Source organism: Bradyrhizobium sp. SRL28 (assembly GCF_018596315.1).
Classification (GTDB): domain Bacteria; phylum Pseudomonadota; class Alphaproteobacteria; order Rhizobiales; family Xanthobacteraceae; genus Bradyrhizobium.
In genome coordinates, this window is record NZ_JAHEAG010000004.1 from 57,672 (window position 1) to 282,967 (window position 225,296).

A 225,296-nucleotide genomic window follows, 5' to 3' on the forward strand; every position below is an offset into this window, starting at 1 on the left:
CGCCTGGGTCGGGCAGTACAACGGCGCCATCACGGGCGACGTCAGCGAGCGCATGGTCAATGCGATCAAGGAATTCCAGAAATCCCGCGGGGCCAAACAGACGGGCGTGCTCAATTCGCAGGAGCGCGGCCTCCTTGCCGATACCGCCAGGAAAAAGCAGGAAAGCGTCGGCTGGAAGATTGTCACCGATCCCGGCACCGGCGTGCGGCTGGGGATTCCGACCAAACTGGTGCCGCAGCAAGCCAGCGACGCCAACGGCACCAAATGGACGTCGCCTACCGGCACGATCCAGATTCAACTCGCCCGGCGCAAGGAAGCCGGCCCCGTTACCGCAAAGCTCGCCGAGCGCGAGAAGAAAGAGCCGGGGCGGAACATCGACTACACCGTGGTCAAGCCGGACTTCTTCGTGCTGTCCGGCCTGCAGGGCCTGAAGAAATTTTATCTCCGCGGCACCTTTAGGGGCGACGAGGTCCGCATCCTCACCATCCTCTACGACCAGGCCACCGAGAATACCGTGGAGCCGATCGTGATCGCGATGTCGAGCGCGTTCAATGCGTTTCCGGCCGCGGTGCAAATGGCCGGACCTCCACCGCGCAAGACCGTGGAATACGGCACCGGCATCGTCGTCAGTGACGACGGCGCGATCATTGCCGACCGCCAGATCACCGATGGCTGCGTCACGGTCGCGATTGCGGGCCATGGCAATGCCGATCGCGTCGCCGAGGACAAGGAGCACGATCTCGCGCTGCTGCGCATCTATGGCGCACGCGGACTGAAAGCGCTCAATCTCGCCAACGCCGCCACCAAGACGACGCTCGACCTCACCGGCATTGCCGATCCGCAGAATCAGGGCGGCGGCGCCGCGGTGACCAGCGTCAAGGCTTCGGTGGCCCAGCTTGGCGGGAGCAGCGATATCGCGTTGACGCCCGCGCCGGCGCTCGGCTTTTCCGGCGCGCCCGCGCTTGACGGCGACGGCAGGTTTGCCGGCATCGCGCTGTTGAAGCCGGTTCAGGTAGCGGGACTCGCGAACGGCGCACCCGCGGCGCAGGCGGTGCTGGTGACCGCCGACACCGTGCGCGATTTCCTGAAGGCCAATAGCGTCAATGTGGCCGGCGGATCGACCGATGCGAAGGCATCCGTGGTCCGTGTGATCTGCGTGCGGAAGTAAATCACTCGTGTCCCGGACGCGGTGCAGCGCGTCAGCGGTGCGCTGCAGAGCCGGGGCATGAGCGTATCAAGCCGCCTTGATGTTGCTGAGGAAGGCTTCGACCTCGCCGCGCATCGTCTCGGACTGTTTTGACAATTCGCTCGACGCCTGCAGCACCTGATGGGCGGCAGCGCCGGTGTCGCCGGCTGCCTGCTGGACGCCGACCACATTCGCCGAGATTTCACCGGTGCCGAGCGCCGCCTGCTGCACGTTGCGGGCGATTTCCTGCGTCGCCGAGCCCTGTTCCTCGACGGCGCTGGCGATCGCGGAAGCGATCTCGTTCATTTCACTGATCGTCGACGTGATCCCCCGGATCGCGGTCACAGCCTCGCTCGATGAATTCTGGATCGCGCTGATCTGCGCGCCGATCTGTTCCGTTGCCTTGGCGGTCTGCTCGGCGAGGCTCTTGACCTCGGACGCCACCACGGCGAATCCGCGGCCCGCCTCACCGGCACGCGCGGCCTCGATCGTGGCATTGAGCGCGAGCAGGTTGGTCTGCGAAGCAATGTCGCTGATGAGCTTGACCACGTCGCCGATGCTGGCCGCGCCGTCATACAGGCCCTGCACCGTGGTGTTGGTGCGATCGGCCTCCTCGACGGCCTTCTGCGCGATCGCCGCCGACTGCGCCACCTGCCGGCTGATCTCGGTGACCGAGCTCGCCAGCTCCTCCGACGCCGCCGCAACGGTCTGCACGTTGGTGGAAGCCTCTTCGGTCGCGGCTGCCACGGCGGTCGCTTGGTTGGAGGTCTCCTCCGCCGTCGCCGTCATCGATGATGCCGTCGCCTGCAGTTCGGTCGAGGCCGAAGCGACCGAGCGCAGCACGCTCGATATGCTGGCATCGAACGACTGGGTCAGCTCGTTGACCCGCGCCGCCCGCGCTACGCGCGCCTTGATCGCCTCGGCTTCCTTGTCGGTAAGCTCCTTGGCCTTGACCATGTTTTCCTTGAAGATCAGGACCGCCCGCGCCATCAGGCCGATCTCGTCCTTCTTGTCGGTGGCGGGGATAGCGACCGAGTGATCGCCGCCGGCGAGCTGCCCCATGGCGCCAACCATTTTGAGGATCGGCGGCACGATCGAGCGGTTGGTAAGGTACACGACGGTCACCGCGACGCCGATGCCAACACCGAGCAGCACCCAGAGCAGCGTCATCAGAAAACTGGTCTCGGCAAGGACGGCATCACCGTCCCGCTTGAGGTTGTTCTGCTGCCGCCAAACCATGCCGCCCGCGCGCGAGCCCGTGGCGTCCTTGGCGCCGGCAAAGATATCGAGCAGCTTGTTGGCGCGCGGCGCCGCTTCGTTGGTCAGGAACCACTGCGCCATGTTCCAGCGGTCGGAGGCGCGGATTTCGAACATTTTCTGCGGCAGCGGCGCAAATTTCGCGCGCGCCGCAACGAGCGCGTCGAAGGCCTTCTGCTGGCCGGCCGTCATTTCGGCGCGCCGCTTCGCCAGCGCCTCGAATTTCTTCTGATTGAGCGCCCAGAGCTGCTCGAACTCGGTCTTAAAAGCCGCATCCGCGGTCAAGAGGTAGGCGCGGATCGCACCGATCGCCGACGCCAGGCTGCCGCGCATATCAGCAAAGTCAATCAGCAGGCTCTTGCGCGCATCCGTCGAGGCAATGCTGCCCTCCTCGTCGATGATTGAGGTGGCGTTTTGCATCATGACCTTTGCCAGCGGCGCGGCTTCGGTGGCGAGCAACTTCGCCGCTGGCTGTTCGTCGAGGGTGTGGGCGATCGCTTCCGCCTTGTCCTGCGCGCTGCGCAATTCATCGAGCAGCGGCTTGGCCTGCCTCCAGTCAGCCTTGTTCTGTTCGGATGTCCAATGCGTCGATATGTCATCCATCCTGGCGCCGTAGCGCTGCATTTCCTTCCACAGCGTCGCGCGCTCGGCCTTGAACGAATCATTGCCTGTTATCAGCCAGCCGCGCAGCGAGGCCAGCGAGGCGTAGACCCCCGCCACAACGTCGTTTGCGGTCATCGCGGTCGGCACACGAAGGTTCACCGTGCGATTGGTCGCTTCGTTCACCGCGCTGACCTTGACGATGGTGGTACCGACCACGACGGCCAGCAGCGCGCAAAGTACGCTGAAGCCCAGAATCAAACGCCCTCGGATGTTCAGATTCAGGAGTGTCACGGTTCGATCCTTTTCGATGCGTCAGCGCCGGTGCTGAAGATTCCGCAGATCAAGGGTCGGCCGTTAGAGTGAACAAAGAACAAATGGATCGAGCCGTACTAGTACGCAGTTTCGTCCTGAAAATACGAGGATTCCCGCAAAACAACGGGGCTATGACTGCTGCATGGGATAAGTCAGATGCGCGCGCGAAGCACCACGCGCGCGCATGAGGCGATCACGCAAGCCCGAATCTCACACCGGCACGCGCCAGTCCACCCGCGATGCCGATCGGCGTGCCGTCCGCGCGCCAGCAGGCCGCGCCCGACATCGTTCCATCCTCGTGAAACTGGATGGCGTTCATGCCGCCGGCAACCGTCGGCACGGCCAGCACCTTGTGACCCATCGATACAAGCTCCGCGCGAACAGCGTCGGGCACCGCCTGTTCGACTTCGAGCGCGTTGCCTTCAGTCCACACCCGCGGCGCTTCGACCGCCTCCTGCAGGCTCATGCCGTGGTCGATCAGGTTGATCAGCGCTTGCATCGCACTCGGAAAGATCCGCTTTCCCCCGGGCAGGCCGAGCGCATAGACGAGCTTGCCGTCGCGCAGCGCCATCATCGGCGACATCGAGGTGGTGACGCGCTTGCCCGGCGCCAGCGATAGCGCGCGGCCGGGACGCGGATCGTAGAGGTTCATGTAATTGTTCGGGATGGCGCCAAGGCCGGGAATCAGGATTTTGGCGCCGAACAGGTTGTTGATGGTCTGCGTGGTCGCGACCACGTTGCCGAACCCATCCGCCGCCGTCATGTGGGTGGTATCAGCGCTTTCGAGTTGCGCGATGCCGGCGCCCCATGCCTGCGCGCGGTTAGGTTCGATCGCGCGGCGACGTTCGTCGGCATAGGCCTTCGAGATCAGGCGCTCGACCGGCACGTTAATGAAGTCAGGATCGCCGCTAGCGGCGGCGCGGTCGGCGAAAGCGATCTTGAGCACCTCGGCGAGGTAATGGATCGTGGCGGCGGAGCCGAAGCCGAGTTTTGCGATATCGTAGCCTTCGAGAATGTTGAGCATTTGCGCGATGTGCACGCCGGAGGCCGCGGGCGGCGGCGGCCCCAGGATTTCCCAGCCACGATAATCGGCGCGGACCGGCTGGCGCTCGACGGTCCTGTAGGTCGCCAGATCCTCGCGGGCGATGAAACCGCCGTTCTTTTCCATGTAATCGACGAGAATGTCGCCGAGCCGCCCGTGATATAATGCCGCTTCGCCATGCTGCGAAATGTAGCGCAGCGTCTCCGCATATTCCGACTGCAGCACGCGCTCGCCGGCTTTCAGCGGCGTCCCCTTGGGCAGAAAGATCGCCGAGATCGCCTTGTCCTTCAGCATCTCCGGGGCGCTGTCGGAAATACATTCGTGCAGATAGGGCGTCGCGGCATAACCGCGCGAGGCATATTTGATCGCAGGCTGCATGACGTCGGCGAGCGACATGGTGCCGAATCTTTCAAGCGTCTCGCACCAGGCCTTCAGCGAGCCCGGCACCGCCACCGCTTTCGGGCCGTTCAGGTTTTCATCGCCTGTTGTATCGAACACATCATGCGCCGAGCCGGGCTTCGAGGTGTAGGTATCGGGCCGGACCGCCAAGGGCACCGTGCTCTGGCCGTCGATGAAGCGATGGCTGCCGTCGGCCAGCCGGATATGGGCCATGCCGCCGCCGATGATGCCGACCATCATCGGCTCGACCACCGTCAGCGCGAACAGCGTCGCGATCGCGGCATCGATGGCGTTGCCGCCGGCCGCCAGCATTTCGGCGCCCGCGCTCGACGCCAGCGGATGATTGCTGACCACCATGCCGCGGCTGCCGGTCGCCGGTTGTTTTTGACAGGTAAAACCGGTGGTTGCACGATCCCGCCAATGACCCGTCATGTGCTATCCCGCTTCTTGCTGTCGTTTTCAGGCATCAGCCGACGAGATTCGAACGCGGCCGTGTTCACCCGGGATAGCCAGAATTCCACATTCCTGCATCATTGCAAGGTGAGTGATTCGGACATCCGCGATCTCCTCCTTTGGATCGGGCTGGGTACGTCTGGGCGAGCTACGGCTCGCCGCCGCAGAATGCGGGCTGTCTTGTAAAGCGTACCCCCAAGACCGCTGAAAGCCATCCAAAGGACGTGAAATGCAGACGATCGTATTGACCACCCAGAAGGGCGGGTCGGGAAAAAGCACGCTTTCCATCAGCCTTGCACTTGCCGCCATCCGGGCCGGCCACAATGTCCGCCTGATCGAGACCGACCCCCAAGGCACCGTTTCGAACTGGAAGCGCCGCCGTCCCTATGCCTCGCCGATCGTCGAGCCGATCTACGCCGCGCGGGAAGTCGAAGATCGCCTGCAATCGCTAGCGCAGGGCGGCGTTACAGTGACGATCGTGGATACCGCGGGCGGCGAAACCGCCGCGACCAATTCGGCCATTCGCTATTCCGACCTCTGCCTGATTCCGACGCGGCCGAGCATTGCCGACATCGAGGCGACCGCCGCGACGCTGCGCGTGATCCGGGCCTGGCACAAGCCGTTCGCCTACGTCCTGAACCAGACGCCGATCCGGGCCGCGGCGCGCCTTGCCGGCGCCGAACACGCGCTAGGCGCCGAGGCGGCGCTCGATGCCGCCGAGATCGTGGCCCAACCCTTTATCGTGATGCGCAACGACTACCAGGACGCGCTGAGCGCTGGCCTTGCGGTCTGCGAACATGCACCGGGAGGCAAGTCCGCGGAGGAAATACGCGCCCTCTGGCAGTGGGTCGAAACGCGGCTGGGCAATGTGGCCGCGGCTACTGACGAACCTGTTATCGAGGAGTTCGTGGAAATACCCGCAGTTATTCCTAAATGGGCTGCGCTCCCGTCTTTCGACGCCGACAGCGCACGCTTCCTGAGAACCCCGGCTCGCGTCTGATATCACGCTTCGCGCAAGGTAAATGCGCGAGGCGAAGGCGGAAGCAATTCAGCCTACCAGCCCCGGCTGGATTGCTTCGCTTCGCTACGGATTTCGCCGCAGCCAGTTCTCCCGCGTCACGCGCCATTTTTCGGCAAGCGTCTGACCACTGTGATGGGCAAGCTCAATGTAGCCGACAAGTTCGGCGCCGGTCTTTTGCTTGACCCGGCGTGACGCCACGTTGGTAGCCGCATTGCAGGCGTAGAAGCTCTCGATCCCGAGCGTGCGGAAGGCAAAATCGTTCACCGCCGAGACGGCTTCGCTCATCAGGCCCTGATTCCAGTAGCGCTCCGCGAGCCAGAAGCCGCGGTTGCCGTTCGCATCGTCCGACCCGGGGCGAAAGCGAATATTCCCGATCGCCTCGCCGTCACCGCCGCGCAGCACCAGCATCCAGTTATAGATCTCCTCTCCCGCGGCGACCTTCTCCAGCTCCCTCGTAATGAAAGTCTCCGCCCCGTCCTCCGGATATGGCCAGGGAACAACCGACGCGAGATGCTGGATGATGTTCCAGTTGTTGAAATGGCGCTGGATCGCCGGCGCATCCGACAGCGCGAGCGGCCGCAAGATCAGTCGCTCCGTCTGCAGCGTCGGCGTTTTGGTTATTTCTGGCATTTCGGGCACCAAAAGGTCGAGCGGCCGTTCTGGACGAAGCGCCGCACGATTCCACTGCAACGGGCGGTCTGGCACTTCTCGCCTTCGCGGTCATAAACCTGAAAGGAATGTTGGAAGTAGCCAAGCTCGCCCGAGGTCAGCCGATGATCGCTGATCGAGGAGCCGCCGGCCTTGATCGCCTGATTGAGCACCGAGTGAATCGCATCCACGAGCCGCCCGGCGTGATCGGTCGGCTCGCCCTTTTTTGTCGCCAGTGTCGCCGCCAATCGGCGCGGCGACAGATGCGACCGGAATAGCGCTTCGCAGACATAGATATTGCCGAGCCCTGCGACCACGCGCTGGTCGAGCAGCGCGGCCTTCAAGCTGGTCTTCTTGTTGAAGCATGAATGCGCCAGCATCGCGGCACCGAATTCGTTGCCGAGTGGCTCCGGGCCGAGGCCTTTTAACAGCGGCTCGTCCTCCAGCGCGTTGCGGGCGATGATCTTCATGTAACCGAAGCGGCGCGGATCGTTGAACACGATCGCCGCGCCCGATGACATGTGAAACACGACATGATCGTGCGCGCGGTCCTCGCTGCGCGGATGGTGGAATTGGCCGGGCCTGTCGTTGTGGCCCCCATCGAGCACCCGGAACGAGCCGGACATGCCCAGATGCATCAAAAGCACGTCGCCGGAGCCGAGATCGGCCATCAGGTATTTGGCGCGGCGGCCGAGACCTGTCACGGTCTGACCCTCCAGCCGGGCGATAAAATCTTTTTGAAAGGGAAACCGCAAATCCTTGCGGCGGGCTTCCGCTTTGAGGATTTTCGACCCCTCCATGGCGGGCTGCAGGCCGCGGCGGACGGTCTCAACTTCAGGCAATTCAGGCATGCAGGCATTCACCTTATGGAGGTGACGTGATAGCGCCATTGCGGCGGGCGCGCTATGGTCCGGTAATGGAGTAAATCTGATGGATCGGCCGGACCAAACCACCCATTTTGGCTTCAGGGACGTGCCCCTGGGCGACAAGCAGACGCTGGTGAACGACGTATTTCACAGCGTGGCGTCCCGCTACGACCTGATGAACGACCTGATGTCGGGGGGCCTGCACCGGGTCTGGAAAGACATCATGATCAATGCGCTGAACCCGCCGAAGGGCGATGCGCCGTTTGCGCTGCTCGACGTCGCCGGCGGCACCGGCGATATCGCCTTCCGCGCGGCCAAGGCGGCGGGCGCGGGCTTTCATGCCACCGTCTGCGACATCAATACCGATATGCTCGAAGTCGGCCACAATCGCGCGCTGGCGCATCATCTCGACCAGCAGGTTTCCTTTGTCGAGGGTAATGCCGAGGCCTTGACGTTTCCGGACCGCTCCTTCGACGCCTACACCATTGCATTCGGCATCCGTAACGTGCCGCGGATCGATGCCGCGCTGCGAGAAGCCTATCGCGTCCTGCGGCCCGGCAGCCGATTTTTGTGCCTGGAGTTCTCCGCCGTCGACGTGCCCGGACTGGACAAGCTCTACGACTTCTTCTCGTTCAAGGTGATTCCGCCGCTCGGCCGCGCGGTCACGGGCGATGCGGAATCCTATCGGTATCTTGTTGAATCGATCCGGAAATTCCCCCGGCCCAATGTATTTGCCGAGATGATCCGCGACGCCGGCTTTTCGCGGGTGAAGTGGGAGAGCCTCTCCGGCGGCATCGTGGCGTTGCATTCGGGCTGGCGTTTGTGATTTCTGCGGCGACCCACATCGCGCGGCTGGTCCGCGCCGCTTACGTGTTCGCACGCGAGGGCGTGTTCGGTGTTGTCGATCCGAGTCTGGTGCCGCCACCTGGGCAGCTCGCACTGCGGCTGGCGCGGCTGATCGAACGGCCCGGCGCCAAATCCGGCCCGCGTTTGTCGCGCGCGCTGACGCGGCTCGGCCCCGCTTACCTCAAGCTCGGCCAGTTTCTGGCGACGCGACCCGACGTCGTCGGCGTCGCAATGGCGCGCGATCTGGAGGCCCTGCAGGACCGGCTGCCGCCATTTTCGCAAGCCGAGGCGGAGGTCGTCATCGCCCTGTCGCTGGAACGCCCTCTGGCAAAAGCCTTTGTCAGCCTCGGGCCGCCGGTCGCCGCCGCTTCCATCGCGCAGGTGCATCGCGCCGAGATCGAGCGCGACGGCGTACGCCAACAGGTCGCGGTGAAAGTGCTCCGGCCCAACGTCGCCTCACGTTTCCGCCGCGATCTCTCTGATTTCTTCTTTGTCGCGCACAATGCCGAAGCGCATTCGGCCGAAGCGCGGCGGCTGCGGCTGATCGAGGTCATCAACACGATGTCGCGCTCGGTCGCGATGGAGATGGACCTGCGGCTGGAGGCGGCCGCGTTGTCCGAGATGGCGGAGAACACAAGCGACGATCCGGATTTCCGCGTGCCGACCGTCGACTGGGACCGCACCACCCACAACGTGCTGACGATGGAGTGGATCGACGGCATCGCGCTGAACGACCATGCGCGCCTCGCAGCGTCGCATGTCGACCTGCCCGATCTCGGGCGCAAGGTGATCCAGAGTTTTTTGCGCCACGCGCTGCGCGACGGCTTCTTCCATGCCGATATGCATCCCGGCAATCTGTTTCTCGACGATGCCGGCCGGCTGGTCGCCGTCGATTTCGGCATCATGGGCCGGCTCGGCCTGAAGGAACGGCGTTTCCTTGCCGAGATTCTGCTGGGCTTCATCACGCGCGACTACCGCCGCGTGGCGGAAGTTCATTTCGAGGCCGGCTACGTGCCGGGCCATCACTCGGTGGAGAATTTCGCGCAAGCCATCCGCGCCATCGGCGAGCCGATCCATAATCGCACCGCCGAAGAAATCTCGATGGCGAAGCTGTTGACGCTTCTCCTTGAGGTCACCGGCCTGTTCGACATGCAGACGCGGCCCGAACTGATCCTGCTGCAAAAGACCATGGTGGTGGTCGAAGGCGTGGCGCGCGGCTTCGATCCCAAGCTCGATATCTGGAAGGTCGCCGATCCCGTGGTGCGCGAATGGATCGAGCGCAATCTCGGTCCCTTGGGCCGGGTTCAGGGCGCGATGACCGGCGCGGGCGAACTCGGCCGCGTGGCGACGAGCCTGCCGGCAATCGCCTCGCGGGCGGTTGCGGTGATCGAGAACATGGAGAAGATGACCCGGGAGGGCGTGACGCTGTCGCCGGAGTCGATTGCCGCCTTGGGCCGCGCCGAAGGCCGCAAGAGCCGCTGGCGGACGGTGGCGCTCTGGATCATCGCGGCGACCTTTATTGGAATTCTGGTCGCCATCCGGCAGCTATGATTGCAATGACAGCATGGATTTGCTATCATTGACAGCAGTCCTTGCTGGAGGCCGTCCATGGCCAGCCTGACCATCCGAAAACTCGACGACGCCATCAAGTCCTACCTGCGGCTCCGCTCGGCCCAGAACGGCCGTTCAGTCGAGGAGGAGGTTCGCGTCATCCTGCGCGAATATTGCGAGGGTAGCCCGGCGCCAACAGCTTCGTTGACCTCGCCGTCCGCTCCGGCTGAACGGCCTGTTGCCGAACGTGCAAACGCCGCTGGCCAGGCCAGCGTTACCCTGATCATCGGTGGTGGTATCGCCGCCTTCAAATCGATGGAACTGATCCGGCGGCTGAAGGAGCGGCACATTGACGTCCGCTGTGTGCTGACCAAGGCCGCGCAGCAATTCGTCACGCCGCTGTCCGCCAGCGCGCTGTCGCATGAGCGCGTCTATACCGATCTGTTCGACCCCGGCAGCGAATTCGACGCCGGTCACATCCGCCTCGCCCGCGAATGCGATCTGATTGTGGTGGCGCCGGCGACCGCCGATCTGATGGCGAAGATGGCGCAGGGCCACGCCGACGATCTCGCCAGCGCGATCCTGCTGGCGGCAGACCGCCCGATCCTGCTGGCGCCTGCGATGAACCCCCTGATGTGGAACAACGCCGCCACCCGCCGCAACGTGATGCAGCTTCGGCGCGACGGCATCCACATGATCGGCCCCAGCGCCGGCGAAATGGCTGAAGCCAACGAGGCCGGCATCGGGCGGATGTCGGAGGCGATCGAAATCGCAGCCGCCGTTGTCGACATTCTCCGCCCGCCGCGACCGCGTCCGCTCGCGGGCAAGCGCGTGCTGATCACGGCGGGACCGACGCATGAGGCGATCGACCCCGTGCGCTATATCGCCAACCGCTCCTCCGGCAAGCAGGGTTTTGCCATCGCCGCCGCCGCGCAGGCCGCGGCCGCCGATGTCACGCTGGTTTCCGGCCCGGTCGAATTGCGCGATCCCCCAGGCGTCACCGTCATCCGGGTGGAGTCGGCACGCGACATGCTGCATCGGGTGGAGGCTGCCTTGCCGGCCGATATCGCGATCTTCGCAGCCGCCGTGGCCGATTGGCGCGTCGCCAATGAAGGCGAGCAGAAGCTGAAGAAGACCGCTGCCGGCATGCCGCCGCTGCAACTGGTGGAAAACCCCGACATTCTCGCGACGATCTCGAAGCTGAAAGACAGGCGCCCGCCGCTGGTGATCGGATTTGCCGCCGAGACCGAGCATCTCATCGACAACGCCAAGGCCAAGATCGCGCGCAAGGGCTGCGACTGGATCGTCGCCAATGACGTTTCGCCCGCACTGGGGGTGATGGGCGGCGACCGCAACACCGTTCATCTGCTGACGCGCGACGGCACGGATATCGGCGTCGACGACATCAAGGTAGATTCCTGGCCAGTGATGACCAAAGAGCAGGTCGCGACCGAACTGGTGGCGAAGATTGCGAAAACCGTGGAGAAGAATTCGTGAGCGCGACCGTAAAAGTCGAAATCCGCCAACTGCCGCATGGCGAAGGTCTCGCGCTGCCGGCCTATCAGAGCGCAGACGCTGCCGGACTCGACCTGCTGGCCGCAGTTCCCGCGGACACGCCGCTGATCCTGCCCCCTGGAAGATATGTGATGGTGCCAACCGGGCTGACGATCGCACTGCCGTCAGGCTATGAGGCGCAGGTGCGGCCACGTTCCGGCCTTGCCGCCAAGCATGGCGTTACCGTCTTGAATTCGCCGGGCACGGTGGATGCGGATTACCGCGGCGAGGTCAACGTCCTCTTGATCAATCATGGCGATACGCCGTTCCCGATCCGGCGCGGCGAGCGCATCGCGCAGATGGTGATCGCGCCGGTCGTGCAGGCGCAACTGGTTCCGGTGGTGTCGCTTTCAGCAACCGATCGCGGCAGTGGCGGTTTCGGCTCGACTGGACGCTGAATCGTTGAGTAAATCCGCCTCCCAGCGGTAACCCGCGGAATTCTTCACAGCCATATTTGCGTTCACGGTCTGGACTCTTACCGGTCGAGTCCCGAAGGGGATACTCTCGACCCGATTCGTGCGGAGCGCGACCAAGCAAAGTGGGGTCCGGTTTTGCGTCCGGGCGCGCTCAATCCTATTAGTTGGCGCATAATCTCAACGCCAAACCGTTCACACTTTGGCGGATTTATGCGCTGGGGTAGTTCCGGGCCTGCAGTCGTGCGTTTTTGGGGCAAATAATGTCGGGCGTAGTCGCGGCGATGCGTCGAACCCTGCTGTCGTGCACCTCACTGGCGCGCCACGGCCTGATTGCGCTCGCCACCGCCCTCTCCATCTCACCGGAACCCGCGTTGGCCGCTGACTTGACCATCACACAGGCTATTTCGGCCTTGCTCGATCTCAATCACCAGGAATTCGCGGCGCTGACGACGGCGCTGTCGCTGCTCGGCTTTACCGTGGTGGCTGCGATCCTGCTGATGCGCACGCGCATTAAGGCCACCCGAACGGAACTCAACCTGCGCTCCGACATCGCCGACCTGCAGGTGCAGGCCGACCGGCTGCGCGCGCTCCTGTTCGCCGAGCCCCAGATCCTGATCGCCTGGGCGGCGGGTGACAACCGGCCCCAGATCAGCGGCGACACCTCGCTCCTCATCTCGCAAGACGCGCTGTCGAATTCGCCGCAGCGCATCCTCGCCTTTGGAACCTGGCTGCCGCCGGAACCGGCGCTGCAGATGGACCATGCGGTCGACGCGTTGCGCGAGGCCGGCGAAGGTTTTCTGCTCAATCTCGCTACCTCGAACGGCCGCGCCATCGAAGCGATGGGCCGGGCCATTGGCGGGCAAGCCATTGTGCGGATTCGCGAACTTGGCGGGTTGCGCCGGGACCTCGCCGAGTCCAATCTCCGCTACAGGACGCTTCTGGAGGAGACCGAGCTGCTGCGTGATTTCGCCGCCGCGGCGCCTTGGCCGATCTGGGCCAAGAGCGCAGAGGGCAATCTGCGTTACGCGAACGCGGCCTATGTGCGGGCTACTGAAGGCAAAAGCCTCGCGGAAACGATCCATCGCAACCTCGAACTGCTGGAGAACGACCAGCGCGCCGAGATGGGCCGGGTGCTGAACGACAATTCCACCTTCAGCGCGCGGCTGCCGATCGTGGTCGGCGGCGAGCGGCGCATCTATGATGTTCAGACGCTCAAGCTCGGCGGCGGCAGCGCCGGCATCGCCATCGATGCCAGCGAGGCGACCGCGTTGCGCGACGCGATGGAGCGGATGGCGGAAGCCCATCGGCGCACCCTCGACCAGTTGTCGTCGGGGGTTGCCGTGTTCGACGGCCAGCGGCGGCTTGCCTTCTACAACGAATCCTACCGGCGGCTGTGGGGGCTCGATCAGGCCTTCCTCGATTCCAATCCCGACGATTCAAGCGTGCTCGATCGCCTACGCGCGGCGCGCAAACTGCCGGAGCAACCGGATTTCCGGGCCTGGAAGGCCAAGCTGCACAAAGCCTACAGCACCGTCGAGCCGGAGAACTACACCTGGTTCCTGCCCGACGGCCGCGCTCTCAGCGTCGTCACTACGCCTAATCTCGAAGGCGGCGTCACCTATCTGTTCGACAATGTCACCGAGAGCCTCGATCTCGCACGGCGGTTCGACCGCCTGACCCGGGTTCAGCATGAGACGCTCGACAATCTGGCCGAAGCCGTCGCGGTGTTCGGCAGCAATGGCCGCGTGGAACTGTTCAATCCCGCTTTCGAGAAAATGTGGAAACTGTCGGCGGAAGCGCTGAAGGAGCAACCCCACATCGAGACCGTCGAAGCCTGGTGCAAGCCGCTGTTCGACGACGCGCTGACCTGGCGGGCGCTGCGCGAGGCGATCACCGCGATCGATAACCGGGTGCAGGTATCGCTGAAGCTCGAGCGCAAGGACGGCAGCGTGCTTGATTGCATGACCATGCCGCTGCCGGACGGCGCGACCATGCTGACCTTCCAGGACATCAGCGACACCGAAAATGTCGAGCGGGCGCTGCGCGAGCGCAACGAGGCGCTCGAGGCCGCCGACCAGATGAAGGTGGATTTCGTCCACCACGTCTCCTACGAACTGCGCGCGCCGCTCACCACCATCATCGGCTTTGCGCATTTCCTCAGCGACCCCTCGACCGGCCCGCTGACGCCGAAGCAGGCCGAGTATCTCGACTACGTCACCAAATCGACCAACGCGCTGCTTGCACTGACCAACAACATCCTCGATCTCGCCACCATCGATGCCGGCGCCATGAAGCTCGAGCTCGGCCCGGTCAACATTGAAAAAGCCATCCAGGCCGCCGCCGAGGGCATTCAGGACCGGCTGGCGACCGACCGCATCGAACTCAAGGTCGATATCGATTCTGACATCGGCAACTTCACCGGCGACGAGCGGCGCGTGGTGCAGGTGCTCTATAATTTGCTCGCCAACGCCGTCGGATTCTCGCCGCACGATGCCGCGGTCACGATCAGCGCGCGGCGGAACGAGCATCGCGTGATCTTCACCGTCAGCGATTCCGGCCCCGGCATTCCGGCCGACGTGAAGGACAAGGTATTCGACTGGTTCGAGAGCCACTCGCACGGCTCGCGTCACCGCGGCGCCGGCCTCGGCCTGTCGCTGGTGCGCTCGTTCGTCGAATTGCACGGCGGCAAGGTGCGCGTCGACTCGGTGGTCGGCAAGGGCACCACGGTCACCTGCGACTTTCCGATCGACCAGAACGCGCATCGCAACGCCGCCGAATGACCGCGCCAGCGACATTTACGGCAGCGCTGGCGAACGAGACGGCGACGGCGCATCTGATGGCCGACCTCGCGCTGCTGGTCGGTCCGGGCGACGTCATCACGCTCTCGGGCGATCTCGGCGCGGGCAAGACCGCGGCGGCGCGCGCCATGATCCGCTATCTCGCCAACGATTCCGCGCTGGAAGTGCCAAGCCCGACGTTCACGCTGGCGCAGAGCTACGATTTGCCGTTTCCGCTTCTTCACGCCGATCTCTACCGGATCAATGATTCGAGCGAGCTGGAGGAAATCGGACTGTCGCCGCTGCCGGAGGGCACGCTGGCGCTGATCGAATGGCCGGAACGCGCACCCGATGCGCTGCCCGAAGATCGCATCGCCATCGCCTTCAGCCATCGCCCGGCGCTCGGATCCACCGCGCGTGCCGCCGAAATCACCGGCCATGGCAAGGCGGCGGCGCAGGTGGCGCGATTGGAGGGCTTGCGCAAATTTCTCGCAGATGCCGGCTTCCTGGATGCCGCGCGCGAGCGCATGCCGGGCGACGCCTCGACGCGCTCCTATGCGCGGCTGATCCGCGACGACGGCACGTCGATCCTGATGAATTCGCCGCGCCGTCCGGATGGCCCGGCGGTCTACGAGGGAAAATCCTACAGCGCAGCGGTTCATCTCGCCGAGGATGTCAGGCCGTTCGTCGCCATCGACAATGGCCTGCGCGCGCACGGCTTCTCGGCACCCGCGATCCGTCATGCAGATCTCGATTCCGGTTTCCTGATCACCGAGGATTTCGGCAGCGCCGGCGTCATCGAAGGCGAACCGCCGCGGCCGATCATCGAGTGCTACGAGGCGGCGACCGACATGCTGGCGGAGTTGCATCGCAAAGCCCTGCCCGACACGGCGCCGCTGGAGCCGCAGGGCTCATACCAAATTCCGGTCTACGATATCGATGCCTGGCTGGTGGAGATCGGCCTGATGCTTGAATGGTATCTGCCGGATCGTGGCGCCGAAGTCAGCCAGCAGCAGCGCGAGGAGTTCGTCACGATGTGGCGAACGCTGTTGGAAAAGCCGGCGGCCGCGCCGCGAACCTGGGTGATGCGGGACTTTCATTCGCCCAATATCATCTGGCTCGGCGAGCGCACGGGGATCTTGCGCGTCGGGATCATCGACTTCCAGGATGCGGTGCTTGGCCCCGCGGCCTACGATCTGGTGTCGCTGCTGCAGGACGCGCGGCTCGACGTTCCCGAACAACTCGAATTGACGCTCTTGACCCGCTACATCAAGGCGCGCCGCGCTGCGGACAGTCAATTCGATCCGGCCAGCTTTGCCGAGCTTTACGCCATCATGTCGGCGCAGCGGAATACCCGCCTGCTCGGCACCTTCGCCCGGCTCAACCGGCGCGACGGCAAGCCGCAATATCTGCGCCACCACCCCCGGATCTGGACCTACCTGAACCGCTCGCTGGCGCACCCGGCGCTGGCGGCGTTTCGCGAATGGTATGCCGCCAACGTGCCGCCGCCGCTGTCCTGATTTACCTCCTGTTAGCCACCCCACACTTAATCTGGAACAGGCCATGCCGAGCCGGCGTGGCCCAGCCAGTTTTTGAGATGGGACGACGGCCATGGCGGGGGCGGAACGGCGCAAGGGAGATCGGGTCGTATTCGAGCGCGGCTTTGCGGCGCACATGATGGGCATCGACGGCACCTGGCGGCGCGACTGCGTGATGGAAGACGTCTCCGAGACCGGCGCCAAGCTGACGGTCGAAGGTTCGGTCGAGGGCCTGCACTTGAAGGAATTCTTCCTGCTGCTGTCGTCCACGGGGCTGGCCTATCGGCGCTGCGAGCTGGCCTGGGTCAATGGCGATCAGATCGGCGTTAATTTCCTGAAGCAGGGCGACAAGAAGAAGAAGGCGGCCAAGCGCGGGGCCGAGGACGCCGAAGTCTGAGATTTGGCCGCGCCGGCCGCCGTCGTACGGCCGTCATGTGCGGCCACTAAGGCCTCCTAGTTGCTGGTTCAAGCGAATCGCCGTGGTATGATCTGCGGCGCGATTTAATGGTTCGAGAAATTCCAAGAGCAATTCCAAGAATGTCCGTTACGCCCACCAAAGCCATGGTCCTTGCCGCCGGTCTCGGTCTGCGCATGCGCCCATTGACCGACCATATGCCGAAGCCGCTGGTGCGCGTGGCCGGCCAGCCATTGCTCGATCACGTGCTGGACAAGCTCGCCGGTGCCAGCGTCGCCGAGGCCGTGGTCAATGTGCATTACCTGCCCGACCAGATCATCCAGCACAGCGCGAGCCGCACCCGCCCCCGCATCATCATCTCCGACGAACGCGACGAGGTGCTCGGCACCGGCGGCGCGGTCGTGAAGGCGCTGCCCCTGCTCGGCAAGGAGCCGTTCTTCCACGTCAACGCCGACACGATGTGGATCGACGGCGTGCGGCCCAATCTGGAGCGGCTGGCCGAAACCTTCGATCCTGACCGGATGGACATCCTGCTGCTGATGGCACCGACCACGAGCAGCATCGGCTATGCCGGCCGCGGCGACTACGCCATGCTGCCGGACGGCGCGTTGCGCAAGCGGCGCGAACATCAGGTCGTGCCGTTCGTTTATGCGGGTGCGGCGATCATGTCACCGTCGCTGTTCGCCGATGCGCCCGCCGGCGAGTTTTCGCTGACCAAAATGTTCGACCGCGCCAACGAGCAGGAACGGCTGTTCGGCCTTCGGCTCGACGGCGTCTGGATGCACGTCGGAACCCCCGACGCGGTGCAAGCCGCGGAAGAAGCGTTTCTGGAAAGCGTGGCGTAATCCCGCTCTATCGTCGTCCCTGCGAACGCAGGGACCCATAACCACCGGCATTCATTGTTTAGACGGACGTCAGCCACCTCGCCTTGAGCGAGGGCGCAACGCGGTATGGGTCCCGGCTCGCGCTTCGCTTGGCCGGGACGACGGAGAGGTGGACATCCTCACCTCACCCGCATGACCTTCCCCTCTTCCCTCCCTATATTGCCCCTGACCTCGAATCAGGAAGCCCATGCGCGTCTTCAGCGTTCCCGTCTCCGTGCCGTTCCTGCGCACCGTCATCGCGGCGCTGGTCGACGGCCGGCTGGTCGAGGGATTCGAGGCGCGCAGGGATCCTCTTAATCTCGCAACGGCCACGCTCTATCTGCCGACCCGGCGCGCGGGGCGGCTGGCGCGGGAAATCTTTCTCGATGAATTGAAGACGGACGCGGCGATCCTGCCACGCATCGTGGCGCTCGGCGACATCGACGAGGACGAGCTGGCGTTTGCGGAAGGCTCCGAACAATTCAGCGGCGTGGCGCCGCTCGACCTTCCGCCAAGACTCGGTGAACTGGAGCGCCGCCTGACGCTGGCGCATCTGGTGGCGGCATGGGCGAAAAGCCCGGTGTCGGCGCCGCTCGTGGTCGGCGGCCCGGCATCGACATTGGCGCTGGCCGGCGATCTGGCGCGGCTGATGGACGACATGGTGACACGCGGCGTCGCCTGGGAAGCGCTCGACAAACTGGTGCCCGACCAGTTCGACAAATACTGGCAGCACTCGCTGGAATTCCTGCGCATCGCCCGCAAGGCATGGCCGGAACACCTGAAGGAAATCGGCAGGATCGAACCCGCCGAACGGCGCGACCGCCTGATCGAGGCGGAAGCCGCGCGCCTGACCGCGCATCATGAGGGGCCGGTGGTGGCCGCCGGCTCGACTGGTTCGATGCCGGCAACCGCGAAATTCCTCAACGCCGTGGCGGGCCTGAAGCTGGGCGCGGTGGTGCTGCCGGGGCTCGACACCGATCTCGACGAGGAAGCCTGGCAAACCATCGGCGGCGTCAGGGACGCGCAGGGCAAATTCACCACGCAGCCTTCATCGAACCATCCGCAATTCGCGATGCACGGTCTGCTGGATCGCTTCGGCATCAAGCGGAGCGACGTCGAAATCCTGGGTACGCCAGGTCCGCAAGGACGCGACGTGCTGGTCTCCGAGACGATGCGGCCGTCGAGCGCGACCGAACAATGGCACGACCGTCTGGTCCAGCCGGATGTCTCGCGAAGGATCGCAGGCGGCATGGCGAAGCTTGCCGTCGTCGAAGCACCCAACTCGGAGATGGAGGCGCTGGCGATCGCGGTGGCGATGCGCGAGGCGCGGCATCTGAACAAATCGGCGGCGCTGGTGACGCCGGATCGCGCGCTGGCGCGGCGGGTGATGGCGGCGCTGAGGCGCTGGAATCTCGAATTCGACGATTCAGGCGGCGACGCGCTGATGGACACGCCAAGCGGCATTTTTGCCCGCCTCGCCGCGGCAGCAGCCAGCAAGGGGCTGGAGCCGCCGACCTTGCTCGCGCTGCTGAAACATCCGCTGTTTCGGCTCGGCGGCGCATCCGGCGCGTTCAAGCACGCCATCGAGACCCTCGAACTGGCGCTGCTGCGTGGCACCCGGCCGCAGGCAGGAACGGCCGGCCTGGCGCGCGACTTCGATCGTTTCCGCGTCGAACTCACGAAGCTCCGGAGCCATGAGACCTCGTCGCTTCACGGCTCCGAGCCGCGCGCGAAATTAAGGGACCACCAACTCGACCAGGCGCAGGCGCTGATCGCGGCGTTGCAGAAGGCGCTGTCGCCGCTGGAAATCATGGGCTCGTCAAAACCGTTCGATTTCGCCGAACTGGCGCAACGCCATCGCGAAACGCTGATTGCGCTGTCGTCAGATCAAAACGGCGTTGCCGTCGCCTTCGAGGAAGCGCAAGGCGCTGCGCTATCAGCGGCATTCGACGACCTGCTCGCCGAGCAAAAGCCGAGCGGCCTGATGGTCCAGCTCGGCGATTACCCTGATGTGTTCCAGACCGCCTACGCCGATCGCATGGTGCGGCGGCCGGAATCGTCGAGCGCGCAACTGCACATCTACGGACAGCTCGAAGCGCGGCTGACCGAATCCGACCGCGTCATCCTCGGCGGATTGGTCGAGGGCGTATGGCCACCGGCGCCGCGGGTCGATCCCTGGCTCAGCCGGCCGATGCGCCATGAACTCGGCCTCGATCTGCCGGAGCGGCGCATCGGCCTCTCCGCACACGATTTTGCGCAGTTGCTGGGAACGGACGATGTGATCCTGACCCATTCGGCCAAGGTCGGCGGTGCGCCGGCTGTCGCCTCGCGCTTTCTGCACCGCTTGGAGGCTGTCGCCGGCGAAGCGCGCTGGGATGCGGCGAAAGCCGCGGGAGAAAATTACGTCCGCTTCGCCGCCGAACTGGACCAGCCCGACGCGGTCGAGCCGATCGAGCAGCCCGCGCCGAAACCGCCCGTCGCGACACGACCGACAAAACTGTCGGTCACGGCGATCGAGGACTGGCTGCGCGATCCCTATACGATCTACGCGAAATATATCCTGCGGCTCGATCCGCTCGACCCCGTCGACATGCCGCTGTCGGCGGCCGATCGCGGCTCGGCGATCCATGACGCGCTCGGCGAGTTCACGCAAAAATTCGCCGACGCGCTTCCCGCGCAGCCCGCGCTGGTGCTGCGTGACATCGGTGAAAAATATTTTGCGCCGCTGATGGAGCGTCCCGAGGCGCGGGCGCTGTGGTGGCCGCGGTTTCAGCGCATCGCCGCATGGTTTGCCGACTGGGAGCTGGCGCGGCGCGGCGAGATCGAGAAAATTGCCGCCGAGATCCGGGGCGAGATCAAGATTCCGCTCGACAACGAGCGCATCTTCACGCTGTCGGCGCGCGCAGACCGGATCGAGCAGCGCCATGACGGCAGCTTCGCGATCCTCGATTACAAGACCGGCCAGCCGCCGACCGGCAAGCAGGTGCGCATGGGCCTGTCGCCGCAACTGACGCTGGAGGCCGCGATCCTGCGCGAGGGTGGCTTTGAGAATATCCACGCCGGTTCATCCGTCGGCGAACTCGTCTATGTCAGGCTCAGCGGCAACAATCCGCCCGGCGAGCAGCGCTCGCTGGAGCTGAAAATCAGGAACAACGATACGCCGCAGCGGCCGGACGAAGCGGCCGACTACGCTCTTGAACAGCTTGAAGCGCTGATCCGCAAATTCGAGAACGAAGAGACGGCCTACACGTCGCTGAACCTGTCGATGTGGTCGAACCGCTACGGCGCCTATGACGATCTTGCCCGGATCAAGGAATGGTCGGCGGCCGGCGGACTGGGGATCGAGGAATGGTGAAGGCTGCCCGCATCATTCCTCCCAATGTGCGCGACACGCAGGCGCGCGCGTCCGATCCGACGGCGTCCTCGTTCGTCTCGGCCAATGCCGGATCGGGCAAGACGCATGTGCTGGTGCAGCGCGTGATCCGGCTGCTGCTCAGTGACGTGCCGCCGGAAAAGATTCTCTGCATCACGTTCACAAAAGCTGCCGCCGCCAACATGGCGGAGCGCGTGTTCACCACCCTCGGCCATTGGGTGACGCTCGACGACGACGCACTGGATGCGGCGATCCGCGAGGCCGGCATTCCGCATCCAAGCGCACGCTTGCGCAAATCGGCGCGCAAACTGTTCGCCTGCGCGCTGGAGACCCCGGGCGGACTGAAGGTGCAGACCATCCACGCGCTGTGCACGCGGCTACTGCAGCAATTCCCTTTCGAGGCCAATGTGCCGGCGCGGTTTGCCGTCCTCGATGACCGCGACCAGAACGAGATGATGGAGCGCGCCAATCTCGGCGTTTTCCTCGAGGCGTCGCGCAATCCCGACAGCGCGACGGGCCGCGCGCTCATGACGGCGATGGCGAGCGCCGCCGACGTCACCTTCAAGGACGTGGTGCGCGAGGCCTGCCTCAGCCGCGATCACTTCATGGCATGGACGGACGCCGCCGGCAGTGCGCATGCCGCGGCCGCGCAGATCTCGGCTGCGCTCGGCGTGAATCCCGACGATCGGATCGAGGATGTCGAACATGACATCGTCGACGGACCCAACCTGCCGCGATCGCGATGGCAGGACGTCGCCCTGGTTCTGGAAACCGGAAGCAAGACCGATCAGGACCAGGCGTCGCGGCTGCGCGGTGCGCTGATGTTCACTGGCGCTGCGCAGGTGGACGAGTATCTCGGCGTATTCCTCACCGAGGCCGATCGCACACCCCGTAAATCGGTGGTGACGAAGAAATTCTGTGACAACAATCCGGCCATAGGCCGGCTGATTGAGTCGGAAGCCCGCCGAATCCTTCCCCTGATCGAACGCCGCCGCGCCGTGGTGGCCCGCGACCGCACCGAGGCGCTGCTTCATATCGCGACCGCTGCAGCGGCCAATTATCGCCGCGAGAAGCAGGAACGCGGCCTGCTCGACTATGACGACCTGATCGACAAGACGCTGGAAATGCTCGACCGCGTCTCCTCGGGCTGGGTGCATTACAAGCTCGACCGCGGTGTCGATCATGTGCTGATCGACGAGGCGCAGGATACCAGCCCCCGGCAATGGGACATCGTCGCGCACATCATCTCCGAATTCACCTCGGGCGCAGGCGCACGCGATGGCGTGGTGCGAACGGTGTTCGCGGTCGGCGACGAGAAGCAGTCGATATTTTCGTTTCAGGGCGCAGCGCCACGCGAATTCGACCTGCGCCGCCGCGCATTGCAAAGAAAGTTCGAGGGCGCCGGACTGAAGTTCGATCCGGTGTCCTTTACCTATTCGTTCCGGTCAGGACCGGAAATCCTGCATGCGGTCGATCAGGTGTTTCGCGAGCAGGATATCTTTCGCAGCATCCATGCAGTCGACATCGGCAATCCAATCCATCACGCGCTGGCCGATGCCGGCCCGGGCCAGATCGATCTCTGGGAACTCGCTGAGACCGACGACCGGCAGGACATCGAAGGCTGGCGCGCGCCGTTCGACGGCGTCGCCGCGACCAGCCCCGAAGTAAAGCTTGCCCGGCGCATTCAGGCCGAGATCAAGACGCTGGTCGGCAGCGGTGTGATGACCGGCAGCAAAGGCGACCGCCGGCCGCTGCGCTATGGCGACATGTTGGTGCTGGTGCGACGGCGCGGCAACGCGTTCGACGCCGTGATCCAGGCGCTGAAGCACGCCGGCATCCCCGTCGCCGGCGCCGACCGCCTCAAGCTGACCGAGCACATCGCAATCATCGACCTGATGAACCTCGCTGATGCGCTGCTGCTGCCGCAGGACGATCTGGCGCTCGCGGTTGCGCTGAAGAGCCCGCTGTTCGGCCTTGGCGATGACGATTTGTTCAAGATCGCCTGGCAGCGCAAGGGATCGTTGCGCGCGGCATTGGCTGAGCGCGCCGCGGCCGACGGACGGTTGCGGGATGCGCTGTGGCGGCTCGAACAGTGCGAACGTCGCTTTGCAAGCGAAACGCCGTTCGCTTTCTATGCCTGGCTGCTCGGCGGTGATGGTGGCCGCGCGCGAATCCTGCGGCGGCTCGGACACGAGGCAAACGACGCGCTCGATGAGTTTCTGGAGCTGGCGCTGAACTACGAACGCAAGGCGCCGGCCTCGTTGCAGGGTTTTATGGCGTGGCTGCGCACGGCGGACCTGGAAGTGAAGCGCGACATGGAAATTTCGCGCGACGAGGTCCGCGTCATGACCGTGCATGGCGCCAAGGGACTGGAGGCTTCCGTCGTCTTCCTGGTGGACACCACGACGTCGCCCTCGGATACGCAGCGGCTAAAACTGATCAACCTGCCGCAGGGCAATGCCGATCCGCATGCTCCGGGTGTGGTGGTCTGGGCCGGCCGCAAGGCCGAGGATCCGCCGGCAGTTGTCGCGGCGCGCGCGGCAATGATCGGCGATACCGAGGATGAATACCGCCGCCTGCTCTATGTCGCGATGACGCGCGCGGCAGACCGCCTGATCGTCGGCGGCTGCCTGCCCGGCAACATGAGGAGCGTCCGGCCGCTGTCCTGGTACGATCTGATCACCAAGGGGCTCGCCGGTTCCACGTTGCAGCTTCAGGAGATCGAGACCGCGATAGGCCGGGTGAAGCGCTATACACGCCCCGAGGAGACCGCGCTGCCGGCCGCTCCCGCTGCGGCGCCGTCCCCGCCGGCGCCGATGGTGCTGCCCAACTGGCTGCTGACACCGGCGCAGCCTGAGATTTCCCCGGAAAGCCCGTTGCGGCCCTCGGACCCCGCCGACAGCGAGCGCCATCCGGTGCGCACGGCCGAATCGCTCACACAGCGCGCCCGCGCCCTGCAGCGCGGTACGCTGGTACACCGGCTCCTGCAATCGCTGCCCGATATCGCCGCCGAGCGCCGCCGCGAGGCCGCGCTGGCCTATCTGGCCCGCAATGCCGATGGCTGGACTGACGAGGAACGGCAGGCGCTGGCCGAAAGCACGCTGGCCTTGATTGCGGATGCGCGTTTCGCGCCGGTGTTCGCGCCGGGCAGCCGGGCCGAAGTCTCGATCGTCGGGCGACTGGAGCGGCCGGGCGGCCGGCCGGCGCTGGTATCCGGGCAGATCGACCGCCTCGTGGTCACCGACAGCGAGGTCCTGATCATCGATTTCAAGACCAACCATGCCCCGCCGGGCCGGCCTGACGAGGCGCCGAGGGGCTATGTCCGCCAGCTCGCGCTGTACCGGGCGGTGCTCGCCAAGCTTTATCCCCAGCTGCCGGTTCGAGCTGCACTGCTTTGGACCGAAACCGCTGAATTAATGGAGATTTCCACCCCCCTACTGGAGGCGGAGCTGGCATCCATCATCTCGGCGTGACCCGTGCTTGACCCGGCAGGATCGCGTTCATAGGTTTGATCCTATCATCCCGGGCGCGATTCTCATCCCGCGCCCCTTAATTTCTAACTGAACGAGGTAATTCCCATGGCCGTTGGCAAGGTTTCTGACGCCGATTTCGAAGCCGAAGTGCTCAACGCGACCGGGCCGGTGGTCGTCGATTTCTGGGCCGAATGGTGCGGCCCCTGCCGCATGATCGCCCCCGCCCTCGACGAGATTTCCGGCGCCATGGGTGACAAGGTCAAGATCGTGAAGCTGAACGTCGACGAGAGCCCGAAGACGGCCTCGAAGTACGGCGTGATGTCGATCCCGACCCTGATGATCTTCAAGGGCGGCGAGATGGCCTCCCGCCAGGTCGGCGCCGCGCCGAAGGCGAAGCTGCAGCAGTGGATCACCGCTGCGGTGTGATCGGATTTCAATTTGCTGATTGTGAAACGGCCGGCGAATAGCCGGCTGTTTTGTTTTTGCGGCGAATGATTGCGTAGCCCGGGTGGAGCGAAGCGTAACCCGGGACTCTCTGTTCGCGGCGCGACTGTCCCGGATTGCGCTTCGCTCCATCCGGGCTACGAATTCTTCAGCCGATCCAACCCGTCGCCAGCGCGTGCGCCAGTTCGGCCTGGCCGTTCCGCCGCGCCAGCGCAGCCATCACCTCATGATCATACGGCACATGCCGAAACGTGAAGCGCCAGGCGCCGTCGGCGAATTCGAGGATGGCGTAGCGCGCGTCGGGCGTACCGGCTTCGATGACATGCGGAAACGGATGAGTATCGCGATAGCCGGGTGAACCGACGCTGCCGGGATTGACGATCAATCGGCCATCGCGAAGCCTGACTGCGCGGGCGAGATGCGTGTGCGCGCAGAGAATCAAGGACTGCGTGATCTCGTGCGCGCGTTCCTCGATCGCATCCAGCGACGACATCCGCACGGTGCCGTCAGGCAGAACCGTCTCCAGCCAATAGGCTTCGTCATGGCTTGGCGTCGCGTGACAGAGAAAAACCTGATCGCGAAACACGGCGGTCTTTGGCACCGCGCGCAACCAATCGAGATGGCGCTGTTCGAGCTGCGCATGGGCGGGGCGATCCCATGATCCCATCTTCTTCGGTGGCCGATCGATCAGATAGCGATCATGATTGCCGAGCACGTGAACGGCATCGAGCGCCATCAGCACGTCCATGGTTCGCCGCGCGTCGAGCGGCCCGCTCGCCATGTCGCCGAGATTGACGATGTCGCTGATTCCTTCCGCGCGGATATCGGCCAGCACGGCTTCCAGCGCGAGATAGTTTCCGTGTACATCGGCAATGGCGGCAAAACGCATGCTAATTCTCAATTCCAGCTTTCGACGAGTGACGTCATGCAATGCAAAAAAATGCTATGGCGATCTACCTCATTTGGGTGAGGCCATCCTGCAACATACCCCTTCGGTAATGTGGCGGAACCCGGGTTCCGACTCGCGGGGTCCACGCGTCTTGGCTAGAATTTGAAATTACCGGGGCTGGAGAATTCATAAGCAATCGATATTTTTTCCCGGGCGGCCGCTGGAAGTAATTTCAGCGGCCATTTCATTTTCTTCGGACTAATTTTCTTCGCACGCTATCCCGGCGGCGTGCCGTTGATCGCAAGCACGTGGCCGGCGAGATAGAGCGAGCCGGTGATCAGGATGCGCGGCGGCACTTCGTAAGCCAGCCGCGACAGCGCATGTAGTGCGGCTTCGATACTTGCAGCATTTTCCACGCGCATACCGAGCGCGCGCGCTGCATCCGCAAGGCGATCCGGCGGCATCGCGTTGTCGCGGCCGGGAATCGCCACCGAAACGATGTGCCGTGTCAGGCCGGCGAAATTGGCGAGGAATGCGCCTGCATCCTTGTTCGCCATCATGCCCGCGATCACCACCAGCGGACGCGACACCCGCTCCTCGAGATCGCCGAGCGCTGCCGCAGCGACGCGGCCGCCTTCTGCGTTGTGCCCGCCATCGAGCCAGATCTCGCAACCCTTGGGTCCCTGATCGAACAGCGCGCCCGCGACCAGGCGCTGCATCCGCGCCGGCCATTCGGCATTGACGATGCCGGCCTCGAATGCCGGCATCCCGATTTTGAACGCCTCGATCGCCCGCAGCGTCGCAATCGCAAGACCGGCATTGTCGAACTGATGCCGTCCGAACAGCCTTGGCGCCGCAAGATCCATCAGGCCGCGCTCGTCCTGATAGACCAGCCGCCCGCGCTCGACGCCGACATGCCATTGCTGTCCCGCCGTATGCATCGGCGCGCGCATGCGCTTCGCCTGCGCCTCGATCACCGACATCGCCTCCGGCGCTTGCTCGGCGCAAATCACCGGCGCGCCGCGCTTGATGATGGCGGCCTTCTCGCCGGCGATCGCGGTCAGCGTGCTGCCAAGGAATTCCATGTGATCCATGCTGACTGGCGCAATGACGGTCGCGATCGGCCTGTCGATGACATTGGTGGCGTCGAGCCGCCCGCCGAGGCCGGTTTCCAGCAGCACGACATCGGCCTCATGCTCCGCGAACAGGCAGAACGCCGCCGCGGTCTCCATCTCGAAAATCGTGATCGGCTCGCCCGCATTGACCTGTTCGCAGTGCTCCAGCACCCGGCGCAACTCGGCATCATCGGCCAGCTTGCCGCCGCCCTTCTCGCCGATGCGGAAGCATTCGTTGATCCGCACCAGATAGGGCGAGGTGTAGACGTGCACACGCAGGCCTGCGGCCTCGAGGATCGCGCGCAGGTAGGCGATGGTCGAACCCTTGCCATTGGTGCCCGCGACATGGATCACCGGCGGCAACACGGCTTCCGGATGATCGAGCCGCGCCAGCAGGCGGTGCATGCGATCGAGGCTGAGATCGATGCGCTTCGGATGCAAGGCAGCCAGCCGCGCGATCAATTCACCGAGCGGCTGGGAGTTGGCGGCAGGTAGATTCACGCGTGGGGCGCAGCCGGCACGGCTTCCGGTGCCAAGACGATCTGGGCCGGGTCCGTGACCTGCGGCGCGGGCTTTGAAGCGACGTCGAGCGCCGGCGATTTGGTCAAGAGCCGGCACAGCCGCGCCAGCGTCGGACGCATCTCGTGGCGATGCACGACCATGTCGATCATGCCGTGATCGAGCAGATATTCGGCGCGCTGGAATCCTTCCGGCAGTTTCTCGCGGATGGTCTGCTCGATCACGCGCGCGCCGGCGAAGCCGATCAGCGCGCCGGGCTCGGCGATCTGCACGTCGCCCAGCATGGCATAGGACGCGGTGACGCCGCCGGTGGTCGGATTGGTCAGCACCACGATGTAAGGCAGCTTCGCTTCCCGCAGCATCTGCACGCCGACGGTGGTGCGTGGCATCTGCATCAGCGACAGAATGCCTTCCTGCATCCGCGCGCCGCCCGACGCCGCGAACATGATGAACGGTGATTTCTTCTCCACCGCAAGCTCGAGCCCGCGCACGATCGCCTCGCCCGCGGCCATGCCGAGCGACCCGCCCATGAAATCGAAATCCTGCACCGCGACGACGACGCCGGCGCCCTCCAGCTTGCCGTAGCCGACCTTGATGGCGTCGTTCAGCCCGGTCTTGGCGCGAGCGTCCTTGATGCGGTCGACATATTTGCGTTCATCGCGGAATTTGAGCGGATCGGCCATCACTTCCGGCAGCGCGATATCGTACCAGGTCTCGTTGTCGAAGATCGACTTCAGCCGCGCCACCGCGCCCATGCGCATGTGGTAGTTCGAGCCGGGGATGACGAACTGGTTGGCCTCGACGTCCTTGTAGAATACGAGCTGCCCGGAATCCGGGCACTTGATCCACAGATTCTCCGGCGTCTCGCGGCGCAGGATGTTGCGGATCTTCGGCCGGACGACATTGGTGAGCCAATTCATGTTTCGCTCCGAAATGCGGTTAACGCATCAACTGAATCATATGGCGATTCGGACCTAGCCCGGCAAGCCGTCCCAATTGTGGCTTATTCGGCGGCCTGTTTCGCTCCCCGCACACCCTGCGCCAGCGCGGACACCAGATCGGCGACGGCGCCGACGGTTTTCGGGGTCGCGCGCCCCTCGCTATCGAGGCTGGCGCGGAGCGCATCGACCAGTGCGGTGCCGACCACGGCGCCATTGGCATTCTCCGCGATCGCCCGCGCCGCATCCGGCGTGCGGATGCCGAAGCCGACGCAGACAGGCAATTTGGTATGCCGCTTGATGCGGGCGACGGCTTCGCCGACCGCCGTGGAATCGGCGCTGGCGCTGCCGGTGATCCCGGTAATGGAGACGTAATAGACGAAGCCCGACGTGTTCGCGAGCACCGCGGGCAGGCGCTTGTCGTCGGTGGTCGGCGTCGCCAGGCGGATGAAATTGAGCCCCGCCTTCATCGCCGGAATGCAAAGCTCGGTGTCTTCCTCGGGCGGCAGGTCGACGATGATCAGCCCATCGACACCGGCGGTCTTCGCATCGTTAAGGAATTTATCGACGCCGTAGATGTAGATCGGATTGTAGTAGCCCATCAGCACCAGCGGCGTGGCGTTGTCGTCCTTGCGGAAGCCGCGGACCATCTCCAGCGTCTTCTTCAGGGTCATGCCGGCCTTCAGCGCACGCAGGCCCGCCGCCTGGATCGACGGCCCGTCGGCCATCGGATCGGTAAACGGCATGCCGATCTCGATGATGTCGGCGCCCGCCTTCGGCAGCGCCCTGAGAATGTTGAGCGAAGTCTTTGGATCGGGATCGCCGGCCATCAGGAAGGTGACGAACGCCGAACGGCCCTGCTTGGCGAGTTCGGCAAATCTTGCATCGATGCGGGTGGTCACTTCTTCCTGCCCTTCAGAATTTCCGTGATCTGCGGAATGTCTTTGTCGCCGCGGCCGGAAAGATTGACAACCATCAGGTGATCCCGCGGACGCTTTGGCGCGAGCTCCATCACCTTGGCGATCGCGTGCGCCGGCTCCAGTGCCGGAGGAATGCCTTCAAGCCGCGTCAGCAACTGAAACGCCGCGAGCGCTTCCTCGTCGGTCGCGGAGAGATAATTGACCCGGCCGGTTTCGTGCAGCCAGGAATGCTCCGGGCCGATGCCGGGATAATCCAGCCCTGCCGAAATCGAATGCGCGTCCTGGATCTGGCCGTCCTCGTCCATCAAGAGATAGGTGCGGTTGCCGTGAAGGACGCCGGGACGGCCGCCGGCGATCGAGGCGGCGTGGAGCTGTGTCAACCCATGCCCCGCCGCTTCGACACCGAAAATCTCGACGGAGGGATCGTCGAGGAACGGATGAAACAGGCCCATCGCATTGGAGCCGCCGCCGATGCAGGCCACCAGCGAATCCGGCAGGCGGCCCTCGGCCTCCTGCATCTGCTTGCGCGTCTCGTCGCCGATCACGGACTGGAAGTCGCGCACCATCATCGGATAGGGATGCGGACCGGCCACCGTGCCGATGCAGTAGAACGTGTTGTGCACGTTGGTGACCCAGTCGCGCAGCGCGTCGTTCATCGCGTCCTTCAGGGTACGCGCGCCGGATTGAACGGGAACCACCTTGGCGCCCAGCATTTCCATGCGGATCACGTTTGGCTGCTGCCGCTCGACATCGACCGCGCCCATATAGACCACGCATTCGAGCCCGAACCGCGCGCATAGCGTCGCGGTGGCGACGCCGTGCTGACCGGCGCCGGTCTCGGCGATGATGCGCTTCTTGCCCATGCGGCGCGCGACCATGATCTGGCCGAGCACATTATTGACCTTGTGCGAGCCGGTGTGATTGAGCTCCTCGCGCTTGAAATAGATTTTTGCACCGCCGAGATGCTCGGTCAGTCGCTCGGCGAAATAAAGCGGCGACGGCCGGCCGACATAGGTCTTGAGGTAGCCGTTCATCTCCGCCTGAAACGCCGGATCGGCCTTGGCGTCGGCATAGGCCTTTTCCAGTTCGAGGATCAGCGGCATCAGCGTCTCGGCGACGAAGCGTCCGCCGAAAATGCCGAAATGCCCGCGCTCGTCGGGGCCGGTGCGGAATGAATTGGGCAGGTTTGGATTCATCGGACCATCAATTCTTCGGTGGCGCGCGCAGCGCGAATAAAATTGCGGATCATCTCCGGATCCTTGACACCGGGCGCGCTTTCGACGCCCGACGATACATCGACGCCACCGGCGCGGGTGACGCGGACCGCCTCCGCGACGTTGTCGGCGGAAAGCCCGCCCGAGACCATGAAAGGCAGTTGGAGATCGAGCTTTTCCAGAACGTGCCAGTCGAACACGGCTCCCAACCCGCCGGGGCGGGTGGCGCCCTTCGGCGCGCGGGCGTCGAACAGGATGCGGTCGGCCACGCTCGCATAGCCCGGCAGAACGGCGAGATCGGCTGACGTTTCGACCGCAATTACCTTCATGACCGGCAGTGCGAACTTCGTCTTGATGTCGCGTACGCGCGCGATGGTCTCCTTGCCGTGCAACTGCAGCAGGTCCGGCCGCAGCGTCTCGACGATGTTTTCGAGCGTCGCGTCGTCGGCATCGACCGTCAGCGCCACCTTGGCGGCGCGGCCCTTGGCCTGCTGGCCGAGTTCCCGCGCGGTCTCGAGGCTGAGGTGGCGCGGCGACGGGGAGAAGAACACGAATCCCACCATGTCGGCGCCCGCCTCGAGCGCGGTGTCGAGCGTCTCGCGCGTGGACAGGCCGCAAATTTTGACGAGCAGGGGCATGGTCTCTCAGGGGCGGATCCAGGCCGCCAGGGCAAATTGGAACAAGCTGACGGGGCGGGTTCTACAACGTCGCGCCCTGCTTGTCTCGCCCTGTGGCCCCATAGATACCGTACTGGGACGGTGCCGGAAGCCGCTGCTGATCGGCCCGGGAAACCGCCGCCGCAGCCCGTAGATCGGCCGTCTCCGCCCTCGCCCGGCGGGCGTCCGCCTCGTGCTGGCGCGCCGCGCGGCGCCAGTGGCGCTGGCGGAGCCAGGTCGCCATTCCGCCCGCCGCCACCCCCAGAATGGCCACCGCAATGATCACGGCGAACAGCGGCATCGACACCGCGATCGCCGGATCGGTCGAATTGAAGGGATCGAACGACACCGTCACGAAATGGCGGTTGGCGACGGCAAAGACGATGAAGATGAGGCCCAAGGGAATGACGACCAGCGCCGTGAAAAACTTTCGCATGACCATCTCTCGTGGTGATGGAGAACGGCAGGGATGAAACCTGCAACACGGCTACAAATCGTTAAGACCGTGGAGTCTTTTATTTGACGCGTTTTCTTTACGCGAACCGGGTCCACTTCGCTTGAAAACGCTACGTTACGCGCCGGCCTCGGGCGAGCTTTCGTCGCGGTTCAGCCGCTCGCGCATTTCCTTGCCGGTCTTGAAGAACGGCACGCTCTTCTGGTCGACCGGCACATGGGCGCCGGTGCGAGGATTGCGCCCTGCGCGCGCCGGGCGATGCTTGACCGAGAAAGCGCCGAAGCCGCGCAGCTCGACACGGTCGCCGCGCGCCAAGGCAGCGACGATCTCGTCGAGGATCGCGTTCACAATGTTCTCCACATCCCGCTGATAGAGGTGCGGGTTGTGCTCGGCGATGCGCTGAACAAGTTCGGATTTAATCATCGAAGTTGGGATCCGGGGTCGTGCGGATATCCATTTCCGTGAAAATACCTTGAACTGTCAAGACGCTAAATCACTTATGGGCAACGCGAAATGCGGCGACAAGCGGCCCGGAGGGGGTTTGTGACGACACCCGCGGTGCGGGAGAATGTGGCGAAGCGCAGCCGGTGCGGCTCAATTGGCGGCTGCGGGGCGCCACAGCGCCAACATGCCGTCGAGTGAGAGCTGATCGACCGCCTGGGCGACGCCGGCCTGCTCGATCTGGCGCGCGATGGAACTCAAGCCGAGTGCATCGAACGCGATGGAAGCCGCCGCGCGCAGGAATGTGAGGTCCCCGAACTGCGGTGTTAGCTTGTAATCGCGCACTGGCAGATCGCTCTTGATCTTCTTTTCGGCAACCAGCCAGGCAACGGCCGCTTTTTCATCGCCGAGCTGATCGACCAGCTTCAGTTCCACCGCCTGACGGCCGGTGAAGACGCGGCCATCCGCGACCTTTTCGAGCAGCGCGTCATCCATGGCGCGCCGCTCCTTCACCAGGCCGCGGAACCAGGCATAGGAATCCTTCACCAGCGCGTCGAGCGCGGCGCGCGCCTCCGGGCTGGTCGGCTCGAAACCGTTGGGCGCGGCCTTCAACGGCGAGGATTTCACTTCCTCGACCTTGACGCCCACGGTCTTCATCAGCTCGGTGAAATTCGGAAACTGGAACAGCACGCCGATCGAACCGACCAGCGAGCTCTGGCGGGCGACGATATGATCGGCGGCCATCGCCGTGATGTAACCGCCCGACGCGGCCAGGCCTTCGACCACCACAACCAGCGGCTTCTTGGCCTTCAGGCGCACCAGCGCGTCATAGAGTTGCTCGGAGCCGGCCGTGGTGCCGCCCGGCGAATTGATGTGCACGATGACGGCGGCATGGCTGGTTTTCTCCAGCCGCTCTAGCGCCTCGACGCGTTGCTGGTCGCTGCGGATCAGCCCTTCGATATTGACCCGCGCGATCGATCCCGAGGCCGTCAGCGCGGCCGGCCCGCTCTTTGTCGCGACCGCGCCGACGGTGACGATCGCCGCGATGGCAACCAGGCCAGCCACGACGCGCCAGAAGGTCAGCTTGCGGCGGATCCTGCGGCGATCGACGATCACGTCCGAATCGAGCGACATCGAATTTCTCCTGAAATGATCAGCGCGTTTTGCATCCGCAGCGCTAGCGAAGCCTTATCTGATTACATCAATTGCGACGCAATTTGAAGAAAACAAGACCCGCGGCAATTGTAGCCCGGATGGAGCGCAGCGGAATCCGGGGCAGCCGCGCAAACGGGTTGAGTTGTCCCGGATTGCGCTGAGCCTGTCATCGGGCGCGCATTCGCGCGACCCGTTGGCTCCATCCGGGCTACGGGGACAGAAAAGGCCCCGGTCGAAACCGGGGCCTGATGTCGCAGACAGATAAGCTGAAGCTTACTTGTCGCGGTTCTTGAGCGCGGTGCCGAGAATGTCGCCGAGCGTCGCTCCTGAATCGGAGGAGCCGTACTGCGCGATGGCTTCCTTCTCTTCGGCGACTTCCAGTGCCTTGATCGAGACCTGCACCTTGCGGGCCTTCTTGTCGAACTGGATCACGCGGGCATCGACCTTCTCGCCGACGGCGAAACGCTCGGCGCGCTGATCGTTGCGGTCACGGGCGAGCTCGGAGCGCTTGATGAAGGTGGTGAAGTCGGTGCCCGAGATCTTCACCTCGATGCCGGCTTCCTTCACTTCGAGCACTTCGCAGGTCACGACCGCGCCCTTCTTGACGTCGCCCGGCTCGGCGAAGGGGTCGCCTTCGAGCTGCTTGACGCCGAGCGAGATGCGCTCCTTTTCGACATCGACGTCGAGCACCACGGCCTTGACCATGTCGCCCTTCTTGAAGTTGTCGATGACCTGCTCGCCCGGAAGCTTCCAGTCGAGGTCGGACAGATGGACCATGCCGTCGACGTCGCCGTCGAGACCCAGGAACAGACCGAACTCGGTCTTGTTCTTGACCTCGCCTTCGACCGTCGAACCGACCGGGAACTTCTCGACGAAGACTTCCCAGGGGTTGCGCATGGTCTGCTTGAGGCCGAGCGAGATGCGGCGCTTGACCGAATCGACTTCCAGAACCTGCACTTCGACTTCCTGCGAGGTCGAAACGATCTTGCCGGGGTGCATGTTCTTCTTGGTCCACGACATTTCCGAGACGTGGATCAGGCCTTCGATGCCCGGCTCCAGTTCGACGAACGCGCCGTAGTCGGTGATGTTGGTGACGCGGCCGGTGAAGCGCGCGTTCAGCGGGTACTTCGCCTCGATGCCCTGCCACGGATCGTCCAGCAACTGCTTCATGCCGAGCGAAATGCGGTGGGTCTCGTGGTTGATCTTGATGATCTTGACCTTCACGGTCTGGCCGATGGTGAGCACTTCGGTCGGGTGATTGACCCGGCGCCAGGCGATATCGGTGACGTGAAGCAGGCCGTCGATGCCGCCGAGATCAACGAACGCACCGTAATCGGTGATGTTCTTGACCACGCCGTCGATCACCTGACCCTCTTCGAGGTTCTGCACCAGCTCCTGGCGCTGCTCGGCGCGGGTCTCTTCGAGAACCGTGCGGCGCGACACCACGATGTTGCCGCGGCGGCGATCCATCTTGAGAATCTGGAACGGCTGCGAGTTGTTCATCAGCGGCGCGACGTCGCGGATCGGGCGGATGTCGACCTGCGAGCGCGGCAGGAAGGCGACCGCGCCGTCGAGGTCGACCGTGAAGCCGCCCTTGACCTGGTTGAAGATGACGCCGTGAACCTTCTCGTTGTTGTTGAAGGCCTTCTCGAGCTTGCCCCAGCTTTCCTCGCGGCGCGCCTTGTCGCGCGACAGCACGGCTTCGCCGAGCGCATTCTCGATCCGGTCGAGGAACACCTCGACTTCGTCACCAACCTTGAGATCGCTTTCGCGGCCGGGGCCGGCGAATTCGCGCAGCGCCACACGGCCTTCGGTCTTCAGGCCGACGTCAATGACGGCCATGTCCTTTTCAATTGCAACTACCTTGCCCTTGATGACGGAGCTTTCCTGCAGATTGCCGCCGGCGAAGGACTCGTCCAGCATCGCAGCGAAATCGTCGCGGGTAGGATTATAAGAAGCAGCAGTCGAAGCCATTTGTTCTCCAATGCGGGATATTGCCGGCCGTTCGGGTTAAAGGGCGCATCGCGCGTGAAGTGTCAGGGGTCCGCGAACCCTGACGACCGCGTTTGCGGGAGGCGCAAAAGCGGGCCGGCAGCATGCCTGCACGTTCGATACGTTGATTTATCCGGAGCCTGAAACGAGCGTATCGACTTCAGGAGCCTGGAGCGGGCTTTCCTCCAATGACGGCGGGGGTTCAAACCTCCCGCCGGCCCGCTCGGACAGCCCTGATCTTATCGATGGCGGCCCGGATGGGCGTGGATATAGCCCCAAGGGCCATTTTCGGCAAGCCGGAAATGCCCAGTTTACGGGCCCTTAAGGGTTACGGACGCTAACCATGGGCCCGCGCTTTCAACGCCTTGTTGACCGCATGACGCGAAAGCTCCGCAGCCTTCGGCGAGATGGAACCCGACCTTAAGCATCGCCCCACACGGTGGCACCGTTCAAAAACAGGGGTGCCACCATGAAGAGCCTGATCGCTGTGACCGCTATCGCCGCCTTTACCGTCGCCACGGCCGTTGCCGGCAAGCCGGGCGCTTTTGCGACCGACAAGGCGATTGCCGCCGTCAAGTCGAAGCCCGTCATGATGGCCGAACAGCAAATGCCGTTCGACCGGCAGCGCTCGAAGAACTGATCGATTTTTTTGCTCAGGGGCCAGCTAGCGCGGATCGACGCAGGCTACCGAGGGTTTCCCCGTCCGGCGCGGACCGCCTCGACGATTGCAATGGCAGCCTGAACGCCACCTTCGATGTCGAGATTTGAATTGTCGAGGATATGGGCGTCCGCCGCCGCCTTGAGGGGCGCGGCGGCGCGGTTTTTGTCCCGTTCATCACGCTTGAGAATATCGGCCAGCACCATCGCCTCGTCGGCAGCTTCGCCACGCGACAGCGCTTCCAGCGTCCGGCGGCGGGCGCGCACATGCGGGTCGGCGACGACAAAGATCTTCACATCGGCATTCGGGCAGATCACGGTTCCGATGTCGCGCCCATCGAGCACGGCGCCCGGCGGATCGGCCGCGAACTGGCGCTGAAAATTGACCAGCGCCTGACGCACGCTGGGTATTGCCGACACGACAGAGGCGGCATCGCCGATGCGCTGCGTCTTCAGCTCGGGATGTCCGAATTTTTCGGGATCGAGCTCCATGGCAGCCGCCACCGCCCGCGCTTCGTCGGTGAGGTCAAACCCCTCGTCCAGCAGCGCTTTCGCCACCGCGCGATAGATCACGCCGGTGTCGAGATGGCGATAGCCGTAATGGTGAGCGAGCCGCTTGCCGAGCGTGCCCTTGCCGGATGCCGCCGGCCCGTCGATGGCGATGATCATGAGAGCCATGTGCGACAGAGCGGCCATGCGGTCAAGGCCGTGAAGACGCAGATGCGTCCAAATGTTCCTCGCCCAGGCGGTCGACCGCCTCTATTCTGAAACCTGCCCGGGAATTCCATCCAAGGATCTGCAGAAATAGCACCGGCCGGAGGGATACGATGAGCGCCATTTCACGACGTCGTTTTATCGGCAATGCTGCGGCCGCTTCGGCGGTCCCGCTGATCGGGTCTTCGGCCCATGCGCAGACGGACTGGCCAACCAAGCCCATCAAGATCATCGCGGGCTATCCGGCCGGAGGGCAGACTGATTTGTTTGCGCGTACCTATGGCGAATATATCCGCACCCAGACGGGCCAGAACGTGACGGTGGAAAACAAGGCCGGCGCCTCGGGATCGGTCGCAGCCGCTGAAGCCAAACGCGCCGCGCCCGACGGCTACACGCTGATGTTCACGATCTCGACGACCATGATCATGAACCGCGTCTTGATCAAGGATATCCCCTACGACGCCGACAAGGATTTTGTCCTCGTCTCGATCATGCCGGCGGGCAGCCTGCCGTTCGTGGCCAGCGAGAAGACGGGCGCCAGGACGCTCGCCGAATTTGTTGCCTACGCGAAGAAAGCCGAGAAGGTCAACGTTGGCACCTATGGCGCCGGGTCATACGCGCACATGGCGATCGCCGAAATGAACAAGCAGTATGGTCTCAAGATGGAAGCGGTCCATTATCGCGGCGAAGCGCCAATGTGGACCGATCTCGCCGGCGGGTTTATCGACGGCGCCCACGGCAGCTATTCCGCGGCGTTGTCCGTCCTGCAGAGCGGCCGCGGCCATGCGGTCGCCGTCTCGCGCAAGCGGATGTCGACATTGCCGGATGTCCCCTCTTTCAAGGAGCAGGGCGCAACATCGCGGATCTTCCAGTTGACCGGCTTCCAGTGCTGCGCCGTGCCCACGGGCACGCCGGCGGCCGTCATTGAGAAGCTGTCAAAGCTTCTCGTCGCCGGCGGCAAGACCGAAAAGGTGCAGCAGCTGATGAAATCATTCGGCGTCGATGATACCGCGATGACCTTCGAGGAGACGCAGAAACTGTACAAGGAAGAATCGCCGGTCTGGCTTGAGGCGGTGACGAACCTTGGGCTTGCGCCGTCCTGAACCGCGCAAGCGCACGCGTCTTACGAAAACTCCGCGCCCAATGAGCGCATCATCGGGATGAAATCCGGAAAGCTGGTGGCGATGAAGGCGGTGTCGTCGACCTTGACCGGCTTGTCGGCGGCCAGTCCCATCACCAGCGCCGACATCGCGATGCGGTGATCCATGTGGGTGGCGACGAGGCCGCCGCCGGGCACATGGCCGCGGCCCTCGACGATCAAATCGTCGCCTGTGATCTCGACCCTGACGCCGTTGACGCGCAGCATGGCGGCGGTGGCCTCCAGCCGGTCGGATTCCTTGACGCGCAATTCCTGCAGGCCGCGCATGATGGTGGTGCCTTCGGCGAACGAGGCTGCGACCGCCAGCACCAGATATTCGTCGATCATCGAGGGGGCGCGCTCCGGCGGCACCGCGACGCCGCGCAGTTTCGACGCGCGCACGCGCAAGGTCGCCATCGGCTCGCCGGCGTCGCCGCGGACTTCGCTTTCCTCGATCGAAGCGCCCATCTCGCGCAGCGTCGTGAACAGGCCGGTGCGCAGCGGATTGGCCATGACGTCGGAGAAGGTCACGTCGGAGCCTTCGACGACCAGCGCCGCCACGATCGGGAATGCGGCCGAAGACGGATCGGCAGGCACCACGACGTCAGCGCCGTGCAATTCGGGCTGGCCCGTCAGCGCGATCTTGCGGCCGTGACTGCCTTCATTAACGGAGATGATCTCGGCGCCGAAATGTTTCAGCATCAGCTCGGTGTGGTCGCGGCTGGCTTCCTGCTCGATGACCGTGGTGATACCCGGCGCAGCAAGGCCCGCCAGCAGCACCGCCGACTTGATCTGGGCCGAGGCCACCGGGGTCCGGTAAAGGATCGGCACCGGATCGCGCGCGCCGTGCAGCGTCAGCGGCAGGCGGCCGCCTTCCTTGGCCTCACCGGCTTTGGCGCCCATCAATTCCAGGGGATCGAGGATCCGGCGCATCGGGCGGGACCGCAGCGAGGCGTCGCCGTCGAACACGGTAGTGATCGGACAGCCAGCGACCGCCCCCATCACCAGCCGGCAGCCAGTGCCGGAATTGCCGAAATCGAGCGGGGAAGCCGGCTGGGCGAAGCCCGCCACGCCCACACCGTCAACCTTCCAGGCGAACGGCCCGGTCCGTTCGACCCTGGCGCCCAGCGCCTGCATCGATTTGGCGGTATTGAGGACATCTTCGCCCTCCAGCAGGCCGGAAATCCTGGTTTCGCCGACCGAAAGGGCCCCCAGGATGAGGGCGCGGTGCGAAATCGACTTGTCGCCGGGAACGCGGACTTTGCCGCTCAAAGGGCCGCTTGCGCGGGATTCCAGCGGGGTTTGGGTGGTTGAATCGGTCAAGATTGGGGTCCTCTGCGGGGCCGGCAGTACCACATGGGCTCCACGGCGTCACGCTGCCGTCAAATGCGACAACCGCTATTGACACCGGCTCCTCAACTAGCCAAGTGAAGCACCGTTTTTCAGAATTTCCCAGGATCCACACGTGGCCAAATCCGATCTCGGAACCAAACGCATTTGCCCGACGACGGGTAAGAAATTCTATGATCTCAACAAGAACCCGGTGATCTCGCCCTACACTGGCGAGGTCGTGCCGATTGCGCCGATTGCCCCGCCGCGGGCCGCCCGTGGCGATGCCGCACGCGCCGCAGCCGCCGCTTCGGCCACCGCCGCTGCCGATATGCCGGAGGCTGCCGAGGCCGAAGAGTTGGTCTCGCTCGAGGAGGCCGATGCCGAGGAAAATACCGGCAAGGTCAAGGCCGTGGTTCCCGAATCGGAAGACGACATCGAGATCGACGAGACCATCGAGGGCGATGACGACGACGATTCCACCTTCATTCCCGACGAGGAAGAGGGCGATGAGGACGTCACTGACATCATCGGTGATGTCGGAGGTGACGAAGAGACTTGAGATCGGCCCAGAACTGTGTTCTGGGTCTCCCCCGCAAGTCGCCCAAGGCTTGCGGGAGCATTGTCCAAGAGACCGTGCCTTGACTGTGAAGGGGCCATAGCTCAGCTGGGAGAGCGCTTGCATGGCATGCAAGAGGTCGGCGGTTCGATCCCGCCTGGCTCCACCAGCCTTCGCGTAGCGAAGGCTGCCTCGCCATAGCCCAAAGGGCGACGGCGGGCCTCGGCATAAACTAGTGCCCTGGCCTACTCCCCCAACAGCGCATTCAACCGATCGCGTAGCGCGACGATCTCGTTCTTCATCCCCACGAGTTCGCCGACTGAGCAGGCCGACGCCGCGAGAATCGATTGCGGCACCGCCCGTGCTTTCTCCCTGAGCGACTCGCCCTTTGGCGTCAGCGCGATCAGCACCTGCCGCTCGTCCTCGGTGCTGCGCGTGCGCTTGAGCAGTTCGGCCGCCTCCAGCCGCTTCAGCAGCGGCGTCAGCGTGCCGGAATCCAGCAGCAGCCGCTCACCGATGTCCTTCACCGGCACGCCGTCGCGCTCCCACAGCACCAGCATGACGAGGTATTGCGGGTAGGTCAGGCCGAGTTTGTCGAGCAGCGGCTTGTAAACGCGGTTGAACGCGTGCGCGGTGGAATACACCGCAAAGCAGATTTGATTATCGAGCCGGAGCGGAAAGTCCGCCGAAGATTTCCTGGCCATCACGTCCTCGTCAACGAGCAGCGCCCAGACACTGATATGGTGGCTAAGCGCTTGATTTCAATTGCATACAATTAAATCGCGCAGCCTGCAATAATTTATATTGCGCACAATCTAATTGTGTGCAATATATCGTTCATCGAAAACGGCAAACCCAAGGGAGACCGATATGTCTGTGAACGTGCTCTACAAGACCAGCGCCAAGGCCACCGGCGGCCGTGACGGCACCGCCGCAACCCTCGATGGCGCGCTCGACGTCAAGCTCGCGACCCCGAAGGAACTCGGCGGCGGCGGTGGCGCCGGCAACAACCCCGAGCAGCTGTTCGCGGCCGGCTACGCCGCCTGCTTCATCGGCGCGATGAAATTCGTCGCTTCGCAGGGCGGCCCGAAGGTGCCGGCGGACGCCACCGTTACCTCCACCGTCGGCATTGGTCCGCGTTCGGAGGGCGGCTTTGGCCTCGATATCGACCTTGCCGTCTCGCTGCCCGGTGTTCCCAAGGCGGAAGCGGAAGCCCTTGTCGCGAAAGCGCACCAGGTGTGCCCGTACTCCAACGCCACCCGCGGCAATGTGGATGTGCGCCTGACGGTCGTGTAACGACCGGCGGTTGTGTAAGACGACGTTCGAATGGCCCGCCGCGGATACCGGCGGGCCATTCGCGCCCTCACGGAATCTTCCGAGGCTTTGCTACGGCGGTGGCGTCATGCGCCTGTGCGCGAGACGCCATTGCCGCCGCGCCTGAAGACCGCTAGCTCAAGACTTCGATTTTCTCCTTGAGCGAAGGTTCTTGTCCATGAGTTCTGTAGCCGCTCCCGGCGCAATGACCGGCCTGCGCGTGATCGATCTGACGCGCGTGCTCGGCGGCCCCTATTGCACGCAAATCCTTGCCGACCACGGCGCCGACGTCATCAAGGTCGAACCGCCGGCCGGCGACGAGGTGCGCGACTGGGGCCCTCCGTTCCACGAGGAGGATGCAGCCTATTTTGTCGGCATCAACCGCAACAAGCGCTCGATCGGGCTCGACCTCGCCTCCGAAGGCGGGCGCGCGGTCCTGATGAAGATGCTGGAGACGGCCGACGTCCTGATCGAGAATTTCAAGCCGGGCACGCTCGACAAATGGGGCATCGGCAACGACGTGCTGCGCGCGAAATTCCCAAAGCTGGTGCATTGCCGGATTTCCGGCTTCGGCGCCGACGGCCCGCGCGGCGGCAATCCCGGCTATGACGCGATCATCCAGGCCATGACAGGCATGATCGCGGCGACCGGCTCGCCGGAAAGCGGTCCGATGCGGATCGGCGTTCCCCTGGTCGACATCACTACCGGGCTTTACGCGGCGATCGGCATCCTGATGGCACTGTCGGAGCGGCAGCGTTCGGGTCTCGGGCAATTTCTCGAAACCACGCTGTATGAAACCGGCCTTGCGATCATGCATCCGCACACCGCGAACTATTTCATGCATGGCAAGCCGCCGGGACTGACCGGCAACGAGCATCCCAACCTTGTGCCCTACGCGATCTTTCCGACCAGGACCGACGACATCTTCATCGGCGTCGGCAATGACGGCACCTTCCGCAAGCTCGCCAAGGAAATCGGCAAGCCCGAGCTCGGCACCGATCCGCGCTTTGCCCGCAACAAGGACCGCATCGCCAACCGCGACGCATTGCGCGCCGAACTCGCGGCCGTGTTCAGCCAGCACGAGGCCGAGCCGCTCTGCAATCGCCTGCTGGCGGCAGGCCTGCCGGCAGGACCGGTGCAGAAGATCGATCAGGCGCTGACCAACCCGCATACGCTGCATCGCGGCGATATCATCGAAAAGGACTGGTACAAGGGCGTCGCCTCCCCGATCCGGCTGGAGCGGACCAAGCCGAGCCTGCGCCGGACGCCGCCGAAGTTCAGCCAGCACACATCAGAGGTGCTGGGCGAGTTCGGCTACGCGAAGAGCGAGATCGAAGCGCTGGTAGCCGGGGGCGCGGTCTGCGGCGCCGAGCGCAAGCGCTAGCTGTCTCTGTCGTCCCTGCCAACGCCGGGGGCCCAGTTCGTAGCCCGGATGGAGCGCAGCGAAATCCGGGAAAAGTGCAAGCGGCGTGAGCGGTCCCGGATTGCGCTTCGCTCCATCCGGGCTACGGCCCAACGACGCGCGCCTGTGGTTATGGGCTCGTGCATTCGCAGGGACGACGGCGTGCGCGCCCTTCGCCTATTTTCCCGCTTCCCTCGGCGCACGCTTTCCCACTACCATCCTTTCACTTATACGGTCATTTGCACGTCATCCGGCGCTGTTATCGCGCGAAACGAAGGTGACGACCCCAACCCGGAGGAATTCCATGGCACTTCGACAATTCGGCGCAGCGGTGGCAGTAACCGTTGCGCTGGCCCTCGCAACGCCTGCTTACGCTGTGACCGAGATCCAGTGGTGGCACGCCATGACCGGCGGCAACAACGACATCGTCAACAAGCTCGCCGAGGATTTCAACGCCAGCCAGTCCGACTACAAGGTCGTCCCGACCTTCAAGGGCAGCTATCCCGACACCATGAATGCCGGCATCGCCGCGTTCCGCGCCGGCACCGCGCCGCACATCATTCAGGTGTTCGAAGTCGGCACCGCCACGATGATGAGCGCCACCGGCGCCATCAAGCCGGTCTACCAGCTGATGAAGGACGCCGGCGAGCCTTTCGACCCCAAGGCCTACCTGCCGGCCATCACCGGCTACTACTCCACCTCGAAGGGCGACATGCTGTCATTCCCCTTCAACTCCTCGTCGACGGTGATGTGGATCAACAAGGACGAACTGAAGAAGGCCGGCATCGCCGAGATTCCGAAAACCTGGCCGGAAGTGTTCGACGCCGCCAAGAAGCTGAAGGCGGCGGGACATACGACCTGCGGATTCTCCAACGCCTGGGCGAGCTGGGTGCATATCGAGCAGTTCTCGGCCTGGCATAACGTGCCGATCGGCACCAAGGCGAATGGCCTCGACGGCTTCGACACCGTACTGACATTCAACTCTCCGGTACATGTGAAGCATCTGGAGAACCTGATCGAACTTCAGAAGGACAAGACCTACGACTATGCCGGCCGCGCCAACGCCAGCGAGAACCGCTTTGCTTCGGGCGAATGCGCGATCTTCCTGACCTCGTCGGGTTATTATGCGACCGCCAAGAGCACCGCCAAGTTCGACTTCACCTCGGCGCCGATGCCCTATTATCCCGACGTCCAGGGCGCGCCGCAGAACTCGATCATCGGCGGCGCTTCGCTGTGGGTGATGGGCGGCAAGAAGCCTGAAGAGTACAAAGGCGTCGCCAAGTTCTTCACCTTCCTGTCCGCGACCGACCGCCAGGCCGATCTGCACCAGAAGTCCGGCTACCTGCCGATCACCAAAGCCGCCTATGAAAAGACCGTCAAGGACGGCTTCTACGAGAAGAACCCGACGCTGCAGACGCCGCTGAAGGAACTGACCAACAAGGAGCCGACTGAAAACTCCCGCGGCCTGCGCTTCGGCAACATGGTGCAGATGCGCGACCTCTGGGCCGAAGAACTGGAAGCAGCCCTTGCCGGCAAGAAGACCGCCAAGGAAGCGTTGGATGCCGCGGTCTCGCGCGGCAATGCGATGTTGCGGACGTTCGAAAAGACAGCAAAATAAGGCACTCCAAGGCTCCCTCTCCGCCCGGAGAGGGAGCATTTCTCGCATCACGCAAGCGGCTTGAATGGAAAAGTCTGTCGTCTTCAACAACAAGCTGCTTCCATACCTGCTGCTGATTCCGCAGCTCATCATCACATTCGTATTCTTCTACTGGCCGGCGAGCCAGGCGGTCTGGCAATCCTTTTTGCGTGAGGATGCGTTCGGGCTGACGTCGGAATTCGTCGGCCTGGAAAATTACACATCGCTGTTCGCCCAGCCTGAATATTACGCATCGATGCTGGTGACGGTGGTGTTCTCCTCGCTGGTTGCGGCGCTGTCGCTCTCCATTGCGCTACTGTTTGCCACCCAGGCCGACAAGAACCTGAAAGCCGCCGGCACCTACAAGACCCTGATGATCTGGCCCTATGCGGTGGCGCCTGCGGTTGCCGGCGTGCTCTGGATCTTCATGTTTCATCCCTCGCTCGGCACGCTGGCGAAGCCGCTGCGCTGGATGAATTTCGACTGGAATCCGCTGCTGAACGGCAACCACGCCATGGCGCTTGTGGTGATGGCTGCGGTGTGGAAGCAGATCTCCTACAATTTCCTGTTCTTCCTGGCCGGCCTTCAGTCGATCCCCAAGAGCGTGCTGGAAGCCAGCGCGATCGATGGTGCGGGTCCGCTGCGCCGGTTCTGGACCATTACCTTCCCGCTGCTGTCGCCGACCACGTTCTTCCTCTTGGTCGTCAACGTCGTCTACGTCTTCTTCGACACGTTCGGCATCATCGACGCCGTCACCGGCGGCGGCCCGGCCGGCGCGACCACCACCATGGTCTACAAGGTGTTTGCCGACGGGCGCCTCGGCGGCGACCTCGGCGGCTCGGCCGCACAATCGGTGGTGCTGATGGTGATCGTGATCGGGCTCACCGCGATCCAGTTCAAATATGTCGAGCGCAAGGTGCAATACTGATGGTCGAGCACCGCCCGCTCAGCGACATCATCGCCTATGCGATTCTCACGCTTGGCATCTTCATTGTCGCGTTTCCGGTCTATCTGGCGCTGATTGCCTCCACCCATGACGCCGCCACCGTGGTCGGCGGCAACATGCCGCTCTCGCCGGGCAGCCAGACGCTGGAAAACTATTACCGCGCGGTGTTCGTCGGGGGTTCGCGCACCAGCCGCGAGCCGGTCGGCCACATGCTGATGAATTCCTTCATCTCGGCGATCGGCATTGCGGTCGGCAAGATCTTCATCTCGATGCTATCAGCCTATGCGGTAGTGTATTTCCGCTTTCCGTTCCGCAAGACCGCGTTCTGGATCATCTTCGTCACGCTGATGCTGCCGGTCGAGGTGCGCATCTATCCGACCTACAAGGTGGTCGCTGACCTGAAGATGCTCGACACCTATGCCGGGCTGATCCTGCCGCTGATTGCCTCCGCCACCGGCACGCTGCTGTTCCGGCAATTCTTCATGACCATCCCCGAAGAGCTATTGGAAGCGTCGCGGATCGACGGCGCGGGTCCGTTCCGATTCTTCTGGGATACGCTGCTGCCGCTGTCGGTGACGACGATCGCCGCTTTGTTCGTGATCCAGTTCATCTATGGCTGGAATCAATATTTGTGGCCGCTTTTGATCACCACCCAGGATTCGATGCAGACCATCGTCACCGGCATCAAGAAGATGCTGTACACCACCGACGAACTCGCCGAATGGCAGCTCGCGATGGCGACCGCCATCCTGGCGATGCTGCCGCCGGTTGCGGTCGTCGTGTTCATGCAGCGCCTGTTCGTGCGCGGCCTGGTCGAGACGGAGAAGTAAGGTAGCCATGGCCAACGTAACGCTGCGTAACGTCAGAAAAACCTACGCGGGTGGCTTCGAAGCCATCAAGGGCATCGATTTCGACGTCGGCGACGGGCAGTTCTGCGTGCTGGTCGGCCCGTCCGGCTGCGGCAAATCCACGCTGCTGCGCATGGTCGCGGGGCTGGAGACCATCACCGGCGGCGAGATCGATATCGGCGGGCGCGTCGTCAACCAGATCGAGCCGGCCGACCGCGACATCGCGATGGTGTTCCAGAACTACGCGCTCTACCCGCACATGACCGTCTACAACAACATGGCCTACGGCCTGCGCAACCGCGGCATGGCCGAACCCGAGATCAAGACCCGCGTCGAAGAAGCCGCGCGCATTCTCGAACTCGCCGCGATGCTCGACCGCAAGCCGCGGCAATTGTCCGGCGGCCAGCGCCAGCGCGTGGCAATGGGACGCGCGATCGTGCGGCAGCCAAAGGTGTTTCTGTTCGACGAGCCGCTGTCGAATCTCGACGCCAAGCTGCGCATCGCCATGCGGGTCGAAATCCGCAAGCTTCAACGCCGCCTCTCGACGACCTCGATCTACGTCACGCACGACCAGCTCGAGGCGATGACGCTGGCCGATATTATGGTGGTCATGAATGGCGGTCAGGTCGAGCAGATCGGCAATCCGCTCGATATCTACCAGAAGCCTTCGACCACCTTCGTCGCCTCCTTCATCGGCGCGCCGCCGATGAATCTGATGCCGTTGCGCTCCGACGAACTCAAATCGCAACTGGCCGGCGATGTCCGAATCAGCGAGGCCGGCATCCTTGGCATCCGGCCTGAGGATTTCGTCATCACGAACGAAACGGTTTCCGGCGGTGTGGCACTTGGCCTCACCGTGGAAGCGATCGAGCGCGTCGGCGCCGAGACCTTCATCTACGGCACCCGTCAGCAGGAGGTGCAGGGCGTCGCCGCCACCCCCGGCGAACTACCGCCAGGCGAAATCATTGTGCGGATTCCCGGCGCCATAGGCCCGGCCATCGGCGAGCGAATCAGGGCGGTCGCCGCCAGCGACAAGCTGCATCTTTTTACCGCCGATGGCCGCAAGCGAATCGGTTCCTGAACGGTCCTTTATCGGCGTAAAAGCCTGTGAAAAACCCGCCGCGGCCGATTTACGCAGCTTTCAGAGGCGCTTGAACCCTCCCCAAATCACCCCCATATTCCCTCATGACCGGACGGCAAGTCGGCCGGCCGGTTGAATGGGGCGCCGCAAGGGCCCCTCAAAGTCGCTTCGAGAGGACTTTGTAATGTCTCGTGTTCCTTCGTTATCCAGTCCGTTCCTGCTTGGGTTCGACGAAATCGAGCGTGCGCTCGATCGCGTCGTCAAAGGCGCCGACGGTTATCCTCCCTACAACATCGAGCGGTGTGACCGTGCCAACGGCCAGCCCGAACGGTTACGCATCACGCTCGCGGTAGCGGGTTTTACCCGCGACCAACTCGATGTGAGCACTGAGGAAAACCAGCTCGTGATCCGGGGCCGCCAGCAGGACGACAAGGCCCGGCAGTACATCCATCGCGGCATCGCCGCGCGCCACTTCCAGCGCACCTTCGTGCTGGCAGAGGGGATGCTGGTGCTGGGCGCGGATCTGAAAAACGGGCTGTTGTCGATCGACCTCGCCAGGCCGGAGCCTGAAAGGGTCGTTAAGACAATTGCTATCAATGAGCACGAATAATGGAACAAGTAGCGGACTCGACCGCTTAGACCCAGAAGGAGTCGAGACCATGAGTGACGTGAGTGTTACCTTCGAAGCCGAAAAGGTTTCCGTCGAAGCGCTGGCCCATCTTGGTGAAGGCCACATAGCCTACGTGAAACAAGTCCGTTCCGAGGATGTGCCGGGACTGTTTCCGCAGGCGCCGAAAATCGCGCCGGGACTGAAACTGTTCGCGCTGCATGCCGCAGACGGCACCCCGATCATGCTGACCGACAGCCGGGAAGCCGCGATCGCCAACGCATGGAGCAACGAGCTTCAGGCCGTCAGCGTTCACTGACACGGCTTGTCGTTGCGACCGATGCGGCGCTTGCCGCTTAATGAGCGCCGCGGTCGCTGACTTGACGGCCGATTGAGGTCGCAACAGGAGTTCATCATACGCGGGCACGATCCTCGGATCGGCCCGCGTATTTTTTTGCGCTTCAGGACGTGCCCTGCTTTGGATACGGAGATACACAGTCTCCAATCGGGCACCAAGATCGATGAATGATTCAGAGCCAAGATCGGTTGATATGGCCGACATGTTGCGGGATAAGGCGCTCGGAAAGGCCCTGCTCGCGCTCAACAACGCACATGCGCAGGAGTTGTCATGGCTCGAGCCGGAACGGCTCGAATACCTGATCAGCGAAGCGTTCCTGGCGAGACGGATTGGCCGGCTGGACGCCTTCCTGCTCGCCTTCGATCAGGCCGCGCGATACGACAGCCCGAATTTCATCTGGTTCCGGGCACGCTATCCGCGCTTTGTGTATATCGACCGCATCGTGGTCGCGCCATCGGCGCGCGGGCGCGGTTGCGCGCGACGGCTCTATTCCGACCTGTTCGAACACGCCGCCCGCGCCGGCCATGACCGCGTCGTCTGCGAAGTCAACAAGATGCCGCCGAACGCCGCATCCGATGCCTTCCATGCGGCGTTAGGCTTTGTCGAGGTCGGCACCGCCAGCGTCCATGACGGAAGCCGGACGGTCCGCTACCTGTCGCACACGCCGGCGAGCTAGCGCTGATCTCACGCCGCGCGCACGGTTGAGAGGAATTTCTCCACCTCACCCTTGAGATGATTGCTCTGTCCCAGCAGCGACCGGGCCAGCCCGTGCACATGCGTCGATGCCGCGCCGGTATCGGTCGCGCCGCGGTTGACATCGGTAATGCTGCCCGCGACCTGGGTGGCGCCCTGCGCGGCCTGCTGCACGTTACGCGAGATCTCCTGCGTCGCAGCGCCCTGCTCTTCCACGGCTGCCGCGATCGCCTGCGAGATTTCCGCGATGCGGCCGATCGTGCCGCCGATTTCCTGAATGGAAGATACCGACTGATTGGTCGCCGATTGCATCTGGCCGATCTGCTCGCTGATTTCCTCGGTCGCTTTCGCGGTCTGCGCGGCAAGCGCCTTGACCTCGGATGCGACGACGGCAAATCCCCGTCCCGCCTCGCCGGCGCGCGCCGCTTCGATCGTGGCGTTCAGCGCCAGCAGGTTGGTCTGCTCGGCGACCGCGCTGATCATTTTGACCACCTCGCCGATCCGGCTGGCGGATTGGGCAAGATCGGAGATCCGCGCATTGGTCTGCTCGACCTGGCTGACCGCCTCGCGGGAGATCTTGTGCGAATCCTGGACCTGGCGGCTGATCTCCGACACCGATGAAGCCATCTCTTCGGCGGCCGCCGCGGCGGATTGCGCATTGGCCGAGGATTGCTCCGATGCGGAGGCGACGGTTGCCGAAAGCACCTGGGTCACTTCGGCGGTCTTGGTCAGTTGTCCGGCCGATGATTCGAGTTCGGACGAGGCGGTCGATACGGTCTGGATGATTTTTCCGATCGCGGAATCGAAGCCGTCGGCCATCTGCTGCATCGCGGCCTTGCGGTCGCCTTCCGCCTTCAGCTTCAGGCCGGCCTGCTCCTGTTCCATCGACTGAACGCGCAGCGCGTTGTCCTTGAAGACCTGGACCGCGCGCGCCATGGCGCCCACTTCATCGCCGCGGCTCAGCGCCGGGACCGAGACATTGAGGTCGCCGCCGGCAAGGCCCTTCATGACAGCTGTCATTTCCGCGATGGGACGAATGACGCCGAATGCCACGCCGAAAATGCCTGCGCCGATAACGAGAAACACCGCGGCCGAAACGCCCCACAATACCAGCGTGAATGTGCTGACGCGTCCCGTCGCCGCGACTTCCGTCGCCGCGTTCTGGTCGTTGGTTTGCTTGACGATGTCGTCGATGATGGCGCGGTGCGCCGTATAACGCGCAGTGATCTCGGCGTAGGATTTCGCGGCCGCGGCGCTGTCGCTTTTGGCGAGCGCGGGCAACAGACCGTCCTGAATCGCGGTCCAGAAGCGGCGCACCTCGCTGTCGGATTTCTCCACCAGCTTGGTCTTGATCACCGGATCGAGATCGGATTTGACCCAGAAATCGCGCCGCTCGTCATATTCCTTCTTGAGCTGGACAATCCTGTCGCGATGCGCCGAAAGCTGCGCCGGATCGTGCAGCACGAGGGTGGCCTCGAGATAGGCTTCGATGACATATTCCGGCGGCGGCAGAATGTCGGCGATCAGGTCGTTGCCGAGTTTGATCTGGTTGTAGAGCGGACCGCCGACCTTGAGCTGTGACAGCCCGTAAACGCTGGTGGCAATCACGGCACCTAGACCCAAGGCGGTGACCAATCCAAAAATCAATATTGCGCGCGAAATCGTTAGCCGCAGCGTCATGGCAATGTTCTCCGGGTAATGAAAAAATCCCAGCGAACGCAATAACTGCTATTTAGCTTAAAATTGCGTTTATCCGGTCTGCTACCAACCGGAGAAACCGCTTGGGCCCCTTAAGAAACTACGCCGCGCTCGCCGGCGGCAGGGCGAGCACCGAATAGATCGCCTGGGCATCGCGCGAGGCGCGCAGCTTCTTGGCGACGTCCACGTCACGCAGCAGGCGAGCGATCCGCGCCAGGGCTTTCAGATGATCGGCGCCCGCGCCCTCCGGCGCCAGCAGCAGGAAGATCAGGTCGACCGGCTGGCCGTCCATCGCTTCGAAATCGATCGGGCGCTCGAGGCGTGCAAAGAATCCGAACAGCTTTTCCAGTTTCGGCAGCTTGCCGTGCGGGATGGCGACGCCGTAGCCGACGGCGGTGGTGCCGAGCTTCTCGCGCTGCAACAGCACCTCGAACACCGAGCGTTCGTTCTGGCCGGTCAGGGCGGAGGCGCGCGCCGCCAGTTCCTGCAATGCCTGCTTCTTGCTGATGACCTTCAAAGCGGGGAGAATCGCCTCGGGTGCGACCAGATCGGTAATCGTCATGGGGCGTTCCGAGGTGAATTGAACCGTCTGGTTGCGAAGTAGGTTCTAGAACCGGGGCGTCAAGAAGGTGAGACAGGAGGCGGGCTTAGACCCGCGTCCCGATTTGGGGGCTTCTACTCCAACCCATGATCGGTGCCAACTCCCGAAGGGCCAGTTCCTGCACCCGGTCCGTTGAGGCGGCGGACCATAGGGAGGGTGGCTATGGGCGTCAATGCTGCCGGGCATATATGTCAGGGGGTAACCGCCGGGGGGTCGACCCAGCCGACATTGCCGTCCGTCCGGCGGTAAATGATGTTCACCCGGCCGCTGGAGCCGTGCTGGAACACCATGCAGGCCGCCCCGGTCAGGTCCAGTTCCATGACGGCCTCGCTGACCGAAAGCCGCTTTAGCGACGTGGTCGCCTCGGCAATGATCACGGGGCTATAGGTGGTGACTTCCTCGTCGCCCTCCGCCGGCGCCTCGATCACGTAGCTCGGCGCGTCGATATCCGCCAGCGCCGCGTTGGCGGCATAGGTCTTGCGGGCCGAGCGGTCCTTTAGCCGGCTCTTGTAGCGGCGCAGCCGCTTCTCGATCATCAGGAGCGCCTGGTCGGCGCTGGCATAGGCATCGGTGGCGTTGGAATCCGCCTCGAGCGTGATTCCGGAATCCAGGTGCAGCGCGCAGTCGGTGCGGAAGCCGAAGCCGTCCTTGCTCAGGGTAATGTGACCGGAATAGTTGCCGTCGAAATATTTTCTCAGGACCTCATCGGTGCGCTCGCTGACACGCGAACGAAGGGCGTCGCCGACACTGATGCTTTTCCCGGAGATTCGAAGGGTCATTTGATGCCTCACTTTGCCTCGATCACTCTGGTTTTGCTGGAGATCTTTCGGAAGACCGTGCCCACTCTCCTTCATGCTCTGGCGGGGAACCGAGACTATCGCGATTTGGCGCGAACGCAATCAGGCCGGGGCCGTATCGCGGGACCGGTCGGAGGCGGTGGCAGGGGCTGAAAGGGCGTTACCGAGCATGCTCTGTTTGTCGCGGCGGCGCTGCACCGAGGAAGGAATACGCATCGCTTCGCGGTATTTTGCGACCGTGCGGCGGGCAATATCAATGCCGGATTCGCGCAATCGTTCCACGATGGTATCGTCGGAGAGGATCGCAGCTGGCGCTTCCGCATCGATCAGCTGCTTGATGTGGTGGCGAACCGCCTCCGCCGAATGCGCCTCGCCGCCGTCGGCCGACGCAATCGATGCGGTGAAGAAATATTTTAGTTCGAAGCTGCCGCGATTGGTCGCCATATATTTGTTGGCGGTGACGCGCGACACCGTCGATTCGTGCATCTGGATCGCGTCCGCCACCGCCTTGAGATTCAGCGGCCGCAGATGCGCGACACCATGGGTGAAGAAGCCGTCCTGCTGGCGGACGATTTCGGTGGCGACTTTCAGGATGGTGCGGGCGCGCTGATCGAGTGCGCGGACCAGCCAGGTCGCGTTCTGCAGGCAATCGGTGAAATAGGATTTGTCGCCGTCCTTGCGGATCGTCTTCGACAGCTCGGTGTAGTAGACCTGATTGACCAGCACGCGCGGCAACGTGTCGCTGTTGAGCTCCACATGCCAGCCGCCGTCCGGGCCGGGCCGCACATAGACGTCGGGCACCATGGTTTGCGTGCGCGCCGAGCCGAACTTCAGGCCGGGCTTGGGATCGAGACGGCGGATTTCACCGATCATGTCGGTGATGTCTTCGTCGTCGACGCCGCACAATTTGCGCAACGAGGCGATGTCGCGCTTGGCCAGGAGATCGAGATTTTCCACCAGCGCTTGCATCGCGGGGTCGTAGCGGTTGAGTTCGCGGAGCTGGATCGCGAGGCACTCGCTCAAATTCCGGGCACAGACGCCGGGCGGATCGAATTTCTGCAGCACGGTCAGCACCGCATCGACATCCGCTTGCGCGGCGCCCAGCCGTTCGGCGGCCTGCCCAAGATCCGGCGGCAGATAGCCGGCATCGTCGACCAGATCGATCAGATACTGCCCGATCATGCGCTGCGCCGGTCCGCTGAACGCCACTGCGAGCTGTTCGGCGAGATGGCTGCCGAGCGTCACCTCGGCGGCGACGAAAGCTTCCAGATTGTAGTCGTCGTCGTTGGAGGCGCCGCCGCCCCATTCGGTATAGGCTGTCGGTGCCGCATCCTGCGCCACGCGGGCTGCGGCTTCGGCCGGCTCTTCGGAAAAGACGTTGTCGAGCGGGGTGTCCAGCGTCTGCTCGATCTCGGTACGGGTGCCGAGATCGCGGTTCAGCCACTCCTCCTGACCGGGTTCGAAGGCGTCGCTTCCTGGGCTGGTGCCCATATCGGAGGCATCGCCGCCCTCGTCGCCATAGCTGCCGGAATCGCCCGAATCGGAAAACTCGGCGCGTTCGGCGGCCGGTTCCCCAGCCACCGGGGCTTCGGGACCGTCGCTGGCGCGATCCAGCAGCGGATTGCGCTCCAGTTCCTCCTCGACGAAAGCCGAGAGGTCGAGATTCGACAATTGCAGCAGCTTGATCGCCTGCATCAATTGCGGCGTCATCACCAGCGACTGCGACTGGCGGAACTCTAATCTCTGCGTCAGCGCCATGAGGTCAAGAACCGATCCACTGAAAGTTGGTCCGATTCTTGCTTATATTAGTCCCAGGCCCTTGTACACGGCTTGACGGATGCAAAAATTGGGCTATAGCGCGCTCCGCGAGAATGGGAACCGGTTTGGGTCCGGGTTCGCCATAAATTCCTAAATGAGCGCAATACCTTATCGCCCAACCGCACAACCCTTTGGCGCCGCGTGCGCTAAAGCCGGAATTCCTCGCCAAGGTAAAGGCGGCGTACATCCGGATCGTTGACGATTTCTTCCGGGCTGCCTTCGGTCAGGATTTGCCCGGCGTAGACGATATAGGCGCGGTCGGTCAGGCCGAGCGTTTCCCGCACATTGTGGTCGGTAATCAGCACGCCGATGCCGCGATTGGTGAGGTGGCGGACCAGGTCCTGAATGTCGCCGACCGCGATCGGGTCGATGCCGGCGAAGGGTTCGTCGAGCAGCATGTAGTTCGGCCGCGTCGCCAGCGCGCGCGCGATTTCGACGCGGCGGCGCTCGCCGCCGGACAGCGCAATCGACGGCGATTTGCGCAACCGCGTGATGTTGAATTCATCGAGCAGCGAATTGAGTTCGGCTTCGCGCTTCTTGCGGCTGGGCTCGACGACCTCGAGCACGGCGCGAATATTCTGTTCCACGGTGAGGCCGCGAAAGATCGAGGCTTCCTGCGGCAGATAGCCGATGCCGAGCCGCGCGCGCTGATACATCGGCAGCTTGGTCACGTCGTGACCGTCGAGTTCGATGGCGCCGCGATCCGCCTTGATCAGCCCGGTGATCATGTAGAACACCGTGGTCTTGCCGGCGCCGTTCGGACCCAACAGACCGACCGCCTCGCCGCGGCGAACATAGATGCTGACGCCGCGCACGACCTGACGGGTGCCAAAGCTCTTTTCCACGCTGTGCACGGCGAGGAAGCCGGGCCGTTTGATCAGGCGCGGCGCTTCGCCGCCACTAGCCTTGGGACGGGGCGCCTGCGCACGGGGACGTGGCCTGTCTTCGCGCGGCGGCTCTGCGCCGGACTGCGGCTGCGGCAAGTCCAGCGCGGGCAGTGAGGCGGCGCGCGCCATCGGCGGCCCATCGCGCACCGGGCTTGCCAGCATGTCACCGAAGGAATCGCCGAGCGCGGTGATGTCGTCGCGCGAACGCGCAAAGCCGGGGGAGCCGCGTTTCACGGGGCGTCGACGGAACATGCCGAATAAATCCACCATCCCGCTGCGCTTACGCCTTTCACGGTGATTCCGCGACGCGCCCGCCGGCGAATCGCTTCACCCGCGAACCATGAATGAATGGATGTCCCCTGCCCAGCGAAACACCCGCCGTGCGCCCTGCCCAGTAGATACAGGCTCGCGCTACCGCCTTCAACCGTAGGGGCTATAAATAATCTTTAAGGCATTGATCTGTATTATTTTTTACCGGGGATCAGCGACGGTATCTGTACCGGAGCCGGCGCCGGCTTGGAGCCGCCCGATCCCGACCCGCAATCCTGTCCCTGCATGAACATGCCCTGCACCTTGTTGGTGTCGGATTCGACCCGCGACACGCCGGTGGTCATGTCGACCTTGAGGCGGTCGCCGCGGAGCACGTTCTTGCACTGGGTCAGGACGACCCCGCCCGCCATGGTGATGAGGTTGGCCCGCGGGTCGAAGATCGCCGTCTCCCCGGTCACGACCTGGTCCTTCTGCGTGACCACGACGGAGCCCCTGGCCTCCAGCCGGCGGATCGACGAACTGCCGCCGGGCCCGGGCGTCGCAGACTGCATCGACCCGGATTTCGATCCCTTCGGCGCGGCGGGTTGCGGCGAGGCCGGCGCCGCTGGACCAGAGTCATAGAACACCACCAGCGACTTCGAAGTCATGGTGGTGTCGCCCTGCACCACCTTCACGTTTCCGGAGAATGTCGCCTCTTTCTTTTTGTCGCGCATTTCGAGCGACGCCGCCTCGATCTGAATCGGCTGGTCGCGGTTCTGCGAGAAGCCCTGCATCGCATTGGGCACGCCCGACATGGCGCCCTGGGCATGGGCGTCACCGGACGCGACCAGCGCGAACGCAAGCGCTGCGGCCGCAAAACTGCGCGAGAAGAACTGCATCATAAATTTCATTTCGTGTTGGCGGACTTGCCGGTGACGGACCGCGTCCTCGGCGGTGGCGCTGGTTCAGGCTCGGGCTCGGGCGCCGGAGGGCTTTCCATGATCAGGTTCATCACGACATTGCCTTCGAAACGAACGATCTCGCCGCTGTTGATGATCCTGAGCCGGTCGGCGGTGAGCGTCCCGTTCAGCAGTTTGACGTCGACATGCTCGTCCGACGTCACTGTTCCCTTGTTGATATCGACATAGGCCTGCGAGAGCTTCGCCTCGTAACCGGTGGAGGATTGCAGGAAGATGTCCTTGCGCAGGTCCAGCATCTGCTGCTTGCTGTCGAAAAATCCCGTGCGCGCATCCATCGTCACCGTGCTCTTGTCCTCCATCAAGACCTTGGCCCGCAGCGTCTGGAGCTCGACGTGATCGGGGTCGGCCAGATCCTGGATCGCCGCCTTGGCCCACAATTCGTATGGACGCTGGTCGGTCGAGAAGCCGGCGAGGTGCGGCGTTTCCATGGTGATCTTGGTGCCTGACACCACGAGATTGCCTATGTCGACGGGCAGCTTCGTCATCCCCGAGATGCGGAACGGGTTGAAGACCGAGATCGCGACGATACCAGCCATGGCCAGCAGCACGGCCGCCGGGACAGCGACCCGCAGCACCCGCACCATCCGGCTGTGGCGGGCGGCCGCCGCAAAGCGGGCCTCCATTCCGGTGGCATAGGCTGGGTTCTGTACCGAATTCACCGTTGCTCCAAGGGGCCGCCAGGAACGCCAAGACAGCGTCATTCTACCCGCAATCGCGGGATTATGCAGCCTGGACACTCGCGATGAGTGTGACCGAAACGGGGCGGAAGCAGGCTCCCCGGCGCTTCAAATAGCCTCGGTCACGAATGCGCGAAGATGTCCTCGGCCTCCCAGCCGCCGAGATCGAGCTTTGCCCGGGTCGGCAGGAAGTCGAAACAGGCCTGCGCCAGCTCGTTGCGGCCTTCGCGCGCGAGCATGGCGTCGAGCCGCTCGCGCAACGCATGCAGATGCAGCACGTCGGAGGCGGCATAAGCGAGCTGCGCCTCGCTGAGGCTCGCGGATCCCCAGTCGCTCGACTGCTGCTGCTTCGACAGGTCGATGTTGAGGACTTCGCGCACGAGGTCCTTCAGGCCATGCCGGTCGGTATAGGTGCGGGTCAACCGTGAGGCGATCTTGGTGCAATAGACCGGCTGCGGCATCACGCCGAACGTGTTGTAGAGGGCGGCGAGATCGAACCGCGCGAAGTGAAAGATTTTTGTGACGGCAGGATTGGCCAGCAGCGCTTTCAAGTTCGGCGCGTCGGTATGGCCCTTGGGAATCTGGATGACATCGGCGCTGCCGTCGCCGTTCGACATCTGCACCACGCAGAGCCGGTCGCGATGCGGGTTGAGCCCCATGGTCTCGGTGTCGATTGCCACCGAATCCTTGTAGCGGGACAAATCGGGCAGATCGCCGCGATGCAGGCGGATGGTCATGAAGGGAAGCCTCGTGTCTCAGGTCGATTCGACGGAAACACTAGCGCCCAAAGGTAAAGGAGGCGAGCGGGTGGGCATGGCTTATAGGACGAGAATTGGCGGCTTGGTGGCGATTTTACTCGCTTAGCCCGCGTTCGGCTGCTTTGCGCGCCGTCGAGCATTGCCGTGATGCCGCCGCTTGCGGCCGGCTTCGAGATGGTCAGGCCGTCTTCTCTTCGGACGATTTCGGCGGCTGAAGCTCCGGACTATTGGCCCAGCGGTCGAGATTCTCGATGACGTCCGCATGGCTCGGCCGTCGCGGAGGCGGCGGCTTCTGCTCTTCGGACAGCTTGCGCGGTAGCTTGATGTTCTCGGTCATGGGCGTGCTCCACGGTCAGATTATGCGCCCGAGTAGACCACAAATCAACCATTAACTTATTGTTTTTGTTCTAGTATTTATCTAATTTGATGCTTGAATCTAGTTTGACGGAACCGCCGCCAAGGACAAGCGTCGAGTAAGCTACCCAATGATTTCAACGTGGGTGTTTTCGATGTCCGACATACGCGGTGAGCGACTGCAGGTCATGCTCTCGCCGGAACGGCCATCGACGATTTCCACGTCGCGCGCGGGCTCGACCCGCGGATGCCTGCCGCAAGCAAGGGCCATGCGCGCGTCGAGGCGGCGTTCACGGCGAGCGGCCGGCCGAGGCCGTCGGGAAATCCCTGAGTTCGGTGCGCAAAGCGACCGCGTTTACTTTTCGCTGATACTTCCCTGCTATCTCCGGCTGCCGTTATCGACCTCACAACCTGGGCAAGCCGCCAGCACACGGACAGCGGATTTTGATGCCCAGTATTGGAAGCGTACTCGAAAGCAGAAAGGGCGTCGGTCCGGGCTTCGACACGCTGCGCATCGCCCTGGCCTTCTCCGTTATCGGCTGGCATTCATTCCACATCGTGGCAGGTGAGCCTCACCCGCTCGCAGACCTGCATTTCTTCTGGTTTCCAGGATACGCCATCCTTTCGATGTTCTTCGCGCTAAGCGGTTTTCTGATCACCGCAAGCGCGACGCGGCTGTCGTTGGACAACTTTATCCTCAATCGGGGACTGCGCATCGTTCCCGCCCTGCTGGTCGAGGTGGTGCTCTCGGCGATCGTGCTCGGCGCGATTTTTACGACGCTGCCGCTGTCGGAGTATTTTCGAAGCGACGGATTTTGGCGTTACTTCGGAAACGTAGCAGGGTTTGTCAGCCTGACGCTCCCGGGCGTCTTCGAGGCCAATCCGGATCACTCGGTCAACACGTCGCTTTGGACCATTCCGTTCGAGATCGGCTGCTACGTCCTGATGGCCGGACTCATCCTTTGCAGATGTCTTCATCGGCCGAGGCTGGTGCTGATGTTGTGCGCGGCATTCGGCGTGATTGCCATCGCGATCTATCTGGCCAACCCGGCGTTCACGTCCACTTCCAGCCTGGATCCGCGCAACGTTTTTGTAGGCAGCGGCGGCTCGCGCCTGTTCATCTCATTCCTGCTGGGGATCGCCATTTATCTGTATCGATTCGACATCGAATACAGCCGTCGAGCGGCTCTGGCGTGTCTTTTGTTCTGCCTGCTCGTTGCTGGCGTGGGGCCCCTGCCCGGCGCGCTCCTCAACGTTTTTGTGACGCCGGCATTGGTATATCTCACGGCCTATCTCGGCGTTAGCGATCTGCCCAAACTGCCGTTTTTTCATAGAGGCGACTACTCTTACGGCGTCTATCTCTACGGATACCCGCTCCAGCAAACCATCGTTGCCGTCTGGCCCTCCCATGCAAGCGTAGCTGTTGTCTTTACTCTCGCTGCGTTCGCGACAACCGCCTTCGCCATGTTCTCGTGGCACGTGATCGAACTTCCGATCCTCAAGCTGCGTAGCCGCTTTTCTTTCGTTGCCGGGACGCGAATACAGGCCGTCGAGCCGGCTGCCGGCATGGCGCCGCCGACTAGGACATCAGCGCTTTACAGACGGTAGCATGGTTGGGCGACTAGGCCCGACGAGCGATGCGCGCATGCGATAACGCCAGGCACGCTGTGTTCCGTGCCGGTCGGCGAATCGATAACCCGCATTTCAGCGAATCATGGGCAAGGGCAATGGTGCCCAGGAAAGGACTCGAACCTTCACGGCCGTGAAGCCACTGGCACCTGAAGCCAGCGCGTCTACCAATTCCGCCACCTGGGCCCGGGCGGGTTAGTAAGGAACGGTCACGCGCTTGTCAAATCGCTTCAATGCCAACCAAATACGCTGTACAGCGGGCTCACGTTGGCGTATCGCGAATCCGCTGAATTTCACTGAAATCTCTCGAATTCGACCGGCAGGAATTGACGATGGCATCGAACCTGGAAACGCTCGTCACGGTTTTTGGCGGATCGGGATTTCTGGGGCGAAACGTGGTTCGGGCGCTGGCCAAGCGTGAATACCGGATCAGGGTGGCGGTGCGGCGGCCGGAACTGGCCGGCCACCTGCAGCCGCTCGGCCGGGTCGGCCAGATCCACGCCGTGCAGGCCAATCTGCGCTATCCGGCTTCGGTCGAGGCGGCGATGCGCGATTCCCAGGTCGCCATTAATCTCGTCGGCATCCTGACCGAGAGCGGCGCGCAGACCTTCGAGGCGGTTCAGGCCACGGGGGCTGAGACGATCGCGAAGGCCGTCAGCGCCACAGGCGCCCGCATGGTGCACATTTCCGCGATCGGCGCCGACGAGAACTCGCCCTCGGGTTACGGCCGCGCCAAGGCATCGGGCGAAAAGGCCGTGCTGGCGGCCGTGCCCTCGGCCACGATCATGCGGCCGTCGCTGCTGTTCGGCCCCGAGGATCAATTCACCAACCGCTTTGCTGCGCTGGCGCGGATGTCGCCGTTCCTGCCGCTGATCGGCGGCGGAGAGACCCGCATGCAGCCGGCCTATGTCGGCGACATCGCGGCCGCGATAGCCAATGCCGTCGACGGCAAGACCATGGCGGGCGCGACTTACGAGCTCGGCGGACCGGAAGTGCTGACCATGCGCGAGATCATGGAAGTCATTCTAGGGATCACCGAGCGCAAGCGCATGCTGCTCTCGCTGCCGTGGGGCCTGGCGAAATTCCAGGCGCATTTCCTGCAATTCGCGCCGGGGCCGCTCAAGCTGACGCCGGGCCAGGTGGCGATGCTGCAATCGGACAATGTGGTGTCGGACGCCGCCAAGGCCGCGGGCCTGACGCTGGAAGGCCTCGGCATCACGCCCGAATCGATGCAGGCGATCGCCCCGCAATATCTCTGGCGCTTCCGCGCCGCCGGGCAGTTTCAGCGCAAGAGCGCGTAGTCGCTTTGCCCACCCTACGGTTCTGAAAACTACTTCCCCAGCGCCAGCGCGATCAGGCCGATCGTGCCGATGACGACGCGCCACCACGCAAAGAGCGTGAATCCGTGGCGGGTGACGTAGGTCAGGAACGTCTTCACCACGATGATGGCCGTGATGAAGGAGACCACGAATCCGATCGCGAGGATGCCGATATGATCGACCGTCATCTCGGCGCGGTTCTTGTAGAAATCATAGGCGAACGCGCCGACCATGGTCGGAATCGCGAGAAAGAACGAGAACTCCGCCGCCGAGCGCTTGTCGCCGCCGAGCAGCATCGCTGCGACGATGCTGGCGCCGGAACGCGATACGCCGGGGATCATCGCCACGCATTGCGCGATGCCGATCCACAGATACATCATCAGCGGATAGCGCGTGGCGTCGTCGTGGTGTGGCTTGAGATCGAGCTGATCGACCCACAGCAGGATCGCGCCGCCGGCGATCAACGTGAAATTCACCACCCACGGATTGAACAACAGCTCCTTGATGTACTTGCCGGCAACCAGGCCGATGACCACCGCGGGCAGGAACGCCACCAGCACGCCGATCACGAACCGGCGATCGTCCGCGTTGGTGAACATGCCGAGCGCGACACGCCACAGCTTGGCGAAATACAGTGCGACGATCGCAAGGATCGCGCCGAGCTGAATCAGGATCACAAAGCTCTGCCAGAAGGCGCCCTCGCCAAGGCCGAAAAAGCGTTGCGCCAGCAGCATATGGCCCGTGGAGGAAACGGGGAGAAATTCCGTGATACCCTCGATGATGCCGAGAATCACCGCCTTCACTGCATCAGACATCATGCTGTGGTCCGTTTTGACTGGAAAAGCCGGGCCCTTCTCGCCTATTCGATCCCATGCCGCAATCGCAAAAAAACGGCAAAACACCATTGTCTCGCACGTTTGCTTGGCTAGTGTCCGATTCGCATGACGCGGCTTGACGGCTTGAGGGTTCCTCCAGCGCCGCGACTTTACTTAGGGATTTCATGTACACGCTCTATCATCACCCGTTCTGTCCGCATTCGCGCTTCATTCGCCTGGTGCTGGGCGAACACGGTCTCGACCTGCGCCTGGTGGAAGAGCGGGCCTGGGAACGACGCGAGGGGTTTCTCGTGCTCAATCCCGCGGCCGCAACGCCGGTCTTGATCGCTGACGGCTTCCCGCCGATTCCGGGCGCCGGGATCATCGCCGAATATCTCGACGAGACGCACGGCCTGGAGGCCGGCGAGCGGCGGCTGTTGCCGGCCTCGATGGCCGAGCGTGTCGAGGTGCGCCGGCTGATGGCGTGGTTCAACGAAAAATTCTTCGAGGAGGCGTCGAACCCGCTGGTGACCGAGCGCATCTACAAGCGTTTCATGAGCGAGGAGAATGGCGGCGGCGCGCCCGCAACCGACGTGATCCGCGCGGCCAAAGCCAATGTGCGCTATCATCTGGCCTATATCGGCTGGCTGGCGCAGACGCGGAATTTCCTCGCCGGCGACCGGCTGAGCTACGCGGATCTCGCCGCCGCGGCGCATCTTTCGGCGATCGATTATCTGGGCGATGTGCCATGGCACGAGGACGAGGCGGCAAAGGCGTGGTACGCGCGGGTCAAATCCCGCCCGTCGTTCCGCCCGCTGCTGAGCGAATGGCTGGCGGGCGTGCCGGCGTCGCGCACCTACGTGGACCTCGACTTCTGAACAAGAACGTTAAACTCTCCGCCGCCGATCTGAAGGCCGCGCTTATGCGCGAAGCGGAGACGCTCGGTTTCGACTGCATCGGCGTGACCGGTCCTGACGCGATCGGCAACGCCGGCAAATATTTTCGCGAATTCCTCGATGCCGGCGCGCATGGCGACATGGACTGGCTCGCGGCGCAGCCCGAACGGCGGATGGACCCGCGCGTGCTGTGGCCGGGCGTGCGCTCGATCATCATGCTCGGCGTCAATTACGGCCCCGATGAGAATCCGCTCGCGCTTCTCGAACAACGAACGCGCGGCGCGATCTCCGCCTATGCGCAGGGCGACGACTATCACGACGTCATCAAGAAGCGGCTGAAGATGCTGGCGCGATGGCTGGTCGCCGCGTCGGGCGAAGAGGTGAAAGTTTTCATCGATACCGCAGCGGTGATGGAAAAGCCGCTGGCCCAGGCGGCGGGACTCGGCTGGCAGGGCAAGCACACCAACCTCGTCTCGCGCGAATTCGGCTCCTGGCTGTTTCTCGGCGCGATCTTTTCCGCCTCCGACCTGCCGCGCGATGAGGCCGAGCGCGATCATTGCGGCTCCTGCAACGCCTGCCAGGAAATCTGCCCGACCGCGGCATTCCCCGCGCCCTACAAGCTCGATGCGCGGCGCTGCATTTCGTATCTCACCATCGAGAACAAGGGCCCGATCCCGCACGAATTCCGCAAGAGCATCGGCAACCGCATCTATGGCTGCGACGATTGCCTCGCCGTGTGCCCGTGGAACAAGTTTGCGCAGGAGGGCCGCGAAGCCAAACTGGCCGCGCGCGCGGCGTTGCGGGCGCCGTCGCTGGCGGAACTGGCGCGGCTCGACGACGCGGCGTTTCGCGCGCTGTTCACCAAATCGCCGGTCAAGCGTATCGGCCGCGACCGTTTTGTCCGCAACGTGCTGATCGCGATCGGCAACGCCGATGACGCGTCGCTGGCGGCGGAGGCGGAGCGTTTGCTGGATGATGCAAGCCCGCTGGTCCGCGGCGCGGCGGTATGGGCGTTGTCGCAGTTGATCGAGCGGGAGAGGTTCAAGGCACTGGCTGTGAAGGCGATGGGCAGCGAGGCTGATGACGACGTGCGCAACGAGTGGCGGCAAGCCTCTTAACCTCCGGGCTGTCATGCCCCGCGAAGGCGGGGCATCCAGTACTCTCGGGCATCTCGGATGAACTGATATGTCTCGGCGTACTGGATCGTCCGCCCCGGTGCGCAATTGCGCACAAGGCGGACGATGACAGACGAGACGAAATCCGCCATGGTCATCCGCCATGACAAAAAATCAACCCTTCTTCACGCATAATCGCGACAGCGATACCTTCATGCCCACGCCCGTCTCCAACGGACCGTGGGACCCCAATTCCCTGCACGGCCGCGTCGTTGTCGGCCTGCTCGCCCATGTGATCGAGCAGCGCCACGGCTCCGAAGATTTCGTGCCGGCGCGGCTCACCGTCGACATGTTCCGCCTGCCCAACACCACGACGCCGATCGAGGTCAAGACCAAACGCGTCCGCGACGGCCTGCGCATCAAGGTGGTGGAGGCCGAGTTTTTCAGTGGCGGCACCAGCATGGCGCGCGCCTCCTGCCAGTTATTGCGCAAGACGGAAAACGCGCCCGGCAATGTCTGGTCGCCGCCGAACTGGGATGCGCCGAAGCCGGCGGACATTCCAAAGCCCACCGATCCCAGGCTCGGCATGAACGGCAAATGGACCACGCGGCCGATCGTGGGCCACATGGGTTCGCTCGGGCCGCGGCGATTGTGGATGAGCGAGGTCCGCGAACTCGTCGAGGGCGTGCCGATGTCGCCGTTCGTGCATGTCGCTACGGGAGCAGATTTCGCCAGCCCCTTCGCCAATGCCGGCGATCAGGGGCTCGGCTACATCAACAGCGACGTCACGCTCTATCTGCACCGGCTCCCCGTCACGCCATGGGTCGGCTTCGACGTGGTCAACCACCACGCCACCGACGGCATCGCGATCGGCGAATGCTGGCTTTATGACGAACAGGGCCCGATCGGGACGTCCACGGTAGCGGCGCTCGCACAGCGCAAGCCGATGACAAACGTGCCGCCGCCGTAAGGGTAGGCGGCGCTCGTCGTTGGCCGTCATTGCGAGGAGCGAAGCGACGAAGCAATCCATTTCTCCGCTTGTGGCGCTATGGATTGCTTCGCTCCGCTCGCAATGACGGCGGAGAGGCCGTCACTCCGCCAAATGCCGCTTCATCTCCGGCCGTGCCTTCAGCGCCGCGCCCTGTTTCGCAACGATCTTGGCGATCCGCTCCGGCGCAAACTTGATGTCGACGAACGCTGGCGCGGTGTTGGCGACCTCGTGATATTCCAAGATCTTGCCGTCGCGCAGCCGCATGATCGCGACGCCCTCGAACATCGCGCGCGCACCTTGCGCTTCCGGCAGCGTCGAGCGGTAGCTGAAGGTGTAGCGCGCATAGAGCTTCTCTCCGTCGCTGACGGGATCGTGCATGTCCCAGCGAAAATCGGTGGCGGTGCGATAGAACCAGTCGTCGATCATGCCTGAGATTTTCGCACGGCCTTCGAACGCGCCGTAGAACACGTCATAATAGACGCCGTCTTCCGTGAACAATTCCGAGAAAGCCTTGCCGTCGCGTTGCTCGACGGCATCGCAGAACGCGCGGAGCATGGTGGATGGGTTCATCGTTTTGCCTCCCCGAGGTCGTCATGCCCCGCGAAGGCGGGGCATCCAGTATTCCAGAGAGCGTGATTTTATTCGATAGGCCGCGGCGTACTGGATCGTCCGCCTTCGCGGACGATGACACCGTCGTTGCAGCGAGACCTCACCCCATCTCCGCCACCGCCGCCATGATCCGCGCGATGTCCTGTGGACGCGACAGGCGGTGGTCGCCATCCTGGATCATGGTCAGCACCACGTCCTCGGCCGGCAGCCGGTGCGCCAGCGCAAACGCGTGCTGCCAGGGCACGTCGGGGTCCTGCGCGCCCTGCAGGATGCGAACCGGGCATCCGACTTCGATGGCGCTGCCGAGCAGGAGATGGTTGCGCCCCTCCTCGATCAGCGCGCGGGTGATCGGATAGGGCGCGCCGTCGCCATACTCCGACGGCCGCATCCACACACCTTTGGTCCTGATCTCCTCGCGGACCTCGTCGGAGAACGCGTTCCACATCAATTGCTCGGTGAAATCAGGCGCCGGCGCGATCAGCACCAGCCCGGCGAGATCAGCCGCCTTCGCATCACGGTTGGGAATGGCGCGCGCCAGCAGCAGCGCCATCCAGCCGCCCATCGACGAGCCGATCACGACCTGCGGCCCCCGGCAGAACTGCTCGAACACGGCGACGGCCTCTTCCAGCCAGCGCCCGATGGTACCGTCGATGAAAGCGCCACCCGATTCGCCATGGCCGGAATAATCGAACCTGACGCAGGCGCGGCCATGTTCCGCGGCCCAGGCGTCCAGCGCCAGCGCCTTGGTGCCCCGCATGTCGGAATTGAAACCGCCGAGCCAGAACAGCCCGGGCCCGCTGCCGGCACGGGCCCGCACGGCGATCCGGCGGCCGTCAGTGCCCTCCCCAACCTCGATAAAGGTCGGTTCCTGGTCGATTGGTGCTGAATTGGTCATGGATCTGTCACTCTTGCCCACCGCTTTTGTCCGCGAGCCCGCTTCAAGGGTCAAGCGCGACCGGACTTTGCTTGCGCATCCGGCCCCCGAGCTATATTTGCCTGAAGTGACCGAAATGCCTCGCATTTGACGGTTTTCGGGCGCAGACCGTGAGTTCGCTTGCTGTTATCAGCGTATTGCTTCAAACTACGGCCTTCCTTTCACAACTTTGGAGAGTTACCCATTCGCCGTCCCAACAGAGCCCCGCCCGCTGCAACCAAAGACGGGCCGCGCACCAATGATGATATCCGCAACGCGCAGATCCAGCTGATCGATCAGACCGGCCTCAACCACGGAACAGTCGAGACCGTGGTCGCCATCAAGATGGCCCTCGAAGCGGGCATGGATCTCGTCGAGATTTCGCCGAACAACAATCCTCCCGTTTGCAAGATTATGGACTACGGGAAGTTCAAGTATTCGGCACAGAAGAAAGCCGCCGAGGCGCGCAAGAAGCAGAAGATCGTCGAGATCAAGGAGATCAAGCTGCGGCCGATGATCGACGATCACGATTACGACGTGAAGATGCGCGCGATGCAGCGGTTCTTCGAGGAAGGCGACAAGGTCAAGATCACCTTGCGCTACCGTGGCCGCGAAATGGCGCACCAGGAGATCGGCACCAAGCTTCTCGACAAGGTCAAGGCCGACGTCGCCGAGTTCGCCAAGGTCGAGCAGGACGCGCGTTTCGAAGGCCGTCAGGTCGTGATGGTGCTGGCGCCGCGCTGATTTGAGTTACTGGAATTGAGAGCGGCCCGTCGGATGATCTGACGGGCCGTTTTCGTTTCCCGTAGCCCGGATGGAGCGAAGCGCAATCCGGGACAGGTCGATCCGCGTATACACCGCCCCGGATTTCGCTTCGCTACATCCGGGCTACGGCTCTACGGCTACGCGCTTAGCCCCGCGTGGCCTGCCAGGTGCCGCTGCAACGGTCGCCGGTGATGATACCATGCCACGCGCCCGCGCCATAGGTGCCGGCCAGCCGGCCACCGCCACTGGCCCTGGATGCACCAACGGAAACATTGACCGCAACCGCGCCCGCGCGATTGACCGAGCCTGAAACCCTGCCACCGCCGGCCGATAAAACGCGGCTGCCGACGACCGTGAAGGGAACGCTGTACCCGGAACTGCAATTGCCCCGCGTGGTGGCAAAGACCACGTTCCAGGTGCCGTCATAGGCTCGCAGCGACTTGCCGCCCCTCGGCGCGGCCTCGGCGGTTCCCGGCGCGGCCATGACGGCCAGCGCGGCGAACACGGGAAGCCAGCGCAGGCTGCGCAGGCGGGGAAACGCAGCAATCGATCGGTGAAAATGGGTCATTTCTTCCTGCTCCGGACCGGGATGTTAATGACATCACCGGGTAGTAGCAGCACCGCCTTCCGCGGTTCATCGTTGCCAATTGGCGCTTCATCTGCCATAAGCCCGACCTTCATCGCCCGGCTGATCAAGGGCTGCCGTGTCGATGTCCGTGCGGGTTATCTCGAATTCTGAGAAAACCTGAGCACTTTCAACGCTCTAACGAGCATTTTAAGCCGCAAAAGCGCCCCTCGGGCGCATTTTTCTGTGGCCGATAGGAGAGCCAAATGCCCAAGCTGAAGACCAAGTCAGGCGCTAAAAAGCGCTTCAAGGTGACTGCCACCGGCAAAGTGATGCACGCCCAGCGCGGCAAGCGCCACGGCATGATCAAGCGGACCAAGAAGCAGATTCGTCAGCTCCGCGGCACCCGCGTGCTGTTCAAGACCGACGGCGACAACGTCAAGAAGTACTTCTTGCCGAACGCCTGATCGCGCTCGCATTCCGCTCAAGCCGGCCGCGTCCGCGCGGCGATCCATCACCGATTAAAAATCAAGGATAGCAGTCATGTCTCGCGTCAAACGCGGTGTGACCTCTCACGCCAGGCACAAGAAAGTCTACAAGGCCGCCAAGGGTTTCCGCGGCCGCCGCAAGAACACCATCCGCGCGGCGAAAGCTGCGGTCGAGAAGGCCGGCCAATATGCCTTCCGTGACCGCAAGCGCAAGAAGCGCACCTTCCGCGCGCTCTGGATCCAGCGCATCAATGCCGCGGTGCGTCCGTTCGGCATGACCTACAGCGTCTTTATCAACGGCCTGTCGAAGTCGGGCATCACGGTGGACCGCAAGGTGCTGTCGGATCTCGCCATCACCGAGCCGGCGGCGTTCCAGGCGATCGCCGAGAAGGCCAAGGCCGCGCTCGCGGCGTAAGCTGTCGCCGCTCTTCGCTCTTCTGCGATGCTTTCGGAGGTCGTCATGGCCGGGCTTGTCCCGGCCATCCATGCCCTCCCTTCTCGCAAACGCTGTATGACGTGGATGCCCGGGACGTCTGGCGCGAAGACGCGCTTCGCGCTATTGCCCGGGCATGACGGGCTAGGAGCATCGGCTTTAGCATCCTAGTCAAAAGGATCGCCATGACCGACCTAGCTCAACTCGAATCCCAAATTCTCGACCAGATCGCAGCCGCCGGCGACGAAGCAGCCCTCGAAGGCGTGCGCGTCGCAGCGCTCGGCAAGAAAGGCTCGATCTCCGCGCTGCTCGCTACCCTCGGTAAGATGTCGCCCGAGGAACGCAAGACGCAGGGCGCCGCGATCAATCTCGCCAAGGACAAGGTCACGCAGGCGCTCTCCGCACGCCGCGACATCCTGAAATCGGCGGCGCTCGATGCCCGTCTCGCCTCCGAGACCATCGACGTCACGCTGCCGCTGCGCGAGGCGCCCGCGGAAGCCGGCCGCATCCATCCGCTGAGCCAGGTCTTCGAAGAGGTCAACACGATCTTCGCCGACATGGGATTTGCGATCGCCGAAGGTCCCGATATCGAGACCGACGATTACAACTTCACAAAACTGAATTTCCCCGAGGGACATCCGGCGCGGGAGATGCACGACACCTTCTTCTTCAACCCTGGGGAAGACGGTTCGCGCATGCTGTTGCGCACGCATACGTCGCCAGTGCAGGTACGGACGATGCTCACGCAGAAGCCGCCGATCCGCGTGGTCTGCCCGGGCCGCACCTATCGCATCGATTCCGACGCGACGCATACGCCGCAGTTCCATCAGGTCGAAGGCCTCGTCATCGACAAGGGCTCGCATCTCGGCCACCTCAAATGGATCCTGCACGAGTTCTGCAAGGCGTTCTTCGAGGTCGACCACATCAACATGCGGTTCCGCCCGTCGTTCTTCCCGTTCACCGAGCCTTCGCTCGAGGTCGACATCCAGTGCCGGCGCGACAAGGGCGAGATCCGCTTCGGCGAGGGCGAGGACTGGCTGGAGATTCTGGGCTGCGGCATGGTGCATCCGAACGTGCTGCGCGCCTGCGGCATCGATCCCGACGTCTACCAGGGCTTTGCCTGGGGCATGGGCATCGACCGCATCGCGATGCTGAAATACGGCATCGCTGATTTGCGTCAGTTGTTCGAGAACGACGTGCGCTGGCTCAATCATTACGGCTTCAAGCCGCTCGACGTCCCGACGCTCGCCGGGGGATTGAGCACGTGACCCTGAGCGGCATCCCGCGAGAGTATCTCGGCTTGCAGTCGTTCGCGTTCGGCGACGGGCCTGATCTTGCCGACGAATTGCTCGATCTCGTGATCCGGGGCGTCAAGACCGCGACCTGCAGCACCGAAGATCAGGCCTCGACACCGGGCGCGCGCTGGATCGTGCGCGATGGGCGCGGCCAACCGCGCTGTGTCATCGAAACGACCGAGGTGACCTATCGTCGCTTCGGCGACGTTGATGCGGCCTTTGCCTACGATGAAGGCGAAGGCAATCGCAGTCTCGACTACTGGCGGCAGGCGCACCGCACTTATTTCGGCCGGCAAGGTAAGTTTCGCGAAGACATGATGCTGATGTGCGAACGCTTTCGTCTGGTCGAGGTTTTCTAGGAATGTACCCATGAAATTCACGCTCTCCTGGCTGAAGGAACATCTCGACACCGACGAACCGCTGGAAAAGCTGGCCGACAAGCTCACCATGATCGGGCTCGAGGTCGAGAGCATCGAGGACAAGGCGAAGGCGCTTTCGCCGTTCTCGATCGCGCGGGTGATTTCGGCCGAGCAGCATCCGAATGCAGACCGCCTGCGGGTGTGCATGGTCGACACCGGCAACGGAGCCGCACCGGTGCAGGTGGTCTGCGGGGCGCCGAATGCGCGTACCGGCCTCGTCAGCGTGTTCTCTCCGCCCGGCACGTTCATCCCCGGCAAGAACATCACGCTCGGCGTCGGCACCATCAGGGGCGTCGAGAGCCGCGGCATGCTGTGCTCGGCAGCCGAGCTCGAGATTTCCGAGGACCATGACGGCATCATGGAGCTGCCGGCCGATGCACCCATCGGCAAGGGTTATGCCGAATGGGCAGGCCTCGGCGATCCCGTGCTCGAAATCAATTTGACGCCGAACCGCCAGGACTGCACCGGCGTGCACGGCATCGCGCGCGACCTCTCCGCCGCCGACATGGGCAAGCTCATCGATCCCGGTATCAAGCCGGTCAAGGGTGAATTCCCCTGCCCGGTGAAGGTGACGGTGGAAGACGCCGCACTGTGCCCGGGCTTCGCGCTGCGGCTGGTGCGCGGCGTCAAGAACGGTCCGTCGCCGGAGTGGTTGCAGAAACGTCTGACCTCGATCGGGCTGCGGCCGATCAATGCGCTGGTCGACATCACCAACTTCATGACCTACGACCGCGCCCGGCCGCTCCACGTGTTCGACGCCAAGAAGGTGAACGGCAATCTCACCGTGCGCCGCGCCAAAGACGGCGAGAGCCTGCTGGCGCTCGATGGACGCACCTATACGCTCGATCCCAACATCTGCGTGATCTCGGACGAGCACGGCGTCGAATCGCTGGCCGGCATCATGGGCGGCGAGACTTCCGGCTGCGACGAGAACACCACTGACGTGCTGGTCGAATCGGCGCTGTGGAACGAGATCAACATCGCGCAGACCGGCCGCAAGCTCGGCATCAATTCGGACGCGCGCTATCGGTTCGAGCGCGGCGTCGATCCGGCTTTCATGGTGCCGGGGCTGGAGCTCGCGACGAAACTCGTGATGGAGCTCTGCGGCGGTACGCCGTCGGAGACCGTGGTCGTCGGCAAGGCCTTCGGCGACGACCGCATCATCGATTTCCCGCTGAGCGAGGTCAAACGTCTGGCGGGAATCGAAGTGCCGCTGGTCGAAATGCGGCGCATCCTCGGCCATCTCGGCTTCATGGTCGCCGGCAGCGGCCCGGTGGTGAAGGTCGCGGTGCCTTCATGGCGCACCGATGTGCACGGCAAGGCGGACATCGTCGAGGAAATCGTTCGCATCGTTGGCGTCGACAAGGTGCCGATGACGCCGTTCGAGCGCGGCGACGACGCGCGCAAGCCTGTGCTGACCACGATCCAGCTCCGCAACCGCCGCGCCAAGCGCGCGCTGGCTGCGCGAGGTATGGTGGAAGCCGTAACCTGGTCGTTCATTTCCAAGCCGCATGCCGAATTGTTCGGCGGCGGCCAGGCCGAGCTGGCGCTCGCCAACCCGATCGCCTCCGACCTCTCGGACATGCGGCCGAGCCTGCTGCCGGGCCTCGTCGCCGCGGCGCAAGCCAACGCCAACCGCGGCTACTCTGACGTCGCGCTGTTCGAGGTTGGCCAGATCTTTAGGGGCGACAAGCCCGAGGACCAGTTCGTTGCGGCCGCAGGCGTGCGCCACGGCTTTGCGTCCTCGAAGGGCATGGGCCGGCACTGGTCGGGCTCGGCCATGACCGACGCGCTCGACGCCAAGGCCGATGCGTTCGCCGTGCTTGCGGCGGCCGGCGCGCCGATGCAGGCGCTGCAGATCGTTCCAGGTGGACCTGCGTGGCTGCATCCGGGGCGCTCCGGCACCATCCAGATCGGACCGCAGAACGTGCTGGGTCACTTCGGCGAACTGCACCCGCGTACACTGGAGGCGCTCGGCGCCGACGGCCCGCTGATTGCGTTTGAGGTGATCCTCGACCGTATTCCAGACGCCAAGAAGAAGGCCACCCGCGCCAAGCCGCTGCTCGACCTCTCCGCATTCCAGCCGGTGTCGCGCGACTTCGCTTTCATCGTCGATCGCACCGTCAAGGCCGGCGACATCGTGCGATCGGCGCAGAGCGTCGACAAGAAGCTGATCACGGATGTGACCGTATTCGACGTCTATGAAGGCAAGGGCATCGATCCGGACAAGAAATCGGTCGCGATCGCCGTGACGATTCAGCCGCGCGAGAAGACGCTGACCGATCAGGAGATCGACGCGGTAGCGGCGAAGATCGTGGCCGAAGTGACGAAGAAAACCGGCGGCACGCTGCGAGCATGATGCCGCATGAACCCCGCGGCGCTCATTCCGGCTGACGTCGGCATCAACGCGGCGATCGCGATCTGCGCGGTCGCCTTCGTCTCGGGGACGGCGAGGGGGTTTTCCGGGTTCGGCTCGGCGCTGATCTTCATGCCGCTCGCCAGCTCCATCGCCGACCCGCGGCTGGTCGCGGCGCTGCTCCTGATCATCGATTTCGTCGCCGCCGCGCCGCTGCTGCCGAACGCCTGGCAAAAGGCCGACCGCAAGGCGACCGCGATCATCGTGCTCGGCGCGGTGATCGGTGTGCCCATCGGAACATACTTCCTTAGCCGGCTAGAGCCAGTAACAACCCGCTGGATCATTTCCGTCTTCGTGTTCTCCCTGCTGCTGCTTCTGCTCTCCGGTTGGCGCTATCGCGGCAAGGACCACGCAGCCGTCGCGATCGGCATCGGCGGGCTCTCCGGCTTCTGCAGTGGACTGGCCCAGACCGGCGGCCCGCCGATCGTCGGCTACTGGCTCGGCAGGCCCATCGCCCCCGTCATCGCCCGCGCCAATATCGTGCTGTTCTTCGGCGCGTCGGATTTATTTTCCGCCGTCAGCTACGCCGCGGCCGGACTGATCACGTTGGACGCGATCAAGTTCGCGTTCGTGGTCGGCCCGGTCTATGGCATCGGCGTCTGGTTCGGCGCCTCGCTGTTCGGCAAAGCCAGCGAAACCGTGTTCCGCGCAATCTGCTACGCGCTGATCGCAGCCGCAGTGATCTTTGGTTTGCCCGCGCTGGACGGCGTGCTGCGGTAACACACGAGATCCGTAGGGCGGGCAAAGCGCAGCGTGCCCACCATTCCACGGGTGGTGCGTGTTGTGGTGGGCACGCTTCGCTTTGCCCACCCTTGCCATCAGTTAGTCGGGGATGCCGACGTACGCCGCCGCTGCTTCGCCGGCCGCGCCTCCGGTTCCGGATCCTTCAATGCGCCGATCCGCCGCAACGCCGCTTCGGCGGCGCGCTCGCCGCTCTCCCAGGCGCCGTCGATCGTTCCCCACAACGTTTCATGGGTGGCCTCGCCGGCGAGATACATGCAGCCGATCGGCTCGGTCAGAACCTTTCGCGAAGACTGCCCGCCGGGCCCGGCCGCCGACATCGCGCCGAGCGCAAACGGCGCGGCGTTCCAGCGCGTCGCGCTCGATTTCTTCACCGCGGCTGCTGCCTCGCTGCCGTACAGCTTTGTCAGCCATTCTACCGCGAACGCCACCATGGCCTTCTCGCCCTGCGCGGAGAGATCGCGGCCGAACGAGCCGGCAACGTCGATCGTGCAGAGCGACGAGCCGCCGATATTGGCGACCATCAGCGCCGTCTTGGTCGAATTGCTCTGCTCGATGACGACGTCGTCACGGGCGAGGCCCAGCGGATTACCCGCGATCTGCAGTGCGATCCGGTCGTAGCTGCCGAGGCTCAGTTTCGCAGCCGCGTCGAGTATGCGTTTCGGGATATCGGGCGCGAATTTGATATTGCCCGCGGCCAGCACATTGCTCGACACGGTGATGACGGCGGCGCGCGCGGCGATCCTGCCCGCCGGCGTTTCCACGCTGACATCGCGGTTGCTCCAGACAATGCGATTGGCCGGCGTCGACAGCGACAGCGGCACCTGCTCGCCGAGCTTTGCGATCAGCGTTCCCAATCCCTGCCGGCAGCCGATCGCGGTGTTGCGATCCTGCGCGCGGGACTTGTCGCCGACGGAGACATCTTTCAGATCCTTGCCGGAAAAACCGGCTCCCAACACGAACTCCGCCGTGCCGGCCCAGTCGCCGAGGTCCTTTGGCAGCACCGAAGCGCAGGAGACGTCAAACCGCCGCGCGGCTTCGTCGATGGCACGGTTGGTGCGCACGAGCGCGGCGAGAAATTCCTCGGTCTCGCCGGCGCGGGCGTTGCGGCGCCCGATGCGGATCTTCTGGCCCGAGGGCGCGGTCGTGATCTCGAGGCCCGCCGCGCGCGCCAGCTTGATCATCGGATTGGTCTCGGGATTGTGCATCCAGCGCGCGCCGCGATCGAACGGCACGTCGAAGGTCGAGCTGTCGGTCTGGCAGCGGCCGCCGATCTGATTTGCCGCCTCCACCACGATCACCTTGCGGTTCGCCGCCATGATCCGCCGCGCCGCAGCAATGCCGGCCGCACCCGCGCCGATCACGACGATGTCCGCTTCCCGCGGCAACGGCGCTGCTCCCGCGTGCCCCCCGGAAAAAACCGGAACCGCTGCCAGACCTGCGGACGCCGACAGGAAGGTGCGGCGGGTCATTGTCATGTCATGGTTTCCGGGGCCTGAAGGAAGCGAGAACAGCTAGCGAACTGTGCCGTATCTCACGTGACGCAGCAACACTCATGGTAAATCAATCATGATTGATCCGTCTTGGGCATGAACTAAATTGAAACGGCTTGCGACCATGATATGGAGACAAAAAAAGCGGGAGAAAAGCCGCTCTGGGGGAGTTTCATGGGCGTAATGCTCGATACGATCGGCCAGGTGATTGCGGGCTACCTTCAGAAGGAAGTCCCGGGCTACGAGCCGTTTACCCCCAGCGATCCCGAGCATCTGCGCGGCGTCATCGAACCCGGCGACGTGCTGCTGGTCGAAGGCAACAACCGGATTTCCGGCATCATCAAATACCTGACGCAATCCACCTGGTCGCATGGCGCGCTTTACGTCGGCCCGGTTGACGGCGCGTTTGAGCCCGACGGCGAGCCGCATGTGCTGATCGAGGCCAATATCGGCGAAGGCGTGACCTCGGCGCCGCTGTCAAAATATTATCCCTATCACACCCGCCTCTGCCGCCCGATCGGCCTGTCCTACGAGGACCGCACCACGGTGTGCCGCTACGCCATCAACCGCATCGGCTTCGGCTACGACACCAAGAACATCGTCGACCTGATGCGCTACCTGATCCCGCTGCCGGTGCCTCAGCGCTGGCGCCGCCGCATGATCGCGTTCGGCTCCGGCGATCCCACAAAAATCATCTGCTCGGCATTGATCGCGCAGGCGTTCGACGCCGTGCGCTACCCGATCCTGCCCAAGATCACCCGCGCTGCTTCGCGAAAAGCCCGGCGCGAAATTCTGCACATCCGCGATTCCTCCCTCTACATGCCGCGCGATTTCGACATCTCGCCCTATTTCGAAATCGTCAAACCCACCATCGTGCACGGCTTCGACTACACGGCCCTGCACTGGGCCGACAAGCAGAAGCCGCTCCCGGAGGTAGCGGGCGAATTCGGTGTGTTTCCAGAAGTCAAATCGCCGCCGCTTGCTCCTGAAGAGATTGACCAAGAGACGCCGCTTCCGGCTGCGGCTGAAGAAATGACGGTTGAGGAAGTGGTAATTGAAGAAGTGATTTGCGAAACGACGATCATCGAACGCGTCACCGTGTCGGAACATTATCTCGCCGTCGAATACGTCCCGGTCCGCACGCCGGAGCGCCGCATGAAGCCGCGCGAGATGGTGACGTAGGGACCAGAACCGTAGCCCGGATGAAGCGAAGCGCTAACTCGTTCCGCCGGATAGACTGTCCCGGATTTCGCTTCGCTCCATCCGGGCTACAAGATCCCCTAGAACCGCCCCGCCAGCGTCACGCGCACCGCGAGCGGCTCGGCGGGATGCACATGGCGGTCGGCGACGCCGCCGATCGCCTCGCCCGGCAATCGCGACAGATAATAATACTCGATCTGGTTGGTTTTCGCGTTGAAGAGATTGAGCACGTCGAGCTGCAGCCGCAGGCCGTTGTCGAATCTGTAACCCGCGCGCGCATTGAAAATAAGCGATGCCTGCGAACGGACGCTGTCGTCCTCGATCAGCGGACGCGGCCCGAAATAGCGTCCCTTCAGCGCGCCGAACCAACCGGTCTCGTTGCCGAAGGTGACCGCACCACTCGCAATCCAGGCCGGCGCACCGGGGATACGATCGCCCGCGAGATCGAAATCGGTAAAGCGGGCGCGGGTATACGCAACATCCAGATCGAACGTCAGCCACGGCACCGGCTTGTATTTGTTGGTCCACTCCACGCCGACCCGGCGGCTCGGCCGGCTGGCCTCAGTGGTGCCGGCGTCGCCCACGAACAGCAGTTCGGAGTCGAAATCGAGCACAAAGACCGCGACCGAGCTTGTCAGTCCCTCGATCGCCTTCGTGCGGACGCCGAGCTCGGCGCCCTTCGACCGAACCAGCAGCGGCACGCGATCCTGCGGCGTCACCTTGTCGATCGGATCGACCGTGATCGTCGTGCCGCGGATGTCGTTAGAGTGCAGGCCGTAGCCGGCATTGCCGTAGAACTCGGTCTTGTACCAAGGGCCAAGCACGATGCCGCCCTTCGGGCTCGTTATCGACGCTTGTGCATTGCCTGAGTTTTCCGGCGTGTCGCTGAGGACGCGGCCGGCGAAAACGTCCTCACGGATGCCAACTGTGGAGCGCAGCCAATCGGTCCAGCGCGTCGTCGTGTCAGTCCAGATGCCGACATTGCCTTCCTGCACGCGATCCTCGCGCACGGTCGAAAGCAGCGCACGCTGCTCCGTCTTGAACAGGCCGACATGGATGTCGTCGTAGCGGCTCCGCACGCCGACGCGGGTTTGAGTCTCCAAACCGCCAAGGCGCCAGTCGAAGGCATGCCGCGCGTCAAAACCGCCAAGGGTGCGGCGATCGAGCTGGTTGAACTGGTCGCCATTGACGGGATTGTCGAGGAAGTAGGTGAAATTGTTATAGAGCTGCAGTTCGGAACGCACGAAATAGGCGCTGAGATTGGTCTGGCCGTATTCGCTCGAATGCGCAAAATTGCCGGACAGGCTGAAGCGGCTGGAGACGCCGCCGTCGGTCGGATCGAGCGTGCCGAAACGGCCGATGATGCCCTGGTCGATGGCGCGTTGCGCAACCTGATCGGTTGAGTTCCAGGCGTTGGAGTAAGCCATCCCCGTCAGCGTGAACCCGTCGGTCGCTGTGCCTTGGCTGTAACGCATCACGCCGTTGACCTTGCGAACATTGTCCGGCACGTCCCATGGGCCGTTATATCTGACGCTCTCGATGGCAGTGAGCAGCGTGCCGGCCCCAACCGCAGTCGAGCCAGCGGCCAGCCCGCGTTGATAGCCGAAACTGCCAAATGTCATCTCGACGATGTTTTTGGGGAGCTTGTTGAGGTAATCGATCTCGACGGAGCCGGCCGAGCTGAAGTCGCCCACATCGGCGTAGTACGGACCCTTGCGGACATACACAGACTGAATCAGCTCAGGGATCAGAAAGTTGATATCGGCGTAGCCCTGCCCGTGGCCATGAGTTGGCATGTTGACGGGCATGCCATCGATTCTGATCGCAAGATCGGTGCCGTGGTCAAGATTGAAGCCGCGCAGGAAATACTGGTTGGCCTTACCCTCTCCGGAATGCTGGGTGACGATCAGGCCGGGTACGACCTCAAGCGCCTCGCCGGGCCGTAAGAAGGGTACGGCATTCACCTCCGCGCCGCTGATGCGCACCGCGCTGGCGGCGGCGGGTTGCAGGGCAGCGGCGCCATCGGATGAAGTGCCGGGCGTGATGCCGCTGGCGCCCGCGGTGACGGGCTGGTTCGCGCGAACGGCGGTTCTGCTCCGCGCACCACGATTTTGCGACGGTTTTGGCCGAGCCACCCGCGTGGGCGGCGTTGCGTTGGGCGCGGTGATGGTCACCGGCGGAAGCGGGTCAGGCTGAGATGCCGTCCGCTCCTGCGCCTCGGCGGGGAGCATCAGAACGGCAGAGGAAGCCGTGGCGGAAAATATCCGCAACAAGACCCTAAGCACCGCCATGCCCCCGCATGTTTACTGCTACAGTTTCGAGAGCGACTGCACCACACCCAACCCGGCATTCTCACGCTAGCAGCGCCAGTGTGACGATACAATAGAGATGTCATACCGGGAACCCAACACGGACACAGGATGCAACGGATCACGATCACCATCGAAGACGAGCTGCTCGCCGAGATCGACGCGGCTGCGGAAACCCGCGGCTATCAGAACCGCTCCGAGATCATTCGTGATCTCGCCCGCGCCGGGCTGCAACAGAGCGCCGAGGACGCTGCCCCTTCAGGCCAGTGCGTCGCCGCGCTGGTCTATGTCTACGATCACGCCGCGCGGGATCTGTCGAAACGGCTGATCCAGAATTTCCACGGCCACCACGATCTTTCGCTGGCGACGCTGCACGTCCATCTCGATGACGACTCTTGCATGGAGGTCACGGCGCTGAAGGGAGGGAGCGGCGAAGTCCGGCATTTTGCCGATCACATCATCGCCGAGCGCGGCGTGCGCTATGGCCGCGTGGTGATGATCCCGACGGCATCAGACAAGAAGCCGAAGGCGCGCAAGCACGGCCATCGCTACGACTAGGCCGATCCGCGCCTCGAGACGCCAGAAATGATGGCGTAGAGGCAAGAACGCGTAGCCCGGATGGAGCGAAGCGAAATCCGGGAACACTCTCCGAGGATCCACAGATCCCGGATTGCGCGGAGCCTGTCATCGGGCGCGCATTCGCGCGACCCGTTGGCTTCATCCGGGCTACGAAACCGCACTACCTGTCGGAGCGGCCGATCACGGCCATCAGCTCGGCAATCTTTTCGCGCTGGTCGGCCTTGTTGCCGCTGGTGATGGCGTGTTCGACGCAATGCGACACGTGATCCCGCAGCACCTCCTCCTCGACGCGGCGAAGTGCGGCTCGCACCGCCGATATCTGCGTGACGATATCGATGCAATAGCGGTCCTCGTCGACCATTTTTGAGAGGCCGCGGACCTGGCCTTCGATCCGGCTGAGGCGCTTTTGACAGGAAGCCTTGATGTCTTTTCGCATGCGGCCTATATACCCCCGTAGGGTATAGGTTACAAGCGCCGGAGACGTGATGAACGAGGCCAGCAAGAACGCTGACAAAAGCGGCGGTGCGGCGAGCAGCGCCTGTTGCGGCGGCCACGGTCACGCCGGCCACAGCCATCACGCCCACACTGGTGCAACCGTGCGCGACCCCGTCTGCGGCATGACCGTAAATCCCGCGACCAGCAAGCACCACTTCGACTATCGCGGCGAGACCTTTCATTTCTGCTCGGCCGGCTGCCGCACAAAATTCGCCGCCGACCCCGTCGCTTATCTCGAGAAAGACAGCCGGCCGAAGGCCGCGGTGCCGGAAGGCACGATCTACACCTGCCCGATGCATCCCGAGATCCAGCAGGTCGGCCCGGGAAGCTGCCCGATCTGCGGCATGGCGCTGGAGCCTGAGGTCGCGAGCCTCGATGCGCCGCCGAATCCGGAACTCGCTGACATGACGCGCCGCTTCTGGATCGGCCTCGTGCTCGCGATGCCGGCGGTTGTGCTGGAAATGGGCGGGCATCTCGTCGGCGGCCATGGCTGGGTCGATCCGACGCTGTCGAACTGGATCCAGTTCGCCTTCGCGACGCCCGTCGTGCTCTGGGCCGGCTGGCCGTTCTTCGTGCGCGGCTGGCAGTCGCTCGTCACGCGCCATCTCAACATGTTCACGCTGATCGCGATGGGCACCGGCGTGGCCTATCTCTACAGCGTCATCGGCACGGTCGCCCCTGGCGTTTTCCCGGCCACCTTCCGCGGCCATGGCGGCGCGGTCGCGGTCTACTTCGAAGCCGCCGCGGTCATCACCGTACTCGTGCTGCTCGGCCAGGTGCTCGAACTCCGCGCCCGCGAGGCGACATCCGGCGCAATCAAAGCCCTGCTTCAGCTCGCGCCGAAAACCGCGCGCCGGATCGGCGATGACGGCGCCGATCACGAGGTGGAAATTGACGCGCTTGCGGTCGGCGATCATCTGCGGGTGCGGCCGGGCGAAAAGGTGCCGGTGGACGGCATCATCCTCGAAGGCCGCTCCTCGCTCGATGAATCGCTGGTGACCGGCGAGTCCATGCCCGTCACCAAGGAGCCCGGCAGCAAGGTCATCGCTGGCACGCTCAACCAGTCCGGTGGCTTCATCATGCGCGCCGACAAGGTCGGACGCGACACGCTGCTGTCCCAGATCGTCAAGATGGTCGCCGACGCGCAGCGTTCGCGCGCGCCGATCCAGCGGTTGGCCGATCGGGTTTCCGGCTGGTTCGTGCCGATCGTTATCGTCGTGGCGCTGATCGCGTTCGGCGCCTGGGCCTGGTTTGGACCCGAACCGCGCATGGCGTTTGGCCTCGTCGCCGCCGTCAGCGTGCTCATCATCGCCTGCCCCTGTGCGCTCGGCCTCGCCACGCCGATGTCGATTATGGTCGGCGTCGGGCGCGGCGCGCAGGCCGGCGTGCTGATCAAGAACGCCGAAGCGCTGGAGCGCATGGAGAAGGTCGACACGCTGGTGGTCGACAAGACGGGCACGCTGACCGAAGGCAAGCCGAAGGTGGTCGCTATCGTTCCGGCAAGCGGATTTAACGAGACCGATATTCTGCGGCTGGCTGCGACCGTCGAGCGGGCGAGCGAACACCCGTTGGCAGATGCCATCGTGCGAACGGCCAGGGAACGCAATCTCGATCTTGGCAACGTCGAAGAGTTCGACTCGCCGACCGGCAAGGGTGCGACCGGCAAGGTCGACGGCAAGACCATCGTTCTCGGTAATGCAAACTTCCTGCGGTCGCTCGGTATCGAAAACGGCTCGCTCGATGAACAGGGCGAACGTTTGCGCGGCGATGGCGCGACCGTGATCAACATGGCGGTCGACGGCAAGCTGGCGGGATTGTTTGCCATCGCCGACCCCGTGAAGGCGTCAACGCCAGACGCGCTGAAAGCGCTGGAGGCCGAGGGCATCAAGGTCATCATGCTCACGGGCGACAACAGGACCACGGCGAACGCCGTCGCGCGCAGCCTTGGCATCACCGACATCGAGGCGGAAGTGCTGCCCGATCAGAAGAGCGCGGTGGTCGCAAAACTGCAGAAGGCCGGACGGATCGTCGCGATGGCCGGCGACGGCATCAACGACGCCCCGGCGCTCGCCGCCGCCGAAGTCGGCATCGCCATGGGAACCGGTACCGATGTCGCGATGGAGAGCGCCGGGATTACGCTGCTGAAGGGTGACCTCACCGGCATCGTCCGTGCCCGACGGCTCTCGCAGGCCACCATGCGCAACATCCGCCAGAACCTGTTCTTCGCCTTCATCTACAACGCCGCCGGCATCCCGATCGCCGCAGGCATTCTCTATCCCGCGTTCGGATTGCTGCTGTCGCCGATCATCGCCGCGGCGGCGATGGCGCTGTCTTCGGTGAGCGTCGTCGGCAATGCACTGCGGCTGCGGGTGACGCGGCTTTAGTGCCGAGGGCGTTCCCCGGATGCAGTGCAGCGCGCCGCTCTTGCGGCGTGGTGCGCTGCTGAGCCGGGGTCCACGTCGCAGTGGGTCCCGGCTCTGCGGAGCAGCGTTTCCGGACGATGCTACGCATCGCCTAGGCTGCACCGCGTCCGGGACACAAGGGGGCATCAACGCCGGCTGACTCAGTAAACTCTCATCACGCCGCCCTCGCCGCCCCGCCCGGCAATCCGGCGCGCGCAAGCCCACCATACAGCGCCTCGTCAGGCATTTCCGATTTCAGGATTCCGCGCACCGCGATCAGCTTCTCGATATCGATCCCAGTCTTGAATCCCTTGCTCTCGCACAGGAACACCAGATCCTCGAACACGACGTTCCCGGTCGCGCCCGGCGCGAACGGGCAGCCGCCGAGACCACCGAGCGATCCGTCGAGCACGCGCGCGCCGGCATCGAGCGCGGCGGAGGCGTTCGCAATCCCCATCCCTCTGGTGTCGTGCAGGTGAATGCAGATCGGCTTGGTGCCTGCGATCTTCACCGCGGCCGCGGTCAATTCCCCGACCTGCTTCGGTCCGGCATAACCAACCGTGTCGGCGATCGCGACCATGTCGACGCCGGCCTCGAACAGCTTTTCCGTCAGCCGCAGCACTTCGTTCGGATCGACTTGCCCTACGATCGAGCAGCCCAGCGCCATCGAGATCGCGGAATTCACCACCGGCTTGTGTGCGCTGGCGTCGCGCAGCTCACAAAGCCGCCGGACGTTGGCAATGGCTGACTCGCGCGAGCGGTTGGCATTGGCCTGGCTGTGCTCTTCCGTGGCCGAGACCACACTCGCCACTTCGGCGACGCCGGAGGCCAGCGCCTCGTTGACGCCGCGCTCGTTCAGCGTCAGCGCGATGCCGTAGGCACCGGGCAGCGAGGCCACGGTCCCGATGATGTCGCGCACGTCGGCGAATTGCGGAAACGTCTTTGCGGGCAGGAACGAGCCGACCTCGAAATGCCGTACCCCGGCAGCATATTCGTCGCGGATCCAGCGCTGCTTCGCTTCCGTAGACGGAAATGTCTTCACGAGCTGCAGGCCATCGCGTAGCCCCACCTCGCGCAGAATGATTTTGCTGTCGGGATAGAGTTCCTGGACGCGGGTCATGGCAACCTCTTGTTTTTGTCGGCAGTCTTGTTTCCCCGGGGGCCAGCAGGCTCTTGTGGAAACCCTTGTCGAAACCCTCGGGGGTATCTACCTCTCGCAAGGGCTTTTTCACAAGAGGCAAGACCGCCATGTTGGACGCCGCCGTCAAGGCGATTTCGCAGATCCTGTCGCCGCCGATGCGCACCATCCTGTGGCGCTCGATCGGGCTGGCGCTGGTGCTGGTTGCGGTGCTGGCCATCGGCCTGCAGCGCGCGTTGAGCTGGTTCGCCGAATACGGCGAAGTCTGGGCGGAGGCGATGCTCGGGCCGGGCTTCCACACGACGCTCAACATCCTTTCCTGGATCATCTCGATCGCGGCCGGGCTCGGTGTCGTCCTCGGCGGCATTTTCCTGATGCCGGCGGTCACCTCGCTGATCGCGAGCGTATTCGTCGACGACGTCGCCGAGCATGTCGAGCGCGAACATTATCCGGCGGAGCGCCCCGGCGACGCGCTGCCGCTCGGCGTTTCGATTCCCGAGGGCATCAAGACGGCGCTGCTGACGATCCTGGTCTATCTGATCGCGCTGCCCTTCGTGCTGTTCGCGGGTGCAGGCTTCATCATTTTCTTTGTCGCCACCGCCTGGCTGCTCGGCCGTGAATATTTCGAACTCGCGGCGATGCGCTTCCGCTCACCCGCGGAAGCCAAGGCGATGCGCAAGGACAATGCCGCCACCGTGTTCACCGCGGGCCTGTTCATCGCGGCCTTCGTATCGATCCCGATCGTCAATCTGGCGACGCCGTTGTTCGGCATGGCCTTCATGGTCCACATGCACAAACGCCTCTCCGGCCCGAGGCCTGAGCTGATCGAGCCGGCGCGGAAAACGGGAATGCCGGTGGCGTAAAGCCAAAGCTGCCAATCCCGTCATTGCCTGCGACAAACGCGAAGTGTTTGCGCAAGGGAGCGAAGCGACGAAGCAATCCATCTATCCCCGTGCGGAAAGGTGGATTGCTTCGCTGCGCTCGCAATGACGGCGTTAGGTTCTCGCCCCTACACCGTCTTTTCCGGCCAGCGGCAGAGATCGTTGATCAAACACACTTCGCAGCGCGGCTTGCGCGCCAGGCAGGTGTAGCGCCCGTGCAGGATCAGCCAGTGATGGGCGTGCAGCATGAACTCGGACGGGATCACCCTTTCCAGCCCCAGCTCGACCTCGAGCACGTTATTGCCCGGCGCGAGCCCCGTGCGGTTGCCAACCCGAAACACATGAGTATCCACCGCCATGGTGTGTTCGCCATAGGCCATGTTGAGCACGACGTTCGCGGTCTTGCGCCCGGCGCCGGGCAGCGTCTCGATCTCGGCCCGGGTGCGCGGCACCTCGCCGCCGAACTCGGCGATCAGTTTTTCCGACAGCGCGATGACGTTCCTGGCCTTGTTGCGATAGAGCCCGATGGTCTTGATGTACTCGCGTACTTTCTCTTCGCCGAGCTCAAGCATCTTCTCCGGCGTATCGGCCACCGCAAACAGCGCGCGCGTCGCCTTGTTGACGCCGGCATCCGTAGCCTGCGCCGACAGCACCACGGCGACCAGCAGCGTATAGGGGTTGAGATGCTCGAGCTCGCCCTTCGGCTCCGGATTGGCTTTACGAAACCGGCTGAACGCCTCGTGGACCTCGGCCGGTGTCCAGGGCTTTGGCTTTAGAGGCTTTGGCTTTAGAGGCTTTGTCTTCGGTGACCTCTTCGCCGCCGGCTTGGGCGACGACTTGACGGCCTTCTTTGCCACCTTCTTCGGCATGGACGGAGCGCCCGATTTTCTGGCGCTGACAGAGCGGATGATTTTGGCCATGATCCGGATATACTGATACGCGATGACCGCAGGCAACGACTTTGATCCGGCACTTGACCAGCCGACGCTGTTTTCGGCGCGGGTGACGCCGCATCGCTCGCTCAACCCCACCGGCTTTTTGGTGCTGATGATTTTCATCAGCGCAGTCAGCTTTGTCGCCGGCATCGCATTCTTGCTGATGGGCGCCTGGCCGGTTTTGGGGTTTTTCGGCCTCGATGTGCTGGTGATCTACTGGGCGTTCCGGATCAATTTTCGCAGCGCTGATGCCATAGAAGACATCGTGATGACGCCGTCGGAATTGCGCGTGCGGCGCGTCAGCCACCGCGGCCATCTGATCGAATGGTCGTTCAATCCGCTCTGGGTGCAGCTCGAACAGACCGGCGATCCCGAATTCGGCATCGAGCGGCTTTATCTGGTCTCCCGCGGCCGCCGGGTCTCAATCGCCCACTTTCTTGGGCCAGATGAAAAGGCCAGCTTTGCCAAAGCCTTACTGGCCGCATTGCAGACCGCCAAGCGCGGTATCACCTACAATCCGGTCACTTAAGGCTTTCTTTTTTGACGCGTTTTCTACCGCAGATAAGTCTACGCAATCTGCGTAAACTTGATTGCTATGCGAACCGGTTCCCACCCCCGGATCAAGTCCGAGGGCATGCTTCGCTCGAAAACGCTACGTTGGCTTATCGGAAATCGGGTGGTTTGGACCGCGCATGAGCCCTAAATCAGACCCCATGATGATATCAGCCATACAGGACCAGCGCCTGGCCAAGCCGGGCCACCAGGCCGCCGCGCTGCGCGACTACGATTCGGTGCGCCGCGCCATCGCCTTCATCTCCGAGCACTGGCGCACGCAGCCGACCATCGAGGCGATGGCGGACGCCGCCGCCGTGACGCCGGATGAACTGCACCATCTGTTCCGACGCTGGGCTTCGCTCACGCCAAAGGCCTTCATGCAGGCGCTGACGCTGGATCACGCCAAGGGCCTCTTGCGCGATTCCGCCAGCGTGCTCGATGCCGCGCTCGACTCAGGGCTATCGGGCCCGGGCCGGCTGCATGATCTGTTCGTCACCCATGAAGCGATGTCGCCCGGCGAATGGAAGAACGGCGGCGCCGGCATGACGCTGCGCTACGGTTTCCACGCTTGCCCCTTCGGCACCGCGATCGTGATCGCGAGCGACCGAGGGCTGGCGGGGCTGGCCTTCGCCGATCCCGACGAGGAGTCGACGGCGTTTGCCGACATGAAGCGGCGCTGGCCGAATGCCACCTATGTCGAGGACCACGACGGCACGACAGCTCTCGCGCAGCGCATCTTCGATACACGGCTGTGGCGGCCGGACCAGCCGCTGCGCGTGGTGCTGATCGGCACCGATTTCGAGGTGCGGGTGTGGGAGACGCTGTTGAAAATCCCGATGGGCCGCGCGGTCTGCTATTCCGACATCGCCAACAAGATCCAAAGCCCGAAGGCCTCGCGCGCCGTCGGCGCCGCCGTCGGCCGGAATCCCGTGTCGTTCGTGGTGCCCTGCCACCGTGCGCTCGGCAAGGGTGGCGCACTGACCGGCTATCACTGGGGCATCACGCGCAAGCAGGCGATGCTCGGCTGGGAAGCGGGTCAGGTGGGATTGCATTAGAAATGTAGGGTGGGCAAAGGAGCGTTAGCGACGTACCCACCATCTATCCGCAGCAATCGTCGTGAATGGTGGGCACGCTTCGCTTTGCCCACCCTACGAATTCAACTCACGCCGCCAGATCGACCTTCGTCGCGACAGTCGAATCCGCATTCAGCCGATAGATCACCGGTACGCCGGTTGCGAGCTCGCGCTTCAATATCTGCTCGGGCGTCAGCTTCTCCAGCACCATGATCAGCGCGCGCAGCGAGTTGCCATGGGCGGCGACCAGCGTGCGCTGTCCGCGCAGCACGCCGGGCAAAATCTCCTGCACGTAATAGGGCAGCGCGCGCGCCAGCGTATCCTTCAGGCTTTCGCCGCCGGGCGGCGGCACATCGTAGGAGCGGCGCCAGACCAGCACCTGGTCCTCGCCCCATTTCTTGCGGGCGTCATCCTTGTTGAGTCCGGAGAGATCGCCGTAATCGCGTTCGTTGAGCGCGAGATCCTTCGTCGTCGGCAGCCCGGTCTGCCCGATCTCGGCGAGCATCAGTTTCAGCGTATGCTGGGCCCGCGTCAGGTCCGAGGTAAAGGCAACGTCGAACGTCAGGCCCTGCGCCTTCAATTTGCGGCCGGCCTCCTTGGCCTCAGTGATGCCCTGCTCGGTGAGATCAGGATCTTTCCAGCCCGTGAACAGGTTCTTCAGATTCCATTCGCTCTGCCCGTGACGCACGAGCACAAGAAGACGTTCGCTCATTGAGAGGATTTTCCGTTGTTCGATTCTAGAAGTCGGCGAGCCCCAGCACGTCGGTCATCGTATAGAAGCCGGGCGTCTTGCCCCGCGCCCACAGTGCCGCCTTGACGGCTCCCTGGGCAAACATCGTCCGGTCCTCGGCACGGTGGGTCAGTTCGATGCGCTCCATGGCACCGGCGAAGATCACGCTGTGATCGCCAACAACGGTGCCGCCGCGTAGCGCGGCAAAGCCGATGTCGCCGGGACGGCGCGCTCCGGTCTCGCCGTCGCGGCCACGCGCCGAATGGGTATAGAGATCGACGCCGCGACCGGCCGCGGCAGCCTCGCCCAGCATCAAGGCCGTGCCCGACGGTGCGTCGATCTTGGCCTTGTGATGCATTTCGAGAATCTCGATATCGAAACTCTGGTCGAGCGATTGCGCGACCCGCTTCACCAGCGCCGCCAGCAGGTTGACGCCGAGGCTCATATTGCCTGATTGCACGACTACGGCGCGCGAAGTAACGCTCTTGATCACGGCCATGTCGGACACCGACAGCCCGGTGGTTCCGACAATGTGCACGAGGCCGCGTTCGGCGGCGATCGCGACATTGGCGATGGTGGCAGCCGGTACGGTGAAATCGAGAATGCCGTCGGCATTGGCCGACAGCGTCCACAAGTCGGCCGAAAGTTTGACGCCATTCTCCGGCAGGCCGGCAAGCACGCCGGCATCCTTGCCCAGCAGTTCCGATCCCGGCGCTTCCAGCGCGCCGGCCAGCACCGCGCCCGGCGTTTCCGAAATGACGCGCACCAGCGCGCGGCCCATCCGGCCGCCGGCCCCCGCAACGATCAATCGCATATCGGCCATGGCTTTACCTCTGAACGGGGTATAGCCGGGGCAGGCGATTACGGCAACTTCCCGTCAGGTAACGGGTCGGCGCCTCCGGACAGCCCTCAGGGCTGCGGCCCATCATAGCCTTCGATGATGATGAGATCGGCGACCGAATGCGGCTGCCGCACCTTGATGTTTTCCTGGTATTCCGGCGAGTGGTAGCAAGCCAGCGCTGTCTCATAGTCGGGAAATTCGATCACCACATTGCGTGAGCGGCTTTGGCCTTCGATGGCGGTGAATTTGCCGGCGCGCACGACGAAGCGCCCGCCGAATTTCTTGAAGATGGCCGGGTTGGCCGCCGCATAGGGCTTGTAGCCTTCGTCATTGTGCACGTCGACGCGCGCGATCCAGTATCCCTTGGCCATCTCACTCTCCCGTTTCTTGTCTCGCTGGTTTCACTACGTCAGAGCCTGCTTGATTTCCGCCTGAATGGCATCCGCCGCCGCCCTGGGATCGGCGGCTTCCGTCACGGGACGTCCGACCACCAGATAGTCGGCGCCGGCAGCGATGGCACGCGCCGGCGTCATGATGCGCTTCTGGTCGCCGGTCGCGGCCCCCGCAGGCCGGATGCCGGGCGTCACCAGATTCATCTGGTGGCCGACGATCTTGCGCAGCGCCGCGGCCTCTTCCGGCGAGCTGACGAGGCCGTCGACGCCGAGCACCTGCGCCTGCTGCGCGCGTGCTTCCACCAGGTCGGAGACGTTGAGCCGATAGCCGGCGGCATGGAGATCGCCGTCATCATAAGACGTCAGCACCGTGACGGCGAGAATCTTCAGGCCCGATCCGGCGCGCGCCTCGACCGCGGCCTTCATGGTTTGCGGATAGGCATGCACGGTGAGGAAGGTCGCGCCGAGTTTTGCTACGCTCTCGACGCCGCGCGCCACCGTGTTGCCGATGTCGTGCAGCTTGAGATCGACGAAAACCTTCTTGCCTGATTTCGCCAATTGCTGCGCCAGCGGCAATCCGCCGGCATAGGCGAGTTGGTAGCCGATCTTGTAGAAGCTCACGCTGTCGCCGAGCCGCGCAATCATCGCTTCCGCCTCGGCCACCCCGGGCAAATCGAGCGCGACGATCAGGCGGTCCTTCGGCGCGATTACGGCTGGCTGCATGTCACCTCACATCATGCGTTGGGAAACGTCGATCAACTGCCGCACCAGCGCTTTCAGCGCCTCGGCATCAGCAGAATTCTTCAATCGGTCCATCTCGTCATAGGCATCGTCGGCAAATGACAGTGCGAACTGGTTCGGGATCACCTGGGCATGGCAGGCCGACAGGATCAGCCGCAGCGCCGCCAGCGCGCGAGAGCCGCCGAGTCGCCCGCCGGAAGCGGAGGCGATCGCAAACACCCGCTCGCGAAACACCTGCCCGCGGGTCTCGTGCACATCCTGCACCCGGCTCACCCAGTCGATGGTGTTTTTCACCAGCGCCGGCACCGAGGAATTGTATTCCGGCGTCACGATCAGCACGCCATGATGGGCCGCCATCATGCGCTTCAGATTGACCGCATGCTTCGGCACGCCGGACTTCGCCTGCAGGTCGCCGTCATAGATCGGCAGCGGAAAATCGCCGAGCGATATCCGGGTGATTTCGGCGCCTTCCCGCGCCAGCGCATGCGCGGCAACCGCCGCCAGCTTCGCATTGAGCGAACCTGATCGTAGCGATCCCGGGATCACGAGGATTTTCAGTGCGGACATATGTCAGAAATCGCGTTCAGGACGAACCCGCGCGACAGCGCAGGGGAGCTCAGCCCTTGCGATACACCCAGACCCGCGCGGGCGGAAGGTTCATCCAGATCCGCTCGGAGGCTTCTGTGGACACGCCCGGCAGCGATTTCGGGATCGGCGGCGCGACCGAATAGGTGAATTGCACGAAGGGGGCGCCGGGCGCGAGCGCTGTGAAGGCGTCGCGGATCAGTTTCAGGCGCGTCAGCATCGGTTTGGTCACCAGCGGCAGGCCGGAGACCACGGCGGAAGCCGGCACGTCCAGCACGTCCTTGAGCGAGGAGCGTAGCGCGTAGGCGTCGCCCTGCACCACCTTGGCCAGCGGATAGCGGTCGCGCAGCAGTGCGCAGAAGCCCGGATTATACTCGACCAGCACGAGCCGCCTTTGATCGACGCCATGTTCGATCAGTGCGTTGGTGATCGCACCGGTCCCGGGCCCAAGTTCGACGACCGGCCCTTTCGCGTCGACGTCGACATATTCCGCCATGGTCCGGGCAAGCAATTTGCTCGACGGCATCACCGCGCCCATGTGCAGCGGCTTTTCGATCCATGAACGAAGGAAGCGAACCTCATCATCGAGACGAGGCTTCTTCAACGCACGCACGGACGATTGCAAAGGCATGTCGCTACCAGGCGGGGGCCCCGCAAGAAGGCAGGGGATGTCAGAAAACGGTCATAAACACGTATAGGTCGACGGGGACATGGTCAAGCCAAACGGTAATGCGTCGGCCGCGCCAAAGTGCCCGGGACGCAGCAATAAGACACTGTGCAAGCTGAATGAATCATGACTGCGAGGGCAAGAAACTGCGCTTCGCTCAACTCGCGTTCGCGCGGGTCAGGAGCCCGCGCGGTTGCCGAAGAAGTCCTTGACCTTGGTGAAGAAGCCCGCCGCTTCCGGCTGGGTGGCGCCGGACGACAGTTTTTCGAACTCGGATAGCAATTCCTGCTGCTTCTTGGTCAGATTCTGCGGCGTTTCGACCATGACCTGGACATACATGTCGCCGGTCTGGCGCGAGCGGAGCACCGGCATGCCTTTTGATGCAATGCGGAAACGGCGGCCGGACTGCGTCCCGGCCGGCACTTTCACCTTGGTCTTGCCCTTGTCGATGGTCGGAACCTCGAATTCGCCGCCAAGCGCGGCTGCGACCATCGAGATCGGAACCCGGCAATGCAAATCGGCGCCGTCGCGCTGGAAGAATTCGTGCGTCGCAAGCGACAGGAAAATATAGAGGTCGCCGGGCGGCCCGCCGCGGACGCCGGCCTCGCCCTCGCCGGCCAGACGAATGCGGGTGCCGTCCTCGACGCCCTGCGGAATGTTGACCGACAGCGTGCGGTCGCGCGTCACCCGTCCCGACCCTGCGCAGTTCGGACAGGCGTCCTCGATCATCTGGCCGCGGCCCTGACAGCCGGGGCAGGTCCGCTCCAGCGTGAAGAAGCCCTGGGCCTGCCGCACCCGGCCCGCGCCACCGCACATCGAGCAGGTCTTCGGCTTGGTGCCGGCCTTGGCGCCGGTGCCCGAACAGGGCTCACAGGTGACCGAGACGGGAATCTCGATCTGCGCGGTCTTGCCCTGAAAAGCCTCTTCCAGCGTGATTTCCATGTTGTAGCGCAGGTCGGCGCCGCGCTCGCGTCCACCGCTGCGCCGCTGGCCGGCCATGCCGAACAGGTCTTCGAAAATATCGGAGAATGACGAGGCGAAGCCGGCGCCGAACCCGGGACCGCCGCCGCCCATGCCCTGCTCGAACGCGGCATGGCCATAGCGGTCATAGGCGGCGCGCTTCTCGCCGTCTTTCAGGACCTCGTAGGCTTCGTTGATTTCCTTGAAGCGGACTTCGCTGGAGGCATCGCCCGGATTCTTGTCCGGATGCCATTTCATCGCGAGCTTGCGGAACGCCGCCTTGAGCTTGCCGTCGTCCGCGTTCCGTTCGACTTCCAGGGTTTCGTAATAGCAGCGCTTGGTGGACATCAGTCAAACCCGCCCGAAGTTCGTCTTCACGCCGAAGGGTGCTTCTCGCAAGAAGGGTGCTTCTCGAAAGATGCAGCCATCGGCTTAACGAAAAATGACCCCCACCCCTGGGAACGCAAGCCGCGCGCTCTTTAGGATGAGGGTCATGATCGAAAGCCCGCTTACGCCGACTTCTTGTTGTTCTTGTCGTCGTCGACCTCGGTGAACTCCGCGTCGACCACGTCATCCTTGGCAGCGTCGCGCTTGGCGTCCGCCTCGGCCTGCTGCTTGTACATGGCCTCGCCGAGCTTCATCGAAGCCTGCGCCACGGTGTTGGTCTTGGCCTTGATGGCCTCGGCGTCGTCGCCCTTCAGCGCTTCCTTCAGATCGCTGACGGCGTCCTCGATGGCGCGGCGCTCGCTCTCCTCGACCTTCGAACCGTGTTCGGCCAGCGCCTTCTCGGTGGAATGCACCAGCGCGTCGGCATGGTTCTTGGCGTCGACCGCTTCGCGGCGCTTCTTGTCCTCGGCCGCATTGGCCTCGGCGTCCTTGACCATCTTCTGGATGTCGGCTTCCGACAGGCCGCCGGATGCCTGAATCCGGATCTGCTGCTCCTTGCCGGTCGCCTTGTCCTTGGCGGAGACGTTGACGATGCCGTTGGCGTCGATGTCGAAGGTAACCTCGATCTGCGGCATGCCGCGCGGCGACGGCGGAATGCCCATCAGGTCGAACTGGCCGAGCACCTTGTTGTCGGCCGCCATTTCGCGCTCGCCCTGGAAGACGCGGATGGTGACGGCGTTCTGGTTGTCCTCGGCGGTCGAGAACACCTGGCTCTTCTTGGTCGGGATCGTGGTGTTGCGGTCGATGATGCGGGTGAACACGCCACCCAGCGTCTCGATGCCCAGCGAAAGCGGGGTCACGTCGAGCAGCAGCACGTCCTTGACGTCGCCCTGCAGCACGCCAGCTTGAATGGCCGCGCCGATGGCGACGACTTCGTCCGGGTTGACGCCCTTGTGCGGCTCCTTGCCGAACAACTGCTTCACGACTTCCTGGACCTTCGGCATGCGGGTCATGCCGCCGACCAGCACCACTTCGCCGATTTCGGCGGCGGTGAGGCCTGCATCCTTCAGCGCCTTGCGGCAGGGCTCGATGGTCTTCTGGACGAGATCGTCGACGAGGGCCTCGAACTTGGCGCGCGTCAGCTTCATCGTCAGATGCTTCGGCCCGGTCTGGTCCGCCGTAATGAAGGGCAGGTTGATTTCGGTCTGCGTGGTCGAAGACAATTCGATCTTGGCCTTTTCGGCGGCCTCTTTCAGGCGCTGGAGGGCAAGCTTGTCGTTGCGCAGGTTGATACCCTGCTCCTTCTGGAACTCGTCCGCGAGGTAGCTGACGAGGCGCATGTCGAAGTCTTCACCGCCGAGGAAGGTGTCGCCGTTGGTGGACTTCACCTCGAACACGCCGTCGCCGATTTCAAGAATGGAGACGTCGAAGGTGCCGCCGCCGAGGTCGTACACCGCGATCGTGCCGGATTTCGTTTTGTCGAGACCGTAGGCCAGCGCTGCCGCCGTCGGCTCGTTGATGATGCGCAGCACTTCGAGGCCGGCGATCTTGCCGGCGTCCTTGGTGGCCTGGCGCTGCGCGTCGTTAAAGTAGGCGGGAACCGTGATGACGGCCTGCTCGACCTTCTGGCCGAGATGGGCTTCCGCGGTCTCCTTCATCTTCTGCAGGATGAAGGCGGAGACCTGCGAAGGCGAATAGGTTTTGCCGTCGGCTTCGACCCAGGCGTCGCCGTTCGATGCCTTGACGATCTTGTAGGGGACGAGCTTCTTGTCCTTCTCGACCATCGGGTCGTCATAGCGGCGGCCGATCAGGCGCTTCACTGCGAAGAACGTACGCTCGGGATTGGTCACCGCCTGACGCTTGGCGGGCTGGCCGACGAGGCGCTCGCCATCATCGGTGACGGCAACGATCGAAGGCGTCGTGCGCATGCCTTCCGCGTTCTCGATGACTTTTGCAGTCTTGCCATCCATTACGGCGACGCACGAATTCGTGGTGCCGAGATCGATCCCAATGACCTTTCCCATGGTCCTCATATCCTTCTTGTTGCGGCAGGTTGGCTGGGCCCTGGACGGCGCACCTAACCGAACCCCCAACGATCAAATACTCGCGATATTGCGACGGTGAGCCTCATATAGGAGGGGGGGTCGGGCCTGCAAGGACCGAACGCAAGCTTAGGGTCTGAAAAGGCTGACGTTTGAAAGATTGTGTCAGCCCGGGGCGGGGGCGCATCAGTGCCTGGAGTGGTGTTAAGAAATCGGCAAGGCCGCTCCTCGCCCGCACTGCGCAGCAATGCGGGCATCCTCCGATCGAGGGCCCGGCCGCCGCGGATGGGGGAGCGGTATTTGGCCGCTGGAAGCGCCCCAAAAAGAGCCCGGATGCTGGGCAAAATCCCGCAAAATGGCCGACATATCGGAACGTAACGGTGGAACGGACGCCTACCCTGCCCTGTTGCTGGGACATCAAAACCGCTAAAAGCGGGCCGAGTGGAACGACCCCTGTCGTGCCCCAAGGCTCCAAGATTGGCTCCAAGATTCCACTAGAAATTCCTAGCTGCATCGTCGGACCACTGAACGGCCCCATGCAAACCCGGTAGATCCTCCATGAAGCTCCTTCGATATTTCGCTGCGGTTGCCCTGATCGTCGCCACCAATTCTACCGTATTCTCTTCCGCATTCGCCGCCGACCCGGTCTTCCCGCCGGGCGCCAGGGTCGGCATGACGCCGCTCGTCGGCCTCAACAAGGCCAGAACGTTCATCGGATTCGAGACCGAAGACCAGGGCGTCAAGGTGCTGGTTACCGACCTGCCCGCCGAGGCCTATGGCGAGGTCGCCAATGCCTTCAAGGCCAACCCGGGCGGCACCGGCGGCATCAAGCCGGAGAGCATCGAGACCACGGCGGGACTCGCCTACTACACCGTCGAGAACGCCAAGGACGGCGCCACCAATGTGCGCCGTTATTCGATGATCCTGCCCGGCCCCACCTTCTCCGGCTATGTTGCCGTACAGGTGCCGGAGAACGCCGCCAGGATCTATACCGACGACGCCGTGCGCCAGATGTTCGCTTCCGCCGCGATCCGCGCCGAGGTTCCGGTCGAGGAGCAGCTCGGGCTGCTGCCGTTCAAGATGAGCGAGCTCTCCAGCTTCAAGAACGTCCGCACGCTGGCGCCGGGCGCGGCACTCATTCTCTCCGACAGCGACGAAAAGAAGGGTTTCGAGATCGCGCCCTTCATGATCATCGGCCTGATCGGCTCGACGGCGGCTTCGCCCGACGATCGCGGCCGCTTCGCCCAGCAGATCGCGACCACGATTCCCGGCGTGCGCGACGGCAGGATCACGATGTCGGAGCCGGTCCGCATCGATGGCCAGCCCGGCTACGAGACGCGGATCGACGCCACCAGCGGCAAGGACAATACGCCGGTTACGATCGTGCAATGGCTGCGGTTCGGCTCCCAGACCTCGATGCGCATCATCGGCTCTTCGCCGCGCGACGACTGGAGCAAGGCCTTTCCGCGCTTCCGCGCTGTCCGTGACGGGATCCACCCCCGAACCTGATTGCCGAAGAACCTGTAACCTCCTCGCGGAGTCCGGGATGTCCGATCTGGCGGCACCCTTCGCGTTCGAATTAGCCCGGCGTGCACCGTCACAACGCACGGCGGGCCTGATCTCGGGAATGACCGGTTACCGTGAAACGGCGCGGGGCCGGTTTTTCCAGCGCGAAACCGCAGGCCTGATAGTGCCGCTGATCATAAGCTTCGGCACGCCGTTTCTGATCGCGCTTGGACGCGAGCCCAATGCCGCGGACCAGCAGCCGAGTTTCGCCGCCGGGCTTCATGCCGGCCCGGTCTTTATCGAGTCTGACGGCGACGCCGAATGCGTGCAGCTCGATTTCACGCCGCTTGGCGCCTATCGCTTCTTTGGCGGCACTGTGGTCGATCTCGCCGCGCGCATGGTCGACATCGGCGACGTGCTGGGCCGCGAAGGCCGGCAGCTCCGCGAGCGGCTTGGCGCAACATGCGGCTGGCAAAACCGCTTCGATCTGATCGAGGATTTCGTGGCTGACCGCGCCAGCCATTTGCCCTCGCCCGAGATCGAATTCGCCTATCACCGCCTGGCGCGCACGTCGGGCGGTGCACGGATCACCGCACTCGCCAAGGAGATCGGCTGGAGCCGCAAGCACCTCGTCGATCGTTTCCGATCCGAAATCGGTCTCGCACCGAAGCCGATTGCCCGCATGATGCGCTTCCATCAGGCCTGCCGGCTTGCACGCAGTGGAACCGTGAGCGGCTGGGCCAGGATTGCGGCCGAAAGCGGCTACGCCGACCAGGCGCATCTCGCCCGCGAATTTTCAGCCCTTGCCGGCGAAACACCAACGGCCTGGGCCCGGCGGCTCGCATTGACCGACAGCCGTCTGGTGCGCCCGCTCGACGCGCTGGATGCTTAGAGCATGCGCCGGAAACGTGGATACCGGCTTAGGCCCAAGTCAGCCTAGGCCCAGGTCAGCGGATCAAGCTTGAGATAGAAGGCGAGCCGCGCCCTGTCCGGTGCCCGGATCCCAAGAGTATCGAACAGGATCGCGAAGGCCTGCGCTTCTTCCTCTCGCGACACCCAGCTTTCGCGTGCGTTGGCCACCATCAGTGTGAGATCGACGTAGCGATCCGCCGTTCCGAGGCGACCCAAATCGATCACGCCGGTGCATTGGAAGGTCTCCGGATCGATCATGATGTTCGGCATGCAGGCGTCGCCGTGACAGACCACGCGACCCGTCACCTCCTGCTCGAGCCGGATTGGCAATTCATCGGCGACCTTCGCCAGAAGCTCGGCCGCCGGAACGTTCCTGTCGTCCTCCGGCAGAAACGCGGGATTGACGGCATTGCGGGCGACGACATCCGCAGCACGACCGAACATGACCGCCAAGCCACGATCGAACGGACACCGGTCGGCCGCAAGCTCGTGGAGAGCTCCGATCTGTCGCGTGATCGACGGCCAGGCCTTGAGCAGATCGGCTCCCGAGAGCTCGCTCGCCGGAATGCCCGGGACAGTGGTCATTTCAAGGCATGAACCGTCCTCGGCTTCGCGCCAGTCAACAACCTCGGGGCTGGCGAAGCCCTGCCCCTTGAGCCAAGCGAGCCGATCGCGCTCGCCGACGAGGTCCGCTGAACGCTCAACCGGCGCAATCTTGGCGTAGACGAGGCCATCCTCCCGCCGGTAGACGCGATCGCCCGATTCTCCGGTCCTGACGGGTACCCAGTCAAAGCGCCGGTGATCCAGCAACGCGTAAGTCCAATCCAACTAAGACTCTCCCTCGACAGGTCGCTACTCCAGATGGATGCTTGGTGCATCTCCGACTCGCCTGCTGCGCCGTCGCTTCATCTCCAGCGCCCCTCGGTCCGGTAACAAATATTCAAGCCGACGCATCGCGCCTCGCGCATATTGGCCTCGGCAAGACAGTCAGCAAGGAGTTTCCCGTGACGAGTCAAACCGAAATCGAAGCGCAGCGCCTCTATCCGACGATGCGCTGTCGCGATGCCGAGGCGATGATCCGCTGGCTGAAAGACGTGATCGGCTTCACCGAGCGCATCGTCTACCGCAAGGGCGGCACGGTGCAACACGCCGAGCTTGCCTATGGGTCCTCGATCCTGATGCTCGGCCAGAGCCGCGACGGCGAATACGGCAAGCTGGTGGGTGACATCGGTGGCCGCCGCACGGACGCGCTCTACGTCGCCGTCGACGATCCGGACGCGCTGCACGCCAAGGTCAAGGCATCTGGCGCCAGGATCGAGATGGAGCTGCACGACACGGATTATGGCAGCCGCGACTTCGCCTGCCGGGACCCGGAAGGCAATCTCTGGAGCTTTGGCACGTACCGGCCGAAAGCAGACGATAAGCCGTAATAAATCCGGCTCAGTTCGTGACGTCGGCGGCGGGCGCGGCCTTCGCGCCACCCTTGGACACCGCGACCAGCGCGGGGCGCAGCACGCGCTCGCCGATCATGAAGCCGGCCTGCACGACCTGAACCACCGTCCCGGACGGAACGGACGGGTCGGGCACTTCGTACATCGCCTGCTGGAAGTTGGGATCGAACTTCTCGCCCGACGGATCGAACTTCTTGACGCCGTTCTTCTCCAGCGTGTTGAGCAGCGAACGCTCGGTCAGCTCCACGCCTTCGATGAAGGCCTTGATGCCGGGATCGGCGGTCTCCCTGGCCTCGGCCGGAATGGCGTCGAGCGCGCGCTGCAGATTGTCGGCGATATCGAGAATGTCGCGCGCGAAACCGGTGATGCCGTACATCTTGGAATCGGCAACCTCGCGCCTGGTGCGCTGGCGCAGGTTTTCCATTTCCGCCAGCGTGCGCAGCATCTTGTCGCGCGCCTCGGCCAGTTCCTTGGTCAGGGCTTCATTCGATCCTTCCTCGGGATCGTCCGGCATGATGTAGGGTTTTGAGACCACGGGCTCGCCGGTCTGGGCCGGTTTCACCGCATCATCACTCGGCCGGTTCGGATCGGTCATAAGACTGCCTTCTCAAAAAACGTATTGGGTTCGATGGGGATTTGCTGGGCGGGATATCGTGCTTTAGGGGCCGAAAATCAAGCACAACCAGCCCAGATTGGGGCCCTATTCGGGCGGATTAGCCGCCCAGCATCCGGCTGACGATCCGGGCGGCGTAATCCACCGTCGGAATCACCCTTGCATAGTTCAGCCGCGTCGGCCCGATCACGCCGAGAACGCCGACGATACGGCCCGCGGCGTCGCTATAGGGGGCGATGATGGTGGAGGAACCGGACAGCGAGAACAGCTTGTTCTCCGATCCGATGAAAATCCGCACGCCTTCGGCGCGCTCGGCCCGGCCCAACAGATCGATCACGCCGCGCTTGGTCTCGAGATCGTCGAACAGCGACTTGACGCGCTCGAGATCCTCCAGCGCGTGCAGGTCTTCCAGCAGATTGGCGTGCCCGCGCACGATCAGTTGCCGGTCGTCATTGTCGCCGCCGGACCAGCTTGCGATGCCGGCCGCGATCACCTTCTGCGTCAGCTGATCGAGTTCGACGCGGCTCTGCGTCAGCGCGGTTTCGAGCTCAAGCCGCGCTTCCGCAAGCGTCCGGCCGCGAATCCGCGAATTGAGGAAGTTTGTCGCTTCGGTCAGCGCGGACGAGGGAACGCCGGGCGGCAGTGCCAGCACGCGGTTTTCAACCTGGCCGTCTTCGCCGACCAGCACCACCAGCGCACGCTCCGGCTCGAGCCGGACGAATTCGATGTGTTTCAGCCGCGAATTGGATTTGGCTGTCAGCACCACGGCGGCGGCGCGGGTCAGGCCGGAGAGCCGCGTCAACGCTTCGCCGAGCGCCGCCTCGACCGATTGCGCGCGCCCGACGGAGGCGAGCTGGCTCTGGATCGATTCCCGTTCCGGTTCGGTAAGGTCTCCGATCTGCATCAGAGCGTCGACGAAGAACCGCAAGCCGAGTTCGGTAGGCAGCCGCCCGGCAGAGGTATGTGGCGCATAGATCAGCCCGAGGTGCTCGAGGTCCGACATCACGTTGCGGACGGAAGCCGGCGACAGCGGCACCGCGATCAGCCGCGAAATATTGCGCGAGCCGACGGGTTCGCCGGTCGCGAGATAACTCTCGACGATTTGACGAAAAATGTCGCGTGACCGCTCGTTGAGCTGGGCGAGCCCGGCATGCGGCGCGATCAGGCCAATCGGATCGTGGTGGGCCACTGTCAGCTCCCTGATAGCCCCTAATTTGTCGTTCCGGCGGGGCAATGACAAGCGTCCCTTTCTTCATGGCGTTCGAGCGGAGAAACTGGGTCAAAACATCATGAAACCGGGGCCAAAGGCCCTTGCCGCTGCGCACGCCCCCACCTACAAGCACCGCAAACGGTTTTTCGCTCGATTTCGAAAGGACTTCCCATGCGGCCAAGCCGCCGTGCGCCCGATCAGTTGCGCCCCGTGTCGCTGGAACGCGGCGTGGTTAAATATGCCGAAGGTTCCTGCATGGTGAAATTCGGCGACACCCACGTGCTGGTCACGGCTACGCTGGAAGAGCGGCTGCCACCCTGGCTGAAGGGCCAGGGCCGTGGCTGGGTCACCGCCGAATACGGCATGCTGCCGCGCGCCACCCTGGAGCGCACCCGCCGCGAGGCCGCCGCCGGCAAGCAGGGCGGGCGCACGGTCGAGATTCAGCGGCTGATCGGCCGTTCGCTGCGCGCAGCCGTCGATCTCGAAGCGCTCGGCGAGCGCCAGATCACGGTCGATTGCGACGTGATCCAGGCCGATGGCGGCACGCGCACCGCCTCGATCACCGGCGCCTGGGTGGCGCTGGCGGACTGCATCTCCTGGATGAAGAGCCGCAACATGATCAAGGCCAACGTGCTGCGCGACAATGTCGCCGCGATCTCCTGCGGCATCTATCAGGGCACGCCGGTGCTCGACCTCGATTATGCCGAGGATTCCGAGGCCGAGACCGACGCCAATTTCGTCATGACCGGCGACGGCCGCATCATCGAGGTGCAGGGCACTGCCGAGAAGACGCCATTTTCGCAGGACGAGTTCCTGGCGCTGATGGAACTGGCGCGCAAGGGTGTCGCGCGTCTGGTGGACTTGCAGAAAATGGCCGTCGCGTAGTCTGATCGCACATGCACCGTCGAATCACCGGCTCCCTCGTGATCGCGACCCACAATCCCGGCAAGCTCGCCGAGATGCGGGAATTGCTGGCGCCGCATGGCGTCGAGGCCGTTTCCGCGGGCGAATTGGGCCTCGGCGAGCCCGAGGAAACCGGCCAGACGTTTCGCGCCAATGCGGCGATCAAGGCGATCGCGGCCGCCCAGGCGACCCAACTGCCGGCCTTTGCCGACGATTCCGGCCTCGTGGTCGATGCGCTGGACGGCGCACCCGGCATCTACTCGGCGCGCTGGGCCGGCGAGGGCAAGGATTTCATGGCGGCGATGACGCGGATCGAGCGCCTGCTGCAGGAGCGCGGCGCGACCACGCCGGACAAGCGAAAGGCGCATTTCGTGTCCGCGCTATGCGTGGCCTGGCCGGACGGCCACCTCGAAGAGGTCGAGGCCCGCGCCGATGGAACTTTGGTATGGCCCCCGCGCGGCACCGCCGGATTCGGCTATGATCCGGCGTTCCAGCCCGACGGGCACGTCAGGACCTTTGGCGAGATGACCTCGATCGAGAAACACGGCCTGCCGCCGATCGGCCTCGGCCTGTCGCACCGCGCCCGCGCCTTCGTCAAACTGGCGGAGATCTGTCTTGGCTAGCGCCGAACGCCACTACCCGAAGCGAGAAGCTTTCGGCGTCTATGTGCACTGGCCGTTCTGCCTGTCGAAATGCCCGTATTGCGATTTCAACAGCCACGTCCGGCACGCGCCGATCGACGAAGAAAGATTTGCCCGTGCGTTTGCGCGCGAGATCGAGACCACGGCAGCGCGCGCGCCGGGACGCACCGTCACGTCGATCTTTCTCGGCGGCGGCACGCCCTCGCTGATGCAGCCGCAAACCGTGGGCGCCATCCTGGATTCGATCGGCAAACATTGGCGCGTCGCTGACAATGTCGAGGTGACGCTGGAGGCCAATCCGACCAGCGTCGAGGCGACACGGTTTCGCGGCTATCGCGCCGCCGGCGTTAACCGCGTCTCGCTCGGCGTGCAGGCGCTCGATGATGCCTCGCTGAAGGCGCTCGGACGATTGCACAGCGCGCGCGAAGCGCTGGACGCGGTCGCGATCGCGCGCACCGCGTTCGACCGCTACTCGTTCGATCTGATCTACGCCCGCCCCGACCAGACCCCGCAGATGTGGGCGGATGAACTGAAGCTCGCGATTTCGGAAGCCGCCGAACATCTCTCGCTCTACCAGCTCACGATCGAAGAAGGCACGCCGTTCTTCGGCCTGCATGCGGCGGGCAAATTGAAGACACCGGACGAGGCGGTTGCCCGCGCGCTCTACGATGTGACGCAGGAAGTCTGCGCGCATCAAGGCTTGCCGGCCTACGAGATTTCCAACCACGCGCGCGCAGGCGCCGAATGCCAGCACAATCTGGTCTACTGGCGCGGCGACGAATATGCCGGCATCGGCCCGGGCGCACATGGCCGCCTCGACATCGACGGTATCAGGCACGCGATCGCGACCGAAAAACGCCCTGAGGCCTGGCTGATGCGCGTCGAGGCCAACGGCCATGGCGTCGTGACCGACGATTTTCTCAACAGCGAAGAGCGTGCCGACGAATTCCTGCTGATGGGATTGCGGCTCGCCGAGGGCATCGATCCCAAACGCTATGCGGCCTTGTCCGGCCGCGCACTCGACCCGAGCCGGATCGCCGTGCTCCGCGAGGAAGGTGCCATCATCGTCGACGCCGACGGCAGGCTGCGCGTGACGAAGGATGGTTTTCCGGTGCTGGACGCGGTGGTTGCGGATCTCGCCGCGTAACGGGAATCCGTAACCCGGATGGAGCGAAGCGCAATCCGGGATCGGTTTATCCGCTTGCGCGACCATCCCGGGTTACGCTTCGCTCCACCCGGGCTACGCAACTGGCGGCGTAACGCTTTGATAATCCAACGCACAGGGATTTCGGGCGCTGTCTGACAGAGTGTGGTAGATCGGTTCCGATTGCCCCGCCGCTTGAATGACGATCGTGAACGAACGGACCATAACTCCCCCGATCCATGATCCCGAACTCGACCGCCGCGTCAAAGACGCCGGCGCGAGCAAGACGGTTTACGCCCTCGTCATGCCCGAAACCGAGGCCGCAAAGAACTTCATCCTCGGCAATGCCGTGGCCGGACCGGATGCGGCGCGCCGCCATCATCTCGAACAATTCCGCGACGCCTGGACCGGCAAGCAGTACGCCTCCCATGAAGCCTTTATCGAGCGCTGGATGGCGTGGGCGGCGCCGGTCGTTACGATCGATGCGGCTGGTTTCCCCTGGCGTTACCCGACCGCCGGCGGCAGCGAAGCGCTGTTTCATGTGATCACAGCCTACGGCAACCGCGCGCGCGGCGAGCGCTTCAATCCGGAAGTGCACGTCTTTGCCGGCGAGTATGAAGGCTACAAGGCCTATGCCGAAGCCTGCGGCATCGCCGTGGTCGAACATCCCCGCGCCGACTGGCAGGCCGTCGGCCGGACGCTGCCCGCAACCGCGCTGTTCTGCCTGAGCCAGCCGTCCGCAATCGACGGCAATGTGTGGCCCGAGGCCAACGAGTTTCTTTCTTTGCTTGCCGCTTCGAGCGAGCATCCCCGCGCATTGCTCGACGTCACCTATGTCGGCTCCATCGCCGAACCGCCGTCGATGCGGATCGCCGCCGACAGCCCATCCGTGCAGGCGCTGGCGTTCAGCCTGTCAAAACCGTTCGGGGTTTATTACGACCGTATCGGCGGCGTCTTGTGCCGCCAAGCGATGCCGACCCTGTTCGGCAATCAATGGTTCAAGAACCTGACATCGCTGCAGCTAGGCCAGGCGCTGCTCGAACGTCACGACGTGTTCGATCTGCCGCGCCGTTACAGGCCCATTCAGCGCGAAGCCGTCGCGCGCGTCGGCCGCAATCTTGGTCTCATGCTGTCGCCGTGCGATGTGAACGTGCTGGCGCAGGCGGACGCTCACGCGACCACCGATCGCGCACTCGCCGCATTCCTGTGCCGGCCGGCCGGCGATCTCAATGCACCGCTCAGGCTCTGCCTGACGCCGACCATGGCCGAAATGATCGGCACGGCCGGGCCGATCGCTATTCCCGGAGTCACGCCGTGAAGAACCCGATCATCCTGACCAGCCGTGATGAGATTCACCGGCACGTGCACGGGCTGTGGCGCAGCGCGCCGATCAGCGCCTCGCATGCCGAAGGCGGTTTCATTCACGACATCGTCGAACAGTTCGCGAGCCTGCCACGGCTGTTCTGCGACTCGACCGAGGACCGGCTGGAGCGTGCGCACTTCTGCTCGTGGTGGGGCGTCACCATGAATCGAACCTACGACAATCCGGCGATCGAGGACCTCTATCGCCTGCACGAGATGTTCCACGCGGCCTTCATGCCCTATTTCCCCGGCATCGGCTTCGACGCCTTCCACCGCAAGATGGAAGACAACGAGCTGAAGGCCAGCGTCTGTTCGGAGATCAGGGTCTACTTCGAGCTGCCGCATTTGCGCGAGATCGCCTTTCCGTATCCGATCTACGCCGACCGTTTCCTGTCCGATGCGTCGATGCAGACGCTCTGGCACAAGAACAAGCCGGTCGCGATCGAGACGCTGCAGGAAGCGCGGCGCGACGTGATGTTTTCCAAGCCCGAGCACGAGATGGATCTGACGGAACGCTGGATCCGCCGCTTCGCGCTGCAGAACCGTCAATGGTCGACCTGCTGGTACGACCGCTACGGCGAGATCGAGCAGCACATGTTCGAATTTCAGATCCGCGCGTTGCAGGGCGACCGCTCAGGCGCCATCCAATACCACGCCGCATGGATCGAGGCGCAGGCCGGTCAGGACGGGGAGGATCACATCCCCTACCGTCAGGAAGCTGCGCTGTTCGCCAACATCTACTGGAGCAACCGCCGGCGTTACGAAGCCGAATTCGCGACCGCGACAAAGGCCGGATAACCTACGCCCCAAAGCTCTTCGGCGATCCCGCGACCGGCGTGCTGCCGCCGCTGGCGACCTTCATCACCGCAAGCCCCCGCTCATTGCTGCCGTCGGAGCGGAAGCGGAACAGGCCGTCGATGCCGGCAAAGCCCGACGGGTTGGTCAGCGTTTCCGGCGCAAAGCGCTGGGCGCCCTGCTTCGATAGCGCGGCGACGAGCGCGACCGCGTCATAGGCCAGCGTCGCGGTACGCACGGGGTCGGCGCCGTATTTGGCGCGGTAGCGACCCGAGAAGCCGCGAAAGCCCGACGGATCCGGCGCGGCATAGAGCCCGCCCTGCAGCACCGGGCTCGCATAGACGCGCGGATTGTCCCAAAGCCCGGTTCCGAGCAACTGAATGTTGCGCAAATTCGCGCCCGCCGCCGTCAAGGCATCCGCCGTCGCCACGACCGATTCGCCGTCGTCGGCGATGAACAGCGCATCCGCCGAGCCGAGCGACTGCGCTACCGTCCGCGCCGCAGCCGAGCGATCGACGCTATATTTTTCGAAGGCGACGAGACGCCCCTTGCGGCCGACCGCCTGCTTGAAGGCTGCTTCCACCACATTGCCATAGGCGTTGTCCGGCAAGAGCGCCGCGAAGGATTTCTTTCCGATGCTGGCGGAATAATCGACGATCCGGTTGACGTCGGATTCGGGCAGGAAGCTGAGCAGATAGACGCCGCGTCCGGCCACACTTGAGTCGGTCGAGAACGCGATCACCGAAACGCCACGCGCGCGCGTCAGTTGCGCAGTGGCCGGCACCGAGGCCGCGAACAGCGGGCCCAAAATGATTTCCGCGCCCTCGCCGAGCGCCTGCTGGGTGACCTGCTGGGCGCCTTGCGGGCTGCCGCCGTCATCCTTGATCAGAAGCTGGATATTCGGATCCTGGAATTCCGCCAGCGCCATCTCGGCCGCGTTCTTCATCGATTGCGCGGCAACGCCGGCATTGCCGGCGGCCGAGAGCGGCAGGATCAGGCCGACCTTGACCTGCCCGGTGCCGACTGCAAGCGGCTGTTGCTGCGGCCCTGCGGGTCCTTCGGGTGCGGACGGGCCGAACGGATTGGAAACCTGGCCGCCGGAACAGGCGCCAAGCAGCGGCGCGCCGAGAATAAGGCCGAGCGCCGTCCGCCGGGTTGGTCCTGACAGCCGCGGATCCGGAGATCCAGGCTTGCGATTGAGCGGGCCTACCATCTTGTCTCTATCTCTTGACCGACCGCCGTCGGCCAGGATTCCGGCTTTTTGGGCCGAGGCACCTGAACCGCTACTGAACCCGAATGCGGGATTCTGCAATATTGTCGAGAATTAGTTAACCAAAACAAAAGGATTACAGCCCCGCCGCACGTCGGGGAACTCCAGCCTTGCTTCCCCTCCCACCAGATATAGCGCTTGCACCAAGACCCCTTTAGATTGCCATTATGCGCGCAAAACCCAGTTCCAACTACGGGCCTGACACCGAACCGGGTTCGGCCAACAGAACATTTTCCATTGGCGCCCACGTCCTGAATGCCCCGAAGCCGGTTCCCGGCCTCTATCTGGTGGCAACCCCGATCGGCAATCTCGGCGACATTACCTTGCGTGCGCTGGAGACATTGGCCGGCGTCGACATCATCGCCTGCGAGGACACCCGCATCACCCGCCGCCTGACCGAGCGCTATGCGATCTCGGCGGAGCTCAAGCCCTATCACGAGCATAACGCGGCGATGGCGCGGCCGAAAATCCTGGAAAAGCTGGCGCAGGGCGCCTCGATCGCGCTGGTGTCGGACGCCGGCACACCCTTGATATCCGACCCCGGCTTCAAGCTGGTGCGCGAGGTCTGTGCCGCCGGCCACGCCGTGATCGCGGTGCCCGGCGCGTCCTCGGTGCTGACGGCGCTCTCGGTCGCAGCACTGCCCACCGACCGGTTTTTCTTCGAGGGATTCTTGCCGGCCAAGGAAGGCGCGCGGCGGACGCGGCTCACGGAGCTTGCCCGGATCGACGCCACGCTTGTCATGTTCGAATCCGGCAACCGCGTGCAGGACACGCTGGCCGATCTTTCTGACATCATGGGCGGGCGCGACGCCGCGATCTGCCGCGAACTCACAAAACTGCACGAGGACATCACGCGCGCGACAGTCGCGGAGCTGGCGAAGGCCGCCGGCACGCTGGAAACCCGCGGCGAGTTCGTGCTCGTGGTCGCCCCGCCGCGCGCCGATGAAGGGGTCATGACGCAGCACGACCTCGACGACCTCTTGCGCGCCTCGCTTGCGCGCGACAGCGTCAAGGACAGCGTGGCGCACGCAGTCGAGCTTTCCGGGCGGCCGCGCCGCGAGGTCTATGCCCGCGCGCTGGAGCTCGCCAAGGAAACTAACAAGGAGGCCAGAGGCAACGATGGCGAAGGCTGAAGGCCCGTTCCCACCGGAGACCGTGACAAAACTCGCCGCGCCCGAGCGGGTCGCGGCCTTCCGCACCGGACTTTCGGCCGAAAGCCGCGCCGCCGCCTTTCTGATGGCCAAAGGCTACCGCATCCTCGCCAAACGCTTCCGCACCCCCTATGGCGAGATCGACCTGGTGGCGAGGAAGCGCAGTCTGATTGCCTTCATCGAGGTCAAGGCGCGAGCCAGCCTCGATGACGCCGCCTATGCCGTGACGCCGCGCCAGCAGGCCCGCATCATCGATGCCGCGCAAGGGTGGCTGATGGCGCATCCCGAGCATGCCGAATTTGAGCTCCGTTTTGATGCCATCCTGATTGCGCCGCGGCGTCTGCCACGCCATCTGTTAGCGGCATTCGACGCCAGCACTTAATAAGTATCCCCTCCAGAGACCCGGACCCTCCCCTATGAAACTGAATGTCGCCGTCCAGATGGACCCCATCGCGCGTATCAACATCCGCGGCGATTCGACCTTCGCGCTGCTCCTGGAGGCGCAAAAGCGCGGCTACAGCATTTCCTATTTCACCCCGGACCAGCTTTCGCTGCGCGGCGAGGAGCTGGTGGCGCCGGTGCAAAAGCTCACCGTGCGCGACGAAATCGGCGACCATTTTACCCTCGGCGAACCCAAACGCGAGCCGCTGACCAATTTCGACGTCATCCTGTTGCGACAGGAGCCGCCGTTCGATATCGCCTACATCACCTCGACGCATTTGCTGGAACGAATCCATCCCAAGACGCTGGTCGTCAACGATCCCGCCAGCGTGCGCAACGCGCCAGAAAAGATGTTCGTGCTGAACTTTCCGCAGCTGATGCCACCGACGCTGATCTCGCGCGACCTCGACGAAATCAATTCGTTCCGCGCCGAGCACGGCGCCGTTGTCATGAAGCCGCTGCACGGCCATGGCGGCGCGGCGGTCTTCCGCGTCATGCCGCAGGACATGAATTTCGGCTCGCTGTTCGACATGTTCTCGGTCACCTTCCGCGAGCCCTGGGTGATCCAGCGCTTCCTGCCCGAGGTCAAGCACGGCGACAAGCGCATCATCCTGGTCGACGGCGAATTCGCCGGCGCCGTCAACCGTGTGCCGGCCCCCGATGATCTGCGTTCCAACATGGTCCGCGGCGGCGCCGCGCAGGCCACCGAACTCTCAGAGCGAGAACGCGAGATTTGCGACACGCTCGCGCCCGCGCTGCGCGAGCGCGGATTGCTGTTCGTCGGCATCGACGTGATCGACGGCAATCTTACCGAGATCAACGTCACCTGCCCCACCGGCATCCGCGCGATTGCCAAGCTCGGCGGGCCGGATGTGGCGGCAAAAATCTGGGATACCATCGAAAAGAAGCGCGGCGCAAAATAGCGCGCCGCCTGTCATCGCATTTTCGCATCTCACCTCTGTCGCCTCCTCCTACTTGCCAATTTCGGGAAGCGGGAGCAGCGTGTAGCTACGGATGAATCTGTCCGGGCAGCATGCTGCAATTCATAAGAACAGTGGAGGAAGACGTATGACGATGAACGTTTCACGACGGTCTTTGCTTGCGCTTGGCGCCGGTTTGGGCGCTTCGACCCTTCTCGGCGGCAGCGCGCTGGCCAAGGCGCCAAAACTTGGCACGCAGACACCCTACTGGCACCGCTTCGTTCTCGGCGACGCCGAAGTGACCGTGGTCTCCGACGGCACGCTGCCGCTCGGCCCTCCCAAGGGCACCTTCGTTGGCGTGCCCGATGAAGAAGTGAGGAAGATGCTCTCCGACAACTTCCTTAATCCCGACAATGTCGTGCTCGAGCAGAACTCACCGATCGTGAACAACGGCGACAAGCTGATCCTGTTCGACACCGGCATGGGCACGTCGAAAGCATTCGGGCCGACCACGGGCCGACAGCAGAAGAGCATGGCGGAAGCCGGGATCAAGCCGGGCGACATCGACGCCGTGGTGTGCTCACACGCCCACATCGATCATATCGGCGGCCTCGTCGGCGCCGACGACAAGCCGTTATTCCCCAACGCGCAGGTCTACATCACCCAGAGCGACTTCGAGTTCTGGACCGATGAAGGCAAGCTTGGCAGTCCCTTGAAGGATTTCGTGATTCACGCCCGCAAGAATTTGATGCCGGTGCGCGATCGCATCGTGTTCATCAAGGACGGCCAGGAATTCCTGCCCGGCGTGCAGGCGATCGCGGCGCCCGGCCACACCGTGGGCCACACCATCTTCATGGTGACGTCGGCTGGCAAATCCTTCGCCTTCCTCGGCGATCTCACGCATCACGCCGTGCTGTTGCTCGAAAAGCCGCGGATGGAGTTTTCCTACGACACCGACCCGAAACAGGCGGCAGGGACCCGGGTAAAGTTGCTCGACACAATCGCGGCCAACAAGACCCCGGTCATGTCCTATCACTTCGCCTGGCCAGGCTATGGCCACATCGCCAAGACCGGCGATGGTTTCCATTATTATCCCGAGCCAATGAAGATGGAACTCTGAGGGGAATCGACGTCCGGGGCCGGTCGACACGGCCGGCCCCGAATCTCCCGTCTCGCGTTAGGGATCGGTTACCTGATCGCGTAAGTCTTGATCAGCGAATCATGACCTGTGCGATCCGGGAGAAGCCCCTTGACCGACCAACCGCCCGCCAAGCCGTCCGACCTGATTTACGAGGACACCGGGGCCGCGGCCCCGCTGGTCTATTTCGACATCGTCGGCGCCTACGGCACCATGAACGGTGCGGTCGAGGTCGAGCTGGCGACCCGCATTCTGGTGCCGAAGCCGGACGGATCGACGGAGGTCAAATTCATCTCCTCCGGCCGCCTGCGCTGCAGCGCCAACGCCGCCGCCAATCTGCGCAACAGCCTCGATGCGGCATTGAAGATGCTGGAGCAGCCGCAAGGCAGCGCGGCGACGATTGCGGTGGGGAAGCTGAATTGAGGGGGCGCCCCCCAGTTTCCGTAAGCCCTTATTTGGAAACGGCGGGGGAGTGCATTCGTTGACGGCTAGCGGTTGTGGCGCCGCGCTATTCGTACACGCGGAATTAAAACCTACCCACTATGTTCCCTTAATGTTCTTGACTTGCCCTCCGGTTCCCCGCTACCTTCGATTGCATCACGAGGGGCAGCATGGTTGCGCGGGTTTCTACTGTAGCCTTTGAGGGGATCGAGGCCCGGGCGGTCGACGTGCAGGTGCAGGTCGCACCTGGCTTGCCGGCGTTTGCCATCGTCGGCCTGCCCGACAAGGCGGTGTCGGAGGCGCGCGAGCGGGTGCGTTCGGCGCTGATCGCCTCGGGGCTGGCGCTGCCGGCGCGGCGGATCATCGTCAACCTCGCCCCGGCCGATCTGCCGAAGGAAGGCAGCCATTATGATCTGCCGATCGCGCTCGGCCTGATGGCGGCGATCGGCGCCATCCCGCCGGACGCGCTCAACGGCTTTACCGTGCTCGGCGAGCTTGGGCTCGATGGTTCGATCGCCGCCGTGGCGGGCGTGCTGCCGGCCGCGATCGGCGCGAATGCGCGCGAGGAAGGCCTGATCTGTCCTGCGGCGTGCGGAACGGAAGCCGCCTGGGCAAGCCCCGATATCCAGATCATCGCGGCAAAATCGCTGATCCAGATCGCCAACCATTTCAAAGGCACGCAGGTGCTGTCGCGCCCGCAGCCGAAAGTGCACGAGCCGGAGGCGACGCATCTCGATCTGCGCGACATCAAGGGCCAGGAAAGTGCCAAGCGCGCGCTGGAGCTCGCTGCGGCCGGCGGCCATCATCTGCTGATGATCGGCTCACCCGGCGCGGGCAAATCGATGCTGGCGGCGCGGCTGCCTTCGATCCTGCCGCCGCTGTCGCCATCGGAGCTTCTGGAAGTCTCGATGATCGCCTCCGTCGCCGGCGAAATCCGCGACGGCGCCTTGACGGCACGGCGGCCGTTCCGCGCGCCCCATCATTCCGCCAGCATGGCCGCGCTGACCGGCGGCGGCATGCGCGCAAAACCCGGCGAAATCTCGCTCGCACACCAGGGCGTATTATTCCTCGACGAGTTGCCGGAGTTCGATGCGCGTGTGCTCGATTCGCTGCGCCAGCCGCTGGAGAACGGCGAGGTCTCGGTGTCGCGCGCCAACCACCGCGTCACCTACCCTGCACGCTTCATGCTGGTCGCGGCGATGAACCCGTGTCGTTGCGGCCATGCCTATGAGCCCGGCTATTCCTGCAGGCGCGCACCGGTCGACCGCTGCACGTCGGATTACCAGATGCGCATCTCCGGCCCATTGATGGACCGCATCGACCTGCGCATCGAGGTGCCGGCCGTGACTGCCGCCGACCTGATCCTGCCGCCGCCTTCCGAAGGTTCCGCGGAAGTCGCAGCCCGCGTTGCCGCCGCCCGCGACCTCCAGCTCGCGCGCTATGCCGCCGCCGGCATGCCGCATATCCGCACCAACGCCGAAGCGCCGGCTTCGCTGCTGGAAACGATCGCGCAACCGGACGCGCAGGGGCAAAAACTTTTGCGCGACGCGGCGGAGACCATGAAGCTGACCGCGCGCGGCTATCACCGCGTGCTGCGCGTCGCCCGCACGCTCGCCGACCTCGACAGCGCGGAAAAAATCGGCCGGCTTCATCTGGCGGAGGCGTTGTCCTATCGCGCACTGGCCGAGGATCTGCGTCGCGCGGCATAGTGCGTCGCACGATCCCTGTCCCGCACACACGGATCCTGAAAGATCATCAAATAATCCAATCCTTTGTCCTTCATTATTTGATCCAGATCAATGAAGGCTTTGCCGAGAGGCCGATAAGCTCCCGCACGTGCGGTCGAGCATCCTGCAGCGGAGCAGGCCCGTCGCCGCCCAATCCGTCCGATTGCAAGTGACAGGTTGACTGGCACCCACGGGAGCGTGCGGCCGGTCAGTACTGTTCGATCTCCGAAGGTGGCAGGTCGTTATATGAGCGACACGTCAGGTAAACATGATGCACAACCGGCGCTTGGAACTGGTCGGCGCGCGGAACTGATTGTGTTCGCCATCATCGCCGCCTTTATCTGGCCGGTAGTCGCCGTTGGCGTGGTCGGCGGATACGGTTTTCTGGTCTGGATGTCTCAATTGATCCTCGGGCCACCCGGCCCTCCGGGAGCATGAGGTCGCCATGGAAACCCAGGGACCTTCGCGCCGGGCTTTCTTCCGCGGTCAATTTCTTTCCAAACCCGTGGCGGTGATCGGCGGCGACTGCCTCGCCGAAGCCGGCATCTTCTGCCGCTCCTGCGGTGATGTCTGCTCTGCTTCAGCCATTCGCTTTCGTCCCCGCATCGGATTGCCACCGCAGGCCATCGTCAATGAAGCCGCCTGCACCGGATGCGGCGAATGCGTCGGCGCATGCCCGGGGGAGGCCATCACGCTGGGCGCCGCGCGTCATGGAGACGCTTCATGACCGCGGAAGCCACCATTCACATATCGAGCGCGGTCGTATCCGTGTTGCCGGAACGTCGTGACGAAGTGCTGCGCGCGCTCGCGGCGCTGCCCGGCGTTGAGATCCATCAACGCGATGCGTCGAAAATCGTGATCGTGATGGAGGCGACTGAGAGCGGAATTCTCGGCGGCCGTCTCGCCGAAATCGCATCCTGGCAAGGCGTCCTGTCGGCCAACATGGTGTTCGAGCAGGTCGAGAGCCTAGCCGATATCGGAGACTAGATCATGTCACTCTCGCGACGCGAATTATTGAAGGCCCAGGCCGCTGCGGTCGCCGCCGCAGCCGCCGGCATGACGATTCCAGCAAACGCGCAGCCGGTGCCGGGCGGCGTCGGATCGCTGGAGATCAAATGGTCGAAGGCGCCGTGCCGCTTCTGCGGCACCGGCTGCGGGGTGATGGTCGGCGTCAAGGAAGGCAAGGTCGTTGCGACCCACGGCGACACGCTCGCCGAGGTCAATCGCGGGCTCAACTGCATCAAGGGATATTTCCTCTCCAAGATCATGTACGGCGGCGACCGCCTGACCACGCCGCTGTTGCGCAAGAAGGGCGGCGCGTTCGACAAGAACGGCGAGTTGACGCCGGTGTCGTGGGACGAGGCCTTCGACGTGATGGCCGCCCGCGCCAAGACGGTGCTGAAGGACAAGGGCCCGACGGCGCTCGGCATGTTCGGCTCGGGGCAATGGACGGTGTTCGAAGGCTATGCCGCCACCAAGCTAATGCGCGCCGGTTTCCGTTCCAACAATCTTGATCCCAATGCCCGCCACTGCATGGCGTCAGCGGCCGTCGCCTTCATGCGCACCTTCGGCATGGACGAGCCGATGGGCTGCTATGACGATTTCGAGGCGGCGGACGCTTTCGTGCTGTGGGGCTCGAACATGGCCGAGATGCATCCGATCCTGTGGACGCGTCTCACCGACCGGCGCCTCAGCCATCCGCATGTGAAAGTCGCGGTGCTCTCGACCTTCACCCACCGCAGCTCCGATCTCGCCGATATCCCGATCGTGTTCAAGCCGGGGACGGATCTGGCGATCCTGAACTACATCGCCAACCACATCATCACGACCGGACGGGTCAACCAGGACTTCGTCAAGAACCACACCACCTTCGTGAAGGGCACGGTCGACATCGGCTACGGATTGCGCGCCGACCATCCGCTCGAGGTCAAAGCCAAGGGCGCGGCGACCGCAGGCGCCACCCAGCCGATCGACTTCGACGCCTATGCCGCCTTTGTGAAGGACTACACGCTCGAGAAGGTCTCCGAGCTGTCAGGCGTCGAACGCGGCTTCCTGCAGGAACTCGCCGAGCTCTATGCCGATCCGAAGCGCAAGGTGATGTCGCTCTGGACCATGGGCTTCAACCAGCATGTGCGCGGCGTATGGGCCAACCAGCTCCTCTACAATCTGCACCTGCTGACCGGAAAAATCTCCGAACCCGGCAATTCCCCGTTCTCACTGACCGGGCAGCCATCCGCCTGCGGCACCGCGCGTGAAGTCGGCACCTTCGCGCATCGTCTGCCCGCCGACATGGTCGTGACCAATCCGGAGCACCGCAAGCACGCCGAAGAAATCTGGCGCGTCCCGCACGGCATCATTCCGGAGAAGCCGGGATACCACGCCGTCGAACAGGACCGGATGCTCCACGACGGCAAGCTGAACTTCTACTGGATTCAGGTGAACAACAATCTGCAGGCCGCGCCGAACAATTCGCGCGAGACCTATCCCGGGTACCGCAATCCCGACAACTTCATCGTCGTTTCCGACGCCTATCCGACCGTCACCGCGATGGCCGCCGATCTGGTTCTACCGGCGGCGATGTGGGTCGAAAAGGAAGGCGCCTATGGCAACGCCGAGCGCCGCACGCATGTGTGGCGACAGCTCGTCAACGCGCCCGGCGAGGCGCGCTCCGACCTCTGGCAGATGATGGAATTTTCCAAGCGCTTCACCACCGACGAGGTGTGGCCGGAGCAGATCCTGACTGCGAATCCCAACTACCGCGGCAAGACGCTGTTCGATGTGCTGTTCCGCAACGGCAATGTGGACAAATTCCCGGCTACCGAAATTCCCGCCGAGTACGAAAACCGCGAAGCAAAAGCCTTCGGCTTCTACGTGCAGAAGGGCCTGTTCGAGGAGTACGCCCAGTTCGGCCGCGGCCATGGCCACGACGTAGCTGATTTCGACACCCTTCACGAAGTGCGGGGGCTGCGATGGCCTGTCGTCAACGGCAAGGAGACGAAGTGGCGCTATCGCGAAGGCCTCGATCCCTATGTCAAAGCCGGCAAGGGCGTCGACTTCTACGGCAACAAGGACGGCAAGGCGCGCATTATCGCGGTGCCCTACGAACCTCCAGCCGAATCCCCCGACAAGGAATACGATATCTGGCTGGTCACGGGTCGCGTGCTCGAGCATTGGCACTCGGGATCGATGACCATGCGCGTGCCCGAGCTCTACAAGGCGTACCCCGGCGCCCGGGTCTACATGCATGCGGAGGACGCGCGCGCCCGGGGCATCAATGAGGGCGCGGAGGTGCGCGTGATTTCCCGGCGCGGCGAAATCAGGAGCCGCGTGGACACCAAGGGGCGCAACCGGATGCCGCACGGCGTGGTCTTCGTTCCCTGGTTCGACGCCAGCCAGCTCATCAACAAGGTGACGCTGGACGCAACCGATCCCATTTCCAAGCAGACGGACTTCAAGAAATGCGCGGTCAAGATCATTCCGGCCTGATGCGGTTTCGCTCGTCCATTGCAGGCGCCCTGCTCGGCGGCATGCTGGTGTTCGTCTGCGGCGCGATCTACGCCCAGAACGCGCCGCAGGTCGTGCCGCGCGTCACCGGCGCCGCCTCGCCGATGGGCGATGTACCGGCGCCCGCTTTGGCGCGGCCGGTCATCGACGACAAGCGGCTGATGCGCAACTATCCTGAGCAGCCACCGATCATTCCGCATTCCATCGACAATTATCAGCTCACGCTCAAGACCAATCGCTGCCTCGACTGTCACCGGCGCCAGTATACCGAAGGCTCCGGGGCGCCGATGATCAGCGTTACCCACTTCATGGACCGCAACGGTCAGGTTCTCGCCGACGTGACACCCCGGCGCTACTTCTGCACCGCCTGCCACGTCCAGCAGACGGACGCGCAGCCGCTCGTTCCCAGCACGTTCAAGGATATGCTTCTTATCGGTCCCGAGAAGAAGTGAGAACCTGCAATGCAGCGGCTCAAGTCACTCCTGATCTGGTTCTGGAACATCGCCAGCCGTCCGAGCGCGCATCTGAGCCTCGGTTTCCTCGCACTCGGCGGCTTCGTCTGCGGCGTCCTGTTCTGGGGTGCCTTCAACACCGCGCTGGAGATCACCAACACCGAAAAGTTCTGCACCTCGTGCCACGAAATGCGCAGCAACGTGTTCGAGGAGCTGCAGCACACGCCGCATTTCACGAACCGCTCGGGAGTCCGGGCCACCTGTCCCGACTGCCACGTTCCGCACGAATGGACCGACAAGATCGCCCGTAAGATGCAGGCGTCGAAGGAAGTCTGGGGCAAGATTTTCGGCGTCATCGACACGCGGCAGAAGTTCCTGGATCATCGGCTCGAACTCGCCAAGCACGAATGGGCGCGACTGAAGGCCAATGATTCCCTGGAGTGTCGCAACTGTCATTCCGCCGTCGCCATGGATTTCACCAGGCAAACCCGACGCGCCGCGGAAATCCACGGCAAGTTCCTCGTCACCGGGGAAAAGACCTGCATCGACTGCCACAAGGGCATCGCACATGAACTGCCCGACATGACCGGCATCGAACCGGGCTGGCGGGCTCCGCCCGAACAACGGGATCGCCAGAGCTTTCGCGAGGATCCGCGCGATGAGCTGATGAGATATCTCGCAGCGACCGAATCGGAGCGGTAATGCGTGCTCAGGCATTGCTCGCATTGCGCAACGCCGAGCAAAGAAACGTGGGGTGGGCAAAGCGTAGCGTGCCCACCATTGTCGACGCGACGATCCAGATAGATGGTGGGCACGCTCCGCTTTGCCCACCCTAAGAGGGCGGGAAGCTTTTAAGCAAACCTCGGGCGAATTGCGCCGCGAGAATGCGAAGTCATATTCAGTCGTCATCACCCGCCTTGTGCGCACTTGCGCACTGGGGCGGGTGACCCAGTATTCCAGAGACGCCAGTGATTGAACCGATAGGCCGCAGCGTACTGGATTCCCCGCATGCGCGGGGGACGACGACCCTGTGCTGCGTCGCTATCACCACGTCATTGCGAGCGCAGCGAAGCAATCCATGTCGCGGCATAAAGAAAGAATGGATTGCTTCGCTGCGCTCGCAATGACGTGGATGGGCCGCAGCGTATTGGATGCCCCGCATGCGCCGGGTCTGAGGCCTTACGCGGCAATCGCCCCGGCTCGCTTCGCACCACTCGCTATGAGGATGCCGAGCCGCACAAAAACAACCGGCGTCAACACCGCGGTAACTAGTTTCCTTTACCCTCTGCCAACCATAAGTCCCCTGTCGCGGACTTGGCGAGTAGCGTGTCATGTTGCGTTTGAAGATCCTGGCCTCGGTTGTTCCGCTGGCGATTGCCGCTTTGTTCGCGCGCGGCGAGTTTTTGACGGGGCCTCAGGCCTGCATCGAAATAGCAGGCATGTCGGTCAAGATCGCCGCCCTCTCCTGGCAGGCGCACCTGCATGTCGGTTTCACCGACGATCCCTCCCGCGCGACGGTGCGGGTCCAGATTTCCGACAACGCGGAAGCGGCCGACTTCACCGTGATCGACGACATCGATACGGCCGAAGCCGGCGCCTGCGGGAGCAGCGCGCCGCCGCGACTGATCGCGATCTCCCGCAATCCCGCGCCCTCCGATCCCGTGATCTATCTTTCCAGGGATGGACCTGCCGACTACCGGATATTCGTGTCCTCGAAGAGCTTTTCGCTGCTCGATGCCGCAGCCCTGATCGTCGGCGCGCGCGGCGAGCGCCACCGCGTCGAAGCGGCGTCGCTTTAACACTTCGTTCACCATGTTCTCATCGCGGCCGACAACCGCGGTTAGCCTCAAGCACTTTGCAATGTCGGCGACGCATCGTCTGCTTCAAGCACACGGCTGGTCGGGCCAACTCAATTCAAGCAGTAATCTCGGGGTCATTGGCGATGGGACGGACTTTCCGGATCAAACTTCGCTTTCGCCGTTTCGGCCGCCGGCATCCCTGGCTGACCTTCGCGCTTCGCTCCTTCATGATCTTCTCGATCGTGTTCGGCGCCGCCTATGGATTCATTGCCGGAAGCAAGACGGAAAATTCCGGCTATGACCCGCACTCCTTTGCGATCGGCGTCGCTTTCCTGTTTGCGATCGCCTGTGTCGCGCTCGCCACGTTTAGCGTCCGGCTCCGCCTGATGCGCAAGAAGATGCGCAAGGTCGCTCTGCATAATGAAGCGCTGGCCGACCGGAACTGGGAATTGCAGGAAGCCGAGCAGCGCGCCCGCCGCCTGTTCGAAGCGCAGGGCGATCTGATCGTACTGCGCGACGCCGAGGGCCGCATCACCTATGCCAACGATGCCTATTGCGAACTCGCGCAAATGCCGCGCGACGCGCTGTTCGGCACGCGCTTTGCGCTTGAAGTTCTCGAACAGGGCGACACCGCGCTCGAACCGAACGGCACCCGCGTTCACGACCAGCAGGTCGCCGGTCCGCTCGGCCCGCGCTGGATCGCGTGGCGCGAGGGCCTCGTCCGCAACGACGCCGGGGGCCCGGCGGAAATGCAAAGCGTCGGCCGCGACGTCACCGATCGCACCGAAAGCGAGCGCGCGCTGGCCGAGGCCCGCGACCAGGCCGATGCGGCAAGCCGCGCCAAGTCGCGTTTCCTCGCGATGGCGAGCCATGAAATCCGCACGCCGCTCAACGGCATCATCGGCATGAGCGGGCTGTTGATGGATACACCGCTGACGCCGGAACAGACGACCTATGTCAAGGCGGTGAAGACCTCCGGCGACGCGCTGCTCTCGCTGATCGAGGAGCTGCTGGATTATTCCAAGGTCGAGGCGGGCAAGCTCGATCTCGAATATCGTCCATTTGCGCTATCCGGCCTGATCGAGGACATCACCGAATTGCTGGCACCGCGCGCGGAGGCCAAGACGATCGAGATCGCCGCCTATGTCGACGAGCGGCTGCCGATGCACGTGATCGGCGACGCGGCGCGGTTGCGGCAGGTGCTGCTCAATCTCGCCGGCAACGCGATCAAGTTCACCTCGGCCGGCGGCGTCGCGCTGATCGTCGAGCCCGGCATCTGGCCCAACGAAATCAGTTTCCTGGTCCGCGACACCGGCATCGGCATCGCGCCCGAGGCGCGCGAGCGGATTTTTCGCGAGTTCGAGCAGGCCGACGACAAGATCGCCCGCAGCTATGGCGGCACCGGGCTCGGCCTGAGCATCTCCGACCGCATCGTCAAGCGCATGGGCGGTCGCATCACGCTGGAGACCCAACCGGGCGCCGGCTCGACATTCGAAGTGTCGATCCCGCTCACCGCCGCCGACGGCGAACAGACGTCCTTCGCAGCACCCGATCTCTCCGGCCAGTCGATCATGCTGGTCTCGCCACAGAGCATCGAGGCCTCGCTGACCGGGCGGCGGCTTCAGCGCTGGGGCGGGCAGACCTGCATGGTATCGGACGCCGATGTCGCTGAAGCGCTGCTACCCGAGCGGCCTTGGCACGCCGTGCTGATCGATCACGCGCTGGGGCTGGCCGACATCGAACGGCTCGGCGAAGCCGCGCGGCTTCATGCTACCCAGCGTATCGTGATGTTCACGCCGGCGACGCGGCAGGAATTGCAGCCGTCCGGCAGCTCCGCCCTCACCGGCTACCTGGTCAAGCCGTTGCGCGCGGCTTCGCTCGCGGCCCGCCTGACGACCGCGCCGGAAGTGGCCGCGCCGAGCCTCGAGCCGGCCATCGACCCGATCGAGACATCAGCCGCGGCGTCGGCCAAGGGCCTGTCGATCCTGGTGGCCGAGGACAATCAGATCAATGCGCTGTTGATCCGCTCGCTGCTCGGCCGGCTCGGCCATGACACCGTCATCACCACCAACGGCGCCGAAGCGCTGGAGTCCTGGCTGTCGGCGAAATCCGCGGGCAGCCCCTATGATCTCGTCCTGATGGACATCCAGATGCCGCAGCTCAACGGCATCGAAACCACCAAGCGGATTCGTACCCTCGAGGCTGGCGAGCCGGGCGTCCGGACGCCGATCCTCGCCCTCACCGCCAACACGCTGGTGGAAGACCGCTACGCCTGCTTCGAGGCCGGCATGGACGGATTTTTGATCAAGCCGCTCGACCGCGAAAAACTCGCCGACGCGCTCGCCGGTCTCGTCGCGTCACGACACATCGCGGCGTGAGGTGAATTCGCAGGAATCGTAGGGTGGGCAAAGCGACTTGTCCGCCGTAGCTCGAAGAGCGAAGGCGGAAGCGTGCCCACCATTCAGCGATAGAGGGATAGATGGTGGGCACGGCGCGATACGCCTTTGCCCACCCTACGAGTCTACAGCCGCCGCAGCGCCACCGTCTCGACCAGGTGATCGGCGCGTTTTTTCAGGATCAGCGTCGCGCGCGGACGGGTCGGCAAAATATTGTCCTCGAGATTGGCGAGGTTGGTGCGTTCCCAGATCGCGATCGCGGTCGCCGTGGCTTCCTCATCCGACAGGACAGCGTAGCGATTAAAGTACGATTTGGGATCGGTGAACGCGGTGTCCCTGAGCGCAAGGAAGCGCCGCACATACCATTCGCGCAGCACCGGCTCATCGGCATCGATATAGACGGAGAAGTCGAAGAAGTCGGACACCACGGGCACCGCCTTGCCGTCGCGCGGCAGGCGACCGGTCTGCAGCACGTTGACCCCCTCGACGATCAGGATGTCGGGACGGTCGACCTCGATCCACTGGTTCGGCACGATGTCGTAGACCAGATGCGAATAAACCGGCGCGCGCACCGGCCGGCGGCCGGCCTTGATGTCGGAGAGGAACGACAGCAGCATCGGCAGATCGTAGCTCTCGGGAAAGCCTTTTTTCTGCATCAGGCCCTGCCGCTCGAGCACGGCATTGGGAAACAGAAAACCGTCTGTCGTCACCAGGTCGACCTTGGGCCGCGGCGACCAGCGCGCCAGCAATGCCTGCAGCACGCGCGCGGTGGTCGATTTGCCGACCGCGACCGAGCCGGCGACGCCGATGATGTAGGGCACCTTGCGGTCCCGGATGTCGAGGAACTGGCGCTGCGCCTGGTAGAGCCTGTGGGTGGCGTCGACATAGATCGACAACAGGCGCGACAGCGGCAGGTAGATGTCCTCGACCTCCAGCATGTCGAGGCGATCGTGCATCGAACGCAGCCGCTCGAATTCGCCCGGCTCCAGCGTCATCGGCGTATCGTCGCGCAACCGCGCCCACTGCTCGCGCGTGAAGATACGGTAGGGATTGTATTGCTGTTCGGTGGTCCGGATATCCATGAACTGCCCCTTCGGTCAGTCGCGCTTGCGCGACGCCTTTTCCTCGAGCCCGGACATCGACGTCCGCTGCGCCAGCGCGGCCTCGACCTCGTCGAGCTTGACGCCGCGCGCCTTCAACAGCACCAGCAGGTGAAACAGCAGGTCGGCGCTTTCGGCGATCAGGTGGTCCCGATCGTTCTCGACGGCCGCGATCACGGTCTCGACCGCCTCCTCGCCAAGTTTCTTGGCGCAGTGCTCCGCACCCTTGTCGAGCAGTTTACGGGTGTACGACGCCTCTCCTCCCGATGCGGCCCGTGCATCGATGGTGGCGGCCAGATCATGGATCGTGAAACGCGACATCAACCGAACTCAACACTCGCGCCCGGCCAAAGGCCGCGGCGCCGTCCCGATCAAGGACTTAGCACTTTTGTGACGGGGAGTCGTCAGGGATCGAGCCGCATCGGCAGCCCGGCGCGCACCATGTGCTCCTTGGCTTGGCGTATGGTAAATTCGCCGAAGTGGAATATCGAGGCCGCCAGCACCGCGGTGGCGTGGCCCTGGCGGATGCCGTCGACCAGGTGGTCGAGATTGCCGACACCGCCGGAGGCGATGACCGGTACGGGGACACTGTCGGCAATGGCCTGCGTCAGCGGCAGGTCGAAGCCCTGTCGGGTGCCGTCGCGGTCCATCGAGGTCAGCAGGATTTCGCCGGCGCCGAGCGACACCACTTCCTGCGCGTATTCGATGGCGTCGATCCCGGTGGAGTTGCGGCCGCCATGGGTGAAGATCTCCCAGCGCTCGCCGCCGCCGGCGCGCTTGACCCGCTTGGCGTCAATCGCGACCACGATGCACTGCTCGCCGAACTTTTCGGCGGCCTGCTTGACGAATTCGCGGTTAGAGACGGCGGCGGAATTGATCGAGACCTTGTCGGCGCCGTACCGCAGCAGCGTCTTGATGTCGTCGATGGTGCGGACCCCGCCGCCGACCGTCAGCGGCATGAAGCAGGCTTCCGCCGTGCGGCGGACGACATCCAGCATAGTGCCGCGATTCTCGTGGGTGGCGGTGATATCGAGGAAGCACAATTCGTCGGCGCCGGCGGCGTCATACGCAATCGCCGCTTCGACGGGATCGCCGGCATCGCGCAGATCGACGAAATTGACGCCCTTGACCACCCGGCCGTCTTTCACATCGAGACAGGGGATCACGCGGACTTTGAACATGTCGAAACTCCTAGGCCGCGGCGCGCGCGTTGCGGATCAGCGTCAGCGCGGCGGCGGGATCCAGCCGGCCGTCATAGAGCGCACGGCCGGCGATGGCGCCGGCGAGCTTTTTGGCGCGCGGCTGCAGCAGCGCCTTGACGTCCTCGATGGATGCGAAACCGCCGGAGGCGATGACGGGGATAGAGATGCGCTCGGCAAGCGCGATCGTCGCATCGAGGTTGAGGCCCTTCAGCAGGCCGTCGCGCGCGATGTCGGTGAAGATGATGGCGGCGACGCCGGCATCTTCGAAGCGTTTTGCGATTTCGAGCGCGGTCACCTGCGAGGTCTCGGCCCAGCCCTCGACGGCGACCTTGCCGTCGCGCGCGTCGAGACCGACCGCGACACGGCCGGGAAATTTCCTCGCGGCGCTCTTCACCAGCTCGGGATCGCGCACCGCGGCGGTGCCGATGATGACGCGGGCGATGCCCTTGTCGAGCCAGGCTTCCACGGTCTTGAGATCGCGGATGCCGCCGCCGAGCTGCACCGGCATGGTGACGGCCTTGAGCATCGCCTCGACGGCATGCGCATTCATCGGCTTGCCGGCAAAGGCGCCGTCGAGATCGACGACATGCAGATACTCAAACCCCTGCTCGGCGAAGGACCGCGCCTGCGCGGCGGGATCGAGGTTGAACACGGTCGCGCGCGCCATGTCGCCCTGTTCGAGGCGCACGCACTGGCCGTTTTTCAGGTCGACGGCGGGAAAGAGAATCACGGCTTCCACTTCAGGAAATTCGAGATCAGGGCCAGGCCGAACCGCTGGCTCTTCTCGGGGTGAAACTGCGTGCCGATCGCGGTGTCCTTGCCCACGATCGCCGTCACCGGCCCGCCGTAGTCGGCGCGCGCCAGCACATCGGCCTCATTGGTGGCATTGAGATGATAGGAGTGCACGAAATAGGCATGGCGCCCCTTCGGCCCGAGCGACAGCCGCTCCAGCACCGGGTGCTCGCGGATCATGTCGAGCGTGTTCCAGCCCATGTGCGGAATTTTCAGATTCTCCTCGCGCGGCGCGATCTTCTCGACGTCGCCTTCGATCCAGTTGAAGCCCTCGGTTACGACATGCTCCTTGCCGCGCGTGGCCATCAGCTGCATGCCGACGCAGATGCCGAAGAACGGCCGCGCCTTGACGCGCACCGCTTCCGTCATCGCTTCCAGCATGCCGTTCACCGCATCGAGCCCCCTGCGGCAATCGGCGAAGGCGCCGACGCCGGGCAGCACGATGCGGTCGGCGCGGTACACGGCTTCCGGATCGCGCGTCACGATCACCTTCTGCGGATCTTCCATACTCCGCGAGGCCAGCTCGAAGGCCTTCGCCGCCGAGTGAAGATTGCCGGAGCCGTAATCGACGATCGCAACGGTCATCGCGGCCCTCCCGGTTCCGGAAACAGGCCGATGATCCCGCCCTGCGGCAATGGCGGCGGCGGTTTGGAGAACGGCTGGCCGGGAATGTTGCGGGTCGGCGGCGGTCCGCCGCGATCGGTCGCATATTGATCGTTGGTAAGCCCGCGCTGCCGACCGGTCCAGCGCTCGAAGAATCGGCGTTCGGCAGATTCCTCGTCGTCGGCCACCACGACATCGAGCTGGCGCCATTTGCGCCGCGACAGGGTCCAGCGCCGCAGGCTGGCCGCTTCGAAGCCCATCAGGATGGCAATCAGGGCGTCAACGGTGAAAATCGTGCCGCGGCTGGCGCCCAGCACCGACATCCCGAACTGGATGGCGATCATCACAACGATCCAGCCGATCAGCGCCAGCCACAGCCGATGCCACAACAGCCAGATCACGCTCGCGACCGCGGCCCAGAAATGGAAGCCGTCACGGACAAAGACGAACTTGTCGGTCGCCGCGAGATCAGCGCCGTTGGCTACGGGAGCATGCACTGTGTAGACCGGCATCGAACCTCTCCGCCGCGAACGAAAAACGCAAACAAGAAAATCAGCCGCCGAGCTGACCCTTGGTGGAAGGTACTTCGCCTGCCGCACGCGGATCGATCGCGACCGCGGCGCGAAGCGCCCTCGCCAGACCCTTGAAACAGGATTCGGCGATATGATGGCTGTTCTCGCCATATAAGGTCTCGACGTGCAAAGTCACGCCGGCGTTGATGGTGAAGGCGTTGAACCATTCGCGCACCAGTTCGGTGTCGAACTGTCCGACCTTGTCGCGCGGAAAATCGACCTTGAACACCAGCACCGGCCGGCCCGAAATGTCGATCACGACGCGCGACAGCGTCTCGTCCATCGGCATGTGGATCGAGGCATAGCGGGTGATGCCGGCCATGGTGCCTAGCGCCTGCTTCACGGCCTGCCCCAGCGCGATGCCGACGTCCTCGGTGGTATGGTGATGGTCGACATGGAGGTCGCCATCGGCCTTGACCGTGATGTCGATGCGGGAATGCCGGGCCAGCAGGTCGAGCATATGGTCGAAAAAGCCGATACCGGTCGAAACCTTGGACACGCCCGTGCCATCGAGGTTTACCGCAACCTCGATGTCGGTTTCCTTGGTCTTGCGCTTGATGGACGCTGTGCGCATGAAAACTACTTCCCTTTGGCCGCCTGGGGCCGAAAACGCGGCCCTTTTAACAGGCGGATGTCACCTTCGCTACTGCGGGATGACGCTTTTGGCGGCTGAACTTCGGCCTATGGTGACCGGAATCCCGGCTCGTTCTGTTCTGACGCGTTTTCTTTACGCGAACCGGTCCCCACTTCGCTCGAAAACGCTACGGATGCCGCGATTGTAACCCTCCCCGCCAGCCCCTAAATCTGATCGGAACGAGGGCAATTCATGCAAGCATCTGAAAACAACCTGCCGATCTGGCACGGCACCACGATTTTGACGGTCCGCAAGGGCGGCAAGGTGGTGATCGGCGGCGACGGCCAGGTCTCGATCGGCCAGACCGTCATCAAGGCCAACGCCAAAAAGGTCCGCAAAATCGGCAAGGGCGACGTGATCGGCGGCTTCGCCGGGGCCACGGCCGACGCCTTCACCCTGTTCGAGCGGCTGGAAAGCAAGCTGGAGCAGTATCCGGGGCAGTTGACCCGCGCGGCGGTCGAACTGGCCAAGGACTGGCGGACCGACCGCTATCTGCGCCGGCTGGAGGCGATGATGATCGTCGCCGACAAGGACGTCTCGCTGGTCCTGACCGGCACCGGCGACGTGCTGGAGCCGGAATCGGGCGTAATGGCGATCGGCTCCGGGGGCAATTACGCCCTGGCGGCCGCCCGGGCGCTGGTCGATACCGACAAGGATGCCGAGACCATCGTGCGCCGCGCGCTCGATATCGCCGCCGACATCTGCGTCTATACCAACCGCAACGTCACGATCGAAACGCTCTGAAGGAGCTGCCGGTCATGGCGCCGGACTACGTCTTCCGCCCGATGACATCTACAGATCTGCCGCTGGTCCGGCGCTGGCTGGCGGAGGCGCATGTCGTGCAATGGTGGGGCGATCCGTCCGAGCAATATGATCTCGTCAGTGGCGATCTCGATGAGCCCGCGATGGACCAGTTCATCGTCTCGGCAGGAGGCAGCGATTTTGCCTATCTGCAGTGCTACGACCTGACCGCGTGGAATTCGGGATTTGGCGAACATCCGCGCGGCACCCGCGGCATCGACCAGTTCATCGGCGAGCCCGACATGATCCAACGCGGCCTTGGTTCGGCGTTCATCCGCGCCTTCGTCGACGAGCGCCTGCGGAATGGCGCGCCGCGCATTGTCACCGATCCCGACCCGGCCAATGCCCGGGCCGTTCGCGCCTACGAGAAGGCGGGTTTTGAAAAAGCTGGTATGGTCGACACGCCTGATGGGCCCGCTCTACTGATGGTGCGCAACGCATGACCTCTACCAGCAACATCGAAAAAGCTCCGGTTACCCGCGCGCTTTCGACCTGGCATTGGTTCGCAATCGCCGCCGGCATCCTCGCACTTCAGGCCGCCATCCTGTACGCGATGGGCCGTCTGCCGATCTGCGCCTGCGGCTATGTCAAACTCTGGCATGGCGTGGTGCTGAGCTCGGAGAATTCGCAGCACATCGCCGACTGGTACACGCTGTCGCATATCCTGCACGGCTTCCTGTTCTACGGCGCCGCGTTCCTCGCCTTCCCCCGCCTCGCCTGGCAGGGCCGCCTGATCCTCGCCATGCTGGTCGAAGGCGGCTGGGAACTGGTCGAGAATTCCGACTGGATTATCGACCGCTACCGCGCCGGCACGATCTCGCTGGATTATTTCGGCGACACCATCGTCAACTCGATCGCCGATATGTTCGCCATGATCGGCGGCTTCCTGCTGGCGAAAAGGCTTCCGGTCGCCATCACTGTGGCGCTTGCACTTCTGTTCGAGCTCGTGCTGGCGCTTCACATTCGCGACAATCTGACGCTCAACATCATCATGCTGATTCATCCCTTCGAGGCGATCAAGGCTTGGCAAGGCGGGCCACCGATCATTTGAGTTGCCCTCGTCTACGGCTTGCTCTCGCAACATTGGAGACCTACCTAGGAAACATGACCGACTTTTCTCCCCGTGAAATCGTCTCCGAACTCGACCGCTTCATCGTCGGCCAGGCCGATGCCAAGCGCGCCGTATCGATCGCGCTGCGCAACCGCTGGCGGCGGCTGCAGCTCACCGGCAACCTGCGCGAAGAGGTGCTGCCAAAGAACATCCTAATGATCGGGCCGACCGGCGTCGGCAAGACCGAGATCGCGCGGCGGCTGGCGAAGCTTGCCAACGCGCCCTTCATCAAGGTCGAAGCCACCAAGTTTACCGAGGTCGGCTATGTCGGCCGCGACGTCGAGCAGATCATCCGCGATCTCGTCGAGGTCGCGATCGTCCAGGTGCGCGAGCGCAAGCGCAAGGACGTGCAGGCTCGCGCGCAGCAGGCCGCCGAAGAACGCGTGCTGGATGCGCTGGTCGGACCGGCGTCGAGCCCCGCCACCCGCGATTCCTTCCGCAAGAAGTTGCGCGCCGGCGAGCTCAACGACAAGGAAATCGAGATCGAGACGCAATCCTCCGGCGGCATGCCGATGTTCGAAATCCCGGGCATGCCCGGCGCACAGATGGGCGCGATTTCGATCGGCGATATCTTCGGAAAGATGGGCGGACGAACCAAGACCCGCCGCCTGACGGTCGAAAGCTCGCACGAGATTCTGGTCAACGAGGAATCCGACAAGCTGCTGGACAGCGATCAGCTGGTACTGGAAGCGATCAGCGCGGTCGAAAATAACGGCATCGTGTTCCTCGACGAGATCGACAAGATCTGCGTGCGCGACGGCCGTACTGGCGGCGACGTCTCGCGCGAAGGCGTGCAGCGCGATTTGCTGCCGCTGATCGAAGGCACTACGGTCTCGACCAAGCACGGCGCGGTCAAGACCGACCACGTCCTGTTCATCGCGTCCGGCGCGTTCCATATCGCAAAACCCTCGGATCTGTTGCCGGAATTGCAGGGGCGCCTGCCGATCCGCGTCGAGCTGGAAGCGCTGACGCGCGACGACATGCGCCGCATCCTGACCGAGCCGGAGGCGTCGCTGATCAAGCAATATGTCGCGCTGATGCAGACCGAAGGCGTGACGCTCGACATCACCGACGGCGCCATCGACGCGCTGGCCGACATCGCGGTCGCCGTCAATTCGACGGTGGAAAATATCGGCGCGCGGCGCCTGCAGACGGTGATGGAGCGCGTGCTCGACGAGATATCCTTTGCCGCGCCGGACCGTCATGGCGAGACCATCAAGGTCGATGCCGATTACGTGCAGAAGCACATCGGCGATCTCGCCAAGAACGCCGATTTGAGCCGGTTTATTCTGTAACCGTCATCCTCCGCATCCGTCGTCCCTGCCTGGTGCGCAATTGCGCACGGGCGCAGGGACCCACAACCACAAATGTTCATTGTGTGCTCTCGCTGGGACCGCTATCCCGTCTGTAACGCCGGCCTGTGGTTATGGGTTCCGGCTCGCGCTATCGCTTGGCCGGGACGACGATGAATCTGAACTTACGGGTGTGGGAAAACCCCTGGCGCTTGATGCTTGCTGTCAATGCCGCCGTCATGATCGGGGTTTTCTGGCACAAGCTCACGCTGTCACCCTACGTTCCCTACCTTCATCTGCTGGTCGACTATCATTTCGGCTTCACCAAACGCGCGCTGATTGGCGCGATCGTATCGCTGTTCACCGACAAGGTGCCGGTGTGGCTGGTGTTCGCGCTCGGCAGCGCAGTGTGGCTGGTCACCGCGGCCTTGTTCGTCCGGTTGTTCCGGCAGACGTTCGGATTCAACCGCGAACAGATGCCGCTATTCGTACTGATGGCGGGCTCGCCGTTCTTTCTGAAGAATTTCCTGCACACGCTGGGGCATTTCGACATCTACGGCTGCGCAGTTGCGATTTGCCTGTTGCTGGCGCCGGCGGGCTCGGTCGCCTTTGTCCTATGTGCAGCGCTTGCGTCGATGGTGCTGATCCTGATTCATCACATCCACTTCCTGATGTACGTGCCGACGATCGCGGTTATCGTGGTGCTGCGGTATTATCTCTTGCAGGGTGTGACGCTCCGAAATGCGATCGCAGGCACCGCCGCGGCGTTCGCCGTTGGTCTCCTGTTCTTGGTCACGCAGATCAACGGAACACTCGTCGTGCCGGCGTCCGAGTTCGTGGCCCATGTTCAGAGCCGCATGGCCGACCCCTTGCAAGAAAGTCTGGTGCGCCACACCCATGCCTTTTCCTACATCTGGTATCAGCCGCTTTCCCAGGAAATCCGCGATACTTGGGATCGCATGCCGTCCAACCTCCTAGGGGTCCCCGTGTTTGCGCTGCTAATCTGGCTGCATGCGCCGCTATGGCGGTATTTCGACAATTCGATCCAACTGCTCGCGTCAGATCGCCACCGACGCATCATTATCGCCTCACTCATCCTCGTGACCGCTGCGTATCTCGTGATGTTCGCAATGATATTCGATTATTCCAGGTGGATCTCGAATTGGGCGGTGTGCCTGTTTCTGATCCTGCACGCCGTGAAAACGCTGCCGGCTTTCAAGGACGCGCCACCGATATCAGCGGACGATCGGAAGAACGTTGCGTTCGGCTGGTTCGTGACGCTGATCCCGCGTGTCGGAATCGTACGGCCGTTTTAAGCTCGCGCCCGCCGCACCCGCACGTACAAGGCGCCCTCGCCGCCATGGCCGATATGGGCTTCCTCGAAGCCGACCACCAGCGAGCGGAATTCCGGCAGGCCGAGCCATTGCGGCACCTGGCGGCGCAACACGCCGCGCTCGGACTCGGCGCCCACCTTGCCCTTGCCGGTGATGATAAGCACGAAGGTCAGCCCGTCATGATGGGCCCGCTGCAGGAAGCCGAACAGCGCGCGATGCGCCCTCGTCTGCGTCATGCCATGCAGGTCGAGCCGGGCGTCGATCTCCTTCCGGCCGCGCGACAGATGCGACCGCTCGCGGCGGCCGATCGGCGCCAGCGGCGGCGGCTCCGGTTTTGAGGGAGCAGCGATTCGTTGCGGCGCGGCAGGCCTCGGCGAAGCGGCGGGTTTCGGCGCGACTTTGTTATCGGCTTCCGCCGAGGCGACCGACGGTTTCGAGGCCCGCCGCTTGCGCAACGGCTTGACCTGTTTGGCGACGCTCTCCCACAACGCGCGCTCCTCCTCGCTCAGGCCGCGCTTGCGTCGCGGCGGCTCCGGCAATTCGGGAATCAAGCTCGACGGCCGGCGTTTCATCGAAGATGGCGATAGCGGCGGAGGTGACGCTGATGCGGCTTTGCGGAAACAGCTTCAACCCTTGGCCGCGGCTCGGGAAGCGGCACCGGCTTCGCCACGGCAGCCTGGACCGCCGGGGCTTGCGAAGGCACCGCTGCTGGCGTCGGCGGTGCTGCCTGAGTCGCGGGCCTCGTGTTGGTCGCCGCGGTCACCTCGGGCGGCTTCGCAGCATTCGTCTGCTCCCTGGACGGATCTTTCGACGGCGCGGTTTGCGGGAACAGTTTTGCGATCGTCGCCGACGGTCGCTCATCGGGCACCGGCATCTTGCGGCCGTGCGCCACCGGATCGAGGCTCTTCGGCACCAGGATAACGAAGCGCGCATTGTGGCGGAGGCGGCCGGCAACCTTGCCGGCTTCGGGACCGGCGCCGAAATAAAGATCGGCGCGCGCGGGTCCGACGATGGCGGAGCCGGTGTCCTGCCCAATCATCAGGCGGCGAAACGGCGTCTTCGACAGTTCCGATTCGATCGGCAACTCGCCTTCGATGAAGAACGGCGTGCCGTAGACATGCAGTGCTTTGTCGACCGCGATCGAGCGGCCCGGAGTCAACGGCACGCCCTGGGCACCAACCGCCTCGTCCTTGTCGGAAAGCTGCACCTCGCGGAAAAAGACGTAGGATTTGTTCTGCCGCCGAAGCTCGTCGGCCTCATTGGGATTCTGCTCCATCCACTCCCGGATCTTCTGCATCGACATCTGATCCTTGGGGATGATGTTGCGCTCGATCAGGATGCGGCCGACCGCTGTATAGGGATAGCCATTATGGGCGTCGTAATTGATGCGAACGGTCGAGCCGTCGTCGAGACTGACCCGCGCCGAACCCTGGATCTGCGAGAACAGCAGGTCGGTCTGCTCCTTCAGCCAGCAGATTTCGAGTCCGCGGCCAGCAATCGCACCGTCCTCGATCTCGGCGCGATCGTAATAGGGCACCAGCTTGCGGCGGCCGATCTTGCGGAACACCTGGCCCTTGTTGGGCAAACCGGCCGAGCTTTGGGTGGTGCCGCGGACGAACAGATTGGACGGCCGGCGATAGACCGGCACCTTGTAGACCTCGTTCTCCGTCTTTGAGCCGTCGACGATGGGCTCGTAATAGCCGGTGACAAAGCCCTCGCCTTCGCCAAGCCGGGAAATACGCAAGGGGAGAAAATGCTCCTCGAAGAAAGCTTTTGCCTTCAGGCCATCCGACAGTTCCAGGCCTTTCGCGATGTGGCAGGGCTCGCGCAGCGAGGTCCCGAGCGCCTTCGGATCGGCGGGCGGTGTTCGCTGCGCCGCTATCGGTCTGCAGCTCACTCGAAATGCCTTGTAGGCGGCGAGATGATCGTCTTCGTTCCAGCCCGAGATCCCGGACCAGGCAACCGGCGCATACTGGCCGCCGTTAATCTGAAACGGGAATTCGAGCTGTGGATATGGCAGGTGACGGACGGGCGGCGGATGCGCAGGTTTTTGCGAACGCGCATGACGTGTCGCGAGGGCATCCACCGGCGCCAGCGCGCACGCCAAAGCGATCACGCCAAACGCGAGCCTCGCAAGGCGTCGCGCGTCAGGCCGCGCTTCCGGTGCCAACCAGCTTCCAGTTCGGATCGCGAGAGCTCGTGTCGCGGGCGAATGTCCAGACATCGGTGATATCGGCGACCTTGTCGGGGTTGCCATCGACAATGGCGCCGGTCTTGTCGCGGGTGACCGAGATCATCTGCGACACGAAACGAACGGTCAGTTGCGCCGCGCGGTCGCGGGCTTCCGCGCTCACCAGCTCGGCCTTGTCGATCGAAACAAACCGCGTTTCGGTCTTCTGCTCGTGCTTCTCGCGATCCTTGATCACGGTCTCGAAGCTCTCATAGACCTCGCTGGACAACAGATCCTTCAGCGCGCGGCGGTCGCCATTGGCGAAAGCCAGCACGATCATCTCATAGGCGCCGCGGGCGCCGGAGAGGAAATGCCGGGGATCGAACGAGGAGTCCTGGGCGACAATCGCATCGAGGCCTTGCGCGAGCGGCGTGCCCGGCTCGGTAATGCCTTTCCAGCGGTCGGCCGGTGCCACATCCGCGGTCGGCGCCAGCGGCGCCTGATCGATTACCGCACCCGGCATCGGAACGACATTGTTGTTGTCCTGCGCTCGCTGCACGACGTTGGGCGCGGCGCGATCGTAGGGCGGCCGTTCGTTTCCGGTGCGCTGTCCGAGGACGCTGCGCAGGCGCAGGAAGATAAAGACCGCCAGCGCCAGGAAGATGATGGTGTAAATATCCACGTCGTATTCGCTTTCTGGTTCTAACGCCGGCAACGGGCCCGGCGGTCGAGCGTTCCCTGATGAGAAGCTCTCTACGAGTTTTCCCTGAGAACGGCAGAGATTACATCATCGATTGAGACTGCAGCATGTAGGCATGAAACTACGCCCGGCCAATGGCGCGTTTTGGCGCAAGTGAATTGTAGCGCGTTTTGGGGGCGAGGGGAAACCCGATCGTGTCCGGAAATCACGCACATTCAATAATTTAGGATGCGTATTGGACGGCCGGTGGGGCCGTATTAGGCATATCTGCCACATTTCGCCGAGGATACAGTCGGTCCGCCCGTCGTCCTTGTGGAACGAGGCGGGGCTATGATAGCCACTCGCCCGGAAAAGGCATCCCGCCCATCGAGCGAATTCAGACGAAAACGGGCTCCGCTCGCCAGCTTCAGGAGAGAGTTTCATGACCAACGGCAACGGCGCACCTCCCGAACAGGCCCCTCCCCAGCTCAACGTGCTGGCCCAGTACACCAAGGATCTGTCGTTCGAAAATCCGAACGCCCCCTCCTCCCTGGCGCCGCAGCAGCAACAGCCGGCCATCAACATTCAAATCAACGTTTCCGCGAATAACCTCTCGGAAAACGAGTTCGAAGTGACGCTTTCGATCGAAGGCAAGGCTGAAAACGCCGGCAAGGTGATGTTCAGCTTCGAGCTGGCTTATGCCGGCGTGTTCCGCATCGTCAATGTGCCCCAGGAAAACCTGCATCCGCTGGTCATGATCGAATGCCCGCGGCTGTTGTTCCCGTTCGCGCGCGAAATCATCGCGACCGCGGTGCGCGACGGCGGCTTCCCGCCCCTGATGCTCGATCCCGTCGATTTCGTCGGCCTGTACCGCCAGAACATGGAACGGCAGGCTGCGGCGCAGGCCGCTTCGGGCGCGAAGCCGAGCTAAGCCGAGCTAAGCCGAATTTAAGCAGCCCAGCGGCCAAACGCCGCTAGGCCGCCCCGAGAAAATCATTCCAGATCGGCTTGTCGCCCAAGGTGGCGATGAAGGCCCGATGCGCGTCGCGGTCCGCCTCGCTGATTCGCGGCGCCAGCGGCACCTCGCGCAGCCGGCGCGGCGTTTCGCCAAATCCGTTGCTGACGGTGACGCGGGTTTCCGACGCCAGGATCAGTTGCGACTGCCGCGCCCCGATCAGGTCGATATAGACTTCGGCCAATAGCTCGGCGTCGAGCAGCGCGCCGTGCTTGGTGCGGCGGGAATTATCGATCGCATAGCGCGAGCAGAGATCGTCCAGCCGGTTCGACACGCCCGGATGCTTGCGACGCGCCAGCAACAACGTATCGACCAGCCGATCGCGCAAAATCGGCTGCCGCTTGATGCGGTCGAGCTCGGCATTGATGAAGCTGACGTCGAACGAGGCGTTGTGGATGACGAGCGGCGCGTCGCCGATGAATTCCAGGAACTCCTCGACCACTTCCGTGAACAGCGGCTTGCTGGAAAGGAACTCGCTGGACAGGCCATGCACGGCAAACGCTTCCGCCGGCATGTCGCGCTCGGGATTGATGTAGCGGTGGAAGGTCTGCCCCGTCGGCATACGGTTGTAGATCTCGATGCAGCCGATCTCGACCAGCCGGTCGCCGCGCAGCGGGTCGAGGCCAGTGGTTTCGGTATCGAGAACGATTTCGCGCATGGAGGTTGTGAGACCGGAGGTTAGGCGAATCAGGCTCGCCGCTGCGGCATCTTAACGACCTCGGCTAGAATGTCGCGGATTGCCGCGCGCACCGGGTCCAATCCATGCGATGTATCCACCACGAAATCCGCGCGCTTGCGCTTTTCGGCATCGGGCAATTGCCGCGCCAAAATGCCGTCGAGCGCCTCTGATGTCATGTTGCCGCGCGCGAGAATTCGCTCGCGCTGGGTCGCCGGATCGGTAGAGACCACGACGACGGCATCGACGCGTTTCTCGCCGCCGGTTTCGAACAGCAGCGGGATATCCATCACCACCACCGGCGCGCCGGAACGTTCGGCTTCGTCGAGGAATTTCCGGCGGGAGGCGCCGAGCATCGGATGAACGATCTGCTCGAGCTGTTTGATCGCGGCCTGATCATGCACCACCTTGGCGGACAGCTTTGCGCGATCGACCTTGCCATCGACGGTCGTGCCGGGAAATGCCGCCTCGATCGCGGGCGCCGCTTCGCCTTCATAGATTTTGTGAACGGCGGCATCGGCGTCATAAACCGGAACGCCTGCCTCAGTGAACAGCTTTGCGGTGGTGGATTTTCCCATCCCGATCGAGCCGGTCAGTCCGAGTATCCGCATCAGATCGCCGTTTCCATTCTAGACATTGAGCAGGCCCTCGCCGCGCAGGAACGCCAGCAACGGCAACAGCGGTAGGCCGAGGATCGTAAAATGGTCGCCATCGATGCGTTCGAACAGATGCACGCCTAGCCCTTCGAGCTGATAGGCGCCGACGCTGGTCGTGACCGCCTGCCCGGCCTGATCCAGATAGGCCTCGATCTCGCTTTCGTCCAAACGCCGCATCGTCATTCTGGCAACGACGACATCGGAAAACACTATCTTGCCGTCGCGGGCAACCGCAACGGCGGAGTGCAGTTCGTGCGTATGGCCGGCAAGCAGGCGCAATTGCTCTGCGGCCTGCGCGCGGCCGGACGGCTTGCTGAACAGGCGGTTTCCCAAAGCCAGCGTCTGATCGGCGCCGATGACATAGCGGCCGGGATTTTTTGACGATACGAAGCACGCCTTCTCGCGCGCCAGCAGGCCCGCGATTTCACCCGGCGCGGAAAGACCGGAATTCTTCTGCACGGATCGTTCGTCGATATCGGCGGGAACGGCCTCGAAGGAAATGCCGGCATTCGCAAGCAACATCTGACGCGCGCGGCTTTGCGAGGCCAGGATCAGCGGCTCTTTTCCGCGCCAGATCGTCATCGTATCCGCTTCATTCCGGAAGCCGCTGCCGCTGGCGATCGGTGAACAGTTTCAGCACGGCCGCGGCAGTTTCCTCGATTGAGCGGCGCGTCACATCGAGCTGCGCCCAACTGAATTTGGCACTCAGTTTCCGGGCGTAGGCGACTTCATCGGTCACCGCCTGACGATCGATGTACTCATCGTTGGGAGTATCGGCGCCCATGCTCAGCAGCCGGTTTTGCCGGACCTGGATCAACCGCTCCGGCGTCGCATGAAGGCTGACGACCAACGGCTTTTTCAACGTCTCCAGCTGGTGCGGCAGCGGAATGCCTGGCACCAGCGGCACGTTCGCGGTCCGGACGCCGCGGTTGGCAAGATAGATCGAGGTCGGCGTCTTCGATGTGCGCGACACGCCGACCAGAACCACGTCGGCATCTTCCAGACCTTCGACGTGCTGGCCGTCGTCATGGATCATGGTGTAGTTCAAGGCGTCGATGCGCTTGAAATATTCCGCATTCAGAACGTGCTGGGCGCCCACCCTCCCCGTCGTCGCCGCGCCGAGATAGGCCTCGAACATTTGCATCACCGGGCCAATAATTGACAGGCTCGGGATGTTGATATCCCTGCACTTGGCCTCCAGCCGACCGACCAGATCCTTTTCTAAGAGCGTGAAGAGCACGATGCCCGGCGCCTCCTCGATCTCGTCGAGCACGCGGTCGAGCTGCTTCTGGCTGCGCACCAGCGGATAGACGTGTTCGACCGCGGTCACATTGGCGTATTGCGCGGCGACCGCGCGCGCCACCGTGATCAGCGTCTCGCCGGTCGAGTCGGAGACCAGATGAAGATGAAAATAATTGCCGGTCGTGGGCACCAGAACCCCTGTGTATCCTGTGAATCCCTGTGGAGCTTAACCAAGATATTTGGCCCTGGGTCGTCAGGTCAGGGATAACCCGGACATTTCTTCACAGGGCCCCGCGAGAGGACAAGTCCGCCGGCTCATCGCCATGATAGTGGGAAGCTGTGGATTTGTCTCTTCATAAGCTGGCCACGAAACGGCGCAAGCAATTGATGCGCGTGGCGTTATCAGGATGACGCAATGTCCGGCCGAAATTGGGGACGACTGTGAACAAGCCTCGCAAACATTAGGGATCGTTTTGTGTGAGTCATAATCACCGTCACTTAGACTCAAACCTAAGATTCTAAAATTATTAGTTTAGAGAAGCGGTGCTTTGCGGATATGTCTTGCGTCCCACGTTGGCAGCGCTTCTTTGCAACGTCGGGATAATCGGAACGTTCCAGAGACGAGCAAGGCCTGGCGACTGCAATGTACGAGTGGATCACGATCACGGCGTATCCGTGGATCAAGGCGCTGCACGTGATTGCGGTCATCTCCTGGATGGCCGGCATGCTCTATCTGCCGCGGCTGTTCGTCTATCACTGCGAGGCCGAGGTCGGATCGAAGCAGTCCGAGACCTTCAAGGTGATGGAATGGCGATTGCTGAAGGCGATCATCAATCCGGCGATGATCATCACCTGGCTGGCCGGGCTTTACCTGGCCTGGAGCGGGCACTGGTACACGTCCGGCTGGTTTCACGCCAAACTGACGCTGGTACTCATCCTGTCGGGTGTCCACGGCTTTTTTTCGCGGCTGGTCAAGGATTTCGCCGCCGACCGGAATACCAGAAGCCATAAATTCTATCGTATTATCAATGAGGTACCTACCGTCCTGATGATTTTCATCGTCATCCTGGTGATCGTGAAGCCGTTCTAGGCCTGAGCTTTCCACGACGATCCGGTTTTCCACCTGCTTGCGAAGCGCCGGGCGATTTTCTATATTGTCGAAATCCCACCCCACGCAGGCGGATGTGGTTGCGTTCCGGCTCCTTCATTGGACCGGCCGCCGCATCAGGTTTGAAGCCTCACCGGCGCTTTCCTTGCTTAGACCTGCGGACCTTCCATTTTTCGTGTCCGCTATTTCTTCAAGCCACCTCGCACCCCTTCCTTAAAAAAACACTCCACAGGACCACCCCAATGCGGGAAATGAAACTCCAGGACCTCAAATCGAAAACGCCGGCCGAGCTTGTCTCGTTCGCGGAAGAGAACGGGGTCGAAAATGCCAGCACCATGCGCAAGCAGGAGCTGATGTTCGCGATTCTCAAGCAGCTCGCGATCCAAGAAATCGACATTATCGGCGAAGGCGTCGTTGAGGTTCTCTCCGACGGCTTCGGCTTTCTGCGCTCGCCCGACGCCAACTACCTGCCCGGCCCCGACGACATCTACGTCTCGCCCTCGCAGATCCGCCGCTTCGGCCTTCGCACCGGCGACACCATCGAAGGCCACATCCGCAGCCCGAAAGAAGGCGAACGCTATTTTGCGCTGCTGAAGGTCAACACCCTCAATTTCGAGGATCCGGAAAAGTCCAAGCACAAGGTCAATTTCGACAATCTGACCCCGCTGTTTCCGGACCAGCGCTTCCGCCTCGAGCTCGAGGACCCGACGCGAAAAGACCTTTCTGCAAGGGTGATCGACATCGTCGCTCCGATCGGCAAAGGCCAGCGCGCTCTGATCGTGGCGCCGCCGCGCACCGGCAAGACGGTGCTGATGCAGAACATCGCGCACTCGATCACCGCCAATCATCCGGAATGCTATCTGATCGTTCTCTTGATCGACGAACGTCCGGAAGAAGTCACGGACATGCAGCGTTCGGTGAAGGGCGAGGTGGTGTCGTCCACGTTCGACGAACCGGCGGTGCGTCACGTCCAGGTCGCCGAGATGGTGATCGAGAAAGCCAAGCGGCTCGTCGAGCATGGCCGCGATGTGGTGATCCTCTTGGACTCGATCACGCGTCTGGGCCGCGCCTACAACACTGTGGTGCCGTCATCCGGCAAGGTGCTGACCGGCGGCGTCGACGCCAACGCGCTGCAGCGGCCGAAACGATTCTTCGGCGCCGCGCGCAACATCGAGGAGGGCGGTTCGCTCACGATCATCGCGACCGCGCTGGTCGATACCGGCAGCCGAATGGACGAAGTCATCTTCGAAGAATTCAAGGGCACCGGTAACTCCGAACTGATCCTCGATCGCAAGGTCTCGGACAAGCGGACCTTCCCGGCGATCGACATCTCGCGCTCCGGCACCCGCAAGGAAGAGCTGATCACCGATCCGCAGCTCCTGAAGAAAATGTATGTGCTGCGCCGGATCCTCAACCCGATGGGCACGATGGATGCCATCGACTTCCTGCTCGACAAGCTCCGCAACACCAAGAACAACTCGGAGTTCTTCGACTCCATGAATACCTGAGCCGAGAGGCCGGGTTGGGAAGAGGGCGCCTCGTGGAAGCGGGGCGCCTTTTTCATGTTGCGATCGTCGCTGCAATGGGAATGCAGCATCGGGAAATCGGCCTTAGTGATTGGTTAACCATTTAAGGTATTGAATTTTATACTACTTATTAGGTCTGGGTGTCGGGGGGAGGGTGCTCCTCCGGATTTTGCAGCATTTTTGCGGCAGCTGTCCGCGGTAGACCCGCGGTAGACCCGCGGTATCGCCTGCGTGTTGCCCCGAACCGAATCGCGTTGCCTTTTCAAAACCTCCCGCACAAATAGGCCATGCATCCGCGGGATCAGACCATCTTTGCATTATCGTCGGGCCGGCCACCGAGCGCGATCGCCTTGGTGCGGGTCTCGGGTTCGCAGGCCGGGAAGATCGTAACATCGCTTGCCGGCAAATTGCCGTCGCCGCGAATAGCCGCCCGTGCGCTGCTTAGGGATGTCGGCCAGCGGCCGATCGACGATGCGGTGGTGTTGTGGTTTCCGGGACCGGCCAGCGCGACCGGGGAAGACGTCGCGGAATTTCACGTCCATGGCGGGCGCGCGGTGCTGGCTACTTTGTTCGCGGCGCTGTCCGCATTCGAAGATCTTCGCCCGGCCGAGCCCGGCGAGTTTACCCGACGCGCTTTCGAGAACGGCAAGCTCGATCTGACGGAGGCCGAAGGTCTCGACGATCTCATCCATGCCGACACCGATAGGCAGCGGCGCCAGGCACTGCGCCAATTGAAGGGACTGCTTGGCGACAGAGCGCGCGATTGGCGCGCGCGGATCATTGAAGCGTCTGCGTTGATCGAGGCCGGGATTGATTTTTCGGACGAGGACGACGTGCCGGCGGAATTGATCGCGCCGGCGATGACGAAGGTCAAAGCGCTGCTGGCCGAGATCGAGGAAGTCTTGGCGGGGCAGGGGCGGAGCGAACGGCTTCGCGATGGTCTTGTCGTCGCGATCGCCGGCCCGCCGAATGTCGGCAAGTCGACGCTGATGAATCAGCTCGCGCGTCGCGAGGTCGCGATCGTATCGCCACACGCCGGCACCACGCGCGATGTCATCGAGGTGCAGCTCGATCTCGACGGTTATCCGGTGACGGTGATCGACACCGCAGGCATTCGGGAGACCGATGATCCGGTGGAGCAGGAGGGTGTACGGCGCGCCCGGGCCCGGGCGGCGGATGCGGATCTCGTGCTGTGGCTTTCCGACTTGCCGCAGATGGCGATCGATCACGATGGGGCCACTCCAATTTGGGAAGTGCGAAACAAGATCGATCTCGAAGAGGCGGGTCGGCCATTGGCCGAGGCCGAGACACCGAAGCAAGGAAGCTTCCAGATATCGGCGAGCCGCGGCGATGGCGTACCGGAGCTGATCGCGGCATTGGTCGGTTTTGCCCAGCGCTACTTTGGCGGCACCGAGGGCGGACTGATCAGCCGGACCCGGCAACGGAAACTGTTGCAGGAGACGGCGGCTTCGCTACAGCGCTGTATCGCGGTGATCGGGCAGGGCGAGGAGCTGGCAGCGGAAGAACTCCGGACGGCGGCGCATTCGCTGGGAAGGTTGCTCGGGCGGGTGGATGTCGAAGACATTCTCGACGTCATCTTCCGGGAGTTCTGCGTAGGTAAGTGAAGTTTCCTTACCTTTTGCTAACCATGTTTCACGTGAACATGGGCCCCGGCGGAACCCGTGTTTCACGTGAAACACTTTCCTCAAACTTCTGCTTTCGGGTCCAACGACTCCGGGATAGAAGTCCCGCATGCTTTCCCAAGCGGACTCTTTCGACGTCATCGTCATCGGCGGCGGCCATGCCGGCTGCGAGGCCGCGAGTGCCGCTGCGCGAATGGGCGCCAAGACTGCCCTGGTGACTCACCGTTTTGCTACCGTTGGAGCCATGTCCTGTAACCCCGCCATCGGTGGTCTCGGCAAAGGCCATCTGGTCCGTGAGGTCGATGCCCTGGACGGCCTAATGGGTCGGGTGGCCGACGCCGGAGGGATTCAGTTCCGAATGCTCAACCGCCGCAAGGGTCCGGCGGTCCGCGGACCTCGGGCCCAAGCGGACCGTAAGCTCTACGCCGCCGCTATGCAGACGGCGATCCAGGAGACCGCCAATCTCTGTGTGATCGAGGGCGAGGCGGATGAGCTGATTGTCTCGAACGGTCGCGTCACCGGAGTTCGCTTGGGCCATGGCCGTGAGTTGAGTGCCGGTGCCGTGGTCATCACCACCGGGACCTTCCTGCGGGGCCTGATCCACTTGGGCGAGAAAAACTGGCCGGCCGGCCGGGTCGGGGAGGCGCCGGCAATGGGGCTTTCGGCCTCGTTCGAAAGGGTTGGTTTTACACTCGGACGTTTGAAGACCGGCACGCCGCCGCGTCTCGATGGGATGACCATCGACTGGTCTGCCGTCGAAATGCAGCCCGGCGACGATCCGCCGGAGCCGTTCTCCGTCATGACCGACCGGATCACGACGCCGCAGATCCAGTGCGGGATCACGCGGACGACGCCGGCGACCCATGAAGTCATCCGAGCCAACGTGCATCGTTCGCCGATGTATTCGGGTCAGATCAAGAGCAGCGGTCCGCGCTATTGTCCTTCGATCGAGGACAAGATCGTCCGGTTCGGCGATCGCGATGGCCACCAGATCTTTCTGGAGCCCGAAGGGCTCGACGACTCTACGGTCTATCCCAACGGCATTTCGACCTCGCTGCCGGAAGAGGTTCAACTCGCGATCCTCGCGACCATTCCCGGACTTGAGCGGGTGAAGATGGTCCGGCCGGGCTATGCCATCGAATACGACCATGTTGATCCTCGCGAACTCGAGCCGACGCTGCAGACCAAGCGCTTGCCCGGTCTCTTCCTGGCCGGACAGATCAACGGCACGACGGGATATGAGGAAGCGGCGGCTCAGGGAATAGTCGCGGGCCTGAACGCCGCGCTGGCGGCCGGTGGGACTGATCCAATCGTGTTCGACCGTGCCGATGGCTATCTCGGGGTGATGATCGACGACCTCGTGACCCGTGGGATCACTGAGCCGTACCGGATGTTTACGTCACGCGCCGAGTACCGTCTGACCTTGCGGGCTGACAATGCCGACCAGCGGCTGACCGACAAGGGGATAGCGTTGGGCTGCGTCGGACAGGCGCGCGCTCGGCGCCATCGCGACAAGATGGCCGCCTTGGAGACCGCGAAGTCGCTGGCCAAGTCGCTGGCGATCACACCCAACGAGGCGGCCAAGCATGGCTTGGTGTTGAACCGGGATGGCCATCGGCGGTCAGCCTTTGAGCTGCTGGCCTATCCGGAGATCGAATGGACTGCGCTGCGGGGCATCTGGCCGGAGCTCTCGGCCATCGATCCGACCATCGCCGTGCATCTTGAGATCGACGCCAAATACGATGTCTATCTCAAGCGCCAGACCGCCGACGTCGATGCCTTCAGGCGGGACGAGGGCTTGGTCCTGACCGATATCGACTACGCCGATGTGCCCGGACTCTCCAACGAGGCGCGGTCCAAGCTAGAGGCGGCGCGGCCGCGGACGGTGGGGCAGGCGGGCAGGCTCGATGGTTTGACGCCGGCGGCGCTGGGCATCCTGGCTGCGTATCTCCGAAGGGAAGCGCGGCGGAAGACGGCGAAGGCGACGGCTTAAGAATCTGTTTCACGTGAAACATTGATGTAGGATGGGTGGAGCGAAGCGATACCCATCGATGCCTGCACGCCTTGGCTGATGGGTATCGCTTCGCTCCACCCATCCTACGATTGCCCCAAAGAGACATCCAGCGAGACCGCCCGATGGCGAAAGTCGCCACCCGAGACTCCTCTCCAATCTTGCCCTCCGATAAATCGGCAGCCCTCGCCCTCACCCCTGTTTCGCGCGAGACGGAGGCGCGGCTCGATCGCTATGTCGGTCTCCTCGTCGAGTGGCAGGCAAAAACAAATCTCGTCGCACCATCGACGCTTCCGCATCTCTGGACGCGGCACATCTCCGATTCGCTGCAGCTGCTCGACCTGGCCCCGACGGCGAAGACCTGGGTCGATCTCGGCAGCGGTGGCGGCTTCCCTGGCGTGGTGTTGGCTTGCGCATTGGCAGAGACGCCGGGCGCCAACGTCCATCTGGTCGAGCGCAACGCCAAGAAAGCGGCCTTTCTGCGTGAGGCGGTCCGCGTAACTTCTGCGGTTGCGACCGTGCATTTGGCGGGAATCGGGGATAGTGTGGATAGAATCGGTAGTCGCGTCGATTGCGTCACTGCGCGGGCGCTGGCTCCATTACATCAGCTTGTCGGCTTCGCGGAGCCGTTTGTGAGTGGCGGCGCGAAAGCGCTGTTTCTCAAGGGCCAAGATGTAGAGGCTGAATTGACCGAAGCTACTAAATATTGGAATATTGAACCGCGACTCCATTCCAGCCGCACGGGCGGGCACGGCTGGATCGTCGAACTCGATCGGATCGAGCGGCGCAACCCCTCCGCGATCACACATGGCGATCGGGCATGAGCGAATTAGACGAGCTATATCAAGAAGATAGGGACCCCACTCCACCGCCCCATCCACGCATCCTGTCGCTGGCCAATCAAAAGGGCGGCGTCGGCAAGACCACCACAGCGATCAATCTGGGCACGGCACTCGCCGCGATTGGCGAGCGCGTGCTGATCGTCGATCTCGATCCGCAGGGCAATGCCTCTACCGGTCTCGGCATCGATCGCCGCAACCGGAACTGCTCGACCTACGACGTGCTGATCGGTGAAGCGCCGCTGCGCGACGCGGTGGTTGCCACCGCGGTGCCGCGGCTGCACATCGCCTCGTCGACGATGGATCTGTCGGGCCTCGAGCTTGAACTCGGCGCGACGCCCGGCCGCGCGTTCCGCCTGCGCGATGCGATCGCCGCGCTGAACAAGAACGCGGCGCCGGACACCGAGTACACCTATGTGCTGATCGATTGCCCGCCGTCGCTCAACCTTCTCACCGTCAACGCGATGGCGGCGTCGGATGCGATCCTGGTGCCGCTGCAGTGCGAGTTCTTCGCGCTCGAAGGTCTGTCGCAATTGCTGCAGACGGTGGAGCAGGTGCGTTCGACGCTCAACCCGAACCTGTCGATCCACGGCATCGTGCTGACCATGTTCGACTCGCGCAACAATCTGTCGAACCAGGTTGTCGCCGACGTCAGGCAGTTCATGGGCGGCAAGGTCTACGACACCATGATCCCGCGCAATGTGCGCATCTCCGAGGCGCCGTCTTACGGCAAGCCGGTGCTGGTCTACGATCTCAAATGCGTCGGCAGCGAAGCCTATCTGAAGCTGGCGACGGAAGTGATCCAGCGCGAGCGCGAGCTGAGGACGCATTAGTAAGAACGTAGGGTGGGCAAAAGGCGTCTTCGCCGTGCCCACCATCATCTGTCGCGAAAATCGGTGGGCACGCTTCGCTTTGCCCACCCTACAAGCAACCGATTTTGTTCCGGAGTGGCGTAAGTGAATCCTAGGGAGTTGGCGGCGATGGCCGACGAAACGCGTTCGCGACTGGGTCGTGGTCTCGCAAGTCTGATCGGGGATGTCGGCGGCGAGGCTGCGCATGTCGAACGGCCGCGCAACCAGCGCAAGGTGCCGATCGAATTTTTGAAGCCGAATCCGCGCAACCCGCGCCGGACTTTTTCCGATGCCGAACTCGGCGAACTCGCGGCCTCCGTCAGACAGCACGGCGTGATCCAGCCAATCGTGGTGCGGCCGGTGAAGGGCTCGCAGGATCGCTACGAGATCATCGCCGGCGAACGCCGCTGGCGCGCCGCACAACTCGCCAGCCTGCACGAGGTGCCGATCGTCCCCATCGAGGTCAGCGACAGCGACGCGCTCGAGATCATGATCATCGAGAACGTGCAGCGCGAAGACCTCAATGCGATGGAAGAGGCGCAAGGCTATCACGCGCTGGCCGACGAATTCAAACGCAGCCAGGAAGACATCGCCAAGGAAGTCGGCAAGAGCCGTAGCCACGTCGCCAACATGATGCGGCTGACGAAGCTGCCGGCGGAGGTGCAGGCGTTTATCTCCAACGGCCAATTGTCGGCGGGACACGCCCGCGCCCTGATCGGCGTGCCCGATCCTCTGGCCACGGCAAAACGCATTGTCGAGGAGGGCTTGAACGTACGCCAGACCGAGGCGCTGGCGCATGAGGAGGGCGTCCCGGAACGCAAGCCGCAGAAGGCGAGGGCGGGCGGCAGCGGCGGGAAGGTCAAGGATCCCGACACGATCGCGCTGGAAAAGCGTGTCAGCGATGCACTCGGTCTGGCCGTAACCGTCAACCACCGCGACCCCGGCGGCTCCGTCCAGATCAGCTACCGCAATCTCGAACAACTCGACGAGGTGATGCGGCGGCTGGCGAAGGGGAATTGAGGGGCGCGCACCTACTTTGCATGGGGTTGTTTTCGCGATTTTGTTTCCGACGCGCTCCGCGCACCGGCGCGATAGCCGTCTCGCGAAGGGGATCTGATCTTCTCCTAACCTCGCCCCGCTTGCGGGAGAGGTCGGATTGCGAAGCAATCCGGGTGAGGGGATACAGGTCTATCAACGATCGCCGACACCAGCGGAGGGGTGCCCCTCTCCCCGCAAGAGCGGGGGCGAGGGAGAAGAGTCACCCCCGCCGTTTCGCATTCGCGGCGATAGACAGCAGCGCGCGCTGCGCGATGGCAGAGGCCAGCGAGGCTTGTTTGCGCATGTCGAGTGCGGCGGTTCCGAGCTGATCGATGATGACGGCCAGCCGCGCCGCGCTGAAATTGCGCAGCGCGATTTCGACGGCGCCCTTGCGCGAGAAATGCAGGCGCGGATATCCGCTTTCGAGCAAGGTCGAGACGGGCGTACCTTCGGCCACCGCAAGCGCCGATTTGTGCAGCCATGCCGCCTGGCGCTGCGCGGCGGAGATGATGACGCCGGGATAGGTGCCAGCGACCATGGCTTTGGCAAATTCGCTTTCGACCAGGTCCGGCTTGCCGGCAAAGGCGCCATCCACGATCGGATCGAGTTTTAACTCGGACGCATCGGACACGACGGTCATGACATCGTCGAGCGCGATCTCGCCGTTGCCGTGGGAATAGAGCGCCAGCTTGCGAAGCTCGTTGCGGGAGGCCTGACGGTCGCCGCCGAGCAATGACATCAGCACGGCGCGAGCGTCAGCGGCGATGTGCAAATTGGAAGACCGCAATTCCTCGTCGATCAATCTGGCAAGGTCGCGCTCGGTATCGGGATAGCAGGCGATGGCGACCGCGGTCTTGGCGCGCTCGCAGGCCTTGCGCAGCGGAGATTCCGGCCGCAGCTCGCCGGCCTCGATCACGATGCGGCAATCCTTCACCGGCGAATCGGCTAGCGTGTCGACGCCGCTGGCAAAACTGCGGGAGCCGGCGCGCACGCGAATGGCGCGACGGCCGCCGAACATCGGGATCGTCATGGCCTCGTCGACCAGCCGCGACGGTTCGGCGGACAATTCGTCGCCGTCCAGCCGCACCAGGGAAAAGGGATCATTGGGATCGTCGACGGCCGACGCGATCAGCGCGTCGGCGCGCTCGCGAACGAGGCCGGCGTCCGGACCGTAAAGCAGGATGATGGGGCGGCCGGGATCGGGCCGGGCGAGAAAAGCGTCGATTTCTTTCCCGCGGAGCGCGACCAACGGAATGTCAGCTGCCGGCGTAGAAGAACGACGCCAGTCGGGTCTGGATGTTTTCAGCAACCTCGTTGGCGGCGCGATCCTCGGCGTCGCGGAAGGCGCGGGCGCGGGCGAAGCGCTGCAACTGGCCGGGGATGTCATAGGACACGCGCGAGAAGGTCGTGCCCGTCATGACCGATTTGTTGGTGGCGAGGTCGATCAGATTGTACTGCGCGTCGATGCCGTAGTTCTCGCTGGAGGGCAGCGCGGTGGCGGGATCGAGCATCAGCGAGGAGCGCGTGGTGTGAAAACGCAGCACCAGCCGATGGGTCGGCGGCATGCCAGTGGCGTTGCCGTAGAGCTTGAACGCCAGCGCGTTGCGGATCTCCACCTGGATGCGGGCTTCCCGCGACGCGTTCGGTTTGTCCACCGGCGGGATTTCCACGCCCATCAGCTTTTCGCGAAGGCCGGGCTTGCCGTCATTACGTTCGGCATACATCGGCTGGAAACAGCCGGCCGTGAGCGCCGCCAGAGCGGCGACGGCGATGAGCCGAACGGCGATCCGGGTCTTAGCCAACGACATTCACGATCCTCATTGGAACTACGATTATCTTGCGGACGGCCTTGCCGCCGAGAGCGAGTTTTACCGCATCGAGCGCCAAAACGGCAGCCTCAATTTCCGGATTTTGGGCGACCCGTGGCACGGTAACATCACCCCGTTTCTTGCCGTTGACCTGGACTACCAGCGTCACGGTGTCTTCAACCAGCAAATCGCGTTCGATTTGGGGCCAATTGGCCTCCGAAACCAGTCCGGACTGCCCCAGAACCTGCCAGCACTCCTCGGCCAGATGCGGCATCATCGGCGCGAAAAGTTGAACCAGGATGACGGCGGCCTCAACCAGAGCCGCGGAGACGTCAGAATCTGGCTCTCCATGATTCGGGCCGCAGGCCGCCCGAAGCTCCTCATCCAGCTTGTTCACCAGATCGTAGATATTTGCCACGCAGACGTTGAAACGAAGACGCCGGATGTCCTCGCCGTACCGGGCCAGAGCGCGATGGGCCACCTTCCTTATTCGGGTGGCATCCGGACCGAACGGGTGGGTGGGGGCCTGAACAATGGGCAGCAGGTCCGCAATTTCGTTGGCCAGCCGCCACAGCCGCTGCACGAAACGGTTGGCGCCGCGGACACCCTCCTCGCTCCAAATCACGTCGCGGTCGGGTGGCGAATCCGACAGCATGAACCAGCGCGCTACGTCGGCGCCATAGGCGGAAATAATCTCGTCGGGATCGATCGTGTTGCGCTTCGACTTCGACATCTTCTCGATCGCGCCGATATTGATGGCTTCGCCCGAGGTCAGCAGTGTCGCGCGTCGATCAGCGCCGGTACCCTCGATTTTTACTTCCGCGGGCGTGACGTAGGTGTCGTCGGTCTTCTGATAAGTCTCATGCACCACCATGCCTTGGGTGAACATGCCGGCGAACGGCTCGTCCATGCCGATATGGCCGGTTGCCTTCATCGCGCGGGTGAAGAAGCGGCTGTAGAGCAGATGCAGGATCGCGTGCTCGACGCCGCCGATATACTGGTCGACCGGCATCATCCGGTTGGCCACGTCAGGCGTGGTCGGCGCCTTCTCGTTCCAGGGATCGGTGAAGCGCGCAAAGTACCAGGACGAATCCACGAAGGTGTCCATGGTGTCGGTTTCGCGCTGGGCCTTTCCGCCGCATTTGGGACAGGTGACGTGCTTCCAGGTCGGGTGATGGTCGAGCGCGTTGCCGGGCCTGTCGAAGGTGGCGTCCTCCGGCAGCGTCACCGGCAGGTCGGCGTCGGGCACGGGCACCACATCGCATTTGGGGCAATGGATCACCGGGATCGGGCAGCCCCAATAGCGCTGGCGTGAAATGCCCCAGTCGCGCAGGCGGAAGTTCACCTGCCGCTCGCCGATCGGCGCGTTGCCGCGCATCTCATTTTCCAGGCGCTTCGCAATCTCCTCCTTGGCCTGCTCGATGGTCATGCCGTCGAGGAAGCGCGAATTGATCATGCGGCCGTCGCCATCATAGGCGGTGTCCGTGATGACAAACGTCTTCGGGTCCTGGCCCTCGGGGCAGACCACCGGCGTCACGCCGAGCCCGTATTTGTTGACGAAATCGAGGTCGCGCTGGTCGTGCCCCGGGCAGCCGAAGATGGCGCCGGTGCCGTATTCCATCAGCACGAAGTTCGCGACATAGACCGGCAGCTTCCAGCTCGGATCGAACGGGTGAACAGCCTTGATGCCGGTATCAAAACCCTGCTTCTCGGCGGTGTCGATGATCTCCTGCGCGGTGCCGATCTTTTTCACGTCCGCGATGAACCCGGCGAGTTTTGGATTCTTCGCAGCCGCGGCCACCGCCAGCGGATGATCGGCCGAGATCGCCATGAACTTGGCGCCGAACAACGTGTCGGGCCGCGTCGTGAAAATTTTCAGCTCGGATTCGCCAGCCGGCGTCGTGGCCGGATCCAGCGCGAAGCGCAGCAGCAAGCCCTCGGAGCGGCCGATCCAGTTACGCTGCATCAGCCGGACTTTGTCAGGCCAGCGGTCCAGCCCGTCCAGCGCGTCCAACAGTTCCTGCGAGTACTTCGTGATCTTGAAGACCCACTGGTTCATGTCGCGCTGCTCGACGACGGCGCCGGAGCGCCAGCCGCGGCCGTCGATCACCTGCTCGTTGGCGAGCACGGTCATGTCGACCGGATCCCAGTTGAGCTTGCGCTTCTCGCGTTCGGCCAGCCCCGCGCGCAGAAGATCCAGGAACATCTTCTGCTGGTGCTTGTAGTAGGCGGGATCGCAGGTCGCGAATTCGCGTGACCAGTCGAGCGAGAGCCCCATGGTCTGGAGCTGCTTCTTCATCGCTGCAATGTTGTCGTAGGTCCAGGCCTTGGGCGCCACCTTGCGCTCGATCGCGGCGTTCTCTGCAGGCAGCCCAAATGCGTCCCATCCCATTGGATGCAACACGTTGAACCCTTGGGCCCTCATGAATCGCGCCAGCACGTCGCCCATGGCGTAGTTGCGGACGTGGCCCATATGGATGCGCCCGGACGGGTAGGGGAACATCTCGAGGACGTAATATTTCGGTCTGGAATCGTCGTTTTTCGAGGCGAAGATCGCCTTTTCGTCCCACTGGCGTTGCCAGCGCGGCTCGGAATCACGGGCGTTGTAACGTTCGGAGGTCATGGAATCGCAGGGCTTTTTGTGGATTCGGGTCCCGTCCAGAGGACGGCGGACTAGGCCACAAAAGCGGCTGCGGGGTCAACGGGTTGGGAAGGCGAGAACGGCCATTTGACCGGAGGCGCGGAGCGCCCGCTCATCCCGCCATCGCCATCCCGGCCTCATCCACCAGCTTGGCAAAGCCGTGCTCGACCACGGTGTTACGGCCGCGGTGTTTGGCGGCGTAGAGGGCGGCGTCCGCCGCCTCGATCAAATCGCCGGGAGTTTGGGCGTCGTTTGGAAGCGTCGCGGCCACACCGACGCTGACGGTGACGGTGCAGTAGCTGGAGGTGATGTGCGGCAGGCCGAGGCTCTGAATGGTCGCGCGCACGGTTTCGCCGATCTCCAGCGCCTTCTGCAGGCTCGTGTTCGGCAGCAGCAGGCAGAATTCCTCGCCGCCGTAGCGGCCGGCAAAGCCCATCGTTTCGGCGGCGATTCCGGCCAGCGTTTCGCCGATCCGGGTGAGACAGGCGTCGCCTTCGGGGTGGCCGTAAGTGTCGTTGTAGAGCTTGAAGTGATCGACATCGATCATCAACAGCGACAGCTCGCTGCTATTTTGCTGCGCCTTCAGCCATTCGAAATCGAGGCGGCTCTGGAAGCCGCGGCGGTTGGCGAGACCCGACAGCATGTCAATCGAGGCCATCACGGTGAGCCGGTCATTGGTGGCGACCAGCTCGCGCTCGCGCTGGCTGAGCTGAGCGGCCATCGCATTGAAGGCGCGGGCCAGCGGCATGAATTCCGCGGGCAGGCGGCTGCGCGAGACGCGGGCCGACGAGTCGCCTTCGCCGAACCGCTTGGCCATGCCGGTCATGACCTCGATCGGATTGATGATGAGCTTCTCTGCCCCGATCAGCGCGCCGAGCAGCACGAACAGGCAAACGAATCCCAATTGGAGATAGGCGGTGCGGATATCGCGATTGATCGCGGCCGTCACCCTGTCCTCGTCGATGCTGACGATCAGCCGCGATTGCGTCCCCGGAATGCGTGCGAAACTGACGGTGCGCCTGGAGCCGTCGGTGACGGCAAAGGAAAGCGAGCCCGTATCGGAGTTGGAGCTGAGCGCTTTGTAGGTGATGGCCGACAGCAGCGGCACGTTGTCGAGGGGACGGCCAATCATGCTGGCCTGGTCGGGTGGTGCTGCCAGCACGACGCCGGTGCTATCGATCAGCAGCGATGAAATGCCTGGTCGTCCGCCGAGGTTGGCCATGATCTTCGACAGCCAGTCCAGATTGATGCCGGCGACCGCTACCGAATCTTCCTCCGGATTGATCGCTGAGACCGGGTAGGCCGCCATCATGATCGGCCGGTTGTTGGTCTTGCCGAACAGATAGTCGCTGAAAACGAAGTCGCGGGTTTCCTGCGCCTTCCTGAAATAGTCGCGATCGCTGATGTTGAGGCCGACCTGAATGTTCAGCGTGGAACACTGCACGACGCCTTGCTTGCTCACGAGCATGATGCTGCGGATCCAGGGCAGGTTGGCGGGCAGGCTGGCGCGCAGGATTTCGCAACTTCGCCCGATGCCGCTGGAGGCGCGGATATAGGCGGCCGATTTCAGCATCGTCTCGACGGAGGAGATCACCTCGCGCTGGGTCTCGGCGCTGTGGTGGGTGATATTGGCGTATTCTTCCGACGCCATCGTGATCTGCTTGGTGCGCGTCTCTTCTAGCGAACGGACGCGCTCCAGCATCAAGGGCGCCACCAGCATCAAGGCCAGCATCGCAAGCCGCGCCCGGATTCCCAGAAGCTTCTTGAGTTTGACCCGATTGCGGTTGAAAGTAACGCCAGACATCCTGCCCCCCACACCGCAAGGTAGGGCGAAGGTTTCAAAAAGCCTTTCCTGAACTTGGTAAAATTCGAGGAAATGCCGTAAAATTTTCGGCCAGGAGTCGGCCAAGAATAGGACATGACGCGAGAGAGATGGCGACGCCGCTAACCAAGTCTTTACCAAACGGTCTGGCTCAGGTGGAGCAGGACATCGCGCGCGCGTGCAAGGAAGCCCGCCGCGAGCGCGTGTCGGTGGCGCTGATCGCGGTGTCGAAGACGTTTGAAGCGACAGCAATTTCGCCTGTTATCGATGCCGGACAGCGCGTGTTCGGCGAAAATCGCGTGCAGGAGGCCAAGGCAAAGTGGCCGGCGCTGGTTGCGGCTCATCCCGGGATTGCATTGCATCTGATCGGGCCGCTGCAATCCAACAAGGCGAAGGAGGCCGTGGCGCTGTTCGATGCCATCCATTCGGTCGACCGGCCCAGCATTTGCGAAGCGTTAGCCAAGGAAATCAATTCGCAGAACAAACGGCCGGAATTGTTCGTTCAAATAAACACCGGTGAGGAACCGCAGAAGGCCGGCATCGCGCCCGGCGAGGCCGACGCCTTCCTCGCGAGCTGCCGCGACAAATACGGTCTGGTCATTTCCGGCTTGATGTGCATCCCGCCGGTCGACGAGGCGCCGGCGCCGCATTTCGCGTTGACGGCCAAGATCGCCGCGCGCAACGGACTAAAAAATCTGTCGATGGGCATGAGTGCCGATTTCGCGGTAGCGATCCAGTTCGGCGCCACGCATGTGCGCGTGGGGTCGGCGATTTTTGGGGCGCGGTAAGATTGTCGCCGGACCCATAACCACAGGCGTTTGTTATTACGCGAAGCCGCCGACCAGCCGTTATAATCGAGAAGCCGCGGCGTATGGGTCCCTGCGTTCGCAGGGACGACAGCGGTGTCTACTCGAACCCCACCGAGACCCTTCCAAGCACACCGAAATCGGCCGCGCAAAAATCACCTGATTGAATCGGCAGCGGTGCGTGGCAAGTGCCGGTCGTGACGACGCGCCCCGCCTTCAACGTCACGCCAAGCTGGCGCAGTTCATTGGCGAGCCAGGTCAGTGCGATCCGGGGATCGCCGAGCACGTTCTTGCCGTGGCCGGTGAATTGCTGGCCGCGCATCGTGATGACAGGCCGTTCCTCGACGAGATCGCGCGAACGCCAGTCTGCACTTGTCGCCGGACCAAGGACGAACAGATGCGCGCAGGCATTATCGGCAATGATCTGCGCGGCGCCGGCGCTGACGAAATCAGCAAACCGCGAATCCGGAATCTCGATGGCCGGATGCAGCGTGTCGACCGCATCGAGGACCTGCTGCATGGTATAGGGCGTAGGGCGCGCCGGCAGATCGACGCGCATGCGAAAGGCGAATTCGGGTTCGGCGACGCGCATTTCGTTGCCCGCCATCGAAGCCGTTCCGCCGTCTGATATTACGGTCTCGGCGAGGATGCGCCCGGCCATCGGGCCATCGACGTTGATGTGCTTCTGTCCGGCCTCGCTGGTGGCCGCGATCTTCCAGCCGAACAGACTTTCAGACGAATATTTTTCGATCCCTGCCTGGATCGCGTAGGCCTCGATGCGGTCGCGCGGCCGCAGCGATTGGTCGAGGCCGGAGAATTTGGTGCCGGCGCGCCAGTGGTCATGCAGCGTCTTTGATGCGGCTGTTATCGCGTTCTTGTCGAGCATTGCTTTGATTCCCCATCAGCCGATCATGATCTTCGTCTGCGGGCCCATTCGCCGCAACAGCCGCAGCATGGCGGATTTCGTCATCGAAACGCATCCGGCGGTCGGCGAGAAATTGGGACGCGCCAGGTGCAGGAACACGGCGCTGCCGCGGCCGGCGATTCGGGGGCCTGCGTTGTGATCGATTTCGACAATGAAATCGTAGAGGTGGTCTTCGCGCGTCAGCCGGTCGCCGGCCTCGCCCCGGACCAGACGGATCGGCTGATTGTAACGGCGGTCCCGCGGGTCTTCGCACCAGGCGTCTTCGGGCCGGATCGGCCGGGCCGGCAGATAGGTCCGCGGTCGAGGATGGCGGTCGGCGCGCCACCACAATTGCAGCGGATGGTACGTGCCTCTGGGAGTGCCGCCGTCGCCCTCCCGTTTGTTGGCGAGGATGCCGCCGCGGCCAAGTGCCACCGGCACGGTCCAGCCGTCCGCCGTCAGCCAGCCCCGGCGGGGGTCGCCGGCAGCCCTGTGGACGCGGATTGCCGCCAGCGGCCGATCACGCACAGCTGTCTGATAAGTGATTGAAATAGCGTTGCTTTCCATGCCAATGCCCGAATCCTGGCGTTGCCTCTCTGGCGACAATTGCGCTATTGACGCCATTACAGGACATTCCTCCAAACGCGCCTCAAATTTGGGATAGACTGCGGTTCGCCTTGTGAATCTGTAACAATTTCTTACCTGATGCGAATCAGTACCTGACGATCCGGTTTGCTCGCAAAATTTGCGCGCGAATCGGAATTGTCATCGACACCAAGACCCGGCTCGAGACGCTCCCCCTTGTGTCCGCCGCCTGCCTCTAGAGGATCGTATCCTATGCCCAATGCCCGCAAGATCCTGATCGTGGATGACGACACCGATCTGCGCGACACGCTGGTCGAGCAATTATCGCTGCACGAGGAGTTCGAAGCTTCCGCAGTCGATACCGGCGCCAAGGGCGCCAGCGCCGCCAAGGCCAATTCCCCCGATCTGGTGCTGATGGATGTCGGCTTGCCGGATACCGACGGAAGGGAAGTCGTGCGCAGTCTCCGCAAGGGCGGCTTCAAGGCGCCGATCATCATGCTGACCGGCCACGACACCGATTCAGATACGATTTTGGGGCTCGAATCGGGCGCCAATGATTACGTCGCAAAACCTTTCAGGTTCGCCGTCCTGCTCGCCCGGATCAGGGCACAGCTCCGCCAGCACGAGGCCAGCGAGGACGCGGTGTTTTCCGTCGGCCCCTACAGCTTCCGGCCCGGCTCCAAGATGCTGACCGCCGCCAATGCCAGAAAGGTGCGGCTGACCGAAAAGGAAACCGCGATCCTGCGCTTCCTGTATCGCGCCGGCCAGTTGCCGGTGTCGCGCGAGACGCTGCTGCAGGAAGTCTGGGGCTACAATTCGGGCGTCACCACACACACGCTGGAAACCCATATCTATCGTCTGCGACAGAAGATTGAGAAGGATGCGGCCAATCCGGAAATCCTGGTGACGGAAGCCGGTGGCTACAAGCTGGTGCCGTGATACGATTCGCAGCCACGATTCGTAATTTTCGCGCATCCCGGTCACAGGTCCATGTCGATCGAAGATGATGTAGCGCTGCTCGAGCGGGTCCCGACATTACGGCTGTTGGGAACGACGGCTCTGCGCATGCTGGCGATCGGCTCGGAGCAGCGCGATTTCTCGCCCGGCGATTATCTGTTCAACGCCGGCGACGAGGCGGATGCGGGCTATATCGTTCAACGCGGCTCGATCCGCGTCGAGGACGGCGGCGCCGAAGTCGTTGCGGGCCCCGGTGCCCTGATCGGCGAACTGGCGCTGATCGTTGCGATGAAGCGGCCGTCCAGCGCGGTCGCGCTTGATCATTCCTCGGTCATCCGGGTGGCGCGCAGCCTGTTTCAACGCGTGCTCGAAAGCGATCCCGGCGCGGCGCGGCGCCTGCGCGACGAACTCGCCACCCGCACCAGCCAGCTTGCCAGCGATATTTTGATGGCCGGCGCCAAGCTGAGTATTTGATCGCAGCTACACTTCCAGCGTCACCGTCACCGGCACGTGGTCGGACGGACGCTCCCAGCCACGGGCGTCGCGGGATATTTTGAAATCGGTGACGCCATCTTTCAGCGCGCGCGAGACCCAGATGTGGTCGAGCCGCCGGCCACGGTCGCCCACCGTCCAGTCGGCGGCGCGGTAGCTCCACCACGTATAGACCTTTTCCGAAAGCGGGATCCGCTCGCGCGCGACGTCGAACCATTCGCCATGGGCCTGCGCCGCCAAGAGTTTCTCGCATTCGATCGGGGTGTGCGAAACGACCTTCAAGAGTTGCTTGTGCGACCACACGTCGTTCTCATGCGGAGCGACATTGAGGTCGCCGACCAGGATATGCCGGTCGTCGCCGCGCGGATGCAGCGGTTCGCACGCCTTCAACTCGTCGAGAAATTTCAGCTTGTGATCGAACTTCGGATTGAGCGCGGGATCGGGAATGTCGCCGCCGGCCGGAACGTAGAAATTATGCAGCACCAGCGGTTTTGCGAGCTGCGCCTTCTCGCCGAACGCTACTGAGATATGGCGGGAATCGATCTTGTCGCAGAAGGTTCTGATATCGGTGGCCTCGAACGGCAGTTTCGAGACGATGGCGACGCCGTGATAACCCTTCTGCCCGTTCAGCGCGACATGCTCATAGCCGAGACGCTTGAACCGCTTCAGCGGGAAAGCGTCGTCGATGCATTTGGTTTCCTGCAGGCACAGCACATCCGGCCGCGCCGATTTGAGGAATTTGGCGACGATGTCGATGCGCAGGCGCACCGAATTGATATTCCACGTTGTCAGGGAAAACCGCATGAGGGCCGTGTGATACCACGTCCGCGGTGACGTCGCGCCCTTTGTCCACAGGTGGAATTTTGTAGGGTGGGCAAAGGCGCATCTGCGCCGTGCCCACCATCAGCCGACATGGTCGAAGGAAAAGGTGGGCACGCTGCGCTTTGCCCACCCTACAGTCTCCACAGGAGGAAGACGCGCCGTTCAGTTCGCGGGGGTAATATAGTTGGTGAAGTCAATCTTGAAGAGGCCGGGATCGACCTTCTTGGACGAGTCCAGATTGTAGACCGCAATCGTGGTGTCGTAGCCCTGCGGATCGGTCACCGTCCATTGCTTGAGCTGGCCGTCCTTGACGCCGACCATCAGCATCAGCCGGCTGGTGCCGATCAGGGCCTGCTTTTCCTCGATGGTGACGCTGATGTAGATGTCATCGGCCGTGACGTTGACGACATTGGTGTCCTTCAACAGATCGATCCGGTCCGACAGCAGGAAGCGCAGCGGCGTCTGCGACAGCGGATAGATGTCCTGGGTCGCAAGCTTGGTATCGCGGACCGCCAGCGAAGACCCGTCGGCGATGATCGCGATCGGGCTGGGCGCATCGTATTCGAATCGCACCTTGCCCGGCTTCTGGATGTAGAAATCGCCCTTGGTCTTGCTGCCGTCAGGACCGACCTGGACGAAATTTCCGACCAGCGTCTGCAGCGAGGACAGATAGGAACTCACCCGCGCAGCCTGCGCCTTCTGATTGGCGTCGAAGGTTGCAAACACATTGGCCGGGACATTGCGGTTTGGGTTCGGAATCACCGGGTTCGGCGGCGCCTGGGTGGCGCCGGTGGTCATCGGAACCTTGTCCTGCGCACTCATCTGCACGCTGCCGTCGCGGGCCTTGGGCGCGGGCTTCGGAACCGGCACGGTCTGCGAGAGCGTCGGCGTCGCGAAGCCTGCGATCGATGTGGCGATCAAAAGGGCCAGTCCGGCGCGCAGCCCGCGATGGGTGGATTGTTCTGTCATCAGGTATTTCGGATCTCTATTCGACGAGGCATCCCGCTGCCAGCCATTTTATCGTGCTTTCGACCAAAGGAGATATCGTTTTTCCGTGAAAATAGTTGCATCGAATCCACATTCGGCGCCGGCCCCCTAGAATCCGCCCTCTTCCTCCGCGACCAGGATTTCGCGCTTGCCGGCGTGATTCGCCTGCCCGACGATGCCTTCGAGTTCCATCCGCTCCATCAATGAGGCGGCGCGGTTATAGCCGATTTGCAGCCGGCGCTGAATGTAGGAGGTTGAGGCCTTGCGGTCGCGCTTGACGATCGCAACCGCCTGCGAGAACAGGTCGCCGCCGCCGTCCCCGCCCATGCCGGTGGAATCGAACACCGCGCCGTCTTCGTCGGTCGGTTCTTCCGCTGTGACCGCTTCCAGATATTCCGGCTGGCCCTGCGTCTTGAGGTGACGCACGACCTTCTCGACTTCCTCGTCGGAAACGAACGGACCGTGCACGCGGCTGATGCGTCCGCCACCGGCCATATACAGCATGTCGCCCTGGCCGAGCAGTTGCTCGGCGCCCATTTCACCGAGGATGGTTCGGCTGTCGATTTTCGAGGTGACCTGAAACGAGATACGGGTCGGGAAGTTCGCCTTGATGGTGCCGGTGATGACGTCGACCGACGGACGCTGCGTGGCGAGGATCACGTGTAGGCCGGCGGCGCGCGCCATCTGCGCCAGGCGCTGCACCGCGCCTTCGATGTCCTTGCCGGCCACCATCATCAGGTCGGCCATTTCGTCGACGATGATGACGATATAGGGCAGCGGTTCGAGGTCGAGTTTTTCTTCCTCGTAGATCGCCTTGCCGGTTTCCTTGTCGAAGCCGGTATGCACCGTACGCGTCAGGTCTTCGCCCTTACCCTTGGCTTCGACGAGGCGCTGGTTGTAGCCGTCGATGTTGCGCACACCGAGCTTGGCCATTTTCTTGTAGCGCTCTTCCATCTCGCGCACGGCCCATTTCAGCGCGACCACGGCTTTCTTCGGGTCGGTCACGACCGGCGTCAGCAGATGCGGGATGCCGTCATAGACGGAGAGTTCGAGCATTTTTGGATCGACCATGATCAGGCGGCACTGATCCGGCCGCAAGCGGTAGACCAGGCTGAGGATCATGGTGTTGATCGCGACCGATTTGCCGGAGCCGGTGGTGCCGGCGATCAGCATATGCGGCGTGCGCGCGAGATCGATGATGATGGATTCGCCGCCGATGTTCTTGCCGAGGCAGAGTGGCAGCTTCGCGTGCGACTCGTCCTTCGCGGTCAGCAATTCGCGCAGGTAAACCTTTTCGCGATGCACATTGGGCAGTTCGATGCCGATGGCGTTGCGGCCGGCGACCACGGCGACGCGGGCCGAGAGCGCGCTCATCGAGCGGGCGATATCGTCGGCAAGGCCGATCACGCGCGAGGATTTGATGCCGGGCGCCGGTTCGAGTTCGTACAGCGTCACGACCGGGCCGGGATTGGCCTTGACGATCTCGCCGCGGACGCCGAAATCGCCGAGCACGCCTTCCAGCGCGCGCGAATTGGCCTCCAGTTCGGCCTTGCTGAGCGGCTGCCGGTCCGACGCCTTGGGCGCCGTCAGCACCGAGACCGAAGGCAGCTCGAATTTCTCGGATTTGCGCGCCGCCGCGCGCGGTGCGGCTTTCTTGCGCGGCGCGCGAGCGGCCGGAACTTCCTCGTCCTCTTCTTCCTCTTCTTCCTCGTCCTCGAATTCCTCTTCCTGCTGCGGCGCAAGTGTAGGCGCAGCGCGGCCGCGGAGGCTCGGTTCCTGACGTTCGAACGAGGCGGTGCGAGGCGGCGGCGAACTCGACACCAGCGATCGATAGGCCGCGCTCATCAACCAGGCGAGCTGCGCCTTTGCGCTCATCAGCGCGTGATAAACCCATCCGAGCGAAACCGAACTGCGATCGCCTTCTTCCTCGAAGGGCGTGTCATCGTCCTCGATCGGCGTCAGCTCTTCATCTCTCGGGCGCGAGCCCCAGCCGCTGGCAAACAGGAAGGCCGCGCACATCGCCGCGAACAGGATGATGCCGAGCACGAGACGATAGGTGAAGCCGGCCGGACCGAACACCACGGCAGGTGCCCGCACCAGCGCGTCGCCGACGACGCCGCCAAGGCCGGTCGGCAGCGACCACGCGCCGCCATGCGGCCAGCAGCTTGCAAAACCTGCCGCGATCACCGTGCAGAGAATCCAGCATCCAAGGCGCAGCGCTTCGCGGTCGAAGGTGCGATGGGTCAGCATGCGCCAGCCCCACACCGCGACGGGCAGGATCAGCATGATCGCGCCGAGGCCGAGAATCTGCATCAGGAGATCGGCGCCGATCGCGCCGGGGTAGCCGAGAACATTGCGGATCGGACGCGACGTCGCGTGGCTCAGGCTCGGGTCCTGTACCGACCACGTCATCAACGCCGCCGCCGCCACGCCGGACAGCGCGATCAGGCAAAGGCCTGCAAGCTCACGCAGGCGCCGTGCGAGGGCGTCGCGGATTGAGACCGGCAGATGGCCGACCAGGGGAATAACACGTTCGATCGCTGGCATGCTCATGGGGCCCTGCGATTAATCAAGAATTTCGACCAGCCGGTGCAATGCCTCGGCGGTTGATTCACTGTCGGAGACGAGCGCCAGACGGATGTAGCCTGCGCCGGGATTGAAGCCGTCGTCCTGCGGCCGCGACAGATAACTGCCGGGGATCACGCGGACACCCGCATCCCGATAGAGTTTCACCGCCGTCGCCTCGTCGCCGCCACGCTCGGAGACGTCGAGCCAGACGCAGAAGCCGCCGGCGGGCCGCGCATAGCCGTAGCGGCTGCCGAGAATCTGGTCGGCGAGATCGAACTTGATGCGGTAGAGCCTGCGGTTTTCTTCGACGTGCACTTCGTCGCCGTAGGCGGCGACCGCGACGTGCTGCAGTGGCACCGGCACCTGGGGTGCTGCGACATTGCGCAATTCGTGAAAGGCCGAGAGAAACTTTCGGTCGCCGGCGGCAAAGCCGACGCGCATGCCGGGCAGGTTCGAGCGCTTCGACAGCGACTGGAACGCGACGACGTTGGTGAAGTCAGGCCCGGCGCATTCCAGCGCGCTGCCCGGCGCCTGCCTGGTGTAGATTTCCGAATAGCACTCGTCGCTCAGGATCATGAAGCCATGGCGGTCGGCGAGTTTCTTCAAGCGGATGAAGTAGTCGCGCGAGGCGACCGCGCCTTGCGGATTGGCGGGCGAGGCAATGAACATCGCCACGGTTCTGGCCAGCGTCGCGTCATCGAGCGTATCCAGATCCGGCAAAAATCCGTTGGCGAGCGTGGTCGGCAGGTAGATCAGTTCGCAACCGGCGGCGCGGGCGCCGGCGCCATAGGCCGGATAAAACGGGTTGGGCATCAGGATCGCGGGCCTGCCCTTGCGCGGGCCAACATAACGGGCGGCGGTGATCGCCGCGAAAACCAGCCCCTCGCGGCTGCCGTTCAGCACCAGGATTTCGCTCTCGGGATCGATCGGCCGCGGCAGCTGGAACCGGGTTGACAGCCAGTTCGCTGCCGCCCGCCGGAACGGCTCGATGCCCCTGGCGAGGGGATAGCGGCCGAAATCGGCAATGTGTTTCGCCAGGACCGGCCCGATAAAATCCGGTACCGGGTGCTGAGGCTCGCCTAATGACAGCGTAATCAATGGCTTGGCCGGCTGATAGGGTGCCAGCAGCTCGGTCGTGCGCAAGAATGGCGAGCGCTCGGCCTGACCGGCAGGGGTTGCGTTGCCGGCGCCCTGCGCCACGCCGGAAGAGGCGGTCATAGCCATGTCTGAAACGCCAGCACTTTCAAAAGCGGTCGAGGGACCTACCCGACGACCGGAACACATCAAACCACCATAGATACGGCGAGGTTAAGACGCGATTAACCATCGGTGCCAGCAGCGATTTTACGGCATTTCGCCTTTGGGCGGCATTTCCGGCAAGGCGACGCCGGAAGTCGTCGGGATGGCCGAATGGCGGTTCCGGGCGCGGCCGCGGCCCGCCTGGATACCAGATCCGGCGCGACGCAAGCCATCTCGCCAAGCTCCTCGACGTGACGGTTCCTGCTGCTACCGCGCCGGCAGCCGCTCAAACGCCGGCATGCCGTCAGGCACATGGTGGAAGGCCTGCTTGTCGCACGTGTAGATCGCCATCTGCGGATTGAAGAGGGCAGGGTCGTCGAAGGTTCCGACCTTCAGCACCACCGCCGGCAATCCGGGCACCTTGGTCACCATATGGGTCCCGCATTCCGGGCAGAATTCACGCGTCACGGCGCGCTCGAGGTCGCTGCGGGTGAACTGCTTCGGCTGGCTTGCGGTGTATTTGAAGCCGTCGACCGGCATTGCTAGGAACATGTTCGGCCCGCCGCCGGTGATATACTGGCATTCCCGGCAATGACACTGCGCCTTCATCATCGGCTCGCCGTCGGCCTCATAGCGCACCTTGCCGCAATAGCATCCGCCTTCGAGTTTCATGACGTCCTCCCGGTTCTGTTGCTCCTATTCCGACGCCACCGCGCCGGTTTGGCAATCCTTTTTTGGCCCTGACTTTGGTTTTGACATCGACTCCGATACCGCCGGACTAGGCTGCGGCGTGGATCGCAATGCCGCTGGCAGGAGCTTGTGATGGACCAAGCTGGTTTCTGGGCAATCGTTCAGGCCGCGAACGACGCCTCAGGCGGCGACATGGATCGAAAATGCGACGCGCTGCGGCAACAAGTCTCGTCGCTCTCGAAGGCCGATGCGATTGAATTCACGCAACTCTTCGACGCCATGATGGGCAAGGCCTATAGCTTCCCGCTTTGGGGCGCGGATTATGTCGTCAACGGTGGATGCAGCGACGATACCTTCGACGATTTTTGCTCCTCGTTGATTTCCCGGGGCGTCAGGCGTTCGAGCGCGCCCTGTCAAATCCCGATGCGCTCGCCGACGAGGATTTCAGCGACTCGGACTGGTTCTACGAAGGGTATCAATACGCCGTCACCGACGGCGTTGAGACGGCTGCCGGCCATCGGCCGCAACGGAGCATGCCGGATCAACCCGCCGGGGTCGCGTGGCAAGAGGACGAACTCGACGCCCTGTTTCCGAAACTCAGCGCAAAGTTCGGGTGATCGCACGCGGGGTGGTCAACGTGCGTTCTGGTACTCGCTTGCGGCTTTAAGAAAAGAAAGGGGCTCCAACTTGCGCTGGAGCCCCTCAACGGTCAGGGCATTGCCGGGTATGTGCCCGAACCGGAGTTGTGGATGCGACCCCGGGGCAACGACTACGTTGCCCCTTGGGGATCGCACCCCGGGAGAACTTACATGTTGTAAGCGCGCTCCGTGTGCTCGGTGACGTCGAGGCCTTCACGCTCGGTCTCGACGTTGACGCGCAGGCCGACGATCACGTCGACGACCTTGAAGAGGATCGCCGAACCGATGCCCGACCACACCAGCGTGGTGCAGACGCCCCAGAGCTGCGAGGTCATCTGGCCCACGAAGTCGTATTCGGCGATCTTGCCGAGGGCGTAGTCCATGACGCCGGTGCCGCCGAGGGCGGGATTCACCAGGATGCCGGTGCCAAGCGCGCCGACGATGCCGCCGACGCAGTGGACGCCGAACACGTCGAGCGAGTCGTCATAGCCGAGCGAGTTCTTCACCACGGTGCAGAAGAACAGGCAGACGACGCCGACCACCAGACCGAGCACGATCGCTCCCATCGGACCGGCATAACCGGCCGCGGGCGTGACCGCCACGAGGCCCGCCACCGCGCCCGACAATGCGCCGAGCACGGAAGGATGGCCCTTGACGATCCATTCCGCGAACATCCAGGCCAGCGCCGCCGCTGCAGTCGCAACGAAGGAGTTGGTCATGGCGAGCGCGGCGCCGCCGGAGGCTTCGAGGTTCGATCCGGCGTTGAAGCCGAACCAGCCGACCCAGAGCAGCGAAGCGCCGATCATGGTCATCGTCAGCGAGTGCGGAGCCATCAGCTCCTTGCCGTAACCGACGCGCTTGCCGATCAAGAGCGCACCGACGAGACCGGCGATACCGGCATTGATGTGCACCACGGTGCCGCCGGCGAAGTCGATCGCGCCCTTCTTGAAGATCCAGCCTGCATCGGCATTGATCTCGGCGAGCTTGGTCTCAGCCGCGGTCTTCGCCGCACCGTCAGCCGCCGCAGCAAGCGCCTTGGCCGCGTCCGTGATCAGGTCCGGTCCGGGCCAGTACCAAACCATATGCGCGATCGGGAGGTAGATCAGCGTGACCCACAACGGGACGAACAAGGCAACCGCCGCAAACTTCATGCGTTCGGCGAAGGCGCCGACGATGAGGGCGGGGGTGATCGCCGCGAACGTCATCTGGAAGCAGATATAGATCAGCTCGGTGATGTTGGCGTCGACGCTGAAGGTCGCCGCTTTCGACTCGAGGGTCACGCCCATCAGGAAGGCCTTCGAGAAGCCGCCGATGAAGTCGGAACCGCCGGTGAAGGCGAGGCTGTAGCCGTAGAGCGTCCAGAGCAGGACGACGATGCAGACGGTGTAGAAAACCTGCATCAGGACCGAGAGCATGTTCTTGGAACGGACGAGACCGCCGTAGAACAGCGCCAGGCCGGGGATGGTCATCAACAGCACCAGCACCGTCGACGTCAGCATCCAGGCGTTGTCGCCCTTGTTGACGGTTGGTTCGGCGCAGGCCGCGGTTGCAGCGAACAGGCCGACTGCGAAGGCCGCCAGTCCCGCGCTAGAGGGACGTTTAAACGTCATTTGGTTTTACTCCTGAGTGGTAAGATTTGAGCGCGAAATCAGAGGGCCGCGGCATCCGCCTCACCCGTGCGGATACGCACCGCATGGTCGAGGTTGATGACGAAGATCTTGCCGTCGCCGATCTGGCCGGTCTTGGCAGCTGATGTGATGGCGTCGATGGTCTTGTCGACCTGATCCGAGGCGACAGCGACCTCGATCTTGATCTTGGGCAGGAAGCTCACGGCGTATTCGGCGCCGCGATAGATTTCCGTGTGGCCCTTCTGGCGGCCATAACCCTTGACTTCCGTCACCGTGAGACCGTGAACGCCAATGGCGGTCAGGGCGTCACGGACTTCTTCGAGCTTGAATGGCTTGATGATCGCCATAACAATTTTCATGGGTCTTATCCCCGCTTGGGCCCGGTTCAGACGGACCGGGCGTTCTCGACTGAGGTTCACCACGCGGAGATGTTCACTACGCGGGCACAGCCAGGACCCTTAGAATCAAATGCCGTGCCAGATCGAAGCCGTTCCCTAACAGTTTATGAATCCGGCCCTTTTCGCCCTTTCCGGGAATTGCACTTTCCTGCGCCATTCCGTCGCGCCCAAAACGTAGTCAGGCCTGCCCAAATCGAGGGCAGGCCTGACTGGCGTCACAATCCTGCTCAGCGGCAGAGCAAGAAAACGGTAATGGGATGGTGACTACTGCAGCGCTTCGCCGTGCTGCGAGATATCGAGGCCTTCCAGCTCCTGCTGCTGCGACACCCGCAGCGGCGCGAACACGCCCACCAGCTTGAGCAGCACAAAGGTGATGCCGCCGGACCACACCAGCGTGGCGACGATCCCGTAGAGCTGGGTCACGACCTGCTGCGCATTGCCCTCGATCAGGCCCGCGGTGCCGCCGATCGCGTTCACCGCAAAGACGCCGGCGAGCAACGTGCCGGTCATTCCGCCAATGCCGTGGACGCCGAACACGTCGAGCGAATCGTCATATTTGAGGCGCTGCTTGAGCCAGGTGCAGGCCCAGAAGCAGAGCGTTCCCGCGACGACGCCGATGACGACGCCGTGCCACGGCGCCACGAATCCGGAGGCCGGGGTGATGGTGCCAAGGCCGGCGATGGCGCCTGATATCATGCCGAGCACCGACGGCTTGCGTCGAGTCGCCCATTCGATCGCGCCCCAGGTCAGCGCGCCGGCGCAGGCGGCCAGATGCGTCGCGGTGATGGCCATGACCGCGCGCGAGTTAGCGGCCAGTGCCGATCCGCCATTGAAGCCGAACCAGCCGACCCACAACAATCCGGTGCCGATCACGGCGAGCGACAGGTCGAACGGCGCGAGGTTCTCGCTTCCATAGCCCTGACGCCGGCCCAGCACGGCTGCGGCCACCAGTCCGCCGATGCCGGCGGAAAGATGCACGACGAGGCCGCCGGCGAAATCCAGCACGCCCATGCTGGCGAGGAATCCGCCGCCCCATACCCAGTGCGCGAGCGGGACATAAACGAACGTGAACCAGCCGATGGAAAAAAGCAGATAGGCCGAGAACCGCATCCGGTCCGCCACCGCGCCCGCCACCAGCGCCACCGTGATGATCGCAAACGTCATCTGGTACAGCATGAAAAGCGCTTCCGGGATCGTCTTCGCCGCCGGGTTGACGCTCTCCATCGTCATCCCGATCAGGAACCAGCGATCGAGCGTGCCGATCCAAGGACCATCGCCGACGAAGGCCAGCGAATAGCCGAATGCTACCCAGAGGATCGAGATGATCGCAACGGCGGCGAGGCTCTGCGCCATTGTCGCCAGCACGTTCTTCTTGCGCACCATGCCGGAATAGAACAGCGCCAGGCCCGGTATCGTCATCATCAATACCAGCGCGGTGGCAACGATCATCCACGCGGTGTCGGCGGCATTGATGGTGGACGTTTCGGCGGCCAGGGCCGGCGTTGCGAACGAGCTCGCTGCAAGAGTAATGAGCGCAGCGCTCGCTGCGGCACGATACGATGGTGCCCCCATGGAATTCCCCCGGCCTGTTATCGTTTCTTGGCTTGCGCGTCGGCGTCGTTGCCGCCGCGCCTTGAATTCAGTGATGTCTCAGAGCGCGTCGCTATCGGTCTCGCCGGTGCGGATTCTCAGGGCGTGGTCGATCGGCGTGACGAAGATCTTGCCGTCACCAATCTGCCCGGTACGCGCGTTCGCGGTAATGACCTCGACCGCCTTCTCGGCGACGTCGGAGGCGACCGCGATTTCGATTCGGAGCTTGGGCAGGAAGTTCACGACATATTCGGCGCCGCGATAGATTTCGGTGTGGCCCTTCTGGCGGCCGTAGCCCTTGACTTCGGTCACCGTCATGCCGTGGACGCCGATGGCCGTCAGCGCCTGGCGCACCTCGTCAAGCTTGAACGGTTTGATGATCGCGACGACGAGTTTCATGATCAAGCCTTCATTTCTCTGGATATTTCTTGAGCACTCGGCATGCTGAGCGCCCGGCGGTTCGCTGCTAACGCAAATCTGGCATCTTTCTGGGCAAATGGCACAAAAAAGTTGCAGGTAGAAGGGGAAAACATTTGGAGCTGGTGACGTCAATCACTGTACAGGCGGCAGGATCGTCCGCCAAAATGAGATTTCACCGCCAGCCGTCCGGCTGGCTTTCCCCTCTCCACGGCTCAAGGGACTAAAATGTCGAACCGATCGTGGTTTTATGCATCCAGCGGCCAGCAACAGGGGCCCTATCCGGAGGCGCAGCTTCGCGACCTCATTACCCGGGGCACGGTTGGGGCGGACACGTTGGTCTGGACCGAGGGGATGTCAGGCTGGCAGCGCGCGGGCGACATTCCCGGCCTGGTCCCTGGCGGATCGCGCCCGCCCTCTTTCCCGCAGCCCGGTGGCCCACCCCCGGTTGCAGCCGAGGGTTACGCCGGCGGGAGCTACGCCGGCGGTGCGCTGTCGCTCGATGTCGGCCTTTGGGACCTCCTCTGGCGCAGCCTGGTGTTCATCATCGGCATCGTGCTGGTGATTCCGTCCCCCTGGGTCGCAACCTGGTTCTATCGCTGGATCGTCTCAAGGCTTCACGTGCCGGGCCGGCCGAACCTCGCCTTCACCGGCCAGCCCCTCGATATCTGGTACGTCTTCATTGCGATCGGCATTTTGACGTATGTGGGCTCGGCCGACCTCTACTACCTTCAATATCTCTCGATTCCGATTCAGGCCGTGCTGTCCTGGATGGTCATTCGTTGGTTCGCTTCGAATCTGAGCTCCAACGGCCAGCCGCTTCCGATCGCCTTCAACGGCAGCGCGCTGGGCTATGTCGGCTGGCAAGTGCTGTTGTATCTATCCTTCATCACCATTGTCGGCTGGGCCTGGGTGATCACGGCCTGGATGCGCTGGGTCTGCCGCAACATCGACGGCACGCAGCGCGAGGTCATCTTCACCGCGTCCGGACTGGAAGTGTTGTGGCGAACCATCGTGTTCGTGATCGCCTGCATCTTTATTATTCCCATTCCGTGGGTGCTGCGCTGGTACGCGCAATGGTACGCGTCGCAATTCGCACTGGCCGAGCGCGGCACGGTGGCGAACGCTTAAGGCGCACGGCCTGCAGGGTCTTGTAGGGTGGGCAAAGGCGCAACTGCGTCGTGCCCACCACTCAGAACGTCGCAAAAAAGGTGGGCACGCTTTGCTTTGCCCACCCCACGAGTTGCTACGAGCCGCGTCGCGCGTCACCTGCGCTGGCGCACCGAGCCTTCCTGGGCCACGGAGGCCACCAGCGTGCCGTCGGGCTTGAAGATCAGGCCGCGGGTCAATCCGCGGCCGTCTTGCGCGCTCGGCGAGTCCTGCGCGTAGAGCAGCCATTCATCGGCACGGAACGGCCGGTGAAACCACATCGCGTGGTCGAGGCTCGCCGGCATCATCCGCCTGTCGAACAGCGTGCGGCCGTAGCGCGCCATCACCGCATCGAGCAGCGAAAAATCCGACGCATAGGCCAGCGCGCACAAATGCAGCGCCGGATCGTCGGGCAGCTTGGCCGCGGTGCGAATCCAGACATGGATGCGCCCGTCGTCGATCTTCTGGCCGAAATAGCGGCCAAGTTCGACCGGACGCAATTCGATCGGCCGGTCGGATTCGTAATAGCGGCGGATGAATTCCGGCATCTCCTTGAACATCGGCTGCTTCGACACTTCTTCCGCCGTGAGTTTTTCCGGTGGCGGAACATCCGGCATCTTTTCCTGATGGTTGAACGCACCTTCCTCTTCCGCATGGAACGACACCATGATCGAGAAGATGGCGTTGCCATGCTGGATCGCGGTGACGCGACGTGTCGAATAGCTCTTGCCGTCGCGCAGGCGTTCGACCTGGTAGATGATCGGGATCTGCGGATCGCCGGGCAGGATGAAATAGCAATGGATCGAATGCGGCAGGCGGCCCTCGACGGTGCGGCAGGCAGCAACCATCGCCTGTCCGATCACCTGGCCGCCGAACACCCGCTGCCAGCTCGTCTTCGGGCTGTTGCCTCGGAACAGGTTCACCTCGAGCTGCTCGAGATCGAGAATGGAAATCAGGTCGATCAGGCCCTTGGACATGGTGTGCTTTCAGTCGATCCCGGCCGCAATTGATCGCGACCGGGCGTTAAGTACCTTGTTTCTCGGCCCTGTTTCGCCCAGCTATTATCAGGTAGCAAGCGTAGTCTGACGAAGTAACCGGGTAAGGATCGCATGGCGGCACAGCGAAGCATTGTCATCTGCGGCGGCGCCTTTGCCGGGCTGGCGCTGGCACTGGCGTTCCGTCAGGGCCTTGGCGCTGACATTCCCGTCATCGTGGCCGATCCGGCACTTGCCACACGGCCGAGCCGCGATCCGCGCGCGACCGCCATTGTGGCCGCGTGCCGGCGGTTGTTCGAGGCGCTCGGCGTCTGGGACCAGGTGGCCGCCGATTCGCAAGCCATCCTCGACATGGTCGTCACCGATTCCAAACTGGAGGATGCCACCCGTCCGGTGTTCCTGACCTTTGCCGGCAATGTCGAGCCCGGCGAACCCTTCGCCCACATGGTCGAAAACCGCCGTCTGATCGATGTGCTGGTCGCGCGTGCCGAGGCTGAAGGCATCGATCTCCGGGCCACGGCGGTTTCAGCCTACGATTCACGTTCCGATGGCGTCACCGTGACGCTCGCCGATGGCAATATCATCGAAGCAAGCCTGCTGGTCGCCGCCGACGGCGCGCGCTCAAAACTGCGCGAGCGCGCCGGCATTGTCACCCACGGCTGGGACTACGATCAATCCGGCATCGTGGTCACCGTCGGTCACGAGCGGGATCACCACGGCCGCGCCGAAGAGCATTTTCTCCCGGCGGGTCCGTTCGCGATCCTGCCGCTGACCGGCAAGCGCTCGTCGCTGGTCTGGACCGAGAATCGTGCCGAGGCCGCACGCATCACCGCGCTCGGCGAAGCCGAATTTCACGATGAACTGGAGAAGCGCTTCGGGCTGCACCTCGGCGAGATCAAGGTGCTCGACAAGCCGCGCGCGTTTCCGCTCGGCTATTTCGTCGCGCGCTCATTCATTGCCGAGCGGCTGGCGCTGGTCGGCGACGCCGCGCACGTCATTCATCCGATCGCGGGGCAGGGCCTCAACATGGGCCTCAAGGACGTTGCGGCGCTCGCCGAAGTCGTGGTCGATGCGGCCCGGCTCGGCATCGATCCCGGGCAGGCCGACGTGCTCGACCGCTACCAGCGCTGGCGGCGCTTCGACACCATGGCGATGGGGCTCGCCACCAATTCGCTGAACTTCCTGTTCTCGAACGAATCGACGCTGCTGCGTACCGTGCGCGATATCGGGCTTGGCCTCGTCGATCGCGCGCCGCCGCTGAAGAACCTGTTCATCCGCCAGGCCGCGGGTTTGTCAGGCGAAGTACCGCGGCTGTTGAAGGGCGAGGCGCTGTAAGGTGTCTTCGTTGTAGCCCGGATGGAGCGCAGCGCAATCCGGGTTGGTTTCGATTAAATTGCACGACCGTTCCCGGATTGCGCTTCGCTCCATCCGGGCTACGCGTGACGTCTTGCGATATCAATCGATCTTCCGGGCCTCTTCCGGCAGCATGATCGGGATGCCGTCGCGGATCGGGTAGGCGAGTTTTGCGGAGCGCGAGATCAGTTCCTGCCGGGTCGAATCGAATTCCAGCGGGCCCTTGGTCACCGGGCAGACGAGGATCTCGAGCAGCTTCGGATCGACGGTGCCGTCGAGGCGTTCGGGCGTGGCATTCATTTGCAGTCTCCGGATAGGCGCGGTCCGTACCATACTGGATCGCAAGCTGTCATGACGCTGACATCCGCACCAGTTCGTCGATCACGGCCTGTTGTCGCGTCTTCGGCAACGGCTGATCCGATAGCGCAAAGCCGAGAAACGCCCAATAGAGAATTTGGGCGCGGGTGCGGGCAATTTCCGCCGATAGTCCGGACTGCGTCAGGAGGCCCTCCACATAGCCCAGCCGGCGCCGATCGATTGCCTGCACGGCAGCGCGGGCGGCGGGATCGACGCTTGCCCAGGTGCGGACCGCCCGTTCCAGCATCAGCCGCTCGCCGAACACGCGGCGCAGCAGCCGCGCGAGCGGGTTCTCGTCGTTCGAGGCCGCCTCGACATTGGCAATGATCTGCTCGGCGGCCACTTCGTGCCAGCGTGCGAGGATCGCGGCATGGAACGCGGCGATATCGGCGAAATGCCAATAAAAGCTGCCGCGCGACACCCCCATCGCCTTGGCCAGGGGTTCCGCCTTCAGCGCGGTGAAGCCGCGGCTCGCCAATGCTTTCAGGCCCTGATCGAGCCAGTCCTTTGCCGATAATTGATCGTTCATGATCGGTCCCGCGATGCTGCACCATACACTACTGTATTGACAAGCGCCAGAATGCGGCACATAACCATACAGTAGTGTATGGAGACATCCGATGCGCGATCTCATTCTGCAATGTGCTGGCGTCGCCGGAATAGCGGTGGCCCTGATTCATGGCGTGCTGGGGGAGACCAAGGTGTTTGCAAGGGCGACCATCCAGCCGGAGAGCCTGCGGACCCTGATCCGCCTCGTATGGCAGGCGGGTACGGTGGCCTGGATCGGTGGCGGCGTACTGCTGATTGCCGCGCCCTCGCTTGGATCGGAGAGCGCGCGGCACTGGATCGTCGTGACGATCGTCGCGGTCTACGCCTTTGCCGCCGCCGCCAATGCCTGGTGGTCGCGTGGCCGCGGCTTCGGCTGGAAAGCGCTCGGCGCCGTCGTCGTGCTCGCCGTGGCGGGATACTAGCGTTACTGCAGCCCGGTGTCGCCGCTGGTGCGCTTCTTGGCGAGGTCCATTTCGGTCACCGCGATCAGGATTTCGGCGCGGGTTTTCAGGTCAGGCGCTTCCAGCATCGCCTGTTTCTCCGCCGGACCATAGGGCGACATCATGGCGAGCGCGTTGACCAGCGCCTCGTTCGGCGCGCTCTCGATACCCTCCCAATCCACCTTCAGATTGTTGGCTTCGAGAAAATCGGTCAGCACGTCGAGCAACGCCGTGCGGTCGACGGCTTCTTCGCCTCTGCGTGCAACGAAATCGTCAGCATAGGGAAAGAAATCCACCTTGCATTGCCGGTACGCGGTCAGTGCCGAGATTTCCTCGACCACCTTGAAGCGCGCGACGCCGGTCAGTTCCAGGATGTAGCGGCCGTCGCCGGATTCGGCGAGCTGCGTGATGCGGCCGACGCAGCCGACCCGGAACAGCTCCGGCCTTGCCTCGTCCCTGCTGTGGGAAAGATCCGGCTGGATCATCCCGATCAGCCGGTGCCCGTCGCGTAGCGCGTCGTCCACCATCGCCAGATAGCGCGGCTCGAAAATATTGAGCGGCATCTGGCCGCGCGGCAGCAGCAGCGCGCCCGGCAATGGAAACACCGGAACGATTTCGGGAAGCTCGCCGGGTCCGCGGTATTCGGCATTGATCGGCATTTGCAGTCCCGGTCAGTTCGTTGGTTCGGTGGAAAACGCGCCTTATGAGAACAGAACCGTCGACAGCCGCTTTCGCCCCTCGACGGTCGCCTCGTCGGCGCCGCCCCACGCCTCGAAGAACTGCACCAGCTGCTTGCGCGCGCCGTCATCATTCCACTTGCGATCGCGCTTGACGATCTCCAGCAACTGGTTGGTCGCCTCTGTGCGCTTGCCGGTCGCGTTGAGCGCGGTCGCCAGGTCGAATCGCGCCTGATGGTCGAGCGGGTTTGCGGCGACTTTCTGTTCCAGCTCGGTCACAGGACCGACCGCCTGGGCCTGCTCGGCGAGGTCGATCGAGGCCTGCACCGCCTTGACGGCGGCGTCATTGCGCTTCGATTCCGGCACCATCGCGAGCGTCTGCTTGGCCTGCTCGACGGCGCCCGTCGTCACATAGCATTTCGCCAGCCCCGCCATGGCTGCGATATTGGTGGCATCGAAACCCAGTATCTCGGCATAGATCTGGGCTGCCGCGGCGGGGTCGCCTTCCGCCAGCACAGCCTCGGCCTCCTGCAGAATCTCCGCGATATTCGGCTCGCCCGGCGCCGTCATGCCCTTGGTGAGTTTGTCGATGAAGGCGTTGATCTGGCTCTCCGGCACCGCGCCCATGAAGCCGTCGGCGGGCTGGCCGCCCACGAACGCGATCACGGCCGGGATCGACTGAATACCCATCTGGCCGGGGATGGCCGGATGCTCGTCGATGTTCATCTTGACCAGCTTGACCTTGCCCTTGGCTGCGCGCACCGCCTTTTCGAGAACGGGTGTGAGCTGGCGGCAGGGTCCGCACCAGGGCGCCCAGAAATCGATCAGCACTGGCTGACGCTTCGATTCCTCGATGACATCCTTCACGAAGGTCTGGGTGGTCGTCTCCTTGATCAGATCGGGTACTGCCTGCGGCGCCGGGCCGCCGCCCTGCTCAACTATCGTCACGGTATCCTCGCCTGATGTCTTGAGAAGATGTCTTTCGAATTGGCGCCCGTTCTAGCACGGCTAGGGGCGAAGTTCCTCATCCGCTAGATGGCGGCTTGGCCACAAAATTCAATCGGCAGGCGTGGGTCATCGGAGACCGGATGGCCGGACCCCCTCGGGACGTCGGGAGGCTGGTTCGAAATTGGCTCGAATCGCCCCGTGTCGCGCTGGCGGCCTGGCCTTGAGTTCCCGGCGTGGGCTCAAGGGGCCGACAAACCCCGTTTAGGCGTTGTTTCGGACCGATTCGCTCCCATTTGTTAATGAAATCGGATTATCCGCGTGGCATTGGATCGCACGCGGACTGTTGCATTCGCGGTCCGCATTTGGCATAGGTCTGCCGTTGACGGCGAACGTTCGCCGCCATCTCGGATGCGGGTGTAGCTCAGTGGTAGAGCACGACCTTGCCAAGGTCGGGGTCGAGGGTTCGAGCCCCTTCGCCCGCTCCAGATTTTCTCGATTGGCAAACACAGAGATCAACGACAGGCCGCCATTTTGGCGGCCTTTCGTTTGCCGTTGTGCGGCTGCGTGCCGACGCCTCCGACGGATCACGGGGTTATGACCTGGGGATGCGATAGACCCAGACGCTGGCCTTGCCCGAGTTTACGTTGCGGAACAGGCCGGGGAAGACACCGCTGACCGGCTGGTTCAGGTAGACGAACATTTGCCCGTCGCGGGTGGCCCTGAACTTTTCGTCAAGGCGGCCGTTCGTCGGCTCGCCATCAATGAAGTTCTCCTCATTGCCGGTCTCGCCATAGCGAATGATAACACGACCAAAGGGCCGATCGAGCGTTCGCTTGAGCGGATAGGCTGTCGCCAGCAAGCTGAATCGCCCCAGCGCGAAGGCGGAGTCGAGCAAACCGTCTTTCTTCCAATCGGGAAGGAAGGCGCGCAGCGGCATTCCACCCGGGCCCGAAGGCGCGCCGAGAAACGACCAGTCGCCATCCTTCTTCAGGACGAACTGATAATTCCCGCGCCTGTCGAGCATGACACCGACCGGCGTGCAAAGGTCAGCGGTGTTGAATGCGGCGAGGTCGACGCCGCGGCAGGCCGCCGACGTGCAGGTACTTGGGAAGCTGCCGTCGCTAGCCCGCTTGCACAGTTTCATATCATCGGGGTCGCAAATCTCGAGCGTGACCGGCTTTGCGACCGGCGTGCAGAAATGGCCGAAGCTGTCGCGAAAGTTGAAGAAATAGTGGGTGGCAAAAGCGGCGCCGCCGACCAGAAAAGCGATCGCAAAAAATGCGGGGGCAACCTTGAGCTTGATGGTGGTGATGAATCGCCTATAGGCGTCTTTCAGTCTGAAGCGCGCGATAAAGCGATCACTCAGCAACATCGTGATGAGGATGGCAATGGCGAAGAGCTGGAAATAGAGATGCGTTATGCGGTCGATGAAGGTTTGCAGCGAGGCGGGCGCTTTTGGCCAACTGTAACCGAACCATGCCGGCACCGGATAAAGCGCGATCAACAGCAAACCAGCATAGACCATGATGTGCAATACGCTCGCGCCGCTTCGCGCTTTGTCTCCGCGGAGCAAGTCGATTTTGGCAAGGCTTACCCGCCACGCGCGGCGCATCTGGTCGGTGATCCGGCCCTGAAGGGTCGCACTCAACCATAGCAGCAGCGCGACAAGTCCGGCACAGAGCACAAACCAGAGCGGCTCTCTTGCATAGGCGTTGATCCAGCGCGAAGCCGCCCCAGGCAGAACCAGCCCGACCATCCGAATGATGTCGGCAAGCGGTCGCAACGGCGTGGTGAACTCGGCGGCGGCCGGCGCGGTGGACGTAAGCGGATAGGTTGCCAAATAGATCGACGCGATGACGGTCAGGAAATAGATGATACGTCGCCGCCAGATCGAACTTCCGACAACATGCTCCTGAGTAAACTCGCGCTGGTGGGCAGTAGCCAGGCTCTCATATTTCGGTTTGCCCGACGGGGCGACCAGCTTGTCCGGGGCGACGATCTTCTCGTCGTAAGTCAGTATTTCATAGGCCGGCGGCAGTCCGACCGGCGCATAGAGATGTGCATCGACGGAGATCCGATCGAATACGCTCTCGTGGATTTTCGGTATCGCGATCTTTACGCAATCGCGGTTGTCGTCGGAAAATTTCGTGTCCGACAGCGCGGCTACGTTCCGCGGCCCATAACGGTAGTAACCGCCCAACCCGTTTCGCGAATCGTAGATACGGCCGTCCTTGTCCTGGGTCGAACGCACCCGGGTGAAGGCGTCAGGATCGGCTCCCGGTGACGATTTCAGGGTCAGCCCCCGGCTGCGCGCTTCGGACAATATCCAGGTCAGCGACACATGGGCGAGCGAGTCGTCCGGATATCCGCCGCCGACATTGGAATGCACGCCGGCGAACCAGACCTGGGTGATCCGCTTCGGGTCGGTCTCGGGACTCTCGTCCCACAGCAGGGGGTGGAATGTGGTACGCTCATCGTCCAGCGAGAGTGCGTGACAGGCCTTGCGAACCAACGGATGGAGCTGCCGGTCCGGCAGTTCGAGCGGCCAGAGATAACGGCTGACGCCACGCGTCATCTCGTCGATCGGCAGGCCGTAGGCGGCCACGGTGTCCCACAGGCCCAGGAAAGCGATGTGATCGACCGGCCGCTCGTCCTTGTCGTGCTTGGCGGAAACGAAGATATTTCGCAGCTTTCGAAACACCCATTCGACCTGAAACCGCGACTTGAACGTCTCCGCCCGATGCGCCCGATAGGCGGTGGCGACCTTTCGATCGAGCTCCTCTTCCGTCCGGTAACTCACCAGCCCCTGCTCGCAGATCAGCCCGTTAACGACGCGGATGGTGAAAGCGCCGCGGCTGAACCCGAATGCAAAGATGTCATCGCTCTGCCAGGGACCGTATCTCTCCGCGCGGTTTTCAGTTTTCGCGGCTGCGGCTTCGAGTGCCAGATAATCGAGATGCGAGCGATAATTGCGGCAGGCAAACTTGTAGATATCCAGCACATTCCGCTTCAGGCCAAAGCCGAAGACGCCACCAAGGATCGCGAAGGGCTTGAAAGATGAGGTGCCGACCCCGTCGTCGTAGAATGCGATCTGTTGCGAGCTCGTCAGATCGAGCGATTCAAACGTTCGCCACACATTGGTGCGCCAGACCCTGCCAGCGGAATTGCCGGTACCGTCCGAGAGCAGGATGATCCGCTTGTTGGCCATACGGACGCTCGCTCAAACGGTCGAGGGAGACCGGCATTTCATTAGGGGCATGCGAAAAGTTTGTCAGGGATTTGGTCCCTCCACTATGAAATGGGCCACAATTGCGTTGCTCATTTGCCCACCGGCAAAGATGATACGCGATCCGCTGGATGTGGAACGCCGCCCACTCGCGCGCATTGCGATGAGGCGCATGCGTTCGCCCGGCACGAATATTGCGGTGCAGCGGGCGCAACTGCAAACGCGGATCGAACGCTGCTGTTTAGCAATCCGTCTCACAATTTGCTTTGATCGAGCAGAGCTGCGCGGCGCGCGCTTCTCTCCCGCAACGGATGTGCTACCATTTCCCGGTCTGCTTCTTTTCACCAGACCAGGTTCGCCTCTCGAACGTTTCAAAATAATAACAGTCGCAGCCGCCAGGCTGCATAGGGGAGTGACGCGATGAAATCGGCTTTCAATCGATCTATTCTTGCGCTCGCAGCCATCCTCGTTGTCGCGGGGGCCAGCCAGGCCAGCGCGCAGCAGAAGCCTCTGAAAAAATACGAGTCCGGCACCAAGGACTTCTGGACCAACCCGCCGCCGGACTGGTTCCTCGGCGACGAGACCGAGGCCCAGAAAGGCCAGGCGCCGCCTTCTGGTCCGCCGACCGGCGCCTCGGACGCCGAACTTGCGGCGATGATGAAGAAGATCAAGCTGCCGGAGGGCTTCAGTATCGAAGTCTACGCCTCCAACGTGTTGGAGGCGCGGCAGATGGCCTGGGGCGACAAGGGCACACTGTTTGTCGGCTCCTTCAGCCTCGGCAACGTCTATGCGATCAAAGAGGCCGGCGGAAAGCGGGAGGTCAAGACCGTCCTCAAGGGCCTCAATATGCCCACCGGTCTGGCGTTCCTTGACGGCTCGCTCTATGTCGTCGCGATCAACAAGCTGATCAAGTACGAAAACGCCGAAGCCAATATCGACAATCTCGGCGCCGGCAAGGTGGTGTATGACGATATGCCGACCTACGTCGCGCATGGCTGGAAATACATCGCCGTCGACAAGGATGGCTGGTTCTATCTGCCGTTCGGACCTCCGTTCAACATCGGCATCCCGCCGACCAGCCTCTCGCAGATTCGCCGCGTCGATCCCAAGACCGGCAATGCCGAGATCTGGGCGCTCGGCGTCCGCAACAGCGTCGGCGGCGACGTCGATCCGCGTTCCGGGCGATACTGGTTCACGGAGAACGCGCGCGACTGGATCAGCGACGACATGCCGAGCGATAAGCTCAACATGATCACCAAGATCGGCGAGCATTTCGGCTATCCCTATTGCCACCAGGGCGATATGCCGGATCCGAAATTCGCGATGGGTCACAAGTGCTCCGAGTTCACGCCGCCCGTCGTCAATCTCGGCGCTCACGTGGCTCCCCTCGGGATGAAGTTCTATACCGGCGATCAATTCCCGGCCGAGTACAAGAACAACATCCTGATTGCCGAGCACGGCTCCTGGAACCGCTACAAATACCAGGGCGCCCGCATCAAACGCGTGATCGTCGATGCCGACGGCAAGAACGCCAAATCGGAAATCTTTGCCTCCGGCTGGCTCGAGGGCGACACGGGATATCTCGGTCGTCCGAACGACGTCATTCTCGCCAAGGACGGTTCGATCCTGGTAGCCGACGATTGGGCCGGCGCCATCTATCGCATCAGCTACAAGAAGTAGGACGCGAAAGATCAGGGGCTGCGGTTACTCGGGAACGGGTGGCCGCAGCCTCTGTTGTTTGGGGTGTGGTGCAGAGGAGTTCACATGCGAAATGCACTGGTCGGGATCGTGCTGGCGGCGGTCGCATGCGGTTCGCCTGCCCGTGCCGCCGATATCGCGGCCGGCAAGGAGAAGGCCGAGCTGTGCGTCGGCTGCCACGGCGAGGGCGGTATTTCGCAGATGGAGAACATTCCCTCGCTCGCGGCCCAGCCTGATCTTTTCACCCAATGGCAGCTCGTGTTCTTCCGCGCAGGGACCCGCAAGAACGAGCAGATGCAGCCGGTCGTCGAGCAGCTCAACAATGAGGACATCCGCAACCTCGGCGCCTATTACGCCTCCCTTCCGCCGCCCAAGGCGCCCAAGCCCGACGACAATCCGGACCTTTCAAGCAAGGGCGCGCAGGCCGCGGTCGGCCGGCGTTGCGCCGCATGTCACATGGATACCTACGCAGGTACCAAGGGGGTTGCCCGCGTCGCCGGCCAGCGCGAGGAATATCTCGTGAAGGCGCTGCGGGATTACAAATCGGGCGAGCGGGCCGGCGGCGCGATGGCGGCGATGGCCGATGTCGCCTTTGCCCTCAGCGAGGAAGAGATCGAGGCGTTGGCGCATTATCTCGCGCATCTTTGAAGGTGATGTAGCCCGGGTGAAGCCAACGGGTCGCGCGGATGCGTGCCCGATGACAGGCTCCGCGCAACCCGGGATAACCCGCCAGCGCGAACGAAGGTCCCCGGATTGCGCTCCGCTTCATCCGGGCTACGGGTCAACTAGCCGCGCTGCTTCTCATACGCCTTGAGATGGGTGTAGGCGATGCGCAGCTTCGGCACCGGGATCTTGGCGGCGTCGGCGCGGGCGACGAGATCGCCGATCACATGGTCGGCCTCGACCGGCAGGCCTGCCTTGATGTCGCGGAACATCGAGGCGGTCATCGGCGAGCCCTCGGTCGTCAACAAGCCGCTGGTGCGCTGGAAGAACGGGCCGGTCGGCTCATAGCCCGACGCCTTTGCAATCGCGCTGCATTCGTCGAGCATGCCGAGCAGGAAATCCTCGCCGCCGGTGACGGCCAGGATGTTGCCGACGGAGGTGCGCATCAGGCTGGTCGACGCGGCAAGCGAAGCGAGGAACACCCACTTCTCCCACATGTCCTGCATGATGTGTTCGCTGGCAACGGCGCCGAACTTGCCGCTCTCAAACACTTTCGCAATCGCGCGCACCCGTTCCGACATGGAGCCATCGCGTTCGCCGAAATTGAGCGACTGCATCGGCGCGAGCTGGACCACCTCACGGGCCTCGTTGAGCGTCACCGCGATCGCGCAGAGGCCGCCGAGCACGCGGTCGGCTCCGAATTTCTTGTCCAGCACGTCGAGGTGCAGCATGCCGTTGAGCAGCGGGATGATCGCCGTTTGTGGTCCGACCGCGGGGGCAAAAGAGTTGATCGCGTCTTCCAGGTCGAACGCCTTGCAGCTCAACAGCACGACGTCGAATGTCTCGGCGAGCTTGTCGGCCTGTACCGTCGGCGGGTTCTTGAGCGTCACGTCGCCGGCCGGACTCCTGATGACGAGGCCTGCGCTTGCGAGTTCGGATGCGCGCCTCGGCCGGACCAGGAACGTTACGTCGCTTCCAGCCTGAAGCAGCCTGCCGCCGAAATAGCCGCCGATGGCGCCGGCGCCGACCACGAGAATACGCATGCGATAGCTTCCTTTTGTTGTTGGTCTTGGAATGGGCGAATGGCGGGTAGGGGATGGCGAATAGAGAGTCCGCGCATCATCCCCGCCACTCAATACTCGTTATTCACCATTCGCTTCTTTACCACTTCTCGCCGAACAGTCGAACCCGGTCGCTATTTCCCCGAGACCATTTCCTCGACTTCGCGAAGCTGCTCCTTGCCGAAAAACATTTCCTTGCCGACGAAGAACGTCGGAGAGCCGAACGCGCCGCGTTCGACGGCGTTTTGCGTATTCTCGATCAGCCTGGCCTTTACGTCAGCGTCCTGCGAACGCGCCAGCAGCTTCGCGACATCGAGGCCGGACGAGGCCAGCGCCTTGGCCGCGACTTCGGGGTCATCCATTTTCTTCGGCTCGACCCACATGTGGTGGAAGGCTGCCTCGACATATTTCTCGAACACGCCTTCGATCTGGGCCGCCACCGCCGCACGCATCAGGTTCAGCGTGTTGACCGGAAAAAATGGATTCCAGACATACGGCTTGACTGCAAAGCGCTTCAGGAAGCGCTCTGTCTCCAGCGCGTGGAATTCGCGCTTGTTCTTGATGCCGGCGAGCGTTTCGGCGGGCGACTTGTTGTTGGTGGCCTTGAAGATGCCGCCGAGCAGGATCGGCACATATTCGAACTTCACGCCGGTGCGCCTTTCGATCGCCGGTATAGCTTCGTGGCTGAGGAAGGCGTTGGGGCTGCCGAAATCGAACAGGAATTGCGGATTTGAACTCACGGCCGTCTCCCCGATGTTTGTCGCATTGTGGCCCAAGGCAGGCGGCGCGTCCACGGTATTATGACGATCGTAATATCGTGGGAATGCGCGACTTGCCCGACGTCACACCATCCGCCGAAGCGGGCGGCGACGCCAGACCAGCGTGTAATAGCCGAGTTGCAGGACGAACATGGCGCTGAACACGATCGGATAGGCGGCCCAGACCCCTTCCAACCCGATGGTCCGGCTCAGGATCACGGCAGAAGGTATCTCGATGGCGACGATGGCGAAGATCGACAGCAGCATGGGAGCCAAGGCCACGCCGCCTGCGCGCATCGCGCCTGAGAACACGGTCGCCATGCCGAACGGCACCGAGCTCCACAAGGCGATGATGAGCAGTCCTTTCGCGAGTTCGAGCACGGCTGCGTCGGTAATGAAGATGCCCAGCACGGCGCGCGGAAACAGACAGATCAACGCCACCAGGCCGCCGGTCAGGATGAGATTGAGGAGCAGGCCGATCCGGACGATGGCATCCAGCTGGCCGGCATGGCCGCCGCCGATCGCCTGTGCGCCCAGGATCGAAACTGAGATCGAAATCGATATCGCAGTGAACTGCGCATAGCCCATGATCTGGTTGACGGCGCCATAGGCTGCGGTGGCATCAGAACCGAAGCCGTTGACGAGGCCGAGCAGCACCAGCTCGGCGATCGCCATCACCACCATCCCGACCGCGCTCGGGATACCGATGCCCAGGATTTTCCCGAGCAGCGCGCCATCCAGCCGGAGCCCGCGCAGAAATTCGGCGTCCGGCGCCAGCGGGCTCTTCTTGTGACGCAGATATAGACTGAGCGCGAACAGCGTCAGCGCGTTGGAAATTGCCGACGCCCACGCCGGGCCCGTCACGCCGGTGGCGGGAAGTCCGAACCCGCCGCGGATGAGGAGTGGCGTCAGGATCAAGCCGATCGCGGTCGACAAGGCCAGCGCCATCAGGGGCGTCAGCGTGTCGCCGACGCCCCGCAGCATCGCGGTCACCAGCAGGAAGACGAAGCCGAGCGGCAGCGTCAGCAGCATGACGCGCGCATAAGCACTGGCCGGGTCGAGGATGTCCGGCGGCGTCGCGAGTGCGATCATCAATTGCCGGCTGAACAGGCCGCCGAATAGCGCAACGGTGATGGCGAGGAGGACGCCGACCGCCAGCGTCGCGCCGGCGACGGCCTTCACCTTGTCACGTTCGCCCGCGCCCCATGCCTGTCCGATCAGGACGGTTGCGCCGGTGCTCAGGCCCATGACGAAGGCGAACAGGAAAAACATCACGGGGAAAAATACCGAGACGGCCGCCAGCGCGTCGACCCCGATCATCTGGCCGAGCAGCGCGTTGCTCACGGTGCCGAACAGGGATTGCAGTGCGTTGCTCAGCATCAGGGGCGCAAGGAAGATGAGGAATGTCTTCCAGAGTGCGGGGGTGTTCGACACGGTGTTTATTCCCATTGAAGGCGTGACGGATCATTGCCGCGCACCGGAGCGGTGGCGGATGAGAGGCTTTTGGACGTTCGGCTAGCGGTGCGACCCGCGCCTATGGCTCGGCGCGGTCGCTGAAGGCGAGCTTGACGACGTGGTCGCGGATATCGTCGGGCCAGCCGGCGATGAGACCGACGAATCGCCGCCGGTCATCGGCGAACAACGCCCGCGACGCTTCCTCGAAGCCTGTGAGATTGCCGGCCATCACGGACATGAAGCGATAGGCGGCATCCCTTGCCGCGCGGGCGCGATCCGCATCGCCATTGGCGCGGCGCGCTTCTTCCACGAGCTTGCGCAGCGCAACTGATGCCCCTCCGGGCTGCGCCCCAAGCCATTCCCAATGGCGCGGTAGCAGCGTCACCTCGCGCGCGACAACGCCGAGCTTGGGCCGCCCGCGGCCACGCGGCTCCGCTGACGCCGTCTCGTCGGTTTCGACATCCGGCAGCGGGGCGGGTTGCGGCAAGCGCGCAATGATTTCGCGTTCGGTGCCGCGAAGATCGAGATCGATCGGCTGGCCGGTGGCGTCAGCGAATATGATGATCGGCGGCGCGGCGAGCCTGCGGGAAGCTTGCATGACCGCAATCGCGACCTCGGCGAGTGGGCCTGTCGCCAGGCGTTGCGGGCCCATGAAGGCCGTGAATTGGGGACGGGTATTGTCAACCATTGGAGATAACTCTGGATTTTGGACAGCCTATATTTACCCGGGTAAATTGGCTTGTCAATATCATCCGGGTAAATATTGCAGTTCTTTAGGCCGTCTCGACTTTCCGTTCCCTGGCTGGCACCAACGGCGGCCAATTGAAGGGAACGCCATGCTCACAGTTCATCATCTCAACAATTCCCGTTCGCAGCGCGTGCTTTGGCTGCTCGAAGAGCTCGGCGTGCCCTATGAGATCGTCCGCTATCAACGCCAGCCGGACATGCGCGCCCCGAAAGAGCTGCGCGCCATTCACCCGCTCGGCAAATCGCCCGTCATTACCGACAATGGCAACACCATCGCGGAGTCCGGCGCGATCTGCGAATACATCATCGGCACCTATGGCAATGGCCGCCTGATCCCGCCGCCGAATACGCAGGAGCGGCTGCGCTACACCTATTGGCTGCACTATGCCGAGGGCTCGGCGATGTCGCCGCTGCTCTTGAAGCTGTTGTTCACGCTGATGCCGAAGCGCGCGCCGGCCTTGCTGCGGCCGCTGGTGCGCAAGGTCTCCAACACGGCGCTGACCACGCTGGTCAACCCGCAGCTCAAGCAGCACATGGATTACTGGGAAGGCGAACTGGCAAAAAGCGAATGGTTCGCCGGCAATGAATTCTCCGGCGCTGACATCCAGATGAGCTTTCCGCTGGAAGCCGCCGCGGCACGTGGCGGGCTGGAACTGGGTCATCCCAAAGCGATGGCGTTTCTCGAACGCATTCACGCCCGGCCGGCCTATGCGCGCGCACTGGAAAAGGGCGGGCCGTATGTGATCGGGCGGTGACGGCTTCACGGCTGCACCGCCGCGATTACTTCCTTCACCAGCCGGGCAAGCCCTCTTATGTCGCCGGTCGGATCGACGCTGTCACCGAGCCGGACCACGACGAGGCGCTGTGACGGCATGATCACGATGCGCTGGCCGAGGTCGCCGGACGCAAAGAACGCGTCGCGGGGAATGCCGAGCCGCACGCGGCCCCTGGCGTTGGGGTGCTCGCTGCGGTTGGTCCAGAAGCCGGCGGCGTAATCGGTGTCGAGCGTTGCGGCGGCGCAGAAGTCCACCCAGTCCTCGTGCAGGATGCGCTTTCCTCCGACTACGCCGTCATTGAGGTAGAGCAGGCCGAATTTCGCCCAGTCGCGCGCGCTTGCGAGCATATAGGTCGAGCCCTGCAGCGTGCCCGCGCCGTCGAACTCCAGCGTGACGCTGCGCATGCCGAGCGGGTTGAACAACTCACGCCACGCGAACGCCAGCGTCTGCTCCGGGCCGCCGACGGCATCGCGGACGATGCGCGCCAGGATCTGCGTGGTCGGGCTCGAATAATGCCATCGCGTGCCCAGCGGTGCGATCATCTTCGTATTGACCGCGTAGGCAGCCGTATCGTCCTGCAGGAACATGCGGCTGGATGGATCAAAGCCGGAATTGGTTTCGTCCAGGTCGAGGCCGCTGGTCATGCGCATGAGATGCTCGATCTCGATCTCGCGCCGCGGATCGCCAGCGCGGCGCCATTCCGGGATCGGTGCGGGCATCGAGGGCGTGACAAGGCCCTGCTGGGTGAGGATGCCGATCAGCGCATTGACCACGGACTTGGTCATGGAGAAGCCGAGCAGCGGCGTGTCGACGCCGATGCCGGCCGCATAGCGCTCGGCGATGACCTTGCCGTCGTGAACCACGACCACCGCCTTGGTCCTGCGGAACGGCGGCATTGCGGGCTCCTCGAAGGCGTGATCGAGCGCCGCCTTCAGTGCCGGATCTGATGGCTCGACCACAGCCGGGCCGGCAATCTCAGGAAGCAGCGGCGGCGTCTTCGCCTTCAGCGCTTCGACATCGCTCTTCAGGAGATAGGGCGCGTTCGGTCCGTGCAGATCGACGCAGCCGAGCCCGTCGTGAAAGGCCGCACGGCTGCGAAATAGTCCGAGCGTCGAGACATCGACGGTGCGAGCGGAGCGGTCGAGGGTGAAGCGGAGCATATGGCGCAGCCGTCGAACTCCGGCGCGGTCGGAAACCTCCGCGAACACGGCTTGCGGATCGAGACCCGAGACGAACGTCTTCGAGCAGATGTTATGGGCCACGTAACCGGTAGCAACGCGCATGGCGCGCTCAGGTCGGAAGTAGACACTCGCTCCTGCCAGTGCGGCGACGCAGATCGCGACGGTGATAGTGACCCATTTTCGCAAGTTCATAGGCTCCGCGACGGAAAGCCTCTAACGCGACGTCTGCGCCGCACCCACCGAGGGCAGCGCCTGCACGGTGACACCGGGCGGCGGCACGTCGTCGTCGGGGACGAAGAAATCCGACATCAACGGCACCGAGCGATCGACACGGTAGTGCTCGAAATCCCTGACGCCAGAGGCGTACAGCACCTTGTCGTCGATGCAGAACTGCCCGGTGAACTCGCGCGACGGTCGGGTCAGGATCGCGTGGGCGGCATCGCCCATGATCTCGGGCGTGCGGCTGGCGCGCATCATGGCCTCGCCGCCGAGCAGGTTGCCGACCGCGGCGGTGGCGATGGTGGTGCGCGGCCACAGCGCGTTGACCGCCACGCCCGCGGATTTCAATTCACCTGATAGCCCCAGCACGCACATGCTCATGCCGAACTTCGCCATCGTGTAGGCGGTGGAATGCTCGAACCATTTTTGCTTCATGTCGAGCGGCGGCGACAGCATCAATATATGCGGGTTGGCTGCCTTCTTCAGATGCGGGATGCAATATTTCGACACCATGAAGGTGCCGCGGGTGTTGATACCCATCATCAGGTCGAACCGCTTCATGTCGGTTCCTTGCGAATTGGTCAGGCTGATGGCGCTGGCATTGTTGACGCAGATATCGATTCCGCCGAATTCGGCGACGGTCTGCTCGATTGCCGCGACTACCTGCGCCTCGTCGCGGATGTCGCACAGCACCGGCAGCGCCTTGCCGCCGGCGGCGCGAATTTCCTCCGCCGCAGTGTAGATGGTGCCCTTGAGTTTCGGATGCGGCTCCGCGGTCTTCGCCGCAATCGCGACATTGGCGCCGTCACGCGCGGCACGTAACGCGATGGCCAGGCCGATGCCGCGGCTGGCACCCGAGATGAACAGCGTCTTGCCTTTGAGAGATGTCATTGGGCTCGCTCCCGGTTTCAATTCAGGTCGTTGGCTGTGATCTATAGGCAAATCACGGTCGGCCGTCATCGCTTCACTGCCCCGCCGCTGCTGCTCCTCGTGTGCGCGGATCGGGGGCGCCGAGCAGGCCGTTCGGCGTGACGGCGATCGAATTGACCGAGGTCTGGCCCACCGGCTCGATCACCTTGTGACCTTTCACCCTCAGCTCGGCCAATACCTCGTCGGAAAATCCGCGTTCCACCCGCACTTCATCGGGCATCCATTGGTGATGGACCCGCGGGGCCGCGACGGCGGCGGCGACATCCATCTTGTAATCCAGCACGTCGATCACAACCTGCAGCACCGCCGAAATGATGCGGCTGCCACCCGGCGAGCCCGTGACCAGCACCGGCTTGCCGTCCTTCAGCACGATGGTCGGCGACATCGACGATAATGGCCGCTTTCCCGGGCCGGGCAGATTGGCCTCGAACCCGACCAGGCCAAAGGCGTTCGATGCGCCGGGTGCCGCGGTAAAATCGTCGAGCTCATTATTGAGCAGCACGCCGGTGCCCTCGGCGACCAGTCCGACACCATAGGGAAAATTCAGCGTGTAGGTGTTGCTGACGGCGTTGCCGCTGGCGTCGACGACCGAATAATGCGTGGTGTTGCTGCCCTCGCGCGGGCTCACCGCCACCACATCGGCCGCCGGCGTTGCGCGCGCAAGGTCGATGCCGGCGCGTTGCCGGGCCGCATAATCCTTGGTGATCAGCACATTGACGGGCGCGTTGACGAAGGCGGGATCGCCGAGATAGCGCGCGCGATCGGCGTAGGCGCGCTTCATGGCTTCGATCATGAGGTGCAGCGAAGCCGCGGAGCCCTGCTTCATGTCGGCCATCGCGAATCCTTCGAGAATGTTCAGCGATTGCAGCAGCACCGTGCCGCCGGACGAGGGTAGCGGCATCGACACGATGTCGTAGCCGCGGTAATTGCCGCGCACCGGGCTGCGGATCACCGCAGAATAGGATTTGAGATCGTCCACCGTCATGATGCCGCCGGCATCGCTGACGGCCTTTGCCAGCCGTTCGGCGACCGGTCCCTCATAAAATCCGCGCGGTCCCTGATCGGCAATGTCAGACAATGTTGCCGCGAGATCGGCCTGGATCAGCCGGTCGCCTTCTTTTAATGGCGTACCGTCGCTGCGGGACAGCGCCTTCGCCGAATTCGGCCAGCGCGCCATCCGTCGGTACATGTCCGACAGCGTGTCGGCCATGTCGTCAGCGACCACGAAACCGTCGCGCGCCAGTTCGATTGAAGGTTTGAGGATCTGCGCGAGCGTGAAACGGCCCGAGCCGTATTTCTCGAGCGCCAGCGTCAGCCCGGCAACCGTGCCGGGCACGCCGATACCAAGCGCGGAATTGCGCGACTTGTCGCTATCGGGTTTGCCGTCCGGCCCCAGAAAAATATCGCGCGTGATCGCACCCGGTGCGGTCTCGCGATAATCGATGGCGACATCTTCATTGCGCGCGGCCGAATGAATCACCATGAAGCCGCCGCCGCCGATGTTTCCGGCGCGCGGATAGGTGACGGCAAGCGCAAAGCCGGTGGCGACCGCGGCATCGACCGCGTTGCCGCCCTGCCTGAGGATGTCGGCGCCGACCTGCGCGGCGAGCCTTTCCTGCGCCACCACCAAGCCATGCTCGGCCGCAACGGCGCGAACGGTGGTGAGATCGGGCGGCGAGTAGAAGCGCCGTTCCTGCGCAAAAGCCGTCGTCGCGCAGGCAAACGCAAGTACGAATGTGGCAGCTACTCGGCGCCACCGGATTGAAAAGACCGCCATCGAAAATCCGCCGCAGTTGGAGCCTGTGTGACGCTTGGCAACAGCCCCAAGCGCCGGTGACGCATGCTATATGGGTTCGTATTCAACGGGCAAAACGCCTCGCGACGCTTTTGAAGGAAATTCCTCACATGACGGTGATCGCTTCCGAGGCAGCCGGCGCCGAGATATCGCGGGAATATCCGCGCCGCGCCGCCGTCATCAGCTGGATCTTCTTCGATTGGGCCGCGCAGCCCTATTTCACGTTGATTACCACTTTTGTATTTGCGCCCTACTTCGCGGGCTTCGTCGCGCCGGACCCGGCGCAGGGGCAGGCGCTGTGGGGATTTGCCACCGCGGCCGCCGGCCTGACGATCGCGCTGCTGTCGCCGGTGCTGGGCGCGATTGCGGACGCCAGCGGCCGCCGCAAGCCGTGGATCGCCGGCTTCGGCTCGCTGCTGGTGATCGGCGCCTGCCTGATGTGGTTCGGAAAGCCTGACGATCCCAGCGTCATCCTGCCGCTGTTGCTCGCCTATGCGATTGCGAGCGTCGGCGTCGAATTCGCCACCGTCTTCAACAACGCGATGATGCCGACCCTGGTGCCGCCGGATCGAATCGGGCGATTGTCCGGCACCGGATGGGCCACCGGCTATATCGGCGGCATTCTCAGTCTCATCCTGGTGCTCGGCTTTCTGGCCGCTAACCCCGACACCGGGCGTACGCTTTTCGGCCTGGCGCCGCTGCTCGGTCTCGATCCGGTCACGCATCAGGGCGATCGCATCACCGGTCCTTTGACCGGCATCTGGTTCATCATCTTCGTGTTGCCGATGTTTCTGCTGACACCGGACTATCCGGCAAAGCGCCCGATCCGCGAGGCGATCCGCGAAGGATTGAGCGGGCTGAAGCGAACCCTCGGCGAATTGCCGAAGCAGAAATCGCTGGCGACATTCCTGCTCGCCAACATGATCTATACCGACGGGCTGGTGTCGCTGTTTGCGTTCGGAGGCATCTACGCCGCGGGCACTTTCGGCTGGCATACGATCCAGATCGGCACGTTCGGAATCCTGCTGGCCATCGCCGGCACTTTTGGCGCGTGGCTCGGCGGCAGGCTCGACGACAAGTTCGGCCCCAAGCGCGTCATCGCCGGCAGCCTGCTGATCCTGCTGCTTGCGCTCGGCGCGATTTTGCTGGTCGACAAGGATTCGATCCTGTTCGTCAAGGTCGCGCCGCCGGTGCCGGGTGGACCGCTGTTCTCCGGCGCTGCCGAGCGCGCCTATCTCGTGCTGGGTTGCCTGATCGGCGCCGCCGGCGGTCCGCTGCAAGCGGCATCGCGCTCGCTGCTGATCCGTCTCGCGCCGAAGGATCGCATCGCGCAGTACTTTGGATTGTTCGCGCTGACCGGAAAGGTGACGTCGTTCATCGGCCCGCTTCTGATCGGCACGATCACGGCGGTCACCGCGAGCCAGAAGGCCGGCATGGCGCTGCTGGTGGTGTTTTTCGTCGCCGGCCTGGCGCTGCTGACGCAGGTGAGGGAGAACTCGTAGCCCGGATGGAGCGCAGCGAAATCCGGGGCCCGGTGTCCGCGGATGACATTCCCGGATTGCGCTGCGCTCCATCCGGGCTACGCGTACTGCTTGTCTTCGCGGCTCAATGTCTGAAATGCCGGACGCCGGTGAACACCATGGCGATGCCATGCTCGTCTGCGGCCTTGATCACTTCCTCGTCGCGCATGGAGCCGCCGGGTTGAATCACAGCGGTGGCGCCGGCTTCGATGCAGGCCAGCATGCCGTCGGCGAACGGAAAGAAAGCGTCTGATGCAACGACCGAGCCCTTGGTCAGCGGTTCGGCCAACTTCAGTTCGGCTGCCGCATCCAGCGCCTTGCGGGCCGCGATGCGTGCGGAATCGACCCGGCTCATCTGGCCAGCGCCGATGCCGACGGTGGCGAGGTCCTTGGCGTAGATGATGGTATTCGACTTGACGTGCTTGGCGACGCGGAAGGCGAATTTGAGGTCGCGCAGCTCGGCTTCCGACGGCGCGCGCTTGGTCGCGACCTTCAGCTTCATGTCGTCGATCACGGCATTGTCGCGGCTTTGCACCAGGAGACCGCCGGCAACCGTCTTCGCCGTCAGGCCCACGGTGCGCGGGTCGGGCAGTCCACCGGCCAACAACAGCCGCAAATTCTTCCTCGCGCCAACGATTGCGATCGCTTCTTCGGTCGCGTCCGGTGCGATGATCACCTCGGTGAAGATTTCGGTGATGGCGCGGGCCGACTCTGCGTCGAGCGTGCGGTTGAGCGCCACGATGCCGCCGAAGGCGGAGGTGGAGTCGCAAGCCAGCGCCCGGCGATAGGCGGTGATGAGGTCAGGCCCCTCGGCAACACCGCAGGGATTGGCATGCTTGACGATGACGCAGGCTGCGGTGCGCTTCGGATCGAACTCGCTGATGCATTCATAGGCCGCATCGGTATCGTTGATGTTGTTGTAGGAGAGTTCCTTGCCCTGCAACTGCCGCGCGGTGGCGACGCCGGGACGCTTGTCGGGCGTGCGATAGAACGCGGCCGTCTGATGCGGGTTCTCGCCGTAGCGCAGCGACTGGATCAGCCGGCCGCCCATGGCACGGAAATCCGGCGCGTCGTTCTTGAGCTGAAGGGCGAACCAGTTCGAGATCGCGGCGTCATAGGCGGCGGTGCGCGCATAGGCCTTGGCGGCGAGGCGGCGGCGCAGCGACAACGTCGTTGCACCCTTGTTGGCGGCGAGTTCGTCGAGCACGGCCTGATAGTCCTGCGCCTCGACGACGACGGCGACGTCGTCATGGTTCTTCGCGGCTGCGCGGATCATCGCGGGACCGCCGATGTCGATGTTTTCGATGCAATCCTCGTAGCCCGCGCCTTTGTCGACGGTTTCCTCGAACGGGTAGAGGTTGACCACCAGCAGGTCGATCGGCGCGATGCCATGCGCCTTCATGGCATCGGCATGTTCCTTGTTGTCGCGGATCGCGAGCAGGCCGCCATGCACCTTGGGGTGCAGCGTCTTGACCCGGCCGTCCATCATTTCGGGAAAACCCGTCAGCTCCGAGACGTCCTTGACCTGTAGCCCGGCCGCGGCGATCGCCTTCGCGGTGCCGCCGGTCGAGACCAGCTCGACGCCATGGCCGGCCAGTGCCTTTGCAAATTCGATCAGGCCGGTCTTGTCGGAAACGGACAACAGGGCGCGGGTTACACGGCGCGGATGGTCGGTCATAAGGAGGTTCCTAGGCTGGCAAGCCAGCCCGGTAGCATGGTTTTGCCGGTCATGAAACCGGGCAAAAACCGGCCTGATGGCTGTGTGGAAATCTTCCTGCCCTCCCGAACGCGAGACGCTGCAAGGGCCCACAACGGCAGTTCCGGGCATCTTTGTACCCTGAGGGCAGCACCCGTCATTGCGAGGAGCGAAGCGACGAAGCAATCCATCTTTCCCTCCGCGGAGGGATGGATTGCTTCGCTTCGCTCGCAATGACGATCCGCTACAGCGGCAGTTCCGGCTCGCGCCGCGCGTTGCGCCGGGCGCTCGTGCCCGCCGCCGACGTCGACGAGCGGACAAAACTCCAGCGGACCGAGGAGGCGTGGCGGGAATCCTGGCGGATCACGATCTGGGCGGTGCGGCGGGGGCCGTCATTGCCGGCCAGAAACACGCTGTCCTCGAGGTCGACCTTGTCGTCGAGCGCCTCGAAGGTCCAGACGTCGCGGCTGGGCAATACCAGCATGACGCCGCGCGCATCGCTGAGGCGGCTTGCCTTCACCGCGGGATGCAGATGAAACCGCAGGGCAAAATCGGTCTCGGCGCCCTTGATGCGCGCGCCCGGCGCCGGCGAGATGGTGTCCTCGCCGTCGAGCCTGCCGCCGTCCTGGGAGATCATCAGCACCCGGCGATGCTGGACGCCGAACCGGCCGAGATAGCCGTCATGGGACGTGGTCAGGAGATCGCCGTCAGCGACCGCCTCGCGGTAGCTTTCCACATTGGCCGGGCCGCTGACGACGGGCGCGCCCTGCAGCAGGCGCTTCATCGCCGACAGTTCGATGAACTGGCACGAGGACGTGTCGTGATAGGTCAGGGTCGAATGCGCCGCGGTGCTGCGCGCAAAGCTGCGCCAATTGTCGCGGCCGGTCGAGGGCATGCCGCAATTGATGACGATCCGGCTCGGTCCTGACGACAATTCGAACGAGAGGCAGCCGGCATGCGCTTCCTGGCTGACATTCGGTGGCGGCGGGGGTCCGGTGTCCATGATGACGGTCGTCGTGCCGGCATCGAGGCGCTGGAAGCCGGTATGCGGCATGTTCGCCATCGGCACGCCGTGGGTGTCGTCATACGCGAGCAGGGTGGCCACGAGATCCGAGGGCGCGTTGCTCATGCCGTTGAACAGCGCGAAGCTGCCGTCGCCGTGCCGGAAGAAGCGCAGCATCGGCATCATGCGGTCGATCGCATTCAAAAGCGCCGGCGGCGGCGCGATGTTGCGGGCGGCAAAGGTCTGCCGCAGCGGCAGCAGGTCGCTGAGCAGTTCGACCAGCGCGCCGGGATTGCGCGAGATGTGCCCACCGTCGGGCATGATCTGCCGCTGCAATTCGTCGGAAAGCCGTCGCGTGGCGGAACGGATGTGACGCGCCTGATTGGCCAGGCACAGCGAGGCGTAGCAAAGCGCGATCAGCACCTGCAGCCGCGGCACGCCGTCGGCGATGTCGAGCATCGCGTAGCGCAAATAGCGAATCTCGCGGGTCAGTCCGCGCAGATATTTGCGATAGAATTTTCCATCGGTGTCGCCGAGCACCAGCGGCGCCTGCGACAGCAGCGAGATCACGCGCCGCGCCAGCACGTCGGGGCGGCGTTCGAGCGGTCGCTTGCGCGCCGGATTCGAGATCCAGTCGTCGACCAGCGAGCGGGCATTGGCGCGGGTCAGCGCGGTGTCGGCGGCGCGCAGGTGCCGCAGCCAGCCGAAGCCGAGCAGGGCGACTTCCCAATCTTCCGACGGCGGTTCGAGATCGAAGATCGAGCGGCCATGGCAGGTCACGATCTTGCCGGCGAACACGAAGCGGCCGGCATAGATCTCGGCGGCGCGGGTGGCGTCGGCGGTGCGCAGATCATGCGGCGCGATGATCAGCCGGTCGGCGCGGCCGGGCCACAGCCGTGACACCGCCACCGTCGCGCCAGTCGCACGCGCGATCACGGTCCGCGCCGAGCGGCTCATGATAAGCGTCGAGATGCGTCTGCGTTGAGCGACCGACACGCCGTGCCTTGCTTAGGGAGGGAGGGGTATTGTGGCGAATCCTTTTAATCCGGAAACGCCGCCGTGACACCATCTTGAACAGGCGCGAATCACCCGAATGCCGGGCAATTCCAGTTTAAAATCAGGATTTAACCAGCCGTGCGGCGTAAAATCCATCCAGCCCGCCGAGCCGGGGGTCGGTATGGGGCAAATGGCAGGGCAGGGTCCGTAAGTCGCCGTTTGCGGTCAGGATTTCGCTGAGGCCCGCGACCTCGCCCGCCTCGATCGGGGCACGGCGCACGTCCGATTCGGTGGCCAGCAGGGATGCGACCGCCTGCTCGCCCTCTTCCGGCTCCAGCGAACAGGTGCAATAGACCAGCGTTCCACCTGGCTTGAGCAGCGCGACCGCCCGTTGCAGTAATCGCTTTTGCAAGGCCGTCAATGCGGCGATATCGGCTTCCTGCCGCAGCCAGGCCACGTCGGGGTGACGCCTTATGGTGCCGGTGGAAGTGCAGGGGGCGTCTACCAGCACGCCGTCAAAGCCTCCATTGTCCTGACCGGGCCACTCGGCGGCATCGGTCACCACGTCATCGGCCTGAAGTGAAAGCCGCGCCAGATTGTCGCGCAGCCGCGCCATGCGCGCCGGCGAGCGGTCGATTGCGGTGACGTGCGCGCCGGCTTGCGCCAATTGCGCGGTCTTGCCGCCGGGCGCGGCGCAGAGGTCGACAATGGTCTTGCCGCCGACGTCGCCGAACAATCGTGCCGGCAGCGCGGCGGCGGCATCCTGCACCCACCACTGCCCCTCGGTGAAGCCGGGCAGCATGGTCACCGAACCCTGCAGCAAGGTGCGCACGGTGCCGGTCGGCAAGGTTTCACCGTGCAGGCGGCTCGCCCATTGCGCCGCGTCTGATTTCACGGTGATGTCGAGCGACGGTTCATAGCCGATGGCGAGCGCCACCTGCCGCGCCGTGGTCTCGCCATACGCGCCGATCCAGCGCGCCAGCAGCCACGGCGGAATGTCCAGGTTCTGCGCTTTGACTTCGTCGATCAGCGGCTGTCCCTCGCGGGCGCAGCGGCGCAGCACGGCGTTGACGAGGCCGGCATATTTCGCGGCGCGGCGGTCCGATTGCACCAGCCGCACCGAGAGATCGACGGCGGCGTGATCGGGTACATCCATCCAGAGTATCTGTGCAGCACCGATCAACAGCGCGCTCTGCGCGCGCGGCGCGTCCGTCGGGATGCCGCGATCGAGCAGGCGCGACAGCAGATGGCCGAGCGTGCCGAGCCGCCGCAGAATCGTCGCCACCAGCCGCCGCATCAGGGCGCGGTCGCGATCGGCCAGCGTCTTCAGTCCGGGATGGGCACCGGCGCCGTCGAGCTGATCGTCGAGGGTCCGATGCTTGTGCAGCACGCCGTCCAGAATATCAGCCGCGATCCGTCGCGCGGCGAGGCCGGGCACTTCTGAAGGTACTGCGAATCTGGAAGGTGGCATGAAGCAGCAATGTCTCGGAAAGCGGAAAGGTTCTGGCCCATGCCATTGGAATGAAAGCCCGTTTGGCATGCGAATATGCCAAATGTAAGAATCGCCACAGACAATTTCGCGAATGTGATGTCATCTGTGCGCCTATCCCTGTGCTATGGGAGAATTGCGATGACCGACATTTTTTCATCCCCCGCGCCCGTCGCGGAACGCAAGAAGCTGACGCCCGCCGCCGAGCGCGCGCTGGCCGAGGCGGAAGCCCGCCGCAAGGCCGCGGCGGCCAGCGCCCCGCCGCATCAGAAGGAGTTTCAGGGCCCGAAGGGTCTGGAACCGACCCGATATGGCGACTGGGAGCACAACGGGATCGCGTCGGACTTTTGAGGCCCCAAGGAGTGCAATGGGCTCTTGCCGGATGCCCCGACTCAGCCCTTAGTCCGGGAATATGCCCCCATACGAGAGAATGAATGCATATCGGCCCCCGCGCCGGGGTCCTTGGCGCCGCTGGTTTTCGGCGGCCCTTCCGTGGGTATTCGTCCTCGGCGTGGCAGCGGGGACGATGCTGCCGGTGCGGGACTGGGTGCGCTGGCCCTGGTCGCATTCCCCGGACAGTCAGGCGGCGCGCGATGCCGAGACCATCTGGAAGCGGGCCGGAAGTGCGGACACGCGTCACGCGGTCGACGTCATCCGCACGATTGATGGCGATACGTTCGAGGCGCGGGTTCACCTGGAGCCGGGCCTCGATCTCAACATGCGGGTGCGTCTGCGCGGCATCGACGCGCCAGAATTAAAGGCGTCGTGTCCGCAGGAGCTGCAGATGGCCGAGGCCGCGACGGGCGCGTTGCGCGGATTGCTCGGCGAAGGTGACGTCAGGATCTTCAACATCGGGCCGGACAAATATAGCGGCCGCGTCGTCGCTGATGTCGAGACGCGGCGCACCGGAAATGTTTCGACGGCGATGGTCACCGTAGGTCATGCACGTCGCTATGGCGGCGGTCATCGCAACGGATGGTGTGCGAACGCAAGCCAAACGTTGCCCAAATGAAAAAGCCGCGCGATCGCGCGGCTCTACATTCAATCTGATCCGTGGATCAGCGCATGACAGTAACGGTCGTTCCGACCGGTACGCGTTGATAGAGATCGGAGATGTCGTCGTTGAGCATGCGGATGCAACCGTAGGATACGAAGCCGCCGACCGAGCCCGGCACGTTGGTGCCGTGGATGGCGTATTCACCGCCGGCCAGCGTCATCGCGGCGACGCCCATCGGATTGCGCGGCGAGCCGCCGGGAATGACGTCGGGCATGCCGGGCTTGTCGCGCCTGACTTCGTACGGCGGCGACCACGCCGGATTGCGGTACTTGCCGTCGATCTTTGTGGTGCCTGCCCACTGCTTGCCGGCCTTGCCGACGCCGACCGGGTAGCGCATGGCACGGCCGAAATCGAGAATGAGATAGAGCCGTCGCTCATGGGTCTTCACCACGATCGTGCCCGGCGCGTAGTCGCCGCTGATATCGACTATTTCCGGCCGCGCCTGCGCCGCCGGTGACATAACGATGCCCACACCAATGGTGGCGGCCAACGCCACCGCAATTCTCTTCAACATGCCCAGCTCCCAATCGCCCGCCCCTTTCGGGGCCCTCAAATATCCTTTCAGGCCTTGGCGGCCCGCTGTCTCGTCCACGCTTTTTTTTAGTTTAGTCGCGCGAACTGACCGGCTGGTTTCAACGCCGGCCTTCGAGACTGTTTCGCTGGGCGGAACAAAGAAAATGTTCGAAATAAAGTAAATGACCTGAAAACAACACTGGGCAGCGAAAAGCCCGCCGGAGCGGGCTCGCCACTGACAAGCGCGTGAGCGCGACGGCATTGCCGCCAAATTCGGCAGTTGCCTCGTCCCGGGGTCCCGGGACGACAGGCTGCTCCGGCGGCCTTACGCCGGCGCGCCCTTCTTGTTCTGCCGGTTCTGCACGAGATCGTCGACCACGGCGGGGTCGGCCAAGGTCGAGGTGTCGCCGAGGCTGGACGGTTCATCCTCCGCGATCTTGCGCAGGATACGGCGCATGATCTTGCCGGAGCGGGTTTTCGGCAGGCCCGGCGCGAACTGGATCTGGTCGGGAGAAGCGATCGGGCCGATGTCCTTGCGCACCCAGGCCACCAGTTCTTTGCGCAATTCTTCGCTCGGCTCGGTGCCGGCCATCAGGGTCACATAGGCATAGATGCCCTGGCCCTTGATGTCGTGGGGATAGCCGACCACGGCCGCTTCCGACACTTTTGCATGTGCAACGAGCGAGCTTTCGACCTCGGCGGTGCCCATGCGATGGCCTGACACGTTGATGACGTCGTCGACACGGCCGGTAATCCAGTAATAGCCGTCGGCATCCCGGCGGCAGCCGTCGCCGGTAAAATACTTGCCCTTGTAGGTCGAGAAATAGGTCTGCTCGAAACGGGCGTGATCGCCATAGACCGTGCGCATCTGCCCCGGCCAGGATTTTGCGATGCAGAGATTGCCGCTGCATTCGCCTTCCAGCACCTTGCCGTCGGCATCGACGATTTCAGGCACCACGCCGAAGAATGGCCGCGTCGCCGAGCCGGGCTTAAGCTTGGTCGCGCCCGGCAGCGGCGTGATCAGGATGCCGCCGGTCTCGGTCTGCCACCAGGTATCGACGATCGGGCAACGGCCGTCGCCGACCACGCGGTGATACCACTCCCACGCTTCCGGATTGATCGGCTCGCCGACCGAACCGAGCAGCCGCAGGCTCTTGCGCGAAGTTTTCTGCACAGGGCCGTCGCCCGCCTGCATCAGCGCGCGGATCGCGGTCGGCGCGGTGTAGAAGATGTTGACGTTGTGCTTGTCGATGACGTTCCAGAAGCGCGAATTGTCCGGATAGTTCGGCACGCCTTCGAACATCAGCGTGGTCGCGCCGTTCGCCAGCGGTCCATAGAGAATGTAGCTGTGGCCGGTGACCCAGCCGACGTCGGCGGTGCACCAGTAGATGTCGCCGTCGTGATAATCGAACACGTATTGATGCGTCATCGACGCGAACACGAGATAGCCGCCCGTGGTGTGCAGCACGCCCTTGGGCTGGCCGGTGGAGCCCGACGTATAGAGGATGAACAGCGGATCTTCCGCGTGCATATGCTCGGCCGGGCATTCCGTCGTCACCATCGCGGCGGCTTCGTGGTACCAGAAATCGCGCGACGGATTCATGTCGATGGCTGCACCCGTGCGCTTGACCACGACGACCCAATCGACACCCCCAGCTTTCGCAATCGCGGCGTCGACATTGGCCTTCAGCGGCACCTTCTTGCCGCCGCGCAGTCCCTCGTCGGCGGTGATGATGACCTTGGACTGGCAGTCGGTGATGCGCTGCGCGAGGCTGTCCGGCGAGAAGCCGGCGAACACCACCGAATGAATGGCGCCGATCCGCGCGCAGGCCAGCATCGCGTAGGCGGCTTCCGGGATCATCGGCAGATAGATCGTGACGCGGTCGCCCTTCTTGACGTTCCTTGTGCGCAGGATGTTGGCCATCTTGCAGACTTCGTCATGCAACTGGCGGTAGGTGATGTGCTTGGACTGCGAGGGATCGTCGCCCTCCCAGATGATGGCGGTCTGGTGGCCGCGCTTGTCGAGATGGCGGTCGATGCAGTTCCAGGCGGCGTTCAGGACGCCGTCCTCGAACCATTTGATCGAGATGTTGCCGGGGGCGTAGGAGACGTTTTCGACCTTGTGGAAGGGCTTCATCCAGTCGATGCGCTTGGCCTGCTCGGCCCAGAAGCCATTGGGATCACTGACCGAGCGGGCGTACATCTCCCGGTACTTGGCGTCGTTGATAAGAGCGCGCTTGGCCCAATCGGCGGATACGTCGTAAATTTTCTCGGACATCTTAACCCTCCCACTCATTGCGGCGCCGCACTCTGTGATGGCCGCAAGCCGTCCTGATTGTTGGAACGATTATGCGTCGCGGGACGATGCCCGGACAAGGCGCAAACGTCTGCGACCTTGGTCGGTCAGCCGGTTCCCGGCCTTGTCGCCGATCAAACCGCCGTCATTTTTCGGATCTTTTTCACGATACGGCCGAGGCAAAAATCAACGTTATCGCCGAATGGCTCCCATGACAGGTATTTTATTACCGGCAATGACGGAATCGGGACTCGCAAAGCCGGCCGTTACCCCCTAAATGGCCTCCCCGGGGCCGGACGGCTCTCAGGAACCAAGCTATAACAACAGGCATTGCCGGCAGACAGGTGGAGCAAGGCGATAACGGTCATGATGGATCAGCAGAGTTTCGAGGCTACGCGGCCCGTTTCCGCCGATCCCGCCGTTGCATTGGCTGAAGCGCTCGGGCAACTGCCCAAGCCGGCGCTGAAAGCGCCCGGGGCTAAGCCACACATCGTCGCCAAGACCTCTGTCGAAGACCTGGCCCAGGAACTCGGCCTCAAGCTCGGCGACCAGAACGGGCTGACCATCCGCCGCGTCAAGCGCGGCAAGGGCTATTCATTCCATCGCGCCAACGGCACCCAGATCCGTCATGCCGGCACCATCCGCCGCCTGCATTCGATGGCGGTGCCGCCGGCCTATCGTGACGTGCGCTATTCGGCCGATCCAAGTTCGCATCTGCAGGCCGTCGGCATCGATGCGGCGGGCAGGCTGCAGTACCGCTATCACGCCGATTGGGAAAAGGTCCGCGAGCAGCGCAAGGCGCATCGCCTGGCGCGGCTGGTGGGCGCCCTACCGAAGATCCGCCGCAAGGTCTCGGCGTACCTGTCCGGCGACGAGCCGACGCGCGAATTCGCGCTCTCGGCCGTGATCGAGCTGATCGCCCGCACCGCGATCCGGCCGGGCAATGAATCCTATGCCCGCCTCAATGGCACCCGCGGCGCCACCACGATGTTGAAGTCCAACGTCACGCTGGAAGACGATTGCTTCGTCCTGACCTTCAAGGCCAAGGGCGGCAAGGCCGTGCGCAAGGAATGCGATGCCGCCAAACTGGTGCGCGCTATTGGCATCCTGGGCACCGTGCCGGGCAAGCGCATGTTCCAGTATCGCGACAATTCTGGCACCGTTCGCACGGTCTCGACCACCACCGTGAACGCGTTCCTGCGTGAGATCGCCGGCATCAAGATTTCGCTGAAGGATTTCCGCACCCTGATGGCGTCGGCCGTGGTGCTGGAATCGCTTTCGCGGATTACGCCGGCCGCAAGCGAGCGCGGCCGCAAGAAGCAGGTGCTGGATGCGGTGCGCGCGGCAGCGGATGAGCTATCCAATACGCCCGCGATCTGCCGCAAGAGCTATGTCCACGACACCATCGTCACCGCGTTCGAGGACGGCATCCTCGAGCGTTTTGCTGCGACGATGAAGGGCTACCGCACGCAAGCGAAGCGCGAAGCGCTGCTAGCGCAGGTGGTGACGGCAGCGGCGGCTTAACGCCGAAGCCGTAGGGTGGGCAAAGCGCAGCGTGCCCACCATTCAGGATACCGCGAGTAGATAGATGGTGGGCACGCTTCGCTTTGCCCACCCTACACAATGACGTAGCTACATCCCGCCCATCTTGCAGACCATCTTCCACTCTTCCGCCGTCACCGGCTGAACCGACAGCCGCGAATATTTCACCAGCGCCATGTCGGCGAGTTTCTTGTCGGCTTTGATCGCGGCCATCGTCACCGGTGTCTTCAACGGCTTGTCCGCCTTGATGTCGACGCAGACGAATTTGCCGGTCTTGTCGGAGGGATCCGGATAGGCTTCCTTGATGATCTCGGCGATGCCGACGATCTCCTTGCCCTCGTTGGAATGATAGAAGAAGGCCTTGTCGCCCTTTTTCATGGCCACGAGGTTTTGGCGCGCGGTGAAATTTCGCACGCCGGTCCAGGCTTCGCCCTTTGCGCCCTTTGCGACCTGCTGGTCCCACGACCAGACCGAGGGTTCGGATTTCACCAGCCAGTACGCCATCGTCATTCCTCCGCCTTGAACGGCCGCGTCAGCAGGCCTTCGATCGCCGCGTCGATCGTCACCTTGCCGCCCAGGATCGCCGCGACCGCAGTTGATACCGGCATATCGACATTCTGCGAAGCGGCCAGTTCGATCAGGACCGGCGCGGTGAATTCGCCTTCGGCGAGCTTGTCGCGGTTCGGCGCTTCGCCGCGGCCGAGCGCGATGCCGAAAGCAAAGTTGCGCGATTGCAGGCTTGAGCAGCTCAGGACCAGGTCGCCGAGGCCGGAAAGACCCACCAGGGTTTCGCTGCGCGCGCCGCAGGCGCGACCCAGCCGGGCGAGTTCGCTGAAGCCGCGCGTCGTGAGCGCCGCCAGCGCCGAGGCGCCGAGTTGCCGGCCGACGACGATTCCGGCGGCGATCGCCAGCACGTTCTTGGCCGCGCCGCCGATCTCGACGCCGCGAACGTCCGTGGTGTGATAGGGCCGGAAGGTTGACGAGCCCAGCGCCTGCACCAGGTCGCTCGCCAGCCGCTCATCCCTCGCGGCTAGCGTCACGGCGGTTGGAAGGCCTCGCGCCACGTCGTCGGCGAAATTCGGCCCCGACAGGATCGCAGGGATTGCATCCGGTATGGTCTCGGCGATGATTTCGGTCATGAACCGATGGGTGCCGCGCTCGATGCCCTTGGCACAGGCGACGACCGGTGTCGCAGGCTCAAGATGCGGCGCAAGCGTCGTCGCGGCTTCGCGCAGATTTTGCGCGGGCGTCGCAAGCAGGATGATGTCTGCGCGCGCTGCTGCAGCGACCTCGGCCGTGATGCCGATACCGCTGTCGAGGCTCACGCCGGGCAGCTTTGGATTCTTTCGCGTCGCCATCATCTGCGCGGCGCTTTCAGCGTTTCGCGCATACAGCGTGACTTCGCGGCCGGCGCGCAATGCGGCGCATGCGAGCGCGGTGCCGTATGCGCCTCCGCCGATCACCGTGACCGAATTAAAGGACGCCATGTCAGAATCCCGCGCGCGTGTTGGTGTAGCCGGCCGGCGCGGTCGCGTTGGCGTCGAGCAGCCAGCGCGCGCGGGGCGGCGCATCCATCGTATCGGTCAGTCCGAGCGCCATCCGTTCCGCGCCGGCCCAGGCGATCATGGCGCCATTGTCGGTGCACAGGGCGGGCGGGGGAATGATCAACGTGGTCTGCGCTTTCGCGGCGACGTCCTGCAATGCGCCGCGGATGGCGTGATTGGCGGCGACGCCGCCGGCGGCGACCAGCGCGCGCGGCGGGCCGAACTGCTCGTGAAACAATCGCAAGCCGACGCTCAATCGATCGGCGGTCGATTCCAGCACCGCGGCCTGAAAACTGGCGCAGAGGTCGCTGACGTCTTGCGGTTCCAGCGGCATCAGGCGGCTGGCCTCATTGCGGACCGCCGTCTTCAATCCCGACAGCGAGAAATTGGCATCCGGCCGCCCGAGCATCGGGCGCGGAAACGCGAACCGCTTCGCATCGCCGCTCGCCGCTGATCGTTCGACCTCCGGCCCGCCGGGGTAAGGCAGCGACAGCATTTTTGCGACCTTGTCAAAAGCTTCGCCCATCGCGTCGTCGACCGTGGTGCCGAGCCTTACATATTTGCCGATACCGACCACGGCCACGATCTGGGTGTGTCCGCCGGAGGCAAGGAACAGGCAATAGGGAAAAGCGAGCGCGCAGGTGAGCCGCGGCGTCAGCGCGTGGGCTTCGAGATGATTGACCGCAATCAGCGGCGTATCGTGCACCATGGCAATCGCCTTTGCCGTGGTGAGGCCGACGATCACGCCGCCGATCAGGCCGGGTCCGGCGGCGGCGGCCACCGCCGACAATTGCGCAAAGCCGACATTTGCGTCCTTCATCGCTTGTCCGACGATGCCATCGAGCAGGTCGACATGGGCGCGCGCTGCGATCTCCGGAACCACGCCGCCGAAACGGGCGTGCTCGTCGGTTTGCGAGCGTACGATGTTGGACAGAATCTTCCCGCTGCCGTCGCGCTGGCGTTCCACCACGGCGGCTGCGGTTTCATCGCAGGTGGTTTCGATACCCAGCACCAGCATCGGCTTGTCGTTGTCCAATTTGATCCCTTATTTGAACCCTTGCGCTATCGCAACGCTTCCGTAACCGGGTAGCATTACGAGGTGACGGCGTGCAATCGCGCAGGTGTGCCGAAATCGTGTTGGCGGAGATCTGAAATATGGCCGTTCTCGTCACGCGACCAAGCCCGGATGATGAGATGACAGCCAAGGCCCTCCGCGCGCGGGGGTTCGATGTCCTGCGCGCGCCGATGCTGCGGTTCGAGCCGGTGCCGTTCCAGGACGATGCGGATGCAAATTACGGCGCCGTCATCGTCACCAGCGCCAATGCACTGCGCGCCATCGCGCCCCATCTGGCCGATAGCCGGCTGCAGAAACTCCCCCTGTTTGCGGTCGGCGAAAGCACGGCGGCGGCGGCGCGCGACGCCGGGTTTGGTGAGGTGATCGCGTCAAAGGGCGACGCCGGCGCGTTGCGCGATCTGGTGCTGGCGCGTGCGAAGTCGAAGCAACTGAAGAAGACAAGCCCGATCCTGTACCTTGCAGGCGCCGATCTCGCGCGCGACCTCGCCGGCGAACTCGGCGAGAACGGCTTTACGGTCGTGACGCAGACCACCTACCGGATGGTGCCCGCGCCCAGCCTGCCGCGGGACATATGTGACGCTTTCGTGGCGCATGAGGTCGAGGCCGTGCTGCATTACTCACGGCGCAGCGCACGGGCATTTTTGGAGGCGGCGCGCTCCGGGGGCGTCGAAATCTCGGCACTGGCGCTGCCGCAATGCTGCATTTCGCCGGCGGTCGCCGCGGTCTTGCGGGATGTTGGCGCGACCCAGGTCACCGCGGCCGCTTCGCCGGACGAAAATGCCCTGTTCGAGACGCTGGGGCGGGCGTTGCAACCCCGGTCCGGCTAATCGTTCGTGCCCTAATCTTTAAGTCGAAGCATGGTCTTATCGGAAAAGCGGTGCCGCCACTGCCGGATCATGCTCTAAGACGTCCCGATTCTGCTAAGTTCCGGCACCTAACCACCAGAGGGAACCGCTGTGATGGTCGATGACAGGCCCGAAGACACTGGATCGCTGCCCGATTCGAGCCGGCCGAAGCGCGAGCCGCCGACCATCGATCTCGAGGCGACCGAAGTGTCGAGCGAGACGAAGAGTTCTGCTGAGACATCGCCCGAGCCCGTGGCTGAGGCCGCGCCCGAGGTCGCCAAAGCTTCCGTTGAGGAGCCTCCGATTGCAGAGCCGGCTCCCCGGCCTGTCTCGCCCTGGATCGTCGCGCCGGTCTCCGGCGCGGCCGCCGCTGCGCTGGTGATCGGCGTCGGCTGGATGCTGGGCTGGCCTGCGATCCAACCCGCGTCCGCGCCGCCTGCGCCGCAGCTCAGCACCGCCATCGACGCTCTCACCGCCCGTGTCGCCGGACTGGAGCCCAAGGTCGGCAAGCACGTTCCCGATCCCGATCCCTTCGCCGCCGCGCGCACCGAGGCCTTGGAAAAAACCGTCGCGGCGTTGCGCACCGAGCTGGCGGCAACGCGGGCGCAAGGCGACAAGCTGGCGTCCGCGCTCGACGAGGTGAGATCCGCGCCGCGCGGCGATGGTGCCGCGTCGCCCGATCTCTCGGGGATCGATGCGCGCATCGCGAAGATCGAGAGCCTGATGCGGGCCGAGATCGCGCAGCAAGGCAGCAAGCTTGCGGATGCGAAAGCCGACGCCAAGCCTGCCGACGACATGGCGCTGCGCCGTCTGGTGTCGGCCGCGCTGCTCGATGTTCAGGTCCGTATCGGCGAACCCTTTCCGACGACGCTCGCTACCGCCAAAGCGCTGGCGCCCAATCCGCATGCCCTGAAGCCGCTCGATCAGTTTGCGGAGAAGGGCGTGCCGAACGCCGGCAAGCTGAGCACGGAACTGCTGGCATTGGTGCCGAAGCTGTCGCCGGCCGCGCAACAAAGCACCGCCACGACGGGCACGGGCATCGTCGAGCGACTGCAGGCGGGCGCTGCCAAACTGGTCAAGATCGAACGCACCGATACCGTCGGGAGCGATCGTGGCGCCGTGGTGGCGCGGATCACCGCGGCTGCGCTGCGAAATGACGCCAACGAGGCGCGGCGGGAATTGAAGACGCTGGAGCCGGATGATCGCGCCGCGGCGCAGTCCTGGCTTGAACGGGCCGATGCGCGCGACGCCGCGCTGGCCGCATCCCGTCAATTTGCGACCGACGCCATGGCTGCGCTCGGCAAACCGGCGCAATAAGGATTTCGATGATCCGGATCATTCTGTTTCTGTTGTTGATCGCGCTGGGAGCAGCCGGCGCGGCTTGGATTGCCGAGCAGACCGGCGATGTCGTGCTGTCATGGGGCGGCTATCGCGTTCAGACCACGCTGCCGGTCTTCATGCTGGTGCTGGGCATCGTCGTCGTTGCGGCGATGATGATTTGGGCGATCCTGCGTGGCGTGTGGCACACGCCCGCGCGTATGCGGCGCAGCCGCCGCGAGCGGCGTCAGGCCCGCGGCCGGCATGCGATCACGCAAGGGCTGCTGGCGATCGGCCACGGCGATTCCTCCGCCGCCCGGGTCCATGCCGAGGCGGCGCGCAGACATGCGGCGCACGATCCGCTGGCGTTGCTGCTGCATGCGCAGTCGGCGCAGCTCGACGGCGACCGCGAAGGCGCGCAGCGCGCTTTTCGCGCCATGGCCGAACGCGAGGACACGCGGCTGCTCGGCCTGCGCGGCCTGTTCATCGAGGCGCAGCGCGCCGACGATCCGGTTGCGGCCGTGATGGTCGCCGAGGAAGCGCTGAAACTGTCGCCGTCCTCGTCATGGGCGTCGCATGCGGTGCTCGGCTTCTGCTGCGCCAAGGGCGACTGGGCCGGCGCGCTGAAAATCCTCGACAACAATCAATCGGCCGGACTGATCGACAAGGCGGCGTATCGCCGGCAACGCGGCGTGCTGCTGACGGCGCGCGCGCTCGAACTCGAAAAGGTCGATCGCGATCTGTCGCGCGAGAGCGTGATGGAAGCGGTCAAGCTGGCGCCGACGCTGGTGCCGGCTGCGGTGCTGGCGAGCAAGTTCGAGAGCGAAGCGCATCAGGTGCGGCGTTCGATGCGCCTCGTCGAGACGGCGTGGCTGGCGCAGCCGCATCCGGATTTGGCGGATGCCTATGCGCATGTGAAGCTCGGCGATTCCGCACGCCAACGTCTGGTGCGGGTCGAGACGCTCGCAGCGAAGATGCCCGGTCACATCGAGGGCGCGCTGGCAATTGCGCGCGCCGGGATCGACGCGTCCGAGTTTACAAAAGCGCGCGATGCGCTGGCGCCCTTCATCGCCGCACCGACGCAACGCGTTGCGCTGTTGATGGCGGAGATCGAGCGCACCGAACATGGCGATAGCGGCCGGGCGCGGGCGTGGACGTTGCGCGCGGTGCGCGCGCTGCACGATCCGGCCTGGACCGCGGACGGCTATGTCAGTGATCGCTGGCGGCCCGTCTCCCCGGTTACGGGGCGGCTGGATGCCTTCCAGTGGCAGACCCCGGTCGCCGCACTTCCGTCCGACAGGGGGGCTGCGATCGAATCCTCAGCCTTCGAGGAAGCCATGCTGGCGACCCCGCGCCGGGCCGTCGTCCTCGAGCCGCCAAAGGACGTCGACGAGGAGAAGCCGGCTCCGTCGTCCGTCGCCCCGGCACCTTCCGCCGCGCCCGCTGCTTCAGCTCCTGCGCCGGCTGCCGAGCAGGACAATGCGCCTCCGCCGGCTGCCGCCGCCGAGGCGGCCCCCGCTGAGGCCGCTCCAGCCGAAGCCGCCCCCGCCCCAACGCCCGCCCCGTCACCTGCACCGGCCGAATCGGCCCCAAGCCGGCCGGCCCCCTTGTTCCGGTCACGGCAGGACATTCCGAAGGCAGTTCCAGCCCCCATTCCGGCGGTCATTCCGCTGATCCGGGCGCCCGACGATCCCGGGGTCGACGATGACGGCCCGGCGGACGAATTCGCGGAACAAATCGGCCCGCCCAAGGCCCAGGCCGGCGGCTGGCGGGGATTTTTGTCACGCTGGGGCGGTAACTAATCCCGTTTTTCTTGCCAATCGGGGCCGTGCCCGATATCAGGTGCGGGCGTTTCAGGCTCACGCCGAGCGCCGCGTTTGGTCCGCCGCAATAGCTCAGTTGGTAGAGCACGTCATTCGTAATGACGGGGTCACAGGTTCGAGTCCTGTTTGCGGCACCACGCTTTTCAAAAAATTCCTTCGAACAGTCGGCGCTTGCGTTCACGGATGCGTTGCGTGACCTGTCTCACATCAGGGATCGCCGGCCCGGCATAGTCTCCGCCTCGACCTCAAGGGGAGACACAAACATGCGTAAATTCATTTTCATTGCAGGATTTGTTTTGGCCTCCGCCGCTGCGCAGGCTGGCGATCGCAGCCTTTCGCTCGGAGGCATCGAGACGAAGACCGCTCCGGCGCCGGCCAAAGCTATGGATGCATCGAAAACCGCTGAAGTCCCGCAGGCCGCTGAAGCTCCGAAGTATGTCGAGCGGCCCGCGGTGGTCGAGCCCAAACCCGAGACGAGCAAGGCCGAGACGAGCAGGACTGAGACGAGCAGGCCCGCGGCAAGCCACACCGAGAGGGCGAGGCCCAGGGCGACCGGCATGCAGCGCTATGCTAATCGTCCCGCAAGCGCCGGACCCGGAAGACCCTCGGCACAGAGAGCTGCGATGATGTCGAGGGGCGCGGGAGCGCACCGCATGCGCAACGGGATCCGGGCGCGCATCATCGCCGCACTGCACCGCCACGGCATCTATTGGTAAGCGTAGTTGTACGTCTTTTCGTCATGCCCGGGGCAAAGCGCGAAGCGCATCTTCGCGCTTTTGCCCGGCCATGACGGATAGTAAGCAAAACGCGCCCCTCGGGTTCAAGTCCGAAGAGCGCGTTTTTCATTGAGTAAGGCCGGAGCCGATGGACGGCTTCCCGCCAATCTTTATTGCGAAACCGTCTGCACCACGCTGCTGATCGGACGGCTGGCAACCGCCGGCACCTTCTGGTCCTTCACCAGCATCGCATCATATTCCGGCAAGGTTTCGAGCTGCTCCTTGGCCTTCATCTGCACGACCTTGTAGCCGCCGGCCTTCAGCCGACGCAGCAGCGTCGGCAAGGCAACCGCCGTGTGCTTCTGCAGATCGTGCATCAGGATGACGCCCTTGCCCTGCTTGTCCAGCTTGGTCATGACGTTCTGAATCACCTGGTCGGGGCCGGACGACTTGAAGTCGTTGGAATCGACATCAACTGAAAACATCGAGATGTTGCGCGAGGCGAGATAGCTAAGGGCGGGCTGCGTGTGCCCGAGGCCCGGGAAGCGGAAGAATGGCGCGGGCGCAGTCCCGAGCGCCATCTTCACGGCGCTAAAGCCCTTCTCGATCTCTTCCTTGACCTGCGCTTCGGTCAGCTTCTTGCTGTCGAGATGGGCGTGCGACCATGTGTGCGAGCCGATCGTGTGGCCGGCGGCCGCCACCTGCTTGAGAATTTCCGGATGATAGGTCGTATGCTTTCCGACCGGGAAGAACAAGGCTTTCGTGCATTCATCCGAGAGCGCCTTGAGCACCGCCGGCGTGGTCGGCCACGGGCCGTCGTCGAACGTCAGCACCACTTCCTTGTCGGTCAGGAAGTCGAACTGCTTGTACTGCAGGAAGCCGAAGCCTGGGCCGCCCGTGGTGTCGATCACGACCGTGCGGCTGACGCCGAGTGCGTCGGGATTGGCGCAGGTCGATCGCATCGCCTGCGGCGCAGGAATGGGCGCGGGGGCAGGGGCCGGCTTCGAAAGGGAAGCCGTGATCTCGACGTCGTCCTTCAGCGCGAGCTTTGCCGCGGCGGGCGCCGGCAACGGCTCGGCCTTGCGGGCGGCAACGGTTTGAGGTGGGGCCGCGTCGGCGCGCGGCGAGGAGGTCCAGAACCAAACGCCGGTGATCACCAGCGCCGTCATTACACTGGCCAGCATCAGGCCCAACGCATTACGCATCGCTACTCTTTCCACATATTCGGGGTACACACACGCAACAGGGCATTAATGCCAACAATTTCTTAACGCCTCGCGAACACGCGCCGGTTAGGCGAAGAAGATGAGGGGTTTATGTTTGAGTGACGTCAGTCACAGTCGTGGCGCCCGGTTCCGCGCATGCTGCAACCATCAACAGCCGGTCCACGTAGCTGGACCAAAGGGAGCCGAAAATGACGACACTGTTCACCCGTACCGTTCGGAAGGTCAGTCTGGCACTGGCTTTCGCCGCCTCGTTCTCCGCCGTTTCCTCAACCGCGAGCTTCGCCTTCAGCTCGGAAGCGCAGCAGCAGTGCACCGGTGACGCGTTCCGCCTGTGCAGCTCGGAAATCCCGAACATTCCGAAGATCACGGCCTGCATGATCAAGCATCGCTCCGATCTGAGCGTGGGCTGCCGCGGCGTGATGGATCGCGAACTCGCCGCCCAGAAATCCGGCAAGCTCGCCGCGCAATAATCGGCTCTCTATTTTGGCTCTCGGGAACGCTTGCGTCGATGCGACGCAGGCGTTTTTCGCTTTCTGGGCGTTCACGTGGCACGGCCAAAGCGATTTCGCCGTTCACAAATGCGTTGGCGGCCGAATTTCGGTGACCGGATTCCCGCTCTGACACGTTTTCTTGACGCGAACCGGTCCACCCCGGATCAAGTCCGGCTGGCTTTCGCTCGAAAACGCTATAGAACGCGCGGATTGCGTTCTCGTGTACGTATAAAGGCATAGCAAATGACCAAGATTCTTTTCGTGATCCCCCTGATCCTGATGGCTTCGAGCGCGTCGGCACAGACAAAAAAAGAGGGGCATGACGAGTGCGCGCGCGACGTCTCGCGGTATTGCCGGGCGCAGATGCAGGATGGCGATCAGATCATTCTGGCCTGCCTGAAGCAGAACCGCGCCAAGATCAGCAAGGCCTGCCAGCAGAAGTTGACAAGTCACGGGCAGTAGAATTCGTCTGGTGGCCATACGTTTTCGAGCGAAGTGGGTGCCGGTTCGCAAAGCAATCAAGTTGACGCAGATTGCGTAGACTTATCTGCGGTAGAAAACGCGTCAAAACAGAAGCGAGAGCTTAGGTTCTGATTCGATCAGATCCTAAGCCTTAGTTGCCGTAGAGATAGTTCGGCAGCCACAGCGTGATGCCGGGCCAGATGTACATCAGCACCATGCAGACGATGACGATGAACATGTAGGGCATCATGCCCGCGAAGATCTGGTTGAGCGTGACATGCTTCGGCGCCACGCCCTTCAGATAGAAGGCCGACATCGCCACCGGTGGTGACAGGAACGCGGCCTGCAGGTTCACGAACACCAGGACGCCCCACAGGATCGGATCGATGCTGAAGTGCTTCAGCATCGGCAGGAAGATCGGCACGAAGATCACGATGATCTCGGTCCACTCCAGCGGCCAGCCCAGGATGAAGATGATCGCCTGCGACAGGATCATGAACTGGACCGGCGTCATGTTGAGCGACAGCACCCAGTTTTCCAATAGCGCTTGACCGCCGAGGATCGCAAACACCGCCGAGAATAGCGCGGAGCCGACGAACAGCCAGCACACCATCGAGGTGGTCTTGGCGGTGAGGAACACCGCTTCCTTGGTGCGCTTCCAGTCCAGCGTCCGGGCCGAAAACGCCAGCAGGAAGGCGCCGGCCGCGCCGACCGCGGCCGATTCCGTAGCGGTCGTGATACCGAGCAGGATCACCGCGAGCACGACCGCGGTCAGGAGGCCTAGCGGCATCACCGACGCGACCAGCAGCCGCAGCACCTCGAACTGCTCGGCCTCCATGGTCCAGTAGTAATAAAGCAGCACCAGGCCGAAGATGCCGGCGATAAAGGCGAAGTAGGTATAAAACTCCGGCGCCGGCCCGGTGTACGAAGGTGCCGTGGTGGTGCTGCGCAGCTCGGAGCTGCCCATCTGCTGCAGCGTTTCCGGCTCGTTCCTGGTCGCGGCTCCCGACCTGCCGCCGCCGAGCTCTTCCAGCTTTTCTTCCGCCGGCTGCGAAGCGGCCCCGGCGCCCAGCGGCTGCGGCGCGTCGTCCACCTTCTGCTGTATCGATGCCGCAGGCGGTGTCGGAATATCGGGCTGCGGGTGAATGACGACGTACCACCACGTCGCCCACAGCGTGGCCACCGTCAGCACCAGCGGCACCAGCGCGAAGCCGAAATTCTTGAGCAGCAACGGGTAACCGATACGCGCGCCGTCCACGCTGATGTTCAGGGCCTTTGCCGGCGCGAGCACTGCGCCAAACAGCGCCGGCAGCATTTTCCGTGAATAGGCCTTCTGCAACTCGGCGACCCATGGCCGGACTGGAACGCGGGTTTCGCTTTCGGGAAGTTTTGGCGCGATCTTCGGATTCAGCAGCGCCCAACCGATGACGTAGACGAGATAGAGGAGCGCCAGGAAGAAACCCGGAAACATCGCCGCCGCGTAGAGCTTCACCACCGACTGTCCGGCCACGGCCGCATAGACGATGATCATCACCGAGGGCGGGATCAGGATGCCGAGCGTGCCGCCGGCGGTGATGACGCCGGAGGCGAGTTTGACGTCATATCCGGCCTTCAGCATAGGGTTGAAGGCGATCACGCCCATCAGCACCACCACCGCGCCGACAAGGCCTGAGGCGATGCCCCAGAAGGTGCACACGATCAGGGTTGCGACCGCGAGCGAGGCCGGCACGCGGCGGAACGCGAGCTGGATCGAATAGAACATCTTGTCGACCAGCGCGCCGCGCTCCATGACGTAGCCCATGAGCACGAACAGCGGGATCGAGATCAGGACGTCGTTGGTCATCGCGCCATAGGTGCGCTGGACCATCAGATCGAAGATGTGGTTGTCGGCCCAGGCCTCGCCGCCGCGGTAATAGGCGAAGAAGCCGAAGAACATGCCCAAGCCCATCAGCGTGAACGCCGTCGGGAAGCCCATGATGATCACGACCACGATGAGGCCGAGCATCAAAAGCCCGAGTGCCGGATCGCTCATCGCTGCAAATCTCCACCCATGCCGCGCTGCCGCGCGCTCTCCTCGATGTTCTGCGCATGCTCGATCGCGGCTCTGCGCGCTTCCTCATCGACATGCTCGCTGTGCGCCAACTGCTCCTCGACGACGTCGATTTCGCTGACGTCTTTCAGGCGGCTTGGCCATACCCCGGTTTGCAGGCACATGATGCAGCGTGCAATTTCGGCCGCGCCCTGCAGCAGCAACAGCGCTCCCGCCAGCGGGATCATGAATTTGAACTGCCAGACCGGCGGTCCGTCGGCGGTCACATTGGAATGCTCGTTGATGCGGTAGGAGATCGACGCGTAGTCCCAGCCAGCATAGACCAGCGCCGCGATGCCGGGCAGGAAGAACACGATGTACAGCACCAGATCGAGCAGGGCCTGCCTGCGTGGCGGCATCGAAGAGTACAGGAAGTCGCCGCGGACATGACCGTTCTGCGCCAACGTGTAGGCGCCGGCGAGCATGAACAGCGTGCCATACAGCATGTTGGAGGCGTCGAATATCCACGCCGTCGGCATGTTGAGGATGTAGCGCTTGAACACCTCGGCGCAGACCAGCGCCATCAGCCCGATGATCAGCCACGCGGCGGCCTTGCCAAACCAGGTGCTGATGCCGTCGATCGTGTGCAGAAAACGCTGCGCGTTCATGAGAGTTCGGGCCGCCGCTTGAATGGGTCGTCGGAACAGAGTTGCCGACAATAGAAACCATCATCCGGGATGGCTATCCCGGATGATGCATTATTCGTGCGAATTATGGCTGTCAGGTCTTCTTCTTGGCGTTGGGGCCGAAGTAGTGGTTATAGGCCATGCGGCGGTTCACCACGGTATCCTGTTCCCACTGCGTCGCGCGCTTGGCGAAGGCCATCTGCGACGCAACGATTTCCTTGAACAGCGGGTTGTCAGCCGATTTCTTCTCGACGACCTGGTCGTAGATATCGAGCTGCTTCTGCAGGATCGAGTCCGGCGTCTTGTAGAATTTGACCTTGTCCTTGGTCTGCAGCTCTTCGTAGTCCTTGGAGTAGCGGTCGATCGCCTTCCACGCCATGTCCTGGCCTGCCGCCTCAGTGGCGACCGCGATGATCGCCTTTATCTTGTCAGGCAGCGCGTTGTACTTGTCTTTGTTGAACATGATCTCGAACTGCTCGGCGTTCTGGTGGTAGCTCTGCAGCATGCAGACCTTGGAAACGTCGGCGAAGCCGAGGATGCGATCCGACGTTGCGTTATTAAACTCGGCCGCGTCGAGCAGACCGCGGTCCATCGCCGAGACGATTTCGCCGCCCGGCAGCGCGTTGACAGCGGCGCCGAGGCCGGTGAACACGTCGATCGAGATGCCGACCGTCCGGAACTTGACGCCCTGGAGGTCCTCTGCCTTGGTGACCGGCTTCTTGAACCAGCCGAGCGGCTGGGTCGGCATCGGCCCATATGGGAACGAGACGACATTGGCGCCGATCGAGGCGTAGAGCTTTTCCAGAAGCTCCTTGCCGCCACCGTATTTGTGCCAGGCGAGCAGCATGTTGGCGTCCATCGCATAGCCCGGGCCCGAACCCCACAGCGCCAGCGCGTTCTGCTTGCCGTAGTGATAGACCAGCACGCCGTGGCCGCCGTCGAGCGTGCCCTTCGATACGGCATCGAGCAGGCCGAAGGCGGGAACCACGGCGCCTGCCGGAAGCACCTCGATCTTGAGATCGCCGCCGGTCATGTCGTTGACCTTCTTGGCGTAGTCGAGGGCGTATTCGTGGAAGATGTCCTTGGCCGGCCAAGTGCTCTGCCAGCGCATGCTGGTCGGGCCTTGGGCGCTCGCAATGTTCGGCGCGGCGACGGTTGCTGCGGCGCCCGCCGCGGCCACTTTCAGGAAGTTACGGCGGCTCGAAGTCTTGCCCTTGGTTGGTTTAGTCATGGGTATCCTCCCGGTTGAGCCTGCCTTGGTTGGCCGGCCGTCATTGATTGAGGCAAACTCTAGAGGCCGGGCCCGAGCTTTGGCAAGGATACGTTATACCAATGCGGCGTTAAGCTGCGGCTCTGCCGTGGGCAGCGACCCATGGCACAGCCGGCACCGGCCGGGCTGCCCGATTGGTTAACGGCTCAATCTGGAGCACTGCGCGATCGCAGTGCGTCGGTAAAACTACGTGCTGCTGCCTGCCGCGGTCGCGACCACCGGCAAGACTTCGTTTGCAGCGCGGTCGGGGGTATCTTCCTTCCAGCGCACCGAGCCGAACGGCCGCTCCAGCATGCGGCGGACGCGGATCGGCTCGGGCCCGAGGTGAAAATCGATCGCGCGCTGGTGCAGCGCACGCTCGGATTGGGTCGGGCGGCTACGCTGGCGCAAATAATCCAGCCAGGTTGGGCAGTGATAGCGCTCGGTCCATAGTTCGGGGTCGGCGATGTCGCGCGCGATCGACCAGCCATAGGCGCCGTTGCGCTGCCGGCTGAGCTGCACTTCCTGCATCACGTTGTGGAAGGCGCGCGCGCTGTCCTGCGCAACGCGATACTCGATCTCGACCACCAGCGGCCCGCTGCGCCCGGTCAGCGACAGTTTCACTTCGGGATCGGCCAGCGCCTCGGCGGGCGGCTCATAACGCGCGCCGACCGGCGGCATGCGCAGCCAGATGCCGAGCAGCGGGGAAAGCAACATCAGTCCGGCGGAGACCAGCAGCGCCACCTCGACGCCGGCGATGTCGGTGAGGTGACCCCAACCCCAGCTTCCGATCGCAATGCCGCCGGCAATCGCGGCCTGGAATGCCGCCAGCGAGCGGCCGGCGACCCAGCGCGGCGCCGAGAGCTGCACGCCGATGTTGAACAAGGCGACTGCCAGCATCCACACCGCTCCCGCGAGCACCAGGGCGATCGCCGTCAGGATGGCGCTGCTGCTCAGGGCGACCGCGGCGATCGCGCCGGCCAGCGATATCGTGCAGGCGCGCACCGCGGCCTCGCCGCTCATGCGCCGCCGCACTTCCGAGATATTCAGCGCGCCGAATACCGCGCCCATGCCGAAGGCCCCCAACATGATGCCGTAAGTTTGCGCGCCGCCATGCAGGAGGTCGCGGGCGACCAGCGGCATCAGCGCCGAGATCGAGCCGCCGATCACGCCGGTGACCAATGTCCTGATCAGGACGATGCGGATCGACGGCGAATTGGCGATGTAGCGCACGCCCGAGACGATGGCCCGGTTGAGGCGTTCGCGCGGCAGGCGCGATGGTTCGTGGGTGCGGTTCCACAGAAACAGCACCACCATCAGCGGCAGATAAAGCACGGCATTCACGGCAAACGCGGCGACAGCGCCTGCGGTCGCGACCACGATGCCGCCGACCGCCGGCCCGAAACTGCGCGCGATGTTGTAGCTGATGCCGTTGAGCGCGACCGCCGCCGGCAGCGTTTCCGCCGGCACCTGCTCGCTGACCGAGGCTTGCCAGGCCGGCCCGAACAGCGCCATGCCGCTGCCGACCACGAAGCACAGCGCCAGCAGGATATTCGGCGTGACGAGGCCGAGCCAGAACATCACAGTCAGCACGGTTGCGCCGACAAGCGAGATACCGAGCGAGACCATGGCGACGATCCGCCGGTCGTGCATGTCGGCGATGGCCCCGGCCGGCATCGAGATCAGCATGATCGGCAGCATCAGCGCGGTCTGCACCAGCGCGACCTTGTCGGCAGAAGAGGTCATCTGCGTCATCGCCCAGGCCGCGCCGACGCCCTGGATCAATATCCCCAGATTGGAAACGAGGCTGGCGAGCCAGATGCGCCGGAACACGGCGTGCCGTAGCGGTGCGAAGATACTATCGGAGCGCTTCGGCGGTTCGGTCATATCCGGTTCCGGTTGGGCTGCTATGAGGGGCGACGATTCCTGCGGGCGCTCACAGATGCCTGCGAAAACCTTGCTCTGTCCAGTAGTTAGGTCGTTATGAGGATGGCTAGAGCACAGCTAAGGTACTGAAAATGACGATAGGAACTAAAATGGGCCTGACGCGGCGCACGATGCTCTGGGGCACCGGCGTGCTACCTTTGCTAGCCGGCAGTCTTGCCAGCAATCTCAGCTCCTCCGCAATGGCGCAGACCGCGTCAACACCATCCGTCGCGGCCGACATTCCGCCGGTCGTGTTCGTGCACGGCAATGGCGATCACGCAGCGCTCTGGATCACCACATTGTGGCGTATGGAATCGAACGGCGTGCCACGCGAGCGCATGCTGGCGATCAATTTCACCGATCCCCTGGCGCGCACCGACGACAAGGTGGAACAACCGAACCGTTCCTCGACGGAAGACCAGCGCCGCGAGCTCGGCGAGGCCATCAAGGAATTGCAGCGTCGCACCGGCGCGCCGCGCATCGCCCTCGTCGGCAATTCTCGCGGCGGCTATTCGATCCGCAATTACATCAGGAATGGCGGCGGCGCCGATGTCAGCCACGCGGTGCTGTGCGGCGTCCCAAACCACGGCGTCTATGATTGGGACGACGGTCTCAACGGCGAGTTCAATGGCCGCGGCCCGTTCCTGCGCGGCTTGAACGAGGGCGAGAGCGAGGTGACGCCGGGCACGGCGTTCCTCACCTTGCGCAGCGACGGCATCGATAAATTTGCGCAAGGCGATGGGCGCTTCGTCGGCAAGCCGGGCACGCCGACCGGCGTCACATCGGACGGCCCTGCGCTGAAGGGCGCGACCAATCTCGTGCTCGGCGCGCTCGATCATCGCGAGGTCGCGTTTCATCCACGCGCGTTTCGCGAAATCTACAAATTCATCGCAGGGAGGGAGCCGTCGCGGATCGAGATCGTGCCGGAAGCAGAAGTCAAATTGAGCGGGCTGGTAACGGGCACGCCGGGCGGCGTTCAAACCAATCGTCCGGTATCCGGCGCGACGGTTGAAATCTATCGCGCCTCCGCCGACAGCGGTGAACGGCTCGGCGGGCCGATCCATTCGTCGCAAACCGGCGCCGATGGCCGCTGGGGCCCGGCGCAGGTCGAGCCGAGCTGGTATCTCGAAATCGTGCTGGCCTCGGCCGGCTCTCCCACGACGCATATCTATCGCTCGCCGTTTTCGCGCTCCTCCGACGTCGTGCATCTGCGCGCCGCGCGCCCGCTCGGGCCGGCCGATGCCGGCGCGGGTGCCGTGGTCCTGATGTCGCGTCCTCGGGGCTATTTTGGTCTGCCGCGGGATGTGGTGCTGATCGACGGCAAGGAGCCCAGGGACGTGAAATCCGGCGTGCCGACCGATTCAACCGCGACGCTGCGGCTTGCCGCGGAGGACGTTGGCCGACCGGTGGTAGCCATATTCAATACAGAGCGAATCGTGACGCGGGCCTGGCCGGCCTCGGAGAACCGCATTGCAGTTGCCGAACTGACTTACTAGCTGTTCTGGATGGATGCGCCCTTATGGCGCCCGGATCGAAAGAAATAGTTTTGGTAGTAGCCCGTATGAGCGAAGCGATATGCGGGGCTTTGGCAGGATCCCGGATATCGCTGCGCTCATCCGGGCTACGAAAGTGGCACCCATGACCATAGCCGAAGCCTACGGCATGCCGGCCGCGCGCGCGCCGCTGGTGCCGCCGAGCCCGCCGCGGGCGCCCGACGACATGACGATGTTCGGGCGGATGAAGGCGATCCGCATTAGTCCGATCGGGAGCTGGGGCCAGCGTGCCTATGAGGAAGATATCGTCCAGGGCCGCTTCCTGGGGCGCAACAGTTTCATCCTCAACGCGCCTGACGCGATCAAGCACGTGCTGGTCGACAATTACGAAAATTATACGAGAACGCCGGCCGGCATCCGCGTGTTGCGTCCGATCCTCGGTCAAGGCCTGCTGATTGCAGAAGGGCGCGCGTGGAAGCATCAGCGCCGAACGCTGGCGCCGGCCTTCACGCCGCGTGCGGTGATGACGCTCGTTCCGCACATGCTGGCGGCGACCGACGAGACGGTCGCCAAGCTCCGGGCCGCCAGCAACGCGCCCGTCGACCTGCGCGAGGCGATGCAGCGGATGACGCTGGAAATCGCCGGCCGCACCATGTTTTCGTTCGGGATGGATCGGCACGGCGCCGCGTTGCGCGATTTCGTCATGGAATATGGTGAGCGGCTGGCGCATCCGCATTTTCTCGATCTGCTGCTGCCGCTCGGCTGGCCGAGCCCGCAGGATCTCTCCCGCGCCCGTTTCCGCAAGCGCTGGACGGCGTTCGTCGGCATGCTGATGGCCGAACGCCGCGCCGCCGGCAAGACCGCGGGCGCGCCGGCGCGCGACCTGTTCGACCTGATGGGCGACGCGCGCGATCCGGAAACCGGCGAGGCCTTCACCGATGCGCAGCTCGGCGATCAGATCGCGACCATGATTCTCGCCGGCCACGAGACGACGGCCACGGCGCTGTTCTGGGCGCTCTATCTGCTGGCGCTGGATCCTGCGATCCAGCAGGACGTCGCTGACGAGGTGGAGGGCGCAACCGTCGACGGCACGCTCGATATCGAGCGGCTGAAATTCACCCGCGCGGTGATGGATGAAACCATGCGGCTCTATCCGCCGGCGTTCCTGATTGCGCGTGCAGCCAGCGGGCCGGATACGATCGCGGGGCTTCCGGTCAAGAAGAAGGACGTCATCCTGATCGCGCCGTGGCTGCTGCATCGGCACGAAAAGCTCTGGCGCGATCCGAACGCGTTCATCCCGTCCCGTTTCATGACCGGCACACCGCCCGATCGCTTCGCCTATCTGCCGTTCGGCGTCGGCGCGCGCGTCTGCATCGGCGCGCATTTCGCGCTGGTCGAAGCGACGCTGGCGCTGGCGAAGATGATCGGCGCGTTTCATGTCGGCTTGGTCGACAAGGAGCCGGTGATGCCGATCGGCGTGGTGACGACGCAGCCCGACCGTTCGCCGATGTTTGCCATCACGCCCCGGTAGTGTTTCGAGGCGAAAGCCTTACCTGGATCGGATCCGGATGGATTGCCGGTTCGCGCGCGGAAACCGCGTCAAACAACAAAGGGCACCTTGCGGAGCCGCTTCGCCAACGTCATCTAGGTTGTCAGCATGAGCAATACCGAAGCCCAGTTCTCAGTTCTGCGGCAGACCGCCGATCCCGCGGTCGTGGATGCCATTTCGCAGTTGATCGCGAAGGGCGAGGATCGCGATCTCAACCGGATCAACCTGTTGGATTTTTCGGCGCGGAACGGGCTCGACGAGGAAAAGGTCATCTCGGCCTTTCTGCATTCGGCGCGGCTCGGGCTGTTCGATCTCAGCTGGAATGTCCTGTGCCCCGGCTGTGGTGGCGTGCTCGGCGCGCACAACACCCTGAAATCGCTTCGGCACGACGACTACAATTGCGCGCTATGCGCCCAGGGCTATGAGGCATCCGTCGACGACCGCGTCGAGGTTTCTTTCACCGTCAGTCCTCGCGTCAGGCGTATCGCGGCGCATGATCCCAATACATTGTCGATCTGGGAATATAACCGCCAGATGTTCTGGAGCTCGGGGATGGACCTGAGCGAGGAATCGATCACGCGGCTGATCGATGAGGTTTCGCTCGAGGCGATCGAACTGCCGGCGGGCGAGAAGGCGGTGCTGTCGCTGCAACTGCCCAATCAGTTCGTGATCGTGTTCGAGCCGGTAACGCATTCGGCGCATTTTCTGGATATCCAGGGCGAGCCGACCCGCGAGCGCCAGCAGTTCTCCATCGTCTTCAACAAGCTGCACGCGCCGACCGGCACGACCGTGATGCGTCCCGGTCCGCTGCGTCTGTCTCTCGAAAACCAGACCGACCACCGGGTGCTTCCCGCGGTCTGGGTCGCCAACGACACGCTTCATGAGCTGCTCGGCAAGCGCAAGCCGATCCTGACTGCCAAGCGGATGCTGTCCAACCAGACTTTTCGCGACGTCTTCAAGGCTGATAACCTCAACGTCGATCAGCGCCTGAAGATCACCTCGCTGACGTTCCTGTTCACCGACCTGAAAGGCTCTACCGCGCTCTATGAAAGGGTCGGCGATCTCGCCGCCTTCGATCTGGTGCGGGCGCATTTCCATGCGCTGCTCGAAATCATCGCCTCCGAGAAGGGCGCGGTCGTGAAGACGATCGGCGACGCCGTGATGGCCACTTTCATCAGGCCGGAACATGCGATCGTTGCGGGATTGCGCATGCGTGCGGCGATGGCCGCACTCAATGTCGAGCGCGGCAGGGAGGATCTGATCGTCAAGATCGGCATCCACGAAGGTCCGTGCCTTGCGGTGATGCTCAACGAGCGGCAGGATTATTTCGGCCAGACCGTCAATATCGCATCGCGCGTTCAGAGCCTGTCGACCTCGCAGGAAATCCACATCACCGGACCTGTGATCGAATCGCCGGCGGTCGCCACCATCCTTCAGAAAGAGGCGATCAGGCCGATCCAGAAGGAAGCCGCGCTGCGCGGCATCGCCGACAAGATGGTGGTGTACGAGATTCCGTGAGCGAGCCTGGCCTGGAAAACGAGTCAGTAATTTGAACTCGTCATGCCCGGCCTTGTGCCGGGCATCCACGTCTTTGCGACATCGAAGCAAGAAAGACGTGGATGGCCGGGACAAGCCCGGCCATGACGGAGAATGGATTGATGCTGCTCGCTAAGTTGTCAGGCGCGTGAAGCGTTATTCGATCACGATCTCGCCGGTCATGCCGAGTTCGGCGTGGGTCTTGCCATCGCTGGTCTTGATGTCGCAGCGCAGGTCGCTGGCACGGCCGGCTGCGATCGGCACCAGCCACCATTCGGCGGATTGTCCCGGATAGACCTCGATCTCGCGGATCGCGCCCTTGAATTCCGCGAGCGTCACGGCCTTGCCGTTCTGCTGCTGCGTCACCTGCACCTTGCGTGTGAACACCATCTGCGAGAACGCATGCGAGGTGAAGTAATGCGGATCGCTGCTCGTGTTGCGCAGGATCAGCTTGTAGAGCTTGCCGGTTTCAAACTTGAGCTGCTTCGGCCCGAATTCATGCTTGCCCGGCGAGCCGAGATCGACCGTCACCTCGATCGGCGTCTGCCGCGACAGGTCGCCTGCCGCCAGCGCAGCGCCCGAAGCGATTCCCAACACAACGGCCGCACCAAGTGCGAAGCGGAAGGAGGCCATGTTCGTTTCCTTTTGAAAATCGCTTTGGGGAACAACGAGTTCACCCCTAATGCAAATGCGAATGATTTGCAATTGGATATCGGCCTCACTGCCTGCGGCGAATCGCGCAGCCAGCCTCTGGCCGATAGGCCCGCGTCCTCAGAAGGCGGCAGGATTTCGCGCCCGCGGGGCTGGGATCCAACAGAAAGAAGGCTCAGCGGGTCGCTGCGACCGTTGCGGGCGCTGCCTGGGGTTTCGCGCAGATGTTGGCGTATATTCAACGTGACGTCGATTTAATCTGCCTGTGCCGTCAGGCAGGCATCGCATGGATTGCGGAGCCCAAATCTTCGACCCATATTCGCTGAACAGCTTCCCCGATTTTTGCAAGGTAGATCGATGCTCGACGGACTGCGCCAATTCATTGCCGACATCGTTGCGCCCAGTGCGGATACGGATCTCGCGTTCGACGATACCGGGTATCGCCTGGCGGCGACCGCGCTGCTGGTTCACGTCGTCTCGCTCGATGGCGAGCCGAGCGCGATCGAAAAGCGCAAATTGCACAGTCTGATCGAGAGCCGCTTCAAGCTCGATCCCGGTACGGCGGATCATTTGATTGCGCAGGCGACGCGGGCCGAAGGCGATGCGGTCGATCTCTATCATTTCACCAGCGTCATCATGCGTTCGGTGAACGAGGAGGGCCGGCTCCGCATCATCGAGATGATGTGGGAGCTGGTATACGCGGACGGCCAGGTCAGCGAGTTCGAGGATAACGTCGTTTGGCGCGCGGCTGATCTGCTCGGTATTTCATCGCGCGACCGCATCGATCTTAAGCACAAGGTGGCGGAGCAGCGGCAACAGGCCTCTTCCTCAGGCGCGCCGAAAGCCGAAGACGCGGCGATGTGACGATGAGCGGCGCAGCCACGCGTCATTGCAGATGACGAAACTTTAATGTGCTGCGCAATCGGTTGCGATAACGCGCGATAAGCCTGAAAAAATAGAGACTTCAGCGCGCGAGCACGCGCCTTCGCATGGCGCCATGTTTGGGGGATGGCTTGCGCCATACCGCGCGCCTATGCTCTCGTTCCCGTGCTGACGGCATAACCCAGACTTGATTTAAGAGCATTCAATCGTGACCGAGCGTGTGACGCTGATTACCGGTGCATCGGCGGGCATCGGCACCGAACTGGCGCGCGTTTTTGCATCAAAGGGTCATCGCGTGGCGCTGGTGGCGCGGCGCGCAGATCGCCTGGAAGCGCTGGCGGCTGAAATCACGGCTGCGGGCAGCGCGGCTCCGATCGTCATTCCCTGCGACCTCGTGCAGCCCGATGCTGGCGACAAGATCGCGGAAGCTCTGGCCGCGGCCGGCCTGGAAGTGGAATACGTCGTCAACAATGCCGGCTTCGGCCTGTTCGGCAGGGCGGTCCAGCGCGATCGCTCCGATCAGCTCGACATGATCGCCGTCAACATCCGCGCATTGACCGATCTGTCGCTGCGGTTCTCCGACCAGCTGATCCGCAACCGCGGCGGCTTGCTCAATGTCGGCTCGATCGCGGGCTTTTTGCCGGGCCCGGGAATGGCGGTCTATTACGCGACCAAGGCCTATGTGCTGTCGTTCACGGAGGCGATGCGCGCCGAGCTGGCGCCGCATGGCGTGCGTGTGACGGTGGTCTGCCCCGGTCCGGTGCCGTCGGAATTCCAGGCGCGCGCCGGGTTCAGGCCCGGTTTCGATTCGGTGGTTCTCAAGGTCTTGCCGGCCGACGTCGCGCAGCAGGCCTATCGCGGCCTGATGGCGAACAAGCGGGCAGTCATGCCCGGCCTCGGCATCAAGATCGTGCCGTTCCTGCTCCGGTTCTTCCCGCGCGGGTTTATCCTCGGCGCCGTCGGCCGCCTTCAGCTCCGCCAGCGCTGACAAAACAGCGTATTTTTGCGGGTGAAAGCGCGTGCGTGCCGGGTACGCGCGGCGGAGACCGCATCTGGCCCGCGACTTGCTTTTAGATTTTCGCGAGTGTGCGTGAACTCACGCCAAATTAATACTCACTTGGGTATGGTTTGGGTTTGAGGTGCCAGAGCAACGTCGATGTCGTTCCGGTCGAGCAAAGATGGCGAAAATATTCTGCCTTTTTCGGGCCGGAGGGCGGTTGCTCCCGCTGCCGCCTCGCTGCCGGTCCTGATCGTTCTGCATCAGGAGACGTCGACACCGGGCCGTGTCGGTAATGCGCTGCGGGCGCTCGGCTATCCCCTCGACATCCGGCGTCCGCGGTTCGGCGACGCGCTGCCGGAAACGCTGGACCAGCATGCCGGCGCGGTCATCTTCGGCGGCCCGATGAGCGCCAACGACTGCGACGACTATGTCCGCCGGGAAATCGACTGGATCGAAATCCCCTTGCGTGAGCAGCGGCCGTTTCTCGGCATTTGCCTGGGCGCGCAGATGCTTGCCAAACAATTGGGTGCGCAGGTCGCGCCGCATCATGAAGGCCGGGTCGAGGTCGGCTACTATCCGATCCGTCCGACGGAGGCTGGGCATGCGCTGTGCCCGGACTGGCCGGAGCGCGTCTATCATTGGCACGGCGAAGGATTTCAACTGCCGCATGGCGCAAAACTGCTCGCCGAAGGCGACGACTTTCCGGTGCAGGCGTATCAGCACGGTCATGCGTTCGGCTTCCAGTTTCATCCTGATGTGACCTACGCCATGATGCATCGCTGGACCACGCGCGGCTGCGTCCGCATGGATTCGCCGGGCGCGCAGCCGCGTCACCTTCACTTCGAAGGCCGCGCGGTGCACGACGTAATCGAGCGGGCGTGGTTGAAGAATTTCATTGCAGGCTGGATCGGGCGGGCGCCGCGCGCGGTCATGCTGGACGCCGCCGAATAGCCGCCACGCGGAATTTGCCCGCGCGTCCGAACGTCTTTCAAAATTTGGGGATGTGATAGTGTCGCTGCCTGAAGCCTGCGGATATCAGCGGGCGAATGGGAGACGACATGACCGGCGACGAATTCGCATCGCTGCTCAGTGATTCCACGCTGTCGGCGGAGTCAGGCGATGGCGTGCGCTTCGCCAGCCAAACGTCAATGACAAGAACAACAGGGAGGTCGCGATGAACTATCAGCATATTCTCTATGGGGTGAGCGACAAGATCGCGACCATCACCCTCAATCGTCCCGACCGCATGAATGCGTGGACGGCGACCATGGAGCGCGACGTGCGCCATGCGATGGAGGCCGCGGCCGGTGATGACAACGTCCGCGTCATCGTGCTCACCGGCGCCGGTCGCGCGTTCTGCGCAGGCGCCGATATGGAAGCCCTGCAGGCCATCGATCCCAGCGAGATCAGGCGCGGCGAAAGCACGCCGTCGTTCGACATGAACCGGCGGGCGGACTGGCAGACGCGCTACGCCTATTATCCGGCGATCCCGAAGCCCGTGATCGGCATGCTGAACGGCGCCACCGCCGGCATCGGCCTCGTCCATGCGCTGTATTGCGACCTGCGTTTTGCCGCCGACAACACCGTCTTCACCACCTCGTTCGCGCGCCGCGGGCTGATCGCCGAGCACGGCATCAGCTGGATGCTGCCGCGCATCGTCGGCCACGCCAACGCACTCGATTTGCTGATGTCGGCGCGGCGGGTGAGCAGCGAGGAGGCGCTGCGGATCGGGCTGGTCAACCGGCTCTATCCGTCGGATCAGTTGCGCGAGCAGACCTATGCCTATGCGCGGGATCTGGCCGATTTCGTCTCGCCGAGCGCGATTTCGGTGATCAAGCGCCAGCTCTACGACGTGCCGTTCCAGACGCTGGCGGAAGCCACCATCGACGCCAACCGCGAAATGCAGATCGCGCTGAAGGGGAGCGATTTCCGGGAGGGGGTGGCGAGTTTTGTGGAGAAGAGGGCGCCGAAGTTTACGGGGAAGTGAGGGGGAGATTGGGGTTGATTGCTTGCGGATCCAGCCCGTCGTCGCCCTTCGGGCTATGCCGGGCACGCTTCGTCCTTCGGACTTGCGTGGCTGCGCCACGCGTAGCCCGAAGGGCGAAGCGTGGTGGAGCCAGGCGGGATCGAACCGCCGACCTCGTCATTGCGAACGACGCGCTCTCCCAGCTGAGCTATGGCCCCGTCGCGGCCGCCTCGAAGTGACCCGAAGCGACCGACAATCGGCGCCATTTACAGTCCGGCCCAAGGCCAAGTCAAGAACGGTGCAAGAAACTTAAACGGCCGTTTTTGCCGTCCTTTTGCCGGGAACTTCCCTTGTTTGCGGGAGGATGAACCGATATCTAGCTGTTTATCCCTCCTCGTGAGCCCCCTCCACATGCGCGCTGTCCTCGATATCATCATCATCGTCCTTGACCTCTACGTCTGGCTTTTGATCGCTTCGGCCATCCTGTCCTGGCTGATCGCCTTCAATGTCGTGAACACGCGCAACCAGTTCGTCGCGGCGGTGGCCGAGTTCCTCTACCGGATCACCGAGCCCGCGCTGGCCCCGATCCGCCGGTTCATGCCCAATCTGGGCGGGCTCGATATCTCGCCGATCATCCTGATCCTGGTCATCATGTTCGTTCAGCGGGTGATCGCCTACTACGTCTATCCCAACGTCGTCTGATCGCGGGCGCCGGTCGCCAATGGATAGCTCATGGATCCCTGGCGCTATTCCACCGAGGGCATCAGTGTCGCGTTGCGGGTGACACCGCGCGGCGGCCGCGACGACATCGACGGCGTTGAAACGCTCGCCAACGGGCGCTCTGTGGTCAAGGTGCGCGTCCGCGCCATCGCCGAAGGTGGCGAGGCCAATCGTGCGGTAACCGAATTGCTGGCGAAAGTGCTTGGCGTGCCGAAGGCGAGGGTGAAGATTCTGTCGGGCGTGACCTCGCGCCTGAAGCAGGTCGCCGTCGGCGGCGATCCCAAAATTCTCGGCGAAACGCTTCGAAAAGCTGCAGCGTCCAAGCCGGAAAAGACGAAGGATTGAGATGACGGCACGCATTATCGACGGAAAAGTCATTGCGGCGGAGCTTCGCGCCCGGGTCGCGGAAGAGGTTGCGCGGGTCAAGCGCGAGCATCAGCTGACGCCGGGCCTTGCCGTGGTGCTGGTCGGCAACGACCCCGCCAGCGAGGTCTATGTTCGCAGCAAGCACACGCAGACGCAGGCGGCCGGCATGGCCTCGTTCGAGCACAAGCTGCCCGCCGATGTCGCGCAGGCCGATCTGCTGGCGCTGATCGCAAAGCTCAACGGCGATCCAGCCGTGCACGGCATTCTCGTGCAATTGCCGCTACCGAAATCGATTCATACCGAAACGGTCATCAACGCGATCGATCCCGCCAAGGATGTCGACGGCTTGCATCCCAACAATGCCGGCCGGTTGGCCGGCGGCTTTGCCGCGCTGTCGCCATGCACACCGCTCGGCTGCATCATCCTGACCAAGAGCGTGCATGCCTCGCTGGAAGGCATGAACGCGATCGTGATCGGCCGCTCCAACCTGGTCGGCCGCCCGCTGGTGCAATTGCTGCTCAATGAAAATGCCACGGTGACGATCGCGCACTCGCGCTCAAAGGATCTGCCGCAACTCTGCGCCCGCGCCGATCTGGTCTATGCCGCGGTCGGCAAGCCAGAGATGGTGCGCGCTGACTGGATCAAGCCGGGCGCCACGGTGATCGACGTTGGCATCAACCGCCTGCCGCTGGCCGACGGCAAGACGCGGCTGGTCGGCGACGTCGCGTTCAAGGAAGTGGCCGAAGTTGCCGGTGCGATCACGCCGGTGCCCGGCGGCGTCGGGCAGATGACGGTGGCGTGCCTGCTGGTAAATACGCTTCGGGCGGCTTGTGGGATTCACGGGTTGGCGAAGCCGGGGGTGTGAGCCTGCGCTCTCTCCACGTCATTGCAAGCCACCCGGTCGGCGCGAAGCGCCGCCGGATGACAGGCTCCGCGAAGCAATCCATCTGTCCCCGCGCTGAGGCGTGGATTGCTTCGCTTCGCTCGCAATGACGGCGGAGATAGCTATCCCGCCGCGTTCTCGATCAGCCGCCGATAGAACCTAATCATGTCCGCATAGCCCTCGACCGGAAGACGCTCATTGGTGCCGTGGAGCGCTTCAAATCTTCCGAATTGGCGCGCACCGGCGAGAAGCGGAAAATCTTGTCGGTGACATCTGTGTAGTGGCGCGAATCGGTGGCGGCGACCATAAGTCCGGGCGCGACGATCACGTCTGGAAAGATTTCCCTGATCGTGCAGTTGACGGACGCCCTGGTTGAGGCCGTGCCGCACTGTTCCAGTTGGCGGCGGTTGTCGCCATTTTCGCAGTCGAGCTAATTACAACTATTGATACAGGTGTGAACTGCTTTACACGCGATCGAGTTGCGGCGGCTTAACGTTCAAGAGCAGGGGCCACACAGCAACCTGTTGCGATGAAAGGATGCGTACAATGGCAACCGAAGCAGGAACCAAAATCCACGACACCTTGAACGCCCCGAATGACGCCGCCGCCAAGGCGGCAATCTCGCCACACGTGCCGCCCCCAAAGCAGGGGATGGCGGACCCAAGGTACGGGGTCGAGCAATGTTGCGTCCGCGAATTTTGGGCGGTGATTGAGCGCGATGCCACCTTGGTTCGTGGGCGTAATGTCTTACGCACCAGGAAGTTGGGTACTGGGATCTATGAGGTTTTCTTTACCGGCGACGTCAGCAATGGCGCTTTCGTTGCCACCATCGGCAGACCCGGGATCGCCACCGAGCCCCCCGGC

The 225,296-nt window shown here is 63.6% G+C and carries 212 protein-coding genes, 5 tRNA genes and 3 pseudogenes (2 of these 220 cut by a window edge); 113 read left to right on the forward strand and 107 right to left on the reverse strand.

All coding sequences use genetic code 11. The features are described from left to right. Positions 1-1,168: the 3' portion of a serine protease gene (locus KIP88_RS11760; RefSeq protein WP_214488084.1), read on the forward strand. The gene continues 206 nt to the left of window position 1, outside the view; the window shows 1,168 of its 1,374 coding nt (coding positions 207-1,374); its start codon lies beyond the left edge, outside the window; it ends in the stop codon at positions 1,166-1,168. 66 nt (positions 1,169-1,234) lie between these two features. Here the strand turns inward: KIP88_RS11760 and KIP88_RS11765 are convergent, their stop codons facing one another. Together KIP88_RS11765 and ggt (KIP88_RS11770) are read right to left on the reverse strand one after the other, a co-directional pair. Beyond that, positions 1,235-3,337: a methyl-accepting chemotaxis protein gene (locus tag KIP88_RS11765; protein ID WP_214488085.1), complete on the reverse strand. Its 2,103-nt coding sequence runs from the start codon at positions 3,335-3,337 to the stop codon at positions 1,235-1,237. A gap of 214 nt (positions 3,338-3,551) precedes the next feature. Continuing rightward, positions 3,552-5,231, reverse strand: coding sequence for a gamma-glutamyltransferase (ggt, locus tag KIP88_RS11770; RefSeq protein WP_214488086.1), 1,680 nt, complete (start codon positions 5,229-5,231; stop codon positions 3,552-3,554). Between the two features lie 250 nt (positions 5,232-5,481). On the opposite strand from ggt (KIP88_RS11770), the gene KIP88_RS11775 reads away from it, so the two are divergent. After that, the gene (locus KIP88_RS11775; RefSeq protein WP_214488087.1) at positions 5,482-6,252 is read left to right on the forward strand and encodes a ParA family protein; all 771 of its coding nucleotides are present in this window, start codon (positions 5,482-5,484) and stop codon (positions 6,250-6,252) included. Between the two features lie 84 nt (positions 6,253-6,336). Here KIP88_RS11775 and KIP88_RS11780 read toward each other — a convergent pair whose 3' ends face one another. Then, a complete protein-coding gene (locus tag KIP88_RS11780) occupies positions 6,337-6,903 on the reverse strand; it encodes a GNAT family N-acetyltransferase (protein WP_214488088.1) in 567 nt (188 codons plus the stop codon). Beyond that, positions 6,891-7,772 (reverse strand): bifunctional DNA-formamidopyrimidine glycosylase/DNA-(apurinic or apyrimidinic site) lyase, encoded by an 882-nt coding sequence (gene mutM / locus KIP88_RS11785; protein WP_214488089.1) that lies wholly within the window; start codon positions 7,770-7,772, stop codon positions 6,891-6,893. The genes KIP88_RS11780 and mutM overlap by 13 nt, the downstream gene beginning before the upstream one ends. Before the next feature lie 79 nt (positions 7,773-7,851). On the opposite strand from mutM, the gene ubiE reads away from it, so the two are divergent. The 11 genes and pseudogenes from ubiE to trxA (KIP88_RS11840) all read left to right on the forward strand — a co-directional run bounded on the left by ubiE (position 7,852) and on the right by trxA (KIP88_RS11840) (position 25,019). Then, a complete protein-coding gene (gene ubiE / locus KIP88_RS11790) occupies positions 7,852-8,613 on the forward strand; it encodes a bifunctional demethylmenaquinone methyltransferase/2-methoxy-6-polyprenyl-1,4-benzoquinol methylase UbiE (protein ID WP_214488090.1) in 762 nt (253 codons plus the stop codon). Continuing rightward, entirely contained in the window at positions 8,610-10,184 is a 1,575-nt protein-coding gene (ubiB, locus tag KIP88_RS11795; RefSeq protein WP_214488091.1) for a 2-polyprenylphenol 6-hydroxylase, read from the forward strand. Before ubiE ends, ubiB begins: the two co-directional genes overlap by 4 nt. A 57-nt stretch (positions 10,185-10,241) precedes the next feature. Continuing rightward, a complete protein-coding gene (gene coaBC, locus KIP88_RS11800) occupies positions 10,242-11,681 on the forward strand; it encodes a bifunctional phosphopantothenoylcysteine decarboxylase/phosphopantothenate--cysteine ligase CoaBC (RefSeq protein WP_214488092.1) in 1,440 nt (479 codons plus the stop codon). After that, entirely contained in the window at positions 11,678-12,136 is a 459-nt protein-coding gene (gene dut, locus KIP88_RS11805; RefSeq protein ID WP_214488093.1) for a dUTP diphosphatase, read from the forward strand. The genes coaBC and dut overlap by 4 nt, the downstream gene beginning before the upstream one ends. Positions 12,137-12,414: 278 nt before the next feature. Continuing rightward, positions 12,415-14,934 carry a PAS domain-containing sensor histidine kinase gene (locus KIP88_RS11810; protein ID WP_214488094.1) on the forward strand — a complete coding sequence of 840 codons (2,520 nt, stop codon included), beginning with the start codon at positions 12,415-12,417 and terminating at the stop codon, positions 14,932-14,934. Next, entirely contained in the window at positions 14,931-16,451 is a 1,521-nt protein-coding gene (gene tsaE / locus KIP88_RS11815) for a tRNA (adenosine(37)-N6)-threonylcarbamoyltransferase complex ATPase subunit type 1 TsaE (protein ID WP_214488095.1), read from the forward strand. Before KIP88_RS11810 ends, tsaE begins: the two co-directional genes overlap by 4 nt. Before the next feature lie 91 nt (positions 16,452-16,542). Continuing rightward, on the forward strand, positions 16,543-16,866 hold the full coding sequence (locus KIP88_RS11820; protein WP_214488096.1) for a PilZ domain-containing protein: 324 nt from the start codon (positions 16,543-16,545) through the stop codon (positions 16,864-16,866). Positions 16,867-17,006: 140 nt separating this feature from the next. Next, positions 17,007-17,729 (forward strand): nucleotidyltransferase family protein, encoded by a 723-nt coding sequence (locus KIP88_RS11825; protein WP_214488097.1) that lies wholly within the window; start codon positions 17,007-17,009, stop codon positions 17,727-17,729. Positions 17,730-17,955: 226 nt separating this feature from the next. Beyond that, positions 17,956-21,102: a double-strand break repair protein AddB gene (gene addB, locus KIP88_RS11830; protein ID WP_214488098.1), complete on the forward strand. Its 3,147-nt coding sequence runs from the start codon at positions 17,956-17,958 to the stop codon at positions 21,100-21,102. Further along, positions 21,096-24,626, forward strand: a pseudogene (gene addA / locus KIP88_RS11835) (double-strand break repair helicase AddA). Before addB ends, addA begins: the two are co-directional and overlap by 7 nt. A 72-nt stretch (positions 24,627-24,698) precedes the next feature. After that, positions 24,699-25,019, forward strand: a complete 321-nt coding sequence (trxA, locus tag KIP88_RS11840; RefSeq protein ID WP_192736238.1) for a thioredoxin — start codon at positions 24,699-24,701, stop codon at positions 25,017-25,019. Positions 25,020-25,185: 166 nt separating this feature from the next. On the opposite strand, the gene KIP88_RS11845 is transcribed toward trxA (KIP88_RS11840), so the two are convergent. From KIP88_RS11845 to rpsA, 10 genes are all read right to left on the reverse strand, one after another. Continuing rightward, complete coding sequence (locus KIP88_RS11845; protein WP_214488100.1) at positions 25,186-25,926, reverse strand: metallophosphoesterase; 741 nt, start codon at positions 25,924-25,926, stop codon at positions 25,186-25,188. Between the two features lie 275 nt (positions 25,927-26,201). Continuing rightward, complete coding sequence (locus KIP88_RS11850; RefSeq protein WP_214488101.1) at positions 26,202-27,542, reverse strand: folylpolyglutamate synthase/dihydrofolate synthase family protein; 1,341 nt, start codon at positions 27,540-27,542, stop codon at positions 26,202-26,204. Continuing rightward, complete coding sequence (accD, locus tag KIP88_RS11855; RefSeq protein ID WP_214488102.1) at positions 27,539-28,480, reverse strand: acetyl-CoA carboxylase, carboxyltransferase subunit beta; 942 nt, start codon at positions 28,478-28,480, stop codon at positions 27,539-27,541. The genes KIP88_RS11850 and accD overlap by 4 nt, the downstream gene beginning before the upstream one ends. Positions 28,481-28,563: 83 nt before the next feature. Continuing rightward, positions 28,564-29,400 (reverse strand): tryptophan synthase subunit alpha, encoded by an 837-nt coding sequence (gene trpA, locus KIP88_RS11860; protein ID WP_214488103.1) that lies wholly within the window; start codon positions 29,398-29,400, stop codon positions 28,564-28,566. Then, a complete protein-coding gene (gene trpB, locus KIP88_RS11865) occupies positions 29,397-30,614 on the reverse strand; it encodes a tryptophan synthase subunit beta (protein WP_214488104.1) in 1,218 nt (405 codons plus the stop codon). The genes trpA and trpB overlap by 4 nt, the downstream gene beginning before the upstream one ends. Beyond that, positions 30,611-31,270, reverse strand: coding sequence for a phosphoribosylanthranilate isomerase (locus KIP88_RS11870; protein WP_214488105.1), 660 nt, complete (start codon positions 31,268-31,270; stop codon positions 30,611-30,613). The genes trpB and KIP88_RS11870 overlap by 4 nt, the downstream gene beginning before the upstream one ends. Positions 31,271-31,331: 61 nt before the next feature. After that, on the reverse strand, positions 31,332-31,724 hold the full coding sequence (locus tag KIP88_RS11875; RefSeq protein WP_214488106.1) for a lipopolysaccharide assembly protein LapA domain-containing protein: 393 nt from the start codon (positions 31,722-31,724) through the stop codon (positions 31,332-31,334). 135 nt (positions 31,725-31,859) lie between these two features. Continuing rightward, entirely contained in the window at positions 31,860-32,165 is a 306-nt protein-coding gene (locus tag KIP88_RS11880; RefSeq protein ID WP_214488107.1) for an integration host factor subunit beta, read from the reverse strand. 171 nt (positions 32,166-32,336) lie between these two features. After that, the gene (sppA, locus tag KIP88_RS11885) at positions 32,337-33,317 is read right to left on the reverse strand and encodes a signal peptide peptidase SppA (protein ID WP_214488108.1); all 981 of its coding nucleotides are present in this window, start codon (positions 33,315-33,317) and stop codon (positions 32,337-32,339) included. Between the two features lie 294 nt (positions 33,318-33,611). Beyond that, positions 33,612-35,312 (reverse strand): 30S ribosomal protein S1, encoded by a 1,701-nt coding sequence (gene rpsA / locus KIP88_RS11890; protein ID WP_212417156.1) that lies wholly within the window; start codon positions 35,310-35,312, stop codon positions 33,612-33,614. Positions 35,313-35,799: 487 nt separating this feature from the next. On the opposite strand from rpsA, the gene KIP88_RS11895 reads away from it, so the two are divergent. Beyond that, positions 35,800-35,970 (forward strand): hypothetical protein, encoded by a 171-nt coding sequence (locus KIP88_RS11895; RefSeq protein WP_214488109.1) that lies wholly within the window; start codon positions 35,800-35,802, stop codon positions 35,968-35,970. A gap of 44 nt (positions 35,971-36,014) precedes the next feature. Here KIP88_RS11895 and cmk read toward each other — a convergent pair whose 3' ends face one another. Then, positions 36,015-36,656, reverse strand: a complete 642-nt coding sequence (cmk, locus tag KIP88_RS11900) for a (d)CMP kinase (RefSeq protein WP_214488414.1) — start codon at positions 36,654-36,656, stop codon at positions 36,015-36,017. A gap of 158 nt (positions 36,657-36,814) precedes the next feature. Between cmk and KIP88_RS11905 the strand changes: the two genes are divergently transcribed. Beyond that, entirely contained in the window at positions 36,815-37,804 is a 990-nt protein-coding gene (locus KIP88_RS11905) for a tripartite tricarboxylate transporter substrate binding protein (RefSeq protein WP_214488110.1), read from the forward strand. Positions 37,805-37,824: 20 nt separating this feature from the next. Here KIP88_RS11905 and aroA read toward each other — a convergent pair whose 3' ends face one another. After that, positions 37,825-39,162 (reverse strand): 3-phosphoshikimate 1-carboxyvinyltransferase, encoded by a 1,338-nt coding sequence (aroA, locus tag KIP88_RS11910; RefSeq protein ID WP_214488111.1) that lies wholly within the window; start codon positions 39,160-39,162, stop codon positions 37,825-37,827. Between the two features lie 142 nt (positions 39,163-39,304). On the opposite strand from aroA, the gene KIP88_RS11915 reads away from it, so the two are divergent. Together KIP88_RS11915 and KIP88_RS11920 are read left to right on the forward strand one after the other, a co-directional pair. Beyond that, entirely contained in the window at positions 39,305-39,730 is a 426-nt protein-coding gene (locus KIP88_RS11915; protein ID WP_214488112.1) for a TIGR02300 family protein, read from the forward strand. Between the two features lie 90 nt (positions 39,731-39,820). Beyond that, a tRNA-Ala gene (locus KIP88_RS11920) sits at positions 39,821-39,896 on the forward strand. 76 nt (positions 39,897-39,972) lie between these two features. Here KIP88_RS11920 and KIP88_RS11925 read toward each other — a convergent pair. Continuing rightward, entirely contained in the window at positions 39,973-40,431 is a 459-nt protein-coding gene (locus KIP88_RS11925) for a MarR family winged helix-turn-helix transcriptional regulator (protein ID WP_214488113.1), read from the reverse strand. A 166-nt stretch (positions 40,432-40,597) separates the two neighbouring features. Here KIP88_RS11925 and KIP88_RS11930 point away from each other — a divergent pair, with 166 nt between their 5' ends. The 9 genes from KIP88_RS11930 to KIP88_RS11970 all read left to right on the forward strand — a co-directional run bounded on the left by KIP88_RS11930 (position 40,598) and on the right by KIP88_RS11970 (position 48,595). After that, positions 40,598-41,023: an organic hydroperoxide resistance protein gene (locus KIP88_RS11930; RefSeq protein WP_057837514.1), complete on the forward strand. Its 426-nt coding sequence runs from the start codon at positions 40,598-40,600 to the stop codon at positions 41,021-41,023. 196 nt (positions 41,024-41,219) lie between these two features. Further along, entirely contained in the window at positions 41,220-42,425 is a 1,206-nt protein-coding gene (locus KIP88_RS11935) for a CaiB/BaiF CoA-transferase family protein (RefSeq protein WP_214488114.1), read from the forward strand. Between the two features lie 322 nt (positions 42,426-42,747). Beyond that, positions 42,748-44,061 (forward strand): sn-glycerol-3-phosphate ABC transporter substrate-binding protein UgpB, encoded by a 1,314-nt coding sequence (ugpB, locus tag KIP88_RS11940; RefSeq protein ID WP_214488115.1) that lies wholly within the window; start codon positions 42,748-42,750, stop codon positions 44,059-44,061. A gap of 64 nt (positions 44,062-44,125) precedes the next feature. Next, a complete protein-coding gene (ugpA, locus tag KIP88_RS11945) occupies positions 44,126-45,007 on the forward strand; it encodes a sn-glycerol-3-phosphate ABC transporter permease UgpA (RefSeq protein ID WP_214488116.1) in 882 nt (293 codons plus the stop codon). Next, a complete protein-coding gene (gene ugpE, locus KIP88_RS11950) occupies positions 45,007-45,855 on the forward strand; it encodes a sn-glycerol-3-phosphate ABC transporter permease UgpE (RefSeq protein ID WP_214488117.1) in 849 nt (282 codons plus the stop codon). Before ugpA ends, ugpE begins: the two co-directional genes overlap by 1 nt. A gap of 7 nt (positions 45,856-45,862) precedes the next feature. Beyond that, the gene (locus tag KIP88_RS11955) at positions 45,863-46,954 is read left to right on the forward strand and encodes a sn-glycerol-3-phosphate import ATP-binding protein UgpC (protein WP_214488118.1); all 1,092 of its coding nucleotides are present in this window, start codon (positions 45,863-45,865) and stop codon (positions 46,952-46,954) included. A 184-nt stretch (positions 46,955-47,138) separates the two neighbouring features. Next, positions 47,139-47,564 (forward strand): Hsp20 family protein, encoded by a 426-nt coding sequence (locus KIP88_RS11960; RefSeq protein WP_214488119.1) that lies wholly within the window; start codon positions 47,139-47,141, stop codon positions 47,562-47,564. 49 nt (positions 47,565-47,613) lie between these two features. Then, positions 47,614-47,880 carry a DUF1150 domain-containing protein gene (locus KIP88_RS11965; RefSeq protein WP_213286757.1) on the forward strand — a complete coding sequence of 89 codons (267 nt, stop codon included), beginning with the start codon at positions 47,614-47,616 and terminating at the stop codon, positions 47,878-47,880. 232 nt (positions 47,881-48,112) lie between these two features. After that, the gene (locus tag KIP88_RS11970; protein ID WP_249790729.1) at positions 48,113-48,595 is read left to right on the forward strand and encodes a GNAT family N-acetyltransferase; all 483 of its coding nucleotides are present in this window, start codon (positions 48,113-48,115) and stop codon (positions 48,593-48,595) included. Positions 48,596-48,603: 8 nt separating this feature from the next. On the opposite strand, the gene KIP88_RS11975 is transcribed toward KIP88_RS11970, so the two are convergent. The 9 genes from KIP88_RS11975 to KIP88_RS12015 form a co-directional block, all read right to left on the reverse strand. Beyond that, positions 48,604-50,292, reverse strand: coding sequence for a methyl-accepting chemotaxis protein (locus KIP88_RS11975; RefSeq protein WP_214488121.1), 1,689 nt, complete (start codon positions 50,290-50,292; stop codon positions 48,604-48,606). A gap of 118 nt (positions 50,293-50,410) precedes the next feature. Further along, complete coding sequence (gene ptsN / locus KIP88_RS11980) at positions 50,411-50,872, reverse strand: PTS IIA-like nitrogen regulatory protein PtsN (RefSeq protein ID WP_214488122.1); 462 nt, start codon at positions 50,870-50,872, stop codon at positions 50,411-50,413. 230 nt (positions 50,873-51,102) lie between these two features. Next, positions 51,103-51,690 carry a ribosome hibernation-promoting factor, HPF/YfiA family gene (gene hpf, locus KIP88_RS11985; RefSeq protein WP_214488123.1) on the reverse strand — a complete coding sequence of 196 codons (588 nt, stop codon included), beginning with the start codon at positions 51,688-51,690 and terminating at the stop codon, positions 51,103-51,105. Between the two features lie 120 nt (positions 51,691-51,810). Continuing rightward, on the reverse strand, positions 51,811-53,466 hold the full coding sequence (rpoN, locus tag KIP88_RS11990; protein WP_214488124.1) for an RNA polymerase factor sigma-54: 1,656 nt from the start codon (positions 53,464-53,466) through the stop codon (positions 51,811-51,813). 206 nt (positions 53,467-53,672) lie between these two features. Further along, the gene (lptB, locus tag KIP88_RS11995; RefSeq protein WP_214488125.1) at positions 53,673-54,683 is read right to left on the reverse strand and encodes an LPS export ABC transporter ATP-binding protein; all 1,011 of its coding nucleotides are present in this window, start codon (positions 54,681-54,683) and stop codon (positions 53,673-53,675) included. Positions 54,684-54,877: 194 nt separating this feature from the next. Beyond that, positions 54,878-55,564, reverse strand: coding sequence for an LptA/OstA family protein (locus KIP88_RS12000; RefSeq protein WP_374226457.1), 687 nt, complete (start codon positions 55,562-55,564; stop codon positions 54,878-54,880). Positions 55,565-55,569: 5 nt separating this feature from the next. Then, positions 55,570-56,301: an LPS export ABC transporter periplasmic protein LptC gene (lptC, locus tag KIP88_RS12005; protein ID WP_308163521.1), complete on the reverse strand. Its 732-nt coding sequence runs from the start codon at positions 56,299-56,301 to the stop codon at positions 55,570-55,572. 140 nt (positions 56,302-56,441) lie between these two features. Then, complete coding sequence (locus tag KIP88_RS12010; protein WP_214488128.1) at positions 56,442-57,056, reverse strand: ribonuclease D; 615 nt, start codon at positions 57,054-57,056, stop codon at positions 56,442-56,444. Between the two features lie 199 nt (positions 57,057-57,255). After that, the gene (locus tag KIP88_RS12015; protein ID WP_214488129.1) at positions 57,256-57,414 is read right to left on the reverse strand and encodes a hypothetical protein; all 159 of its coding nucleotides are present in this window, start codon (positions 57,412-57,414) and stop codon (positions 57,256-57,258) included. 464 nt (positions 57,415-57,878) lie between these two features. On the opposite strand from KIP88_RS12015, the gene KIP88_RS12020 reads away from it, so the two are divergent. Beyond that, complete coding sequence (locus KIP88_RS12020) at positions 57,879-59,039, forward strand: acyltransferase (protein WP_214488130.1); 1,161 nt, start codon at positions 57,879-57,881, stop codon at positions 59,037-59,039. Positions 59,040-59,159: 120 nt separating this feature from the next. Here KIP88_RS12020 and KIP88_RS12025 read toward each other — a convergent pair. Continuing rightward, positions 59,160-59,246 (reverse strand) — tRNA-Leu (locus KIP88_RS12025). A 146-nt stretch (positions 59,247-59,392) separates the two neighbouring features. On the opposite strand from KIP88_RS12025, the gene KIP88_RS12030 reads away from it, so the two are divergent. Continuing rightward, positions 59,393-60,361, forward strand: a complete 969-nt coding sequence (locus KIP88_RS12030) for a complex I NDUFA9 subunit family protein (RefSeq protein ID WP_214488131.1) — start codon at positions 59,393-59,395, stop codon at positions 60,359-60,361. Between the two features lie 29 nt (positions 60,362-60,390). On the opposite strand, the gene KIP88_RS12035 is transcribed toward KIP88_RS12030, so the two are convergent. Then, positions 60,391-61,197 (reverse strand): undecaprenyl-diphosphate phosphatase, encoded by an 807-nt coding sequence (locus KIP88_RS12035; protein ID WP_214488132.1) that lies wholly within the window; start codon positions 61,195-61,197, stop codon positions 60,391-60,393. Between the two features lie 182 nt (positions 61,198-61,379). Here KIP88_RS12035 and KIP88_RS12040 point away from each other — a divergent pair, with 182 nt between their 5' ends. The 3 genes from KIP88_RS12040 to KIP88_RS12050 all read left to right on the forward strand — a co-directional run bounded on the left by KIP88_RS12040 (position 61,380) and on the right by KIP88_RS12050 (position 64,175). After that, positions 61,380-62,072 carry a glutathione S-transferase family protein gene (locus tag KIP88_RS12040; RefSeq protein WP_214488133.1) on the forward strand — a complete coding sequence of 231 codons (693 nt, stop codon included), beginning with the start codon at positions 61,380-61,382 and terminating at the stop codon, positions 62,070-62,072. After that, complete coding sequence (queG, locus tag KIP88_RS12045; protein ID WP_214488134.1) at positions 62,021-63,208, forward strand: tRNA epoxyqueuosine(34) reductase QueG; 1,188 nt, start codon at positions 62,021-62,023, stop codon at positions 63,206-63,208. Before KIP88_RS12040 ends, queG begins: the two co-directional genes overlap by 52 nt. A gap of 160 nt (positions 63,209-63,368) precedes the next feature. Next, positions 63,369-64,175 carry an acyl-CoA thioesterase domain-containing protein gene (locus tag KIP88_RS12050; RefSeq protein WP_214488135.1) on the forward strand — a complete coding sequence of 269 codons (807 nt, stop codon included), beginning with the start codon at positions 63,369-63,371 and terminating at the stop codon, positions 64,173-64,175. A 120-nt stretch (positions 64,176-64,295) separates the two neighbouring features. Here KIP88_RS12050 and KIP88_RS12055 read toward each other — a convergent pair whose 3' ends face one another. After that, positions 64,296-64,766, reverse strand: a complete 471-nt coding sequence (locus KIP88_RS12055; RefSeq protein ID WP_214488136.1) for a nuclear transport factor 2 family protein — start codon at positions 64,764-64,766, stop codon at positions 64,296-64,298. Between the two features lie 139 nt (positions 64,767-64,905). After that, complete coding sequence (locus KIP88_RS12060; protein ID WP_214488137.1) at positions 64,906-65,700, reverse strand: carboxylesterase; 795 nt, start codon at positions 65,698-65,700, stop codon at positions 64,906-64,908. A 222-nt stretch (positions 65,701-65,922) separates the two neighbouring features. Between KIP88_RS12060 and infC the strand changes: the two genes are divergently transcribed. Then, positions 65,923-66,462, forward strand: a complete 540-nt coding sequence (infC, locus tag KIP88_RS12065) for a translation initiation factor IF-3 (protein WP_057849055.1) — start codon at positions 65,923-65,925, stop codon at positions 66,460-66,462. 166 nt (positions 66,463-66,628) lie between these two features. On the opposite strand, the gene KIP88_RS12070 is transcribed toward infC, so the two are convergent. Continuing rightward, positions 66,629-67,051, reverse strand: coding sequence for a hypothetical protein (locus tag KIP88_RS12070; protein WP_214488138.1), 423 nt, complete (start codon positions 67,049-67,051; stop codon positions 66,629-66,631). A 263-nt stretch (positions 67,052-67,314) separates the two neighbouring features. On the opposite strand from KIP88_RS12070, the gene rpmI reads away from it, so the two are divergent. The 5 genes from rpmI (at position 67,315) to pheT (ending at position 72,042) form a co-directional block, all read left to right on the forward strand. Then, entirely contained in the window at positions 67,315-67,515 is a 201-nt protein-coding gene (rpmI, locus tag KIP88_RS12075) for a 50S ribosomal protein L35 (RefSeq protein WP_008539890.1), read from the forward strand. 76 nt (positions 67,516-67,591) lie between these two features. Further along, positions 67,592-67,951: a 50S ribosomal protein L20 gene (gene rplT / locus KIP88_RS12080; RefSeq protein ID WP_108512729.1), complete on the forward strand. Its 360-nt coding sequence runs from the start codon at positions 67,592-67,594 to the stop codon at positions 67,949-67,951. A 203-nt stretch (positions 67,952-68,154) separates the two neighbouring features. Continuing rightward, entirely contained in the window at positions 68,155-69,237 is a 1,083-nt protein-coding gene (pheS, locus tag KIP88_RS12085; RefSeq protein WP_214488139.1) for a phenylalanine--tRNA ligase subunit alpha, read from the forward strand. Further along, positions 69,234-69,623, forward strand: coding sequence for an ASCH domain-containing protein (locus KIP88_RS12090; RefSeq protein WP_214488140.1), 390 nt, complete (start codon positions 69,234-69,236; stop codon positions 69,621-69,623). The genes pheS and KIP88_RS12090 overlap by 4 nt, the downstream gene beginning before the upstream one ends. A 10-nt stretch (positions 69,624-69,633) precedes the next feature. Then, positions 69,634-72,042: a phenylalanine--tRNA ligase subunit beta gene (pheT, locus tag KIP88_RS12095; RefSeq protein ID WP_214488141.1), complete on the forward strand. Its 2,409-nt coding sequence runs from the start codon at positions 69,634-69,636 to the stop codon at positions 72,040-72,042. Here the strand turns inward: pheT and KIP88_RS48155 are convergent. Further along, complete coding sequence (locus tag KIP88_RS48155; protein WP_308163547.1) at positions 71,967-72,173, reverse strand: hypothetical protein; 207 nt, start codon at positions 72,171-72,173, stop codon at positions 71,967-71,969. The two genes, pheT and KIP88_RS48155, sit on opposite strands and share 76 nt — an antisense overlap. Between KIP88_RS48155 and KIP88_RS12100 the strand changes: the two genes are divergently transcribed. Continuing rightward, positions 72,103-72,819: a sulfite exporter TauE/SafE family protein gene (locus KIP88_RS12100; RefSeq protein WP_308163546.1), complete on the forward strand. Its 717-nt coding sequence runs from the start codon at positions 72,103-72,105 to the stop codon at positions 72,817-72,819. The genes KIP88_RS48155 and KIP88_RS12100 overlap by 71 nt on opposite strands. Positions 72,820-72,917: 98 nt before the next feature. Here the strand turns inward: KIP88_RS12100 and KIP88_RS12105 are convergent, their stop codons facing one another. Then, positions 72,918-74,318: an NAD(P)/FAD-dependent oxidoreductase gene (locus tag KIP88_RS12105; protein WP_214488143.1), complete on the reverse strand. Its 1,401-nt coding sequence runs from the start codon at positions 74,316-74,318 to the stop codon at positions 72,918-72,920. Between the two features lie 189 nt (positions 74,319-74,507). On the opposite strand from KIP88_RS12105, the gene KIP88_RS12110 reads away from it, so the two are divergent. Beyond that, positions 74,508-75,515, forward strand: coding sequence for a YiiX/YebB-like N1pC/P60 family cysteine hydrolase (locus KIP88_RS12110; protein ID WP_214488144.1), 1,008 nt, complete (start codon positions 74,508-74,510; stop codon positions 75,513-75,515). 98 nt (positions 75,516-75,613) lie between these two features. On the opposite strand, the gene KIP88_RS12115 is transcribed toward KIP88_RS12110, so the two are convergent. Next, positions 75,614-77,824: a TonB-dependent receptor gene (locus tag KIP88_RS12115; protein WP_249790730.1), complete on the reverse strand. Its 2,211-nt coding sequence runs from the start codon at positions 77,822-77,824 to the stop codon at positions 75,614-75,616. Between the two features lie 129 nt (positions 77,825-77,953). Between KIP88_RS12115 and nikR the strand changes: the two genes are divergently transcribed. Then, positions 77,954-78,400 (forward strand): nickel-responsive transcriptional regulator NikR, encoded by a 447-nt coding sequence (gene nikR / locus KIP88_RS12120; protein WP_214488145.1) that lies wholly within the window; start codon positions 77,954-77,956, stop codon positions 78,398-78,400. A 181-nt stretch (positions 78,401-78,581) separates the two neighbouring features. Here the strand turns inward: nikR and KIP88_RS12125 are convergent, their stop codons facing one another. After that, positions 78,582-78,857: a metal-sensitive transcriptional regulator gene (locus tag KIP88_RS12125; protein ID WP_027540012.1), complete on the reverse strand. Its 276-nt coding sequence runs from the start codon at positions 78,855-78,857 to the stop codon at positions 78,582-78,584. 49 nt (positions 78,858-78,906) lie between these two features. Here KIP88_RS12125 and KIP88_RS12130 point away from each other — a divergent pair, with 49 nt between their 5' ends. Continuing rightward, positions 78,907-81,300 carry a heavy metal translocating P-type ATPase gene (locus KIP88_RS12130; protein ID WP_214488146.1) on the forward strand — a complete coding sequence of 798 codons (2,394 nt, stop codon included), beginning with the start codon at positions 78,907-78,909 and terminating at the stop codon, positions 81,298-81,300. 193 nt (positions 81,301-81,493) lie between these two features. Here the strand turns inward: KIP88_RS12130 and KIP88_RS12135 are convergent, their stop codons facing one another. Next, positions 81,494-82,438: a hydroxymethylglutaryl-CoA lyase gene (locus KIP88_RS12135; protein WP_214488147.1), complete on the reverse strand. Its 945-nt coding sequence runs from the start codon at positions 82,436-82,438 to the stop codon at positions 81,494-81,496. Between the two features lie 128 nt (positions 82,439-82,566). On the opposite strand from KIP88_RS12135, the gene KIP88_RS12140 reads away from it, so the two are divergent. Continuing rightward, a complete protein-coding gene (locus tag KIP88_RS12140) occupies positions 82,567-83,319 on the forward strand; it encodes a sulfate transporter family protein (RefSeq protein ID WP_214488148.1) in 753 nt (250 codons plus the stop codon). Between the two features lie 146 nt (positions 83,320-83,465). Here KIP88_RS12140 and nth read toward each other — a convergent pair whose 3' ends face one another. Next, on the reverse strand, positions 83,466-84,257 hold the full coding sequence (gene nth, locus KIP88_RS12145) for an endonuclease III (protein ID WP_214488416.1): 792 nt from the start codon (positions 84,255-84,257) through the stop codon (positions 83,466-83,468). A 22-nt stretch (positions 84,258-84,279) separates the two neighbouring features. Here nth and KIP88_RS12150 point away from each other — a divergent pair, with 22 nt between their 5' ends. Then, positions 84,280-84,801 (forward strand): DUF2244 domain-containing protein, encoded by a 522-nt coding sequence (locus KIP88_RS12150; protein WP_214488149.1) that lies wholly within the window; start codon positions 84,280-84,282, stop codon positions 84,799-84,801. Between the two features lie 184 nt (positions 84,802-84,985). Next, positions 84,986-85,882, forward strand: a complete 897-nt coding sequence (locus tag KIP88_RS12155) for a bifunctional helix-turn-helix domain-containing protein/methylated-DNA--[protein]-cysteine S-methyltransferase (RefSeq protein ID WP_214488417.1) — start codon at positions 84,986-84,988, stop codon at positions 85,880-85,882. A gap of 106 nt (positions 85,883-85,988) precedes the next feature. On the opposite strand, the gene KIP88_RS12160 is transcribed toward KIP88_RS12155, so the two are convergent. The 8 genes from KIP88_RS12160 to dnaK form a co-directional block, all read right to left on the reverse strand. Then, positions 85,989-86,612, reverse strand: a complete 624-nt coding sequence (locus tag KIP88_RS12160) for a 2,3-bisphosphoglycerate-dependent phosphoglycerate mutase (RefSeq protein ID WP_108520010.1) — start codon at positions 86,610-86,612, stop codon at positions 85,989-85,991. A 25-nt stretch (positions 86,613-86,637) separates the two neighbouring features. Beyond that, a complete protein-coding gene (gene dapB, locus KIP88_RS12165) occupies positions 86,638-87,453 on the reverse strand; it encodes a 4-hydroxy-tetrahydrodipicolinate reductase (protein WP_214488150.1) in 816 nt (271 codons plus the stop codon). A gap of 86 nt (positions 87,454-87,539) precedes the next feature. Further along, complete coding sequence (locus tag KIP88_RS12170; RefSeq protein WP_214488151.1) at positions 87,540-87,842, reverse strand: DUF1330 domain-containing protein; 303 nt, start codon at positions 87,840-87,842, stop codon at positions 87,540-87,542. Positions 87,843-87,875: 33 nt separating this feature from the next. Continuing rightward, entirely contained in the window at positions 87,876-88,586 is a 711-nt protein-coding gene (gene pyrF / locus KIP88_RS12175; RefSeq protein ID WP_214488152.1) for an orotidine-5'-phosphate decarboxylase, read from the reverse strand. A 6-nt stretch (positions 88,587-88,592) separates the two neighbouring features. Then, entirely contained in the window at positions 88,593-89,171 is a 579-nt protein-coding gene (locus KIP88_RS12180) for an NADPH-dependent FMN reductase (protein WP_214488153.1), read from the reverse strand. Positions 89,172-89,220: 49 nt separating this feature from the next. Then, positions 89,221-89,820: a class I SAM-dependent methyltransferase gene (locus KIP88_RS12185; protein ID WP_214488154.1), complete on the reverse strand. Its 600-nt coding sequence runs from the start codon at positions 89,818-89,820 to the stop codon at positions 89,221-89,223. Between the two features lie 213 nt (positions 89,821-90,033). Further along, on the reverse strand, positions 90,034-91,164 hold the full coding sequence (gene dnaJ / locus KIP88_RS12190) for a molecular chaperone DnaJ (RefSeq protein WP_214488155.1): 1,131 nt from the start codon (positions 91,162-91,164) through the stop codon (positions 90,034-90,036). 161 nt (positions 91,165-91,325) lie between these two features. Then, entirely contained in the window at positions 91,326-93,227 is a 1,902-nt protein-coding gene (dnaK, locus tag KIP88_RS12195; protein WP_214488156.1) for a molecular chaperone DnaK, read from the reverse strand. A 576-nt stretch (positions 93,228-93,803) separates the two neighbouring features. On the opposite strand from dnaK, the gene KIP88_RS12200 reads away from it, so the two are divergent. Then, on the forward strand, positions 93,804-94,754 hold the full coding sequence (locus KIP88_RS12200; protein ID WP_249790731.1) for a hypothetical protein: 951 nt from the start codon (positions 93,804-93,806) through the stop codon (positions 94,752-94,754). A 37-nt stretch (positions 94,755-94,791) separates the two neighbouring features. Continuing rightward, complete coding sequence (locus tag KIP88_RS12205) at positions 94,792-95,643, forward strand: AraC family transcriptional regulator (protein WP_214488157.1); 852 nt, start codon at positions 94,792-94,794, stop codon at positions 95,641-95,643. Between the two features lie 44 nt (positions 95,644-95,687). Here KIP88_RS12205 and KIP88_RS12210 read toward each other — a convergent pair whose 3' ends face one another. After that, on the reverse strand, positions 95,688-96,491 hold the full coding sequence (locus KIP88_RS12210) for an APH(3'') family aminoglycoside O-phosphotransferase (protein ID WP_214488158.1): 804 nt from the start codon (positions 96,489-96,491) through the stop codon (positions 95,688-95,690). A gap of 176 nt (positions 96,492-96,667) precedes the next feature. Here KIP88_RS12210 and KIP88_RS12215 point away from each other — a divergent pair, with 176 nt between their 5' ends. After that, on the forward strand, positions 96,668-97,093 hold the full coding sequence (locus KIP88_RS12215) for a VOC family protein (RefSeq protein WP_308163540.1): 426 nt from the start codon (positions 96,668-96,670) through the stop codon (positions 97,091-97,093). A gap of 10 nt (positions 97,094-97,103) precedes the next feature. Here the strand turns inward: KIP88_RS12215 and grpE are convergent, their stop codons facing one another. Both grpE and hrcA read right to left on the reverse strand, forming a co-directional pair. Next, complete coding sequence (gene grpE, locus KIP88_RS12220; RefSeq protein WP_214488159.1) at positions 97,104-97,709, reverse strand: nucleotide exchange factor GrpE; 606 nt, start codon at positions 97,707-97,709, stop codon at positions 97,104-97,106. A 118-nt stretch (positions 97,710-97,827) separates the two neighbouring features. Beyond that, positions 97,828-98,916: a heat-inducible transcriptional repressor HrcA gene (gene hrcA, locus KIP88_RS12225; RefSeq protein ID WP_214488160.1), complete on the reverse strand. Its 1,089-nt coding sequence runs from the start codon at positions 98,914-98,916 to the stop codon at positions 97,828-97,830. 192 nt (positions 98,917-99,108) lie between these two features. Between hrcA and rph the strand changes: the two genes are divergently transcribed. The 5 genes from rph to KIP88_RS12250 all read left to right on the forward strand — a co-directional run bounded on the left by rph (position 99,109) and on the right by KIP88_RS12250 (position 103,785). Continuing rightward, complete coding sequence (rph, locus tag KIP88_RS12230; RefSeq protein ID WP_214488161.1) at positions 99,109-99,822, forward strand: ribonuclease PH; 714 nt, start codon at positions 99,109-99,111, stop codon at positions 99,820-99,822. A gap of 11 nt (positions 99,823-99,833) precedes the next feature. Continuing rightward, positions 99,834-100,463 carry an RdgB/HAM1 family non-canonical purine NTP pyrophosphatase gene (gene rdgB / locus KIP88_RS12235; protein ID WP_214488162.1) on the forward strand — a complete coding sequence of 210 codons (630 nt, stop codon included), beginning with the start codon at positions 99,834-99,836 and terminating at the stop codon, positions 100,461-100,463. After that, positions 100,456-101,628 (forward strand): radical SAM family heme chaperone HemW, encoded by a 1,173-nt coding sequence (gene hemW / locus KIP88_RS12240; RefSeq protein WP_214488163.1) that lies wholly within the window; start codon positions 100,456-100,458, stop codon positions 101,626-101,628. The genes rdgB and hemW overlap by 8 nt, the downstream gene beginning before the upstream one ends. 205 nt (positions 101,629-101,833) lie before the next feature. After that, complete coding sequence (locus KIP88_RS12245) at positions 101,834-102,943, forward strand: aminotransferase class I/II-fold pyridoxal phosphate-dependent enzyme (protein WP_214488164.1); 1,110 nt, start codon at positions 101,834-101,836, stop codon at positions 102,941-102,943. Beyond that, positions 102,940-103,785: a hypothetical protein gene (locus tag KIP88_RS12250; RefSeq protein ID WP_214488165.1), complete on the forward strand. Its 846-nt coding sequence runs from the start codon at positions 102,940-102,942 to the stop codon at positions 103,783-103,785. Before KIP88_RS12245 ends, KIP88_RS12250 begins: the two co-directional genes overlap by 4 nt. A 1-nt stretch (position 103,786) precedes the next feature. Here KIP88_RS12250 and KIP88_RS12255 read toward each other — a convergent pair whose 3' ends face one another. Beyond that, positions 103,787-104,995, reverse strand: a complete 1,209-nt coding sequence (locus tag KIP88_RS12255) for a penicillin-binding protein activator (protein ID WP_214488166.1) — start codon at positions 104,993-104,995, stop codon at positions 103,787-103,789. A 224-nt stretch (positions 104,996-105,219) separates the two neighbouring features. Between KIP88_RS12255 and rsmI the strand changes: the two genes are divergently transcribed. From rsmI to KIP88_RS12325, 14 genes are all read left to right on the forward strand, one after another. Further along, the gene (gene rsmI / locus KIP88_RS12260) at positions 105,220-106,185 is read left to right on the forward strand and encodes a 16S rRNA (cytidine(1402)-2'-O)-methyltransferase (protein ID WP_214488167.1); all 966 of its coding nucleotides are present in this window, start codon (positions 105,220-105,222) and stop codon (positions 106,183-106,185) included. Next, entirely contained in the window at positions 106,172-106,585 is a 414-nt protein-coding gene (locus KIP88_RS12265) for a YraN family protein (RefSeq protein WP_214488168.1), read from the forward strand. The genes rsmI and KIP88_RS12265 overlap by 14 nt, the downstream gene beginning before the upstream one ends. Positions 106,586-106,619: 34 nt before the next feature. Continuing rightward, positions 106,620-107,567: a glutathione synthase gene (gene gshB, locus KIP88_RS12270; RefSeq protein ID WP_214488169.1), complete on the forward strand. Its 948-nt coding sequence runs from the start codon at positions 106,620-106,622 to the stop codon at positions 107,565-107,567. A 145-nt stretch (positions 107,568-107,712) separates the two neighbouring features. Continuing rightward, positions 107,713-108,684, forward strand: a complete 972-nt coding sequence (locus KIP88_RS12275) for an MBL fold metallo-hydrolase (RefSeq protein WP_214488170.1) — start codon at positions 107,713-107,715, stop codon at positions 108,682-108,684. Positions 108,685-108,813: 129 nt separating this feature from the next. Beyond that, positions 108,814-109,125: a hypothetical protein gene (locus tag KIP88_RS12280; RefSeq protein WP_214488171.1), complete on the forward strand. Its 312-nt coding sequence runs from the start codon at positions 108,814-108,816 to the stop codon at positions 109,123-109,125. Between the two features lie 188 nt (positions 109,126-109,313). Then, the gene (locus KIP88_RS12285) at positions 109,314-110,852 is read left to right on the forward strand and encodes a YifB family Mg chelatase-like AAA ATPase (protein WP_214488172.1); all 1,539 of its coding nucleotides are present in this window, start codon (positions 109,314-109,316) and stop codon (positions 110,850-110,852) included. 264 nt (positions 110,853-111,116) lie between these two features. Next, a complete protein-coding gene (gene napE, locus KIP88_RS12290; RefSeq protein WP_214488173.1) occupies positions 111,117-111,308 on the forward strand; it encodes a periplasmic nitrate reductase, NapE protein in 192 nt (63 codons plus the stop codon). A 7-nt stretch (positions 111,309-111,315) separates the two neighbouring features. Further along, positions 111,316-111,597, forward strand: a complete 282-nt coding sequence (locus tag KIP88_RS12295; protein WP_214488174.1) for a 4Fe-4S dicluster domain-containing protein — start codon at positions 111,316-111,318, stop codon at positions 111,595-111,597. Continuing rightward, on the forward strand, positions 111,594-111,857 hold the full coding sequence (locus KIP88_RS12300; RefSeq protein ID WP_214488175.1) for a chaperone NapD: 264 nt from the start codon (positions 111,594-111,596) through the stop codon (positions 111,855-111,857). The genes KIP88_RS12295 and KIP88_RS12300 overlap by 4 nt, the downstream gene beginning before the upstream one ends. A 3-nt stretch (positions 111,858-111,860) precedes the next feature. Continuing rightward, positions 111,861-114,356, forward strand: coding sequence for a periplasmic nitrate reductase subunit alpha (gene napA, locus KIP88_RS12305; RefSeq protein ID WP_214488176.1), 2,496 nt, complete (start codon positions 111,861-111,863; stop codon positions 114,354-114,356). Beyond that, positions 114,329-114,826, forward strand: a complete 498-nt coding sequence (locus KIP88_RS12310) for a nitrate reductase cytochrome c-type subunit (protein WP_214488177.1) — start codon at positions 114,329-114,331, stop codon at positions 114,824-114,826. The genes napA and KIP88_RS12310 overlap by 28 nt, the downstream gene beginning before the upstream one ends. A 9-nt stretch (positions 114,827-114,835) precedes the next feature. Continuing rightward, positions 114,836-115,528 carry a cytochrome c3 family protein gene (locus KIP88_RS12315; protein ID WP_214488178.1) on the forward strand — a complete coding sequence of 231 codons (693 nt, stop codon included), beginning with the start codon at positions 114,836-114,838 and terminating at the stop codon, positions 115,526-115,528. Positions 115,529-116,157: 629 nt separating this feature from the next. Then, positions 116,158-116,625, forward strand: coding sequence for a hypothetical protein (locus KIP88_RS12320; protein WP_214488179.1), 468 nt, complete (start codon positions 116,158-116,160; stop codon positions 116,623-116,625). A gap of 143 nt (positions 116,626-116,768) precedes the next feature. Continuing rightward, positions 116,769-119,003 carry a PAS domain-containing hybrid sensor histidine kinase/response regulator gene (locus tag KIP88_RS12325; protein ID WP_214488180.1) on the forward strand — a complete coding sequence of 745 codons (2,235 nt, stop codon included), beginning with the start codon at positions 116,769-116,771 and terminating at the stop codon, positions 119,001-119,003. 143 nt (positions 119,004-119,146) lie between these two features. Here KIP88_RS12325 and coaA read toward each other — a convergent pair whose 3' ends face one another. The 7 genes from coaA to hisB form a co-directional block, all read right to left on the reverse strand. After that, positions 119,147-120,103: a type I pantothenate kinase gene (coaA, locus tag KIP88_RS12330; RefSeq protein WP_214488181.1), complete on the reverse strand. Its 957-nt coding sequence runs from the start codon at positions 120,101-120,103 to the stop codon at positions 119,147-119,149. Positions 120,104-120,118: 15 nt separating this feature from the next. Next, entirely contained in the window at positions 120,119-120,442 is a 324-nt protein-coding gene (locus tag KIP88_RS12335; RefSeq protein WP_214488182.1) for a phosphoribosyl-ATP diphosphatase, read from the reverse strand. Positions 120,443-120,525: 83 nt separating this feature from the next. Next, on the reverse strand, positions 120,526-121,302 hold the full coding sequence (hisF, locus tag KIP88_RS12340) for an imidazole glycerol phosphate synthase subunit HisF (RefSeq protein ID WP_108520051.1): 777 nt from the start codon (positions 121,300-121,302) through the stop codon (positions 120,526-120,528). Positions 121,303-121,312: 10 nt separating this feature from the next. After that, entirely contained in the window at positions 121,313-122,053 is a 741-nt protein-coding gene (hisA, locus tag KIP88_RS12345; RefSeq protein WP_214488183.1) for a 1-(5-phosphoribosyl)-5-[(5-phosphoribosylamino)methylideneamino]imidazole-4-carboxamide isomerase, read from the reverse strand. After that, the gene (gene hisH, locus KIP88_RS12350; protein WP_214488184.1) at positions 122,050-122,700 is read right to left on the reverse strand and encodes an imidazole glycerol phosphate synthase subunit HisH; all 651 of its coding nucleotides are present in this window, start codon (positions 122,698-122,700) and stop codon (positions 122,050-122,052) included. Before hisH ends, hisA begins: the two co-directional genes overlap by 4 nt. Further along, positions 122,697-123,230 carry a DUF2628 domain-containing protein gene (locus KIP88_RS12355; protein ID WP_214488185.1) on the reverse strand — a complete coding sequence of 178 codons (534 nt, stop codon included), beginning with the start codon at positions 123,228-123,230 and terminating at the stop codon, positions 122,697-122,699. Before KIP88_RS12355 ends, hisH begins: the two co-directional genes overlap by 4 nt. Positions 123,231-123,270: 40 nt before the next feature. Further along, positions 123,271-123,864 (reverse strand): imidazoleglycerol-phosphate dehydratase HisB, encoded by a 594-nt coding sequence (gene hisB / locus KIP88_RS12360; protein ID WP_028348312.1) that lies wholly within the window; start codon positions 123,862-123,864, stop codon positions 123,271-123,273. A 252-nt stretch (positions 123,865-124,116) separates the two neighbouring features. Between hisB and hslV the strand changes: the two genes are divergently transcribed. From hslV to KIP88_RS12385, 5 genes are all read left to right on the forward strand, one after another. Next, entirely contained in the window at positions 124,117-124,668 is a 552-nt protein-coding gene (gene hslV / locus KIP88_RS12365; protein ID WP_214488186.1) for an ATP-dependent protease subunit HslV, read from the forward strand. Positions 124,669-124,682: 14 nt separating this feature from the next. Next, complete coding sequence (locus KIP88_RS12370) at positions 124,683-125,168, forward strand: GNAT family N-acetyltransferase (protein ID WP_214488187.1); 486 nt, start codon at positions 124,683-124,685, stop codon at positions 125,166-125,168. Further along, positions 125,165-125,776 (forward strand): DUF2585 domain-containing protein, encoded by a 612-nt coding sequence (locus tag KIP88_RS12375; protein ID WP_214488188.1) that lies wholly within the window; start codon positions 125,165-125,167, stop codon positions 125,774-125,776. The genes KIP88_RS12370 and KIP88_RS12375 overlap by 4 nt, the downstream gene beginning before the upstream one ends. Before the next feature lie 53 nt (positions 125,777-125,829). Beyond that, complete coding sequence (gene hslU, locus KIP88_RS12380) at positions 125,830-127,131, forward strand: ATP-dependent protease ATPase subunit HslU (protein ID WP_214488189.1); 1,302 nt, start codon at positions 125,830-125,832, stop codon at positions 127,129-127,131. A gap of 176 nt (positions 127,132-127,307) precedes the next feature. Further along, complete coding sequence (locus KIP88_RS12385) at positions 127,308-128,444, forward strand: hypothetical protein (RefSeq protein ID WP_214488420.1); 1,137 nt, start codon at positions 127,308-127,310, stop codon at positions 128,442-128,444. Here the strand turns inward: KIP88_RS12385 and KIP88_RS12390 are convergent. Genes KIP88_RS12390 through KIP88_RS12400 form a run of 3 tightly spaced genes read right to left on the reverse strand, consistent with a single transcriptional unit; the run spans position 128,441 to position 131,314 of the window. Next, a complete protein-coding gene (locus KIP88_RS12390; RefSeq protein ID WP_214488190.1) occupies positions 128,441-129,034 on the reverse strand; it encodes a Smr/MutS family protein in 594 nt (197 codons plus the stop codon). The two genes, KIP88_RS12385 and KIP88_RS12390, sit on opposite strands and share 4 nt — an antisense overlap. Beyond that, positions 129,031-130,632, reverse strand: coding sequence for a murein transglycosylase A (locus tag KIP88_RS12395; RefSeq protein WP_374226458.1), 1,602 nt, complete (start codon positions 130,630-130,632; stop codon positions 129,031-129,033). The genes KIP88_RS12390 and KIP88_RS12395 overlap by 4 nt, the downstream gene beginning before the upstream one ends. Next, on the reverse strand, positions 130,610-131,314 hold the full coding sequence (locus tag KIP88_RS12400; RefSeq protein WP_214488192.1) for a Tim44/TimA family putative adaptor protein: 705 nt from the start codon (positions 131,312-131,314) through the stop codon (positions 130,610-130,612). The genes KIP88_RS12395 and KIP88_RS12400 overlap by 23 nt, the downstream gene beginning before the upstream one ends. A gap of 439 nt (positions 131,315-131,753) precedes the next feature. Here KIP88_RS12400 and secB point away from each other — a divergent pair, with 439 nt between their 5' ends. Further along, positions 131,754-132,242, forward strand: coding sequence for a protein-export chaperone SecB (secB, locus tag KIP88_RS12405; protein WP_214488193.1), 489 nt, complete (start codon positions 131,754-131,756; stop codon positions 132,240-132,242). Between the two features lie 43 nt (positions 132,243-132,285). Here secB and dnaQ read toward each other — a convergent pair whose 3' ends face one another. From dnaQ to KIP88_RS12425, 4 genes are read right to left on the reverse strand one after another with little or no spacing between them, the layout of a single operon-like run. Next, positions 132,286-132,984, reverse strand: coding sequence for a DNA polymerase III subunit epsilon (gene dnaQ, locus KIP88_RS12410; protein WP_214488194.1), 699 nt, complete (start codon positions 132,982-132,984; stop codon positions 132,286-132,288). 29 nt (positions 132,985-133,013) lie between these two features. Next, the gene (coaE, locus tag KIP88_RS12415; RefSeq protein WP_214488195.1) at positions 133,014-133,613 is read right to left on the reverse strand and encodes a dephospho-CoA kinase; all 600 of its coding nucleotides are present in this window, start codon (positions 133,611-133,613) and stop codon (positions 133,014-133,016) included. An 18-nt stretch (positions 133,614-133,631) separates the two neighbouring features. Then, entirely contained in the window at positions 133,632-134,240 is a 609-nt protein-coding gene (locus KIP88_RS12420) for a nucleoside triphosphate pyrophosphatase (protein WP_214488196.1), read from the reverse strand. Between the two features lie 10 nt (positions 134,241-134,250). Next, complete coding sequence (locus KIP88_RS12425; protein WP_214488197.1) at positions 134,251-135,090, reverse strand: pyruvate, water dikinase regulatory protein; 840 nt, start codon at positions 135,088-135,090, stop codon at positions 134,251-134,253. Between the two features lie 453 nt (positions 135,091-135,543). Between KIP88_RS12425 and hemJ the strand changes: the two genes are divergently transcribed. The 7 genes from hemJ to KIP88_RS12460 all read left to right on the forward strand — a co-directional run bounded on the left by hemJ (position 135,544) and on the right by KIP88_RS12460 (position 143,898). Beyond that, positions 135,544-135,990: a protoporphyrinogen oxidase HemJ gene (gene hemJ / locus KIP88_RS12430; RefSeq protein WP_214488198.1), complete on the forward strand. Its 447-nt coding sequence runs from the start codon at positions 135,544-135,546 to the stop codon at positions 135,988-135,990. Between the two features lie 260 nt (positions 135,991-136,250). Beyond that, on the forward strand, positions 136,251-137,516 hold the full coding sequence (gene rho / locus KIP88_RS12435; RefSeq protein ID WP_108520089.1) for a transcription termination factor Rho: 1,266 nt from the start codon (positions 136,251-136,253) through the stop codon (positions 137,514-137,516). A gap of 305 nt (positions 137,517-137,821) precedes the next feature. Further along, positions 137,822-139,159, forward strand: coding sequence for a tRNA uridine-5-carboxymethylaminomethyl(34) synthesis GTPase MnmE (mnmE, locus tag KIP88_RS12440; RefSeq protein ID WP_214488199.1), 1,338 nt, complete (start codon positions 137,822-137,824; stop codon positions 139,157-139,159). 127 nt (positions 139,160-139,286) lie between these two features. Continuing rightward, complete coding sequence (mnmG, locus tag KIP88_RS12445; protein ID WP_214488200.1) at positions 139,287-141,170, forward strand: tRNA uridine-5-carboxymethylaminomethyl(34) synthesis enzyme MnmG; 1,884 nt, start codon at positions 139,287-139,289, stop codon at positions 141,168-141,170. Positions 141,171-141,313: 143 nt separating this feature from the next. Further along, complete coding sequence (gene rsmG / locus KIP88_RS12450) at positions 141,314-142,012, forward strand: 16S rRNA (guanine(527)-N(7))-methyltransferase RsmG (protein ID WP_214488201.1); 699 nt, start codon at positions 141,314-141,316, stop codon at positions 142,010-142,012. After that, complete coding sequence (locus KIP88_RS12455) at positions 142,009-142,860, forward strand: ParA family protein (RefSeq protein WP_214488202.1); 852 nt, start codon at positions 142,009-142,011, stop codon at positions 142,858-142,860. Before rsmG ends, KIP88_RS12455 begins: the two co-directional genes overlap by 4 nt. Positions 142,861-143,007: 147 nt before the next feature. Continuing rightward, positions 143,008-143,898 (forward strand): ParB/RepB/Spo0J family partition protein, encoded by an 891-nt coding sequence (locus KIP88_RS12460; RefSeq protein WP_214488203.1) that lies wholly within the window; start codon positions 143,008-143,010, stop codon positions 143,896-143,898. A gap of 238 nt (positions 143,899-144,136) precedes the next feature. Here the strand turns inward: KIP88_RS12460 and holA are convergent, their stop codons facing one another. From holA to KIP88_RS12480, 4 genes are all read right to left on the reverse strand, one after another. Beyond that, complete coding sequence (gene holA / locus KIP88_RS12465) at positions 144,137-145,165, reverse strand: DNA polymerase III subunit delta (RefSeq protein ID WP_214488204.1); 1,029 nt, start codon at positions 145,163-145,165, stop codon at positions 144,137-144,139. 7 nt (positions 145,166-145,172) lie between these two features. Continuing rightward, the gene (gene lptE / locus KIP88_RS12470) at positions 145,173-145,724 is read right to left on the reverse strand and encodes an LPS assembly lipoprotein LptE (RefSeq protein WP_214488205.1); all 552 of its coding nucleotides are present in this window, start codon (positions 145,722-145,724) and stop codon (positions 145,173-145,175) included. Then, positions 145,711-148,347: a leucine--tRNA ligase gene (leuS, locus tag KIP88_RS12475; protein ID WP_214488206.1), complete on the reverse strand. Its 2,637-nt coding sequence runs from the start codon at positions 148,345-148,347 to the stop codon at positions 145,711-145,713. Before leuS ends, lptE begins: the two co-directional genes overlap by 14 nt. A gap of 130 nt (positions 148,348-148,477) precedes the next feature. Continuing rightward, positions 148,478-150,169 (reverse strand): diguanylate cyclase domain-containing protein, encoded by a 1,692-nt coding sequence (locus KIP88_RS12480; RefSeq protein WP_214488207.1) that lies wholly within the window; start codon positions 150,167-150,169, stop codon positions 148,478-148,480. 128 nt (positions 150,170-150,297) lie between these two features. Between KIP88_RS12480 and KIP88_RS12485 the strand changes: the two genes are divergently transcribed. Beyond that, positions 150,298-150,975, forward strand: a complete 678-nt coding sequence (locus KIP88_RS12485) for a YggS family pyridoxal phosphate-dependent enzyme (RefSeq protein ID WP_214488208.1) — start codon at positions 150,298-150,300, stop codon at positions 150,973-150,975. A 118-nt stretch (positions 150,976-151,093) separates the two neighbouring features. On the opposite strand, the gene KIP88_RS12490 is transcribed toward KIP88_RS12485, so the two are convergent. Then, positions 151,094-151,879 (reverse strand): 2-keto-4-pentenoate hydratase, encoded by a 786-nt coding sequence (locus KIP88_RS12490; RefSeq protein WP_214488209.1) that lies wholly within the window; start codon positions 151,877-151,879, stop codon positions 151,094-151,096. A gap of 15 nt (positions 151,880-151,894) precedes the next feature. Beyond that, a complete protein-coding gene (locus KIP88_RS12495; protein WP_214488210.1) occupies positions 151,895-152,464 on the reverse strand; it encodes a L,D-transpeptidase in 570 nt (189 codons plus the stop codon). Positions 152,465-152,734: 270 nt separating this feature from the next. Here KIP88_RS12495 and KIP88_RS12500 point away from each other — a divergent pair, with 270 nt between their 5' ends. Continuing rightward, positions 152,735-153,421, forward strand: a complete 687-nt coding sequence (locus KIP88_RS12500) for a response regulator transcription factor (RefSeq protein ID WP_028348340.1) — start codon at positions 152,735-152,737, stop codon at positions 153,419-153,421. A gap of 51 nt (positions 153,422-153,472) precedes the next feature. Beyond that, positions 153,473-153,913 carry a cyclic nucleotide-binding domain-containing protein gene (locus KIP88_RS12505; protein WP_214488211.1) on the forward strand — a complete coding sequence of 147 codons (441 nt, stop codon included), beginning with the start codon at positions 153,473-153,475 and terminating at the stop codon, positions 153,911-153,913. Positions 153,914-153,919: 6 nt separating this feature from the next. Here the strand turns inward: KIP88_RS12505 and KIP88_RS12510 are convergent, their stop codons facing one another. From KIP88_RS12510 to KIP88_RS12530, 5 genes are all read right to left on the reverse strand, one after another. Beyond that, complete coding sequence (locus KIP88_RS12510) at positions 153,920-154,735, reverse strand: exodeoxyribonuclease III (RefSeq protein ID WP_214488212.1); 816 nt, start codon at positions 154,733-154,735, stop codon at positions 153,920-153,922. Between the two features lie 180 nt (positions 154,736-154,915). Continuing rightward, entirely contained in the window at positions 154,916-155,722 is an 807-nt protein-coding gene (locus KIP88_RS12515) for an outer membrane lipoprotein carrier protein LolA (protein WP_214488213.1), read from the reverse strand. A 126-nt stretch (positions 155,723-155,848) separates the two neighbouring features. After that, the gene (locus tag KIP88_RS12520) at positions 155,849-158,293 is read right to left on the reverse strand and encodes a DNA translocase FtsK (RefSeq protein WP_214488214.1); all 2,445 of its coding nucleotides are present in this window, start codon (positions 158,291-158,293) and stop codon (positions 155,849-155,851) included. Positions 158,294-158,305: 12 nt separating this feature from the next. Continuing rightward, on the reverse strand, positions 158,306-159,532 hold the full coding sequence (locus KIP88_RS12525) for an aminotransferase class I/II-fold pyridoxal phosphate-dependent enzyme (RefSeq protein WP_214488215.1): 1,227 nt from the start codon (positions 159,530-159,532) through the stop codon (positions 158,306-158,308). 282 nt (positions 159,533-159,814) lie between these two features. Continuing rightward, positions 159,815-160,219: a GFA family protein gene (locus tag KIP88_RS12530; protein ID WP_214488216.1), complete on the reverse strand. Its 405-nt coding sequence runs from the start codon at positions 160,217-160,219 to the stop codon at positions 159,815-159,817. Between the two features lie 210 nt (positions 160,220-160,429). On the opposite strand from KIP88_RS12530, the pseudogene KIP88_RS48485 reads away from it, so the two are divergent. Further along, a pseudogene (locus tag KIP88_RS48485) lies at positions 160,430-160,570 on the forward strand (hypothetical protein); the annotation flags it as partial. A gap of 32 nt (positions 160,571-160,602) precedes the next feature. Then, complete coding sequence (locus KIP88_RS46460; RefSeq protein WP_249790732.1) at positions 160,603-160,854, forward strand: DUF4240 domain-containing protein; 252 nt, start codon at positions 160,603-160,605, stop codon at positions 160,852-160,854. 188 nt (positions 160,855-161,042) lie between these two features. On the opposite strand, the gene KIP88_RS12540 is transcribed toward KIP88_RS46460, so the two are convergent. The 4 genes from KIP88_RS12540 to KIP88_RS12555 all read right to left on the reverse strand — a co-directional run bounded on the left by KIP88_RS12540 (position 161,043) and on the right by KIP88_RS12555 (position 164,890). Continuing rightward, positions 161,043-162,485, reverse strand: a complete 1,443-nt coding sequence (locus KIP88_RS12540; RefSeq protein ID WP_214488218.1) for an ammonium transporter — start codon at positions 162,483-162,485, stop codon at positions 161,043-161,045. Between the two features lie 38 nt (positions 162,486-162,523). Next, positions 162,524-162,862 (reverse strand): P-II family nitrogen regulator, encoded by a 339-nt coding sequence (locus KIP88_RS12545; RefSeq protein ID WP_008142813.1) that lies wholly within the window; start codon positions 162,860-162,862, stop codon positions 162,524-162,526. A gap of 303 nt (positions 162,863-163,165) precedes the next feature. Further along, positions 163,166-164,473, reverse strand: a complete 1,308-nt coding sequence (locus tag KIP88_RS12550; protein WP_214488219.1) for an ammonium transporter — start codon at positions 164,471-164,473, stop codon at positions 163,166-163,168. 78 nt (positions 164,474-164,551) lie between these two features. Continuing rightward, the gene (locus KIP88_RS12555) at positions 164,552-164,890 is read right to left on the reverse strand and encodes a P-II family nitrogen regulator (protein WP_108520132.1); all 339 of its coding nucleotides are present in this window, start codon (positions 164,888-164,890) and stop codon (positions 164,552-164,554) included. A 246-nt stretch (positions 164,891-165,136) separates the two neighbouring features. Here KIP88_RS12555 and KIP88_RS12560 point away from each other — a divergent pair, with 246 nt between their 5' ends. Next, complete coding sequence (locus KIP88_RS12560) at positions 165,137-166,039, forward strand: GYF domain-containing protein (RefSeq protein WP_214488220.1); 903 nt, start codon at positions 165,137-165,139, stop codon at positions 166,037-166,039. 134 nt (positions 166,040-166,173) lie between these two features. On the opposite strand, the gene tesB is transcribed toward KIP88_RS12560, so the two are convergent. Further along, on the reverse strand, positions 166,174-167,034 hold the full coding sequence (gene tesB, locus KIP88_RS12565) for an acyl-CoA thioesterase II (protein WP_214488221.1): 861 nt from the start codon (positions 167,032-167,034) through the stop codon (positions 166,174-166,176). A 132-nt stretch (positions 167,035-167,166) separates the two neighbouring features. On the opposite strand from tesB, the gene KIP88_RS12570 reads away from it, so the two are divergent. Then, positions 167,167-168,387, forward strand: a complete 1,221-nt coding sequence (locus KIP88_RS12570) for a ubiquinone biosynthesis hydroxylase (RefSeq protein ID WP_214488222.1) — start codon at positions 167,167-167,169, stop codon at positions 168,385-168,387. A gap of 120 nt (positions 168,388-168,507) precedes the next feature. On the opposite strand, the gene KIP88_RS12575 is transcribed toward KIP88_RS12570, so the two are convergent. Next, positions 168,508-168,705, reverse strand: coding sequence for a Trm112 family protein (locus tag KIP88_RS12575; protein WP_214488223.1), 198 nt, complete (start codon positions 168,703-168,705; stop codon positions 168,508-168,510). A gap of 49 nt (positions 168,706-168,754) precedes the next feature. Next, entirely contained in the window at positions 168,755-169,291 is a 537-nt protein-coding gene (locus tag KIP88_RS12580) for a TetR/AcrR family transcriptional regulator (RefSeq protein WP_214488224.1), read from the reverse strand. A gap of 91 nt (positions 169,292-169,382) precedes the next feature. Between KIP88_RS12580 and KIP88_RS12585 the strand changes: the two genes are divergently transcribed. Then, positions 169,383-169,733 carry a hypothetical protein gene (locus tag KIP88_RS12585; RefSeq protein ID WP_214488225.1) on the forward strand — a complete coding sequence of 117 codons (351 nt, stop codon included), beginning with the start codon at positions 169,383-169,385 and terminating at the stop codon, positions 169,731-169,733. Positions 169,734-169,735: 2 nt separating this feature from the next. Here KIP88_RS12585 and KIP88_RS12590 read toward each other — a convergent pair whose 3' ends face one another. Continuing rightward, positions 169,736-170,410 (reverse strand): LON peptidase substrate-binding domain-containing protein, encoded by a 675-nt coding sequence (locus KIP88_RS12590; RefSeq protein ID WP_214488226.1) that lies wholly within the window; start codon positions 170,408-170,410, stop codon positions 169,736-169,738. A 42-nt stretch (positions 170,411-170,452) separates the two neighbouring features. Further along, a complete protein-coding gene (gene trxA / locus KIP88_RS12595) occupies positions 170,453-171,376 on the reverse strand; it encodes a thioredoxin (RefSeq protein WP_214488227.1) in 924 nt (307 codons plus the stop codon). Between the two features lie 410 nt (positions 171,377-171,786). Here trxA (KIP88_RS12595) and KIP88_RS12600 point away from each other — a divergent pair. Beyond that, positions 171,787-171,861: transfer RNA gene (locus KIP88_RS12600), tRNA-Gly, on the forward strand. 107 nt (positions 171,862-171,968) lie between these two features. On the opposite strand, the gene KIP88_RS12605 is transcribed toward KIP88_RS12600, so the two are convergent. Beyond that, entirely contained in the window at positions 171,969-174,584 is a 2,616-nt protein-coding gene (locus tag KIP88_RS12605; protein ID WP_214488228.1) for a DUF2235 domain-containing protein, read from the reverse strand. A 438-nt stretch (positions 174,585-175,022) separates the two neighbouring features. On the opposite strand from KIP88_RS12605, the gene KIP88_RS12610 reads away from it, so the two are divergent. Then, positions 175,023-176,282, forward strand: a complete 1,260-nt coding sequence (locus tag KIP88_RS12610; RefSeq protein ID WP_214488229.1) for a sorbosone dehydrogenase family protein — start codon at positions 175,023-175,025, stop codon at positions 176,280-176,282. An 84-nt stretch (positions 176,283-176,366) separates the two neighbouring features. Beyond that, the gene (locus KIP88_RS12615) at positions 176,367-176,948 is read left to right on the forward strand and encodes a c-type cytochrome (RefSeq protein WP_214488230.1); all 582 of its coding nucleotides are present in this window, start codon (positions 176,367-176,369) and stop codon (positions 176,946-176,948) included. A 137-nt stretch (positions 176,949-177,085) separates the two neighbouring features. Here KIP88_RS12615 and panE read toward each other — a convergent pair whose 3' ends face one another. From panE to KIP88_RS12635, 4 genes are all read right to left on the reverse strand, one after another. Then, positions 177,086-178,006, reverse strand: coding sequence for a 2-dehydropantoate 2-reductase (panE, locus tag KIP88_RS12620; RefSeq protein WP_214488231.1), 921 nt, complete (start codon positions 178,004-178,006; stop codon positions 177,086-177,088). 152 nt (positions 178,007-178,158) lie between these two features. Then, positions 178,159-178,764 (reverse strand): 2-hydroxychromene-2-carboxylate isomerase, encoded by a 606-nt coding sequence (locus tag KIP88_RS12625; protein WP_214488232.1) that lies wholly within the window; start codon positions 178,762-178,764, stop codon positions 178,159-178,161. Between the two features lie 102 nt (positions 178,765-178,866). Beyond that, the gene (locus KIP88_RS12630; RefSeq protein ID WP_214488233.1) at positions 178,867-180,231 is read right to left on the reverse strand and encodes an MATE family efflux transporter; all 1,365 of its coding nucleotides are present in this window, start codon (positions 180,229-180,231) and stop codon (positions 178,867-178,869) included. A gap of 85 nt (positions 180,232-180,316) precedes the next feature. Beyond that, positions 180,317-180,925 (reverse strand): DUF2239 family protein, encoded by a 609-nt coding sequence (locus KIP88_RS12635; protein WP_214488234.1) that lies wholly within the window; start codon positions 180,923-180,925, stop codon positions 180,317-180,319. Between the two features lie 148 nt (positions 180,926-181,073). Here KIP88_RS12635 and KIP88_RS12640 point away from each other — a divergent pair, with 148 nt between their 5' ends. Beyond that, a complete protein-coding gene (locus KIP88_RS12640) occupies positions 181,074-181,739 on the forward strand; it encodes a glutathione S-transferase family protein (protein ID WP_214488235.1) in 666 nt (221 codons plus the stop codon). Positions 181,740-181,744: 5 nt separating this feature from the next. On the opposite strand, the gene KIP88_RS12645 is transcribed toward KIP88_RS12640, so the two are convergent. From KIP88_RS12645 to ggt (KIP88_RS12655), 3 genes are all read right to left on the reverse strand, one after another. Further along, positions 181,745-183,133: a serine hydrolase gene (locus KIP88_RS12645; RefSeq protein ID WP_214488236.1), complete on the reverse strand. Its 1,389-nt coding sequence runs from the start codon at positions 183,131-183,133 to the stop codon at positions 181,745-181,747. Positions 183,134-183,154: 21 nt separating this feature from the next. Beyond that, complete coding sequence (locus KIP88_RS12650) at positions 183,155-184,051, reverse strand: NAD(P)-dependent oxidoreductase (protein ID WP_214488237.1); 897 nt, start codon at positions 184,049-184,051, stop codon at positions 183,155-183,157. Between the two features lie 73 nt (positions 184,052-184,124). Next, positions 184,125-185,867: a gamma-glutamyltransferase gene (gene ggt, locus KIP88_RS12655; RefSeq protein ID WP_214488238.1), complete on the reverse strand. Its 1,743-nt coding sequence runs from the start codon at positions 185,865-185,867 to the stop codon at positions 184,125-184,127. Positions 185,868-185,995: 128 nt separating this feature from the next. Here ggt (KIP88_RS12655) and KIP88_RS12660 point away from each other — a divergent pair, with 128 nt between their 5' ends. Further along, entirely contained in the window at positions 185,996-187,387 is a 1,392-nt protein-coding gene (locus KIP88_RS12660; RefSeq protein ID WP_214488239.1) for an MFS transporter, read from the forward strand. A 103-nt stretch (positions 187,388-187,490) separates the two neighbouring features. On the opposite strand, the gene purH is transcribed toward KIP88_RS12660, so the two are convergent. The 3 genes from purH to KIP88_RS12675 form a co-directional block, all read right to left on the reverse strand. Then, the gene (gene purH / locus KIP88_RS12665; protein WP_214488240.1) at positions 187,491-189,083 is read right to left on the reverse strand and encodes a bifunctional phosphoribosylaminoimidazolecarboxamide formyltransferase/IMP cyclohydrolase; all 1,593 of its coding nucleotides are present in this window, start codon (positions 189,081-189,083) and stop codon (positions 187,491-187,493) included. A 262-nt stretch (positions 189,084-189,345) separates the two neighbouring features. After that, the gene (locus KIP88_RS12670; RefSeq protein ID WP_214488241.1) at positions 189,346-191,061 is read right to left on the reverse strand and encodes a heparinase II/III family protein; all 1,716 of its coding nucleotides are present in this window, start codon (positions 191,059-191,061) and stop codon (positions 189,346-189,348) included. A 160-nt stretch (positions 191,062-191,221) separates the two neighbouring features. Then, the gene (locus KIP88_RS12675; RefSeq protein ID WP_214488242.1) at positions 191,222-192,571 is read right to left on the reverse strand and encodes an RsmB/NOP family class I SAM-dependent RNA methyltransferase; all 1,350 of its coding nucleotides are present in this window, start codon (positions 192,569-192,571) and stop codon (positions 191,222-191,224) included. Positions 192,572-192,730: 159 nt separating this feature from the next. Between KIP88_RS12675 and KIP88_RS12680 the strand changes: the two genes are divergently transcribed. Both KIP88_RS12680 and KIP88_RS12685 read left to right on the forward strand, forming a co-directional pair. Next, positions 192,731-192,940 (forward strand): DUF1674 domain-containing protein, encoded by a 210-nt coding sequence (locus KIP88_RS12680; RefSeq protein ID WP_214488243.1) that lies wholly within the window; start codon positions 192,731-192,733, stop codon positions 192,938-192,940. A gap of 61 nt (positions 192,941-193,001) precedes the next feature. Then, a complete protein-coding gene (locus KIP88_RS12685; protein WP_214488244.1) occupies positions 193,002-193,601 on the forward strand; it encodes a thermonuclease family protein in 600 nt (199 codons plus the stop codon). A gap of 46 nt (positions 193,602-193,647) precedes the next feature. On the opposite strand, the gene KIP88_RS12690 is transcribed toward KIP88_RS12685, so the two are convergent. Both KIP88_RS12690 and acs read right to left on the reverse strand, forming a co-directional pair. Further along, a complete protein-coding gene (locus KIP88_RS12690) occupies positions 193,648-194,160 on the reverse strand; it encodes a L,D-transpeptidase (protein WP_214488245.1) in 513 nt (170 codons plus the stop codon). Positions 194,161-194,484: 324 nt separating this feature from the next. Next, entirely contained in the window at positions 194,485-196,437 is a 1,953-nt protein-coding gene (gene acs / locus KIP88_RS12695) for an acetate--CoA ligase (protein ID WP_214488246.1), read from the reverse strand. Positions 196,438-196,821: 384 nt separating this feature from the next. Here acs and KIP88_RS12700 point away from each other — a divergent pair, with 384 nt between their 5' ends. Beyond that, positions 196,822-197,979 carry a DNA topoisomerase IB gene (locus KIP88_RS12700; RefSeq protein ID WP_214488247.1) on the forward strand — a complete coding sequence of 386 codons (1,158 nt, stop codon included), beginning with the start codon at positions 196,822-196,824 and terminating at the stop codon, positions 197,977-197,979. Between the two features lie 108 nt (positions 197,980-198,087). Here KIP88_RS12700 and KIP88_RS12705 read toward each other — a convergent pair whose 3' ends face one another. The 3 genes from KIP88_RS12705 to tsaD are packed head-to-tail and all read right to left on the reverse strand — an operon-like array spanning position 198,088 to position 200,559. Further along, positions 198,088-198,501: an EVE domain-containing protein gene (locus tag KIP88_RS12705; protein WP_214488248.1), complete on the reverse strand. Its 414-nt coding sequence runs from the start codon at positions 198,499-198,501 to the stop codon at positions 198,088-198,090. A 2-nt stretch (positions 198,502-198,503) separates the two neighbouring features. Then, the gene (locus KIP88_RS12710) at positions 198,504-199,484 is read right to left on the reverse strand and encodes an NAD(P)H-dependent glycerol-3-phosphate dehydrogenase (protein ID WP_214488249.1); all 981 of its coding nucleotides are present in this window, start codon (positions 199,482-199,484) and stop codon (positions 198,504-198,506) included. A 1-nt stretch (position 199,485) separates the two neighbouring features. Next, positions 199,486-200,559: a tRNA (adenosine(37)-N6)-threonylcarbamoyltransferase complex transferase subunit TsaD gene (tsaD, locus tag KIP88_RS12715; RefSeq protein WP_214488421.1), complete on the reverse strand. Its 1,074-nt coding sequence runs from the start codon at positions 200,557-200,559 to the stop codon at positions 199,486-199,488. A 137-nt stretch (positions 200,560-200,696) separates the two neighbouring features. Between tsaD and KIP88_RS12720 the strand changes: the two genes are divergently transcribed. From KIP88_RS12720 to KIP88_RS12740, 5 genes are all read left to right on the forward strand, one after another. After that, a complete protein-coding gene (locus tag KIP88_RS12720; RefSeq protein ID WP_214488250.1) occupies positions 200,697-201,443 on the forward strand; it encodes a uroporphyrinogen-III synthase in 747 nt (248 codons plus the stop codon). A gap of 132 nt (positions 201,444-201,575) precedes the next feature. Next, entirely contained in the window at positions 201,576-202,778 is a 1,203-nt protein-coding gene (locus KIP88_RS12725) for a hypothetical protein (protein ID WP_214488251.1), read from the forward strand. Positions 202,779-202,786: 8 nt separating this feature from the next. Then, positions 202,787-204,580 (forward strand): heme biosynthesis protein HemY, encoded by a 1,794-nt coding sequence (locus KIP88_RS12730; protein ID WP_214488252.1) that lies wholly within the window; start codon positions 202,787-202,789, stop codon positions 204,578-204,580. An 82-nt stretch (positions 204,581-204,662) separates the two neighbouring features. Beyond that, positions 204,663-204,738: transfer RNA gene (locus tag KIP88_RS12735), tRNA-Thr, on the forward strand. Positions 204,739-204,864: 126 nt separating this feature from the next. Next, positions 204,865-205,317: a hypothetical protein gene (locus tag KIP88_RS12740; RefSeq protein ID WP_214488253.1), complete on the forward strand. Its 453-nt coding sequence runs from the start codon at positions 204,865-204,867 to the stop codon at positions 205,315-205,317. Between the two features lie 170 nt (positions 205,318-205,487). Here KIP88_RS12740 and KIP88_RS12745 read toward each other — a convergent pair whose 3' ends face one another. Beyond that, entirely contained in the window at positions 205,488-206,522 is a 1,035-nt protein-coding gene (locus KIP88_RS12745; protein WP_214488254.1) for a polysaccharide deacetylase family protein, read from the reverse strand. A 209-nt stretch (positions 206,523-206,731) separates the two neighbouring features. Here KIP88_RS12745 and KIP88_RS12750 point away from each other — a divergent pair, with 209 nt between their 5' ends. Beyond that, on the forward strand, positions 206,732-207,013 hold the full coding sequence (locus tag KIP88_RS12750; RefSeq protein ID WP_214488255.1) for a hypothetical protein: 282 nt from the start codon (positions 206,732-206,734) through the stop codon (positions 207,011-207,013). 264 nt (positions 207,014-207,277) lie between these two features. Beyond that, positions 207,278-207,496, forward strand: coding sequence for a hypothetical protein (locus tag KIP88_RS12755; protein WP_214488256.1), 219 nt, complete (start codon positions 207,278-207,280; stop codon positions 207,494-207,496). A gap of 151 nt (positions 207,497-207,647) precedes the next feature. Here the strand turns inward: KIP88_RS12755 and KIP88_RS12760 are convergent, their stop codons facing one another. The 4 genes from KIP88_RS12760 to KIP88_RS12775 all read right to left on the reverse strand — a co-directional run bounded on the left by KIP88_RS12760 (position 207,648) and on the right by KIP88_RS12775 (position 213,347). Then, positions 207,648-209,528: a TRAP transporter large permease subunit gene (locus KIP88_RS12760; protein WP_214488257.1), complete on the reverse strand. Its 1,881-nt coding sequence runs from the start codon at positions 209,526-209,528 to the stop codon at positions 207,648-207,650. Next, positions 209,525-210,193 (reverse strand): TRAP transporter small permease subunit, encoded by a 669-nt coding sequence (locus KIP88_RS12765; RefSeq protein ID WP_214488258.1) that lies wholly within the window; start codon positions 210,191-210,193, stop codon positions 209,525-209,527. Before KIP88_RS12765 ends, KIP88_RS12760 begins: the two co-directional genes overlap by 4 nt. Before the next feature lie 112 nt (positions 210,194-210,305). Beyond that, positions 210,306-211,442, reverse strand: coding sequence for a TRAP transporter substrate-binding protein (locus tag KIP88_RS12770; protein WP_214488259.1), 1,137 nt, complete (start codon positions 211,440-211,442; stop codon positions 210,306-210,308). A gap of 225 nt (positions 211,443-211,667) precedes the next feature. Beyond that, the gene (locus tag KIP88_RS12775; protein WP_214488260.1) at positions 211,668-213,347 is read right to left on the reverse strand and encodes an MFS transporter; all 1,680 of its coding nucleotides are present in this window, start codon (positions 213,345-213,347) and stop codon (positions 211,668-211,670) included. 149 nt (positions 213,348-213,496) lie between these two features. Here KIP88_RS12775 and KIP88_RS12780 point away from each other — a divergent pair, with 149 nt between their 5' ends. From KIP88_RS12780 to KIP88_RS12790, 3 genes are all read left to right on the forward strand, one after another. Beyond that, a complete protein-coding gene (locus KIP88_RS12780; protein ID WP_214488422.1) occupies positions 213,497-214,882 on the forward strand; it encodes a hydrolase in 1,386 nt (461 codons plus the stop codon). Between the two features lie 142 nt (positions 214,883-215,024). After that, positions 215,025-216,410, forward strand: a complete 1,386-nt coding sequence (locus KIP88_RS12785) for a cytochrome P450 (protein WP_214488261.1) — start codon at positions 215,025-215,027, stop codon at positions 216,408-216,410. Positions 216,411-216,536: 126 nt separating this feature from the next. Beyond that, positions 216,537-217,946, forward strand: coding sequence for an adenylate/guanylate cyclase domain-containing protein (locus tag KIP88_RS12790; RefSeq protein WP_214488262.1), 1,410 nt, complete (start codon positions 216,537-216,539; stop codon positions 217,944-217,946). A gap of 174 nt (positions 217,947-218,120) precedes the next feature. On the opposite strand, the gene KIP88_RS12795 is transcribed toward KIP88_RS12790, so the two are convergent. Beyond that, on the reverse strand, positions 218,121-218,597 hold the full coding sequence (locus KIP88_RS12795) for a hypothetical protein (RefSeq protein ID WP_214488263.1): 477 nt from the start codon (positions 218,595-218,597) through the stop codon (positions 218,121-218,123). Positions 218,598-218,972: 375 nt separating this feature from the next. Here KIP88_RS12795 and KIP88_RS12800 point away from each other — a divergent pair, with 375 nt between their 5' ends. The 4 genes from KIP88_RS12800 to KIP88_RS12815 all read left to right on the forward strand — a co-directional run bounded on the left by KIP88_RS12800 (position 218,973) and on the right by KIP88_RS12815 (position 222,484). After that, positions 218,973-219,479: a TerB family tellurite resistance protein gene (locus KIP88_RS12800; RefSeq protein ID WP_214488264.1), complete on the forward strand. Its 507-nt coding sequence runs from the start codon at positions 218,973-218,975 to the stop codon at positions 219,477-219,479. Positions 219,480-219,705: 226 nt separating this feature from the next. Continuing rightward, positions 219,706-220,485, forward strand: a complete 780-nt coding sequence (locus KIP88_RS12805) for an SDR family oxidoreductase (RefSeq protein ID WP_214488265.1) — start codon at positions 219,706-219,708, stop codon at positions 220,483-220,485. Between the two features lie 168 nt (positions 220,486-220,653). After that, positions 220,654-221,448, forward strand: a complete 795-nt coding sequence (locus KIP88_RS12810; protein ID WP_214488266.1) for a glutamine amidotransferase — start codon at positions 220,654-220,656, stop codon at positions 221,446-221,448. A gap of 223 nt (positions 221,449-221,671) precedes the next feature. Further along, the gene (locus KIP88_RS12815) at positions 221,672-222,484 is read left to right on the forward strand and encodes an enoyl-CoA hydratase (RefSeq protein WP_214488267.1); all 813 of its coding nucleotides are present in this window, start codon (positions 221,672-221,674) and stop codon (positions 222,482-222,484) included. A gap of 121 nt (positions 222,485-222,605) precedes the next feature. Here KIP88_RS12815 and KIP88_RS12820 read toward each other — a convergent pair. Beyond that, positions 222,606-222,681 (reverse strand) — tRNA-Ala (locus KIP88_RS12820). 193 nt (positions 222,682-222,874) lie between these two features. On the opposite strand from KIP88_RS12820, the gene KIP88_RS12825 reads away from it, so the two are divergent. From KIP88_RS12825 to folD, 3 genes are read left to right on the forward strand one after another with little or no spacing between them, the layout of a single operon-like run. Then, positions 222,875-223,165 carry a YggT family protein gene (locus tag KIP88_RS12825; RefSeq protein ID WP_214488268.1) on the forward strand — a complete coding sequence of 97 codons (291 nt, stop codon included), beginning with the start codon at positions 222,875-222,877 and terminating at the stop codon, positions 223,163-223,165. 30 nt (positions 223,166-223,195) lie between these two features. After that, on the forward strand, positions 223,196-223,528 hold the full coding sequence (locus KIP88_RS12830; RefSeq protein WP_214488269.1) for a DUF167 domain-containing protein: 333 nt from the start codon (positions 223,196-223,198) through the stop codon (positions 223,526-223,528). Between the two features lies 1 nt (position 223,529). Continuing rightward, the gene (folD, locus tag KIP88_RS12835) at positions 223,530-224,414 is read left to right on the forward strand and encodes a bifunctional methylenetetrahydrofolate dehydrogenase/methenyltetrahydrofolate cyclohydrolase FolD (RefSeq protein ID WP_214488270.1); all 885 of its coding nucleotides are present in this window, start codon (positions 223,530-223,532) and stop codon (positions 224,412-224,414) included. Between the two features lie 140 nt (positions 224,415-224,554). Here the strand turns inward: folD and KIP88_RS12840 are convergent. Continuing rightward, a pseudogene (locus tag KIP88_RS12840) lies at positions 224,555-224,793 on the reverse strand (hypothetical protein); the annotation flags it as partial. Positions 224,794-224,978: 185 nt separating this feature from the next. Between KIP88_RS12840 and KIP88_RS12845 the strand changes: the two are divergent. Further along, positions 224,979-225,296, forward strand: partial view of a hypothetical protein gene (locus tag KIP88_RS12845; protein WP_214488271.1) — the 5' portion only. It continues 144 nt past the right edge of the window; only the first 318 of its 462 coding nucleotides appear in the window; the start codon lies at positions 224,979-224,981; its stop codon lies off the right edge, out of view.

Excerpts from the sequence above, each read along its gene's own strand:
- ggt (WP_214488086.1), bottom strand. The coding sequence starts at position 5,231 with ATGACGGGTCATTGGCGGGATCGTGCAACCACCGGTTTTACCTGTCAA.
- KIP88_RS11775 (WP_214488087.1), top strand. The coding sequence starts at position 5,482 with ATGCAGACGATCGTATTGACCACCCAGAAGGGCGGGTCGGGAAAAAGC.
- KIP88_RS11780 (WP_214488088.1), bottom strand. The coding sequence starts at position 6,903 with ATGCCAGAAATAACCAAAACGCCGACGCTGCAGACGGAGCGACTGATC.
- mutM (WP_214488089.1), bottom strand. The coding sequence starts at position 7,772 with ATGCCTGAATTGCCTGAAGTTGAGACCGTCCGCCGCGGCCTGCAGCCC.
- ubiE (WP_214488090.1), top strand. The coding sequence starts at position 7,852 with ATGGATCGGCCGGACCAAACCACCCATTTTGGCTTCAGGGACGTGCCC.
- coaBC (WP_214488092.1), top strand. The coding sequence starts at position 10,242 with ATGGCCAGCCTGACCATCCGAAAACTCGACGACGCCATCAAGTCCTAC.
- KIP88_RS11810 (WP_214488094.1), top strand. The coding sequence starts at position 12,415 with ATGTCGGGCGTAGTCGCGGCGATGCGTCGAACCCTGCTGTCGTGCACC.
- tsaE (WP_214488095.1), top strand. The coding sequence starts at position 14,931 with ATGACCGCGCCAGCGACATTTACGGCAGCGCTGGCGAACGAGACGGCG.
- KIP88_RS11820 (WP_214488096.1), top strand. The coding sequence starts at position 16,543 with ATGGCGGGGGCGGAACGGCGCAAGGGAGATCGGGTCGTATTCGAGCGC.
- KIP88_RS11825 (WP_214488097.1), top strand. The coding sequence starts at position 17,007 with ATGTCCGTTACGCCCACCAAAGCCATGGTCCTTGCCGCCGGTCTCGGT.
- addB (WP_214488098.1), top strand. The coding sequence starts at position 17,956 with ATGCGCGTCTTCAGCGTTCCCGTCTCCGTGCCGTTCCTGCGCACCGTC.
- trxA (WP_192736238.1), top strand. The coding sequence starts at position 24,699 with ATGGCCGTTGGCAAGGTTTCTGACGCCGATTTCGAAGCCGAAGTGCTC.
- KIP88_RS11845 (WP_214488100.1), bottom strand. The coding sequence starts at position 25,926 with ATGCGTTTTGCCGCCATTGCCGATGTACACGGAAACTATCTCGCGCTG.
- accD (WP_214488102.1), bottom strand. The coding sequence starts at position 28,480 with ATGAATTGGCTCACCAATGTCGTCCGGCCGAAGATCCGCAACATCCTG.
- trpB (WP_214488104.1), bottom strand. The coding sequence starts at position 30,614 with ATGAATCCAAACCTGCCCAATTCATTCCGCACCGGCCCCGACGAGCGC.
- KIP88_RS11870 (WP_214488105.1), bottom strand. The coding sequence starts at position 31,270 with ATGCCCCTGCTCGTCAAAATTTGCGGCCTGTCCACGCGCGAGACGCTC.
- KIP88_RS11875 (WP_214488106.1), bottom strand. The coding sequence starts at position 31,724 with ATGCGAAAGTTTTTCACGGCGCTGGTCGTCATTCCCTTGGGCCTCATC.
- KIP88_RS11880 (WP_214488107.1), bottom strand. The coding sequence starts at position 32,165 with ATGATTAAATCCGAACTTGTTCAGCGCATCGCCGAGCACAACCCGCAC.
- sppA (WP_214488108.1), bottom strand. The coding sequence starts at position 33,317 with ATGTCGCTCGATTCGGACGTGATCGTCGATCGCCGCAGGATCCGCCGC.
- rpsA (WP_212417156.1), bottom strand. The coding sequence starts at position 35,312 with ATGGCTTCGACTGCTGCTTCTTATAATCCTACCCGCGACGATTTCGCT.
- KIP88_RS11895 (WP_214488109.1), top strand. The coding sequence starts at position 35,800 with ATGAAGAGCCTGATCGCTGTGACCGCTATCGCCGCCTTTACCGTCGCC.
- cmk (WP_214488414.1), bottom strand. The coding sequence starts at position 36,656 with ATGATCATCGCCATCGACGGGCCGGCGGCATCCGGCAAGGGCACGCTC.
- KIP88_RS11905 (WP_214488110.1), top strand. The coding sequence starts at position 36,815 with ATGAGCGCCATTTCACGACGTCGTTTTATCGGCAATGCTGCGGCCGCT.
- KIP88_RS11925 (WP_214488113.1), bottom strand. The coding sequence starts at position 40,431 with ATGGCCAGGAAATCTTCGGCGGACTTTCCGCTCCGGCTCGATAATCAA.
- KIP88_RS11930 (WP_057837514.1), top strand. The coding sequence starts at position 40,598 with ATGTCTGTGAACGTGCTCTACAAGACCAGCGCCAAGGCCACCGGCGGC.
- KIP88_RS11935 (WP_214488114.1), top strand. The coding sequence starts at position 41,220 with ATGAGTTCTGTAGCCGCTCCCGGCGCAATGACCGGCCTGCGCGTGATC.
- ugpB (WP_214488115.1), top strand. The coding sequence starts at position 42,748 with ATGGCACTTCGACAATTCGGCGCAGCGGTGGCAGTAACCGTTGCGCTG.
- ugpA (WP_214488116.1), top strand. The coding sequence starts at position 44,126 with ATGGAAAAGTCTGTCGTCTTCAACAACAAGCTGCTTCCATACCTGCTG.
- ugpE (WP_214488117.1), top strand. The coding sequence starts at position 45,007 with ATGGTCGAGCACCGCCCGCTCAGCGACATCATCGCCTATGCGATTCTC.
- KIP88_RS11955 (WP_214488118.1), top strand. The coding sequence starts at position 45,863 with ATGGCCAACGTAACGCTGCGTAACGTCAGAAAAACCTACGCGGGTGGC.
- KIP88_RS11960 (WP_214488119.1), top strand. The coding sequence starts at position 47,139 with ATGTCTCGTGTTCCTTCGTTATCCAGTCCGTTCCTGCTTGGGTTCGAC.
- KIP88_RS11965 (WP_213286757.1), top strand. The coding sequence starts at position 47,614 with ATGAGTGACGTGAGTGTTACCTTCGAAGCCGAAAAGGTTTCCGTCGAA.
- KIP88_RS11970 (WP_249790729.1), top strand. The coding sequence starts at position 48,113 with ATGGCCGACATGTTGCGGGATAAGGCGCTCGGAAAGGCCCTGCTCGCG.
- KIP88_RS11975 (WP_214488121.1), bottom strand. The coding sequence starts at position 50,292 with ATGACGCTGCGGCTAACGATTTCGCGCGCAATATTGATTTTTGGATTG.
- ptsN (WP_214488122.1), bottom strand. The coding sequence starts at position 50,872 with ATGACGATTACCGATCTGGTCGCACCCGAGGCGATTCTCCCCGCTTTG.
- hpf (WP_214488123.1), bottom strand. The coding sequence starts at position 51,690 with ATGACCCTTCGAATCTCCGGGAAAAGCATCAGTGTCGGCGACGCCCTT.
- rpoN (WP_214488124.1), bottom strand. The coding sequence starts at position 53,466 with ATGGCGCTGACGCAGAGATTAGAGTTCCGCCAGTCGCAGTCGCTGGTG.
- lptB (WP_214488125.1), bottom strand. The coding sequence starts at position 54,683 with ATGGTGGATTTATTCGGCATGTTCCGTCGACGCCCCGTGAAACGCGGC.
- KIP88_RS12000 (WP_374226457.1), bottom strand. The coding sequence starts at position 55,564 with ATGATGCAGTTCTTCTCGCGCAGTTTTGCGGCCGCAGCGCTTGCGTTC.
- KIP88_RS12010 (WP_214488128.1), bottom strand. The coding sequence starts at position 57,056 with ATGACCATCCGCCTGCATCGCGGCGATCTGCCCGATTTGTCCCGCTAC.
- KIP88_RS12015 (WP_214488129.1), bottom strand. The coding sequence starts at position 57,414 with ATGACCGAGAACATCAAGCTACCGCGCAAGCTGTCCGAAGAGCAGAAG.
- KIP88_RS12020 (WP_214488130.1), top strand. The coding sequence starts at position 57,879 with ATGCCCAGTATTGGAAGCGTACTCGAAAGCAGAAAGGGCGTCGGTCCG.
- KIP88_RS12030 (WP_214488131.1), top strand. The coding sequence starts at position 59,393 with ATGGCATCGAACCTGGAAACGCTCGTCACGGTTTTTGGCGGATCGGGA.
- KIP88_RS12035 (WP_214488132.1), bottom strand. The coding sequence starts at position 61,197 with ATGATGTCTGATGCAGTGAAGGCGGTGATTCTCGGCATCATCGAGGGT.
- KIP88_RS12040 (WP_214488133.1), top strand. The coding sequence starts at position 61,380 with ATGTACACGCTCTATCATCACCCGTTCTGTCCGCATTCGCGCTTCATT.
- queG (WP_214488134.1), top strand. The coding sequence starts at position 62,021 with ATGGCTGGCGGGCGTGCCGGCGTCGCGCACCTACGTGGACCTCGACTT.
- KIP88_RS12050 (WP_214488135.1), top strand. The coding sequence starts at position 63,369 with ATGACAAAAAATCAACCCTTCTTCACGCATAATCGCGACAGCGATACC.
- KIP88_RS12055 (WP_214488136.1), bottom strand. The coding sequence starts at position 64,766 with ATGAACCCATCCACCATGCTCCGCGCGTTCTGCGATGCCGTCGAGCAA.
- KIP88_RS12060 (WP_214488137.1), bottom strand. The coding sequence starts at position 65,700 with ATGACCAATTCAGCACCAATCGACCAGGAACCGACCTTTATCGAGGTT.
- KIP88_RS12070 (WP_214488138.1), bottom strand. The coding sequence starts at position 67,051 with ATGACCCATTTTCACCGATCGATTGCTGCGTTTCCCCGCCTGCGCAGC.
- rpmI (WP_008539890.1), top strand. The coding sequence starts at position 67,315 with ATGCCCAAGCTGAAGACCAAGTCAGGCGCTAAAAAGCGCTTCAAGGTG.
- rplT (WP_108512729.1), top strand. The coding sequence starts at position 67,592 with ATGTCTCGCGTCAAACGCGGTGTGACCTCTCACGCCAGGCACAAGAAA.
- pheS (WP_214488139.1), top strand. The coding sequence starts at position 68,155 with ATGACCGACCTAGCTCAACTCGAATCCCAAATTCTCGACCAGATCGCA.
- pheT (WP_214488141.1), top strand. The coding sequence starts at position 69,634 with ATGAAATTCACGCTCTCCTGGCTGAAGGAACATCTCGACACCGACGAA.
- KIP88_RS48155 (WP_308163547.1), bottom strand. The coding sequence starts at position 72,173 with ATGAAGATCAGCGCCGAGCCGAACCCGGAAAACCCCCTCGCCGTCCCC.
- KIP88_RS12105 (WP_214488143.1), bottom strand. The coding sequence starts at position 74,318 with ATGACAATGACCCGCCGCACCTTCCTGTCGGCGTCCGCAGGTCTGGCA.
- KIP88_RS12110 (WP_214488144.1), top strand. The coding sequence starts at position 74,508 with ATGGGCGTAATGCTCGATACGATCGGCCAGGTGATTGCGGGCTACCTT.
- KIP88_RS12115 (WP_249790730.1), bottom strand. The coding sequence starts at position 77,824 with ATGGCGGTGCTTAGGGTCTTGTTGCGGATATTTTCCGCCACGGCTTCC.
- nikR (WP_214488145.1), top strand. The coding sequence starts at position 77,954 with ATGCAACGGATCACGATCACCATCGAAGACGAGCTGCTCGCCGAGATC.
- KIP88_RS12125 (WP_027540012.1), bottom strand. The coding sequence starts at position 78,857 with ATGCGAAAAGACATCAAGGCTTCCTGTCAAAAGCGCCTCAGCCGGATC.
- KIP88_RS12130 (WP_214488146.1), top strand. The coding sequence starts at position 78,907 with ATGAACGAGGCCAGCAAGAACGCTGACAAAAGCGGCGGTGCGGCGAGC.
- KIP88_RS12135 (WP_214488147.1), bottom strand. The coding sequence starts at position 82,438 with ATGACCCGCGTCCAGGAACTCTATCCCGACAGCAAAATCATTCTGCGC.
- KIP88_RS12140 (WP_214488148.1), top strand. The coding sequence starts at position 82,567 with ATGTTGGACGCCGCCGTCAAGGCGATTTCGCAGATCCTGTCGCCGCCG.
- nth (WP_214488416.1), bottom strand. The coding sequence starts at position 84,257 with ATGGCCAAAATCATCCGCTCTGTCAGCGCCAGAAAATCGGGCGCTCCG.
- KIP88_RS12150 (WP_214488149.1), top strand. The coding sequence starts at position 84,280 with ATGACCGCAGGCAACGACTTTGATCCGGCACTTGACCAGCCGACGCTG.
- KIP88_RS12155 (WP_214488417.1), top strand. The coding sequence starts at position 84,986 with ATGATGATATCAGCCATACAGGACCAGCGCCTGGCCAAGCCGGGCCAC.
- KIP88_RS12160 (WP_108520010.1), bottom strand. The coding sequence starts at position 86,612 with ATGAGCGAACGTCTTCTTGTGCTCGTGCGTCACGGGCAGAGCGAATGG.
- dapB (WP_214488150.1), bottom strand. The coding sequence starts at position 87,453 with ATGGCCGATATGCGATTGATCGTTGCGGGGGCCGGCGGCCGGATGGGC.
- KIP88_RS12170 (WP_214488151.1), bottom strand. The coding sequence starts at position 87,842 with ATGGCCAAGGGATACTGGATCGCGCGCGTCGACGTGCACAATGACGAA.
- pyrF (WP_214488152.1), bottom strand. The coding sequence starts at position 88,586 with ATGCAGCCAGCCGTAATCGCGCCGAAGGACCGCCTGATCGTCGCGCTC.
- KIP88_RS12180 (WP_214488153.1), bottom strand. The coding sequence starts at position 89,171 with ATGTCCGCACTGAAAATCCTCGTGATCCCGGGATCGCTACGATCAGGT.
- KIP88_RS12185 (WP_214488154.1), bottom strand. The coding sequence starts at position 89,820 with ATGCCTTTGCAATCGTCCGTGCGTGCGTTGAAGAAGCCTCGTCTCGAT.
- dnaJ (WP_214488155.1), bottom strand. The coding sequence starts at position 91,164 with ATGTCCACCAAGCGCTGCTATTACGAAACCCTGGAAGTCGAACGGAAC.
- dnaK (WP_214488156.1), bottom strand. The coding sequence starts at position 93,227 with ATGGGAAAGGTCATTGGGATCGATCTCGGCACCACGAATTCGTGCGTC.
- KIP88_RS12200 (WP_249790731.1), top strand. The coding sequence starts at position 93,804 with ATGAAGCTCCTTCGATATTTCGCTGCGGTTGCCCTGATCGTCGCCACC.
- KIP88_RS12205 (WP_214488157.1), top strand. The coding sequence starts at position 94,792 with ATGTCCGATCTGGCGGCACCCTTCGCGTTCGAATTAGCCCGGCGTGCA.
- grpE (WP_214488159.1), bottom strand. The coding sequence starts at position 97,709 with ATGACCGATCCGAACCGGCCGAGTGATGATGCGGTGAAACCGGCCCAG.
- rph (WP_214488161.1), top strand. The coding sequence starts at position 99,109 with ATGCGGCCAAGCCGCCGTGCGCCCGATCAGTTGCGCCCCGTGTCGCTG.
- rdgB (WP_214488162.1), top strand. The coding sequence starts at position 99,834 with ATGCACCGTCGAATCACCGGCTCCCTCGTGATCGCGACCCACAATCCC.
- KIP88_RS12255 (WP_214488166.1), bottom strand. The coding sequence starts at position 104,995 with ATGGTAGGCCCGCTCAATCGCAAGCCTGGATCTCCGGATCCGCGGCTG.
- rsmI (WP_214488167.1), top strand. The coding sequence starts at position 105,220 with ATGCGCGCAAAACCCAGTTCCAACTACGGGCCTGACACCGAACCGGGT.
- KIP88_RS12265 (WP_214488168.1), top strand. The coding sequence starts at position 106,172 with ATGGCGAAGGCTGAAGGCCCGTTCCCACCGGAGACCGTGACAAAACTC.
- gshB (WP_214488169.1), top strand. The coding sequence starts at position 106,620 with ATGAAACTGAATGTCGCCGTCCAGATGGACCCCATCGCGCGTATCAAC.
- KIP88_RS12275 (WP_214488170.1), top strand. The coding sequence starts at position 107,713 with ATGACGATGAACGTTTCACGACGGTCTTTGCTTGCGCTTGGCGCCGGT.
- KIP88_RS12285 (WP_214488172.1), top strand. The coding sequence starts at position 109,314 with ATGGTTGCGCGGGTTTCTACTGTAGCCTTTGAGGGGATCGAGGCCCGG.
- napE (WP_214488173.1), top strand. The coding sequence starts at position 111,117 with ATGAGCGACACGTCAGGTAAACATGATGCACAACCGGCGCTTGGAACT.
- KIP88_RS12295 (WP_214488174.1), top strand. The coding sequence starts at position 111,316 with ATGGAAACCCAGGGACCTTCGCGCCGGGCTTTCTTCCGCGGTCAATTT.
- KIP88_RS12300 (WP_214488175.1), top strand. The coding sequence starts at position 111,594 with ATGACCGCGGAAGCCACCATTCACATATCGAGCGCGGTCGTATCCGTG.
- napA (WP_214488176.1), top strand. The coding sequence starts at position 111,861 with ATGTCACTCTCGCGACGCGAATTATTGAAGGCCCAGGCCGCTGCGGTC.
- KIP88_RS12310 (WP_214488177.1), top strand. The coding sequence starts at position 114,329 with ATGCGCGGTCAAGATCATTCCGGCCTGATGCGGTTTCGCTCGTCCATT.
- KIP88_RS12315 (WP_214488178.1), top strand. The coding sequence starts at position 114,836 with ATGCAGCGGCTCAAGTCACTCCTGATCTGGTTCTGGAACATCGCCAGC.
- KIP88_RS12320 (WP_214488179.1), top strand. The coding sequence starts at position 116,158 with ATGTTGCGTTTGAAGATCCTGGCCTCGGTTGTTCCGCTGGCGATTGCC.
- KIP88_RS12325 (WP_214488180.1), top strand. The coding sequence starts at position 116,769 with ATGGGACGGACTTTCCGGATCAAACTTCGCTTTCGCCGTTTCGGCCGC.
- coaA (WP_214488181.1), bottom strand. The coding sequence starts at position 120,103 with ATGGATATCCGGACCACCGAACAGCAATACAATCCCTACCGTATCTTC.
- KIP88_RS12335 (WP_214488182.1), bottom strand. The coding sequence starts at position 120,442 with ATGTCGCGTTTCACGATCCATGATCTGGCCGCCACCATCGATGCACGG.
- hisF (WP_108520051.1), bottom strand. The coding sequence starts at position 121,302 with ATGTTCAAAGTCCGCGTGATCCCCTGTCTCGATGTGAAAGACGGCCGG.
- hisH (WP_214488184.1), bottom strand. The coding sequence starts at position 122,700 with ATGACCGTTGCGATCGTCGATTACGGCTCCGGCAATCTTCACTCGGCG.
- KIP88_RS12355 (WP_214488185.1), bottom strand. The coding sequence starts at position 123,230 with ATGCCGGTCTACACAGTGCATGCTCCCGTAGCCAACGGCGCTGATCTC.
- hisB (WP_028348312.1), bottom strand. The coding sequence starts at position 123,864 with ATGCGCACAGCGTCCATCAAGCGCAAGACCAAGGAAACCGACATCGAG.
- hslV (WP_214488186.1), top strand. The coding sequence starts at position 124,117 with ATGCAAGCATCTGAAAACAACCTGCCGATCTGGCACGGCACCACGATT.
- KIP88_RS12370 (WP_214488187.1), top strand. The coding sequence starts at position 124,683 with ATGGCGCCGGACTACGTCTTCCGCCCGATGACATCTACAGATCTGCCG.
- KIP88_RS12375 (WP_214488188.1), top strand. The coding sequence starts at position 125,165 with ATGACCTCTACCAGCAACATCGAAAAAGCTCCGGTTACCCGCGCGCTT.
- hslU (WP_214488189.1), top strand. The coding sequence starts at position 125,830 with ATGACCGACTTTTCTCCCCGTGAAATCGTCTCCGAACTCGACCGCTTC.
- KIP88_RS12390 (WP_214488190.1), bottom strand. The coding sequence starts at position 129,034 with ATGAAACGCCGGCCGTCGAGCTTGATTCCCGAATTGCCGGAGCCGCCG.
- secB (WP_214488193.1), top strand. The coding sequence starts at position 131,754 with ATGACCAACGGCAACGGCGCACCTCCCGAACAGGCCCCTCCCCAGCTC.
- dnaQ (WP_214488194.1), bottom strand. The coding sequence starts at position 132,984 with ATGCGCGAAATCGTTCTCGATACCGAAACCACTGGCCTCGACCCGCTG.
- coaE (WP_214488195.1), bottom strand. The coding sequence starts at position 133,613 with ATGCGGATACTCGGACTGACCGGCTCGATCGGGATGGGAAAATCCACC.
- KIP88_RS12420 (WP_214488196.1), bottom strand. The coding sequence starts at position 134,240 with ATGACGATCTGGCGCGGAAAAGAGCCGCTGATCCTGGCCTCGCAAAGC.
- hemJ (WP_214488198.1), top strand. The coding sequence starts at position 135,544 with ATGTACGAGTGGATCACGATCACGGCGTATCCGTGGATCAAGGCGCTG.
- rho (WP_108520089.1), top strand. The coding sequence starts at position 136,251 with ATGCGGGAAATGAAACTCCAGGACCTCAAATCGAAAACGCCGGCCGAG.
- mnmE (WP_214488199.1), top strand. The coding sequence starts at position 137,822 with ATGCATCCGCGGGATCAGACCATCTTTGCATTATCGTCGGGCCGGCCA.
- mnmG (WP_214488200.1), top strand. The coding sequence starts at position 139,287 with ATGCTTTCCCAAGCGGACTCTTTCGACGTCATCGTCATCGGCGGCGGC.
- rsmG (WP_214488201.1), top strand. The coding sequence starts at position 141,314 with ATGGCGAAAGTCGCCACCCGAGACTCCTCTCCAATCTTGCCCTCCGAT.
- KIP88_RS12455 (WP_214488202.1), top strand. The coding sequence starts at position 142,009 with ATGAGCGAATTAGACGAGCTATATCAAGAAGATAGGGACCCCACTCCA.
- KIP88_RS12460 (WP_214488203.1), top strand. The coding sequence starts at position 143,008 with ATGGCCGACGAAACGCGTTCGCGACTGGGTCGTGGTCTCGCAAGTCTG.
- lptE (WP_214488205.1), bottom strand. The coding sequence starts at position 145,724 with ATGTCGTTGGCTAAGACCCGGATCGCCGTTCGGCTCATCGCCGTCGCC.
- leuS (WP_214488206.1), bottom strand. The coding sequence starts at position 148,347 with ATGACCTCCGAACGTTACAACGCCCGTGATTCCGAGCCGCGCTGGCAA.
- KIP88_RS12480 (WP_214488207.1), bottom strand. The coding sequence starts at position 150,169 with ATGTCTGGCGTTACTTTCAACCGCAATCGGGTCAAACTCAAGAAGCTT.
- KIP88_RS12485 (WP_214488208.1), top strand. The coding sequence starts at position 150,298 with ATGGCGACGCCGCTAACCAAGTCTTTACCAAACGGTCTGGCTCAGGTG.
- KIP88_RS12490 (WP_214488209.1), bottom strand. The coding sequence starts at position 151,879 with ATGCTCGACAAGAACGCGATAACAGCCGCATCAAAGACGCTGCATGAC.
- KIP88_RS12495 (WP_214488210.1), bottom strand. The coding sequence starts at position 152,464 with ATGGAAAGCAACGCTATTTCAATCACTTATCAGACAGCTGTGCGTGAT.
- KIP88_RS12500 (WP_028348340.1), top strand. The coding sequence starts at position 152,735 with ATGCCCAATGCCCGCAAGATCCTGATCGTGGATGACGACACCGATCTG.
- KIP88_RS12505 (WP_214488211.1), top strand. The coding sequence starts at position 153,473 with ATGTCGATCGAAGATGATGTAGCGCTGCTCGAGCGGGTCCCGACATTA.
- KIP88_RS12510 (WP_214488212.1), bottom strand. The coding sequence starts at position 154,735 with ATGCGGTTTTCCCTGACAACGTGGAATATCAATTCGGTGCGCCTGCGC.
- KIP88_RS12515 (WP_214488213.1), bottom strand. The coding sequence starts at position 155,722 with ATGACAGAACAATCCACCCATCGCGGGCTGCGCGCCGGACTGGCCCTT.
- KIP88_RS12520 (WP_214488214.1), bottom strand. The coding sequence starts at position 158,293 with ATGAGCATGCCAGCGATCGAACGTGTTATTCCCCTGGTCGGCCATCTG.
- KIP88_RS12525 (WP_214488215.1), bottom strand. The coding sequence starts at position 159,532 with ATGGCTATGACCGCCTCTTCCGGCGTGGCGCAGGGCGCCGGCAACGCA.
- KIP88_RS12530 (WP_214488216.1), bottom strand. The coding sequence starts at position 160,219 with ATGAAACTCGAAGGCGGATGCTATTGCGGCAAGGTGCGCTATGAGGCC.
- KIP88_RS12540 (WP_214488218.1), bottom strand. The coding sequence starts at position 162,485 with ATGACGTTTAAACGTCCCTCTAGCGCGGGACTGGCGGCCTTCGCAGTC.
- KIP88_RS12545 (WP_008142813.1), bottom strand. The coding sequence starts at position 162,862 with ATGAAAATTGTTATGGCGATCATCAAGCCATTCAAGCTCGAAGAAGTC.
- KIP88_RS12550 (WP_214488219.1), bottom strand. The coding sequence starts at position 164,473 with ATGGGGGCACCATCGTATCGTGCCGCAGCGAGCGCTGCGCTCATTACT.
- KIP88_RS12555 (WP_108520132.1), bottom strand. The coding sequence starts at position 164,890 with ATGAAACTCGTCGTCGCGATCATCAAACCGTTCAAGCTTGACGAGGTG.
- KIP88_RS12560 (WP_214488220.1), top strand. The coding sequence starts at position 165,137 with ATGTCGAACCGATCGTGGTTTTATGCATCCAGCGGCCAGCAACAGGGG.
- tesB (WP_214488221.1), bottom strand. The coding sequence starts at position 167,034 with ATGTCCAAGGGCCTGATCGACCTGATTTCCATTCTCGATCTCGAGCAG.
- KIP88_RS12570 (WP_214488222.1), top strand. The coding sequence starts at position 167,167 with ATGGCGGCACAGCGAAGCATTGTCATCTGCGGCGGCGCCTTTGCCGGG.
- KIP88_RS12575 (WP_214488223.1), bottom strand. The coding sequence starts at position 168,705 with ATGAATGCCACGCCCGAACGCCTCGACGGCACCGTCGATCCGAAGCTG.
- KIP88_RS12580 (WP_214488224.1), bottom strand. The coding sequence starts at position 169,291 with ATGAACGATCAATTATCGGCAAAGGACTGGCTCGATCAGGGCCTGAAA.
- KIP88_RS12585 (WP_214488225.1), top strand. The coding sequence starts at position 169,383 with ATGCGCGATCTCATTCTGCAATGTGCTGGCGTCGCCGGAATAGCGGTG.
- KIP88_RS12590 (WP_214488226.1), bottom strand. The coding sequence starts at position 170,410 with ATGCCGATCAATGCCGAATACCGCGGACCCGGCGAGCTTCCCGAAATC.
- KIP88_RS12605 (WP_214488228.1), bottom strand. The coding sequence starts at position 174,584 with ATGGCCAACAAGCGGATCATCCTGCTCTCGGACGGTACCGGCAATTCC.
- KIP88_RS12610 (WP_214488229.1), top strand. The coding sequence starts at position 175,023 with ATGAAATCGGCTTTCAATCGATCTATTCTTGCGCTCGCAGCCATCCTC.
- KIP88_RS12615 (WP_214488230.1), top strand. The coding sequence starts at position 176,367 with ATGCGAAATGCACTGGTCGGGATCGTGCTGGCGGCGGTCGCATGCGGT.
- panE (WP_214488231.1), bottom strand. The coding sequence starts at position 178,006 with ATGCGTATTCTCGTGGTCGGCGCCGGCGCCATCGGCGGCTATTTCGGC.
- KIP88_RS12630 (WP_214488233.1), bottom strand. The coding sequence starts at position 180,231 with ATGGGAATAAACACCGTGTCGAACACCCCCGCACTCTGGAAGACATTC.
- KIP88_RS12635 (WP_214488234.1), bottom strand. The coding sequence starts at position 180,925 with ATGGTTGACAATACCCGTCCCCAATTCACGGCCTTCATGGGCCCGCAA.
- KIP88_RS12640 (WP_214488235.1), top strand. The coding sequence starts at position 181,074 with ATGCTCACAGTTCATCATCTCAACAATTCCCGTTCGCAGCGCGTGCTT.
- KIP88_RS12645 (WP_214488236.1), bottom strand. The coding sequence starts at position 183,133 with ATGAACTTGCGAAAATGGGTCACTATCACCGTCGCGATCTGCGTCGCC.
- KIP88_RS12650 (WP_214488237.1), bottom strand. The coding sequence starts at position 184,051 with ATGACATCTCTCAAAGGCAAGACGCTGTTCATCTCGGGTGCCAGCCGC.
- ggt (WP_214488238.1), bottom strand. The coding sequence starts at position 185,867 with ATGGCGGTCTTTTCAATCCGGTGGCGCCGAGTAGCTGCCACATTCGTA.
- KIP88_RS12660 (WP_214488239.1), top strand. The coding sequence starts at position 185,996 with ATGACGGTGATCGCTTCCGAGGCAGCCGGCGCCGAGATATCGCGGGAA.
- purH (WP_214488240.1), bottom strand. The coding sequence starts at position 189,083 with ATGACCGACCATCCGCGCCGTGTAACCCGCGCCCTGTTGTCCGTTTCC.
- KIP88_RS12670 (WP_214488241.1), bottom strand. The coding sequence starts at position 191,061 with ATGAGCCGCTCGGCGCGGACCGTGATCGCGCGTGCGACTGGCGCGACG.
- KIP88_RS12675 (WP_214488242.1), bottom strand. The coding sequence starts at position 192,571 with ATGCCACCTTCCAGATTCGCAGTACCTTCAGAAGTGCCCGGCCTCGCC.
- KIP88_RS12680 (WP_214488243.1), top strand. The coding sequence starts at position 192,731 with ATGACCGACATTTTTTCATCCCCCGCGCCCGTCGCGGAACGCAAGAAG.
- KIP88_RS12685 (WP_214488244.1), top strand. The coding sequence starts at position 193,002 with ATGCCCCCATACGAGAGAATGAATGCATATCGGCCCCCGCGCCGGGGT.
- KIP88_RS12690 (WP_214488245.1), bottom strand. The coding sequence starts at position 194,160 with ATGTTGAAGAGAATTGCGGTGGCGTTGGCCGCCACCATTGGTGTGGGC.
- acs (WP_214488246.1), bottom strand. The coding sequence starts at position 196,437 with ATGTCCGAGAAAATTTACGACGTATCCGCCGATTGGGCCAAGCGCGCT.
- KIP88_RS12700 (WP_214488247.1), top strand. The coding sequence starts at position 196,822 with ATGATGGATCAGCAGAGTTTCGAGGCTACGCGGCCCGTTTCCGCCGAT.
- KIP88_RS12705 (WP_214488248.1), bottom strand. The coding sequence starts at position 198,501 with ATGGCGTACTGGCTGGTGAAATCCGAACCCTCGGTCTGGTCGTGGGAC.
- KIP88_RS12710 (WP_214488249.1), bottom strand. The coding sequence starts at position 199,484 with ATGGCGTCCTTTAATTCGGTCACGGTGATCGGCGGAGGCGCATACGGC.
- tsaD (WP_214488421.1), bottom strand. The coding sequence starts at position 200,559 with ATGCTGGTGCTGGGTATCGAAACCACCTGCGATGAAACCGCAGCCGCC.
- KIP88_RS12720 (WP_214488250.1), top strand. The coding sequence starts at position 200,697 with ATGGCCGTTCTCGTCACGCGACCAAGCCCGGATGATGAGATGACAGCC.
- KIP88_RS12725 (WP_214488251.1), top strand. The coding sequence starts at position 201,576 with ATGGTCGATGACAGGCCCGAAGACACTGGATCGCTGCCCGATTCGAGC.
- KIP88_RS12730 (WP_214488252.1), top strand. The coding sequence starts at position 202,787 with ATGATCCGGATCATTCTGTTTCTGTTGTTGATCGCGCTGGGAGCAGCC.
- KIP88_RS12740 (WP_214488253.1), top strand. The coding sequence starts at position 204,865 with ATGCGTAAATTCATTTTCATTGCAGGATTTGTTTTGGCCTCCGCCGCT.
- KIP88_RS12745 (WP_214488254.1), bottom strand. The coding sequence starts at position 206,522 with ATGCGTAATGCGTTGGGCCTGATGCTGGCCAGTGTAATGACGGCGCTG.
- KIP88_RS12750 (WP_214488255.1), top strand. The coding sequence starts at position 206,732 with ATGACGACACTGTTCACCCGTACCGTTCGGAAGGTCAGTCTGGCACTG.
- KIP88_RS12755 (WP_214488256.1), top strand. The coding sequence starts at position 207,278 with ATGACCAAGATTCTTTTCGTGATCCCCCTGATCCTGATGGCTTCGAGC.
- KIP88_RS12760 (WP_214488257.1), bottom strand. The coding sequence starts at position 209,528 with ATGAGCGATCCGGCACTCGGGCTTTTGATGCTCGGCCTCATCGTGGTC.
- KIP88_RS12765 (WP_214488258.1), bottom strand. The coding sequence starts at position 210,193 with ATGAACGCGCAGCGTTTTCTGCACACGATCGACGGCATCAGCACCTGG.
- KIP88_RS12770 (WP_214488259.1), bottom strand. The coding sequence starts at position 211,442 with ATGACTAAACCAACCAAGGGCAAGACTTCGAGCCGCCGTAACTTCCTG.
- KIP88_RS12775 (WP_214488260.1), bottom strand. The coding sequence starts at position 213,347 with ATGACCGAACCGCCGAAGCGCTCCGATAGTATCTTCGCACCGCTACGG.
- KIP88_RS12780 (WP_214488422.1), top strand. The coding sequence starts at position 213,497 with ATGGGCCTGACGCGGCGCACGATGCTCTGGGGCACCGGCGTGCTACCT.
- KIP88_RS12785 (WP_214488261.1), top strand. The coding sequence starts at position 215,025 with ATGACCATAGCCGAAGCCTACGGCATGCCGGCCGCGCGCGCGCCGCTG.
- KIP88_RS12790 (WP_214488262.1), top strand. The coding sequence starts at position 216,537 with ATGAGCAATACCGAAGCCCAGTTCTCAGTTCTGCGGCAGACCGCCGAT.
- KIP88_RS12795 (WP_214488263.1), bottom strand. The coding sequence starts at position 218,597 with ATGGCCTCCTTCCGCTTCGCACTTGGTGCGGCCGTTGTGTTGGGAATC.
- KIP88_RS12800 (WP_214488264.1), top strand. The coding sequence starts at position 218,973 with ATGCTCGACGGACTGCGCCAATTCATTGCCGACATCGTTGCGCCCAGT.
- KIP88_RS12810 (WP_214488266.1), top strand. The coding sequence starts at position 220,654 with ATGTCGTTCCGGTCGAGCAAAGATGGCGAAAATATTCTGCCTTTTTCG.
- KIP88_RS12815 (WP_214488267.1), top strand. The coding sequence starts at position 221,672 with ATGAACTATCAGCATATTCTCTATGGGGTGAGCGACAAGATCGCGACC.
- KIP88_RS12825 (WP_214488268.1), top strand. The coding sequence starts at position 222,875 with ATGCGCGCTGTCCTCGATATCATCATCATCGTCCTTGACCTCTACGTC.
- KIP88_RS12830 (WP_214488269.1), top strand. The coding sequence starts at position 223,196 with ATGGATCCCTGGCGCTATTCCACCGAGGGCATCAGTGTCGCGTTGCGG.
- folD (WP_214488270.1), top strand. The coding sequence starts at position 223,530 with ATGACGGCACGCATTATCGACGGAAAAGTCATTGCGGCGGAGCTTCGC.